174 protein-coding genes are annotated in these 189,533 nt (G+C 74.6%); 94 read left to right on the top strand and 80 right to left on the bottom strand.

Annotation, left to right across the window (positions count from 1 at the left end):
• Positions 1–490 precede the first annotated feature (490 nt).
• The gene (locus J5Y04_RS07690) at positions 491–1,033 is read left to right on the top strand and encodes a universal stress protein (RefSeq protein ID WP_209411060.1); all 543 of its coding nucleotides are present in this window, start codon (positions 491–493) and stop codon (positions 1,031–1,033) included.
• A gap of 111 nt (positions 1,034–1,144) precedes the next feature.
• Here the strand turns inward: J5Y04_RS07690 and J5Y04_RS07685 are convergent, their stop codons facing one another.
• Positions 1,145–1,498, bottom strand: a complete 354-nt coding sequence (locus tag J5Y04_RS07685) for a chaplin (protein WP_245204385.1) — start codon at positions 1,496–1,498, stop codon at positions 1,145–1,147.
• A 370-nt stretch (positions 1,499–1,868) separates the two neighbouring features.
• Here J5Y04_RS07685 and J5Y04_RS07680 point away from each other — a divergent pair, with 370 nt between their 5' ends.
• The 9 genes from J5Y04_RS07680 to yidD all read left to right on the top strand — a co-directional run bounded on the left by J5Y04_RS07680 (position 1,869) and on the right by yidD (position 12,221).
• A complete protein-coding gene (locus J5Y04_RS07680; protein ID WP_148640909.1) occupies positions 1,869–2,156 on the top strand; it encodes a hypothetical protein in 288 nt (95 codons plus the stop codon).
• 101 nt (positions 2,157–2,257) lie between these two features.
• Entirely contained in the window at positions 2,258–3,772 is a 1,515-nt protein-coding gene (locus J5Y04_RS07675; RefSeq protein WP_209411059.1) for a PLP-dependent aminotransferase family protein, read from the top strand.
• Positions 3,773–4,408: 636 nt separating this feature from the next.
• Entirely contained in the window at positions 4,409–4,918 is a 510-nt protein-coding gene (locus tag J5Y04_RS07670; protein ID WP_209411058.1) for a hypothetical protein, read from the top strand.
• Between the two features lie 245 nt (positions 4,919–5,163).
• A complete protein-coding gene (locus J5Y04_RS07665) occupies positions 5,164–6,087 on the top strand; it encodes a DUF1963 domain-containing protein (protein ID WP_209411057.1) in 924 nt (307 codons plus the stop codon).
• Between the two features lie 121 nt (positions 6,088–6,208).
• The gene (locus J5Y04_RS07660; protein WP_209411056.1) at positions 6,209–7,189 is read left to right on the top strand and encodes a hypothetical protein; all 981 of its coding nucleotides are present in this window, start codon (positions 6,209–6,211) and stop codon (positions 7,187–7,189) included.
• A gap of 610 nt (positions 7,190–7,799) precedes the next feature.
• Positions 7,800–9,209: a family 2B encapsulin nanocompartment shell protein gene (locus J5Y04_RS07655; protein WP_209411055.1), complete on the top strand. Its 1,410-nt coding sequence runs from the start codon at positions 7,800–7,802 to the stop codon at positions 9,207–9,209.
• 248 nt (positions 9,210–9,457) lie between these two features.
• On the top strand, positions 9,458–10,342 hold the full coding sequence (locus tag J5Y04_RS43160) for a hypothetical protein (protein WP_209411116.1): 885 nt from the start codon (positions 9,458–9,460) through the stop codon (positions 10,340–10,342).
• Positions 10,343–10,775: 433 nt separating this feature from the next.
• Entirely contained in the window at positions 10,776–11,549 is a 774-nt protein-coding gene (locus tag J5Y04_RS07645; protein ID WP_209411054.1) for a DUF4239 domain-containing protein, read from the top strand.
• Positions 11,550–11,660: 111 nt separating this feature from the next.
• On the top strand, positions 11,661–12,221 hold the full coding sequence (yidD, locus tag J5Y04_RS43475; RefSeq protein WP_307852984.1) for a membrane protein insertion efficiency factor YidD: 561 nt from the start codon (positions 11,661–11,663) through the stop codon (positions 12,219–12,221).
• Positions 12,222–12,401: 180 nt separating this feature from the next.
• Here the strand turns inward: yidD and J5Y04_RS07635 are convergent, their stop codons facing one another.
• Entirely contained in the window at positions 12,402–14,729 is a 2,328-nt protein-coding gene (locus J5Y04_RS07635) for a glycosyl hydrolase family 18 protein (RefSeq protein WP_209411053.1), read from the bottom strand.
• Between the two features lie 279 nt (positions 14,730–15,008).
• On the opposite strand from J5Y04_RS07635, the gene J5Y04_RS07630 reads away from it, so the two are divergent.
• A complete protein-coding gene (locus tag J5Y04_RS07630; RefSeq protein ID WP_209411052.1) occupies positions 15,009–15,656 on the top strand; it encodes a class I SAM-dependent methyltransferase in 648 nt (215 codons plus the stop codon).
• 110 nt (positions 15,657–15,766) lie between these two features.
• Here J5Y04_RS07630 and J5Y04_RS07625 read toward each other — a convergent pair whose 3' ends face one another.
• Entirely contained in the window at positions 15,767–17,128 is a 1,362-nt protein-coding gene (locus J5Y04_RS07625) for a M20 family metallopeptidase (protein WP_209411051.1), read from the bottom strand.
• 163 nt (positions 17,129–17,291) lie between these two features.
• Between J5Y04_RS07625 and J5Y04_RS07620 the strand changes: the two genes are divergently transcribed.
• A complete protein-coding gene (locus J5Y04_RS07620; protein ID WP_148640898.1) occupies positions 17,292–17,876 on the top strand; it encodes a TerD family protein in 585 nt (194 codons plus the stop codon).
• Positions 17,877–18,059: 183 nt separating this feature from the next.
• Here J5Y04_RS07620 and J5Y04_RS07615 read toward each other — a convergent pair whose 3' ends face one another.
• Positions 18,060–21,311, bottom strand: coding sequence for a hypothetical protein (locus J5Y04_RS07615; protein WP_209411050.1), 3,252 nt, complete (start codon positions 21,309–21,311; stop codon positions 18,060–18,062).
• Complete coding sequence (locus J5Y04_RS07610) at positions 21,308–22,174, bottom strand: alpha/beta hydrolase (protein WP_307852983.1); 867 nt, start codon at positions 22,172–22,174, stop codon at positions 21,308–21,310. The genes J5Y04_RS07615 and J5Y04_RS07610 overlap by 4 nt, the downstream gene beginning before the upstream one ends.
• Positions 22,175–22,441: 267 nt before the next feature.
• On the opposite strand from J5Y04_RS07610, the gene J5Y04_RS42825 reads away from it, so the two are divergent.
• Positions 22,442–22,564, top strand: coding sequence for a hypothetical protein (locus J5Y04_RS42825; protein WP_256463462.1), 123 nt, complete (start codon positions 22,442–22,444; stop codon positions 22,562–22,564).
• 59 nt (positions 22,565–22,623) lie between these two features.
• Here J5Y04_RS42825 and J5Y04_RS07605 read toward each other — a convergent pair whose 3' ends face one another.
• The 7 genes from J5Y04_RS07605 to J5Y04_RS07575 form a co-directional block, all read right to left on the bottom strand.
• Positions 22,624–24,036 (bottom strand): lytic transglycosylase domain-containing protein, encoded by a 1,413-nt coding sequence (locus tag J5Y04_RS07605; RefSeq protein WP_209411049.1) that lies wholly within the window; start codon positions 24,034–24,036, stop codon positions 22,624–22,626.
• A 257-nt stretch (positions 24,037–24,293) separates the two neighbouring features.
• Positions 24,294–25,190 carry a pyrroloquinoline quinone biosynthesis protein PqqB gene (gene pqqB, locus J5Y04_RS07600; protein WP_374105961.1) on the bottom strand — a complete coding sequence of 299 codons (897 nt, stop codon included), beginning with the start codon at positions 25,188–25,190 and terminating at the stop codon, positions 24,294–24,296.
• An 8-nt stretch (positions 25,191–25,198) separates the two neighbouring features.
• Entirely contained in the window at positions 25,199–26,593 is a 1,395-nt protein-coding gene (pqqE, locus tag J5Y04_RS07595; protein ID WP_209411048.1) for a pyrroloquinoline quinone biosynthesis protein PqqE, read from the bottom strand.
• Positions 26,590–27,279, bottom strand: a complete 690-nt coding sequence (gene pqqC / locus J5Y04_RS07590; RefSeq protein ID WP_209411047.1) for a pyrroloquinoline-quinone synthase PqqC — start codon at positions 27,277–27,279, stop codon at positions 26,590–26,592. The genes pqqE and pqqC overlap by 4 nt, the downstream gene beginning before the upstream one ends.
• On the bottom strand, positions 27,276–27,434 hold the full coding sequence (pqqA, locus tag J5Y04_RS43470; RefSeq protein WP_209411046.1) for a pyrroloquinoline quinone precursor peptide PqqA: 159 nt from the start codon (positions 27,432–27,434) through the stop codon (positions 27,276–27,278). Before pqqA ends, pqqC begins: the two co-directional genes overlap by 4 nt.
• Positions 27,435–27,719: 285 nt before the next feature.
• Positions 27,720–29,384: a PQQ-binding-like beta-propeller repeat protein gene (locus tag J5Y04_RS07580; protein WP_209411111.1), complete on the bottom strand. Its 1,665-nt coding sequence runs from the start codon at positions 29,382–29,384 to the stop codon at positions 27,720–27,722.
• 285 nt (positions 29,385–29,669) lie between these two features.
• A complete protein-coding gene (locus J5Y04_RS07575) occupies positions 29,670–30,341 on the bottom strand; it encodes a hypothetical protein (protein ID WP_209411045.1) in 672 nt (223 codons plus the stop codon).
• Positions 30,342–30,810: 469 nt separating this feature from the next.
• Between J5Y04_RS07575 and J5Y04_RS07570 the strand changes: the two genes are divergently transcribed.
• Positions 30,811–31,194, top strand: coding sequence for a hypothetical protein (locus J5Y04_RS07570; RefSeq protein WP_209411044.1), 384 nt, complete (start codon positions 30,811–30,813; stop codon positions 31,192–31,194).
• Between the two features lie 21 nt (positions 31,195–31,215).
• The gene (locus tag J5Y04_RS07565; RefSeq protein WP_209411043.1) at positions 31,216–31,479 is read left to right on the top strand and encodes a hypothetical protein; all 264 of its coding nucleotides are present in this window, start codon (positions 31,216–31,218) and stop codon (positions 31,477–31,479) included.
• A 110-nt stretch (positions 31,480–31,589) separates the two neighbouring features.
• On the opposite strand, the gene J5Y04_RS07560 is transcribed toward J5Y04_RS07565, so the two are convergent.
• Positions 31,590–32,525 carry an NADP-dependent oxidoreductase gene (locus J5Y04_RS07560; RefSeq protein ID WP_209411042.1) on the bottom strand — a complete coding sequence of 312 codons (936 nt, stop codon included), beginning with the start codon at positions 32,523–32,525 and terminating at the stop codon, positions 31,590–31,592.
• Between the two features lie 127 nt (positions 32,526–32,652).
• Here J5Y04_RS07560 and J5Y04_RS07555 point away from each other — a divergent pair, with 127 nt between their 5' ends.
• Positions 32,653–33,057: a helix-turn-helix domain-containing protein gene (locus tag J5Y04_RS07555; protein ID WP_209411041.1), complete on the top strand. Its 405-nt coding sequence runs from the start codon at positions 32,653–32,655 to the stop codon at positions 33,055–33,057.
• 180 nt (positions 33,058–33,237) lie between these two features.
• Here the strand turns inward: J5Y04_RS07555 and J5Y04_RS07550 are convergent, their stop codons facing one another.
• Positions 33,238–33,963: an SDR family NAD(P)-dependent oxidoreductase gene (locus tag J5Y04_RS07550; protein ID WP_209411040.1), complete on the bottom strand. Its 726-nt coding sequence runs from the start codon at positions 33,961–33,963 to the stop codon at positions 33,238–33,240.
• A gap of 105 nt (positions 33,964–34,068) precedes the next feature.
• Here J5Y04_RS07550 and J5Y04_RS07545 point away from each other — a divergent pair, with 105 nt between their 5' ends.
• Positions 34,069–34,908: a LysR family transcriptional regulator gene (locus J5Y04_RS07545; protein WP_209411110.1), complete on the top strand. Its 840-nt coding sequence runs from the start codon at positions 34,069–34,071 to the stop codon at positions 34,906–34,908.
• Positions 34,909–35,064: 156 nt separating this feature from the next.
• Here the strand turns inward: J5Y04_RS07545 and J5Y04_RS07540 are convergent, their stop codons facing one another.
• Both J5Y04_RS07540 and J5Y04_RS07535 read right to left on the bottom strand, forming a co-directional pair.
• Entirely contained in the window at positions 35,065–35,727 is a 663-nt protein-coding gene (locus J5Y04_RS07540; protein WP_209411039.1) for an AAA family ATPase, read from the bottom strand.
• 39 nt (positions 35,728–35,766) lie between these two features.
• Entirely contained in the window at positions 35,767–36,672 is a 906-nt protein-coding gene (locus tag J5Y04_RS07535; RefSeq protein WP_209411038.1) for a hypothetical protein, read from the bottom strand.
• Positions 36,673–36,820: 148 nt separating this feature from the next.
• Between J5Y04_RS07535 and J5Y04_RS07530 the strand changes: the two genes are divergently transcribed.
• Complete coding sequence (locus tag J5Y04_RS07530; protein ID WP_209411037.1) at positions 36,821–36,958, top strand: hypothetical protein; 138 nt, start codon at positions 36,821–36,823, stop codon at positions 36,956–36,958.
• Positions 36,959–37,500: 542 nt separating this feature from the next.
• On the opposite strand, the gene J5Y04_RS07520 is transcribed toward J5Y04_RS07530, so the two are convergent.
• Positions 37,501–38,262 (bottom strand): DUF1062 domain-containing protein, encoded by a 762-nt coding sequence (locus J5Y04_RS07520; protein ID WP_209411035.1) that lies wholly within the window; start codon positions 38,260–38,262, stop codon positions 37,501–37,503.
• A gap of 522 nt (positions 38,263–38,784) precedes the next feature.
• On the bottom strand, positions 38,785–39,081 hold the full coding sequence (locus J5Y04_RS07515; RefSeq protein ID WP_209411034.1) for a helix-turn-helix domain-containing protein: 297 nt from the start codon (positions 39,079–39,081) through the stop codon (positions 38,785–38,787).
• 232 nt (positions 39,082–39,313) lie between these two features.
• On the opposite strand from J5Y04_RS07515, the gene J5Y04_RS07510 reads away from it, so the two are divergent.
• From J5Y04_RS07510 to nadC, 3 genes are read left to right on the top strand one after another with little or no spacing between them, the layout of a single operon-like run.
• Positions 39,314–39,637 carry a hypothetical protein gene (locus J5Y04_RS07510; RefSeq protein ID WP_209411033.1) on the top strand — a complete coding sequence of 108 codons (324 nt, stop codon included), beginning with the start codon at positions 39,314–39,316 and terminating at the stop codon, positions 39,635–39,637.
• Entirely contained in the window at positions 39,634–41,373 is a 1,740-nt protein-coding gene (locus J5Y04_RS07505) for an L-aspartate oxidase (protein ID WP_209411032.1), read from the top strand. Before J5Y04_RS07510 ends, J5Y04_RS07505 begins: the two co-directional genes overlap by 4 nt.
• 20 nt (positions 41,374–41,393) lie before the next feature.
• Positions 41,394–42,347, top strand: coding sequence for a carboxylating nicotinate-nucleotide diphosphorylase (nadC, locus tag J5Y04_RS07500; protein ID WP_374105960.1), 954 nt, complete (start codon positions 41,394–41,396; stop codon positions 42,345–42,347).
• Between the two features lie 183 nt (positions 42,348–42,530).
• Here the strand turns inward: nadC and J5Y04_RS07495 are convergent, their stop codons facing one another.
• A complete protein-coding gene (locus J5Y04_RS07495; protein WP_209411031.1) occupies positions 42,531–43,367 on the bottom strand; it encodes a DUF1963 domain-containing protein in 837 nt (278 codons plus the stop codon).
• 520 nt (positions 43,368–43,887) lie between these two features.
• Here J5Y04_RS07495 and fusA point away from each other — a divergent pair.
• Positions 43,888–46,023, top strand: coding sequence for an elongation factor G (fusA, locus tag J5Y04_RS07490; protein ID WP_209411030.1), 2,136 nt, complete (start codon positions 43,888–43,890; stop codon positions 46,021–46,023).
• A gap of 205 nt (positions 46,024–46,228) precedes the next feature.
• Here fusA and J5Y04_RS07485 read toward each other — a convergent pair whose 3' ends face one another.
• A complete protein-coding gene (locus J5Y04_RS07485) occupies positions 46,229–47,092 on the bottom strand; it encodes an NAD(P)-dependent oxidoreductase (protein ID WP_209411029.1) in 864 nt (287 codons plus the stop codon).
• Positions 47,093–47,249: 157 nt separating this feature from the next.
• On the opposite strand from J5Y04_RS07485, the gene J5Y04_RS07480 reads away from it, so the two are divergent.
• Together J5Y04_RS07480 and J5Y04_RS07475 are read left to right on the top strand one after the other, a co-directional pair.
• On the top strand, positions 47,250–48,113 hold the full coding sequence (locus J5Y04_RS07480; protein ID WP_209411108.1) for a helix-turn-helix transcriptional regulator: 864 nt from the start codon (positions 47,250–47,252) through the stop codon (positions 48,111–48,113).
• A 385-nt stretch (positions 48,114–48,498) separates the two neighbouring features.
• The gene (locus J5Y04_RS07475; RefSeq protein ID WP_209411028.1) at positions 48,499–48,864 is read left to right on the top strand and encodes a hypothetical protein; all 366 of its coding nucleotides are present in this window, start codon (positions 48,499–48,501) and stop codon (positions 48,862–48,864) included.
• A 139-nt stretch (positions 48,865–49,003) separates the two neighbouring features.
• Here J5Y04_RS07475 and J5Y04_RS07470 read toward each other — a convergent pair whose 3' ends face one another.
• Positions 49,004–50,563, bottom strand: coding sequence for an alpha/beta hydrolase (locus tag J5Y04_RS07470; RefSeq protein WP_307852982.1), 1,560 nt, complete (start codon positions 50,561–50,563; stop codon positions 49,004–49,006).
• A 352-nt stretch (positions 50,564–50,915) separates the two neighbouring features.
• Between J5Y04_RS07470 and J5Y04_RS07465 the strand changes: the two genes are divergently transcribed.
• Together J5Y04_RS07465 and J5Y04_RS07460 are read left to right on the top strand one after the other, a co-directional pair.
• On the top strand, positions 50,916–53,039 hold the full coding sequence (locus J5Y04_RS07465) for an MMPL family transporter (protein WP_374105958.1): 2,124 nt from the start codon (positions 50,916–50,918) through the stop codon (positions 53,037–53,039).
• Positions 53,040–53,194: 155 nt separating this feature from the next.
• Positions 53,195–53,731 (top strand): peptidylprolyl isomerase, encoded by a 537-nt coding sequence (locus tag J5Y04_RS07460; protein WP_307852980.1) that lies wholly within the window; start codon positions 53,195–53,197, stop codon positions 53,729–53,731.
• Between the two features lie 261 nt (positions 53,732–53,992).
• Here J5Y04_RS07460 and J5Y04_RS07455 read toward each other — a convergent pair whose 3' ends face one another.
• From J5Y04_RS07455 to J5Y04_RS07440, 4 genes are all read right to left on the bottom strand, one after another.
• Positions 53,993–54,610 (bottom strand): hypothetical protein, encoded by a 618-nt coding sequence (locus tag J5Y04_RS07455; RefSeq protein WP_209411024.1) that lies wholly within the window; start codon positions 54,608–54,610, stop codon positions 53,993–53,995.
• Positions 54,611–54,726: 116 nt separating this feature from the next.
• Positions 54,727–55,707, bottom strand: coding sequence for a helix-turn-helix domain-containing protein (locus tag J5Y04_RS07450; RefSeq protein WP_209411023.1), 981 nt, complete (start codon positions 55,705–55,707; stop codon positions 54,727–54,729).
• Positions 55,708–55,909: 202 nt separating this feature from the next.
• Complete coding sequence (locus tag J5Y04_RS07445; protein ID WP_209411022.1) at positions 55,910–56,548, bottom strand: NAD(P)-dependent oxidoreductase; 639 nt, start codon at positions 56,546–56,548, stop codon at positions 55,910–55,912.
• 104 nt (positions 56,549–56,652) lie between these two features.
• Positions 56,653–57,603, bottom strand: coding sequence for an EamA family transporter (locus tag J5Y04_RS07440; RefSeq protein ID WP_209411021.1), 951 nt, complete (start codon positions 57,601–57,603; stop codon positions 56,653–56,655).
• A 109-nt stretch (positions 57,604–57,712) separates the two neighbouring features.
• On the opposite strand from J5Y04_RS07440, the gene J5Y04_RS07435 reads away from it, so the two are divergent.
• Positions 57,713–58,216: a MarR family winged helix-turn-helix transcriptional regulator gene (locus J5Y04_RS07435; protein ID WP_209411020.1), complete on the top strand. Its 504-nt coding sequence runs from the start codon at positions 57,713–57,715 to the stop codon at positions 58,214–58,216.
• 69 nt (positions 58,217–58,285) lie between these two features.
• Here J5Y04_RS07435 and J5Y04_RS07430 read toward each other — a convergent pair whose 3' ends face one another.
• Positions 58,286–59,155 carry a methyltransferase domain-containing protein gene (locus J5Y04_RS07430; protein WP_209411019.1) on the bottom strand — a complete coding sequence of 290 codons (870 nt, stop codon included), beginning with the start codon at positions 59,153–59,155 and terminating at the stop codon, positions 58,286–58,288.
• Between the two features lie 29 nt (positions 59,156–59,184).
• Here J5Y04_RS07430 and J5Y04_RS07425 point away from each other — a divergent pair, with 29 nt between their 5' ends.
• Together J5Y04_RS07425 and J5Y04_RS07420 are read left to right on the top strand one after the other, a co-directional pair.
• Positions 59,185–60,666: a PLP-dependent aminotransferase family protein gene (locus J5Y04_RS07425; protein ID WP_209411018.1), complete on the top strand. Its 1,482-nt coding sequence runs from the start codon at positions 59,185–59,187 to the stop codon at positions 60,664–60,666.
• A 347-nt stretch (positions 60,667–61,013) separates the two neighbouring features.
• Positions 61,014–62,039 carry a glycoside hydrolase family 3 N-terminal domain-containing protein gene (locus tag J5Y04_RS07420; protein ID WP_245204384.1) on the top strand — a complete coding sequence of 342 codons (1,026 nt, stop codon included), beginning with the start codon at positions 61,014–61,016 and terminating at the stop codon, positions 62,037–62,039.
• A gap of 32 nt (positions 62,040–62,071) precedes the next feature.
• On the opposite strand, the gene J5Y04_RS07415 is transcribed toward J5Y04_RS07420, so the two are convergent.
• Positions 62,072–62,815: a polysaccharide deacetylase family protein gene (locus tag J5Y04_RS07415; protein WP_307852979.1), complete on the bottom strand. Its 744-nt coding sequence runs from the start codon at positions 62,813–62,815 to the stop codon at positions 62,072–62,074.
• Between the two features lie 236 nt (positions 62,816–63,051).
• Here J5Y04_RS07415 and J5Y04_RS07410 point away from each other — a divergent pair, with 236 nt between their 5' ends.
• From J5Y04_RS07410 to J5Y04_RS41450, 3 genes are all read left to right on the top strand, one after another.
• Entirely contained in the window at positions 63,052–63,507 is a 456-nt protein-coding gene (locus J5Y04_RS07410) for a hypothetical protein (RefSeq protein ID WP_209411017.1), read from the top strand.
• 262 nt (positions 63,508–63,769) lie between these two features.
• Positions 63,770–64,102, top strand: coding sequence for a helix-turn-helix transcriptional regulator (locus tag J5Y04_RS07405; RefSeq protein ID WP_209411016.1), 333 nt, complete (start codon positions 63,770–63,772; stop codon positions 64,100–64,102).
• A 75-nt stretch (positions 64,103–64,177) separates the two neighbouring features.
• Positions 64,178–64,309 (top strand): DUF6126 family protein, encoded by a 132-nt coding sequence (locus J5Y04_RS41450; protein WP_241002330.1) that lies wholly within the window; start codon positions 64,178–64,180, stop codon positions 64,307–64,309.
• Here J5Y04_RS41450 and J5Y04_RS07400 read toward each other — a convergent pair.
• On the bottom strand, positions 64,287–67,031 hold the full coding sequence (locus tag J5Y04_RS07400) for a cytochrome P450 (RefSeq protein WP_209411015.1): 2,745 nt from the start codon (positions 67,029–67,031) through the stop codon (positions 64,287–64,289). The genes J5Y04_RS41450 and J5Y04_RS07400 overlap by 23 nt on opposite strands.
• 362 nt (positions 67,032–67,393) lie before the next feature.
• Positions 67,394–67,849, bottom strand: coding sequence for a hypothetical protein (locus J5Y04_RS07395; RefSeq protein WP_209411014.1), 456 nt, complete (start codon positions 67,847–67,849; stop codon positions 67,394–67,396).
• A gap of 285 nt (positions 67,850–68,134) precedes the next feature.
• Between J5Y04_RS07395 and J5Y04_RS07390 the strand changes: the two genes are divergently transcribed.
• The 6 genes from J5Y04_RS07390 to J5Y04_RS07365 all read left to right on the top strand — a co-directional run bounded on the left by J5Y04_RS07390 (position 68,135) and on the right by J5Y04_RS07365 (position 75,551).
• Positions 68,135–68,914, top strand: a complete 780-nt coding sequence (locus J5Y04_RS07390; RefSeq protein ID WP_209411013.1) for a sigma 54 modulation/S30EA ribosomal C-terminal domain-containing protein — start codon at positions 68,135–68,137, stop codon at positions 68,912–68,914.
• Positions 68,915–69,011: 97 nt separating this feature from the next.
• Positions 69,012–69,434, top strand: a complete 423-nt coding sequence (locus J5Y04_RS07385) for a hypothetical protein (protein ID WP_209411012.1) — start codon at positions 69,012–69,014, stop codon at positions 69,432–69,434.
• A 700-nt stretch (positions 69,435–70,134) separates the two neighbouring features.
• Positions 70,135–72,399 carry an RICIN domain-containing protein gene (locus J5Y04_RS07380; protein ID WP_245204383.1) on the top strand — a complete coding sequence of 755 codons (2,265 nt, stop codon included), beginning with the start codon at positions 70,135–70,137 and terminating at the stop codon, positions 72,397–72,399.
• A gap of 111 nt (positions 72,400–72,510) precedes the next feature.
• Positions 72,511–73,212, top strand: a complete 702-nt coding sequence (locus tag J5Y04_RS07375; RefSeq protein ID WP_209411011.1) for a hypothetical protein — start codon at positions 72,511–72,513, stop codon at positions 73,210–73,212.
• A gap of 144 nt (positions 73,213–73,356) precedes the next feature.
• Positions 73,357–74,373: a UDP-glucose 4-epimerase GalE gene (galE, locus tag J5Y04_RS07370; RefSeq protein ID WP_209411010.1), complete on the top strand. Its 1,017-nt coding sequence runs from the start codon at positions 73,357–73,359 to the stop codon at positions 74,371–74,373.
• Between the two features lie 179 nt (positions 74,374–74,552).
• Positions 74,553–75,551 (top strand): endonuclease/exonuclease/phosphatase family protein, encoded by a 999-nt coding sequence (locus tag J5Y04_RS07365; RefSeq protein WP_307852977.1) that lies wholly within the window; start codon positions 74,553–74,555, stop codon positions 75,549–75,551.
• Between the two features lie 54 nt (positions 75,552–75,605).
• Here the strand turns inward: J5Y04_RS07365 and J5Y04_RS07360 are convergent, their stop codons facing one another.
• From J5Y04_RS07360 to J5Y04_RS07345, 4 genes are all read right to left on the bottom strand, one after another.
• Entirely contained in the window at positions 75,606–76,874 is a 1,269-nt protein-coding gene (locus J5Y04_RS07360; protein ID WP_209411103.1) for a sugar ABC transporter permease, read from the bottom strand.
• A 71-nt stretch (positions 76,875–76,945) separates the two neighbouring features.
• Positions 76,946–77,770 (bottom strand): ATP-binding cassette domain-containing protein, encoded by an 825-nt coding sequence (locus tag J5Y04_RS07355; RefSeq protein WP_374105957.1) that lies wholly within the window; start codon positions 77,768–77,770, stop codon positions 76,946–76,948.
• 23 nt (positions 77,771–77,793) lie between these two features.
• Positions 77,794–78,906: a sugar ABC transporter substrate-binding protein gene (locus J5Y04_RS07350; protein WP_209411008.1), complete on the bottom strand. Its 1,113-nt coding sequence runs from the start codon at positions 78,904–78,906 to the stop codon at positions 77,794–77,796.
• Positions 78,907–79,330: 424 nt separating this feature from the next.
• On the bottom strand, positions 79,331–79,624 hold the full coding sequence (locus tag J5Y04_RS07345; RefSeq protein WP_209411007.1) for a hypothetical protein: 294 nt from the start codon (positions 79,622–79,624) through the stop codon (positions 79,331–79,333).
• A 390-nt stretch (positions 79,625–80,014) separates the two neighbouring features.
• Here J5Y04_RS07345 and J5Y04_RS07340 point away from each other — a divergent pair, with 390 nt between their 5' ends.
• Together J5Y04_RS07340 and J5Y04_RS07335 are read left to right on the top strand one after the other, a co-directional pair.
• A complete protein-coding gene (locus J5Y04_RS07340; protein WP_209411006.1) occupies positions 80,015–80,485 on the top strand; it encodes a hypothetical protein in 471 nt (156 codons plus the stop codon).
• A gap of 180 nt (positions 80,486–80,665) precedes the next feature.
• Positions 80,666–81,010 (top strand): hypothetical protein, encoded by a 345-nt coding sequence (locus J5Y04_RS07335; protein ID WP_209411005.1) that lies wholly within the window; start codon positions 80,666–80,668, stop codon positions 81,008–81,010.
• A 159-nt stretch (positions 81,011–81,169) separates the two neighbouring features.
• Here the strand turns inward: J5Y04_RS07335 and J5Y04_RS07330 are convergent, their stop codons facing one another.
• The 4 genes from J5Y04_RS07330 to J5Y04_RS07315 form a co-directional block, all read right to left on the bottom strand.
• Complete coding sequence (locus J5Y04_RS07330; RefSeq protein WP_209411004.1) at positions 81,170–81,994, bottom strand: ABC transporter permease; 825 nt, start codon at positions 81,992–81,994, stop codon at positions 81,170–81,172.
• Entirely contained in the window at positions 81,991–83,022 is a 1,032-nt protein-coding gene (locus tag J5Y04_RS07325) for an ATP-binding cassette domain-containing protein (protein WP_209411003.1), read from the bottom strand. Before J5Y04_RS07325 ends, J5Y04_RS07330 begins: the two co-directional genes overlap by 4 nt.
• A gap of 277 nt (positions 83,023–83,299) precedes the next feature.
• Positions 83,300–84,763, bottom strand: a complete 1,464-nt coding sequence (locus J5Y04_RS07320) for an MFS transporter (RefSeq protein ID WP_209411002.1) — start codon at positions 84,761–84,763, stop codon at positions 83,300–83,302.
• A 264-nt stretch (positions 84,764–85,027) separates the two neighbouring features.
• Positions 85,028–86,209 carry a DUF6777 domain-containing protein gene (locus J5Y04_RS07315; protein ID WP_209411001.1) on the bottom strand — a complete coding sequence of 394 codons (1,182 nt, stop codon included), beginning with the start codon at positions 86,207–86,209 and terminating at the stop codon, positions 85,028–85,030.
• A gap of 635 nt (positions 86,210–86,844) precedes the next feature.
• On the opposite strand from J5Y04_RS07315, the gene J5Y04_RS07310 reads away from it, so the two are divergent.
• Complete coding sequence (locus J5Y04_RS07310; protein WP_209411000.1) at positions 86,845–88,182, top strand: streptophobe family protein; 1,338 nt, start codon at positions 86,845–86,847, stop codon at positions 88,180–88,182.
• Positions 88,183–88,327: 145 nt separating this feature from the next.
• Here J5Y04_RS07310 and J5Y04_RS07305 read toward each other — a convergent pair whose 3' ends face one another.
• The 4 genes from J5Y04_RS07305 to J5Y04_RS07290 all read right to left on the bottom strand — a co-directional run bounded on the left by J5Y04_RS07305 (position 88,328) and on the right by J5Y04_RS07290 (position 93,077).
• Positions 88,328–88,702 carry a DUF1304 domain-containing protein gene (locus J5Y04_RS07305; RefSeq protein WP_209410999.1) on the bottom strand — a complete coding sequence of 125 codons (375 nt, stop codon included), beginning with the start codon at positions 88,700–88,702 and terminating at the stop codon, positions 88,328–88,330.
• 41 nt (positions 88,703–88,743) lie between these two features.
• Positions 88,744–89,730 (bottom strand): serine/threonine-protein kinase, encoded by a 987-nt coding sequence (locus J5Y04_RS07300; RefSeq protein WP_209411102.1) that lies wholly within the window; start codon positions 89,728–89,730, stop codon positions 88,744–88,746.
• Between the two features lie 374 nt (positions 89,731–90,104).
• Complete coding sequence (locus tag J5Y04_RS07295) at positions 90,105–90,647, bottom strand: hypothetical protein (protein ID WP_209410998.1); 543 nt, start codon at positions 90,645–90,647, stop codon at positions 90,105–90,107.
• 63 nt (positions 90,648–90,710) lie between these two features.
• A complete protein-coding gene (locus tag J5Y04_RS07290) occupies positions 90,711–93,077 on the bottom strand; it encodes an FHA domain-containing protein (RefSeq protein WP_209410997.1) in 2,367 nt (788 codons plus the stop codon).
• A 333-nt stretch (positions 93,078–93,410) separates the two neighbouring features.
• On the opposite strand from J5Y04_RS07290, the gene J5Y04_RS07285 reads away from it, so the two are divergent.
• Positions 93,411–94,760 (top strand): acyltransferase, encoded by a 1,350-nt coding sequence (locus J5Y04_RS07285; protein ID WP_209410996.1) that lies wholly within the window; start codon positions 93,411–93,413, stop codon positions 94,758–94,760.
• Positions 94,761–94,923: 163 nt separating this feature from the next.
• Here J5Y04_RS07285 and J5Y04_RS07280 read toward each other — a convergent pair whose 3' ends face one another.
• The 12 genes from J5Y04_RS07280 to J5Y04_RS07225 form a co-directional block, all read right to left on the bottom strand.
• Positions 94,924–95,715: a DUF3050 domain-containing protein gene (locus tag J5Y04_RS07280; protein ID WP_209410995.1), complete on the bottom strand. Its 792-nt coding sequence runs from the start codon at positions 95,713–95,715 to the stop codon at positions 94,924–94,926.
• 89 nt (positions 95,716–95,804) lie between these two features.
• Positions 95,805–96,767, bottom strand: coding sequence for an alpha-ketoacid dehydrogenase subunit beta (locus J5Y04_RS07275; protein ID WP_209410994.1), 963 nt, complete (start codon positions 96,765–96,767; stop codon positions 95,805–95,807).
• Positions 96,764–97,837, bottom strand: a complete 1,074-nt coding sequence (locus J5Y04_RS07270; RefSeq protein WP_307852976.1) for a thiamine pyrophosphate-dependent dehydrogenase E1 component subunit alpha — start codon at positions 97,835–97,837, stop codon at positions 96,764–96,766. Before J5Y04_RS07270 ends, J5Y04_RS07275 begins: the two co-directional genes overlap by 4 nt.
• On the bottom strand, positions 97,834–98,748 hold the full coding sequence (locus J5Y04_RS07265; protein WP_209410993.1) for a phytanoyl-CoA dioxygenase family protein: 915 nt from the start codon (positions 98,746–98,748) through the stop codon (positions 97,834–97,836). Before J5Y04_RS07265 ends, J5Y04_RS07270 begins: the two co-directional genes overlap by 4 nt.
• A 34-nt stretch (positions 98,749–98,782) precedes the next feature.
• Positions 98,783–99,967, bottom strand: coding sequence for a VOC family protein (locus tag J5Y04_RS07260; protein ID WP_209410992.1), 1,185 nt, complete (start codon positions 99,965–99,967; stop codon positions 98,783–98,785).
• A gap of 84 nt (positions 99,968–100,051) precedes the next feature.
• On the bottom strand, positions 100,052–101,338 hold the full coding sequence (locus tag J5Y04_RS07255) for a beta-ketoacyl synthase (protein ID WP_209410991.1): 1,287 nt from the start codon (positions 101,336–101,338) through the stop codon (positions 100,052–100,054).
• Positions 101,335–102,954: a class I adenylate-forming enzyme family protein gene (locus J5Y04_RS07250; RefSeq protein WP_209410990.1), complete on the bottom strand. Its 1,620-nt coding sequence runs from the start codon at positions 102,952–102,954 to the stop codon at positions 101,335–101,337. The genes J5Y04_RS07255 and J5Y04_RS07250 overlap by 4 nt, the downstream gene beginning before the upstream one ends.
• Positions 102,955–103,168: 214 nt before the next feature.
• Entirely contained in the window at positions 103,169–103,798 is a 630-nt protein-coding gene (locus J5Y04_RS07245) for a hypothetical protein (protein ID WP_209410989.1), read from the bottom strand.
• Positions 103,795–104,982 (bottom strand): beta-ketoacyl synthase N-terminal-like domain-containing protein, encoded by a 1,188-nt coding sequence (locus J5Y04_RS07240; RefSeq protein WP_209410988.1) that lies wholly within the window; start codon positions 104,980–104,982, stop codon positions 103,795–103,797. The genes J5Y04_RS07245 and J5Y04_RS07240 overlap by 4 nt, the downstream gene beginning before the upstream one ends.
• Positions 104,979–105,269 carry an acyl carrier protein gene (locus tag J5Y04_RS07235; protein WP_209410987.1) on the bottom strand — a complete coding sequence of 97 codons (291 nt, stop codon included), beginning with the start codon at positions 105,267–105,269 and terminating at the stop codon, positions 104,979–104,981. The genes J5Y04_RS07240 and J5Y04_RS07235 overlap by 4 nt, the downstream gene beginning before the upstream one ends.
• Positions 105,266–105,541 (bottom strand): acyl carrier protein, encoded by a 276-nt coding sequence (locus tag J5Y04_RS07230; protein WP_209410986.1) that lies wholly within the window; start codon positions 105,539–105,541, stop codon positions 105,266–105,268. Before J5Y04_RS07230 ends, J5Y04_RS07235 begins: the two co-directional genes overlap by 4 nt.
• A gap of 202 nt (positions 105,542–105,743) precedes the next feature.
• Positions 105,744–107,168 carry a class I adenylate-forming enzyme family protein gene (locus tag J5Y04_RS07225; RefSeq protein WP_245204382.1) on the bottom strand — a complete coding sequence of 475 codons (1,425 nt, stop codon included), beginning with the start codon at positions 107,166–107,168 and terminating at the stop codon, positions 105,744–105,746.
• Between the two features lie 177 nt (positions 107,169–107,345).
• Here J5Y04_RS07225 and J5Y04_RS07220 point away from each other — a divergent pair, with 177 nt between their 5' ends.
• From J5Y04_RS07220 to J5Y04_RS07205, 4 genes are all read left to right on the top strand, one after another.
• Entirely contained in the window at positions 107,346–108,437 is a 1,092-nt protein-coding gene (locus J5Y04_RS07220) for an alpha-hydroxy acid oxidase (protein ID WP_209410985.1), read from the top strand.
• A gap of 233 nt (positions 108,438–108,670) precedes the next feature.
• Positions 108,671–109,441, top strand: coding sequence for a methyltransferase domain-containing protein (locus J5Y04_RS07215; protein WP_209410984.1), 771 nt, complete (start codon positions 108,671–108,673; stop codon positions 109,439–109,441).
• A gap of 177 nt (positions 109,442–109,618) precedes the next feature.
• Positions 109,619–110,557, top strand: a complete 939-nt coding sequence (locus J5Y04_RS07210; protein ID WP_209410983.1) for an alpha/beta hydrolase — start codon at positions 109,619–109,621, stop codon at positions 110,555–110,557.
• Between the two features lie 137 nt (positions 110,558–110,694).
• The gene (locus J5Y04_RS07205; protein WP_245204381.1) at positions 110,695–111,993 is read left to right on the top strand and encodes a PLP-dependent aminotransferase family protein; all 1,299 of its coding nucleotides are present in this window, start codon (positions 110,695–110,697) and stop codon (positions 111,991–111,993) included.
• A gap of 141 nt (positions 111,994–112,134) precedes the next feature.
• Here the strand turns inward: J5Y04_RS07205 and J5Y04_RS07200 are convergent, their stop codons facing one another.
• From J5Y04_RS07200 to J5Y04_RS07185, 4 genes are all read right to left on the bottom strand, one after another.
• A complete protein-coding gene (locus J5Y04_RS07200; RefSeq protein WP_209410982.1) occupies positions 112,135–112,899 on the bottom strand; it encodes an ABC transporter permease in 765 nt (254 codons plus the stop codon).
• A gap of 24 nt (positions 112,900–112,923) precedes the next feature.
• Positions 112,924–113,880, bottom strand: coding sequence for an ATP-binding cassette domain-containing protein (locus J5Y04_RS07195; RefSeq protein WP_209410981.1), 957 nt, complete (start codon positions 113,878–113,880; stop codon positions 112,924–112,926).
• 127 nt (positions 113,881–114,007) lie between these two features.
• Positions 114,008–115,189: a glycosyltransferase gene (locus J5Y04_RS07190; protein WP_209410980.1), complete on the bottom strand. Its 1,182-nt coding sequence runs from the start codon at positions 115,187–115,189 to the stop codon at positions 114,008–114,010.
• Positions 115,186–115,485 carry a hypothetical protein gene (locus J5Y04_RS07185; protein WP_209410979.1) on the bottom strand — a complete coding sequence of 100 codons (300 nt, stop codon included), beginning with the start codon at positions 115,483–115,485 and terminating at the stop codon, positions 115,186–115,188. The genes J5Y04_RS07190 and J5Y04_RS07185 overlap by 4 nt, the downstream gene beginning before the upstream one ends.
• A 123-nt stretch (positions 115,486–115,608) precedes the next feature.
• Here J5Y04_RS07185 and J5Y04_RS07180 point away from each other — a divergent pair, with 123 nt between their 5' ends.
• The 11 genes from J5Y04_RS07180 (at position 115,609) to J5Y04_RS07130 (ending at position 124,960) form a co-directional block, all read left to right on the top strand.
• The gene (locus J5Y04_RS07180) at positions 115,609–116,541 is read left to right on the top strand and encodes a 3-oxoacyl-[acyl-carrier-protein] synthase III C-terminal domain-containing protein (RefSeq protein ID WP_209410978.1); all 933 of its coding nucleotides are present in this window, start codon (positions 115,609–115,611) and stop codon (positions 116,539–116,541) included.
• Between the two features lie 155 nt (positions 116,542–116,696).
• Positions 116,697–116,987, top strand: a complete 291-nt coding sequence (locus tag J5Y04_RS07175; protein WP_209410977.1) for an acyl carrier protein — start codon at positions 116,697–116,699, stop codon at positions 116,985–116,987.
• Between the two features lie 4 nt (positions 116,988–116,991).
• Positions 116,992–117,867 (top strand): hypothetical protein, encoded by an 876-nt coding sequence (locus J5Y04_RS07170; protein WP_209410976.1) that lies wholly within the window; start codon positions 116,992–116,994, stop codon positions 117,865–117,867.
• An 83-nt stretch (positions 117,868–117,950) separates the two neighbouring features.
• Positions 117,951–118,604: a 4'-phosphopantetheinyl transferase superfamily protein gene (locus J5Y04_RS07165; RefSeq protein ID WP_209410975.1), complete on the top strand. Its 654-nt coding sequence runs from the start codon at positions 117,951–117,953 to the stop codon at positions 118,602–118,604.
• A gap of 194 nt (positions 118,605–118,798) precedes the next feature.
• Positions 118,799–120,574 carry a condensation domain-containing protein gene (locus J5Y04_RS07160; protein ID WP_209410974.1) on the top strand — a complete coding sequence of 592 codons (1,776 nt, stop codon included), beginning with the start codon at positions 118,799–118,801 and terminating at the stop codon, positions 120,572–120,574.
• Complete coding sequence (locus tag J5Y04_RS07155) at positions 120,534–120,827, top strand: hypothetical protein (RefSeq protein WP_209410973.1); 294 nt, start codon at positions 120,534–120,536, stop codon at positions 120,825–120,827. Before J5Y04_RS07160 ends, J5Y04_RS07155 begins: the two co-directional genes overlap by 41 nt.
• A 64-nt stretch (positions 120,828–120,891) precedes the next feature.
• Positions 120,892–121,479, top strand: coding sequence for a hypothetical protein (locus J5Y04_RS07150; protein ID WP_209410972.1), 588 nt, complete (start codon positions 120,892–120,894; stop codon positions 121,477–121,479).
• Positions 121,480–121,600: 121 nt separating this feature from the next.
• Positions 121,601–121,816: a hypothetical protein gene (locus J5Y04_RS07145; RefSeq protein WP_209410971.1), complete on the top strand. Its 216-nt coding sequence runs from the start codon at positions 121,601–121,603 to the stop codon at positions 121,814–121,816.
• A 413-nt stretch (positions 121,817–122,229) separates the two neighbouring features.
• Positions 122,230–123,117 (top strand): hypothetical protein, encoded by an 888-nt coding sequence (locus J5Y04_RS07140; protein WP_148640823.1) that lies wholly within the window; start codon positions 122,230–122,232, stop codon positions 123,115–123,117.
• A 308-nt stretch (positions 123,118–123,425) separates the two neighbouring features.
• Positions 123,426–124,220 carry an SDR family oxidoreductase gene (locus tag J5Y04_RS07135; protein ID WP_209410970.1) on the top strand — a complete coding sequence of 265 codons (795 nt, stop codon included), beginning with the start codon at positions 123,426–123,428 and terminating at the stop codon, positions 124,218–124,220.
• Positions 124,221–124,231: 11 nt separating this feature from the next.
• A complete protein-coding gene (locus tag J5Y04_RS07130; protein WP_209410969.1) occupies positions 124,232–124,960 on the top strand; it encodes a polysaccharide deacetylase family protein in 729 nt (242 codons plus the stop codon).
• Between the two features lie 235 nt (positions 124,961–125,195).
• Here the strand turns inward: J5Y04_RS07130 and J5Y04_RS07125 are convergent, their stop codons facing one another.
• From J5Y04_RS07125 to J5Y04_RS07115, 3 genes are all read right to left on the bottom strand, one after another.
• The gene (locus J5Y04_RS07125; RefSeq protein ID WP_209410968.1) at positions 125,196–126,281 is read right to left on the bottom strand and encodes a hypothetical protein; all 1,086 of its coding nucleotides are present in this window, start codon (positions 126,279–126,281) and stop codon (positions 125,196–125,198) included.
• 10 nt (positions 126,282–126,291) lie between these two features.
• Positions 126,292–127,257, bottom strand: coding sequence for an NAD-dependent epimerase/dehydratase family protein (locus J5Y04_RS07120; protein WP_209410967.1), 966 nt, complete (start codon positions 127,255–127,257; stop codon positions 126,292–126,294).
• 86 nt (positions 127,258–127,343) lie between these two features.
• The gene (locus J5Y04_RS07115; protein WP_209410966.1) at positions 127,344–128,468 is read right to left on the bottom strand and encodes a DegT/DnrJ/EryC1/StrS aminotransferase family protein; all 1,125 of its coding nucleotides are present in this window, start codon (positions 128,466–128,468) and stop codon (positions 127,344–127,346) included.
• Positions 128,469–129,257: 789 nt separating this feature from the next.
• Here J5Y04_RS07115 and dnaK point away from each other — a divergent pair.
• Positions 129,258–131,132, top strand: coding sequence for a molecular chaperone DnaK (gene dnaK / locus J5Y04_RS07110; protein ID WP_209410965.1), 1,875 nt, complete (start codon positions 129,258–129,260; stop codon positions 131,130–131,132).
• 217 nt (positions 131,133–131,349) lie between these two features.
• Positions 131,350–132,210, top strand: a complete 861-nt coding sequence (locus J5Y04_RS07105; protein ID WP_209410964.1) for an alpha/beta fold hydrolase — start codon at positions 131,350–131,352, stop codon at positions 132,208–132,210.
• Positions 132,211–132,262: 52 nt separating this feature from the next.
• Here the strand turns inward: J5Y04_RS07105 and J5Y04_RS07100 are convergent, their stop codons facing one another.
• Complete coding sequence (locus tag J5Y04_RS07100; protein WP_209410963.1) at positions 132,263–132,823, bottom strand: hypothetical protein; 561 nt, start codon at positions 132,821–132,823, stop codon at positions 132,263–132,265.
• A 591-nt stretch (positions 132,824–133,414) separates the two neighbouring features.
• On the opposite strand from J5Y04_RS07100, the gene J5Y04_RS07095 reads away from it, so the two are divergent.
• Complete coding sequence (locus tag J5Y04_RS07095) at positions 133,415–134,428, top strand: BadF/BadG/BcrA/BcrD ATPase family protein (protein WP_209410962.1); 1,014 nt, start codon at positions 133,415–133,417, stop codon at positions 134,426–134,428.
• 245 nt (positions 134,429–134,673) lie between these two features.
• Here the strand turns inward: J5Y04_RS07095 and J5Y04_RS07090 are convergent, their stop codons facing one another.
• Positions 134,674–135,564 (bottom strand): hypothetical protein, encoded by an 891-nt coding sequence (locus J5Y04_RS07090; RefSeq protein ID WP_209410961.1) that lies wholly within the window; start codon positions 135,562–135,564, stop codon positions 134,674–134,676.
• A 182-nt stretch (positions 135,565–135,746) separates the two neighbouring features.
• On the opposite strand from J5Y04_RS07090, the gene J5Y04_RS07085 reads away from it, so the two are divergent.
• The 6 genes from J5Y04_RS07085 to J5Y04_RS07060 all read left to right on the top strand — a co-directional run bounded on the left by J5Y04_RS07085 (position 135,747) and on the right by J5Y04_RS07060 (position 141,570).
• Positions 135,747–136,103, top strand: a complete 357-nt coding sequence (locus J5Y04_RS07085) for a PRC-barrel domain-containing protein (RefSeq protein WP_209410960.1) — start codon at positions 135,747–135,749, stop codon at positions 136,101–136,103.
• A gap of 165 nt (positions 136,104–136,268) precedes the next feature.
• Positions 136,269–136,535 carry a metal-sensitive transcriptional regulator gene (locus J5Y04_RS07080; RefSeq protein ID WP_209410959.1) on the top strand — a complete coding sequence of 89 codons (267 nt, stop codon included), beginning with the start codon at positions 136,269–136,271 and terminating at the stop codon, positions 136,533–136,535.
• Between the two features lie 480 nt (positions 136,536–137,015).
• Positions 137,016–138,464 carry an endonuclease/exonuclease/phosphatase family protein gene (locus tag J5Y04_RS07075; RefSeq protein WP_209410958.1) on the top strand — a complete coding sequence of 483 codons (1,449 nt, stop codon included), beginning with the start codon at positions 137,016–137,018 and terminating at the stop codon, positions 138,462–138,464.
• Positions 138,465–138,534: 70 nt separating this feature from the next.
• A complete protein-coding gene (locus tag J5Y04_RS07070; protein WP_209410957.1) occupies positions 138,535–140,535 on the top strand; it encodes a phosphocholine-specific phospholipase C in 2,001 nt (666 codons plus the stop codon).
• A gap of 107 nt (positions 140,536–140,642) precedes the next feature.
• Positions 140,643–141,116, top strand: coding sequence for a VOC family protein (locus tag J5Y04_RS07065; protein ID WP_209410956.1), 474 nt, complete (start codon positions 140,643–140,645; stop codon positions 141,114–141,116).
• Positions 141,117–141,120: 4 nt separating this feature from the next.
• Positions 141,121–141,570 (top strand): SRPBCC domain-containing protein, encoded by a 450-nt coding sequence (locus tag J5Y04_RS07060; protein ID WP_209410955.1) that lies wholly within the window; start codon positions 141,121–141,123, stop codon positions 141,568–141,570.
• 112 nt (positions 141,571–141,682) lie between these two features.
• Here the strand turns inward: J5Y04_RS07060 and J5Y04_RS07055 are convergent, their stop codons facing one another.
• Together J5Y04_RS07055 and J5Y04_RS07050 are read right to left on the bottom strand one after the other, a co-directional pair.
• Positions 141,683–142,960 carry an aromatic acid exporter family protein gene (locus J5Y04_RS07055; RefSeq protein WP_209410954.1) on the bottom strand — a complete coding sequence of 426 codons (1,278 nt, stop codon included), beginning with the start codon at positions 142,958–142,960 and terminating at the stop codon, positions 141,683–141,685.
• Positions 142,961–143,053: 93 nt separating this feature from the next.
• Positions 143,054–143,794 (bottom strand): polyprenol monophosphomannose synthase, encoded by a 741-nt coding sequence (locus tag J5Y04_RS07050; RefSeq protein ID WP_209410953.1) that lies wholly within the window; start codon positions 143,792–143,794, stop codon positions 143,054–143,056.
• A 431-nt stretch (positions 143,795–144,225) separates the two neighbouring features.
• Between J5Y04_RS07050 and J5Y04_RS07045 the strand changes: the two genes are divergently transcribed.
• Positions 144,226–146,109 carry an amino acid transporter gene (locus J5Y04_RS07045; RefSeq protein ID WP_245204440.1) on the top strand — a complete coding sequence of 628 codons (1,884 nt, stop codon included), beginning with the start codon at positions 144,226–144,228 and terminating at the stop codon, positions 146,107–146,109.
• Between the two features lie 35 nt (positions 146,110–146,144).
• Here J5Y04_RS07045 and J5Y04_RS07040 read toward each other — a convergent pair whose 3' ends face one another.
• The gene (locus J5Y04_RS07040) at positions 146,145–146,414 is read right to left on the bottom strand and encodes a GlsB/YeaQ/YmgE family stress response membrane protein (RefSeq protein WP_209410951.1); all 270 of its coding nucleotides are present in this window, start codon (positions 146,412–146,414) and stop codon (positions 146,145–146,147) included.
• Positions 146,415–146,623: 209 nt separating this feature from the next.
• Between J5Y04_RS07040 and J5Y04_RS07035 the strand changes: the two genes are divergently transcribed.
• Both J5Y04_RS07035 and J5Y04_RS07030 read left to right on the top strand, forming a co-directional pair.
• Positions 146,624–147,022, top strand: a complete 399-nt coding sequence (locus tag J5Y04_RS07035) for an SHOCT domain-containing protein (RefSeq protein WP_209410950.1) — start codon at positions 146,624–146,626, stop codon at positions 147,020–147,022.
• A gap of 19 nt (positions 147,023–147,041) precedes the next feature.
• Positions 147,042–147,545 carry a hypothetical protein gene (locus J5Y04_RS07030; protein WP_209410949.1) on the top strand — a complete coding sequence of 168 codons (504 nt, stop codon included), beginning with the start codon at positions 147,042–147,044 and terminating at the stop codon, positions 147,543–147,545.
• 136 nt (positions 147,546–147,681) lie between these two features.
• On the opposite strand, the gene J5Y04_RS07025 is transcribed toward J5Y04_RS07030, so the two are convergent.
• Together J5Y04_RS07025 and J5Y04_RS07020 are read right to left on the bottom strand one after the other, a co-directional pair.
• Positions 147,682–147,882, bottom strand: coding sequence for a hypothetical protein (locus tag J5Y04_RS07025; protein ID WP_148640799.1), 201 nt, complete (start codon positions 147,880–147,882; stop codon positions 147,682–147,684).
• A 160-nt stretch (positions 147,883–148,042) separates the two neighbouring features.
• Positions 148,043–150,856 carry a LuxR C-terminal-related transcriptional regulator gene (locus tag J5Y04_RS07020; RefSeq protein WP_209410948.1) on the bottom strand — a complete coding sequence of 938 codons (2,814 nt, stop codon included), beginning with the start codon at positions 150,854–150,856 and terminating at the stop codon, positions 148,043–148,045.
• A gap of 380 nt (positions 150,857–151,236) precedes the next feature.
• Here J5Y04_RS07020 and J5Y04_RS07015 point away from each other — a divergent pair, with 380 nt between their 5' ends.
• The 7 genes from J5Y04_RS07015 to J5Y04_RS06985 all read left to right on the top strand — a co-directional run bounded on the left by J5Y04_RS07015 (position 151,237) and on the right by J5Y04_RS06985 (position 161,065).
• Complete coding sequence (locus J5Y04_RS07015) at positions 151,237–151,698, top strand: DUF6325 family protein (protein ID WP_209410947.1); 462 nt, start codon at positions 151,237–151,239, stop codon at positions 151,696–151,698.
• Positions 151,699–151,748: 50 nt separating this feature from the next.
• Complete coding sequence (locus J5Y04_RS07010) at positions 151,749–152,036, top strand: SHOCT domain-containing protein (RefSeq protein ID WP_209410946.1); 288 nt, start codon at positions 151,749–151,751, stop codon at positions 152,034–152,036.
• A 183-nt stretch (positions 152,037–152,219) separates the two neighbouring features.
• Positions 152,220–153,848 (top strand): MFS transporter, encoded by a 1,629-nt coding sequence (locus J5Y04_RS07005; RefSeq protein WP_209410945.1) that lies wholly within the window; start codon positions 152,220–152,222, stop codon positions 153,846–153,848.
• Positions 153,849–154,130: 282 nt separating this feature from the next.
• Entirely contained in the window at positions 154,131–157,253 is a 3,123-nt protein-coding gene (locus J5Y04_RS07000) for a phosphocholine-specific phospholipase C (protein ID WP_209410944.1), read from the top strand.
• Between the two features lie 329 nt (positions 157,254–157,582).
• On the top strand, positions 157,583–157,948 hold the full coding sequence (locus J5Y04_RS06995) for a hypothetical protein (RefSeq protein WP_209410943.1): 366 nt from the start codon (positions 157,583–157,585) through the stop codon (positions 157,946–157,948).
• Positions 157,949–158,119: 171 nt separating this feature from the next.
• A complete protein-coding gene (locus tag J5Y04_RS06990) occupies positions 158,120–160,321 on the top strand; it encodes an MMPL family transporter (protein WP_209410942.1) in 2,202 nt (733 codons plus the stop codon).
• 228 nt (positions 160,322–160,549) lie between these two features.
• Positions 160,550–161,065 carry a MarR family winged helix-turn-helix transcriptional regulator gene (locus tag J5Y04_RS06985; protein WP_209410941.1) on the top strand — a complete coding sequence of 172 codons (516 nt, stop codon included), beginning with the start codon at positions 160,550–160,552 and terminating at the stop codon, positions 161,063–161,065.
• Between the two features lie 39 nt (positions 161,066–161,104).
• On the opposite strand, the gene J5Y04_RS06980 is transcribed toward J5Y04_RS06985, so the two are convergent.
• Together J5Y04_RS06980 and J5Y04_RS06975 are read right to left on the bottom strand one after the other, a co-directional pair.
• Complete coding sequence (locus J5Y04_RS06980) at positions 161,105–161,269, bottom strand: hypothetical protein (protein WP_209410940.1); 165 nt, start codon at positions 161,267–161,269, stop codon at positions 161,105–161,107.
• 37 nt (positions 161,270–161,306) lie between these two features.
• On the bottom strand, positions 161,307–161,984 hold the full coding sequence (locus tag J5Y04_RS06975; protein WP_209410939.1) for a hypothetical protein: 678 nt from the start codon (positions 161,982–161,984) through the stop codon (positions 161,307–161,309).
• 278 nt (positions 161,985–162,262) lie between these two features.
• Here J5Y04_RS06975 and J5Y04_RS06970 point away from each other — a divergent pair, with 278 nt between their 5' ends.
• The gene (locus J5Y04_RS06970; protein ID WP_209410938.1) at positions 162,263–165,550 is read left to right on the top strand and encodes a hypothetical protein; all 3,288 of its coding nucleotides are present in this window, start codon (positions 162,263–162,265) and stop codon (positions 165,548–165,550) included.
• A 231-nt stretch (positions 165,551–165,781) separates the two neighbouring features.
• On the opposite strand, the gene J5Y04_RS06965 is transcribed toward J5Y04_RS06970, so the two are convergent.
• Positions 165,782–166,519: a TetR/AcrR family transcriptional regulator C-terminal domain-containing protein gene (locus J5Y04_RS06965; RefSeq protein ID WP_245204380.1), complete on the bottom strand. Its 738-nt coding sequence runs from the start codon at positions 166,517–166,519 to the stop codon at positions 165,782–165,784.
• A gap of 156 nt (positions 166,520–166,675) precedes the next feature.
• On the opposite strand from J5Y04_RS06965, the gene J5Y04_RS06960 reads away from it, so the two are divergent.
• Positions 166,676–167,863 (top strand): FAD-dependent monooxygenase, encoded by a 1,188-nt coding sequence (locus tag J5Y04_RS06960; RefSeq protein ID WP_209410937.1) that lies wholly within the window; start codon positions 166,676–166,678, stop codon positions 167,861–167,863.
• Between the two features lie 42 nt (positions 167,864–167,905).
• Here J5Y04_RS06960 and J5Y04_RS06955 read toward each other — a convergent pair whose 3' ends face one another.
• Both J5Y04_RS06955 and J5Y04_RS06950 read right to left on the bottom strand, forming a co-directional pair.
• Positions 167,906–169,738, bottom strand: a complete 1,833-nt coding sequence (locus J5Y04_RS06955; RefSeq protein ID WP_307852974.1) for a hypothetical protein — start codon at positions 169,736–169,738, stop codon at positions 167,906–167,908.
• A gap of 262 nt (positions 169,739–170,000) precedes the next feature.
• Positions 170,001–170,894 (bottom strand): DNA/RNA non-specific endonuclease, encoded by an 894-nt coding sequence (locus J5Y04_RS06950; protein ID WP_209410935.1) that lies wholly within the window; start codon positions 170,892–170,894, stop codon positions 170,001–170,003.
• 355 nt (positions 170,895–171,249) lie between these two features.
• Here J5Y04_RS06950 and J5Y04_RS06945 point away from each other — a divergent pair, with 355 nt between their 5' ends.
• Positions 171,250–171,882: a CBS domain-containing protein gene (locus J5Y04_RS06945; protein ID WP_245204379.1), complete on the top strand. Its 633-nt coding sequence runs from the start codon at positions 171,250–171,252 to the stop codon at positions 171,880–171,882.
• Positions 171,883–172,113: 231 nt separating this feature from the next.
• Positions 172,114–172,764, top strand: a complete 651-nt coding sequence (locus J5Y04_RS06940) for a beta-glucanase (RefSeq protein ID WP_209410933.1) — start codon at positions 172,114–172,116, stop codon at positions 172,762–172,764.
• Between the two features lie 153 nt (positions 172,765–172,917).
• Here the strand turns inward: J5Y04_RS06940 and J5Y04_RS06935 are convergent, their stop codons facing one another.
• A complete protein-coding gene (locus tag J5Y04_RS06935; protein WP_209410932.1) occupies positions 172,918–173,289 on the bottom strand; it encodes a hypothetical protein in 372 nt (123 codons plus the stop codon).
• A 259-nt stretch (positions 173,290–173,548) separates the two neighbouring features.
• Here J5Y04_RS06935 and J5Y04_RS06930 point away from each other — a divergent pair, with 259 nt between their 5' ends.
• Positions 173,549–173,857, top strand: a complete 309-nt coding sequence (locus tag J5Y04_RS06930; RefSeq protein WP_245204378.1) for an SHOCT domain-containing protein — start codon at positions 173,549–173,551, stop codon at positions 173,855–173,857.
• 147 nt (positions 173,858–174,004) lie between these two features.
• Here the strand turns inward: J5Y04_RS06930 and J5Y04_RS06925 are convergent, their stop codons facing one another.
• Positions 174,005–174,415: an organic hydroperoxide resistance protein gene (locus J5Y04_RS06925; RefSeq protein WP_148640782.1), complete on the bottom strand. Its 411-nt coding sequence runs from the start codon at positions 174,413–174,415 to the stop codon at positions 174,005–174,007.
• Between the two features lie 133 nt (positions 174,416–174,548).
• On the opposite strand from J5Y04_RS06925, the gene J5Y04_RS06920 reads away from it, so the two are divergent.
• The 4 genes from J5Y04_RS06920 to J5Y04_RS06905 all read left to right on the top strand — a co-directional run bounded on the left by J5Y04_RS06920 (position 174,549) and on the right by J5Y04_RS06905 (position 176,474).
• On the top strand, positions 174,549–175,145 hold the full coding sequence (locus tag J5Y04_RS06920) for a MarR family winged helix-turn-helix transcriptional regulator (protein ID WP_209410930.1): 597 nt from the start codon (positions 174,549–174,551) through the stop codon (positions 175,143–175,145).
• Between the two features lie 163 nt (positions 175,146–175,308).
• Positions 175,309–175,500 carry a hypothetical protein gene (locus J5Y04_RS06915; RefSeq protein WP_148640780.1) on the top strand — a complete coding sequence of 64 codons (192 nt, stop codon included), beginning with the start codon at positions 175,309–175,311 and terminating at the stop codon, positions 175,498–175,500.
• A 222-nt stretch (positions 175,501–175,722) separates the two neighbouring features.
• A complete protein-coding gene (locus J5Y04_RS06910) occupies positions 175,723–175,953 on the top strand; it encodes a hypothetical protein (RefSeq protein WP_209410929.1) in 231 nt (76 codons plus the stop codon).
• 155 nt (positions 175,954–176,108) lie between these two features.
• Positions 176,109–176,474 carry a hypothetical protein gene (locus J5Y04_RS06905; RefSeq protein ID WP_209410928.1) on the top strand — a complete coding sequence of 122 codons (366 nt, stop codon included), beginning with the start codon at positions 176,109–176,111 and terminating at the stop codon, positions 176,472–176,474.
• A 206-nt stretch (positions 176,475–176,680) separates the two neighbouring features.
• Here J5Y04_RS06905 and J5Y04_RS06900 read toward each other — a convergent pair whose 3' ends face one another.
• Both J5Y04_RS06900 and J5Y04_RS06895 read right to left on the bottom strand, forming a co-directional pair.
• Positions 176,681–177,394 (bottom strand): hypothetical protein, encoded by a 714-nt coding sequence (locus J5Y04_RS06900; RefSeq protein ID WP_307852972.1) that lies wholly within the window; start codon positions 177,392–177,394, stop codon positions 176,681–176,683.
• A gap of 157 nt (positions 177,395–177,551) precedes the next feature.
• Positions 177,552–178,304, bottom strand: a complete 753-nt coding sequence (locus J5Y04_RS06895) for a PepSY domain-containing protein (RefSeq protein WP_209410926.1) — start codon at positions 178,302–178,304, stop codon at positions 177,552–177,554.
• A 128-nt stretch (positions 178,305–178,432) separates the two neighbouring features.
• Here J5Y04_RS06895 and J5Y04_RS06890 point away from each other — a divergent pair, with 128 nt between their 5' ends.
• From J5Y04_RS06890 to J5Y04_RS06880, 3 genes are all read left to right on the top strand, one after another.
• Positions 178,433–179,110: a response regulator transcription factor gene (locus J5Y04_RS06890; RefSeq protein WP_209410925.1), complete on the top strand. Its 678-nt coding sequence runs from the start codon at positions 178,433–178,435 to the stop codon at positions 179,108–179,110.
• Positions 179,111–179,244: 134 nt separating this feature from the next.
• Positions 179,245–180,651 carry a HAMP domain-containing sensor histidine kinase gene (locus J5Y04_RS06885; protein WP_307852971.1) on the top strand — a complete coding sequence of 469 codons (1,407 nt, stop codon included), beginning with the start codon at positions 179,245–179,247 and terminating at the stop codon, positions 180,649–180,651.
• A 145-nt stretch (positions 180,652–180,796) separates the two neighbouring features.
• Positions 180,797–181,471: a 2'-5' RNA ligase family protein gene (locus tag J5Y04_RS06880; RefSeq protein ID WP_209410923.1), complete on the top strand. Its 675-nt coding sequence runs from the start codon at positions 180,797–180,799 to the stop codon at positions 181,469–181,471.
• 74 nt (positions 181,472–181,545) lie between these two features.
• Here the strand turns inward: J5Y04_RS06880 and J5Y04_RS06875 are convergent, their stop codons facing one another.
• Complete coding sequence (locus J5Y04_RS06875) at positions 181,546–181,977, bottom strand: helix-turn-helix domain-containing protein (protein WP_209410922.1); 432 nt, start codon at positions 181,975–181,977, stop codon at positions 181,546–181,548.
• Between the two features lie 134 nt (positions 181,978–182,111).
• Here J5Y04_RS06875 and J5Y04_RS06870 point away from each other — a divergent pair, with 134 nt between their 5' ends.
• Positions 182,112–183,017, top strand: coding sequence for a class I SAM-dependent methyltransferase (locus J5Y04_RS06870; protein ID WP_209410921.1), 906 nt, complete (start codon positions 182,112–182,114; stop codon positions 183,015–183,017).
• A gap of 79 nt (positions 183,018–183,096) precedes the next feature.
• Here J5Y04_RS06870 and J5Y04_RS06865 read toward each other — a convergent pair whose 3' ends face one another.
• Positions 183,097–183,645 (bottom strand): TIGR03086 family metal-binding protein, encoded by a 549-nt coding sequence (locus J5Y04_RS06865; RefSeq protein ID WP_209410920.1) that lies wholly within the window; start codon positions 183,643–183,645, stop codon positions 183,097–183,099.
• Positions 183,646–183,744: 99 nt separating this feature from the next.
• On the opposite strand from J5Y04_RS06865, the gene J5Y04_RS06860 reads away from it, so the two are divergent.
• From J5Y04_RS06860 to J5Y04_RS06850, 3 genes are all read left to right on the top strand, one after another.
• Positions 183,745–184,068: a helix-turn-helix transcriptional regulator gene (locus tag J5Y04_RS06860; RefSeq protein WP_209410919.1), complete on the top strand. Its 324-nt coding sequence runs from the start codon at positions 183,745–183,747 to the stop codon at positions 184,066–184,068.
• Positions 184,065–184,505 carry an SRPBCC domain-containing protein gene (locus J5Y04_RS06855; protein ID WP_209410918.1) on the top strand — a complete coding sequence of 147 codons (441 nt, stop codon included), beginning with the start codon at positions 184,065–184,067 and terminating at the stop codon, positions 184,503–184,505. The genes J5Y04_RS06860 and J5Y04_RS06855 overlap by 4 nt, the downstream gene beginning before the upstream one ends.
• Positions 184,506–184,808: 303 nt before the next feature.
• Entirely contained in the window at positions 184,809–185,381 is a 573-nt protein-coding gene (locus tag J5Y04_RS06850; RefSeq protein ID WP_209410917.1) for a dihydrofolate reductase family protein, read from the top strand.
• Between the two features lie 129 nt (positions 185,382–185,510).
• On the opposite strand, the gene J5Y04_RS06845 is transcribed toward J5Y04_RS06850, so the two are convergent.
• A complete protein-coding gene (locus J5Y04_RS06845) occupies positions 185,511–186,107 on the bottom strand; it encodes a DinB family protein (protein ID WP_209410916.1) in 597 nt (198 codons plus the stop codon).
• A 387-nt stretch (positions 186,108–186,494) separates the two neighbouring features.
• Here J5Y04_RS06845 and J5Y04_RS06840 point away from each other — a divergent pair, with 387 nt between their 5' ends.
• On the top strand, positions 186,495–187,625 hold the full coding sequence (locus J5Y04_RS06840; protein WP_209410915.1) for an ATP-binding protein: 1,131 nt from the start codon (positions 186,495–186,497) through the stop codon (positions 187,623–187,625).
• Positions 187,618–188,343 (top strand): bifunctional 2-polyprenyl-6-hydroxyphenol methylase/3-demethylubiquinol 3-O-methyltransferase UbiG, encoded by a 726-nt coding sequence (locus tag J5Y04_RS06835; protein WP_209410914.1) that lies wholly within the window; start codon positions 187,618–187,620, stop codon positions 188,341–188,343. Before J5Y04_RS06840 ends, J5Y04_RS06835 begins: the two co-directional genes overlap by 8 nt.
• A gap of 118 nt (positions 188,344–188,461) precedes the next feature.
• On the opposite strand, the gene J5Y04_RS06830 is transcribed toward J5Y04_RS06835, so the two are convergent.
• On the bottom strand, positions 188,462–189,514 hold the full coding sequence (locus J5Y04_RS06830; RefSeq protein WP_307852970.1) for a hypothetical protein: 1,053 nt from the start codon (positions 189,512–189,514) through the stop codon (positions 188,462–188,464).
• Positions 189,515–189,533 lie beyond the last annotated feature (19 nt).

Raw genomic sequence — 189,533 nt, 5'->3', positions numbered from 1 at the left:
TGGTGGCGGTGGCGGTCTCGTGACGGAAGGTCATGGGTGTCCTTTGGGGGTGTGCGGGCGTGCGGAACCAGGCCCTGGGGGGCGGTGGTTTCGGGGGGCTCGCGGGGTGGGGCACCGGGTGCGGTGGGCGGTGGTGCCGGGGAGCGGTGTGCTCGGTGCAACGGGTTCGAAGTTACGGGGGTGGGTGCGGGGGTTTCAAGGATTCGCAGGTTTGGGCACGTCAGGGTGCTGTTACCGGGGGTATGGATCTAGGAAATGGGATGATTTGAAGCCAAATGCCCCATTTTTCAAGATCGAATACGGTCTGGAAGTGGTCCGGGCCACACCGGGAGGGCTGTGAGGCCGGGCACATGGTCGACGGTGGGTGACCGGTCCGGGGCGGCCCGTGCGGGAAGTCCTGCCGGCCGGCCCGTCCCGGGGTGGCCCGCACCACAGCCCTCACCCGCCGCGCCCCACGTCGTCACCCGCTGTACCGCAATAGCCTCGGGCCATGAGCAACGAGAGCGATGCAGAGGCCGTCGGCGGCGCCGGGGAGCCCGTCGGTGCCGGGGGGCCTGCGGGGGAGCCGGGGGCGGCGGTCGCCCCGGCCGGGTTCGAGCTGGGGACCGACGGGCCGAAGGTGATCCTGGCCGGGCTGGACGGCTCGGACTCCTCCTGGCGGGCCACCGCCTACGCGGCCGGGCTTGCCAGGCGGCAGAACGCGACCCTCGCCGTGGCGTACGTGCAGCCCGTCCTCGGTGCGGCCACGGCGCTCGCGGGCGCGGCCGTCGAGGAGACCACCCAGGAGATCGCCGATGAGCTGCTGGCCGCGCTGCGCGAGGCCGAGCACCGCCTGCGCGACGTCTGGCGGGTGGAGTGGCGCTTCCTGACCGTCCGCGGCGACCCGTTCACCGGGCTGGCCAGGATGGCGGACGACCTGCGGGCGGACGCCGTCGTCGTCGGCGCGTCGGAGCAGGCCGGCCACCGGGTGATCGGCTCCGTGGCGGTGAGGCTGGTGAAGGCGGGGCGCTGGCCGGTGACCGTGGTCCCGTAGGGAGTCCGACGCCCGGGGCACGCCCGGGAAGCGGGAAGGGCTGCGGTCCCGGGGGGAAGCCGGGGACCGCAGCCCTTCGTAGCGGGGGGCGGACGGGAAATCGGCGTGGGCCTATCCGCCGAGGAGGGAGATGCTGTTGCCGCAGATGTTGAACTGCGCGTTGATCGGGATCTGGATCTGGTTGCCGGAGAGCACGCCCGGGGAGCCGGTCACGATGCCGCTGGCGGTGGCGCTGCCGGTGTTGATGCAGGTGGTCCCGCCCTGTGGGCCGTCGAGCAGCAGGCCGTCGGCGATCCCTGCGGCCGGGGCTACGGCCGGAGCGACTGCGGGGGCCTTGGCGGGGGCCATGGCGTGGGCGCTGTACCCGGCGCTGTCGCAGTCGCCCGCGAAGGCGGGACCGGCGGATATGACGGCCAGCGCGGCGCTGAAGCCGGCGGCGAACAGGTACTTCCTGGTGTTGGTCATGCCGGAAGGAATATCCAGGCGACACGCCTGACATCGCACAATCCGCCGATATGACCACTCGAACGCAGTCACGATTCGCCTCGGACGCAGCAGTCGCGCCACCCGGTCGGATCAGGCCCACTTCCCCCGCCGGAGCGTGGACAGCGCGCACCTGACCCGCGGGTCGCCCGCCCCGCCGAGGTGGCTCGCCCCGCCGAGGTGGCCTGCGCACCCGGCGGCCCCGTCCTGCCCGGTCCCGGTCCCGGCGCAGGGCAGGGATGGGCCACAGGCCCCGTGCCCCCGGGACGTCCGCCGCCCGAAGCTCGATGCACGGGCCGCAGCGGCGGCCCGTGACGGACGGTCCGGCTCACGGAGCGAGAGGAAGACCCGCATGTTCGCGCACTGGGGCACCTTCACCAAGAACGACACCCTCGGCGACTGTCTCGGCCTGGCCCAGGCCGCGGTGGAGAGCCAGGGCTTCCAGGTCTGGGACCTCGCCGGCGACGGCGACTACCAGGTCATCGGCGGCAACAACGACGTGATCACCACCATTGTCTGCGTCCCGCAGGCCGGCAACACCTGGCTGACGGTCAGTGCCTACTCCACGGACTCGACGCTCGCCGAGCGCACCCGCAACGACGTGCGCTCGTACATCGTCAACTCGATCCGGATCGACTGACCCGAGGCCGGCCCCCGTCGCGGGGGACACCCGCCCGGCGGCCCCGGGGACGGCCCGCCCGCCCCGGGGCCGCCGGCTGCCCGGCGATAGGGTTCGTGACCATGACGGACACCCCGACCGCCAGCTCCGCCGCCACCTCCAGCTCCGCCGCCACCTCCAGCTCCGCCGCGGCCGCCGGCTCCGCCACCTCTGCCGCGGCCGCCACTTCCGGCAGCGACCTGCACCTCGACCTGCCCGCCACGGGCGGCCGTCGCGCGGCGCTGATGGCCGCCCTGCGCGAGGCGATCCGCAGCGGCCGTCTCGCCCCCGGTACCAGGCTGCCGCCCTACCGCACCCTCGCCGCCGACCTCGGCGTCGCCCGCAACACCGCAGCCGACGCGTACGCCGAGCTGGTCGCCGAGGGATGGCTCACCGCCCGGCAGGGATCGGGGACCACCGTCGCCGACCGTGCCGAGCCGGTTGCCCCGAGCCGGTCCCGACGGGTGTCCCCGCCACGCCCGATCGCGCACGACCTGCGCCAGGGCCAGCCCGACGCCGCCTCCTTCCCGCGCGCGGCCTGGCTCGCCGCCGGCCGTCGGGCGATCACCGCGGCGCCCAACGAGGCCTTCGGCCCGGGCGACCCGCGGGGGCGGCGCGAGCTGCGGGCCGTCCTCGCCGACTACCTGGCCCGCGCACGCGGGGTGCGTACCGATCCCGAGCGGATCGTCGTCTGCTCCGGCTTCGCCCACGCGTTGCGGCTGCTGTTCGACGGCGAGGGCGCCGTGCTGCCCGCGCGTGAGAACGGGCCGCTGGCCGTGGAGGCCTACGGGCTGGCCTTCCACCGTGCTCTGCTGGCGCGGGCGGGGGTGACCACCGTGCCGCTGCCGCTGGACGAGGACGGCGCGCTGGTCGGCGGGCTGGCCGGGCTGCCCGAGGTCCGGACGGCACTGCTCACCCCCGCCCACCAGTTCCCGACCGGGGGACCGCTGCACGCGGCCCGGCGGTCGGCGGTGATCGACTGGGCGCGCGGGCGCGGCGGGCTGGTCCTGGAGGACGACTACGACGGCGAGTTCCGCTACGACCGGCAGCCGGTCGGCGCGGTGCAAGGGCTCGACCCGGAGCGGGTGGTCTACCTCGGAACCGCGAGCAAGAGCCTCACGCCCGCGCTGAGGCTCGGCTGGATGGTGCTGCCCGACCACCTGGTCGACCGGGTGCTGGCCGCCAAGGGCGAGCGCGAGGCCTGGGCCAGCGCGCTCGACCAGCTGACGCTCGCGGAGTTCATCGAGTCGGGCGGTTACGACCGGCACGTCCGCCGGATGCGCCGCCGCTACCGGGACCGCCGCGACCACCTGGTGGCCGCCCTCGCCGCGCGGGCACCGCACATCGAGGTGTCCGGCATCGCGGCCGGTCTGCACGCGGTGCTCCGGCTGGCGCCCGGCACCGAACGCTCGGTGCTGAAGGCGGCCACCTACCGGGGGCTGGCCGTGGACGGACTGGCCGACTACCGGCACCCGCTGACGGGGCGGGACGAGATGCCCGCGACCGACGGCCTGGTGGTCGGGTACGCCACGCCGCCGGACCACGCCTACCAGGCGGCGGTGGCCGCACTCTGCGACATCCTGCCGCCGCCGCTCTGAGGACGGCCGGCGGGGGCCCGGCCAGCTGTGGTCGGCACATGCCGACGGAAGGGCGGGAACCGCAGGAGGCTTCCGGGAACATCCCGGGAGGGAGCGCACCCCGAGGGGCGAACACCCCCAGGAATACGGGATGTTGCTGCGTCGGCGCCCGCTGCGAGGATTCGGCACAGGCACCGGATCACCGACCAGGTGCCGAGCTCACCAGCTGTCCCGGGAGTGCGGACGCCGGGGCCGGTGCCCCCACGCGCCGCTCCGGCGTCCGCGTCATCGGGACACCCCGCCCGCGTCGAAGGAGAGTCCGGACATCATGACAACGCGCCGAATGATCACCGCCGGGGCGTTGCCGCTAGACCGCCGCTTGACCGCTGCCTGACCGGTGCCGACGCGGACGTGCGGGGTTCGTGCGCGCTGGTACGCGGAGCGCCGGCGCCGACCCGGAAGGCGGTCGGCGCCGATGCCGGCGCCGCGTGGTGCACCGGGGGAGCGGGCGCGGCCCGAGGGTAGGGGGACAGGCGCCCTCCGGGCAGGGTGGAGCGTAGGCAATGGCCCGCCGCGTCCGCTCCGCTGTCATATGCCAGTACGGGTCGGGGCGGAGTCCGGCGCGGCGGACGGCGAAGGCCCCTACGCTCATTGGTCATGCGCAGAACACATGTGAGCCGCTTCGGAATTACCGCGATCCTGGCCCTTGTCATCGGTCTGCTCCTCTCGGCCGCCCCCGCCCAGGCCGACACCCCACTGCTGGCCGTCAGCTCCGACAAGGCGACGGCGACCCCGGGCTCCTCGGTCACCCTGACCCTGACCCTGACCAACCCGCACGACACCCCCGTGCAGTTCGTCTACCAGTCCATCCAGCCGACCTACGGAACCACCCAGAACACCGGGCTGAAGTACGCGTTCTCCTCCTGCGGCGGCAACGTCAGCGGGTGCGACACCGGTGCCACCAGCGGAGTGGTCCACCACACCGTGCCCGTCGCGGCGGGTGCCACCACCACCGTCACGCTCACCTACGACATCGCCGCCGACTCGGCCTGCGGCTCCGGTGCGCGGATCGACTTCTACACCTACATCTACGACGAGTACGCGGCGGGTGCGGCCACCGACTCCGGCATCCTCGACGTCCCCGGCAACGAGGTCACGTGCTCCTGAGCCACTCCGCGACCCGGGCCCACCGGGAATCCCGCGGAGGGCCCCCGAACCCCCGTCAGGCGCCGGCCACCCCCCGTGTCGGCGCCTGACGGGCCATCCGCACGTCCGTACGGCCCACCTGATGCACAGCACCTCCTGATACACAACACCTCCTGATGCACGGACGCCGGAGCCGGAGCCGGAAGCCGGGAGTTGCGGACACGCGGGCGTAGGGATTGTCAGACCCGGATGGCAGGCTTGGGCCCATGGCCGAACCGCTGACCACCTATGCGCCCGACCCCGGGCCGCCGACCACGAGCCCCGCCGCGACCGGCCGGGCCGACACCCGTTCGGGCTGGACCGCCGCGCGCCCGGGCGAGACGCCTCCGAGCCACCCCGGGATTCCGATGCCCTTCGCCGTGTACGAGGCGATCCGCGCGCGGGCGGACGCGGAGACCGCGCCCCTGGTCGACGGACTGTTCCGGCCCTCCCTGGTACTCGACGCGGAGACCGCCCGCACGGACCCCGACGCCACCGGCCCCGGGGCGGGGCAGCTCGGCGGCCTGCCCGCGCTGCCGGACGGCACCGAGTGGCCCGAGTTCGCCGGCCGGCCGATGCAGTTCCTCGCCGAGCTCGACTGTGCCGGGCTGGCGGAGGCCTTCCGGGCCGCAGGTGCCGCAGGTGCCGGCGGTGTCGGTGGTGTCGGTGGCGACTGGCCACTGCCCGCGGACGGGCTGCTCCTCTTCTTCCACGACGACTGGATCTCCGACTTCAGCGGCCGCGGCTGCCGGGTCCTGCACGTCCCCGCCGGCGCGCCGCCCCGTCGCGCCCCCGAGAGCGAGCTGAGCACCCCCGCCGTCGCCGCCGTCCCGGTCGGGGCCACCTGGCAGCTCTCCGCGCCCTCCTACCAGGACTGCGAGCTGGAGAACCTCTTCCCGGACGACTTCATGATCGCCCTCGACCTCGCCGCGGACTTCCGGGACCACCTGCCCCGCCCCGACGTGCGGGTACTCGGCTGGTGCGACACCGACACCGGCCGCCCCGAGGGCCACCGGCCGCTGCTCCAGATCGAGAACCAGGCCCTCGACGTGGACTGGGGCGAGTGCGTCAACGTCTCGTTCTGGATCACCGACGAGGACTTGGCGGCCGGCCGGTTCGACCGCGTCCGACACGGCTTCGAGGTGGCCTGACCAGCGGCCCGAGCGGCCTCGGCGCGCCGATACTAGGCTGCTGACAGGGGCCGTGGGCCGCCCGCCCGGAGCGCCCCGAGGCGGAGCGGGTAACCGAGGCCGAGCGGGCAGAGGTGAAGCGGTGACGGACGTGACACCCGAGGGACCGGCGGTACCGGTGCCGGAGGAGCCCGACGCGCCCGAGCCCCCGGTCGCGGAGCTGGTGCGCTCGATCCGCGCCCACCCTTCCAGGCTGCCGGAGCTGCTCGCCGTGTTCGCCGTCCGCCACCGCGGCCCGCGTGCCGCACGCCGGGTCGCCGGGTTGCGGGCCTCGCATCCGGACGCGGACCTGGGGGAGCTGGTGGCACTGACCGTCGAGCGCGCCCGGCGGGTGAGCCGGAACGAGGGCGCCTTCGTCGGCGGGCCGTTCCTGTGGCTGGTGCCGTTCGCGTTCTGTACCGCGCTGCTGGAACAGGGGCAGCTGTTCCTGGAACTCGCCGCCCTGTCCGGCAAGGACCCCGCCGCCCCGGAGCGGACCGCCGAACTGTTGGTGCTCCAGGGCGCCCACCCCGATGTGGCCGCCGCGGAACGCTCCCTCGCGGAGCACCCGCCGGCTGCCACGAGCAACGGGCGACGGCGCGGGTTCTGGTCGCTGATCTGGCGGATGGCCCGGCTGCTCGGACTGACCAGCGAGGGCGTCGACCCGCCGCCGCCCCGCTGGCGGACGGCCGGCGGGTGGCTGGTGGTGGTGCTGGTCCTCATGGTCGGCATGGTCGTTCCGCTGGTCTGGCTGCCCTACATGGCGGTCTCCTACTACCGGGCCACCGGCCGGATGGCGACCCGAGGCGTCTCCTTCTACTTCGGTGGTGACCCGGCCTTCGGTGGTGGCTCGGCCGACTGGCCCGAGCGGCACAGCGCCCGTACCGATCCCGGGATCGTCGCGGCCGCCGCCCAGACGGCGTTCTCGTTGTTGATCCCGGTGGGGACCGTGCTGTTCCTGGTGATCGCCGACATCCGGCTCGCCGGCAGCCGGTGGCCGGTACTCGCCCTCGCGCTGATCGGCCTCTCCGGGCTGGTGGGCGCGGTCTGGTACCGCCGTCACAGGCGGCGGCGAGAGGCCTGAGCCGCGAGAAGCCTGGGCCACGAGAGCTCTGGGCCACGAGAGCCCTGGGCCGCAAGAGCCCTGAACGGGCTGGACCGGGTCGATGAGGGCTGCAGCGCCGCTCCGGGCCGCTCCGCCGACAGGAGGGTGGCAGGCCGGTGGCAGGCCGCTGCAGGATCGACGGCAGGGGCACCGACGTGATCCGACGCCCCGTTGCCGGAGCCTCCGGCCGCGCCCCATGCTTCACCCGTTCGACGCTCGAACTCCTGTTTCACTGGGTTGCGGCCGAGCCGTGGGATCGCGAACCCCTCCCGTAGCTCCGTTCGGTTGGATGGGATCGTTCCGGGCCGGGGGCGATTCGCATGCACAGGAATTCGAAGTTCCGTCTAGGGACAGTTGACGGATTCCAACCACTCCATGGTTGAGATTCACCCTATCGGGGGGCACTCGGCGTTCGTACGGGGCTGGCCGGGTTTCGGTGATCTAGGGTTCCCGGTGGGCCGCCCGAGTGGGCGGAGGGCCGTGCGGAGATTTCGCCAACGCCCCCACCATGAAGCCTATCTGACGATCTGCCACACATCTCGCCGCGGCGGATCGGCGTGACCTGACCAGATGAAGGAGAACCCTGCCGATGCCGGTGGAGACCAGCCCGGAGACACAGCAGGTTCCGCAGCAGTCGAGCCTCACCACAGCCGCTGCCCGCAATCTCGCCACCACCACCAAGTCCGCGCCGCAGATGCAGGAGATCACCTCCCGCTGGCTGCTCAAGGTGCTGCCCTGGGTGCAGGCTGCCGGTGGCGCGTACCGCGTCAACCGCCGCCTCACCTACACCGTGGGCGACGGCCGGATCGAGTTCATCAAGACCGGTTCGGAGGTCAGGGTCATCCCGCGCGAGCTGGGCGAACTCGCCCTGCTGCGCGGCTTCGAGGACGACGACGTGCTGATCGCCCTCGCCGACCGCTGCGAGCAGCGCGACTTCGGTCCGGGCGAGGTGCTGGCCGAGCGCGGCGCGGCGGCCGACCGGATCTACCTCATCGCCCACGGCAAGATCAACCAGATCGGCACCGGCAAGTACGGTGACGAGACCGTCGTCGGCGTCCTCGGTGACGGCGACCGGTTCGGCGAGCAGGCGGTGCTCGACCCCGACGCCGTCTGGGAGTTCACCGCCAAGTCCGCCACCGCCGGCACCGTGCTCTCCCTGCCCCGACGGGAGTTCCAGGCCATCCGGGACGGCTCGACCGCCCTCCAGGACCACATCCGCGACTTCCTGGCGCTGCCGCTCCAGCGCCAGAACGAGCGCGGTGAGGCCGAGATCGCCATGTCGGCCGGCCACCGGGGCGAGTACGAGCTCCCCGGCGCCTTCGTGGACTACGAGTTGAAGCCGCGCGAGTACGAGCTGAGCGTCGCGCAGACCGTGCTCAAGGTGCACACCCGGGTCGCCGACCTCTACAACCAGCCGATGAACCAGACCGAGCACCAGCTCCGGCTGACCATCGAGGCGCTGCGCGAGCGCCAGGAGTTCGAGCTCATCAACAACCCGGAGTTCGGCCTGCTCAACAACGCCGACTTCGACCAGCGGATCCAGACCCACTCCGGTCCGCCCACCCCGGACGACCTGGACGAGCTGCTCAACCGCCGCCGTGACCCGGACTACCTGCTCGCGCACCCGCGCACCATCGCGGCGATCGGCCGCGAGCTGAACGCGCGCGGGCTCTACCCCCACCATGTCGACCTCGGCGGGCAGCAGGTGCCGGCCTGGCGCGGGGTGCCGATCCTGCCGTGCAGCAAGATCCCGATCACCAAGGAGAACACCAGCTCCATCCTGGTGATCCGGACCGGCGAGGACAACCAGGGCGTCATCGGCCTGCACCAGACCGGCATTCCGGACGAGTACCAGCCCAGCCTCTCGGTCCGCTTCATGGGCATCAGCGAGAAGGCGATCATCTCCTACCTGGTCAGCGCCTACTACTCGGCCGCGATCCTGGTGCCGGACGCGGTCGGCGTCCTGGAGAACGTCGAGATCGCGCACGGCCGCCACTGAGCGGTGCACCGGGCCGTCATCCGCTGACGGCCGGACGGAACGCGGTCAGGCCGTAACCAGGTCCACCGCAAGATCGTTTCACCAGATGTCGGACGGCCCGCCCCTTGAGGCGGGCCGTCCGGTGTCGGCCTCCCAGCGCCGGCCGATCCCCCCAGACGACGCTCCCGACGATGTGAGAGGTGCAAGGTACCCATGCTGCAGCGACAGCAGCCCCAGCAGTCCCGGCGGATACCGGTGGACGGGCGACCGTGACCGCAGACCTGATCATGGTGAGCGGCGGCGGCGGCGGTGACGGCGGCGGTGCCCGCGGTCGCCGGGCCAGGCTGGCCGGCGCGGCGGCCGGGGTCGCCGCACTCTGCGCGCTGCTGAGCGGCGCGGCCGGGGCGCGTGCCCCCGAGCACCAGGGCGGGGGCAAACCCCACGGCCCGGTGGTCGAGACCTGCGTCGACACCGATACGGACGTCTCGGTGTCGGTCGGCAAAGGGGGTGTGGACGTCGAGGTCGACGTCGACGTCGAGGTCGGCGTGACCGTCGACCTCTCCGGGGTGCTGCACCACCCCAAGCCCACTCCCAAGCCACATCCGCACCCGCACCCGCACCCCAAGCCCAGCCACCCGACCGAGCACCACCACCCGTGCCCGAGCCCTACGCCGACACCCACCCCCACCCCGAAGCCCACTCCGACGCCGACGCCCACTCCGACACCGACACCGACGCCCACACCGACACCCAGACCCACCCCGCCGCCGACCCCGCCGCCGGCCCCCGCACCGGCTCCGCCGGCCGCTCCCACCCCGACGCCGAGGCCCACCCCGCCGCCCGCGTCCCCCCGGCCGACGCCGACGCCCACGCCGAGGCCCACCGCGCAGCCGGTCGTCCCACCCCCGCCGCCCGTGCCGGAACCGCCGGCGCCGACGGTCGAGCCCAGTGCGCCGGTCCCCAGTCCGGTCCGGCCGAAGCCGGTGGTCAAGCCGGTCCGGCTTCCGCTGGCCCCGCCGGCGCCCGCGCCGGAGCGCCACCACGGCAGTTCGCCGACCAGGACGATGCTGCTGGTCACGGTGCCCGCCGTACTGGCTGCGGCGGCCCTGCGCCCACGCGGCCGGTCCGGTCGCGGCGGCTCCGGCCGCTCCTGACGACGGCGCGCCCACGGGGAGCGCCCATGGTGTGCACGTTCCCCGGCGCCCGGGCCCGGTAGCCGGCACCCGTTCCACGGTGTCCGGCCGCGTCCCACGACGACGGCCGGGCGCACGCGGGAGCACCCGGGCCGGCCCATCCGGTTCGGGTCGTCGATCCGGCCCGTGCAAGTCGGCCCGCGCGAGTCGGACCACCCGCGTGGGCCGGAAGCGGAACCGAAGACGGCTGGACGCAAGCCCGTGAACGCAAGCCCGTGAACGCGGGCCGGTGGGCGCGGGTCGGCGAACCCACTCGGCGAACCTCGAGTCCCGAACCCCGGCCCCGAGTCCCGAACCCCAGCCCCGAGCCCCGAACCCGAGCCGGCGACGGCAGGCCGGCGCATCCGAGCCGGCCGAAGAAGCCGGAAAACCCAAGCTGAAGAAGGGAGTTCCCATGTCCGAGTGGTTGGCGCTGGCCATCGCCATGTCGGCGGCCTGCGCCGTCGTGGTGGCGGTGGTGCTGCTGAGGCACCGCCGGGCCAGCGAGGACGAGAACACCGACGAGACACCCGATGTCATCGAGTACATGACGATGATGATCGGCGTGGTCTACGCGATCGTGCTCGGCCTCGCCATCGCCGGAGTCTGGGAGGCGCGCGGCGCCGCCCAGGACGACGTGCTGCGCGAGGCACAGTCGCTGCACGAGGTGAGCGAGCGCGCCCAGGTGTACCCGGTCGAGTTCCGGGACAAGGTCCGCGCCGACGTGGACGCCTACGTCTCGTACGTCGTCGACGTCGAGTGGGCGTACATGCGCGAGAACGGCGAGATCTCCACGCGGGGCACCGAACTGCTGGACAAGCTGCGCCAGGACGTCGCCACCCGCACCCCGGCCAGCGATCTGGAGGCCCAGGCCTACCAGCCGATGATGGACCGGATCAGCACCGCCGACGACGCCCGCAACGCCCGCGGCCAGAACGCCGGGCCGACCATGCCGGGGGTGGTCTGGTTCGGTCTGATCGTCGGTGCTGTGGTGACCGTCGGCATGGTGTTCGCGCTGCAGATCCGGCGTTCGACGCGGGAGTTGCTGCTGGCGGGGGCGTTCAGCGCGCTGATCGCCTTCCTGCTCTTCCTGATCTGGGACTTCGACGACCCGTTCGGCCGGAGCGTCTCGGTGACCACCCAGCCGTTCACCGATCTCTTCCCCACGCTGGGGGGCGGCCAGGACTGACCGCCCTCCCGGAGGGTGTACGGCGCCGTGCCCCTCGATGGTCCGTCTTCGATAATCTGACCGGACCGTCGGGGGCCGGTCCCGTCGGGCCTGCCGAAGGGATCGTGAGCCGTGGCCCATCCGCCGCACCACCAGCCTCTCTCCTATCCGCCGCCGCGCCGCCCCGAGCGGGCCTGGTGGTGGCTGCCCGAGAAGGAGCGACAGCGGCGGAAGGCGCAGCGGCGGGAGTGGCTGGCGTACAAGCGGCAGAACGGCAAGACCAAGAAGAAGGACCGCGAGTGGTCGGACGCGTGCGACGCCTGCGACTGCTGCGGGGACGTCGCCGATCCCTGTCTGATCCTTCTGGTGCCGGTGATGATGGCCGCGGGCGTGCGGTTCGCCCTGACCGGTGGTCGCGGCCGGCGCCGGGGTCAGGCCGACCCGGCGGCGCCCGCCCCGGGCGGCTTCGCGGCGGGCGTGCTCTACGGTGCGGTGCGGTACTACCGGACCGAGGTCAGCCCGAAGCGTCCGGACTGCTGCCCGTACACGCCGACCTGTTCGACCTACGCCGTCCAGGCGCTGCACCGGCACGGTGCGGTGCGCGGCGCCCGGCTGACGGTCGGCCGGCTGCTCCGCTGCCGGCCGGGCGTGGCGCGCCGTGGCAACGGGGTCGACCCGGTGCCGGAGCACTGACGGCGGACGGCGGAGGCGGAGGCGGCCCGGGGGCCGCGCGGATCACCGTGATCCGCGCGGCCCCCGGGCCATGCCCGGCGATGCCTGACCGGATGCCCGGCCGTGATTCGCCGGAGCCCGGCCGTACTTCGCTGGTGCCCGGCGCCACCCGGAACGCCCGGCGGCCTACCTGACGCTACGTCAGTGCAGGCTGTCGTTCATCGCGTTGAGCAGGGTGCCGGAGGCGTCGTCGTTCTCCAGGGAGAAGGCGAACATCCCGGCCAGCCCCTTGCTCTTGGCGTAGGCGCCGCGCGCCTGGATGGCCTGTGGGGTGTCGCCCGTCCAGAAGTTGGTGCCGTCGTAGACCCACGAGGTCTCGGTCACCGGGTCCCAGTGGGTGTTGGCGGTGGTGGCGCCCAGCTCCTTCCAGGCCGCCAGCCCGGCCTCGGCGCTGAGCGGCTTGGCCGGCGTCGGGCCGGTCGCGCTCTGGTACAGGCCGAAGTTGTTGCCGGCCGGCACTCCCGTCCAGCCGCGCCAGTAGAACGGGATGCCCAGCACCAGCTTGTTCGCCGGGAACCCGCCCGCGATCCCGTACTCGGGCAGGCCGGTGGTGTACGCGGTGAGCGTGGTGTCCACGTTGTACTTGCGGGTGCCCGGGGTGATCGGCGTGGTCGGGTCGTTCGGGCTGTCGTGCAGCGGGTCCTGGTGGTTGGTCGGGCCCTTGGCGTCCCAGGCGCCGTGCATGTCGTAGGTCATGATGTCGGCGTAGTCCAGGTAGGCGCCGATCCGGTCGGTCTCCAGCTGCGCGATCTTGTCCTGGCCGCTGGGCAGTGCCGCGGTCAGCAGGAACCGCTTGCCCTGGGCGTTGCCGAGGGCGTCCAGCTGGGTTCGGAACTCCTTCAGCAGTAGGGTGAAGTTCTGCTTGTCGGCGGGGGAGTAGTGGTTCCCGGTGTGGCCGCCGGCCGAGCCCGGGTACTCCCAGTCGAGGTCGACGCCGTCAAAGAGACCGGCCGCCGAGGCCTGGCCGCCGGAGGCATCACCGGCGATGCCGGTCGGCAGGTTCCCCTTGAGGAACATGTCGACGCAGGAGGAGACGAAGGCCTTGCGGGAGGCGTCGGTGGCGGCCGCGTCGGAGAAGTACTTGGAGTACGTCCAGCCGCCGATCGAGATGGTGAAGCGCAGGTTCGGGTACTTGGCCTTCAGCTGGCGCAGCTGGTTGAAGTTGCCCTTGAGCGGCTGCTCGTAGATGTCACCGGAGCCGTCCACGCTGGCCGCGCCGGTGTAGTCGGCCTGGTAGTCGGCGTAGGCGTCGCCCGCGCCGTCACCCGCGTTGGGGTTGGACTCGTTGGCGGAGTCGGAGGCCTTCACCGCCTGGAAGCAGGTGTGCGAGGTCGGGTGGATGTTGGCGAAGGCGTAGGTGATGACGTCCAGTTTGCCGGCGGCGCCGCTGGTGTCGACGTTCTTCGCGTGGTAGGCGTTCTCGTAGACGCCCCACTGGTCGAAGTAGGCCGAGCGGAACGGGCTCACGGCGGGCGCGGCCGCGGTGGTCGTGGAGACCTTCGCGGACTGGGCGGAGCCGTGACTGCCCGAGTAACCCTGGACGGTGAAGCCGTAGGCGGTGCTGGGCAGCAGCGAGCTGACGGCCACCGAGGTGCCCATCGAGGTGGCCACCAACTGGCCGCCCGAGTACACCTTGTAGGCGACCACGCCGTCGCCGCCGGTCAGGGTGGAGGGCTGCCAGCTGAGTACCACGGCGTTGTGGGTGACCTTGGTGACGGTCACCCCGGTGGGCGTGGTGACCTTGCCGTCCCCGGTCGGGCCGGTGCCCGTCGAGGTGGCGGTGGCCGTCGCGGTGGGGCTGGTCGTCACCGTGGGGCTGCCGGAGGCCGTGGGGCTGCCGGACGCGGTCGGACTGGTCGAAGCCGTCGGACTGCCGGACGCCGTGGGGCTGCTGGAGGCCGTCGGGCTGGTGCTTCCGGTCGGCCCGGCCGGCCCGGTCAGGGTGAGGTCGTCCGCGCGGTAGGTGCCGGTGCCGTACCAGCCGTGCGTGAAGACCGTGACCGAGGTGGTCGTCGCACCGGTGGTGAAGGTGCTGCTGAGCTGTGTCCAGCCGGTCGCACCGGGCGTCCAGGACTGGGAGTTGACGTTCGTTCCGGTCGCGCCGAGGTAGACGTAGCTGCCCTGCACCCAGCCGGACAGGGTGTACTGGGTGTTCGGCTGGACGGCGACCGTCTGTTGGCACTGCGCGGTGTCGGAGGCCGAGGCCGCGCCGCTGAGCGAGTAACTCCCGCCGTGCACCGGAGTGGTGACGACCGACCCGTTGGCGCAGCTCCAGCCGGCCAGGGTGCCGGTCTCGAAGCCGGCGTTGGTCAGCAGGTTGACGGACGCGGCCGAGGCCGTGTTGAGCGACAGGGCGAGGGCGGCACTGCCGGTGGTGAGCGTCGCCGCCAGGGCCAGTGCGGTGGCCCGGCGGCGTGGCGCGGCGGCCCGGCGCTCGGCAGGGCGCGCGGGCGTGACTCGGTCGTGCATGCGGTGTCCTCCGGATGAGTGGGGGTTCCGGCGGTGCGATGGGCCCGGGCGGGCCGAGGGGAGCCGGGCCGAGCGCTGTGGGGGCGCGCGACCGGGGTGAACACGTGTTTCGGTACGGTGCGTCGGCGCGGCGGGACCAGGGGTCCGTACGCATCGGCGACATCACAGATTGGACTGGACCAATATTCGCCGTCAAGGGCGTCAACCCGATGGATGGCCGAAACTTGCCGCACCGGTACGGTGGCGTGGAGGGTGGCCCCGCGGAACGGAGGACGGGCGATGGAGAGCCGGGACTGGAACGAGCGGTACGCCGCGAGCGAGCTGGTCTGGGGGCACGAACCCAATCGCTGGGTGGTCCGCGAGATCGCCGGCCTCGCCCCCGGCCGTGCCCTGGACCTCGCCGCTGGGGAGGGGCGCAACGGCATCTGGCTGGCCGGGCGGGGCTGGCAGGTCACCGGCCTCGACTTCTCCGCCGTCGCCGTCGAACGTGCCGCCCGGCTCACCGCCCGGCTCCCCGCGGAGGTGGCCGGCCGGCTCACCTGGCGCCACGACGACGCCCGCACCTTCGCCGCCCCGCCCACGGGCTACGACCTCGTCCTGGTCGCCTACCTCCAGCTCCCCGCCGCCGACCGCCGGGCCGCCCTGCGCCGCGCCGCCGCCGCGCTCGCCCCCGGCGGCACCCTGTTGGTGGTCGGCCACGACACCACCAACCTCACCGAGGGCGTCGGCGGCCCGCAGGACCCGCGCGTCCTGTTCACCCCGGAGGACGTCCTCGCCGACCTCGCCGGTACCGGCCTGCGCACCGTCCGGGCCGAGCGCGTCCGCCGCCCGGTCGCCGCGGAGGCCGACCACCGGGCCCCCGCCGGGGAGGACGGGGGCCGGGCCGAGGCGATCGACGCGCTGGTGCGGTTGGAGCGGACCGGCTGACGCGGTCACCCCGCCGCCGTTGGGTACGTCCCCCCCGCGGCCGGCAAGCTCACCTGCCGCTGCATGCTCACCCGCCGTCGGGCAGGTCACCCCGCTGCGGGCCCGTGCGGTCACCCCGCGGTCGGCTCCAGGGCGCCCGTGAGATGGTCCCAGGCGACGTGGGCGTGCAGGCGGACGCCGGTCACCAGGGTGTCGTCGTCGGCGTAGAAGTGCGGGTTGTGGTTGACGGCCACGCCGCGGCCGCCGGGGACCGGGACGACGGTGCCCCCGGAGGTGCGTTCGGTGTCCTGGACGCCGAGCATCACGTAGAGGCCGCCGTAGCGGTTGACGAACTCCGAGACGTCGTCGTACCCGAGCGTGGGCTCGATCTCGTCGACGCGGTCGGTGCCGGCCACCCGGCGGAAGGTGGGCAGTGCGGCGGCCACCCACTCCGGTTTGTTGTGCAACGCCGGCACCGGCTGGAGGTAGTCCACCTGCGCCGTGCAGTTGTAGGCCTGCGCGGTGTGCTCGGCGAGGGTGGCGAGGCGCTTCTCCACCTCGGTCATGTCGGCCTCGACGGCGCAGCGGACGGTGCCCCAGAGGGTCACCTTCTCGCCGATGATGTTGAACCGGCCGACGTCCTCCAGGTGCCCGATGCTGACGGCGACCGGGTCGAAGGCGGAGCGCTGCCGGTAGAGCTGGCCGATCCCGGTGAGCACCGCTCCGGCGGCGGGCATCGGGTCGTCACCGCGCCAGGGGGAGGAGCCGTGCGTCTGGCGGCCGGTGATGACGATCCGGACCAGCCGGGACGCGCTCATCTGGTAGCCCGCGTGGTAGCCGACGTGGCCCTTCGGGTCCGGGGTCACGTGCAGGCCGAACACCATGGAGGGCGCCGGGTCGGCGAGCGCCTCCTCGGCGAGCATCTGGCGTGCGCCGCCCGGCTCGTCGACCGGCGGGCCCTCCTCGGCGGGCTGGAAGACGAACAGGACGGTGCCGGGCAGCTGCTCGCGGACCCCGGCCAGGACGGTGGCCGCGCCGAGCAGCATCGCGACGTGACAGTCGTGGCCGCAGGCGTGCGAGACGCTGAACGGTCCGCCGGGGTAGTCGGCGTCCACCACGGTGGAGGCGAACTCCGTGCCGCAGCGGTCCGGGACGGGCAGGGCGTCGGTGTCGGCGCGCCGTGCGACGACCCGGCCGCCGGGGCGTCCGCCGCGCAGCACGCCGACCACGCCGTGGCCGGCGATGCCGGTGCGCACCTCGTCCAGGCCGAGCGTGCGCAGGTGGCCGGCGATCAGCTCGGCGGTGCCGGCCTCGCGGTTGGAGAGCTCGGGGTGGGCGTGCAGGTGGTGCCGCCACCGGATCACCTGTTCGGCCACCTCGGCGGCGCGGCGGTCCAGTTCGGCGCGGAGCGGGTCGGCGGTCTCGTCCTGAAGGGGGTTGGCGGTCTCGTCCTGGAGCGGGTCGGCGGCTTCGGCCCGGAGCGTGTCACTCATGGCGTACCTCTCCCTGTGCTCGGATGATGTGGTGTTGATCCTAGGAACGGGGTACCGGGTCTTCTAGGACCGAGTGTTGCGTGCCGATGAAACGTCGGCTCAGGCCGTCTCTACAGTGCTGTAGATTCAGAGCGCCGCACGGCGGAGGAACGAGGAGGGCACGATGAGCGTTTCGCTGGCCAAGGGTCAGAAGCTGAGCCTGGAGAAGCCGGGCGGCGGGCGGCTGGGCCTGGTGCGGATGGGCCTCGGCTGGCGCGCCGCCCAGAAGAAGGGCTTCTTCGCCAAGCTGCTGGCCTCGCAGGAGATCGACCTGGACGCCTCGGCGGTGCTGTTCGCCGAGGGCAAGCCGGTGGACGTGGTGTTCTTCCAGCACCTGCAGAGCAACGACGGCTCGGTGCGGCACAGCGGGGACAACCTGACCGGCGGCGCCGGCGACGCCACCGACGACGAGTCGATCACCGTCGACCTCACCCGGGTCCCGGCCGAGGTCGACCAGATCGTCTTCACCGTCAACTCCTTCACCGGCCAGACCTTCCAGGAGGTCGAGAACGCGTTCTGCCGGCTGGTCGACGAGCAGACCGGCGCCGAGCTCGCCCGCTACACGCTCACCGGCGGCGGCCCGTACACCGCGCAGATCATGGCCAAGGTGCAGCGCACGGCGGGCGGCTGGCAGATGGCCGCGATCGGTCAGCCGGCCAGCGGTCGCACCTTCCAGGACCTCATGCCGGAGCTGGTCAAGCACCTCTGACGGCCCGGCCGGCCCCCAGCCGCTCCGGACCCGCGGGGCCCGTCCGATCTCCCCCCGGACGGGCCCCGCGTCCGTCGCCCGCGCGCTGAACGGTTCGGCTGCCGTCCCGTGCCGTGCCGTGCCGTGCCGTGCCGTGCCGTGCCGTGCCGTCCCGTGCCGTGCCGTCCCGTGCCGTGACGGCGACTACGACTGGGAGGACGGTGGGGACGGTACGGCGTGACCGTCCGCCGCCGGCACGGGCGCCGTCCAGACGGCCGCCGCGCCGCCGCCCGGCTCCCAGCCGTACCGGCGCAGCCGCTCGGCCTCCGCGCCCAGCCCTGCGGCCCGCAGCACCTCGCACGCCCGCATCAGCGCGTCCGCCCCACCGGCCTCGCCGGCCCGGCGGTGGCACTCCACCGCCTCCGGCAGCCGCCCGGCCCGGGCCAGACAGCGCGCCATCAGACCCAGCTCCTCGGCCGTCGCCTGCTGTCCGGCGGGCTCCAGCACCGCCAGCGCCTCCGCGACCCGCCCGGCGGACTGCAGCAGCTCCGCCGCCCGCCACCGGTCGGCCGGTTCGGCGTCCCGGGCACCGGCCGTCAGCACCTCGACGGCGTCCTGCGTCCGCCCGGCCGCGATGAGCATCCCGGCCCGGTGCCACCCCGCCTCGGGATGGCCCAGTCCGGCCGCCAGCCCGAACCGCTCGGCGGCCTCCGCGAACCGCCCGGCCTCCTCCAGCAGCTGCCCGGCGGAGAGCAGCGCCTCGACGTCGCCCTCCGCTCCCGCCCGGTCGTACCACTCCACCGCCTCGTCCGTCCGGTCGGCGAAGTCGAGCATCTCGGCCCCCAACCGCAGCGCCTCCGGGTCGGCGGCCGCCCCCGGTCCGCTTCCGGACCGGAGGAGCTCCAGGGCCTCGTCGAGCCGGCCCAGCTCCTCCAGCCAGGCGGCCTGCTGGCGGTGCGACCCCTCGCCGCTCACCGCGCCCGCCCGACGCAGCAGGGCGAGCGCCTCCTCCTCCCGCCCGGCCCGGCGCAGCACCTCCGCCGCCTCGCGCAGCGCGAACGGGTCCTCGGTGCCGTCCCCGTCGATGCCGTGGCCGAGGGCCGCGAGGGTCTCGTCCACGCGCCCGGTCTCCTCCAGCAGCCACGCCTCCCGGCGGCGGTCGGCGGGACCACGGCCGTCGGACCGGGCGTTGCGGCGCAGGAGGCCGAGAGCCTCGTCCGTCCGTCCGAGTGCGTGCAGCAGGTCCACGGAGCGCTGCACCGCGGCCGGGTCGGCGGCCGCCACCAGCGGCCGCAGGAGCGCGAGCGCGTCCTCGGTCCGCCCGCTCTCGTGCAGGAGGCCGGCGGCCGGTCCGGCGGCGGTGGTGTCGCCGCGTCGAAGTGCCTGCCGGTAGTGGGCGAGGGCGTCCGCCGTGCGTCCCAGCCGGTGGAGCAGGGCGGCGGCGGGGTGGGCGGCGGCGGTGTCGCCGCGGCCGAGGGCGCGCCGGTACCAGTCGAGCGCCTCCTCGATGCGGCCGGCGGCCCGCAGCAGGTCCCCGGCCCGGACGGCGGCGGCGGTGCTCCCGTGCTCCAGCGCGCGGTCGAACCAGGGGAGCGCCTCGTCAAGGAGGTCCGCCTCGGCGAGCATCCCGGCGGCGGTCGGCAGGGTGGCAGGGCCCTCGGCGGCGACGGCCTCCGACAGTGCCCGGCCGGCCTCGTCCGTGCGCCGTGCCCGCAGCAGGATCGCCGCCGTCAGCCAGTGCGCGGACACCTGTCCGCTCCGCGCGGCCGGCCGGAGCCAGCCCACCGCCTCGTCGATCCGCCCCTCGCGTTCCAGCAGCTCGGCGCCCTCGTCGAGGGCCTCGGCCAGGCCGGCCGTGACCGCGTGCCGGTACCAGGCCAGTGCCGGTTCGGTGTGGCCGGCGTCGCCCAGCAGACGTGCCAGGTCGAGGGCGGCCTCCGGCTCGTCCGCGGCGGCCGCGGTCAGCAGGCCGGCGGCCAGCCGGAGCAGTCCCCGGTCGGCCGCGGAGCGGGCCGGCCCGGCGAGGTCGGCGCGCGCCGCGTGGTCGGCCAGCGCCTGCCAGAGCGATCGCGGTACGGCTGCGGACCGGCGCTCCTCCCGTCCGTGCTGTTCGAGGAAGTCCGCGAGCCGGTAGTGCGGTTGGGGCGACAGGACGCGGTCCGGGCGGGGGCGCACCGCGGCCAGCGCGCCAGGAGTGCCGCGCACCGGTTCGGCGGCGAAGGTCAGGGCGCGGTCCAGCCAGTCGTCGGGCAGCAGGTCGTACTGCTGGTCGGTGAGGTAGCCGGGGGCGGCGTCGGCCAGCAGTGCCCGCGGCAGGTGCGGACCGTGGCCGAGCCGCCGGGCGTCGACGGCGGCCTCGATCACCGCCCGTACGGCGGGCCAGGCGGTCCGGTAGCGTTCCAGCAGTGCCGGAGCCCCGGCGAGGTACTGGGTGACGTGGCCGTTCCTGACCCGTTCGTCCGCCCGGGCGAGCCGCCGGTCCCCGGCGGCCAGCACCCGCAGGGCCCGTAGGTCGGCCTCGGTGAAGACGTCCGGCACCCGAAGGTCGTGGCCGGTGAGCAGACCGCGGGCCTGGGCGTGTTCGTCGGTCAGGCGCTCCGGCAGCGGGACGGCGGTGAGGGCGGACCAGTACTCGGGCCAGAGGGTGCCGAGGACGAGGAGCGGTCCCCGGCCGGGGTCCCGCAGCAGTGCCCGCAGCCCGGCCGCGACCTGCTCACCCAGCGGACCGGCCGGAGTGCCGATGTAGAGCTGGCAGTCGTTCAGCCAGATCACCGTGTGGGCGTCGACCTTCTCCAGGGCGTCCCGGACGGCCTCCGGGCCACCCGGCTCGATCGGGTGCCACAGCCGCCAGCGGGCGGGCAGCCGCTGCACCGCCTCCCAACAGGCCCGGGTCTTGCCGGTGAAGGACGCGCCGACCAGGACGGCGAGGCCGCTCCGGCCCTCCTCCGCGGCCCGGACGATCCGGGCCAGTTCGTGGTCGTGGGCCCGCGCGACGTACGCGGGAAGGAGCGGCACCGGCTCCCCGCCCGGTCCGGGCGGCAGCTCGATCGCCCGGTGCACCTCCAGCGCGAACGGGTCGGTGTGCTCCCTGATCGGCCGTCCCGGCGCGGTGGCCAGCTGCGCCCGCGTCCACAGGTCCAGGACGGTCGCGCGGACCTCGGGCACGCTCCACCGGGCCTCCCGGGCGAGGACCACGGCGACGGCGAGGGTGTCGGCCTGCTGGGCCGGCAGGCCGGGCGAGCCGATCAGATGGCCGATGGCGTCGCGCGGGGGCGAGCCCGGCAGGCGGTCGTCCGCGGCGACCAGTGCGGCCATGTGGTCGAGGGTGGGCCGCCCGGCCCCCAGGTAGAGGCGGTAGAGCAGCTGCTTGAGCTCGCCGAGGGGGCCGGGGCGCAGCGGGGGCGGCTGGATCGGCCGCTGGCTGCCCGGTCGGGAGCCCCCGTCGCGCGCGGTCATGCGGCCAGCCAGGCGAGCGCGGTGCCCATCACCCTGAGCGCGCCGAAGTGGGCCGCGCCGTCCTCCAGGGAGAGCGTCGCGCCGGGGATGTGGTCCGCCAGCCAGCGGGAGTGTTCGACCGGCGCGAACTGCTCCTCGGAGCCGTGCCAGAGCCAGGTCGGCACGGCGATGTCCCGGACGTTGAAGCCCCAGTCGGCGGTGAACGCCAGCACGTCGTCGATCCAGCCGTCGGTGCTGTGCCGGAAGGCCTGCTGGTAGGTGGTCTGAAGCATCCGTCGGATGCCCGGGTCGCTCACCACCCCCCGGTCGGCGGGCGGCAGTTCGGCCCGGAGTCCCCGGAGCAGCACGATCGGGTCGTCCCTGACCTGGCGGGTGCGGAACTGCGGCGTGTCGGCGATCCGGGAGTGGCCGCGTTCGGCCTCCCGGTAGGCCCGGACCGTGGGCGGGGCCATCCCGCCGAACCAGTCCAGCCCGGCGGCGTCCCGGGGGGCGAGCGCGGTGAGGACGGCGGCGCGCGTGACGCGTCCGGGCAGCAGCGCCGCGCAGGCCAGCGCGTGCGGGCCGCCGCCCGAGCGGCCGTACACCGCGAACCGGTCGATGCCGAGGTCGTCCGCGATGGTCCGCACGTCCTCGGCGGCCGAGGCGACCCGGCGGCCGGGCAGCCGTGTGGACTCGCCGTAGCCGGGCCGGTCGAACGAGACCAGCCGGATGCCCAGGCGGGCCAGCACGCTGCTGCGCGGCATCGGGCCGAACCGGCTCCCCGGTGTGCCGTGCAGCAGGAACACCGGCCGGCCGTGCGGATCGCCCATCGTCTCGACGGCGATGGCACGTCCGTCCCCCACCCGGACCGTCCGCAGCACCACGCGCGCCCTCCCCTGGCCGATCGGTCCGCCAAGTGTAGGGCGCGGCCGAGTGGTTGTGGCGGCGTTGGCCGGAGTGGGCTGGGCCGACGGAAGTCCTCGGATCTCGTCGGAACTCGTCGCCGGGGCGCCCGGGCCGGCGGTCGTGAGCAGGCGTTGCGCCGTCGGCGCGGTCGGCTCGTCGCGACTCGTCAGGGGACGTGGAGCGGCGCGGAGGCTGGGAGTCGACCGGGTGGCGTTCGCGGCCCGGCTGGTTCAGGGGAGGTCGCGGTGAAGAGGTTCCGGCTGACGCGCGGTGAGGGACTGACGCTGGTCGGCGTGGTGCTGGGCGCACTGGTCGGCGCGGTGGGGCAGGAGGTGGCCGGCCGGGTCCTGGGACTGCTCGGCTGGTGAGCGGCCGACGGCGGGGGCCGGGGAGGCCCGGTCCCCCGCCGTCGACGGTCCCGGCAGTCTCAGTGGGCGGAGGGCGAGGGGGCGGCCGACGGGGAGTGGGTGGCGGTCGCGGTCGCGGAGGCGGAGGGGGTGCCGGTCGGGACGGGGCAGCCGGGGGCGGTGGCCGTCGCCGTCGCGGACGGGGAGGCCGTCGCGCTCGGGGTGGCCGTCGCGGACGGGGTGGCCGACGCGGACGCGGACGGGGAGGCCGTGGGCGTGGCCGCACCGGTGGCGGTGGGGGTCGGGCAGCCCGTCGGCGTCGCGGTCGGGGTGCCCGTCGGGGTGGCGCTCGGGCTGGTGCTCGGGGTCCCGGTCGGGGTCCCGGTGGGCGTGGTCGTCGGCTTCGCGGTGGGCGTGGCGCTCGGGCTCGTCGTCGGAGTCGGGGTGGCCGACGGGGACGGCTGTGAGGTGGGCGTCGGCGTCGCGGACGGCGAGGCCGGGGAGGTGGCCGAGGGCGACGGCGCGGGCGCCGTGGTCGGGGTGGCCGCCGCGGAGGAGGCGGGTGCCGTGGGAGCGGTCACCGCGCCCGCCGGCGCCGGACGGTCCGGGGTGGTGGTCGCGGTACCGGTCCCGAAGTGCGCCATCCAGTTCTTGACGGTCCGCAGGTACTCGCCCGAGTTGTTGTAGCCGAGGACGGCCCGGTCGAGCTGCGCCGGGTCGGCGAGGTCGCGCCCGCCCGCGCAGAGGTAGCGGCCGGCGGCCTCGGCGGCGTCGAAGATGTTGTTCGGGTCGGCCTGGCCGTCGCCGTTGGCGTCGACGCCCCAGGAGGCCCAGGTGGAGGGGATGAACTGCATCGGGCCGACGGCCCGGTCCCAGACGCGGTCACCGTCGTGGCGGCCGCCGTCGGTGTCGGGGATCGCCGCGAAACCCTTGCCGTCGAGCACCGGGCCGAGGATCGGCCGGTAGGTCGTCCCGGCGGCGTCCACGGCGCCGCGGCCGGCCTGGCCGGACTCGACCTCGCCGATCGCGGCCAGCAGCTGCCACGGCAGGTGGCAGCCGGGCGAGCGCTGGGCCAGGGCGGTCTCGGCCTTGCGGTAGGCGGCGAAGACGGTCTCCGGCAGGGCGGGCCCGGTGCGGAACGGGCCGGCCGACGGGTCCCCGGGCAGGGAGGTGGGCGGCTGCGGCAGCGGGGTGGCGGCCCCGCCGTCGACGGGGACGCCGGGCCTGTTGGCCAGGGTCGGCTGCGCGGTGCCGGGGAACGTGGTCCCGGGCAGGGAGACGGTGACGGAGACGGGGGTGAGCGGGTCGGTGACGGGCGTCGCCGAGTCGGCCGCCGCGACGGGCAGCAGCCCGAGGCCGGTCACCTGGGAACCGGTCAGTGCCGCCAGCGCGGTGAACGCCGCCGCCGTCCCGGTGACGCGCTTGCCCAGTCGCAGCCGACGCCCCGTCCGAGCCGTTCCGCCGTCTCCGGCGTTGCCGATCCCTGCCCTCATACCGTGCCCCTCCCCTGACCGTGCGGACCCTCGGGGAACGGACGGGCTGTCACCATCGTGCCTGCCCGTGCATGACAGTTCGCGTCCCCCGAATGATTAGTATCACGACCACCTGACGCGACCCGGGTGAGCGGTGGGCGTCCTGGGCGCCACCGTTGGATGAACGCGCAGGTGGTGAGGGGGCCTGACGGCGGGTGGGGTCGGACCGCCCGGGCCCGTGGAATCCGCCGGGAACCCGCGCGTGCACGTCCTCACCGTCAGAGCTCGATCAGCATCCCGTCCTCGGCGACGGCCGCGCCGGCCGCCGTCAGCGCCCGGGTGAGGGCCTCGGTGCCGGGGGAGGCAGGGTGGGCCAGCGGGTTGGTGTTGTTGAGGTGGGTGTAGAGGTAGCGCGGGCCGGGGTGGCGGGCCAGGTGGGGGAGCGAGTCCAGGACGGCCAGGTGGCCCATGCCGCGGGAGGAGCGTGCCCCGCCGGTGTGCGCGGCGAGTTCGTCGTCGGTGCTGAAGGTGCCGTCCAGGACGACCACGTCCGCGCCGGCCACCGCCCGGTCCATCGCGGGTGTCCACTCGGCGAGCCCGGGTGCGTACACGGCGCTCGCCCGGCCGTCGGCGTCGCTGAACCGGTAGCCGGTGACCCAGTCCGGCCGGCCCTCCCAGCCCTCGCCGGGCAGGTCGGCCGCGTAGCGGGGCCGCTTGCCGCCGAGCGCCAGCGGCTCGGCGCGCAGCCCGCCGGCCAGCTCGACGGTGCGGCCCGGGGTGAGGGTCTGCCAGCCGGCCTTGGTGTACGGCGCGAGCAGCGGGCCGGCCGGGAAGGCCGAGTGGAGGGCGTAGCGGACCGGGAGGGTGGCGTGCACGGTCAGCTCGGCGGCCTCCCGCAGGGTCAGCAGCCCCAGTGTGTGGTCGAGTTCGCCGCTGGTGAGCAGGACGCCGCGCAGCGGGGTGTCTCGGGTTCCGGGGGAGGGGGCGAGTTCGGGAGCGGCGAGGAGCTGGCCGCGCAGGTCGGGCGAGGCGTTGACGAGGTACCAGGCGGCGCCGTCCGCGCTGACCGCCAGGCAGTCCTGGCTGCGGGCGACGCCGGTGCGGCGGGCGGTGGTGCAGCCGGCGCAGCCACAGTTCCACTGGGGCAGTCCGCCGCCGGCGGCGGTGCCGAGGATCCGGATCTTCAGCGCATTCTCCGGGGGGCGGGGGCCGGGGTGCCGGCGGGGGCGGGTTCGGCGACCAGGTGGTGGTGCGGGGAGAGGTGACAGGCCGGGTCGGTGGCGCCCGGGTCGCCGGTGAACTGGAAGGCCTGGCAGCGGCAGCCGCCGTGGTCCACCTCGCGCAGTGCGCAGCTGCGGCACGGCTCCGGCATCCAGTCGGTGCCGCGGTAGCGGTTGAACGCGGGCGAGTCGTGCCAGATCGCGGCCAGGCCGTCGGTCACGGCGCTCGGCACCGGCAGGCCGGGCAGCTGGGCGGCGGCCAGGCAGGGCAGCACGTCGCCGTCGGGGGTCACCACCAGCTGGCGCCGGCCCCAGCCGTCCATGCAGGGCTTCGCGGTGCCGCCGTGGTGGTCGGCGGCGACGTGCACGATCTCGATGCGGTCGCCGTGATGCTCCCGGGCGGCGGCCACGTCCCGTTCGGCCCGGTGGACCTGTTCCCCGGTCGGGGCGAGGTGGGCGCGGTTGCGCCAGGCCCAGCCGTAGAACTGGGTGTGTGCGAGCTCGACCCGGTCGGCGCCCAGCTCCACCGCCAGGTCGGCGATGGCGCCGATCCTGGCCACGTTGCCGCGGTGCAGCACGGCGTTGACGGTGAGCGGCAGGCCGGCGCCGGTCAGCAGCGCGGCCGCGGCGAGCTTGCGCCGGTGGGCGGAGAGGCCGGCCACGGCGTCCGCGCGGTGCAGGTCGGCGTCCTGCACGGAGAGCTGGACGTGGTCCAGGCCCGCGTCGGCGAGCTCCGCGGTGCGCTCGGCGTCCAGCGGCAGGCCGCTGGTGATGAGGTTGGTGTAGAGGCCCAAGCGGTGGGCGTGGCCGATGATCCCGGCCAGGTCGCGGCGGAGCAGCGGTTCGCCGCCGGTGAGGTGGACCTGGAGCACACCCAGGCCGCGCGCCTGGTCGAGCAGGCGCATCCACTGCTCTGTCTCCAACTCGTCGCGTTGGCGGGTGAGTTCGATCGGGTTGGCGCAGTAGGTGCACTGCAGCGGGCAGCGGTGGGTGAGTTCGGCGACCAGTCCGAGCGGCGCGGGCGGGCGGGCCGGGGCACCGGGCAGGCCGGCGGCCTGCCGCGGCTCGGCCGGAGCACCGGTGCCGTCCAGGGCGAGCAGCCGCCGCCCGGCCAGCTCGGCGAGCAGCGCGCGGACCTGGTCCCCGTCCACCCCGTCGTACTCGGTGGCGAGTTCGGCGGTGATGTCGTCCGGGCTGCGCCGGCCGTCGCAGTGGCGCAGCACCGCGGCGGCGGTCTCGTTGAGCAGCAGCACGCCCTCGGGGTAGAGCAGCGCGCCCCGCCCGCGGACCGGGTCGTGCACCATCCGGACGCCGCGCCGCAGTCCGGGTACCTGGCCGGTCCGGGCAGGGGCGGTCACCGGTCGGCGCCGTAGTCGACGGCGTCCAGCATGGCGCGCAGGACGTCGCACTTGAACGCCAGCGCGTCCAGCGCGGCCTGTTGCTGGGTGGCGGTGACGCAGTGGTCCAGGACCAGTTCGAGCGTGCGGGCGCTGTCCTTGCGGGCGGTGGGGATGCGGTGCTCGAAGTAGGCGTACCCGGCCGGGTCGATCCAGTCGTAGTGGGTGCGCCAGGCGGTGACCCGCTGGGCCATGTGGTCGGGCGAGAACATCTCGGTGAGCGCCGCCGCGACGCCGTCGGTCCACGGCCTGGTCTGGCAGAAGTGCAGGTAGCCGTCGACGGCGAAGCGCACCCCGCGGGCGACGTGCCGCTCGTCGGTGACCTCGGCGCGGTCCAGGCCGACGGCCTCGGCGAGCACCAGCCAGTCGGCCAGACCGCCCTCGTCGCCGCTGGGCCCGTCCTGGTAGGCGAGGCGCTCCACCCAGGAGCGACGGACGTCCGGCAGCGGGCAGTTGGCGATGATGGCGGCGTTCTTGCGGGTCAGGCAGAGCTGGTAGTACCAGCGGTTGGCGACCCAACGCCGCAACTCCGGTGGCGTGCAGCCACCGGAGTGCAGGCGCAGGTGGAACGGGTGGGTGTCCCAGTACCGTCCGCGCAGGTCGTACAGCCTGGCCGCGAACCGTTCGCGGGTCAGGGGCTGCGTCACCGAGTGGTCCGCGCGGCGTAGGCGGTGACCTCGGCGCCGGTGCGGTGGCACTCCACCGCGGGAGTGGTCCAGGCGGGCTTCGCCGCGGTGGCGGCGCCGGCCGGGCGCTCGGCCGGCACGGCGGGGGCGGGGCGGGGTGTGGTGGTGCACTTCACGGGGTTCTCCCTCGGGACGAGGTCGGGTCGGGGGGCGGGGGCATCGGGCCCCGTGGGTCAGGACGCTACGAGCCGCCGGGCCCGGCCGCCGTTCCAACCCGCGCGATCCGCGGACAAACGCGCTCGAACGGGTGACGGTCGGGCCGGGCCGCGGTCATGTGGTGGACGTGGTGGACGCGGGTGGGCCCCGCCGTGGTGCTGTTCGAGCGCGACTGTCTGCGGACGGGTCGGGCGTACGGGCGGGTCGGGCGTACGGACGGGCCGGCCGCACGCGGGCGGTCGGCCTCAGGCGCGGCCGAAGGAGATCAGGTGCCCGTCCTTGGTACCGACGAACACCCGCCCGCCGTCCGTCGCCGGGACGGAGAACCTGGTCACCGTGCCGAGGGCGAAGCTGCGGCGCATCTTGAGCGTGCCGTTGACCGGAACCGGGTCGTAGACGCGCAGTTCGCCGTTCTGGCCGCCCGGCCCGGTACCGGAGTAGATCAGCCAGACCAGCGCCGACCCGCCGGCCGTGCTGTTGGAGGTCACCACCGGTGAGCCGGACGCGTAGCCGAAGCCCTCGGCGCTCGTCCCGGCGCTGGTCAGCTGTGGATCGCCGGAGCCGTTCACCGAGTACTTGAGCGCGCGCAGCGAACCGTAGTTCTCGATCACGTAGACGTAGCCGCCGTCGCCGCCCCAGACGCCCGGGTGGCCCCAGACGCCCTTGTACGGGCCGGTCATGCCCACCACGGCGTCGGTTCCGTTCGGGCCCTGGGCCGTGCCGCCCAGGTTGTCGCGGTCCAGCAGGAAGATCCGCCCGTCCTTGCCGACCTGCACCAGCAGGTGCGGGTGCGAGGTGGTGCCGAAGCCGGACGGAAGTGCGGCCGGGCCGCCGGAGCCTAGGTCGAGGTCGTTGTGGTCGAGGTCCCGGTTGTTGGCCGGGCTGAAGAAGTCCTTCGGCGCGAGGCTGCCGTCACTGTTGACGCCCAGGCGCACCACCGAGTCCGCGAAGTGGCCCCCCGGCTTGTTCCCCGGCCCCCTGGCGGGCGAGGAGCCCGTGCCCGCGCCGTTGCCGGTGGCCAGGATGATCCGTCCGGCGCCGTCCGAGACCAGGCCGCCGCCGCTCATCCAGACGCCGCCGTTCTGCGAGTTCGAGCCGGACCCCGTGGACCAGAGCGTCAGCTTGCGGCTCGTGGTGTTGACGCCGCCGACGTGGCCCACGTACGTGCCGACCCCGCAGTCCGAGGCGAAGCCGAAGTACACCGCGCCGTCCAGCAGCAGCAGTCCGGCGCGCTGGGCGGACGTGGCCGCGTTGAACGGGACGCCCGGGCTGTTCACCGGATCGCCCTGGACCGGCACCGGCCAGCCGCTGCGCTCGGCGCCCGAGGCGACGTCCAGGGCGTGCACGGAGAAGTGCGCGCCGCCCTCGTTGGACTTCGTGACCAGGTAGACCGTGCCGGTCGCCTTGTCGTACACGGGCGTCGAGGTGATCCCGGTCCCCGGGGAGAGGCAGGCCGTGGACGACGCCACGGGGGTGCCGAGCGCGCGCTGCCAGAGGACCTTGCCGTCGGCCGCGCCGACGCCGTACACGTGGTTGGTCTCGGTGGCGACCACCACCGTCGAACCGGCCACCAGCGGCTGTGCGTACACCGCGCCGTCCACGGCCGTGGACCAGCGCCGGCCGAAGTCCGAGGCCGAGACCTGCGCGGGGCTCAGGCCCGGCTCGGCCGAGTCCCAGGCGTAGCGCATGCTGGTGCCCGAGATGGTCGGATTGTCGGCCCGCGCAGGTATCGCGGTGGCCAGCGCCCCGGCCGCGGCGGCGGGGGCGAGCAGGGCGAGACCGGAGAGCAGGGAGGCCGCTCGGCGCAGGCCCTTCGTGGGCCGGGGCTGCGGGGGCCGGAGCTGCGGGGCCCGGGGCTCCGTGCGCAGCGGCCTCGTGGGCCGGGACGGGGACGGGTGGAATCGGCTCATACGATCCGCCTTGGCTGTCGGGGGAGTACGGGGTACGGCGCCGTGGCGTCATTCTGTGAACGCCCGCGCCGCACCCGCATCCGCCCGCAGCCCCCGCCCGGCCCCGTTCACGCCCCGGAGGGAACGGGCTGCGCCGCCCGGCGTCCCCGGACGGCCTTCGAACGGCCCCGGCCACCAGGGCCGCGGCGCCGTTCGAAGGCCGGTCCGTCCGGCCGGCGTGGTCGGTCCGGCCGACCGGCCCGCCGCTCCGGACGGGTCGCTCCGGTGGCCCGCTCGTCCGCCCGCTCAGCCCGCGAGCGCCTTGGCGAGCACCACGGCCAGCCCGGTCTCGGCCAACGCCTCCGCCGGGGCGTTGACGTTGTCGCCCGGGCCGCGGTCCTTGACCACCTCGACGGAGTAGGTGCGGCCGTCGGCGACGAAGTACACCTCGGGGTGGCTGCCGTCCTTGCGTTGCGTCAGTACCGCCTCCTGACCCGCCCCCGGCACCGGGGTGATCTGGTTGTCCGGGTTCGCCTTGACGGTGGCGAGGACGGTCGGCTTCACCTCGCGGATCGACGCGTACGACTGGCGGGAGCCCCAGGTGCAGCCCCAGACCGGGCTGCCGTCGCTCGCCGGGTCGGGGTGGGTGCCGGCGAACGGGCCGCCGGTGCCGACGGCGGCGATCACCTGGGGGGAGTTGAGCAGCGTGCAGGCGTCCGTGGGGCGCTTGGCGGCGGCGCCCGTCGGCGCCGCAGTGGTGGCCGGCGCGGCCGGGGTGGACGCGGCGGAGGTGGGCACCGGGGCCGCAGTGGTGGGTGCGGCGGCCGGGGTGGACGCCGCACTGCCGGTGGAGGGCGCGGCCGCGGCCGACCCGCTTCCGCTGCCGGACGAGCACCCGGCCAGCGCGGCGCCCGCGAGCGCCAGCGCCGGCAGCCAGAGGTGCCGACGACCGTACTGGAGCGGTGACTTGAGCTGCATGGGTTCCCCCTCGGGCGGCGTCCGCCCCGGCGGCGGACTGCCTAGGGGAGGATCCTAGTGTCCGGCCTCGGTCGGTATTTCCGTTTCCTGCAACGGGAGTTGTACGACTCCGTCACGGCGGGCGCCCGGCGGCGAACGTGAACCGGGCGCGACCGGGAGCCGAACGGGCGGTCCGGGGCACGGCGGTGGTGCGCGCAGGCGCGGTCGGGCTCCGGGCGGCGCCCACCCGCGAGCAGCCTGACCTGGCCCGATGCGCCGGCCGTCCCATACCAGGGCGCGCCCGAAGGCGTCCTCTTCTACACCATCCGCTCCACGGACGGGTGATGTTCCAGTGAAAGTGGTCATGCCAGGAACGGTGGCCCGGCATCCTTGGGCCCGTGACCAGGCGCACCCTGTGACCAGGCGGACCCTTTTCAGGCGGACCCCGATCCAGGTGGATCCCGTGACCAGGCGGACGGAGGCCCAGACAGTGAGCACGAACCTGCCGGAGACCGTGGCGGAGGGTCCGGCCCTCCTGCCGGCGCCGCCCCGGGTGGTCGAGGACCTCGCCCGCGACCTCACCCATGCCGCGGCCGCGGTCCGGGCGGTCTCGCGGGCCGGCCGCAGCGGCGGCGACATCGCGGTCGCCGCCTACACCGCCGTGGTCTGCACCGGCCGTTCGGCGGCCCGGACGCTGGAGGAGGCCGCCGCCTGGTGCCGGCAGGCGCCCGACGCCGAGGTGCACTCGCTGGCCTGGGCCCGCGTCCCGGGCCACCGCGACGACGTCTTCGAGTATCGCGTCACCCTGGCCGTCAGTTTCCCCGACCACGAGACCGGCGAGCACACCGGCGATACCCACCACGCACCTCGCTGACGCCGAGTTAGGATGCCCTTCATGGATTCTGGGGGCACGAACGAAACGGCGGAAACGGCTTCGGGGGAGCGCGAGCTGTCCACCGGGGCCATGGTGGCGGGCACCGTGCTGGCGGCGGTGGGGGCGGCTGCGGTGATGCTGGCCGTCTTCCACTGGCTGGGCTGGACCCTCCCCGGTCTCGGCTGGCTGCTCGCCAAGGGCGCCGTCAAGCTCTGTGCGGGCGGCGCCGTCGGCCTGGTCGCCGCCGTGGCCTGGCTCCGCCAACAACGCTCCGGGCGCAGCTAGTCCGCTGGACGAACAGCTCGGGTGGCGGTGCTCCCGAGGTGAGGGCGGCCCGGGGCGAGGGTGGCCCGGGGCGAGGTGGTGGGCCCCGGGCCCATGGGTGGCACGCAGGCTCAGGGGACGAGGACCAGCCGCCCGCGCAGGCCGCCCCGGTCGAGCCGCCGGTGCGCCTCGGCGGCCTGTTCCAGCGGGAGGGCGTCGGCCACCCGCAGGGTGAGGCGGCGCCGGGCGGCCAGGTCGGACAAGCCGGCGAGCGCGCGGCCGTCGGCGGCGATCCATACGTTGGCCACCCGGATTCCCCGCAGGCCCACCGGTGCGCCCCCGGAGACGGTGACGAAGGACCCGCGGTTCCGGACGGCGCCGAGTGCGACGACACCCAGCAGAGCCGCGTCCAGTGAGCCGTCCACGCCGCCCGGGACGAGGGACCGGACGGCGGCGGCCGGATCGGCGGTGCCGCGCGGGACGAACCACTCGGCACCCAACTCCCTTACCAGCGCCTCGTCCTCCTCGCCCGCCAGGGCCACGACCCGCAGCCCGCGCAGCACCGCGAGTTCGACCGCGAAGCCGCCCACCGCGCCTGCCGCACCGGTCACCAGCAGGGTGGCACCGGCCGGCAGGCCGAGCAGGTCCAGTGCCTGGACGGCGGTCAGCCCGTTCAGCGGCAGCGTCGCGGCCTCCACGGCCGGCACCCCCGCCGGCGCCGGGGCCAGCACGGAGGCGTCCAGCACCAGGTACTCGGCGTAGGCGCCCAGCGGGACGTCCAGCCGGTCGCGCAGGCCGATCACCCGCTCGCCGGGGGCGAATCCGGCCACCCCGGGCCCGACCTGGTCGACCACGCCGGCCACGTCCCAGCCGATCCCGACCACCTCGCGCGGCGGCATCAGCCCCGCCTCCGCCAGGACCCCGGCCCGGGTCACCGCGTCCACCGGGTTGACCCCGGCGGCCTCCACCCGCACCCGGACCTGGCCGGGGCCGGCCTCGGGCACGGGCACGTCCACCAGCTCCAGGGCTTCGGGGCCGGCGAAGGTACGAACGACAACGGCACGCATGGCGCGCTCCTTTGAGTCGGGGGAACCGGCAGAACCGGAGGTTGCGAACGGCTCCCAAACTAAGGAGAGTTGCTCTCCACGGGGAAGCACGCACCGGAAAGTGCGTACCGTACGGGGAGGAGAGCCCATGGCCACCACGACCGCCGCCCAGCGCCGAGCGGCCGAGCGCGCCGGCTTCGACGCGTACCTCGCCGAGTGCCCGGCCCGGCAACTGCTCGACCGGATCGGCGACAAGTGGGTCAGCCTGGTCGTCAACGCCCTCGCCGACGGCCCCCTGCGCTACAGCGACCTGCGCCGACGCCTCGCCGGCGTGAGCGAGAAGATGCTCACCCAGACCCTCCGGGCCCTCGAACGCGACGGCCTGCTCACCCGGACCGTCACGCCCTCGGTGCCGGCCCGGGTCGACTACGCGCTCACCCCGCTCGGGACCGGCCTGCTCCCGCTGATGCAGTCGATCAAGGCGTGGGCCGAGCAGTACATGCCCGAGGTGCTGGCCGCCCGCGAGGCCTACGACGACGAGCGGGCGGACTGACCGACGGGTCGTCGGCCCGCTGCCGGTGGGAGGCGGAGGGCCCGGCCCCTCCGTGCACCGCACCGCGGCCGGCCGGCGTCGGGACATCGCCGTCATCTGCGGTGGCCGCCACGTCTCGCCGGCCCCTCCGGCCTCACAAGCAGCACGCCTCGACTGGACCACCAGGGGCCGGTGAGCCTGTCACCAGGCCACTGTTCCGGCGTCGTCGAAGAATCCGCCGGTCGGTCCGTCGTCGGGCAGGGTCGCGAGGTGAATCGCGATCGCCGCGCCCTGGTGGGCAGTGCGGACGCCCCGGAAGCCGTTGAGGTCGGTGGCGGTGAAGCCGGGACAGCCGGAGTTGATCAGGATGTCGGTGTCGCTCAGTTCCTTGGCGTATTGGACGGTGACGGCGTTGAGGAAGGTCTTGGACGCCGAGTACGCAGCGGAAACCGGGCCTATGTCGATGCCGGGCGTGGTCTGCAGGGTGAGCGAGCCGACGCTGCTGGACATGTTCACGATCCGCGGCGATGCCGAGCCGCGCAGCATGGGCAGCATCGCGTTGGTGACGCGGATGACCCCGATCACGTTGGTCTCCACGACGGCTCGTACGGTCGCGGGATCGACCGTGGTGGGCGTCTGCGGCATAGCACCGGTGATCGCGGCGTTGTTGACCAGGACGTCGAGCCCTCCGACGCGGTCGGCGATCAGCTCGGCCGCGGCGGCCACACTTGCGTCGTCCGCCACGTCGAGCGGAACGCCGAACGCGTCGGTCCCGGCCGCGCGCAGCTTCTCCACCGCGGTGTCGCGGCGCTGTTGGTCCCGCGCGCCCACGCCGATGCGCCAGCCGAGGGCGCCCAGGCCCGCCGCGATCTCGTATCCGATTCCTTTGTTCGCACCGGTCACCAGTGCGATCGTCCGTTCACTCATGTCGTCCATCGTGGTGCGGACTCGGGTGGGACGTCCAAGACCGACTGGGTGGGCGGCGATACCGTACGGATATCGGTCGTGGTGAGCGCCGTATACGATGACGCGGTGGAGACGCGGGAGTTGCGATACTTCGTCGCCGTCGCGGAGGAGTTGCACTTCGGGCGGGCGGCGCAGCGGCTCGCCATGGCGCAACCACCGCTGTCGCGGGCGATCCAGCAGCTCGAGCGGCGGCTCGGAGTGGTTCTGCTGCACCGCGCTGCTCGCGCAGTCACCTTGACCGAGGCCGGGTCGGTGCTTCTGCGGGAGGCCCGGGTCGCACTCGACGCGGTCGAAGCCGCCGAGCGCCGCACCCGCCGCGCAGCTGCCGAGCTGCCCGGTCTGGTGCTTGCCACGAAGGCCGGAGCGTCCAGCGAACTGCTGTCGAAGCTGCTGGACGCCTACGCCGCCGAGCCCGGCGCGGTCGCCGTCGAGGTGGTGCTGTGCGGGCCCGGCGAACAGGAAGGGCTGCTGCGCGACGGGCGTGCCGACGTTGCTCTGCTCCATCGGCCCTTCGACACGACGGCCGGACTCGACACCGAGGACCTGCACACCGAACAGCAGGTCGTGGTCCTGCCCGCGGGACACCCCTTGGCCGGCCGGCCCCATATGTCGATGGCCGAGGTCACCACCCTGACGGACCTGCCCCTGCCGCGCTGGCCTCGACGGGGCGGGGGCTATCCGGACGGACCCGGCCCGCAGGTGCGCGACCACACCCAGCTGTTCCAGCTGATCGCGCTCGGACGGGCCTGCGCGGTCGTGCCCGAGTCCCTCCGGGCCCACCTGCGCGACCATCATGCGACGGTGCCGGTGCCGGACGCACCGGCTGTCACGACCGTCATCGCCTGGCCACCACACAGCAGGTCCAAAGCCGTCGCCGACCTGGTCCGCACCGCGACACGCCTCTAGCCAACGGCAGGAGCGGGTAGCCAGAGGATCGGTGTCAACCGTGGGTGCCAAATCCCCCTACCGTGATCGACAGGGGTCTTTCCCGAGGTGGGCCCAGTACCGCACCACCAGCACACCGCCCAGCGATGCCACTACCAGCGACGATGGGCAACATCCCTAGGACACGTACCGAACCTCAGCCGGAGTACCGAGCGCGCGCGAGCCCGCCGGGGCCGGCGAATCCGTTCGCAGGGCCGCGCCCAGCCGCGCGTCGAGCGTGTCCCAGGGGCGGCAGGCCACCACCGGGAGGGCGTACCGGCGGGCCTGTCCGGCGAGCCAGTGCGAGTAGCGGGAGCTGACCTCGGCCCGCTGTGCCTGGGTGCCGGACCCCGGCTCGCGCGCGGCGTAGTTGGCGGTGATCCGGGCCGCGTCCGGTTCGTGCAGGAACACCGCCCGGACGCTGCGCCCGGCCGCCCGCCCGGCCTCGACGGCCAGCGCGGCGGCGGCCGGGGTGAGGTAGTCGCCCTCGACCACGGCGGGCACGTCGACCGTGAGCCGGTTGCGCACGACGCCCAGCAGCGCGGGCTCCAGGGCGCGGGCGGTGGCGATCTGGAGCTCCAACACCTGCGCGGCGGGGAGACCGTCGGGGTCGGGCAGGCCCGCGAAGAGGTGGAGCTGCGGGTGCTGGGCGGCCGTGGTGGTCTCCTGGACGGCGCTGACCACGTCGTCGAACTCCACCACGAACGCGCCCGACGCCCCGGCCAGTCGCGCGGCCGCCCGGCTCTTGCCGACGCCCGACGCCCCGCCGAGCAACACGATGTCCCAACCGTTCTCCGTCACGGACGGACCGTATCGCGGGGAACGGCCGGAATCACCGGGTCAGGCCCCCGGGCGCCTGGTGGCCGACGGACCGGTCGAGGGGCCGCCCGAGGCGCCGGCCGACGGACCGGCCGAGGGGCCCGAGGGGGTGGCCGGCCTGATGGTCGATGCGGTGGCCGACGGGGTTGCCGGCTTGCCGGCCGACGGGGTGGCCGACGGGCCGGCGGGGTGGGTGGCCGACGGCGAAGCAGCGGCCGTGCCGGCCGTCGGCGGTGCCTCGTGGGCGGCGACCTTGTCGGTGACGCCGTCCAGCAGGGGGCTGAGCCGGTCGGTGAGCTTCTGGAAATCGGCCGTCCGCCCGTCCGACCACTGACCGAGGCCCACCACCAACGCGCGCCCGATGCCGCTGAACGCCTGGACCTTCCCGCTGCCGGCGGGCAGCGCCGGCAGCCCCCAGCCCGGCGGCGGGGTCTGGGGGGACACCTGCTGGTCGCCGAAGGCCATGGACAGCTGGGCGAGCAGGTGGGCGGTGTCCCTGGGGTCCTGCATGGTGAGGACGGAGAGGCTGAACCGGTTGTTCTGGGCGTCCGTGTAGAGCGCGGTCTGGTGGCCGACGCAGCCCTTGCTCTTCCTGACCAGTTCGCTCAGCAGGGGGCCGACGGAGCCCTCGGGGGCGCAGGAGTCGAGAGCCTTCGCGGTCACCCGGGTGTACACCGCGCCGGAGGGGCCCTTCACCTCGGCGGGGAACGCCTGGTCCAGCGGCACCGCCGGGCGGGCGGCAGGGGAGGCGGAGGCCGGGGAGGGAGCGGCCGCGGCACGGCCCGTGCCGCCCTCGGCGGGTTCGATCGTCTTCATCACGCCGAACGCGGCGGCGGCCGCGGCGAGCGAGAGCGCCAGGTTACGCGGCCACACCGGCTTCTGCGGCGTGGGGCGGTCCTGGACGGGGAGGTTGTCACTGCTGTTCACCGGGGCACACTAGCGATCACCGCGGACGAACTGAAGTTCGGCGGATCCGGGCCCGCCTGCGCGCGGTCACCGGCGCCACCGCGTGCCCCGTCCGGACGGGCGCCACGTTCGAGAACGGCTCGCTGGTCGAGCGACAGGAGAAGGCCGCATGAAGCACCGCGACGCACTGCACGGCGACGCCTTTCAGGACGACGCACTGCACGGCGACGCCTTGCAGGACGACGCCTTGGTCTTCCGACTGGGTTCGGCTTCTGACGGCCGCAGCGCCGAACGCCGCCGCTCTTGAGATCCTCGCCGACCGCGGTCGCACCAAGCGGATCCGTAACGCAGCCCGGGCCGGCCTGAAACAGCCCGGCCGATACTGACCGCAGCCAACTCATCCACGAGTCTTGACCGTTGCTCTTCGTAGCCTGGCGAGCACCGGGTGCCGGCCCGAGGACGAGGCAGGGGCGGGAAGGCAAGGCAGGCGCAGCCGGCGGCGGCCTCGGCACGGGCGCCGGCCGCATGCGGGGGGTTCACCACCAAGGTCCACCCGAGTGCGGACGGCTGCTGCCGCCCGCTGTCCCTGATCATCACACCAGGGCAGCGGGCGGACTGCACGTCGTTCGAGCCGGTGCTGGATAAGCTCCGTGTCCCGCGGATCGGCCCGGGCGGGCCCCGCAGGAAGCCCGACAGCCTGGCCGCCCGCCAGCGCAAGGAATCGCGTGGAGGGCGGCCACCGGCATTCGACCTGGAGCGGTACAAGAACCGGAACACCGTCGAACGGGCCATCGACAAGCTCAAGCACGCCAGAGCAGTCGGGACCCGATTCGACGAACGCGGATACGCCTACCTCGGAACCGTCACCGCAGCCGCCCTCGTCATCTGGCTCCGCACATGATCGACCGGACTGGTCCCAGCCGCCGCGGCCCGGCGTGGGAGCTCCCGGCCGGGTGCGGGCGGCAGCCCGATCCGAGCCAGGTCGGTGCGTTCGGCGTCGGCCGCATCGAGGGACTTCGCGTGCTTGGCCGCATCGACGGAACCGGGTCCGTGGATGGTGAGTTCGAAGTCCTGGTGCGCCTTGGCGTCCGGCGCGAACGGCAGGCGAATGCGCCCGTCCGCGACCAGACGGCGCACCTCGGCCCGGCTCAGGCCGAGACCGAGCTGGAGCAGCCGCTCCACCCGGACCGGCGCGGGCAGCTCGAAGTGCACCTGCACCGAGAGCGGGTTCGGGTCGTCGAGCGCGTACAGCGGCATGCGGGTCTCCAGCTCCCACGTCCCGGTCCAGTCGAGCCGGTACCGGTTCTTCGCCGCGAGCGACGCGCTCATCACCACCTCCCCCACCGCTGCCGGGTCGTTGATCTCGTACGCCACCAGCCGGGCCGGCTCCAGCGTCGAGACGTGGACGCGCTCGTGGACGGGCACCTTCGAGGTCCGGTCGCACGTCGCGCAGCTCAGCAGCAGCCAGACGTCGAGCAGCTTGCCGCTCGCGTTGACGCGGATCTTCCCCGAGGCGCGGTGCCGCATGCCGGGGCAGTCCGGGCAGGGCCGGACGACGGCGGGCAGGGCGGACTGACGCACGGCCCACAGGGCCTTGCGGTCGGTATTCATGTGTGTTGGATGCTTTCAGGACTCAGCAGGAGGGCATGCCGAACTCACTCGGCGGCTCCCGCTCTCTGACGGATGCTCACGAGGGGCGCGACCCATCGCCCCGGGGCCGGGTCGTCAGGCTCCGAGGTCGATCGCGCGACAGGTACGTACTACGTGGCAGTCATCAAAAGTCCATGCGGGAGATCATGATCGAGAGGGCGGCCCGCGGCAACCGAATTTCCCCGTGCCCTTGGCCGACGGTCGCGCCACCGGCCGCAACGCCTGTTGCCGACCGGAGGGAGCGGCCGCAACCGTTCCCACGCGGCATCCGTCGGATCACCCCGCCCCATGCCCCGAGCCAACGAGCAAGACCGGCGACAGTCACATGATCGACCGGAGGAGTCATGAGCGGGGTGAAGAACGGGATCGATTTCAGTCAGGAGTTCGTGCAGCTGACGGGCCCCGGGCAACGCGGTCGTCAGCGTGCGACAGTTCCTCGCACAACCGGGCCCAGACCGGAAACGATCGAAGAGCGAGCGACCTTCATCCCTCCACGGGATCCTGGTCGTTCTGCTCTTGCGCCTGCGCCCAGGTGTTCGCCCATTCGTTGAGCGGACGGAGGGCGTGGCCGAGTGTTGTCCCCAGCTGAGTGAGCTCGTAGCCATCTGCTGAGGAGGCGATGATCCCGCCTGACGTGAGTTCGCGAAGCCGCTGGTAGAGGACGCTGGATGACAGGCCTGCGCACCGTGTCAGCAGCTCACGCGCACCGACCGGCCCCGCCCGCAGCTCCCAGATGATTCGCAGCGCCCATCGGCGGCCGAAGAGATCCATCGCGGCCATGATCGGACGGCCGGTAGTCGATCCACGAACCGGTGTTCCTGGGCGCGGTGTCGGCATGACCCTCCTTGCGTTCCGTTATTCGAAACACTAGCATCCACCCCGTGTTTCTAATTTAGAAACAACCTCAACGGGAGCGCCGATGTCGCGAACAGCCCTTGCTGGAACCGTCTTACGCCCACCAGGCCGGCGCGCTGCTCGCGCGCACGATGCCCGCGAACGTGCACGGAGGGAGGTGGTCCCGGCCACCCGTACGAGAACCGCCGCCCTCCCCGCGCTGGGCGAGGCCCGCGCCGCAGCCGGCACCCACACACTCGCCGGCACCCACACACTCGCCGGCGCCGCGGAGATCCCGGCCCCCGCGGCCGTGCGCGCCGCCGCCCGCCAGCTCCTCGCCGAGGCCGGGCGCACCCCCGGCCACCCGGCCCTCATCAATCCCTCCGACTTCACCGGGGCCCCCGACGGCCACACCGGCGAGGAGGTCCTCGCGGTGGCCGCCAGGGTCGGCACCACCCGTCTCATCGACACCGTCCCGCTCACCTTCGGGGGCACCCGGTGACCGCAACAGGAACCGCAACAGGAGCCGGGACAGGAGCCGCGACCGGCATACGCCTGCACGCACCGGCCCCGGGCTGGTCGATCGACGCGGACGTCGTGGTCGTCGGCTCCGGCGTGGCAGGCCTCACCGCCGCCCTCCGCTGTACGGCAGCCGGCCTGCGCACCGTGGTCGTCACCAAGGCCCGCCTGGACGAGGGCTCCACCCGCTGGGCCCAGGGCGGCATCGCGGCCGCGCTCGGCGAGGGCGACTCCCCTCAGCAGCACTTGGACGACACGCTGGTCGCGGGGGCCGGACTCTGCGACGAGAACGCGGTCCGTGCCCTGGTCACCGAGGGTCCCGACGCGGTGCGCCGCCTCATCGCCACCGGCGCCCACTTCGACACCTCGCCCGAGGGCGACCTCCAACTCACCCGTGAGGGCGGCCACCATCGCCGCCGCATCGTCCACGCGGGCGGCGACGCCTCGGGTGCGGAAGTCTCCCGCGCCCTGGTCGAAGCGGTCCGTGCCGCAGTGGTCCGTACGATCGAGAACGCCCTGGTCCTGGACCTGCTGACGGACGCCGAAGGCCGCGCGGCCGGCGTCAGTCTGCACGTCATGGGCGAGGGCCGGCACGACGGCGTCGGCGCGGTCCGCGCCCCGGCCGTCGTCCTCGCGACGGGCGGCATGGGCCAGGTCTTCTCCGCGACGACCAACCCCTCGGTCTCCACCGGAGACGGCGTGGCACTCGCCCTGCGCGCCGGAGCCGACATCTCCGACCTCGAATTCGTCCAGTTCCACCCCACGGTCCTCTTCCTGGGATCGGGCGCGGGGGGCCAGCAGCCCCTGGTCTCCGAGGCGGTACGGGGCGAGGGCGCGTACCTGGTCGACGCGACGGGCACCCGCTTCATGCTCGGGCAGCACGAACTGGCCGAACTGGCCCCCCGTGACATCGTCGCCAAGGCCATCACCCGCCAGATGCAGCTCCACGGCACCGAGCACATGTACCTGGACGCCCGCCACTTCGGCGCAGAGATGTGGGGGACTCGATTCCCCACGATCCTCGCCGCCTGCCGCAGCCACGGCATCGACCCGGTCACGGAGCCGATTCCCGTCTTTCCGGCCGCCCACCACGCATCGGGTGGCATCCGTACCGACCTGCGCGGCCGCACCACGGTCCCCGGCCTCTATGCCTGCGGCGAGGTCGCGTGCACCGGGGTCCACGGCGCCAACCGCCTCGCCTCCAACTCCCTCCTCGAGGGCCTGGTCTTCGCCGAACGCATCGCGGAGGACATCGCGGCGACCGCGCGCGAGCGCACCGACCCGGTAATCCCCGGGGGAACCACGCTCCCGCTCCTGGCCCCGGAGTCCCGGCTCGCGATCCAGCGGATCATGACGAGGGGCGCCGGAGTGATCCGCTCCGCGGCGAGCCTCGCCGAGGCGGCCGCGCACCTCGAAGCGATCAGGGCGGACGCCGACGCCGAGGCCCCCGACGACCGCAAGCCGGCCGTCCCCGGCGTCGAGGCCTGGGAGGCGACGAACCTCCTGTGCGTGGCCCGCGCCCTGGTCGCCGCAGCCCAACGCCGCGAGGAGACCCGCGGCTGCCACTGGCGCGAGGACCACCCGGACCGCGAAGACGCGGGCTGGCGCCGCCACTCGGTCGTACGGATGCAGCCGGACCGCTCGCTCGCGGTCCACACCACGGACACCGCGGAATTCCCCCCGACCTTTCCTCCCCTCCTCCAGGAGCAGCGACCGTGAGCACCACCATGAGCACAACCGTGAGCACCCCCGACCTCCCCCTCCTCCCGGCCGACGGCTGCGGCTGCGGCGAGGCGGGCGACCTCGTATGCGGCCTCGACCCCTCCCTCGCCCGGCTCCTCGAGGACGCGGGACTGGACCCGGTCGAGGTCGAGGGCATCGCGCACATGGTCCTCGGTGAGGACCTGGCCGGGGGAGTGGATGTCACCACGGTCGCCACGGTCCGCGAAGAGGCCGTGGCGACAGGCGACTTCACCGCGCGTGAGGCGGGTGTCGTCGCCGGGATCCACATCGCCGAAGCGGTCCTCTCGGTGGTCTGCACGGACACCCTCGAGGTCGAGCGCCACGTCGAGGACGGCGATCGCGTCGAGGCGGGCCAGAAACTCCTCTCGGTCACCACCCGCACCCGCGACCTGCTCACCGCTGAGCGCAGCGCCCTCAACCTCCTCTGCCGCCTCTCGGGCATCGCGACGGCCACCAGCGGCTGGGTGGACGCACTCGAAGGCACCAAGGCCGAGGTCCGGGACACCCGCAAGACGACCCCGGGCCTTCGCTCCCTGGAGAAGTACGCGGTCCGCTGCGGCGGCGGCGTCAACCACCGCATGTCCCTCTCGAACGCGGCCCTGGTCAAGGACAACCACGTGGTGGCGGCGGGCGGCGTGGCCGAGGCCTTCACGCTCGTACGCGAAAGCTTCCCCGACCTCGCGATCGAGGTGGAGGTCGACACCCTCACCCAGGTCACCGAAGTCCTGGACGCCGGCGCGGACTTGATCCTCCTGGACAACTTCACTCCGGCGGAGACGGCCGAGGCGGTGGCCCTGGTCAACGGCCGGGCGGTGCTGGAGTCCTCCGGCCGCCTGACCCTCGACACGGCCCGCGCGTACGCCGAGACGGGTGTCGACTACCTCGCGGTCGGAGCCCTCACGCACTCCGCGCCAATCCTCGACATCGGCCTGGACCTCCGACACGGCTGACAGCACCGGCTCGATCCGCTCCCCCAGTCCGTCGTCGACGTCCCACGGCTACGCGGCATGGGTCGTAGTAGCTGGTGAGTCGACGAGCCCCGGCCGCGGCAAACCCGAGATCATTCGAGGGGATAGCACCGCCGGTCTCGCTCTCCACGCGCAGGCGGGATTTCGGGTGCCCCGGACGATCCGTCACCGCTGGACGGTGACGGCCTCGACCCTGCTGAAGTCGGCGGCGGCCAGGTCCTCGTCGCGGATGACGTAATAGAGAGCGCACCCGGTGAAGTCCGGGACTCCCGCATCGAGCAGGATCCGGTCCGGTCCGGCGCCGTGCGGCGGGACCACGTACTGGTCCGTCTCCCGGTCGGGGCCGAGCAGCACCATGTACGCGCCGTGCTCCGGCGCGACGTCGAGGGCGGCGGAGCCCAGCGCGGCCAGCCGGTCCGCGGCCTCGTCGGGGAGGTCGAGGAGCGGCTCGTCGTGGAACCGTTCGACCCGTGCCGACATCGCCTTGCCGGCGGCGTAGAGCGCGGCCGGCGGGCCGGTGAACTCCCATGGCGGGGCGCCCCACCCGGCCGTGGGATCGGCGAACGCGGGGTCGGCGGCCACGTCGTACGGTGCGGCGTCGGCGGCGGACCGGTCCGGGTGGAAGCGGACGGTCACCGGGTCACGGCCGCCGAAGCCGTCGTGGCCGGGGAAGAAGAAGTAGAGCAGGCCGCGGGGCGGCAGCAGCCCGTTGACGTCCTCCCGGGCGACCTCCGCCAGGTCGATCTGGGCGACGAAGCAGTCCGGCAGCGCATCCGGACCGGACCCGGAGCGCGGCCAGACGAAGCCGGGCGGAACGGCCGGGACACCGCCGCAGCGGGAGAACGGCTCCGGCCCCCCGAACCCGTCCGGCCGTGGCCCCAGGGCGATTCCGTGCTCGGCCACCCCCGTCAACTCGCCTTCCCACGGGGCTAGTCCGGCCTCGCCGATCAACCGGCGGAGCGTCCGTGCGTCGCGGGCGGTCACAGGGTTCGGGCGCATCATGCCCGCCACTCTACGAAGCGGCGTCCTGCCGACGGTGGCGGGGTCGGGCAACGCCGGGGCGCACGGCCGGGGTGGGCGTCCGGGGCGGGCCCCCTCGTCCGCGGCGGGGCGTCCGTGGCGGGCTCCCTCGTCCGGGGCCGGCGGCCGGGGCCCGGAAAACCCGGTGACCGGGAGGGGGCGGCTTTCCTAGACTCGGGTCGCAGCCGTACCCCGCCGCCGTTCCGGGGGCGGTGCCACCGTGACGAGTAGAGGGAGGGTCAGTCGTGCGCTACCGCACCGCTGTCATCGTTCCCTCCTCGCGGTACGAGGTGATCCTGGTGTCCTCGTGCGTCCGGTGCCCGCTGCGCGGCCGGCATCGGATGACTGCGACGAACGCCTGAACCACCCTCCCTCCTGGCCCAGTTGTCCTGGGCGCGGGAGCGGGTTCGGCCGGCCGTGTGTTCTCCGGCCACATGCCGAGGCTGTTCTGTCGCCGCAATCGCGCCGCCCTTTTCCGGAACACCCCGAAAGGCACCGGGCCATGCGCACCGACCTCGCCACCGCCGTCCAGACCGCCACCACCCAGACCACCGCCGTGCAGAGCAGCACCGCCCAGACCAGCACCGCCGTGCAGACCAGCACCGCCCAGACCACCGCCACGGTCCGCAACCTCGGCATCCTCGCCCACGTGGACGCGGGCAAGACCACCGTCACCGAGCGGATCCTCTTCCTGACCGGCGAGACCCACAAGCGCGGCGAGGTCCACGACGGCACCACCGTCACCGACTTCGACCCGCAGGAGCGGGACCGCGGCATCACCATCTTCGCCGCGGCCGTCAGCTGCGCGTGGGACGGCCACCGGATCAACCTGATCGACACCCCGGGCCACGTCGACTTCGCCGATGAGGTCGAGCGCTCGCTGCGGGTGCTCGACGGGGCGGTGGCGGTGTTCGACGCCGTCGCGGGCGTCGAGCCGCAGAGCGAGTCGGTCTGGCGGCAGGCCGACCGGCACGGTGTGCCGAGGATCGCCTTCGTCAACAAGCTCGACCGTGCGGGCGCCGACCTGGACGCGGCGGTCGCCTCCATCCGCGAACGGCTGCACCCGGCCCCGCTGGCCGTCCAGCTGCCGATCGGGCGGGAGGACGGTTTCACCGGTGTGGTCGACCTGCTGACGATGCGCGCCCTGACCTGGGCGGACCGGCCCGGCCCGGACGCGTACCAGGAGGGCGCGGTGCCCGAGGAGCTGCGGGAGGAGGCCGAGCTGCGTCGCCGGATGCTGGAGGAGGCGGTGGCCGGGCTCCATCCCGGCGCGCTGGAGGAGTTCTGCGACCGCGGGTCGCTGACCCCCGGCACGCTGGCCGCCGCCCTGCGCGACCTCACCCGCACCGGCGAGGCCGTGGTCGTGCTCTGCGGCTCGGCCTACCGCAACCGGGGCATCGAACCGCTGCTGGAGGCCGTGGTGGCGTACCTGCCCTCGCCGCTCGACGTACCCGCCGTGCGCGGCGCGGCCGGCGGTGCGGAGGTCGAGCGGGCCGCCGACCCGGCCGGGCCGTTCGCGGCGCTGGTCTTCAAGGTGAACGCCACCGCCACCGGCCGGCTCACCTATCTGCGCGTCTACTCCGGAACACTGCGGAAGGGGGACACGGTGCTGGACGCCGGCACGGGACGCACCGAGCGGATCGCCCGGATCCTCCGGGTGCAGGCCGACCGGCACGCGGAGACCGGTTCGGCGGTGGCCGGGGACATCGTCGCGGTGGTCGGCGCCAAGGCGGCCCGGGCGGGCGCCACGCTGTGCGCGCCCTCCGCGCCGGTGGTCCTGGAACCGACGGTCGCGGCCGATCCGGTCGTCACCGTCGCGGTCGAGGCCCGGCGCGCCACCGACACCGACCGGCTGGCCACGGCGCTGGCCCGGCTCGCCGAGGAGGACCCGTCGCTGGTGGTCCGCACCGACCCGGAGACGGGCCAGCGGGTGCTGTCCGGCATGGGCGAACTCCACCTGGAGGTCGCGGTGGAGAAGATCCGCCGGGTCCACGGTCTGGAGGTCACCGTCGGGCGGCCGCAGGTCGCCTACCGGGAGACCATCGCCGACGGTGTGCGCGGCCTGGTGTACCGGCACGTCAAACAGGAGGGCGGCGCCGGCCAGTTCGCCCACCTCGTGCTCGACGTGGCGCCGCTGGACGGTGACGTGGCCGAGGGCTTCGAGTTCCGTTCCACCGTCACCGGCGGGCGGGTGCCGAAGGAGTACGTCCAGGCGGTCGAGGCCGGCTGCCGGGACGCGCTCGCCGAGGGCCCGCTGGGCGGCCACCCCGTCACCGGCGTGCTCGTCACGCTGACCGACGGGGCCACCCACCCCAAGGACTCCTCGGACCTGGCGTTCCGTACCGCCGGGCGGCTCGCCCTGCGCGAGGCGCTGCGGAAGTGCGGCCCGCTGCTCCTGGAACCGGTCGCCGAGGTGACGGTGAGCGTGCCCGAGGACGCGGTGGGCGGCGTGCTCGGCGACCTCGCCGCCCGCCGCGGCAGGGTTCAGGGCTCGGCGCCGAGGGCCGGCACCGCGGTGGTGTCGGCGACCGTGCCGCTGGCCGAACTCTTCGGCTACGCGACCAGGTTGCGAAGCCGTACCCAGGGCCGGGGCACCTTCACCACCCGGCCCGCGGGCTACGCCCCGGCACCGCGGTAGCGGCCGACGGCCGGGGGCGGGTTCCGTTCGCGCGGAGCCCGCCCCCGGCGCGGTGCCGTCCGCCGCACGCGGTTCGACAGGCGCGGGGCGGGACGGGACGGCGTGCGCCGGGCGGGCGGCGAGCGCCGCGCGGGACGGCGGGCCGGGCGGGGGCGGGACGGGCAGGCCGGGCGGGGGCGGGACGGGCGGGAACCCGGGACGATCCCTACAGCGCACCGGCGTCGCGGGCCGTCCACACCGACGGGTAGAGCGGGCGCCAGCCCAGCTCCCGGCGGATCGCCGCGGTCGAGAGCTGTCCCTCCCACGGGTCGGCCGGGTCGGCCGGGGCGTGCCCGGCGGCGCCCGCCGGCTGCGGCGCGCCGTTGATCTCGTGCAGGTCCCAGGCGGTCACCGGCGCGTCGTCGCCGACGTTGTACGTGCGACCCTCCACGCCGGGCGTCACCGCCGCGCGCCACAGCGCCTGGGCCACGTCCGCGTGATGGACCACGGGCAGCCGCTGGTGCGAGGGCCACCGGCCGGCCCAGTGCAGCGAGTCCGCCAGGTGCGGGTCGCCCTCGCCGTAGACGAACGCCAGCCGGGCGACCACCAGCGGCAGCCGGTCGCCCAGCTCCCGCAGCCCCGCCTCCGCCTCGGCCTTCGACGCGGCGTAGGCGCCCCACGCGGCGTCCGGGTTCAGCCGGTCGGCCTCGACCGCGGGGCGGCCCAGCCCGCGTCCGTAGACGAGATTGGTGCTGGTGTGCACGAACCGGCGCACACCGGCCCCGGCCGCCTCCCGGCCCAGCTCCACCGCCGCGTCCCGGTTCACCGCGAACGCCTCCTCGTCCGTCACCCCGCGCAGCGCGGCGGCCACGTTGACCACCACCTCCGCGCCGGCCAGCGCCCGGGCCCGGTCCGCCCGCTCCCGCAGGTCGCCGACCACCACCTGCACGCCGAGCGCGGCCAGCGAGGCGGCCCGCGCCTCGTCCCGCACCAGCACCCGGACCGAACCCGCACCGGCCCACTGCGCCAGCCGCGGCACGAACCTGCGCCCGACCTGCCCCGTTGCCCCGGTCACCAGAAAAACCGTCATCGTCGACTCCCCGTCGCCCGTCCGTCCGGCGGCCGGTAGCTCCGGCCGCCGGGACCGACTCTGCCGGGGTTGTCGCGGCGGCGGGAGAGACCTCCTCAACCAGGGATCGGCAGTCCCTGGTTGAGGAGGCAGCCGATGCGCCATGCTGGAACGCGTGATCGACCGACCGGCCCTCGCCGACTTCCTCACCCGCCGCCGTGCGCGCCTCACCCCCGCCGACGTCGGCCTGCCGCCCGGTGCCAGGCGCCGCACGCCGGGCCTGCGCCGCGAGGAGGTCGCCCAACTGGCCGGGCTCTCGGTCGACTACTACGCCAGGATGGAGCAGGGGCGCGGTCCGCAGCCCTCGCCGCAACTGGCCGCCGCCCTCGCCCGTGCGCTGCGCCTGACCGACGACGAGCGCGACCACCTCTTCCACCTCGCGGGCCACGAACCCCCGCGCCGTCACAGCCCGTTGAGCCACATCCGCCCGGGACTGCTGCTGATCCTGGACCGCCTGCACGACACCCCGGCCCAGGTCGTCTCGGACGTCGGCGACGTCCTCGTCCAGAACCCGATGGCCGCCGCGCTCCTCGGCGACGTAGCCGACCGGGCGTCTCACCTGCGCAATGTGACGGTCCGCTGGTTCGCCGACCCCGCCGCCCGCGCCCTCTTCCCGCCCGAGGAGCACGACGCCCTCGCCCGCGCCCATGTCGCCCACCTCCGCGCGGCCCACGCCGCCCGGCCCGGCGACCCGCACCTCGTCGCCCTGCTGAACCGGCTGCGGGCCACCGGCGAGGAGTTCGCCGCCTACTGGGAGCAGCACGAGGTCGCCGTGCGGCGCAGCAGCCGCAAGACGGTCCTGCACCCGGTGGTCGGCCGGCTCGACCTCGACTGCGAGGTGCTGGCCACCGGTGGGCGGGACCAGCTGCTGCTGGTGTACACCGCCGACCCGGGTTCGGAGACGGCGGAGCGGCTGGAACTGCTGCGCGTCCTCGGCCGTCAGGACCTCGGTGCCGCGGAGGCGGGGAACGTTCCCGTGTGACCGCCGCCGTCCGGTGGCCGGGGCCGCCGCAGCCTGGGCGCTGCTGCTGCCCGCCGCGGCGACCCGGGCCCGGTGCCCGACGGCCGACACCGACGGCCGACACCGACAGCGACACCGACAGCGACGCCCGGCACCGACGCCCGGCACCGACGCCCGGCACCGACGCCCGGCACCGACGCCCGAGGCTGCCGCCCCCGCCCGCCCGGCTGCCGCTCCCGCCCGCCCGGCTGCCGCTCCCGCCCGCCCGGCGGCCGGGCCCGGTGCCGAGCGGCCGGATCCGCGGCCGTCACCCTGTCATCCGTCAGGGACCGCTGCCGCCGCACCCCTCCTACGCTGCTGATCACTGGCCAGATCAGCCACAGCCACACCAGAGGGAGATCCACCCATGCGCAAGATCATCCACGCCGCCGCCGCGCTCGCCCTCGCGACCGCCGCCGTGACCGCCCTGGGCACCACCGGGGCCCAGGCCGCCGACGGCTCGTGGGACGGCTGCCCGTACGGGGCGGTCTGCGTCTACGGCGAGGGCGCGCCCACCTCCACCCCGCCGACCGACGTCTTCTGGAGCTACGGCGCCCACAACCTGCAGAACAAGACCGGCTGGCACTGGGTCCTCAACAACCAGTCCGGCGGCGCCCACGCCCACCTGTGCCTCGGCTACAACGGCACCAACTGCAACTACGACATGCCGGCCCAGAACGGCGTCTGGGCCGACCTCACCCCGGTCAACTCCATCACCCTCGACCGCCCCTGAGCAGCTGACACCCACCCCTTCGCCCCGCACTGCCCCGCCCCGTGGCCGCCGGATCCGTCCGGCGGCCACGCCGCGTCCGCGGGCGGTGGCATCGGGGCTCCGGCCGTTCTCACCCGCGGCCGAGGGGCGGGCGCCCGGATCAACCCGCCTGCGGGGAGGGGCAGGTGAGGTCGTGGGCGGGTGTCCGGCCGGCCAGCAGGTAGGACTCGACGACCTCGCGGACGCAGGTGTTCGGGCCGGGGTACTGGCCGTGGTCGCCGTTGCCGGTGACCGTCACCAGGCGGGAGCCGCGCAGCGCGCGGTGGGCGGAGAGGGCGGCCTCGTAGTACGTGGCCGGGTCGTGCACCGAGTTGAGCATCAGGACGGGCGGCAGCCCGGCGCCGGTGACCCGGACCTTCGGCGCGGCCGGGGCCGGCCAGGCGGCGCAGACGGCGGAGAAGGCCAGCGTCCGGGCTCCCACCAGCGGCCAGCGGGCGGTGTTCTCGGTACCCCGGGCCGTCCAGACCGAGAGGTCACGGGTCCACGGGGTGTCGCTGCAGGTCACCGAGAAGTACTCGGCGAGGAACTCCGGGCTGAGGTAGTCGCCGAAGACCCGCCGTGCCGTCGTCCGGGCGGCCGGGTCGGCGCTGGGCCAGTCCTCCAGGGCGGTCAGCGCGGTGGCCAGCAGGGAGAAGCCGTTGTTCATGCGGTAGATGCCCTGGATGGAGCCGTTGTCCAGCTGGTTGGGGCCGATGGTGAGCGTGCCGTCGACGAGCGGGGCGTCGTGCAGGGCGGCGCGCCGCTGCTCCCAGCGGGCCTTGGCCTCGGCGGGCGTGGAGCCGTAGTGGTAGGTGCTGTCGCGCGCCGCCAGCCAGGGCAGGAAGTCCTCCTCGAAGCGGCGCTGGAAGCTCATCGGCTGGCCGAGCTGGAACTGCTCCCAGGTGCCGTCGAAGCCGATGTTGCTGTCCAGCACCATCCGCTCGACCCGGTTGGGGAAGAGCGTCGCGTAGTACGCCCCGATCATGGTGGCGTAGGACGGCCCGTAGTAGGTGATCCGCCGCTCGCCGAGCAGGGCGCGGAAGAGGTCGAGGTCGCGGGCGGTCTGCTCGGTGGTCAGGTAGGGCAGCAGGCCGCCGCTGCGCTCCTCGCAGTCGGCCGCGAGCTTGCGGGAGTTGGCGATGACGCGCTCCCGGGCGGCGGGGGAGTCGTCGCGGAAGTCCCCGGCGAAGAAGGCCTGGAACTCCTCCGGGGTCTGGCAGACGGCCCGGGTGCTGTGGCCCACCCCGCGCTGGTCGAAGCCCACCACGTCGTACGCGGCGCCGAGGGCCGGGGCGTCGTGGACGAAGCCGGCCGGGCGCAGCAGGCCCGTGCCGCCGGGGCCGCCGGCGGCCATCAGCAGCGTGCCGCGCCGTTGGGCGGGGTCGGCGACGCGGTGCCGGGAGACCGCGACGGTGACGTCCGGGCCGTCCGCCGGGTGGTGCCAGTCGCGCGGGACGGCCATGGTGGCGCACTCCAGCGAGGGCTCCTCGGTGCAGGGCTGCCAGGCGAGGTGCTGCTGGGCGTAGCGGGCGGGGACGGCGGGCGCGGCCGAGGCGCCGGTGGCCCCGGCGGTGGCGGGCAGGGCGACGGCGGCGAGCAGCACGGCTGCCAGGGCGGCGAGGGGCGTCCGGCGTCGGCGGGCGCGGGCGGGCGGGGCGGTGGGGGTCGCATTCAAGGTCACGTCGTTGATCATGTCGACCCGGAACCGCGTGATCGATAGGGCGCGCACCCGTCTTGGGGGTGGTGCCAGGGACACCCCCGCAATGGTGTGCAGGCACCCGGGTGGGTCCAGGCCGCGGACCCGGTGGCCTCGCCACGCCCGCCCTGCTGACGGTGCGTCGCACCCGCGCTGCTGACGGTGTGCCACGCCCGCTCTGCTGGCGGTGCGTCGCACCCGCCCTGCTGACGGTGCGCCGTGGCCGCGGCTGAGAGGTGGATCACATCTCCCGACCGGATGTCACACTCCGGGCGCCTGCTTCCTCTCCCTTCGGAACGCACCCGCCGGAACGTCGGCTGAACGCCAAGGAGTGCACGTGATGCGGAAGACAGCGGCCCTGCCCTGCGGCAGGGTGGCGAAGTGGGTCGTCCTGGCCCTCTGGGCGGTCCTGCTGGTCCCGGCCGTCCTGCTGGCCGGCCGGCTCGGTGACGTCGAGGAGAACGACAACTCGGCCTGGCTGCCCGGGAACGCGGAGTCGACCGGGGTCGTCGAACGGGCCGAGGGCTTCGGGCTCGCCGACGCCCTCCCCGCGATCGTGGTCTACGACCGGCCCGAGGGCGTCACCGCTGCCGACCTGGCCAAGGTCCGGGCCGACGCCGAGGCCTTCAAGGGCATCGAGAACGTCGTGGGGCAGCCGGAGGGACCGGTGGAGGCGCAGGACGGCAAGGCCGTCCAGACCGTGGTCCGGATCCGGAAGGACAGGACGGGCTGGGAGGGGATCGGCAAGGCCGTCGACGCGATGAGCAGGGTCGGCGAGGCGAACGCCGACGGTCTGGGGTTCCACGTCACCGGACCGGCGGGTCAGGCGTCCGACTCGGTCAAGGCCTTCGGCGGGGGAGGCGGCCTGACCGTGATCACCTCGGTGGTGGTGGTCCTGATCCTGCTGGTCACCTACCGCAGCCCGGTGCTGCCACTGCTGCCGCTGCTCACCGCGGGCGGCGCCCTGGTCACCTCGGAGGCGGTGATCTACCTGCTGGCGAAGCACGCCGGACTCACCGTCAACAAGCAGACCGGCTTCATCCTGACGGTGCTGGTGTTCGGCGCCGCCACCGACTACGCGCTGCTCCTCGTCTCGCGGTACCGGGAGGAGCTGCGGCGGCACGAGGACCGGCACGAGGCGATGGCGGAGGCGCTGCGCCGTTCCGGCCCCGCGATCGTCGCCAGCGCCGCGACCGTCGCGGTCAGCCTGATGCTGCTGATGCTGGCCACCCTCAACTCCACCAAGGGGCTCGGGCCGGCCTGTGCCGTGGGCATCCTGGTGGGGCTGCTCGCCATGGTCACCCTGCTGCCGGCCCTGCTGGTGATCTGCGACCGCTGGGTCTTCTGGCCGGTGCGGCCGTCGTACGGCTCGGCCGGGGCGGCCGAGGGCGGCGTCTGGACCAGGGTCGGTACCGCCGTCTCAGGCCGGCCGCGGATCGTGTGGATCGGCACCGCGCTCGTCCTCGGCGCCATGGCGGCCGGGGTGTTCGGGCTCAAGGCCGACGGGCTCTCCGCCACGGACCAGTTCACCGGCAGGCCGCAGACGGTCGTCGGCGAGGAGATCCAGTCCAGGCACTTCCCGGCCGGCTCGGGCGACCCCGTCGTCGTGGTGGCCAGGGCCGCCTCGGCGGAGCAGGTGAGCGCCGCGCTGTCCGGTGTCCCGGGAATCGCCGGGGTCTCGACGCCTATGGTCAGGGACGGTGAGGCCGTCATGCTGGGGGAGCTCAAGGACGCCCCCGGCAGCACGGCCGCGATGCGCACCGTCGAGCAGGCCAGGGCCGCGGTCCACCGGATCGGGGGTGCGGACGCGCAGGTCGGCGGCAACGCGGCGGTCGTCCTCGACACCCAGGACGCGGCCGCCCGCGACTCCCGGGTGATCATCCCCGTCGTGCTGGTCGTGGTGTTCCTGATCCTCGCGCTGCTCCTGCGGGCGGTCGTCGCACCACTGCTGCTGATGGCGACGGTGGTGCTGTCCTTCGGGGCGGCCCTCGGGGTGAGCAGCCTGGTGTTCGACCACGTGTTCCACTTCGCCGGCGCGGAGGCCTCCTTCCCGCTCCTGACGTTCGTGTTCCTGGTCGCCCTGGGCATCGACTACAACATCTTCCTGGTCACCCGGGTCCGCGAGGAGGCGCTGCTGCACGGCACCCGGCGCGGCGCGCTGACCGGCCTGTCCGCCACCGGGGGTGTGATCACCTCGGCGGGCCTGGTACTGGCCGGCACCTTCGCGGCGATGGCCTCGCTGCCGCTGGTGTTCGCGGCCGAGCTCGGGTTCGCGGTGGCGTTCGGCGTGCTGCTGGACACCGTGGTCGTCCGCTCGGTGCTGGTCACCGCCCTGACCCTGGACGCGGGCCGGTGGATGTGGTGGCCCGGCAGGCTGTTCCGCCAGGAGGACGGCCACCGGCCCGTGGCGGGCAGGCGCGGCCTCGAACCCGTTCCCGCTGCGGGACGCCCGGCCCGGTGACCGGCCCCGGCCGGGTGCCGCCGAGGAGCCGCCCCGGGAGGGCGCCGGTGCACCGGGCCGGTCTCCGGGCGCGACCGGTCGACTACTGTATGCGCGGAAATGCGGGGGCGGTCGCGGCGCGAGGCCCCCGGCCCGACGAAGCATGGAGACACCACGTGGCAGAGAGCCTCATCGCGACGCTGGAGACGACGCTCGGCACGATCAAGGTCAAGCTGTTCCCGAACCACGCGCCCAAGACCGTCCGCAACTTCGTGGAGCTGGCCCAGGGCGAGCGCGAGTGGACGCACCCGGAGACCGGGCAGACGTCGACCGACCGGCTCTACGACGGCACCGTCTTCCACCGGGTGATCGCCGGCTTCATGATCCAGGGCGGCGACCCGCTCGGCCTGGGCGTCGGCGGCCCGGGGTACGAGTTCGACGACGAGATCCACCCGGACCTCTACTTCAACCGGCCCTACCTGCTGGCCATGGCCAACGCCGGGAAGCGGCAGGGCCGGGGCACCAACGGCTCGCAGTTCTTCATCACGGTCGGCGCGACCCCGCACCTCTACGGCAAGCACACCATCTTCGGCGAGGTCGTCGAGGGCGCCGACGTGGTGGACGCGATCGCCAAGGTCGACACCGACGGCAGCGACCGCCCGGTCGAGGAGGTCGTCCTCACGAAGGTGACCGTCGAGCGCCTCGGCGCCTGACGGCGGACGTGCCGGGGCCCCTGCCCCGCCGGCCCAGGGGCCCCGGCACGCGGTCTCACCCCCGCGATTCCCGGCCCGCACATCCTTCTTCGGGTGGTGCCGGGGACACCTCGTGACCGGTGGCCGGCGCCCGGGGCCGCTGTGCCCGGCTCGCCGGTACCGCGTCCCGGGGAACGGCCGAGGCCCCCTCACCCTGACCGGACCGGGGTGAGGGGGCCTGCGGATCAGCGTTGTTCACTCAGGAGCGTGGCGTGCTGCCGGTCAGTGCCATGCGTCGCAGGCGACGACGTAGGTGTCCATGTTGTAGATACAGGCCCGGACCCAGTTGCCGGGGCCGTCGTAGATGGGCTCGCCCCAGGCGTTGGTGTTCACCACCGTGCTGATGATGCCGTCCCAGGTGCTGCCGCCGTCGTAGGACCGGTCCATGTAGGTCTTGAAGATGGCGTTGGCGGCGTAACCCTGCTGCGTCGCCCACTCGTGGTGGTTCCTGTCCAGGGTGGTGGCGAGGGTCCACCGGCCCCAGCTGACGCTGTCGCACTGGTCCCAGTACACGCCGAGGTTGCAGTTGTGCTCGGTGGTGGGTTGCATTCCGGTGTTGAGCTGGGTGCCCTCCTCGTGGTTCTTGGCCTCGGCGGCGAGCTTGATCTTCGCCTGGTCCGTGGCCGCGCGCTGTGCCGGGGTGAGAACGGCGAGCTGCTGGTTGCCGCCGATGATGACCGGATTGTCGAACGATCCGAGCGGTGCCTGCGGGTTGTAGCCGTGGCGGCCGGCGGCGGCCTGGACGGGGGAAGCGGCGTTCGCCGGGGTGGCGAGGGTGCCGAGCGTGGTGGCGGCGGCGACAGCCGCGAGAACGGCGGCGAGCTTGAGGCGGATGGTCACGGAGTGTTCCTCTTCTTCCGGTGGACGGCGACGGCGGCGCGGCGTGAAGGGGTACGACCGTGCCCTGGCCGCCCGATGCGGCGGCAGGCCGTCAACTTCTCACCCCTGACCGGCGCTTACGTCGGCCTGTTGTCTCCAGCGCTAGGAAATCTAGGCTCGATCGGCATGCTCCGGTGCGCGTGCCGTGCAGGGTCTCCTGACACTGCATGCAGTGCGGGCCGGAGGGCGTTCTCGCGGTGATCGGTCGGAGTGAGGCCGTACGCCTCGCGGAAGGCGCGGCTGAAGGCGGTGGCGTTGGGGAAGCCCCAGCGGCCCGCGATCGCTTGGACGGAGTGGTTCCTCAGCTCCTGGCGCGCGAGGTCGGCGTGGCAGCGTTCGAGCCGGCGTCGGCGGATGAAGGCCGCGACGCTGAGGGGTTGCCCCTCGAAGAGTGCGTAGAGGCCGCGTAAGGAGATGTTGTGCCGGTCGGCGATGGCCAGGGGCGTGAGGTCCGGGTCGCCGAGGTTGTGCTCGATGAAGCCGGTGATCCGCTGCCGCATGGCCTGGGCGCGGGCCTCGGCCGGTGCCTCGCCCAGGGCTCCGAGATGCTGGGCCAGGCAGGCGGCGGCCAGGTCGACGGCGATGGATCCCAGGCGGCTGGTCTCCTCGGCCTGGCAGTCCGGACCGTGCGCGACGAGTGCGCCCAGGAAATCGGCGAGTATCGCTCCTGTTCCTCCGGTCACGGGGATGGGCTGTGCGAGGAGACGGTCCACCCTGTTCGGCCGCAGCGGCAGGACGGACCGGGGTATCTGCAGCACGATCGCCCGGACTTCCCCGCCGTCGGAGCTGCCGTGGCTCTCCACAGCACGTGAGGCGTCCGTCCATAACGGGTCCCCCGCGATCACCGTCCCACGGCCGGGCCGGGGCACCCGCAGGGCGCGTTTCGTCGTCAGCACCAGCTGGTACTGCTCGGGATCACCCCGTGGGACACGGACCGGGGTGTGGTGTGACCGGAACGGCGAGAAGGCGAACGTCGACACCTGCACGGGCCCCAGTCCCAGGTTCGTGATCTCGGCACGGAAGCCGGCCAGGTGTTCCGTGCCGGGCGCGACGAGCATCAGCTCACCGGACGCCGTCTCACCCGGCCCCGTCCCACCGGACCGGGTGAACCTGTCCGCCGACGCCACGTCAGCAGCAGTTGCACTGCACGATTTCACGAAACCTCCAGATGTTCACGGTGTGACAGGAACCCGGTCCTCCCGCCGGCGGCGATGCACGCTCTGCCGACGACCGGACCGCTCGGCGGCCGGGCCGCCCGCCTCAGTAGGCCGCGGTGAAGCGGGTGCGGTGGTGGGCGGGTCGCTCGGCCTCGTCGAGCAGGGCGACGGCGAGGTCCTCCATGGAGATGGCGGAGGCGCCGTCGGCGTCGACCAGCAGCTCGTCCCGGCCGAGGCGGTAGCGGCCGGTGCGCTCGCCCGGTTCGAGGAGGGCGGCGGGGCTGAGGTAGGCCCAGTCGACCTCGGTGTCGGCCTGGTAGAGGGCGAGCTGCTCGTTGCAGGCGAGGGCGATCGGGAGCCAGCCGGGCGGGAAGTCGGGGCCGTCGATGACGGTGGCACCGCCGCCGCCGGGCAGGGTGAGGCTGCCCGCGCCGCCGACGGCCAGCAGCCGTGCGCCCGTTCCGGCCGTCCCGGCCAGCAGGCCCTTGGTGGCGGTGGCGAGTTCGGACTCGCTGCCGGGCGCCGGGCGGGTGGCGCTGATCACCACGTCCTGGCCGGTGGCCAGCCGGGCGACGTCCTCGGGGTTGCGGGCGTCGCCGGTGGCGCTGGTGGCGGCTCCGGGCAGGCTGTGCGGCCTGGCGGGGTCGCGGAGGACGGCGGTGACCTGGTGGCCGCGGGCGACGGCCTCGGCCACCACCCGGCTGCCGACGTTGCCGGTGGCGCCGAACACGGTGATGCGCATGGGGTTCTCCAGTTCCGGAAGGGGGGACGTACGGTCCCGGGCGGTGCACGCGCTCGGGCGGCGTGCACGCTCGGGCGGCGTGCACGGTCGGGCGGTGTGCGTGCTCAGCGGGTTGGTTCGGCGACGGGCTGCTGCGTCGCGGCGGCCTCGGCCGACGCGGGCTGCCCGGCCGGGGGGAGCGGGCTCTCCGGGGCGGTGGTCCGGGGGCGCTGGTTCTGGGCGGCGACCAGTGATCCGAGCACGACGACCGCGCCGACCCCCTGGACGGGCGAGAGGTCCTGACCGAGGACCAGCCAGCCGAGGGCGGTGGCGACCACGGGGCTGAGCAGCCCGAGGAAGGTGACGGAGGTCGGCGGCAGCGCCCGGATCCCGCGGAACCAGAGCGCGTACGAGACGGCGGCGCCGATCAGGCCGAGGTAGGCGTAGCCGAGCAGGTTGGCGCCGGTGAGGTGGGACGGCGGTGCGCCCTCCACCAGGAGCGCGACCGGGGCGAGCATCAGGCCGCCGGCGGTGAGCTGCCAGCCGGTGGTGGCGAGCAGCGGGGCGGGCGAGGTCCAGCGCTTGGAGAGGACGACGCCGGTGGCCATCACGACGGCGCCGCCGAGCGCGGCCGCGACGCCCAGGGCGTCGAGCTGGGCGTTGGCCCGCAGCACCAGCAGGCTGACCCCGATCACGCCGGCGATGCCGGAGAGGAGGGTGCGCAGCGAGAGCCGGTCGCCGAGCAGCCCGGCGGAGAGTCCTGCGGCGATCAGCGGCTGGACGGCGCCGACGGTGGCGGCGACCCCGCCGGGCAGGCGGTAGGCGGCGATGAAGAGGAGGGCCATGAACGCGCCGATGTTGAGCGCGCCCAGCACCAGTGAGCGCCACCACCAACTGCCCTTCGGCAGACGGCGGGTGATGGCGATGAGGAGCAGTCCGGCGGGCAGTGCGCGGAGCACCGCGGCCAGCAGCGGGCGGTTGGGCGGGAGCAGTTCCGTGGTGACGAGGTAGGTCGACCCCCAGACGGCGGGGGCGAGCGCGGTCACCAGCACGATTCCGAGTCGGTTCCTAAGCACCCGGCAAATGTATCTCAGCGCTAAGACATCTGGGTCCGGCCGGGTGAATCGGGTGCTGTGAGGTATCTCACCGCTAAGACATCGTTTGGGGGTCGTCTAGGCTGGAGCGGTGGCAGACCATGTGGACCGACTGGTGCGGCAGTGGGGCGCGGAGCGCCCCGACCTCGACGTTTCCCCGATGGAGGTGATCGGCCGGCTCAAACGCCTCACCCGCCTGGTGGAGGCCGAGCTGAAGCGGAACTTCGCCGCGCACGACCTGGACGCCCCGTCCTTCGACGTCCTCGCCACCCTGAAACGCAGCGGCCCGCCCTACCGGCTCACCCCCACCGGGCTGATGGAGTCCGCGATGGTCACCTCCGGGGCGATCAGCCAGCGCCTCGACCGGCTGGAGGCCCGAGGCCTGGTGACCCGCACCCCGAGCGGGTCCGACGGCCGCAGCCGCGAGGTCGCCCTCACCCCCGAGGGCCACGCCCTGGTCGACCGCGCCCTCCCCGATCACCTCACCACCGAACGGCGCATCCTGGCCGACCTCGACCCGCAGCAGACCGAGGCCCTGATCGACGCCCTGCGGACGGTGCTCGCGACCTTGGGGGAGGGCGGCGAGGCCGGGTGACCGGCCCGCCCGCCGCGGCGCGTCCGACGTTCCCCGCCGGGCGCACGGCGCGGATCGTCGGACGCACCCTCAGGGGTTGACCGCGACGGCCTTGAAGAAGGTGTAGTGGAACGTCCCGCCCGCCTCCGCCGTGCGGCGCAGGTCGACGACGCCCCGGTCGAACGCGGCCGGGGAGGTGAGGCCGGCCGCGACCGCGTCGTCGCGCACCGACTCGACCATCGCGACGAAGGTGCGGCGGGTGAACCCCTCCATCAGTGCCGGGCGGCTCCCGTCCGCGTAGACGGTCCGGGGGCGGACCGCGACGTCGTCGAACCCCGCCGCCGTCAGCAGCGGGTGCAGCCGACGCCCGATCAGGCCGTCGCCGCCCGCGCCGGCCTGCAGCCGCACCAGGTGGTCCACCGTCGCGCGGGCGGCGGCGCTCTCCGGGTGGAAGAAGGCCGAGCCGTGGTCCCCCTCGATCACCGTGACCGTGCCTCCCGGCCTCAGCACCCGGCGCAGGGCGGCCAGCGCGGCCACCGGGTCCGCCAGGTGCTCCAGCACGAAGCAGAGGAAGACGTGGTCGAACGCGCCGTCGGCGAACGGCAGTTCGTGCAGGTCCCCGTGGTGCCACGTCACCTCGGCGCCGGGCGCGTGCGCCGCCACCCGGGCACGCGCCTCGGCGAGCGAGTCGGCCGAGATGTCGGCCGCCGTCAGCCGCACGCCGGGGCTTCCCGCCAGCAGGTGCAGCGTCTGCGCCCCGACGCCGCACCCCGCCTCCAGCACCCGGCTGCCCGCCGGGTACGCCGTGTCCGCGTGCAGCAGCTCCGCGAGGGTGTCCGCCTGGTCGCCGAGCCGCTGCGCCTCGGTGGCCGAATAGCCGTGGACGTAGCCGTGGCGCTCCGCGGGGGCGGCGGTCCTCGGCTGCGCGGTGGTCTCCTGGAATTCCTTCTCCGTCGTCATGTCCCCACCCTGGCGTCCACAATGGACCGGTGAACAGGTCCATAGAGCCGGCCGTCGACAGGTCCAAACCGATCGGTGCCGACTTCCTCCAGCTCGACACCGCCGACGCACCGCCGGGCGGCCTCGCCGACTGGCTGGCCGGCCGGCTGCGCCGGGCGATCGCGGACGGCCGCCTCCCCGCCGGCAGCCGGCTGCCCGCCACCCGGGTGCTCGCCGCCGAGCTGAGGGTCTCCCGAGGGGTCGTCACCGACGCCTACGGGCGGCTCGCCGAGGAGGGCCAGATCGCCGGCCGGGGCAGGGCCGGCACCGTCGTCGTCGCCACCCCGGCCCCGCCGCCCCCGCCGGCCGGGCCTCCCACGCCGGCACCCGCCCCGTTCGACGCCGCGCCCGTCCCCGAGAGCTTCGACGCGCTGCGCGCCGCCCCCGCCCGGATCAACCTCTCGCCCGGCGTCCCGGACCTCGCCGCCTTCCCCCGCGCCGCCTGGCTGCGCGCCGAACGCGCCGTCCTCGACGGGCTCTCCGCCCACGAGTTCGGCTACGGCGACCCCCGCGGCACCCCCGCGCTCCGCCGGGCCGTCGCCCACTGGCTGGCACGCAACCGGGGCATCCGCGCCGACCCCGACGAGGTGCTGATCGTCGCCGGCGCGGCCCAGGCCCTCGCCCTGCTCGGCCAGGTGCTCGGGCAGGCCGGCCTCACCGAGGTCGCCGTCGAGGACCCGGGCTCGCTCGGCACCCGCCAGCACCTCGGCCACTGGCTCACCGCCACCCCGCCCGTCCCGGTCGACGCCGACGGCATCCGCGTCGACGCGCTCCGCGCCACCGGCGCCCCCGCCGTCCTGCTCACCCCCGCCCACCAGTTCCCGGCCGGCGTCGTGCTCGGCGGCGAGCGGCGCCGCGAACTGCTCCGCTGGGCCGGCGAGGGCGGCCTCGTCATCGAGGACGACTACGACGCCGAACACCGTTACGACCGCGCACCCGTGCCCGCCCTGCGCGGCGTCCTCCCCGAACAGGTCTGCTACACCGGCAGCGTCTCCAAGCTGCTCGCCCCCGCCCTGCGCACCGGCTGGCTGCTCGTCCCGCCCCGCCACCGCGAGGCCGTCCTCGCGGCCAAGCGTTTCGCCGACCTCGGCAACGCGGTCCTGCCGCAGCTGGTGCTGGCCCGGCTGATGGAGACCGGCGAGCTGGAACGCCACCTGCGCCTGCTGCGCCCGCGTCACCGTCGGCGCCGGGACGCGATGATCGCCGCGATCGGCGCCCACCTGCCGGGCGCCGTCGTGCACGGTGCGGCGGCCGGGTTGCACCTGATGGTCACCTTCCCGGCCGGGCTCGACTGCACGGACACCGAACTCGCCACGGCCGCGCTCGCCCACGGCGTCAAGGTGCAGCCGCTCTCCTGGCACGCCCGGCTGCCGCACCCGCCCGGGTTGGTGCTCGGCTACGCGGCCGGCGCGCCGGGCGAGATCACGGAGGGCGTCGCGGTGCTGGGCGGACTGCTACGGCGGATGGGGTAGCGGGCGCGTTGCGCGGAGCCCGGCCGGGCCGGATCCCGGTAGCCTGACGCACCGGAGCGGCCGGCCCCGGCGGGCCCCGCGCCCGGATTCGATCACGCCGCTCCTCCGTTCACACCGCTCCTTCGTTTCACCAGCTCCTTCGTTTCACACCGTTCCAGAGTCCCGTCCCCTCGCGGTCCCGTCCCTCCGCGGTTCCGTCCCCCTGTCCGGGAGGTCCGATGCCGTCGCTCCGACGGACCGTCCGGGTCGCGGCCCTCATCCTGCTGCTGACCGCCATGACCCCGGCCCCGGCCGGTTCCGCGCGCGGAACCCATCGGCCGCCGCCCACTGCGGAGAGGAAGAGCCCCATGCCGAACGAGGACTCCCGCCGGCTCGCCGGCCGGCGCATCGTCTACTCCTACGCCGGGCCGACCCCGCCGGCGGCTCTGCTGCAGACGATCCGCGAGGGTCGGGCGGCAGGCGTCATCCTGTTCGGTGAGAACATCACCTCGCCCGACCAGCTCCGCGCGGCCGTCGGGCAGCTGCGCGAGGCCGCCGCCGAGGCCCCGGGCGCCCTCCCGCTGCTGCTGATGACCGACCAGGAGGGCGGCAAGGTCCGCCGGCTGCCCGGTGCTCCCGAACTCTCCGCCCGCCGCACCGGGCTGGCGCCCGACCCGGTCGCCGAGGCCGCCCGCTCGGGCGTCGGCGCCGGCCGCAACCTCGCCGACGCCGGCCTGAACACCAACCTCGCGCCCGTCCTCGACGTCTTCGACACCCCCGACAACTTCATCGACCACTTCGAGCGCTCCTACGGCGAGGATCCCTCCGTGGTGGCCGGGTTGGGCGCCGCATTCCTGGCCGCGCAGCAGGACCTCGGCGTCGCGGCCACCGCCAAGCACTTCCCGGGCCTCGGCGCCGCCGCGCGCGACCAGAACACCGACGTGGAGCCCGTCACCCTGCCCGTCCCCCTCGCCGAACTCCGCGCCCGCGGCGAGGAGCCCTACCGTGCCGCCGTCGCGGCCGGCGTCCGCCTGGTCATGACCTCCTGGGCGGTCTACCCCGCCCTCGACCCGGACCGCCCGGCCGGCCTGTCGCCCACCGTCGTCCAGGGTGAACTCCGCGACCGCCTCGGCTTCCGGGGCGTCACCGTCACCGACGCACTCGAAGCCGGCGCCCTGGACCCGTTCGGGGACACCCCCGTCCGGGCCCTCGCCGCCGCCGAGGCGGGCATGGACCTCCTGCTCTGCTCCGCCCGCGACATCGAGCAGGGCGATGCCGCGGCCGTCGCCCTGGCCGACGGCCTGGACAGCGGCCGCCTGGACCGCCAGGCCTTCCTCGACGCCCTCCACCGGGTCGACGCCCTGCGCGCCGGCCTTGCCGCGGGCGGCCGGTAGCCCGCCGGCGAGACGGCCGGCGTCCTCGCCGATCACCCGCTCGCCCTCTCGGGGTCGAGCAGCTCGCGCAGGTCGAGGATGCGGTAGCCGCGGGCACGGACGGCGTCGATGATCAGCGGCAGCGCCTCGGCGTCCAGGCAGCCGTGGTCGGGGCTCTCGTCGGGCGCGCCGACGTGGAGCTGGAGGATCGCTCCGGGAACGAGGGCGGCGAGGGCGCGGTCGGCGGCCTTGGCGGGGGTCATGCCGCTGGCGGGGCCGAGGTAGCCGTTGGTGTCGGCGGTGAATTCGAGGTCGGCGAAGCCGAGCGCGTTGACGTCGGCGATCCGCTGCGGCGTGGTCTCGCTGTAGGGGAAGCGGAAGAAGGGCAGCGGCTCGGCGCCCGAGGCGGTGCGGATCGCCGCGTCGGCGCGCAGGACCTCGGCGCGTGCCTGCTGCGGGCCGAGCTCGGTGAAGTACGGGTGGCTGTACGAGTGGTTGCCGAGGCCGTACCCGGCGAGGGCGATCGCCCGGACGGCGTCGGGGTGCTGCTCGGCGAACCGCCCGGTGGGGAAGAAGGCGGCGGGTGCGGCACGCTCGCGCAGCTCGGCCAGGACGGCGTCGAGGCCGGTCTCGTCCCAGGCGGCGTTGAAGGTGAGCGCCACCACCCGCTCCTCGGTGGGCAGCCGGCGGACCTCGCCGCCGAGCAACGACGCGGGTGGGGCGGCCGCCGCGGTCGGCGTGAAGGTGACGGCCAGGGCGGCGGTCAGAACGGCGGTGATCCGGAGGAGTCGCTTCACAGCCGTCCAACGCCCGACGCCGGGCCGAGGGCACGGGCCACCGCGGTGCTGTTCGGCGGCATTCACCTGCGGTCAAGGGCCAAGATCACGCCATCGAAAGGCTGTTTTCCGGTCTGTCCGATGAGTCGATGGCCCAATCGCCGGTGAGCATTCGAATCATGTGCCAGGGTTACGGCATGGCACATGTGAAATGTCACATGTGCGGAACTGTATGACTTTGTGAAACGGAGAAGCGGATGAACCGACTCACCCTGCTCGCGGCCGGTGTCGCCGGGGCGGCGACCCTCCTGGCCATCCCCGCCGAGGCCGGCGCGGCGACCGCCACGACCACGACCACGACCGTCACCTGCGGCGCCTCCGGCCTTCAGGCCGGTCTGTCGACCAAGGTGTGCGCCGAGATCACCGGCACCGGTGTCGCGTTCTACGGCCAGATCTCCCTGGCCGGGCCGCCGAGCCCGGGCAGCCCGGAGCTGCCGACCCGGCAGCTGCTGACCGGCCTCTCCGGTCAGGTGGTGGGCGGCGCCTCGCTCGGCTCGGTGAGCGGGGGCACGTTGTTCAAGGCCAGCACGGTGCAGGTGCGGGGTGTCGGCGGCACGGTGACGTGCGGCTCGACCGTGCACGGCAGCTTCAGCGTGGCCGACTTCCCGTGGAACCCGGCTCCGGTGACCGTCGACGTCGTGGTGCCGTGTTGATGACTCGCCGGTAGTGCAGCAGGGCCCGGGGGTTGGCGGACTCCCGGGCCCTGTTCGTTCCTCGGGGAAGGGACCGGAGGGGCCGGCAGGGGGAGTCCGGCGGGGGAGGGGTGGCGGCGGCGGTCGGAGGCCGGGTGCGATGACGACTTGAAGAATTCTTCATCCGCAAGGGATGATGCTTCCCGGCCGCACCGGGCCACCGGGCAGCCCGCCGATCGCGCGCGCCCCCGGGCACCAGCGAACAGCAGGGAGAGGGCGGACGATGGCGGTCCCGCTGTACCAGGCCAAGGCGGAGTTCTTCCGTACCCTCGGGCACCCGGTCCGCATCCGCGTGCTGGAGCTGCTGCAGGACGGGCCGCGGCCGGTGCGCGAGCTGCTGGCCGAGATCGAGGTCGAGCCCTCCAACCTCTCCCAGCAGCTCGCGGTACTGCGCCGGACCCAGCTGGTCACGGCCACCCGCGAGGGCAACACCGTGGTCTACGCGCTGAGTACGCCGGACGTCGCCGACCTGCTGCGCGCCGCCCGGCGCATCCTCACCGACCTGATCGCCGACCAGGGCACGCTGCTCACCGAGCTCCGCGCGCCCGGTCGGTGAGCACCGGGCGGTCGTCGTGCCGACGCCCGCCCGGACCATGCGCGACGACCGCCCGACCCGAAGGAGAACCCGGCCATGGCCGACGGCATCAGCGACGAGAAGAGCAGGCGCAAGGCCATGCTGATCCGCGCGGGCATCTACATCTTCGCCACGCACCTCTTCGCCGGGTTCGTCATCCTGCTGTTCAGTCTCGGAGGCCGTCGCTGAGGGGGTGACCGTCACCGAGGCGCTGACCGTCCTCGAGGCACTGATCATCACTGACGCGGGGGCCGTCACCGGCGCGGGGGCCGTCACCGACGTAGCGGCGGGAGGTGCTGGTCCAGGCCTGCACGCCGTCGACCAGCTCCCGGGTGCCGTTCAGGTACCAGTGGCCGGCCGGGTGGCGGAGCAGCAGGCGCCGCCGGAGCGTGTCGCTCTCCTCCCGCAGGCGCGCGACCCGGTGGCGGACCTCGGCCGCGGCCTGGGTGCGGGTGCAGCCGCGGACGCGTTGCAGGGTCAGCACGGTGTTGAAGGCGGCCGCGGCCTGCCGCTCCTCCCGCTCCAGCGAGTAGAGGTCGTTGATGAGCGTCGCGGCGTCGGCGGTGTGCGCGCGCAGCCGGTGCAGCGCGGGGTCGGCGTACAGCCGGGCCGGCGCGTCGGCGCCGTGGACGCGCTCCAGTATGTTCATGAACGGGTAGAGGCAGCTGGCGTGACGGCGCAGCCGCAGGGTCTCGGTGAGGCCGGGGGAGGTGCGTCCGGCCCGGTGCGCGGACTCGGTGAGGAAGGTCTCCAGACAGGACCGCCACTCGGCGGCGCTCCGCCCGCGCCAGACGGGCGACATCGCGTCGCACTGGCGCTCCCACAGTTCCCGCCAGGAGTGCAGCAGCGGGGAGTCGCCCGCCGCCGGAGCGGGAACGTCGCCCGTCAGGACGGCGAGCAGCGGGTGGACGACGGCACGGGCCTGCGCCGGACGGTGTCCGGGCGGGCCGTCGAAGCGGTCGTCGAGGATGGTGAACCAGCCGAGGACGTCGACCAGCAGGTCGAGCTCGGCGCCGCGCGCCCGGGGGTAGGCGTGGCCGATCAACCCGGGTAGCGCGTACGCCTGGTAGCGCGGCAGCTCGGCGGGGCGGAGCAGGCCGTGGCGGAGTGCCCAGTCGGCGTGCCGGGTGGTGGCCGTGAGCAGTTCGCCGGGGAGGCGGCCGGCCGTGGCGGGTGGGCGTGGCGCCGGATGCGCGGGCGCGGCCGGCCGCGGGACGGCGGCGATCCGCGGGGCGCCGGCGGTACCTGCGGAAGCGGCGGCGGGTCGTTCGGCGGTGGCCCGTTCGACGGCGGCCCGGGTGGTGCCGGTCGGTGTGGGGTCCGCCTGCAGGGGGTGTGCCTCGGCGGTGCCGGTTGGTGCGGGGGTTGCGGGAGTGATGCCTGCCTGCGCGCTGCCAGGTGACGCGGGGTCCGCCTGCGCGGTGCCCGCTCGTGCCTCCGGTCGTGCCGCTGCACCGGGGGCCTCGCGCGGGGTGAGCCGGACGCGCAGGCCCTGGGCCTGGACAGTGGTCCAGACGACCTCGCGGGCCCGGGCGCCCGGCACCGCCGTCGGCCGCCAGCGGCGCAGGATCGCGGCGGCGGCCACGGTCAGCTCCGCCCAGGCGAACGCCTCGCCGATGCACTTGTGCTTGCCCGCCCCGAACGGCAGGAACGCCCGCGGCCCGGTGCCCGCCGAGCCGCCGCCCTCGTGCCAGCGGCCGGGGTGGAAGCGCAGCGGGTCCGGGTGGAGCAGCGGGTCGCGGTGCAGCGCGGTGAGGCTGTAGAGCAGCTCGGTACCGGCCGGGATCCGGTAGCGGCCGAGCTCGACCGGCACGCTCGCGGTGCGCATCAGGAAGGCGTTCGGCGCGTGCAGCCGCACCACCTCGCGGGTGACGCTGTGCGTGTACGTGAGCCGGGCGAGCGCCTCCGGGGTGGGGACGGTGCCCGCCGGGAGGTGCTCGTCCAGCTCGGCGAGGACGAGGGCCTCCACCCGCGGGTGCCGGAGCAGTTCGTCGATCAGCCAGGTGAGCGTGGTGGAGACGGTCTCGGTGCCCGCGCCGAACATGGTGATCGCCTCGGAGCGCACGTCCGCCTCGGTGAGCGGGCGGCCGGTGGCGGGGTCGGTCGCGGCGCGCAGCAGGGCGGGCAGCGTGTGGGCCGGGTTGCGGCCGGGCTGCTCCTCGCCGCCGAAGGGGCAGCCGGCCGGCCGGGCGCCGCGCTCGGAGGCCTGGTCGACGGCCTGGTCGACCACCTGGTTGAGCACCCGGACGGCGGCGTCGAACCGCCGGTTGACCGGCAGCGGCAGCCGGGCGAGGGCGGGGTGCGGGTAGAGGGACTGGACGATCTGGCCCTTCACGAGGTCGGGCAGCGCCCGGTGGAAGGCGAGCGTCGCGTCCTCGCTCAGCCGCGCGTCGAACAGCGTCCGGGTGACGATCTCCAGCGCGAGGTGGTTCATCTCCCTGGCCACGTCGAGGACCTGGCCGGGCCGCCAGTGTGCCGCGCGCTCTTCCGTGACCTGGTGCATCACCGCGAGGTAGCCGGCCATCCGGTCCTGGCCGAAGGCGGGCTGGACGACCCGGCGGCGGTCGCGGTGCGCCTGTCCCTCGGACATCAGGAGGCCGTCGCCGAAGGCGGTCCTGAGGGTGTCCTGGACGGCGCCGCGCGGGCAGTCGTGGGCGCGTGCCACCAGCAGGGCGTGGACCAGGCGGGCGTCGGTGACGACGTAGACGGTGCGCGGACCGAGCCGGATCCGTACCACTCCGCCGTGGCGGGAGAGCGAGCCGAGGAAGCCGAGCGGGTCGCGGAGCAGGGCGGGGGCGTGGCCGAGGACGGGGAGTGCGCCCGGCGCGAGCGGGGGAACGGCCGGCGCCCCCGGCTGGGGGGCGTCCCTGGAGGGGGCGATCGGTCTACGGGGCTCGGTCGTCAGGGACATGACATTCTCTCTCAAGCAGTTGGACCTGCGCGGCGGGCCCGCCGGAGCCGCCGCCGCGACAGGCGGCATCCGGGGCCCCGGCCAGCGCGGACCCCGCGCGCGCCACAGACAGAGGGCGCACGTCATAGAAAACGCGCCGGTCCCGTGAGCGTTGCGCCGTACGCGGGGGGATCACCCCATCGGTGGATCGTGCCGCCCCGGCCCGGGCGCGGCGCGCGCGGTGGGCGCGGTGACCGACGGTGATGTGGTAGCGGCACGCACCGGTGACACCCCGTCGGCAGATCCGGCGGCTCCACCGTCAGGCCCGGCGGCTTCACCGGCAGAGTCGGCGACCTCACCGGCAGATCGAGCGGGCTCCACCGTCAGGCCCGGTGGCCGCGCCGGACCGCGGCATTCACCCGGCCGGTCAGCCGGTCGGCCGCCGCGGCGAACCCCTCGGCGGCCGCCACGGGTTGCCCGAACCACTTCTCCCAGCCGTCCACCACCTCACCCGCCACCTCGACCTCGGTCCCCGCCCGCCAGGGCGGCCCCCAGCTCAGGTCGAACCCGCAGCGGCGCGGGAAGCCGAGTGAGCAGACCACGAGCAGGTCCGGCGTCTCGACGAAGCCGGTGACGGTGGCGGCGACGATCCACTCGTTCCGGTGATACTCCAGGCCGGCCCCGGTCCGGCCCGCCCGGACGCCGAGTCCGGTGGCAATCCGGCGGATCCGGCCGGCGGCGAGGGCGAGTGCGGCCTCGACGGCGGGGGCCTCGGCCTCGGTGAGGGCCGGGAAGACCCAGCGTGGGTCGCCCTGGTCCAGGGGGATCGTCTCGGTCACGGACGGGAGTCTGGCCCGGAACGGCGCACGTCCGCAACCGGCCGTCGGGTGCTGTGACCGGTACGGCGGAGCGGCGCGGACGGCGGCGCGCCCGCCCCCGGACGCCGCCGCACCCCGGTTCAGGTTCTGACCTGGACGGACGGGCCGGGCGGGGCCGGTCGCCGTTGCCCCACAGGCAGGGTCTTTAGGCCCTCGGCCGGAGGGCCTCCGACGGTCCAGCATGGTCCGGAACCGTCCGGCACGTGCCGGAGACCCCGGCATGGTCCGGCCCCGAGGAGGACCCTGATGACCCGTCTGCGCCACCGGCCCGCCCCTGAGGTACGGGTGGAGATACGCGGCGAGCTGCCCCGCGAGGACGCCGAGTACGCGCGGGTGCGGGCGCTGGAACTGTTCGCGGCGCTCGGCCCGGGAGTGCACGGGGCCAGGGTCCGGCTCACCCGGATGCGCGACCGGGCGGTGGCCCGGCCGGTCGTGACGCAGGCCGCTGTCGTGCTGGACGGCGACGGTCCGGTCCGGGTCCAACTGTCCGCCAGGACCGTCCGCGAGGCGGTGGACCTCGCGCTCGGCACGCTCGCCGCCCGGGCCGCCCGGCTGCGCGAGCAGGGGGACATCGGGCTGGCCGCGGTGTACGAGAGCGCCTACCGGCCGCAGTTCACCCCGCGCCCGCTGGCCGAACGGCAGATCGTCCGGCGCAAGTCGGTCGTCCTCGCCCGCCGCACCCCCGACGAGGCGGCCCGCGAGCTGCTCGCCCTGGACCACGGCTTCCACCTCTTCGTGGACGCGCTCACCGGACAGGACAGCCTGGTCCACCGCCGGCCGATGAGCGGTGGCCTGCGGCTGATCCGTGCCCACTCGACCGCGCGGCTCGGCGGATCCGCCCTCCCGCTGTCCGAGAGCCTGCACCCCGCGCCCCGCCTCGACGTGGCCGAGGCCGCCCGGCGGCTCTGGCTCACCTGCTGGCCGTTCGTCTTCCACACCGATCCGGACGACGGCCGCGGCCGGGTGCTCTACCGCCGTTACGACGGCCATTACGGCCTGATTGCGCCGGTGACGGAGGCCTCCTGACGGGCAGAACCCCTTCGGCGCCCCACGGCGCCGGGGACCAGCACGCGCGTGACCCACCGACGGGCACACCCCTCAAGCGGAAGGCGGGACCAGGACCATGGACTGCGAAGAAGTCATGCTGACCGTCCGGATCACCGCGGCCGAGCGGGCCCTGCTGCGCGAACTGGCGCGCGGCCACGGCAGCGACGTCTCGGAGGTGGCGGCGGACGGGCTGCTCGACGTCATTCCGGCCCTGCACGACGACACCGCGGCGCTGCGGCTGCTGCGCGTCCTCGCCCGTCCCACGCCCTGCGCCGTCATGCTCTGGCTGCCAGCGCCCGTCGCCGACCTGCTCCCGCTGCTCGGCGACCGGATCGCCCTCGCGGGCGGGCTGCGGACCTGCCCCGCCAGCGCCGCGCTCGCCGCCGCGCTGCGGCTCTGGCTGGCCGGCGACCCGGCCCGGTTGGCCGCCTCCCTCGCGACCATGCACGCCCCGGTCGCCCGTCGGATCGCCGCCCCCGTGCTGAGCGTGGCGGCCTGACCGGACGTCGGTCCGATCGGGTGGCAGCCTGGTCGGACGGCGGCCTGACCGCGTCGTCGTGCCGCCCCGCGTCGTCTGCCGACCGCGCCGTCGTGGTTGCCCGGGGTGACGTTCGGTCGGCGGTGACGTTCGGTCGGAGGTGACGTCCGGTCGGAGGTGAGACGGTGCGGCTGTGCCCGGTGGGTCGCAGTGGCATGTCCGGGGCGGAAAATCAGCTGGTCAGAGCTATGGCCACGGCCACCCGGCGGGTCTAGCATTCCGGTCACGGCAGCCGGAACCCGGACCCCCGGGCAGCCCGGCCGGGTGGCCGCCACCACCCCCTGCCGGGGAGCGCGTACCCCCCGAGCGCGCTCCCCGGCACCGCCGCGCGCCCGCTCGCATGGCCGCCCGTAAGCCCGCTCGCCCATAAGCCCGTTCGCGCGCCCATGCCCGCGCCCCGCCGCTCGCCGTTGTGCGACCCGCTGCGCACCCCGCCACCCCCCCACGCCAACCGCGCGGATCCCGTCGTGGACCCGTCGCGGACCCGCCGTCGCACCACGTCGGGCAACCCGTCGTGGTGCGACGCCGATGCGCCCGATCGAATTTCGAAAGAGGTTTCTGTTATCTCCTCCCGTCCTCCCCGGTCTCCAGGGTGTCGGAAGGTCCGGACGCCACGTCACACGGCGAACGGACCGTCACACCGAGGACAGGAGAGAGTGCGATGGGACACCGGAGCACGGAGGCCCGCCGCAGGCGGCGCAAGAAGTCAGGGCGCCGGACGGCGCTGCTGGCGGCGGCGGTAGTGGCCGGACTGGTGGCGGGCGCACTGGGCATCCAGACCGCGCTGGAGCCGGCCGCCGTCCGGGCCGGCAACACTGCGGCAGCTGGCGGATCGGCCGACCGGGCGGAGGCGGGCACGGCCGGAGTCGTCAGCGAGGACGGCGGACCGGGCGAGACCGGCACCGCCGAGGGTGCCACGCAGGCACCCGCCCCGAAGCGGGACCAGAAGGCCCCGCCGCTGCACGAGATACCCAAGGACCAGCCGGAGCGCGGTCTGGTCTACGCAGGTCTGACGCTGCCGACGGGCGACCGCTGCGCCGGCTCGCTGGAGGTCACCACGGGCCAGCTGTGCAGCCACGGTCCGGACGCGCCGCCCAAGGACATCGACATCCACAAGGACGTCCCGCCGGTCGCCGCGGCCGCCGCCCCGGTGGCGGCGCTGACGCCGCCCGCCGACGCCCAGCCGCCCGCCGCGGCCGACCTGCTGAAGGGCGGCGCCCCGGTTCTGGACGCAGGCCAGAAGGCCCTCCTCGGCGAGGCCGCGACCCCGGCGGCCGGAGCCTCCGCAGCACCCCAGCAGACTCCCGCCGCCGGCGGGTCCGCGCTGGTCTGCGAGGGTGACGGCAGCACCGGCAACCGGATCCAGGTGGTGTACGTCCACTCCCCGGGCAACGACCGCTTCGCCCAGTACCTGCCGTCGTTCAAGAAGTGGGCGGCGGACGTCGACGTCATCTACAACGCCAGCGCCCAGGAGACCGGCGGCGTCCGGCACGTGCGCTTCGTCACCGAATCCGACTGCACCGCATCGGTGTTGAACGTGCAGATCTCGGACTCCGAGATCCAGGACTTCAATGCGAGCAACCGCGCGCTCGCCGCGCAGGGGTTCAACCGCAAGGACCGCAAGTACATGATGTTCACCGACGCCAAGGTGTACTGCGGCATCGGCACCTTCGCGGGCGACGAGCGGCCCGGCCAGGACAACCTGAGCAACTTCGGCCCCTCGTACGGGCGGACCGACTCCGGCTGCTGGGGCGGCTCCACGGCGGCGCACGAACTCGGCCACAACCTGGGTGCGGTGAGCAACAGCGCACCCAATTCGAGCAAGGCCGGCCACTGCGTCGACGAGTGGGACCTCATGTGCTACTCGGACGCCCCGTACTACCCGGCGATGAAGACGGTCTGCCCGGACAACGCCAGTGACAACCGGCTCGACTGCCACCACGACGACTACTACAACACCAACCCCGCGGCCGGCAGTTACCTGGCCACGCACTGGAACGTCGCCAACAACCGCTTCCTGATCGCCGGCGGCGGCACCGGTCCGAACCCGACCCCCACGCCCACCCCGACGGCCACGCCGACCCGGACCCCGTCCCCGACCTCGACGCCGTCCCCCACCACCCCGACCCCGACGGCCACCGGGAGCACCACCCCGAGCCCGACCAGGACCCCGTCGCCGACCGGAACCACCACGCCGGGCCCGACCCCCACCCCGACCGCGACGCCCACCGGCGGTAACACCGCCCCGGCCATGACGGTCAGCCAGATCACCCAGAACTCGGCCGTGCTGAGCTGGACCGCGGTCCCGTCCGCCGCCGGCTACGACGTGCTGCTGAACGGGCAGTCCGTGGGCACCGTCCGCGCCACCGTGGTCGGCCTGGTCCGGCTCGCCCCCGGCACCTCGTACACCGTGGCCGTCGCCGTGCGTGACGCCGCCGGCACGGTCTCGCAGCCCGGCCGCGCGGCCACCTTCAGCACCCTCGCCGACGGCGGCCGGCCGCAGCCCGGCACCCGGTACACCATGGTGAACGGCCTCACCGGGCAGGCCGCCGACCTCTGGGGCAGCTCGCTCAACGACGGCACCGTCGCCATCGCCTACCAGCGCACCGGCTACGCCAACCAGAAGTGGACCTTCGAGGACGCCGGATCCGGCGCGGTGCGGATCAAGTCCGCCCGTTCGGACAAGTGCCTGCAGCTCGGCGGCGGCCCGGTGGCCGGCCAGTACCTCGCCCAGCAGCCCTGCTCCGGCGCGTCCTCCCAGAAGTGGGTGCTCACCCCGTCGGGTGGCGGGTTCACCCTGAGCGCCGAGGGCTCGACCCTGGTCCTCGGTGTCAGCAACCGCTGGTACTACGGCGGTTGGCTGCTGGAGCTGCAGAAGCCCAACGGCCAGGCCTACCAGTCCTGGACGCTGCAGAAGACCAGCTGACCGGGGGCCGGCTCCGGCCGGCCCGCCCCCACCACCCACCCGGGTGCGGCCGTCGCCACGTCACACCGGCGACGGCCGCATCCGGCCATCCCCCCACGAGGAACCCCCGACATGCGCATCAGACCGCTCGCCGTCGCCCTCGCCCTCGCCGGGGCGGCCGTCCTCGGACCCGCCGCCCTCCCGGCCGCCGCCCACGGGGACAACGTCCTGCTCGACGTCACCGGCCAGGAGGGCGGCCACGTCACCACCGTCGCCACCTTCGAGAACGACCACGAACCGGTCGTCGAGGAGTTCGCCGGGACGCTCGCCGCCACCTCCGCGGACGGCCGCTCGGCCGGACCGTGGCGGCTGGTCGCCGTCCCCGGGCACCCCGGTTCCTACACCACCCGGGAGATCCTGCCCGCCGGTCACTGGCGGATCACCGTCGACTGCGCGTTCCCCTCCCTCGGGCACGGCGAGCGCGAAATGGACGTCGAGGCGGCGGCCATCGTCGACCCGGTGCTGCCGACCCCGCCGACGACCACCTCCGGGCCGGCCACGCCCGGGCCGAGCACCACGACCGCGCCCACGACCACGATCGCGCCCACGGCCGGGCCGACCGTGACCGCCTCGGCGACGCCGACGGTCACCGCCGCGCCCACGCCCTCCGCCCAGAGCGCCGGAAAGCCCGTCACCTCGGTGCAGACCCCGCAGGACGAGAAGAGCACCGGTACCTCCGCAGCGGCCACCTGGGCGGCCATCGGCACCGCCGCCGCGGCCGTCGTCGTGGTCGCCACCGGCTTCTGGCTGCGCCGCCGCTCCCGCCGGCTCTGATCCGCGACCCCGCGGGACCGGTCGGAAGCCGACCGTGCGCGAGCGATCGGGCGGCCGACGGAACCGGCCGCCCCGGCCCGGTCGTCCCCGCTGTCAACGGGCCGCCGAACGGAGGCGCCCGACCAGGCAAGGGAGCAACCGCGTATGAAGAAGGTCCTGATCACCGGTGGCGCGGGTTACATCGGCAGCACCGTGGCGTCCGCGCTGCTCGACCAGGGCATCACGCCCGTCATCCTCGACGACCTGTCCAAGGGCCGGGCGGAGTTCGTCGAGGGCCGGGTATTCTACCAGGGCGACACCGCCGACGGTGCGCTGCTGGACCGGATCTTCGCGGAACACCCCGACATCGACGCCGCCCTCCACTGCGCCGCCCGGATCGTCGTGCCGGAGTCGGTCGCCAAGCCGCTCTTCTACTACCGCGAGAACGTCGCCAAGACCGTCGAACTGCTGGACTCCCTCCAGCGCAACGGCTGCACCCGGGTCGTCTTCAGCAGCTCCGCGTCCATCTACGCCCCCACCCCGGACGCCCGCGTGGACGAGACCTGCGCGGTCGACGCCAACAGCCCGTACGCGCGCACCAAGCAGATGATGGAGCACGTCCTCCAGGACTGGACCCGCGGCGACGGCGCCGAGGGGATCCGCGTCATCGCACTGCGGTACTTCAACCCGGTCGGCGCCGACCCGAAGCTGCGCACCGGCCTCCAGGACCTCAACCCCACCCACGCGCTGGGCAAGCTGATCGAGGCCCACACCAACGGCACGCCGTTCACCGTCACCGGCGTCGACTGGGCGACCCGCGACGGCTCCGGCATCCGCGACTACATCCACGTGCAGGACCTCGCGGACGCCCACGTCGCCGCCCTCACCCGCTTCGACGAGGTGGTCAAGCCCGCCGCCGACGACCGCTACCGGGTCATCAACGTCGGCACCGGCGAGGGCACGACCGTCCGCGAGCTGGTCACCGCCTTCGAGGACGCCGTCGGCGCCAAGCTCGACGTCCGCGAGGCCGACCCGCGCCCCGGCGACGTCATCGGCTGCTACGCCGCCGTCGACACCGCCCGCGAGCTGCTCGGTTGGACGGCGCAGCGCACCATCGCCGAGGGCGTCACCGACGCCCTCGCCTGGCGCGCCAAGTGGGCCGCCCGCCTCGCCTCCGCCTGACCCGGCAGCCCGGTAGGGCCCCGGACCTGGCTACGGCGTCCCCGTCTGCCCGTCTGCCCGTCTGCCCGTGTGCCCGTGTGCCCGGTGCCCGCCTGCCCGGCGGGCGCCGGCTCCCGCCGCGGGAACCGGACCTCGCCCGTCGGCGTCTTCCCGGCGGAGTCGAGTGACGGGAGTGGCGGGTGGGGAAGCAGGCGGCGGGGGACGGGGCCGGGCCGGGCTGGTGGGGCTGGGCCAGGCGGGTCCTCGTCGGGCTCTGCGCGGTCGGGCTGACGGTGCCGGCCGCGCTGGCCGTGGTCCGGCTCGGCGGCTGGGACGACGGCACCTCGCTGGCCATGCCGATGGTGCTGCTGCCCTACGTCGCGGCGGGCACCCTGGTGGCGCTGGCCGTGCTGCTCGCGGTGCGCTCGTGGTGGGCGGCCGGGGTGGCCGGAGCGCTCGCCGTACTCCAACTCTGCTGGCTGTTGCCGAGGTTCGTGCCGGACAGCGGCTCTGTTGCGGCCGACGCGCCGCGGCTGAGGGTGGCCACCAGCAACACCTTCAAGGGCCAGGTCGACGCCGCCGCGCTGGTGAGGCTGGTACGGGAGCAGCGGGTGGACGTGCTCGCGGTGGAGGAGTTCTGGGGCACAGCGCCCGCCGCGCTCGACCGGGCCGGGATCGCCGAGCTGCTGCCCTACCGGCAGGTCCGGCCGGGCAGGGACAGCGCGCTCTACTCCCGGCTGCCGCTCGCGCCGCTGGACGCCTCGGCGCCGGAGGCGGCCCGTGCCCAGGTGGCCGCCGACGTCGCGGTCGGCGGGCGGACGGTGCGGCTGACGGCCGTGCACACCTACTACCCGCTGGGCGATGCCGGGCGCTGGTCCCGGGACTTCGCCGGCCTGCGGGCGGCGGCCACCGGCGCCACTCGCAACGCCGTCTTCCTGGGCGACTTCAACGCGACCCTCGACCACGCCCCGATGCGCGAGCTGCTCGCCACCGGCCTCACCGACACCCACGCCGAACTGGGCCACGGGGTCTCGCCCACCTGGCCGGAGGACAACGCCGGCTTCCCGTACCTGCCGCCGGTGATCCAGATCGACCACGTGCTGCACGGTGACGCGCTGACGGCGGTGTCCGTCGCCGAGCACCGGCTGCCGGGGACGGACCACCGCGCCGTGGTCGCCGAACTCGCGGTGACCGGCTGAGTCGACCGGCTGAGGTGACCGGCCGGGACCCTGAGGCCGGGGGCACACCGCCGCTCAGGCGCGGCCGGCCGCCTTCTGGGTGCGGCGGGCCAGCGAGTCGATGACCACCGCGGCCAGCAGCACCAAGCCGGTGACCATGAACTGGATGGCGTTGCTGAGGCCTTGGATGTTCATCCCGGACTGGATCGAGCCGATCACCAGCGCGCCGAGCAGGGCCGACCAGGTCGAGCCGCGTCCGCCGAACAGGCTGGTGCCGCCGATGACGGCCGCGGCGATGGCGTTCATCAGCAGGTTGCCGCCGCCGGAGGTCTGGCTGGCCGACTGGATCTGCGCGGCCAGGAAGAGGCCGCCGACCGCGGCCATGGTGGAGCAGATCGTGAACACGCTGATCCGGATCCCGGACACGTTGATGCCGGCGCGCCGGGCGCCCTCGATGTTGCCGCCGAGCGCGAAGACCTGCCGGCCGTAGGCGGTGCGGCGCAGCACGAAGTCCAGCACCACGATGAAGATCAGGAAGATCAGGAGCGCCAGCGGGAGCCCCTTGTACTGGTTGAGCGTGTAGGCGGCGAGAAAGGCGATGATCGCCAGCACCACGGTCCGCAGCGCGATGTCCGACACGGGACGGGACGGCACGCCCGCGGCCTGGCGGCGGCGCGCGTCGAACAACGAGGCCCCCAGGAAGAGCAGGACGCCGATCGCCGCCGTGCCGTAGGCGGCGATCTGCTGCCCGTAGATCGTGCTGTAGAGCTTGGAGACGAAGTCGTTGCCGGGCAGGTTGACCGTGCCGTTGGTGCCGAGGATCTGCAGCATCAGGCCGTTCCAGCCGAGGTTACCGGCGAGGGTGACCACGAAGGCGGGGACGCCGACCTTGGCGAAGAAGACGCCCTGGATGCAGCCGACCACCGCACCGCCGACGAGGGCGGTGAGCAGCGCGAGGTACTGGTTGACGCCGTCGGTGACGCTCAGGACGGCGTAGATCGCCGCGCACAGTCCGCTGACCGAGCCGACCGAGAGGTCGATCTCGCCGAGCAGCAGGACGAAGACCACGCCGATCGCGATCATGCCGGTGCCGACGATCTGCTGGGACAGGTTGGAGAGGTTCTGGGCGGAGAGGAAGCTGCTGTTGAGACTGCCGAACACGGCCCAGATCACGATCAGGGCCAGCACCACCGGCAGTGAGCCGAGTTCGCCGCTGCCGAGCCGGCGGCGGAACTCGCCGAGGTACCCCTTGACGCCCTCCTGGCGGACGATCAGTCGGGGATCGATGGCCGGGGTGGCCGCGGGCGCCACCGGGACGGGCGCGTTGACGCCGCCCTTGGGCATGCTGTCCTCGGGCAGCGGGACGTGGTGGCGCTCGGGCTCGCCGCCCCCAGTGCCCCCGGGGAAGTTCTCGCTCACTGGGAATCCTCCTGGCCACGGGCCTTCCGGCGGGTCACGGCGTTGTCCGTGGCTCCGGTGATGGCCGAGATGATCTCTTCCTGGTTGGTGTAGCGCTTGTCGAAGACACCGTTGTTGCGGCCGAGGCGCAGCACCGCGACCGTGTCCGCGACGGCCATCACGTCGGCCATGTTGTGGCTGATGAGGATCACGCCGTGGTCCTGTTCGCGCAGCCGCTCGACCAGGTCGAGGACCTGGGCGGTCTGCTCGACGCCGAGTGCGGCGGTGGGTTCGTCCAGCATCACGATCTTCGGCGAGCCGATCAGCGCGCGCGCGATCGCGACCACCTGGCGCTGACCGCCGGAGAGCGAGGCGACGGGGATCCGCACGCTGGGGATGCGGATGGACAGGGTGTCCAGCAGCGTGCGGGAGCGCTTCTCCATCGCGACCTCGTCGAGGATGGTGAAGCGCCGGATCTCGCGGCCGAGGAAGAGGTTCCCGACCACGTCGAGGTTGTCGCAGAGCGCGAGGTCCTGGTAGACGGTGGCGATGCCCAACTGCTGGGCGTCCTGCGGGCGGTGGATGGTGACCGGCTTGCCGTGCCACTCGATGACGCCGTCGTCGGGCTGGTGCACCCCGGCGATCGCCTTGACAAGGGTGGACTTGCCGGCGCCGTTGTCGCCGACCAGGGCCACCACCTCGCCCGCGTGCACCTCCAGTTCGATGTCGGTGAGCGCCTGGACGGCGCCGAACCGTTTGGAGACCCCGCGCAGGGCCAGTACGGTCTCACCTGCCACAGTGACCAACTCCCTTGCCCCGTCTCCGGCTCGGAGACGGGGCATGCTCGTGTCGGGGTAGCGTCGGACTACTGGAGGCCGGCCGCGGTGCAGGCGGCGGCGTAGTCCGGCGTGCAGATCTGGGCGACGGTGTAGAGGCCGTCCTGGACCACGGTGGTCTTGATGTTGTCCTTGTTCACGACGATCGGCGTGATCAGGTTGGCCAGCGTCTTGTTGTTGCTGCCGTTGGTCGCCGTCGTCGGCACGACCGTGGGGTTGAGGGTCGCACCGCTGGCCAGGCTGACGGCCATCTCGGCCGCGGCGTCGGCCTCCGGCTTGAAGGGCTTGTAGATCGTCATGGTCTGGGTGCCGATCAGGATCCGCTGGATGGCGTCGAGCTGGGCGTCCTGACCGGTGAGCGGGACGTTGATCCCGGCCGCCTTCTGCGCGGTGGCGATGCCGGCGGCCATGCCGTCGTTGGCGGAGTAGATGCCGACGACGTTGTTCGCACCGATCGCGGTGATGCCCGCGGCGGCCTCCTGGTTGGCGATGTTCGGGTCCCACTGGGGAGTGTCGTACTCCTTGCCGATCTTCAGCTTGCCGTCCATGGCGCTGTGCGCGCCGGCCTTGAAGTCGGCCGCGTTCGGGTCGGTGGGCGAGCCGTTGATCATGATGATCTGTCCGGCGCCGGCCTTGTCGCCCACCGCCGCCACCAGGGCCTGGCCCTGCAGCTGGCCGACCTTGTGGTTGTCGAAGGACACGTACGTGTCGACCGGCCCCTGGGCCAGGCGGTCGTAGGAGACCACCTTGACGCCCGCGTCGTGGGCCTTCTGGACGGAGGACTGGATCGACTTGGAGTCCACCGGGTCCAGAATGAGGACCTTGTCGCCCTTGGTGAGGGCGGTGTCGACCTGGGTCTGCTGGGTCGTCGCGTCCTGGTTGGCGTTGTAGTAGTCGATCTGCGCGTTCGGGGCCAGTTCCTTGATCTTCTGCTCGATCAGGGGGCGGTCGAACTGCTCGTACCGGGTCGTCTTGGTCTCCGGCAGCAGCAGGCCGATCTTCACCGCCCCGGCTGCGGTCCCGCTCGCCGTTCCCGAGGACGTACTGCCGGTCGACTGCTTGGCGCTGCCGCAGGACGCCAGGCCGACCCCGACGGAAAGCACGGCGGCCACCGCGAGGGCGCGGCGAAGAGCGTTGGTCATGAGGATGCCTCTCCGGTTGAGTCCACCCCCGCATCCGAGTCTGTGAACACCGGGCCGCTACCACGATCCGGGCTGCGCCGAACGGGTCAGGATGACCACCCCGGACGGCCCCCCGGCCGCCGTGAGGCCCCCTGGGCCGTCCTGCCGGGCGCTCCCGTCGGCGGCTGCCGGGCGGGCGCCGCGGGCACGCTTGCGGCCGCGCCGGCACCTCAAGGGGCGGAGTGCGACGACGAGAGGAAGTCCTCACCCTTCGGTGGCACGCCGCGGCCGGCCGGACGGGCGTTCGTCGGCGCGGTGCGGCGCTCAGCCCGCTCGCGCTCGCCGCCCGGGCGGCGACGCCGCGCCCGTCCGGGGCTGAGCCGGGTGCGTTGCTCGGTGCGCCGCTCGGGCGCACTGCCGGCCGGAGGGGTCACGGCCGGAGGGATCAGAGGAGGGTCTGCTGCCAGTCCCACGGGGTGACCGTCGCCCGGTCCGGGTCCAGGGCGGCGCCGCGGCGGCGGGCCGTGGCGGCGGGGCCGAGGGCCCGCCGCAGGGCCTCGTCGAGGGCCTCGCGCTCCGAGCGGGCGCGGACGGCGCAGATCTGCCGGCCGTTCCCGGCACCGGCGGTCACGGGGATCTCGACGATCCAGAGCGGGCCGGTCCGCCCGGCCCGGTTCGAGGGGGTGGTGGGGGAAGTGCGGCCGGATGTGTGCAGCACTTCGGAGACAACAGCGTCCACGGATGGCACCGCCTTCTCGGGGGCTCCTTCCGCCCTCGGGGAGGGTGCTCGGCAGGAGGCCGTCTCTTGTCCCGGTGCGTCGCACCGGACTCGGGCGGTGCGGCCCCCTGTCGCACCGGAGGTCCCGCCATCTAAACCCGCCCGAGCGTCGGCGTCAATGGTCTAGGCCTTTGTGGGGAGCGGCCGGGCGGTGGGCCGGGACCCCTTGCGCCCGGCCGGCTTCGGCGGGGATGCAGGGTCGGAACAGGGCGTGCAGGTCGGCGACCACGACACGGGGCGACCGCGGTGCCGTGACGGTCGGCGCGCCCTCGATGCCCGGCCGGGGCTTTTCGGTGACGCATTCTCCCGGTCGGGGGAAGCCGCAGGGGCGGCCGGCTCGTTGGTCAGGGTGTGGGAGACGAGGCGGGTGAGGGCGCCCGGCGGGCGCCGATGGTGTGGGCCTTCGCGGTGCGCGAATCGGCCGGGGTGCTGGTCGCGGAGGCGATCGTGGAGGTCGGCGCGCGGCTGCACGGCGAGTTGGTGGTCGACGCCGTCGACAGCGGGTTCGTGCTCGCGGCGGGGGAGCCGCCGCCCACCACCGGGGTGGTCGAGGTGGGCGCGCAGCGGTTCGAGCGGCTGGTCCTGGTGGGTGGGCGGCAGGTGTGGGAGCCGGCCGCCGGGGTCGAGGTGTCGCCGGGCTGGCTGGCAGCCGCGGAGGGCCGGGGCGGCGTGGTGGTGATCGTGGTCCCGCCCGGCACCTGGCCGGTCGGCCTGATGAGCCTGGAGCCGCAGGAGCGGGTGGCGGCGTTCACCCGGAGCCTGGAGAGGGCGCGGGTGGCGGGCCGGCTGCTGCACGGGACGGTGGCCATCGAGAGCCGTTGAGGGGCCGCGGCCCCGTGCGCGCGTTTTTTCACCCGGTCGGGTCAGTGTCGCACCGCCCGCCGGGGCCCGGCCGCGACCGCCCGGGGGCCGTCCGACCGGCTGTCCGGGGGCCGTCGTCGGGCCGGAGCACGGGAGCGTGCCGGGCGGCGGGGCCGCCGGTGCGGTCGTAGCGTCGGGGGCATGACTGCCGAGGAGACGACGATGGTGGCGGTGGGGGTGCGCTCGGTGGCGGAGGTGTTCGCCGCCCTGGAGGCCGTGAACAGCCGCCGCCAGCCGTGGACGCGTTACGAGCACGGCGTCCTGGGCGCCTACCGCTGGGCGGTCGGGACCCAGGTGGGCGCACCGGTGACCGCGTCGGCGGCCGTCGGCGCCGCCGGCCCGTGCCGGGCCCAGCTGCTGGCGGAGTTCCAGGCCGCCGCCGTCCAGATCCGCGCGGGCGCCGGGCGCGGGGTGGACGCCGACTACGCCCTGGGTGCGTACGGCGCGCTGGCCTGGCTCTGCGGCCACCACGAGGAGCTCCCGTAGGCGCGGCGAGTCCTCCAGACACGGCAGGCCCCGTGGGCACGTGAACGCCGTCGGCCGGTGGAACCCGTGGGCCCGTGAACGCCGTGGGCCGGTGGAACCCGTGGCTCGGGAGTCGCCGTCGGCCGGACGCCGGCGCGCACCCGGTGGGCGGGAGACGCCCTACACCGCCCGGCGGTAGAACCAGACGCCCAGTGGGGCGAAGACCGCGACGATCCCGGCGTCCCAGGCGAGCGCCTCCCAGACCGCTGTGGAGGCAGGGCCGCCGAGCACCAGGACGCGGACCGCCTCGGCGGTCTTGGACACCGGCTGGTGCTCGGCGAAGGCCTGGAGCCAACCGGGCATGGTGCTCACCGGGACGAAGGCCGACGAGGCGAACACGAGCGGCGCGAGGACGGGGAAGGCGGCGGCCTGGGCCGTCTCCGGGTCGCCGACCGCCAGGCCGACCACCGCGAAGATCCACGACATCGCGAAGCCGAACGCCAGCACCAGCAGGACGCCGCCGAGGAACGCGGCCACGCCCGCGTGGATCCGGAAGCCCAGCGCGAAGCCGACGGCGGTCATCAGCGTCACCACGAACACGTTCCGCGCGAGGTCCGCCGTGGTGCGCCCGGACAGCACGGCCGACCTCGCCATCGGCAGCGAGCGGAACCGCTCCATCAGCCCGGTCTGCATGTCGGTCGCCAGGCCGATCGCCGTGTTCATCGACCCGAACACGGCGGTCTGCACGAAGATGCCCGGGATCAGGAAGTCCACGTAGCCGACCCCGGGCGGCAGCGCGGGGCCGACCACCCCGCCGAACACGTACCGGAACATCAGCACGAAGACCAGCGGCTGGATGGTGGAGAAGATCAGCAGCCGCGGCACCCGGCGCAGTGCGATCAGGTTGCGCCAGGCCACCGCGAGGCCGTCGCGCACCGGCGCGGCGATGCGGTCGCCGAGCTCGTCGGCACGGGTGCCGAGCCGGCCGGCGTCGGTCACGGTCATGACGGGCCTCCGGGGGAAGCGGCGCCTTCGGCGGGCGTGGGTTCGGCGGGTACGGTCCCGGCGGGAGCGGCCCCGGCGGCGGGCGCGGGGTCCTGCGTCCGGTGCCCGGTCAGGGCCAGGAAGACGTCGTCGAGGCTCGACTCGCGGACGGTCACCGTGTGCGGGACGAGGTGACCGGTGTCCAGCGAGTGCAGGACGTCGAGGAGCAGTCGCGACCCGTCCCGGGAGGCCAGTCGGAGCAGCGCCCCCTCGCGCTCGGGTGGCTCGCCGGTGCGACCGGCGATGACGGCGGCTGCCCGGACGGCCCGGCCCTCGTCGCCCATCCCCAGCTCGATCACGGTGTTCCCGAGCCGCGTCTTCAGGACGGCGGGGGTGTCGTCGGCGATGATCCGGCCCTCGTTGACCACCACGATCCGGGTGGCGAGCCGGTCCGCCTCCTCCAGGTACTGGGTGGTGAGCAGGACGGTCGTGCCGTCGCGGACCAGTTCGCGGATCAGCTCCCACAGCGCGGTGCGACTCTGCGGGTCGAGGCCGGTGGTCGGTTCGTCGAGGAAGAGCACCGGCGGCTCCGGCACGAGGGCCGCGGCGACGTCGAGCCGCCGCCGCATCCCGCCCGAGTAGGTGCGGACGGGGCGGTCGGCGGCCTCGGTGAGGTCGAAGCGGTCCAGCAGTTCGCCCGCGCGGGGGCGGAGGCGGGCGCGGGGGAGCTGGGTGAGGCGCCCGATCAGGCGCAGGTTCTCCCGCCCGGTGAGGTTGGGGTCGACGGCCGCGTACTGGCCGGCCAGTCCGATCAGCCGCCGCACGGTCGCCGCCTCGCGGACCACGTCGTGCCCGAGGACGACGGCGTGGCCGCCGCTCGGGCGCAGGATGGTGGTCAGGATCCGGATCGCCGTGGTCTTCCCCGCGCCGTTGGGCCCGAGCAGGCCGAACACGGTGCCGGCCGGGACCTCGAAGTCCACCCCGTCCAGGGCGACCACCGCACCGAACCGCTTGGTGAGACCGACGACGCTGATGGCTGCCTGTCCCATGGGCACGTCCCCACTCGCGATGACGGTTGCCGCCGGGCCGGCCCGGCCGGATCTTCTTCCATTGTCGTCCTCCCCGGCGCCCGCGCCCACGGCGGAGCGTCCCGCGCCCACGACGGTCCCCGGTGCCGGGCCGGGGCCGGGTCGTGGCCAGGAGCCGGGGTACGGCCGTGGCCAGGAGCCGGGGTACGGCCGGGGGCAGGCGCCGGGGTACGGACGGCCCGGGCCGAGCGTCGCCCTCCGTGGCGGTGGCGGCGCGCGCCCCGGGGCTGACGATCCGTCAACTCCGTGCGGAGACCGTCTCCGGACGGGCGGGGGCGGGCGCGGGTGGCGCCGGCCGGTTGCGGCGGGTGAGGGCCGACAGGGCCGCGCCGGCCACCGTTCCGGCCAGCAGGACGACGGCGCAGACCGTGGCGGCGTGGCCGACGGCGTCCGTGAACGCCCGTGCCACGTCCAGCGGTTCGGGTCGCGGGAGGCGGCCCAGGCCGGACTGGAAGCGGGTGGTCATCAGCGTGCCGAGGATGCTGGTGCCGAGCACCGCTCCGACCTGGCGGGCGGCGTTGACCGTCCCGGCCGCCACGCCCTCCTTGCCGCGCGGTACCTGGCCGACGGCCAGCGCGGTGGACGGCGCGTTGGCCAGGCCGCAGCCGAGGCCGAAGGCCACCAGTGCCGGGGCGTAGTCGCCGAAGGCGTCGGCCGCTCCGACGCCGGCGAAGAGTGCGGCGCCGGCCGCCGCCAGCAGCAGCCCGGCGAAGATCAGCGGTGCCGGCCCGACCCGCCGTCCGAGGATCCCCGCCAGTGCCGAGGCGACGATGAACGTGCCGAACTCGGTGAGGAGTTGGACGCCGACCTGGAGTGCGGTCAGCCCGCGCACCTGCTGGAGCCAGAGCACCTGGAGCAGGGAGAGGCCGACGAATCCGAACAGCACGGTGGCGGCCAGCAGCAGGGCTGCGCTGTACGAGGGGCTGCGCATCAGCCGGAGGTCGAGCAGCGGGTGGTCGCGGCGCAGTTCGACGACGGCGAAGCCGGCGAGCAGGGCGGCCGCCGTGACGGCGGCGGCCAGCGGCTTGCCCGCGAGGTAGCCGTGGTGGCCGCCGTCGATCAGCCAGTAGATCAGCAGGGCCAGCCCGGCGGTGGCGAGGAACTGCCCGGGCCAGTCCAGCCGGCCGCCCTCGACCCGGGACTCCGGCACGCCCAGCAGGGCGGCGGCCGCGGCGAGTGCGGCGATCGCCGGGCCGAGCCAGAAGGCCGTGTGCCAGGTCGACCAGCGCAGAGCCAGTCCGGCGGTGACCGGCCCGAGCGCCAGGCCGAGGCCGGACGCGGCGGCCCAGGCGGAGATCGCCCCGGCCCGGCGGCGCGGGTCCGGGAAGGCGTGGGTGACCAGGGCGAGCGAACTGGGGGTGATCAGCGCGCCGCCGAAGCCGGCGACCGCCTGCCCGGCGAGCACGGCGGCGAGGCTGTCGGCGGACACCAGGAGCAGGCCGCCGACGCCCATCGCCAGCGTGCCGATCAGGAAGATCCGCCGCCGCCCCCACCGGTCGGCGAAGGCGCCCGCGCCGAGCACCACGGACGCCACGACCAGGGTGTACATGCTCGGGACCCAGACCAGGTCGGCGGCGTCCAGGCCCAGGCCGGCGCGGACGGCGCCGAGGGTTCCGATGGTCTGGGTGGTCTGCATGAAGACGGCGAACAGGCCGAGGCAGGCGGCCAGCAGGACGGTCCCGCTGCGGTCAGTGCGCGGCATCGGGCACCTCGGGGGTACGGGTCGCGGTGGTGCGGGGGAGGGTCACTGGGGGCTCCAGGGCGCCGATGGATGAGGTGGTTTGAAATCAGAACTCACCCTAGCCTGGAGAGTTTGATAATCCAACCTTGCTGGTGGGGAGCGTGAAACGGCGGCGGGCGCCTCGTTCGCTCCGAGGCGCCCGCCGCCGTCGCGGGGGTGGGAGGGTCAGCCGGCGGTCGCACCCGGCCGTCGCACCCGTGGCTGTGGTGCGGGCGGGACGGCCGCTCAGGTCGCCGTCGCCGACTGCTGGGCCGAGGTCGTCGTGCCCGTGGCCGTCGTCGTGCCCGTGACCGTGGTCGTCGCTGAAGCCGTGGCTGTCGCCGTGGTCGTCGCCGTAGCCGTAGCCGTAGCCGTAGCCGTAGCCGTCTTCGCGGTCGTCGTCGTTGTCGCGGACGGTGTCACGGTCACCGTGGGCTTGCCGGACGAGGTCGGCGGCGAGGACGACGAGGTGCCGGCGGAGGACGTCGACGAGGAGGCCGACGCCGAGCCGGTGCTCGCCGAGGACGACGGCCCGGACGGCGAGCCGGAGGAGTGGGTGGCCGAGCCGGAGCCGGAGGTGGAGCCAGAGGTGGAGGCCGAGGTCGAGGCCGAGGTGGACCCCGACACCGAGGCGGACGGCGTGGCGGGCTTCATCGGCTCGGCCGGCGGAATGCCCGGCGCCAGCTCCTTCGGCGGCTGGACCGGCCGGTCCTCCACCTTGACCTGTCCCGTCACCCGGGCGAACCAGCCGCCGGTGGAGACGTTCACCAGGATGAACTCCTTCACCGGCTGCGGCGCCGGCACCACGACGACCAGCGTGGACGGGTGGAAGCCCGCCCAGGAGGTGCCGGTGTACTTGGCGTCGGTCACCAGGGTCGGCGGTCCCAGCGGATTGCCGCAGGCGCACCGCACCCGGGGAACGCCCTGCGCGTCCACCAGGACGGAGGTGCCGGCCTGCAGGACGGACTGGTAGGCGACCGACGCACCGCCCTTGTAGGCGTGGTTGGTCACCCGGGTGTCCACCCGCAGGTAGGCGGAGGTCAGCGAGCGCAGGTAGGCCGGAATGTCCGCCTGGCTGATTCCCTGGGCCGACGCCCAGGCCCGTCCGGTGTCCCCGGTCGACGTCATCGAGATCAGCCGGTCGACGTCGCAGGCCGGTTTGGACATCGAGCCCGCGTACAGCCCGGCCGACGAGCCCTGCACGCTGTGGATGCCGGTCGGCGAGGCCGCGGCGGTGGTCTTCGTGCTGCCGCCCGGACTGGCGGGAGCGGCCGACGTCGGCTGCGGGGCGGTGACGCCGGTGGTTTCCACCGACTGGGTGAACGGCGCCGGACCCTGGTCGGACGGCGTCTGCAGCGCCACCTCGTTGGCGGCCGGGATGGCGTCGCTCGCCCCGCCGTTCTTGCCGTTGCTGTTGATGATCAGCACCGTCGCCAGGACGGCCAGCGCGGCGGTGCCCGCGGCCAGCGCCAGCTTCCTGCCGGAGCGCCACCACGGCGTCGGACGCCCACCGGACGGCCCGCCCGGTGCGCCGGCGGAAGGAGCGCCCGGGCCTGAGGGCCCGGACGGGGGAACGGACGGCGGGCCCGACGGCGGGCCTGAGGGCGGCCCGGAGAGCGGTCCGGACGGCGGGCCCGAGGGCGGTCCGGACGGCGGTCCGGACGGGGGCGGTTGGGAACTCATCGAGGCTCCGTTTCGCAGGCTGCCGGCGAAACGACCGGCACAGAAGGCTCCTGCCACTGGCTTCCATTTCTGCCCCCGCCGACCGGACGCCGCAACACCAGGTGGCGCCACCGTCGCCGTCCGCGCGCGGCGTCGTCCCCGTCGGTTCGTGGCGCTTCCGCCCACCGACGTCCGTCCGTGGCACCGCCGCCTCCATCGGCGGCGACACCGCCCGGCTGCCTGCACGCGCCGTCGCCGTCCGCCCGCTGGGCTGTCGCCGTCCGTCTGCCGCGCCGTCCGTCTGCTGCGCCGTCGCCGTGCGTACGCAGCGCGCGGCGGACCGTCCTGGGTGAACCTGGTCTCAGACGCGAGGGGGGCACCCGAGTCCACGAGGAGCCCCCATGCATCCGGAGCCCCCCACCGCGGCGGCGGGACCGCCCGGCGCCCTGCGCGGCTGGCTGGACGCGCTCGCGGTCGTCCTCGCCGGGCTCGCCGCGATGGCGGCCGTCGCCGCGCTCGGCCTCTGGGCGGCCGGCGCCGACGCGCTGCCGGGCGGCGGCTTCCCGTCGGTCCTGGCCGCCACGCTGGCACTGGCCGTCGGTGGCACCGTCCAACTCGACGGGGGCGCCGGCTTCTTCGCCCACGTGGACGCGGGCATCACCGCGATGCCGCTGACCGTCGGCCTGATCGGCGCGCTGGTCATGACCGAGGTGTTCCTGCGCCAGCTGCGGTTCCGGGCCGTCGCCCACGGCGGTGAACTGCTCGGCCGGGTCGCCCGGACGGCGGCCGTCTGGGTGGTGGCGCTCGCGCTGCTCACCGTCGGCGCCCGGCACACGTTCGCCGTCCCGCTCGGCAACGACCTCGTCGAGCAGCTCGGCGGCGCCCTCGGCCTGGCCCCCGAGGTCGGCTTCCACGCCGAGGCGGCGAGCACCATCGGCCTCGGGCTGCTCTGGCTGCTGGTCGTCCTGGCGGCCGCCTTCGCCGTCTCCCGCCGGGCGCCGCTGCCGAGGGCCCTGGTGCCGTTCCAGCAGGCCGTCCGCCCGGCCGCGTTCGCGATGCTGCTGGTGCTGCTCGCCTACGTGGCGATCGGGGTGGTGGCGGGCCTGCTGACCGCCGCCGTGCACGGCAATGCGCGGGAGACGATGGCCGTGCTCCTGCTGGCCCTGCCCAACCTGGTCTGGCTGGCGTTCGGCGTCGGGCTCGGCGCCGAATGGCACGGCCACCTGGCGGGCGCGGTGGGTCTTCCGGTGCCGAAGTCGCTGGCCGCGGTGCTCCGCGCACCGGACGGCCAGGAGGCCACCGTCAGCCTCGGCACCCTCGCGGAGCAGGACGCCCGCGCCTGGTGGCTGCTGCCGCTGGCCGCCGTGCTGATGCTCGCGGCCGGGTTCCTCACCGCGTACCGCTCGCCGAGTGGTGTCCGGGTCTGGCGGCACGCCGTCCGGCTGGGCGCGGCGGCGGCCGTCACGATGCTGCTGGTGGGCGTCTGGACCCGGGTGTCCGCCGACTACGGGCTCTCGGTGCTGGGCGTCGGTGTCGGCGAGGGCGGGCTCGGCGACCTCCTCGGGTCCGTCCTCGGCGGGAGCAACCCGCTGGCCGGCCTCGGCGGCGGCTCGCTCTCGCTCAGCGCGCAGCTCTGGGTGGCCGTCCCGCTGGCGGCGGGGTGGGGGCTGGTGGCGGGGTGGCTGGGCGGCCTGCTGGCGGCGGGGCTGGGGCGGCCCGGCGAGGTGAAGAGCCCCTAGCGCTGCCCCGAGCGGCCCGGCCCTGAGCGGCCCGGCCCTGAGCGGCTCGGGTCAGGTCAGATCGGGTCGGCTCGGGTCGGCTCGGCTCGGGTCGGAGTGGGCCGGCGGGGCTCGGAAAGCGGAACGGCTCGGAGAACGGAGCAGCTCAGAACAGGTCGGCGATCAGGACCACCGCCGGGGGGACCGCCTGGCCGAGGGCGCCGCGCCAGAGTCTGGGCTCGGAGACGAAGAGCGTGATCCCGCCGGCGATCATGAACGCGCTCACGTAGGTGATCAGCGCGCGGCCGGTCGTCCCGTGCCCGGTGTGCAGGGCGGTGACCCCGACGCCGAGGCCGAGCGCGAGGAACAGGTTGTAGAAGCCGACGTTGAAGCGCCAGAGCCGGACCTCGGGCGCGTCCGCCGTGCTGCCGGTGAGCAGGTAGCGGACCCGGGGATGCCCGTAGAGGAAGCTCTCCAGCGGCCACACGATCACGTGGATCGCTGCGGCGAGCAGGGCGAAGAGCTGGCTGACGGCGTTCATGAGGGCTCCGCGTTCGGGGGAGGGGCTCGGGCCGGGCGGGTTCAGTGCTGAGGCGGGCGGACGACCGGGGCCGCCCAGGGCGGGGGCTCGGGGACGACGGGCGGTTCGGTCGGACCGGACGAACCGATGACCGGGACGACCTGGGTCGGCGGGCCGCCCGAGCGCCACGCCTCGCCGGGCCCGGCGCCGGCGCCGGCGGCGATGGCGGCCCGCAGTTCGGCGATGAACTGGAGACAGTCGGCGTACCGCTGTTCGGGGGCCTTGGCGAGCGACCTGGCCACCACGGCGTCCACGGCGGGGGACAGGTCGGGGCGGTGGTCGCGCAGGGTGGGCGGCGGGTCGTTGAGGTGGGCCCAGAGCAGCGCGAGATCGCTCTCGCGGCGGAACGGCGGCGCCCCGGCCAGCATCTCGAACACCACGCAGCCCAGGCCGTACTGGTCGCAGCGGCCGTCCAGCGGCCGGCCGGAGATCTGCTCGGGCGCGGCGTAGTCCAGGGTGCCGACGATCTGGCCGACACTGGTCAGCCCGCTGAGCGAGAGCGACTTCTTGGTCAGCCCGAAGTCCGCCAGGTAGAGGTGTTCGGGGTGTTCGCTGTCGGTCCCGGCGGCGACCAGCACGTTGCCGGGCTTCACGTCCCGGTGGACCAGGTCGCGGTCGTGCGCGGCGTCCAGGGCCGAGGCGATCTGCAGCGCCAGCCGGGCGGCCCGCTCGGCCGCGAACGGGCCGCCGCGGTTCATCAGGCCGCGCAGGTCGCCGCCCTGGACGTAGCGCATCGCGATGAACAGGATGCCGTCGGCCTCGCCGGCCTGGAACACCGGGATGATGTGCGGATGGTCGATCGCGGCGGCGGCCTCCGACTCGTGCATGAACCGCTGCCGGAACACCTCGTTGCGGGCCAGCTCGGGCGCCAGCAGCTTCACCGCCACCGTCCGGCCCAGCCGCAGGTCCTTGGCCCGGTAGACGACCGCCATGCCGCCCCGCCCGATCTCGGCCTCCAGCCGGTAGCCGGCCACCTGGCGGCCGACCATGCCGGACGGCAGGCTGGGGGAGCTCTCCGGCTCGCGCGGGGAGCGGGCGGGCTCCGTGCCGGGCAGGTGCGTGCTGTCACCGGATTCGGCGCGGCGCGGTTCCGTACCGGCGGGCTCTGCGTCGTCGGGCTGCGAACCGCCGGGCTGCGAACCGGCGGGCTCTGCGTCGCCGGGTTCCGAACCGCTGGGCTGCGAACCGCTGGGCTGCGAACCGCCGGGCTCTGCGTCGCCGGGGCTCGCGTCGCGGGGTGCGGGGCGGCGGGGCTCCGTGCCGCCGGGCTCCGTGCCACCGTGCTCCGCCTCGGTGCCACCGTGCCCTGCCTCGCCGGGTTCGGGGTGGCGCGGGTTCGGTCCGTCCGGCCGGTCCGGGGGGATCACGGCTCACCCGTCCGGGTCGGCTCGTACGCGCCGGGCGGGGCGGGCGGCGCCGCCTGCGGGCGCCCGGCGACCGCGTAGGTCTGCAGCTGGAGGCCGTCGCAGTAGCACCAGCGGTCGTGCACCGGGTCGAACACCCAGAGCTCCTCGCCGTCGATCACCAGCCCGATCCGCAGGCCGCGTGACCGGTCCCGGAACGTCTCCAGGTCGCTGCTGCCGGCGGCGAGGTCCTCCAGCAGGGAGCGGTAGCGGGTCAGGGCCCCCTCGGCCTCGGCCAGCGCCGGGCGCGGGTCGGCCGTGCGGGCGGGCGGGCCGAGGGCGCCCGGCGGCGCCTCGGGGAGGGAGACCAGGAGCCGGCCGTCCACCCAGGTGGACCAGCCGTTGGAGCAGAGCACCTGCCCCCAGTCGCCCTGCCGGCCGATCAGCCGGACCGGCAGCAGCGGGTCCAGCGGGGTGGAGGGCCGACCCGGGTCCGGCGCCGCCCAGGTGGCCATCCCGCCCGGCGGGGCGACGTGGGTCGGGCTGAACTCGAACTCGTCCATGGGCGGCTGCCTGTCTCCCGGCTGCTTGTCGCAGGGCTGCTTCCGGTGTTCCCGATGCTCGCGCTACTTCCGCATGATCGCCGGCTCCTGCCGGCGCAGCAGTGCCAGCACGGCGACGCCCAGCACCGCCGAGAGGCCCACCAGCATGCCCATGCAGCGCAGCCAGCGGGTGCGGTCGGGGCGGAACAGCGGGTCGGCGGTGATCGCGGTCGGGAAGACCGTGTGCAGGTCGATGGTCTGGGCCATGGCGGCCAGACCCCAGCGCGACGGCACCAGCCAGGCGAACTGCTCCAGACCGGGAACCCCGTGCAGCTTCAGCATGGCGCCGCTGAAGACGATCTGCACCACCGAGAGGAGCACCAGCATCGGCATGGTGGCCTCCTCCTTGCGGACCAGCGCCGAGACCAGCAGTCCGAGCATCATCGCCGAGAAGGAGAGCAGCGCCACGGCCAGGATCAGCTCGGCCAGCGGCGGCAGCACGACGCCGCTGTGCACCCGCACCCCCGTGGCCAGCGTGGGGCTGAGCTCGACCCCGGCGAGGCCGACGGTGGTCAGCACGCCCGCCTGCACCACCGTGATCGTGCCGAGCACCACCACCTTGGAGACCAGGTACGCCGATCTGGACAGCCCGACCACCCGTTCGCGCTGGTAGATCGGCCGTTCCTTGACGATCTCGCGGACGGCGTTGGCGGAGCCGGTGAGCAGCCCGCCGATGCAGAGCGTGAGCACCACGTTGATGGCGTTCTCGGAGGTGATCCGGGAGCCGGCCATGGCCCGGCACATGACGCCGATGATGAACGGCAGGGCGATCATCACGGTGAGGAAGAGCCGGTCGGCGGCCAGCACGGCGGTGTAGCGGCGGACCAGGGTGGCCAGTTGGGACGCCCAGCCCTGCGGCTTCTCCGGGCCGATCGGGCTCCCGCCGGCCGGGGCGGCGTACGGGGCGGGGACGGCCGGCAGCGCGCCGGCGGCCACGTACCGCTGGTACTGCGGGGACTCCCGGAACCGGCGCTGCCAGGCGGCGTGGTCCTCGCTCTCGAACGCCTCGAAGGCCTCCGGCCACTCGGTGTAGCCGAAGAACTCCAGCGCCTCGTCGGGCGGGCCGTAGTAGGCGGTCCGGCCGCCGGGGGCCAGCACCAGCAGCCGGTCGCAGACGGACAGGCTCAGCACGCTGTGGGTGACCACGACGACCGTGCGGCCGTCGTCGGCGAGGCCGCGCAGCATCGTCATGACCGAGCGCTCCATGCCCGGGTCGAGGCCGGAGGTCGGCTCGTCGAGGAAGAGCAGCGAGGGCTTGGTGAGCAGCTCCAGGGCGACGCTGACGCGTTTGCGCTGGCCGCCGGAGAGGCTGGAGATCACCAGGTCGGCCCGGCTCTCCAGGCCGAGTTCGCGGATCACCTCGTCGACCCGGGCCTCGCGTTCCTCCCTGCTGGTGTCGCCGGGGAACCTTAATTCGGCCGCGTAGGAGAGGGCGCGGCGGACGGTGAGCTGGGTGTGCAGGATGTCGTCCTGCGGTACCAGGCCGATCCGGCGGCGCAGTTCGGCGTAGTCGCGGTAGAGGTCGCGCCCGTCGTAGAGGACGGTGCCCTCGTCGGCGGGGCGCAGCCCGGTCAGGGCGTTGAGCAGGGTGGACTTTCCGGCGCCGCTCGGCCCGGCCACCGCGAGCAGGGCCTTCTCGGCGAGCGGGAAGCCCACGCCGTCGAGCAGCACCCGGTGGTCGGGACCGACCCGGACCACCAGGCCCTGGACGTTGAGCGAGATCTCGCCGGTGTCGGTGTACTCGACCAGTTCGTCGCCGGACAGGCAGAGCGCGGAGTGGCCGATGCCGACGATGTCGGCCGGGCCGACGGGGGCCCGGTCCACCGGACGGCCGTTGAGGTAGGTGCCGTTGTGGCTGGACAGGTCGACGATCTCGTGGCCGCCGTCGGGGAGGGTGCGCAGTTCCGCGTGGTGGCGGGAGACCACCAGGTCGTCCAGGACGAGGTCGTTGTCGCCCGCCCGGCCGATCCGCACCGTCCGTCCCGGCAGCCGGATGATCGCGCTGGGTGCGCGGAAGACGCCCGAGGCCTGCGGGGCGATCAACGACGGCCGTTCGCCGACGGCGGGCGCGGGCAGGCCGGCGAAGCTCGCGGACGGGCCGTCGGCCGGATCGCCGAACCGCAGCCGGGTGCCCGGGCCGACGTCCTCCTGCCGGATCCGGCGGCCGTCGGTGAAGGTGCCGTTGGTGCTGCCGACGTCCTCCAGGAGCCAGTGGCCGGCGGCGGCGCGCAGCACGGCGTGGTGCCAGGAGACCCGGGGGTCGTCCAGGACGATCTCGCTGGTCGGGTCGCGGCCGACGTGGTAGGCCCGGCCCGGGTCGATCAGCTGCGAGTCCGAGTCGGTGACGAGTACCAGTGGCGGCGCGTCGGGTGCGCCTGCGCGCTCTCCCATGCCTGGGATTCTAGTCCGGACGGGCGGGCGCAGCAGGGCGGGACCGCGGTGTGCCCCGTCGTGGCCAGGCGGCGTGACCTGTGGCGGGCAGGGCGTGCGGGCGTCGGCCGGCACCGCGTGGGGGCGGTGGCAGGCACAGCGTGGGGGCGGTGGCGGGCAGGGCGTGCGGGCAGTGGCGGGACCGAAAAATTGGACTGGACCACTGGATCGGCGCCGGGCCGCTGCCCTATCGTTCGGGGTGCCGCCCCGCCGTCCGTGGGTGCCGCCCTGTCATCTGCCGTGCACGACTCCTTTTGCCGTGCACGACTCCTTGCGAGCCCCGGGGATGGACACATGAGCGTCTGGCCGCAGTTGCGCGACTCCCGGCACGTCCGGGCCGGCCGGGCCCCCGGGACGATCCTGCGCTGCGGGCTGATGGACACCATGCTGGCCGACCTCTCCGTCTCGGTCGTCCTCTTCTTCCAGCAGGCGCTGGACGAGGACCGGCTCGCCGCCGGGCTGGCCCGGGCGCTTGAGCGGGTCCCCGTGTTCGCCGGACGGCTGCGCACCGTCGACGGCGCCCTGGAGGTGGTCTGCGACGACTCCGGTGTCCCGGTGGACGGTTACGACGTCGACGGCACCCTCGCCGAGGCGATGGGCCGGCTCACCTCGGCCGGCGCGCAACTCGTCGACCCGGTGGACGCCCCCGCCGCGCGGGCCGGCGGCGTCCCGCTGCTGACCGTGCGGCTCACCCGGCCCTCCGCCGGCGGCACCGTGCTCGGCTGCTCCTGGCACCACGCGATCGGCGACCTGCAGAGCTTCATGCTGTTGATGCACGCCTGGTCCGCCGCGGTCGAGGGCGAGGAGCTTCCCGAGGCCGAGCTGATCGAGGATCAGGACGCGATGCTCGACGGCCTGTTGCCCGCCGAGGACTGCGGCCGGCCGGGATTCCGGCTGCCCTCGCCGGTCGAGGCCGCCGTCCTGGCCCGCGAGGTGGCGGCCGGGCCTCGGGCCAACCGGACCGTCCAGATCTACTTCGGTGACGACGAAATCGCCCGGATGCGTGCGGACTTCGAGAAGGAGTCGGGTCGGCGTCTCTCCTCGGGCGACGCGATCTGCGCCCATGTCGTCTCGGTCGTCCGCGAGTTGGACGGCGACCGGGAGGAGCGCCGGCTGACCGTCCCGGTCAACGCGCGCCGCCCGCTCGGCCTGCCGGCGTCCCTGGTGGGCAACCTGCTCAGCGAGGTCCACCTCGCGCAGGTGCCGGAGGACGGGCCGGCCGCACTCGCCGCCGCCCTCCGGACGGCGGTCGAGGACTTCACCGGGGAGCACCTCAACCTCCGCTCCAACCTGGCCTTCCTGGAGTCGCTCGGACGCGACCGGCTGCGCGACTGCGTGCCGCTCGGCTTCGACCCGGAGCAGCGCCGGTTCAGCTTCTCCAACTGGAGCCGGTTCGGGGCGTACCGGATCCGCTTCCAGGGCTGCCGGCCGGTGTTCTTCAGCCCGGCCGCCAACTACCCGCTGCCGTGGGTCTCCTGGACGGTCGAGGGCTTCCACGGCACCGGACTGCTCACCACCGTCGTGCTCCCGGCCCGGCTGGCCGCCCGGCTGCGCGGTGCCGAGGGCCGGGCCGCGCTGCACCGCCACCGCGACCCGGCGGACGTGCTGCCGGCGGTGGCCGCCACGGTTCCCAAGGTGCTCTGAAAGGCGCGCTGAGCGGCGTCGGGTGGCGTACCGGTTGGCTTCGGGAGGCGTGTCGGGTGGCGCCCGGGGCGGGCCGCCCGGGGTCATGCCGGGAGCGGGCCCCGGGGCATGCCGGAGGGGGACGGCCGCCGCCCGGCCGCCCCCCTCCGCCCTCCCGGTCGGATCAGGCCGGGAAGGCCTCCTCGATCGCCGTCCAGAGCTGCACCCGGGCCCGCAGGGCGAGGCGGACGGTCTCCGCGCAGGCGGCCCACTTGGCGTCGTCGTCGCCGTTGAGGTCGATCAGCATCTGCATCGCCATCGGCGTGTGCTGCTCACCGTCCACCTCGATGTGCCGGGCGAGGTAGTCCTTGAAGACGGTCAGCGCGCTGTCCGGGTCCTCGATCTTGATGACCTGCGCGAACATGTCGGGGATGAGGTCTTCGCGGCCGAACGCGAAGGCGGCGGCGCGGCAGTGGACCGGGGCGTTCTCGATGATCTCCCAGGTGGTCGAGGTGAAGTCCACGGCGGCCTGCGGAACCCCGGCGCCCTTCAGCGCCTCGGGGACCGCGGTGCCCGAGCGCAGCAGCCCCAGGAAGTCCTCGACCGGCTTGGGGTCGGCGCCGGCCTGCCGCATGCCCTCGACGTACAGCTCGAAGTGGCTGGTGTAGCCCTCGCCGAGCTCGTCGCTCTCCTCCACCAGGACGATCTCGTTGATCAGCCGGCGGCTTGCGGTCGGCCCGTTCGGGACCCACGGCACCTCGACGCTCGTCAGCTCGCGCTGGAGGCTCTTGAGCAGTGACATGAAGTCCCAGACCGCGAAGACGTGCCGGTCCAGGAAGGTGCGGACCCGCCCGATGCTGTTCAGGCCGCCGTAGACGGTGTGGCCGACGACCTCGCGGCGCAGCGGGTCGATGGCCTGCTGGAGGCTGCTCAGGCCGGGGTGCGAACGGTCCCAGTGGTAGCGGTTGGTGGACATGTGGGGCTCCTCACGGGGGAAGGGGCTGGTGCGGGGTTGGTGCTGGTGCGGGGTGGTGCTGGTTCGGGTCGGGTGCGGGGTGGGGCGGGCTACTTCATGACGGCGCGCAGGGCGTGCCGCAGCTGTTCCCGGCCGGGCTGGAGGGCGCGGTCGAGGGCGGGGGCGAAGGGGAGCACCGCGCCGTCCGGGCGGGTGACCCGGCGCGGCGGGGCGGTCAGCCGCATCTCCTCGGCGGCGGTGGCCAGCACCTCGGCGCCGATGCCGCAGCTGCGGTTGGAGTCGTCGACGACCACCAGCCGGCCGGTGCGCTCCAGCGAGGCGGCCAGCGCCTCCCAGTCGAAGGGGTGGAGGGTGCGGGGGTCGAGCACCTCGACCGAGATCTCGTCGGCCAGTTCCCCGGCGACCGCCAGTGCGTCGTGCACCAGGTGGCCGACGGCGACCAGGGTGACGTCGGTGCCCTCCCGGTGCACGCGCGCCGAGCCGAGCGGGATCGGCGCCAGCTCCCAGGTGACCGTCTCGCGGACGGGCAGCGCCGCGGCCGGCGCGAACACGATGACCGGGTCGGGGTCGCGGACGGCCGAGCGGAGCAGACCGTAGGCGTCGGTCGGGGTGGCGGGCACGACGGTCTTCACCCCGGCGTGGGCGAACAGGCTGTACGGGTGGTCGGAGTGCTGGCCGGCCCAGCCGTCCCGGGAGCCGGAGCCCGGGACCAGGCAGGTCAGCGGGACGCCCGCCTGGCCGCCGGTCATCAGGGAGAACTTGTGGGCCTGGTTGACGAGTTGCTCGAAGACGAGGAAGAGCAGCGAGGGGATCTGGAACTCCAGCACCGGGCGGTGGCCGGCCAGGGCCGCACCGATCGCCATCGCGGTGAAGGCCTGTTCGGAGAGCGGGGTGTCGACGATCCGCTCCGGGCCGAAGCGGTCGAGCAGCCCGAGGGTCGGACCGGCCAGGCCGGCACCGATGTCCTCGCCGAAGACGCAGACCGCGGGGTCGGCGGCGAGTTCGTCGGCCAGCGCCCGGTTGAGCGCCTTGGTGTAGGAGAGCCTGGTCATCCCACCGCCCCCGCCCGCGGCTTCCGCCCGTCGGCGTACAGGTACGTCAACGCGCCTGCCGGGTCCGGGTGTTCGGAGGCGAGTGCGAACCGCTCGGCCTCCGCGAGCTCGGCGGCCACCCCGGCGTCCAGTTCGGCCGCGCGGGCGTCGCCGATCTCGGCGGCGGCCCGGGGCAGCGGGTCGCGGGCACGCCAGGCGTCCACCTCCTCCGCCGTGCGGTAGTGCAGCTTCATCCGCCGCTCCATGGTGTGGTGGCCCTCGAAACGGTAGGTGCGGCACTCCAGGAAGCCGGGGCCGCCGCCGGTGCGCGCCCGGTGCACGGCCTCCTCGGCCGCTGCCCGGACGGCCTCGGTGTCCATCCCGTCGACCGTCACCGCCGGGATGCCGAAGGCGGCGGCGCGGCCGACCGCGCTGCCGGCGACCGCGGTGGCGGCGGGCAGCGTGGTCGCGTAGCCGTTGTTCTCGCAGACGAAGACCACCGGCGCCCGCCACATCGCGGCCAGGTTGAGCGACTCCAGCAGCACGCCCTGGTTGAGCGCTCCGTCGCCGAAGAAGGAGACCGCCACCGTGCCGTCGCCGGCCTGCCGGGCCGCCCAGGCGGCACCGACCGCGATCGGCGCGCCGGCGCCGACGATGCCGTTGGCGCCCAGGATCCCCAGCGAGAGGTCGGCGGCGTGCATCGAGCCGCCCCGCCCCTGGTTCAACCCGTCGACCCGGCCCGCCAGTTCGGCCAGCAGCCGATGCGGCTCGGCGCCCCGGGCGAGCACGTGGCCGTGGCCGCGGTGGGTGGAGGTGAGCCGGTCGCCGGGGCCCAGCGCGGCGCAGACGCCGACCGCGACGGCCTCCTGCCCGATGTAGGGGTGGATGCCACCGGTGATCACCCCTGACTTCACCAGGCGGAGCGCCAGCTCCTCGAAGCCGCGGATCAGCCGCAGCATCCGGTACCGCTGCGCGGGGCTGCCGAGAGGGGCGACGGGCGTGAGTGGCGTGACGGGTGCGAGCGGCGCACTGGGGACGAGCTGCGCACCGGGGACGAGTGGCGCGGCGGGCGTCCGGGTCGGCGCCGTCACCGTGCTCCCCGCCAGAGCGTCGGGCAGATGTCCGGGTCGGCGTAGTCGGGACGGCCGTCGGCGGTGCGGCGGACCACCACGTCGTGGTTGTAGACCACCGTGCCGCCGTCCGGCCGGGTGGCCCTGCGGTACGTGTTGGCGCCGTCCTGGAGGTGCAGCGAGACCGCCCGGCGGGGCGTGGCGGCGAGGTTGGGGCCGCTGCCGTGATAGGTGCGGCAGTGGTGGAAGCTCACGTGCCCGCGCGGGATCGGCATCGGCACCTTGCGGACCTGCTGCCCGTTGAAGCGGGCGTTCTCCGCCAGGAGCTCCTCCAGCTCGGACCGGTCGCGGTGGGCGAAGTGCCGGGTGGAGTCCTCGCCGGAGTCCAGCTCGCGCCAGCGGTGGCTGCCGTCGATCATGGTGATGGTGCCGTTCTCCTCGTGGCAGTCGTGGAACGGCAGGAACGCGGTGAGCATCCGCTCGGAGGACGAGGTCTGCCAGTAGTGCTTGTCGAAGTGCCAGGGCACCTGGTTGCTCGGCTCCTCGGGGACCGGCGGCTTGTAGATCAGCGTCGCCTGGAAGACCCGGATCTCCTCGGCCTCGGCGAGCAGCGCGGCGACGGCGCCGAGCAGCGGCTTGCGCAGGATCGCGCCGATCGCGTCGCTCTCGAAGTGCACGTAGTCGTTGTGCCGCTGGACCGGGCCGTGCGAGGGCTCCCAGGAGGCCAGGTGCGGCGGGCGGACGGGCAGTTGGCGGTCCCGGTGGCCTTCGTAGTACTTCTCGGTGGCGGCCTGGAGCGTGTCCAGTTCCTCGTCGCTGAACAGCCGGCGGGAGAGGTACCAGCCGTGTTCGAGGTAGCCGGCCACCTCCTCGGGGGTGGGCAGCAGCGCGCTCTCGGCCTCGGTGAGCTGGAACTCCGTCGCAGTGGTCATGAGTTGTGGCCTCCTTCGGGCGGTCGGGGGTGGTTCAGGCGGAGGCGACGGCGTTCTGGCGCTCGACGGCCTCGTACAGTGCCTTGATGTTGGCGGTGCCGAAGGTGCCCGCGCCCTGGCGCTCGATCAGTTCCAGGAAGTACGTCCGGCGCGGGTGGGTGGAGCGGGCGAAGATCTGGAACAGCTGCCCGCCGTGGTCCTGGTCGACCAGCACGTCGAGTTCGCGCAGCGTCCCGACCGGGATGGCCGTGCCGCCGAGCCGCTCGGCCAGCGCGTCGTAGTAGGCGCCCGGGGTGCTGAGGAACTCCACGCCGCGGCCGCGGATGGTCCTGACGGCGGTGGCGATGTCGTCGGTGCGGAAGGCCAGGTGCTGGACGCCGGCGCCGCCGTGGTCGGCGAGGAAGGTGTCGATCTGGCCGGGGCGGCGGCCGGTGTCGGGCTCGATCAGGGTGAAGGTGACCTCGCCGGAGGCGCTCTGCACGACGCTGGAGTCCATCGCCTGCTCGCCGACCTCGATGTACTCGCCGAAGATCCGGTGCAGGCCGAGCGCGGCCTCGCAGAACCGCACCGCGGGTGCCAGCTCGCCGGCCGGGACGCAGATCGCGGCGTGGTCGAGGGCTTCCAGCAGGGTGGCGGTGCCGGTGCCGGTGCCGGTGGCGTCGGCGTTGGCGGACCGGGAGCCGGCCGAGCCGTGACCGCGTTGCGGCTCCTGCCCGCTCGCCGGCTCCTGCCCGGCCTGCGGCTCCTTCCCGGCCTCCGGCGGCTGGGGCACGAACCGCAGGGCCAGGTCGCCGAAACCGGCCACCAGGCGGCCGTCGCGATCCAGCACGCGGGCGCCGTGCCGCTCGGCGCGCTCCAGCGAGGCCTGCGGGTCGGTGCAGCCGAGCGCGATGACCGCGACGCCGTCGCCGTGCCGGGCGACGTACTCGGCGACCGGGTGGGCGGGGTCGGCGGCCGAGAGCAGGCGCAGCCGGATGCCGCCCTGGCGCAGGTGGACGGCGCGCACGCCGCCGGGTGCGGTCGCTGCGGGCCCCTCGGGCAAGGCCCGTTCGGCGTGGGACTCGCGGGCGACGGACCCCTCGGAGCCGGACTCGATAACGGCGGACTCGCGAGCGGCGGACTCCTCGGGTGTGAAGCCGAAGTCGGCGCAGAGGCCGGCCGCGGCCTTGTCGGCGTCCGCGCAATGGAACTCGACATGGGTGATGGACTGGATGGGCAACGGGATCTCCCCGGAAGTGGCGAAGGACGAGTGGCTGGGTGCGTGGTCGGGGCACGACGCGGCCGAACGCGGCCGGTCCGGGTGCTAGTCGGCGGACCTGGCCGACCTGGCCGACCTGGTGGACGCCGGGCCGAAGACCAGGCTCACGTTGTGGCCGCCGAAGGCGAAGGCGTTGCTCAGAGCGGCCCGCAGCGGAACGGACCGGGCGCCGCCCCGGACGTGGTCGAGCGCGCAGGCCGGGTCGGGATCGGTCAGGTTCACCGTCGGCGGCAGCACGCCCCGGGCCACCGCGAGCGCGGTGACGGCCGCCTCCAACGCCCCTGCCGCGCCGAGCAGATGACCGGTTGCACCCTTGGTGGAGCTGACCGCGGGGCCGTGCTCGCCGAAGACGGCGCGCAGTGCGGCGGTCTCGGCGACGTCCCCCAGCCTGGTGCCCGTGCCGTGTGCGTTGACGTAGCCGATGTCGGACGGCGCCAGGCCCGCGCAGGCGAGCGCGGAGCGCATCGCGTCGGCGGCGCCCTCGCCGTCCGGGCGCGGCATCGTCGGGTGGTGGGCGTCGGTGGACGCCCCCCAGCCGGTGAGGTCGGCGTAGCCGGCCGCCCCGCGGGCGTCCGCGTGCCCGGCCCGCTCCAGTACCAGCACGGCGCTGCCCTCGCCCAGTACGAAGCCGTTGCGGCGGGCGTCGAACGGCCGGCTGGCCTGCTCCGGGTCGTCCCAACCGGACGACAGGGCGCGGGCGTTGGTGAAAGCGGAGGCGATCGTCGGGTGAAGGGAAGACTCGCTGCCGCCGCAGACCACCACGTCGGCGTCGCCGGCCCGGATCAGCCGCAGTCCCTCGGCGACGGCCTGGGCACCGGCCGCGCAGGCCGTCACGATCGCCGAACTGAAGCCCCGGATGCCGTGCTTGATGGCGATCCGGGCGGTGGCCATGTTGGAGAGCATGCCGGGGAGCAGGTACGGGGTGACGCCGGGCCGACCGCGCTCCAGCCGGCGGTGCGACTGCTGCTCGAAGGTCTCCAGCCCGCCGCCGCCGGTGGCCAGCACGACGGCGGTGCGGTGCGGGTCGGCGTCCCGGCCGACGACCAGGCCGGCGTCGGCGAGCGCGTCGTCGGCGGCCGCCAGGGCGAGCAGCACGAACCGGTCCACGCAGCGGGTCTCGGTCGGCGGCAGCACCTCGCGCCCGTCCACGGCCGGGGCGAGCCCGGCGGCGGTGAGCCAGCCGTGCGCGGTGTGGCCCTCCGGCAGGGCGCGGATGCCGGAGCGGCCGGCGGTCAGCGCCCCGAAGACCTCGGCGGGCGTGCGGCCGACCGGCGTGACCAGGCCGATGCCGGTGACCACGGCGGCCGGCCGGCCGCTGTCGTGGCCCGTCACCGGCCGGTCGCCGATTCGAGGTGGCGCCGGCGCAGCAGTACCTTGCGGACCTTGCCGGTCGGGCCGAGCGGGATGTCGTCGCCGGTCACCACCAGCACCTGGCGGACGGTGGCCGCGGCGGCCTCGTCGAGTGCGGAGGTGACCGCCTTGGTGCGGTCGGCCGACGGGTCGGCGCCCGGGGCCAGGACCAGCAGCACGTCGGTGACCACCTGCCCGCCGGCCTGCACCGCGACCACCGTGCAGTCCGCCACGTCGGGGCAGGCGGCCAGCACCCGTTCCTCCGACATGGCGGTGAACAGCCGCTTGCCGTCGCCGAGTTCGACCGAGTCGACGAGCCGGTCCACGTGGTAGTAGTAGCCCTCCTCGTCCCGGTACATCAGGTCGCCGGTGAGGAAGCGGCCGCGGAGCCTGGTCCGGAAGGTGGTGGCCGAGTCGTTCCAGTAGCCGAGCGCCAGGGTGGGGGAGGAGGTGGCGAGTTCGCCGACCTCGCCCGGCCCGAGCGGCTCGCCGTCCGGTCCGACGACCTCGCAGTCGACGAAGGCGTGCGGGCGTCCGACGCAGCGGCCGTACCGCTCGGTGCCGGGGCCGTGGGTGATGAAGAAGTGCGAGTGGCCCATCTCGGTGGAGCCGAGGCCGTCGACGAACAGCGATCCGGGCAGGCGGACCCGGCCCTCCCGGGTCACCGCCTCGCGGCTGCCGGCCGCGATCAGCCGCCGGATGTGCACCTCGTGGGCGCAGTCGCCGGTGTTCCACCAGAGTGCGACCGACTCCAACTCCCGTGCGGACAGGTCGTGATGGGCCAGCTCGGCCCAGGTGGCGGCGAAGCCGATCACCCCGGTGGGCCGCCAGTCCTCGATCGCGTCCAGCACCCCGGCCCCCGACTGCCGGGAGAGCACGGCGAGTCGGGTGTGGGAGCTGAGCGCCAGGTTGAGGGCGATCAGGGTGGCCGCGTGCGGCGCGGGCAGCGCACTGAGCATCCGCTCCTGCCCCTGCGGGCGGGGCAGCCGGAGGCGGTGCCGGATCGCCGCGTACAGGCTCGCGTGCGAGTGGACGACGGCCTTGGGCATCCCGGTGGTGCCGGAGGAGTGGGTGATCGCCACCGGGTCGCCCGACCAGTGCCGGTAGGGCGCAGGCGCGGCCTCCGGGTCGCCCGCGCCGAGCGTGGAGATCTCCGGGAACGCCGGCGCACCGGCGTCGTGTCCGGCCAGCGCGGCCAGGTGGGCCGGGTCGGCGAGGATGCCGACCGGCCCCACCTTGGCGATGTAGCGGGCGGCGCGCTCGCCGTCGAGGTTGGGATTGAGCAGGGCCGGGACGGCGCCGAGCCGGGCGAGCGCGAGGAAGGCGAGCACGTGGTCGGCGGCGTCGGAGGCGTACACCACCACCGGGTCGCGGCGGCCGACGCCGAGCGCGTGCAGCGCGGCGGCGCGGGCCCGGACGGCGCGGTCCAGCTCGTGCAGGGTGAAGGGCTGCCAGGCGGCGTGGTCGTCCACCGGGGTGTCGAAGGTCAGCAGCGGTTCGTCCAGACCGAGGCCCAGGGCCAGCCGGCTGGACAGGACGTTGCCGGCGCCGACGTCCGGGTCGTCCGCCAGGAGGGTGCGGATACTGCGGATGCTCACGGTGGTGGATCCTTCCCATGGTGCTGGGCGTACTGCGGCGGGACGCGGCGTGCGGGGCCGCTCGCGCGGGTGCGGGGTGACGGTGTGCGCACGGGTGGTGTTGTGCGCTCGGGTGGTGCTGTGCGCCCGGGGGGCGGCGGCGCAGCCGGGGGTGGTGCTGCGGCGGTGCTACGGCGGTGCTCTCGGGTGACGGTGGTGCGGGTGCTGCGTGCGGTCAGGCGGCGGTGACGAGGACGGCGACGGCCCGGTCCGTGCCGGTCCTGCCGTCGTCCGGTCCGGTGGCCGCCTGCCCGGAGGCGCTGCCCGGTTGGACATCGCCCGGTCCGGCGGCGCCCGGTTCGGAGGCGTCGGCCCGTTCGCCGGCGCCGGGGTCGGCCTGTTCCGCGGCGACGATCAGGACGTGGTCGGCGTCGCCGTCCGCGAGGAGCAGGGCGGCGAGGTCGAGTGCGTCCTGCGGCAGCCCGTCCGGTGGCGCCTCCACCGGGCTGATCGCCACCACGGGCCCGGTCAGGCCCCAGCGGGCGGCGATGTGCCCGAGGACGGCGTTCGGGTTGGACTGGAAGAACAGCAGCGGAGGCACCCGCCGACCGGAGGACGCGGCCTCCTCGATGGCCCGGGCGGTGGCGCGGTCGCCGCCGGCGCTGGCCAGCAGCAGGGCGGTCCGGCCGGGCGCCGGGGCGGCGCCGTGGTGGGCCCGCAGGCAGCGCTCGGCGGCCTCGGCGACCAGCGGGTTGAAGGAGGAGGCGGAGAAGCCGGGGAGCGGGGGCAGCCGGTCGGGCAGGTCGGGGGCGGCGCGGCCGGGGTCCGGCCAGCGGGCCCGGGAGAGGATGCGCAGCTCGGTCATGGGGCGGCCACCAGGAGTGCGGTGTTGGCGCCGCCGAACGCGGAGTTGAGGGTGAGCGCGTAGCGCGGCCGGGCGCTGCGCGGGCCGTCGAGGACGAGGTCGAGGCCGACGTCCGGGTCCGGGCCGAGCCAGCCGGCGTTGACCGGCAGTCTGCCGTCGCCCAACGTCGCTACGGTGACGGCCAGTTCGAGGAGTGCGGAGGCCTCCAGGGCGTGACCGTGGACGGACTTGCTGGAGCTCACCGGCAGTCGTTCGGCATGAGCCCCGAAGACCCGGCGCAGTGCACTCGCCTCGGCCCGGTCGGCCAGTGGCGAGCCGGTGCCGTTGGCGTTGACGTAGCCGATCTCCGCCGGGCCGACGCCGGCCCGGGCGAGTGCTGCGTGGACGGCCCGCGCCGCTCCCTCGCCGTCCGGCTCGGGGCGGCAGACGTGGTGGGCGTCGCCGGTCCGGCCCCAGCCGGCCAGCCGGGCGAGCACGGTCGCGCCGCGCCGCTCGGCGGCGGGCTCGGCCTCGACGAGCACGGCCGCCGCCGCGTCGCCGAGGAGGGTGCCGGTGCGGCCCGCGCTGAACGGGCGCAGCTCGCCGTCGCGGGAGAGCGCCCGGCCCGCGTCGAAGGCGGCGAAGACGCCCGGCTCGACCAGGTGTCCGGCCGCGACCAGCACCCGGGGGTGCCGCCCGGTGGCGACCAGCGCGGCGGCGTCGGCCACCGCGGTGCCGGCCGCGACGCAGGCGCCGGTGTAGACCCGGGTGACGCCGGGGACCCCCCACGCGGCGGCCGCCCCGGCGGCGACGGCCGTGGTGACCGCCCGGGTGCGCAGGTCGCTGTGGAGCGCGAGCAGGACAGGCATCCCCGGGCCGCCCGGGCCGGCGTGCTCAGTGGCCCCGGCATACTCGGTGGGATCGGCATGCTCGGTGGCCCCGGCGGGCAGGCCGGCCTGGCGGCAGGCCTGGTCCACGGCGTCCAGGACCGCCTCGGCCAGCTCCGTCGGCTCGGGCAGCAGCGCGGCCCGGGTGGTGCGGCGGGCGGAGACGTCGAACCGGGTCACCGTGGTGAAGGCGGTCTTGCCGTGGGCGGCGGCCTCGGCGAGCGCGCCGAGCCCGGTGCCGGCCGCACTGAGCACGCCGACACCGGTGACCACGGGCCGGACGGCGGCGCCGGCGACGGGCGGGGCGTGGCCGGTCATGACGGTGCGGCCCCGGGCGCCGCGGGAACGGGTGCGGCCGGCGCACTCCCGGCGTCGGCCAGGACGGCGGCGCGGAGTACGGCGGTGGCGTCGTCCACGGTCCGGATCGCCTCGAAGGCCTCGTCGTCGAGGTCCGCCTCGATGCCGTAACGCTGCTCGAACTCGGCGATCAGCCAGGTGAGTTCGAGTGATCCGAGCTCCTCGGGGACGGAGTCGGCGGCGCGCTGCCCGAACGCCGCCAGGATCTCCACCACCTCGGCCCGGTCCGGGAGGCCGGGGCCGGTCACGCCGGGCTGCCCGAGGTGGCCGCGGAGGCGGCGACGCGGTCGGCGACGTCGGCGGTGAACTGGTCCAGCGTCATCAGCGCGGTGCTCTCCATCTCGTCCAGGTCGAACTTGACCCCGAACTCGTCCTCGACCTGTACGGAGAGGTCGGCGAGGGCGAGCGACTCCAGGTCGAGTCCGGCCGGGCCGAGGTCGGTGTCGCCGGTGACCTCGGAGACGTCGTACTGCATCTCGGCCAGCGCGGCGAGGACGAACTCGCGGATGCGGTCCTGCATGGTGTGCTCCTTGGTGCCTGCACGCGGCGGCGCGTGCGGTTTGTCGGGGAATTCCGTTCGGGTACGACGGGAGGGCCGGTCCGGTCCGCGGTGAAGGTGCCGCGGGGACGGAGGGGTATTCGCGTCGGCCCGGCCGGGAAGGGCAATGCGGATATTGCGTTCGGACGGGTGGGCGGAGCGGGTTCCGGCGGGGAACCGCGGTTCAGCGGGCGGCCGCGCGCAGGGCGGCCGGGTCGCGCAGCAGCTTTCCGGTGGCGGTGCGCGGAAGCTGCGGCAGGAAGGCCAGCCGGCGGGGCCGCTTGTAGGCGGCGAGCTCCCGGACCAGCCTCTCCTGGACGAGCGTGCGGTCCGCACCGTCCTCGGTGGCGAGGTACGCCTCGATGGCGCCCTCGTCGAAGACCACCACGGCCTCGCGGACGTCCGGCAGGGCCGCCAGGGTCTGCTCGACCTCGGTGAGGTCCACCTTGAGCCCGCCGATCGAGACCTGCGAGTCCCGTCGGCCGAGCACGGTGACCAGTCCGGTGGCCGGCTCCAGGACCGCGGCGTCCCGGGTGTGCAGCCAGCCGTCCGACCAGCGGGTCGGGTCGTCCAGGCCGGGGTACGGCGAGGCGGCCGTCCCGATCTGCAACTCCCCGTCCACCAGCCGGAGGTCCATGCCGTCCACCGGCTGTTTGGCCGGGTGCAGCCGGCCGTTCAGGTCGGTGGCGATGACGCCGAGTTCGGTCATCCCGTACATGGTGCCCAGCGGGACGCCGTACGCCGCGGTGAAGGCGGCCGGCAGGCCGGGGCGGACCAGCTCCCCGGCCACCACCATCCGCCGCAGCCGGGGCAACGGGGGCGGCGAGGCCGCGCCGGCCAGCAGTTCGGCGTGGAAGGGGACGCCGATCACGGTGGTCGGCCGTTCCTGTTCCGCGGCGACGGCGGCGAGGATGCCCGCGGCCGTCATCCGGGCCGGCACGGTCAGCGGTGCGCGGGCGTGCAGGCTGTTCAGCAGTCCGCCGACCAGCCCGAGCACGTGCACCACCGAGGAGAGCAGCACCACCCGGTCGCCCTCGCCAGGGAAGTCCACCAGCTTTCGGTAGCAGGTGAGTTCACGGACGAGGTCGCCGGCGGTGCGGGCGATGACCTTGGCCGGACCGGTGGATCCGGAGCTGAGCTGGACCAGCACGTGGCCGGTGGCCGCCGATCGCCCGCCCGGCAGCCGGACGGCCACCGGATCGACCTCGGAGAAGCCGCGCAGCGCCGCCGAGGTCCGGTGCTCGGACCCTACCAGCACCTGCGGGGCCAGCCGCCCGACCGCGAGGCCGACCTCGTGGTCGGTCAGCCGGTGGTCCAACAGGGCCACCTGGGCGCGCAGTTGCCAGCAGGCCAGCAGGACGGCGACGAAGCCCAGCGAGGGCGGCAGCCGCAGTGCGGCGGTTCCGCCCGGCGCCAGGCCGGCTGCGGTCAGCCGCTCGACCTGCTCGCCGACCAGGGCGCGCAGCGCGTCACGGTCGACGGGTGTGCCGAAGTGAAGGCACTCCTCGCCCCCGGGGCCGGCCAGCAGCAACCGTTCCACCCAGTCGTGGGGGGCGTCGGCGTGCGGCGGTGAAGAGGGCGGAAGTGATGAGAGGGAAATGCCGGTCAACGCCACTCCACGCAGTGAGGAGATTTGACATGGACGCCGTTCTCAACCAATACGGTCAATTCCGTTGCCAGACCTTTGCACAGACGATTGGTCAAATCAAGGTCTATACCAATCTGGTGCAGACCTCCTACGCTGCGGAACCGGGACTGGTCCGAGCGCGGCCGTCCGGGAGCGAGGATGCCCGTGGGACTACTCACGCTGGCCGGGATCGAGCGCGCTGCACGCGCCCAACTTCCCGCAGAAATATGGGACTTCATCGAGGGTGGCAGCGAAGCGGAACGCACCCTCGCGGGGAACCGGGAAATGTTCGGCCGCCACGCACTGCGGCCGCGCACACTCGTCGACGTCTCCGCCTGCTCGACCGCCGTGCGGCTGCTCGGATCCGACCTCCAACTCCCGGTCGGGATTGCCCCGATGGCCTACCACCGGCTGGTCGATCCGGACGGCGAGACGGCGACCGCCCGGGCAGCCGGACGGGCAGGCGCGCTGCTCGTCGCCGGGATCTTCGCCAGCCGCACCCTCGAATCCATCGCCGCCGCGGCCACCGGGCCGCTCTGGCTCCAGCTCTACTGGCTGCGCCGCCGCGACGCGCTCGCCGCGCTGATCGAACGGGCCGAGGCGGCCGGCTTCACCGCCCTGATGCTGACCGTCGACGCCCCCCGGATGGGCCGGCGCCTGCGCGACCTGCGCAACGGCTTCGCCGTCCCGCCGCAGATCCGCGCCGTCAACCTCGACCCGGAGCTGATGGCCACCAGCCACCGGGCCGGCGCCGGCTCCTCCGGCATCGCCGACCACGCGCTGGAACAGTTCGACCCCACCCTGACCTGGGCGGACCTGGCCTGGCTGCGCGAACGCACCCGCCTTCCGCTGGTCCTCAAGGGCGTCCTGACGGCCGAGGACGCCCGGCTCGCCGCCGAGCACGGGGTGGACGCCGTCGTGGTCTCCAACCACGGCGGCCGCCAACTGGACGGAGCGCTGCCCGCCCTCGCCGCCCTCCCCGAGGTCGCCTCCGCCCTCCCGCCGGAGGTGCCGGCCCTGCTCGACGGCGGCGTCCGCACCGGCACCGACATCGCGGTCGCACTCGCCCTCGGCGCCCGCGCCGTGCTGGTCGGCCGCCCGGTGCTCTGGGGGCTCGCCACCGGGGGAGAGGACGGCGTGGCCCGCGTCCTCGGCCTGCTCCGCGACGAACTGGAGCACACGCTGGCCCTGTTGGGCCGCCCCACGCCCGCCGCCCTGGATCGCTCGGCCCTCGCGCCCTGGCCCGTCTGACCACGGCCAGGCTGCCCGAAGGGCCGCCCGCCGAGGCGCGCGGTCGCGAAGCCCGGGGCGCCCTGCGCACGTGACGCGCCGCCCGTTCGAAGCGTTCCCGCACACCCCGGGCGGGCGTCCCGTACCCCGACTCCGGGCCACCCGGTGCCCGCCCACAGCCCGGCAGCGCCGACAGCTCGTACAACCCCGACAGCTCGTACAGCCCCCGCAGCCCCGACAGAAGGACCGACGCCATGAAGAACCAGGACGCCTTCCCCGGCTGGGACTGGGACGACCCCGAGGGCCTCGCCGCCCGCCTCGACGAGGTCAGCGACCGGGTCGCCACCTGCAAGACCCTCGAACCGGTCGACCGGCTCCCGCACGACCACCACGACTTCCGCGAACTCGGTCTGACCGGCATCGAGTTCGCCGCCTTCCGGACGGCCCACCCGGCTGGCCTCGGCACCGACCTCACCGCCCTGACCAGCCCCGACACCGCCACCGAGCCGGGCACCCTCTACCGCGTCGACGGCGACCGCTGGTTCACCCAGCTCGACATCGGCCGGCCGCTGCCCTTCGCCGACGCCAGCGTCGACTGGGTCTACGCCGAGCACCTGATCGAGCACGTCACCCTGCCGGTCGCCGTCGGCTGGCTGCGGGAGGCCCGGCGCGTGCTGCGTCCCGGGGGCGTCCTGCGCCTCACCACCCCCGACCTGGCCCGCTACCTGGTCGGCTACGCCACCAACGACGGCTTCCTCGCCAAGCACCGCCGCCGCCTCACCACCATGGGCTTCGGCCCGCCGATGCCCGACCGCCCGGCCTTCCTCGTCAACCAGATCTTCCGCCACTACGGCCACCAGTGGATCTACGACCTCGACGAGCTGCGTCACGTCCTCACCCGGGCCGGCTTCGCGCCTGGGCAGATCCGTCACTGCGCCTACCGCCGGGGCAGCCGCGCCGACGTCGCCGACCTCGACACCGCGTTCCGCACGGACGAGACGATCTACGTCGAGGCGGACCGCTGACCCGGAGTCCGCGGTCCCCACCCCCTGAGTCCGAAACCCTGACCCCGAACCGCTGATCCCGAACCGCTGACCCGAATCGCGGGCCCCGGGCCGTAGGCTCCGAACCGCCGATCCCCGGCCGTCGGCCCCGAGCGGCCGACCCCGGGTGCGCCAACCCCCAGTCCGATGGGACGATCCATGCCACTTCACCCCCAGGCCCGAGCGCTGCGCGAACGCCGCGCGCAGGCCGGCACACCACCGCTCTACACCCTCACCCCGGCCCAGGCCAGAGCCGCCGACCTCGCCGATATCCGGGCCGCCGCCGGCACCCCCGAACCCGTCGCCGCCGTGGAGGAGCACCGCATCCCCGGCCCGGGCGGCGAACTGACCCTCCGTCTCTACCGCCCCGGGAAGGCCGGCGGCGAAGCGCTCCCGGCCCTGCTCTACCTCTTCGGCGGGGGCTGGACCCTCGGTTCGCCGGACACCAGTGACGCGATCTGCCGCCGCCTCACCAACGCCGTCGGCTGCGTCACGGCATCGGTCGGCTACCGCCTGGCCCCCGAGCACCCCTTCCCCGCCGCCGTCCACGACTGCCGCGCCGCCGCCCACTGGCTGGCCGGGCACGCCGCGGACCTCGGCATCGACCCGGGGCGCCTGGCCGTCGGCGGCGACAGCGCGGGCGGCAACCTCGCCGCCGCCCTCACCCTGCTCGCCCGTGACGAGGGCGGGCCGGCCCTGCGCCACCAGCTGCTCGTCTACCCGAACACCGACCACCGGGCGGACACCGCCTCGCTGCGCGAACACGACGACCCGGCGCTCTTCAACCGCCGCTCGGTCGGCTGGTACTGGGGCCACTACCTCGCCGACCCCGCCGACGGCGACCACCCGCACGCCTCCCCCCTGCGCGCCCCGAGCCTCGCCGGCTTGCCGCCCGCCACCGTGATCACCGCCGAGTACGACCCGCTGCGGGACGAGGGCGAGCACTACGCCGAGGCGCTGCGGGCGGCGGGCGTCGCCGTCGAGTCCCGGCGGTACGCGGGTATGCCGCACGGCTTCTTCGCCATGACGGGCGTCCTCGACGCGGCCGGCGCCGCCCAGGAGTACGCCGCCGAGCGGCTGCGCGAGGCCCTCCGGTGAGCGCGCCCGAGCAGGTGGGTGCGGTCCATCCCGCGGGTGCGGTCCATCCAGCGGGCGCCCCTGAGCCCACGGGCGCGCCCGGGTCCACGGGCGTCCCCCAGCCCACAGTCGCCCCCGATCCGGTCCCGCCGCTGGCGTTGGAAGAGCTGCACGCCTCCCTCGCCGACCCGCTGCTGGACGCGATGACCTTCCTCAACGAGGTCACCACCCGCTACCCCAGGGCCGTGTCCTTCGCTCCCGGCCGCCCGTACGAGGGCTTCTTCGAACCGGAGGACGTCCACACCTACCTGGACGCCTACCTCGACCACCTGGAGGCCGCCGGCGCGGGCCGGGACGCCGTCCGCACCACGCTCTTCCAGTACGGGCCGACCAAGGGCATCATCGCCGACCTGGTCGCCCGGACCCTCGCCAACGACGAGGGCCTCGCCGTCCCGCCCGAGGCCCTGGTGCTGACCGTCGGGGCCCAGGAGGGCATGCTGCTGACGCTGCGCGCCCTCTGCGCGGGCCCGGACGACGTCCTGCTGGTCAGCTCGCCCTGCTACGTCGGCGTGACCGGCGCCGCCCGGCTGCTGGACCTGACCACCGTCCCGGTGCCGGAGGGCCCCGACGGCGGGCCCGACCCGGAGGCCGTCCGCACCGCCGCCCGCGCCGTGCGGGCCGCGGGGCGGCGCCCGCGCGCGCTGTACGTCGTCCCCGACTTCGCCAACCCGTCCGGCGCCAGCATGCCGCTCCCCGCCAGGGCCCGGCTGCTGGACGCGGCGGCCGAGGAGGGCCTGCTGGTCGTCGAGGACAACCCGTACGGCTTCTTCGCCCGCAGGCCGGGCGAGCGGCCGACGCTGAAGGCGCTGGACCGCCGCCGCCAGGTCGTCTACCTCGGCTCCTTCGCCAAGACCTGCTTCCCCGGCGCCCGCCTCGGCTACGTCGTGGCCGACCAGGAGGTGGCCGGGCCCGGCGGGCGGCGCTCGTTGCTGGCGGACGAGCTGGCGAAGCTGAAGAGCATGACGACGGTCAACACGCCCGCGCTCAGCCAGGCCGTGATCGGCGGCATGCTGCTGCGCCACGACTGCCGTCTGCGTGCCGCCAACGCCCCGGCGACGGCCCACTACGCGGCCAACCTGACCGTGCTGCTGCGGGAGTTGGAGCTTTACTTCCCCGCCTCGGAGCGCCGCCGGCTGGGGGTGTCCTGGAACCGGCCGGAGGGCGGCTTCTTCGTCGTGCTGACGGTGTCCTTCGCGGCCGACGAGGCGGCCATGGAGCGGTGCGCCCGGGACCACGGCGTGCTCTGGACGCCGATGGCGCCGTTCTACCCGGCCGGCGGGGGAGAGCACAGGCTACGGCTCTCCGTCAGTTCGCTGACGGAGAGTCAGATCGTGGACGGGGTGGCCGCGCTGGCCCGCTTCGTCCGCGAGGAGAATGCGCCCGATCCGGACGAGTGACACCGGCGGCGCGGAGGCGACCGTCTGCACCGGGGCGGGGGCGGGACCACAGTGGTCCCGCCCCCGCCCCCGCCCCCGTGCTGCCCGTCCGAGGCCCGTCCGAGGCCTGTCCGAAGCCCGCCCGAAGCCGCGGTCCGGGTCTCAGCGCACCCGGGTGGAGAACAACCGTGCCGACCAGTACACCGCCGCGACCGTCATCAGCACGACGACCAGCAGTCCCTGCCAGACCGCGCTGTCGCCGACGTGTCCCGAGAACAGCGCCCGCATGCCCTCCACGGCCCAGTAGAAGGGGTTCCACTTGGCCATCGACTGCAGCCACACCGGCGCGAGCGCCAGCGGCAGCAACACCCCGGAGAGCAGCGCGATCGGCTGCGCGATGGTGTTCACCACCGGGGCCATCGCCTCGTCCGCCGGGAGCAGCAGGGCGATGCCGTAGGAGATCGCCGAGGTCATCAGGGCCAGCAGGCCCAGCAGCAGGTAGGCCAGCAGCAGGTCCAGCGGGCCGACCCGCAGGCCGAACGGCAGCGCGACCAGGGTGATGATGACGGCCTGGACCAGCAGTGCCACCGTCTCGCGCAGTGCCCGGCCGAGCAGCAGTGCCAGCCGGCTCACCGGGGTCACCCGGGCCCGCTCGATGATGCCAGCCTTCAGCTCGCCGAGCAGGCTGAAGCCGGTGTAGAGGCCGCCGAAGATGCAGAGCACCGCCAACAGGCCGGGCACGTACACCTGGTAGGCCTCGGCGTAGGTGGTGGCGCCCATCGGTGCCAGCACCTTCTTGAGCAGCGGTGCGAAGAGCAGCAGGTAGAAGATCGGCTGGATCACCCCGACGGCGATCCAGACCGGAGTCCGCCACATCAGCAGCAGCTGGCGCTGGAAGACCAGCCAGGTGTCGCGGGCGAGCTTCATGGGAGCCCCTTGGGGAGTCGGTGGTCAGGCCTGCTCGATCGAGCGGCCCGTGCGGGCCAGGAACACGTCGTCCAGGCTGGGCCGTTGGAGCTGCACGGTGCCGGGCACCACGCCCGCGCCGTCGAGCACGCGGAGCAGCTGCGGGATCGCGGCGGCGCCGTCGTCCAGGTAGAGCCGGAGACCGTCCTCGCCCTGCGCCTCCAGGCGGTGCAGATAGGTCTGTTCGCGCAGGGCCTTGGTGGCCCGTTCGGTTTCCCCGGCGGGCAGTCCGACGAGCACCACGTCGCCGGAGATCTCCCGCTTGAGGGTCTCGGGCGTGCCCTCGGCGACGATCTCCCCGTGGTCGACGATGGCGACCCGGTCGCAGAGCGCGTCGGCCTCCTCCAGGTAGTGGGTGGTGACCACGACGGTCATGCCCTCGTCGCGCAGCCGCCGGATCTCCGCCCAGACGTGGCCCCGGCTGGCGGGGTCCAGGCCCACGGTGGGTTCGTCCAGGAAGAGCACCCGGGGCGCGTGGATGACGCCGAGTGCGATGTCCACCCGGCGGCGCTGGCCGCCGGAGTAGGTGCGGCACGGCCGGTCGCCGAACTCGGTGAGCTCGAAGGCCTTCAGGGCCTGCTCGGCGTTCTGCTGGGCCGCGGCCTTTCCGGTGCCGTGCATCCGGGCCTGGAGCACCAGCTCCTCGCGGGCGCTGACGGCGTCGGTGGTGCCGCCGCCCTGGGCGACGTAGCCGATCCGGCGGCGGACGTCCGCCGGGTCGGCGAGCAGGTCGGCGCCGGCGATCCGGGCCGCGCCGCCGTCCGGGCGGATGAGCGTGGCGAGCATGCGCAGAGTGGTCGTCTTGCCGGCGCCGTTGGGGCCGAGGAAGCCGAAGATCTCACCTGCGGCCACGTCCAGGTCGATGCCGCGGACGGCGTCGACGGCGGCCTGGCCGCGTTTTTTGGACGGATAGGACTTGCGAAGTCCCTTGGTCTCGATCAACCAGAACTCCCGTGCGGGGATGGGTTGCCGGGGCACCTGGGATGCGGTGCTGCGGAAGGGGTGAGGGGTACTGCGGAAGGAGTACTGGGCGCCACCCTAGGGTCTGCGGCACTCCGGAAACAATGGCCTAGACCAATGGATTCTGACGGTCCGTTCCACCCGCGACCAGCGTCTCCAGCCGGTCGGCCGCCGCGACGGCCCCGCCGCCGGCCAGCAGGGCGGCCCCGACCCGGGCGGCCGCCTCGCGGTGGGTGCCCGAGTCCAGGACGGTGCGCAACCGCGCCGCCAGCCGCTCCGCCGTCACCCGGGCGAACGGCACCTTCAGCCCGGCGCCGGCCGCCACGACCTGCGCCGCCACGAACGGCTGGTCGTGCCGGATCGGCGCGGTGACCAGCGGCAGTCCGTGTGCCAGCGCCTCGCCGACGGTGTTCATCCCGCCGTGGCAGAGCACCGCGTCCAAGGCGCCGCGGGCCATCAGCTCCAGCACCGGGGCCCGGTCCACCGCGACGGCGTGGTCGGGCAGTTCGGGCAGCAGGGCGCGCGGTGCCGCGATCACCGGCTGCACGTCGTCGCCGCAGAGCGCCAGTGCCCGGACGGCCCGGGCGTGGAAGTCCGCGCCGAGCCCGCCGGCCAGCGTGCCCATGGTGACCAGCACCCGCCGACGGCCGGGGTCCAGCCGCTCCCACGGGAACGCCGGGTCGGCGGGCCGCTCGGCCAGTACCGGTCCCACCAGTGCCACCTGCGCCGGGAGGAGCGCCGCGCCGGTGAGGGCCCGCCCGGTCGGCGCCAGCACCAGGGCAGGGGAGAAGCGCGGGTCGGTGTACTCGTGCTCCGGCAGCCCGGCCCGCTGCCAGAGGCCGCGGAGCAGCCCGGTCATCCAGGCCTCCACCTGCGGCAACGCCCGGAACGGCCGCCCCAGCTCCATCGCGCCGGGGGCCAGGCTCGCCCACGGCAGCCCGTGCCGGTGCGCGACCAGGGCGCCTGCCGGGGTGTGCTGGTCGACCAGCAGCGCGTCCGGCCGGTACTCCCGCACCACCGCGTCCAGCGGCTTGGTGGTGAACCGCGCGTACGGGACGATGAAGCCCTCCCAGAGCGAACGCAGGGCGGCCAGTCCGTGCCCGCCCTGCGCCCGGAACGCCCGGGTGCCGGTGCCCAGCACCTGCGCGTCCGGCCCGAGCAGCGGTCGCAGCACCGACTCGGTGCCCGTCCAGGCGACCTCGTGCCCGCGGGCGGTCAGTTCGCGGGCGATGCCGGCGACCGGATTCACGTGCCCGGTCAACGGCGGTACGACCAGCAGGAAGCGGCTCATCGGGCTGCCCCTTCGGGCAGGATCCGCTGCACGTCGGCGACGGTCAGCGCCTCCAGGGCCGAGAGGTCCAGTCCGGCGCGCACCGCGGCCAGGCCGGCCGCCGCGCCGAAGCGTTCGGTCAGCAGGGTGTCCAGCAGGGCGAGTTCGCACTCGTCCAGCAGCAGATCGGCGTCCAGCCGGGCCTGCAGGGTGATCAGCGCCGCCCATTGCGGTGGCGCGTCGGCCGCCTTGACCAGCAGCTCGACCAGCTCCGGGCGCACCCGGGCAGGGGGAAGGGAAGGTTCACGATCAGTCATGGGGCGTGGCTCCACCAGCTCGACGGCAGGGGGCGGACGACTCCGCGGGCAGGACGGCAAACTCGTCCTCGAACGGCACGAGATCACTTGTGCGACCCGTCGGGCGTCGGAATACTAGCCCGCGTGACCGCACTGGAGGCAGTGGCCGTCCACCTCCCCCACCACACCGTGCCCATCGAGGCGGTGGGCGAGCGCATCGGCCTGACCCCACGTCAACTTCGACTCTTCCGCCGCTTCCACGGCCTGGACCAGCTGCGACTGGACCCGGACGGGACGCTGCCCGACCTGCTCGGCGCCGCCGTCGAGGCACTACCGGAGCTGCGCGGACGCGAACGGCACGTCCGTTTCGTGATCCACGCGCGCAGCATGCCGGTGGCGGTGCCCTACCCGCTCAACCCGCTGCACCAACTGCTCGACCGCTACGGCCTTTCCCGTGCCGTGGCCTTCACCGTCACCCACCACGCCTGTGCGGTGGGCCTGCTGGCCGTCGACCTGGCCGGCCGGCTGCTGGCCGGGTCCGACGACCCGGAGGCCCTCGCGCTGGTGCTGGCCGGGGAGAAGACCTTCACCAAGGACGCCCAGGTGGTGCCCGAGACGGGGATCTTCGCCGAGGGCGCGGCCGCCTGCCTGGTCCGTGCGACCGGCGAGCGCAACCGCGTGCTCTCCTACGCCGTGCGCCACCGGCCGGAGTTCGACGGCCGCCTGGCCGGGGACCAGGACCTGCTCGCCCGCTACCAGCGCGAGTACCCGGCGGTGATGATCGAGGCGATGGAGGCCGCCCTGGACCAGGCAGGTCTGGACCTCTCGGACGTGGCGGTGGTCCTTCCGCACAACGTCAACCAGGCCTCCTGGCGGATGATCTGCCGTCGGATCGGGTATCCGGTGGAGAAGGTGGTGCTGGACAACGTGCCCGCCGTCGGGCACAGTTTCGCTGCAGACGGCCTCATCAATCTCCACACCGCCACCACGCGGGGGCTGCTCCGCCGCGGCGACCGCTACCTGATCGCCGCCGCCGGCGTCGGAGCCACCTTCTCGGCCATGGCCGTCGAACACTGACGCACCGCCGGACCTGCGTACCGTCCGGCGCCGGGATCCGGGGGCCGGCCCCCGCGGCGCGGCGGGCGCAGCGGCACGGCGAGGACGACCACACCCCGGCCGGCCGCTCCCAGCACACCCCATTCACCACTCACGCACGACGGGACGGGACACCCATGCCAGACCCAGAGGTCCAGACCACTGACGCCGAGCTGCGCGAGCGGATCCTGCACAGCCTCGGCGAGCTGCTGCCGCGCGTGCTCAAGCGCGACCTCCCCGAAATCCCCGAGAACGCCTGCCTCTTCGACGATCTCGGCCTCACCTCGGCCGGCACCATCGAGCTGATCCTGGAGGTCGAGGAGGCGCTCGACATCCAGGTCGACGTCGAGCAGATCGGTGAGGACGACCTGCGCTCGGTGACCAGCCTGGCCGACTACGTGGCCGGCCACATCATCCCCGAGGACTGACCGGGTGGGCGCCGCTTCCGCCGCCGGCCTGGTCGTCACCCGGGCCGTGGTGGGGTACCCCGGCGGGCGGTCGGAGACCTCGCTCGACCCCGACCTGAGGGTGTTCGTCTCCGACCTGGTCCGTCCGTACGGCCTGCCGCTGCGCGAGGACCTGCTGGCCGAGGGCGTCGGCCACTCCTACGAGGAGATGGCCGAGGGCCTGCTGCGCGAGGCACTCGCCGACGGCCGGCCGGTCGACCTGCTGATCCTGGCCTTCGACTCCCCGGACGTCCGTCCCGGGGCGCCGAGTTCGCTGGCGCTCAGTCGGTCCTGCCCGGGTGAGCCGCTCGCCTTCGCGCTCTGCGACCAGGGATCGGCCGCGGCCTTCAGCGCCTTGAGGGTCGCCGCCGAGTACCACCGGACGGGGGCCTGCCGGCGTGCGGTGGTGGTACTGGCGGAGCAGACCGCGCTGCACTACCGGGCCGCGGAGCCGGTCGACCTGCCCGAGCGGCACTGTGCGGTGGTGCTGGTCTGCGACGAGGCGGCGGGCGGCGAGCTGATGGTCGATCAGATCCCGGTGGCCGATGTCAAACTCGCGTCGAAGACCGTCGGTGAGGCGGTTCGGGACCTGGGGGAGGGGGCGGCCGTCCTGCTCGGCCCCGGCCTGGTGGTCGACGCCGACGCCGACGTCCGTGCCTATGCCGACGTCCGCGTCGATCCCGCCGCTGCCGGTGTTGACGGTGCAGCGCGGGCGACCGGAGGCCAGCCGTTCACCGGCATCTGGTCGGAACTGGCCGAACGGCTCCCCGCCTGGCGGGCGGAGGGGCGGCCCGTGCTGGCGGCAGGCTTCGACCGCCGGCTCGGCGTGCTCAGCACCCTCACCCTGCGGGCGGGACCGTGACCGGTCCCCCCGAGCCGGCCGACCCGGTTGGGCCGGTTGGCCTGGTTGACCTCTGGGTGATCCCGACGGATCAACCTGCCGCAGTGGTAGAGGCGTTGGGCGCACTGCTCGACCCCGGCGAACGGGCCCGCGCCGCGGGTCCGGACGACGCGATCGGCCGACGGTTCACCGTCGTGCACGGGGTCGTCCGACTGCTGGTCGCCGAACGCCTCGGCGTGCACCCGGCCGAACTCGCCTGGCGCCGTGGCCCGCACGGCAAGCCCGAGCCGGCGGGAGAGGGGCACGCGCTCGGTGTCAGCTACTCCGCCTCGGGTGCCCTCGCCGTACTCGCCCTGGCCGACGGCCGGCCGGTCGGCGCCGACGTCGAGGCGGTCCGCGACCCGCGCGTCGCCGCCCGGATCGCCAACCGCTACTTCCCGGGCGCCGAGGCCGCGTCGTTGGCCGAGTCCTCCTCGCCCGAAGTGCTGGCCGGGCGTTTCACCGAGCTCTGGTGTCGCCGCGAGGCCTGCGTCAAGGCGTTCGGCGGCCGGCTGGTGCAGGGCTTCGGCCTGCCGCTGGCCGGGCCGACGCCGCTGGTCCTGGCCGACGCGGGCGCCCTCGGCGACGGCCCCTGCCGGATCGCGGACGCACCGGTGCCGGGTCCGTTCCGCGCCGCCGTGGCGGCCGTCGGCGACCGACCGTTCCGGCTCCGGTCGCGGCACTGGGAGGCGCCCCCGTTCATCATGTCACGTACATGAAAAATGAATTGACCGAGTGTCAGGAGTTGCTCGGCTTGAGCGTCGACATTTCCGGATTTTTGGTCTGGACCACTTTCCCGGGTCGCTGGTAGCGTCCCGACCCACAACCCGCTGAGCCCCTCAGGCCTCCCCAGGCCCGTTCAGGGCTGCTCAGATCCCCTTGGACCCCCGGCGAGCCGAAGGGCACGGACGACGTGACAGCAACCAGCCGGCGGATCACGGTCCGGTACGGCGGCGCGAGCAGCGGCTCCGGGCCGCTCACCCTCGGCCAGGACAACATGATCCGCTGCATCCGGAGCGACCTTCCCGAGCAGATCAACAAGGAGGCGGCCTGGCCGGTGCCCGACGGCACCACCCTGACCGCGGCACTCGACGCCCTGCGCGCCCTGGTCGAGCGGCACGACTCGCTGCGCACGGTCTTCCCGCCCGGCCCCGGACCGGACGCCTTCCCGGAGTGCCAGGAGGTCTGCGCGGAGGGCGAGTTCGCCGTCACCGTGCTCGATGCCCCGGGCCTTCCGGCGGCCGCGCTGGACCGGCTGGCGGAGGAGGCGGGGCGGACGGACGTGGCCGTCCCGTTCGACCTGGCGGCCGGCCCACGGCTCCGCTTCACCCTACTGGCCGATGGCGACCGGGCGGCGAGGCTGGTCGTGGTCGTCTGTCACGCCGGTGCGGACGGCGTGGCGACCACCCTGCTGATCGAGGACTGGCTGGCCCTCGCGGCCGGCAAGGAGCTGCCGCCGGTCACCGCGCGCACCCCGCTGGAGGTGGCAGCCCGTGAGCAGGGTGAGCAGGGCCGCCGCAAGGCCGCCGCCGCCCTCGGGCACTGGCGGAAGATCCTCACCACCCGCCCGCAGACGGTCTTCGCGGACTCCCGGATCACCGGCCCGGCCGACCGGGCCGCCGCCGTGGTCCTGCGCTCCCGCACGGCCGGCGCCGACCTCGCCGCCGCCTCGCGGCGGACCGGCGCGAGCCCCTCGGTCGTCCTGCTCGCGGCCTTCGCCGCACTGGTCGCCCAGCGCGCCGGCCACTCCGCCCTGGTGCTGACCGCCCTCTCGGCCAACCGCCAGCGGGCCGCGATGGCCGACCACATCGGCACCCTCGCCCAGGACGCCCTGTTGGCCCTGGACGCGGACGCAGTCGACCTGGACGAGCTGATCGGCCGCGCGAAGGCCGCCTCGCTCGCCGGCTACTGGCACAGCACCCTCCCCGCCGGGAACGTCTGGCAGCTGATCGAGGACGTCGCCCACCTGCGTGGCACCCGCTTCGCCCGGCAGGTCGTCATCAACGACCTCAGTCTGACCATCCCCGAGGCGATGTCCGACGCCCGCCCGGCCCCGACGAGTGACCCGGAACTGACCTGGCTGCCCGACCCACCGCTCCCGGTCCGCATCATGCTCAACCTTCTGCGCACCTCCGGCAGCCTGGAGTTTGTCCTGCTCGCCTGCCCGCAGGTGCTCGACCGCGCGGAGACCGAACGTTTCGCGCTCGCCCTGCCCGCCGTCCTGAAGGCCGCCGTGCACGGACCGTTCCCGCTCGCCGACCTGCCCGGGCTGACGGGCGTGCCGTCCGCCGTCCGGACCGGCGCCTGGGCCGTGGTCGACGGCGGCTGGATCGATCTGGACGCGGCCCGGTCCCTGGTCGTCGATGCCCTCGGTGGTGCCGAGAGCGCCTCCGGCGTCACCTCCGGCATCACCGCCGAGATCCTCGGCACCGCCGTCGAGTTGGTGGACGGCCGTCTCGTCGCCCGCATCGCCACCCGCCGTCCGGGCCTCACCCCGCTCGCGGCCCACCGGGCCGTGGTCGCGGCCATCCCCGGCCGCGACACCGCGATGGCCCCCCACCACTACGTCGTGCACACGGCCACCGGCCCCCGCCCGTCCGGCCCGATCGCGTGGGGCACCCTGCCGGTGACCGCCGAGGGTGCCGGCCGTGATCCGGACATCGTCGGCCCCACTGCCGACTCTCCGTGAGGGGCGGGGCGGCACCTTCGAGGAGCACGGGGACGAAGCCGCCTTCGGCCGGTTCATCGCCGAACTCAGGGCCTTCCTGGCCGAACTCAGGGAGTTCGACCCCGCCGCCGCCGACCGGAACCCCGTCGAATGGCAGCACTTCGGCTGGCGGTCGATCACGCGGTTCGACCGCCTCCGTTCCTACGGGCAGTCGCTGGCCGTCATCAACATCTTCGGCATGGCCGAGAGTCCGTCCACCCTGGTCGGCTCGTAGCCGGCCGACGGCACCCCTGCCCCGGGAGGAGGCAGCACCCATGTCTCAAGTCTGCAATACGGCGATGAAGCTGAGCAGCGAGGCCCGCCGCGAGAAGAGGCACCATGCCCAGAGCGCGGGACTCGAACTCCTCGCCGCCACCGGCGACGTCTTCAAGGCACTGGAGCTGATCGAGCACGGCGACGGGCCGGGCACCGCGGCCGTCTACGTGGCCTCGGCGGACAAGCGGCTGCGGCAGGCCGGCGGCCTGCTGGGCGAGGTCGCCGTCCTGCTGGGCTCCGGGACCCTGGCCCCGGAGACGGTCACCTGGTACCAGGACCTCGACTACGAGCGGCTCTACGAGTCCGGCGTGGCGAGCGGCCGGGTGCCGCGCAACCGCGAGTGCTGGTCCGAACTGGTCGCACCGACCACCGCCGGAGGCCCCCTCGCCGTCTGTCACGACTACCGTGGCCGCGTGCTGCGGACCGCGGCCCTCATGACCGAGTGGCTCCAGGCGGCACCGTACCCCGGCGCCGAGACCGCGCTCCGTCGCGTCCAGTCGGCCATGGTCGATCTGGCCGTCTACGCCCAGCTGATGGGCTACTTCAACGATGTCGAACCGCTGGACGAGAGGTGGCTGCGACGGACCGCGGCCGCCGTCGCCGCCGGCTAGCGGTCACCACCGCGGTGCGGGGCCCGGGTGAGCCCGGGTGCCGCACCGGCCCCGGAACGGGGCGGCCCGCCGACGAGGGGAGAGGCCCGTGCCCGAAGCGCCCGAAGTACCCGTAGTGCCCGTGGTTCCCGACGTACCGGTGGCGCCCGTGGTGACCGGCACCCGGGCGGCCGAGGCCGCCGTCCCGGCGGCCGTCGAGGCCGCGGTCCGGGCGGGCGTCGACAAGGCGGTCGAGGTCGCCGCCGCCGTGGCCGCGGAGACGGCCCGGGGGTTGGTGGCGGCGAAGCTCCACCCCGGCCCCGGCCCCGGGGAGGGCCCGCCGGTCGTCGGCTCCTGACAGCGGCCGGTGCCTACGGAACGCGACCGCCAGGAAGACGACCAGCCGGACCACGACGACCACGACCACGACGACCACGACCACGACGCGAGGACCACGACCACGGGGAGGACGACCAGCCGGAACGCGACCACCGCCCCGCAGGTGCCAGGGGGAACCTGCGGGGCACCCTCTCGTCGTCCGGTCGGGCGGTGACCGTCCACCGGCCCACCGGGTTCGTGCACCGGCCCAGTCGGCCCGTCGACCCGCCCGTCCACCCGGCCCGGCCCGGCGGACCCGTGAGGCCGGCCGGTTGCCCGTTCTTCGCCGCCGCCCACCCGCCCACCCGCCGTGCCACCCGCCCGCCTCCGGTGCGGGCCGAGCCGCGCAGGCAGAGACTGGTGGTGGATCCTGCCCCCGAGGCTGGGAGAGCCATGCTGCTCGGACTCACCACCGCGCTGGTCGCGACCGTCTGCTTCGGCTTCGGCTCGGTCTTCCAGGCGCGCGGCGCCCGGTCGGCGCCCCGGGCCGACCGGGTACGGGTCGGGTTGCTGGCCGCGCTGGTCCGGTCCTGGCAGTTCCTGCTCGGCACCGGCCTGGACATCGCGGGCTTCGTGCTGAGCATCGTCGCACTGCGCACCCTGCCGCTCTTCCTGGTCCAGGCGGTCACCAACGCCAGCCTGGCGGTCACCGCGCTCGCCGCCGCCCGGCTGCTCGGCGCCCGCCTGCGGCGCGGCGACGTGGCCGGGATCGCCGCTGTGGTGGTCGGCCTGACCCTGCTCGCGCTCGCCTCCGGCCCCGAGGGCCGCGACCACGCCCCGCCCGCCTTCCACTGGGCCCTGCTGGCCACCACGGTGCTGATGCTGCTGCTCACCGTGGTGCTGGCCCGGCACACCGGCAACGCCGCCGCGGCCGGCCTCGGCCTGCTCGCCGGCGTGGGGTTCGGCGTGACCAGCCTGGCCGTCCGGGTCCTGAACATCGACGGCCCGGCCGGCGTCTTCACCGACCCGGCGGCGTACGCGCTCGCCGTCGGCGGGCTCGGTGGCTACCTCGCGTACGCCCTCGCGCTGCAACGCGGCACGGTCACCGCGGCGACGGCCGCCGGCACCGTCGCCGAGACCTTCGGCCCGGCGCTGGTCGGCGTGGCGGCACTGGGCGATGCGGCGCGCCCCGGCTACGCCTGGTGCGCGCTGACCGGTTTCGCGGTGGCGGTCGGCGGGACCTTCGTGCTCTCCCGCTTCGGGGAGGTGGAGGCGGAGGTCGGCCCCGCCACCCGCCCGGCCGCGGACGAGGCCGCCGAAGCCGCACTGCCGCCCCGGTAGATCGCCGACCGCGTCGCGGCCCCCGGTGACCGCCGCAGTGCGGCGCCCGGTGACCCCGACGGCCTCCGGTGACCGCGGCAGTGCGGCGCCGGTGACCCCGACGACGCCCGGTCGCCCGGAGGGCCTCGCCGTGCGAAGGTGACTTGCCGGGCAATTCACCACAGCCGGCGAACGGCAGGACGGACCGTGCAGGACGGACCGGGCCCGACACCCGCGCCGGACACCGCGCCGGACACGCCTCCGGGACACCTCCCGGACGGACGTGCCGGACCGGTCGACGGCGCGGCGCGCACAGAGCGGCAGGAGCCATGACGGACGAAGCCCACCAACCCCTCCGGAAGCCCCGCCGCCCCGCGGCCGACCCACCGGTGGTCCTGGTGACCGGTGCCTCCTCGGGCATCGGCGCCGCCACGGCGGCCCGCCTCGGAACGGCCGGCTGGCAGCTGCTGCTCTCCGGCACCGACCGCGCCCGCCTGGACGCCGTCGCCGCCCGCACCGGTGGCCGGGCCCTGCCCGAGGACCTCGCCAAACCGGACGGCCCGCAGCGCCTCGCCGAAGCAGCCCTCACGACCGCCGGCCGGGTGGACGCGCTGGTGGCCAGCGCCGGCCTCGGCTGGCGCGGTCCCTTCGCCGAGACGCCCACCGACACCCTGGACCGGATGATCGAGGTCAACCTCGCCGCCCCGCTGCGCCTGGTCCGCCTCCTCCTTCCCGGCATGCTGGAGCGCCGGCGCGGCCGGATCGTGCTGCTCGGCTCGATCGCCGGCCAGGTCGGTGTCCGCGACGAGGCGGCGTACTCCGCGACCAAGGCCGGGCTGGCGATGTTCGCGGAGAGCCTCTGGTACGAGCTGCGCGGGACGGGCGTCGGCGTCCGGATCGTTCTGCCGGGCGCGGTCGAGACCCCGTTCTTCGCCCGCCGCGGCACCCCCTACCAGCGCGAACGCCCCCGCCCGGTCACCCCCGAGCTGGTGGCCGACGCCGTGTTCAGCACTCTCACCACCGCCTGCGACCGTCCGTTCGTGCCGCGCTGGCTCGGTCTCCCGGCCCGGATCCACGGCGTCGCACCGGGGGCGTTCCGGCGGATGGCCGCCCGGTTCGGCTGAGGCCGGCGCCGGTGCACCGGACCGTGACCGTCCGCCGGGCCGCCCTGGCGGTGGCGGGCGTCGAGCTGCTCCACCTGGCCCCGGCCGCCGTCCGCCTGACCGCCGTGCGCCGGACGGTCGCCCGCCGCACCGCCGGGTACGGCACCCGACCCCGCCACGTCGCGCTGACCTTCGACGACGGCCCGGACCCGGGCAGCACCCCGGACATCCTCGACGCCCTCGACGCGATCGGCGCCCGGGCCACCTTCTTCCTGCTCGGGACGATGCTGGAACGCGCGCCGGATCTCGGCCGCGAACTGGTGACCCGCGGCCACGAGGTCGCCGTCCACGGTTGGTACCACCGGCAGCAGTGGTACCCGGCGCCCGCTCGCGATCTGCGCGAGCTGCGCCGCACCGCCGAGGCGGTCACCGGGATCTGCGGCGCCGTGCCCCGCTGGTACCGCCCGCCCTACGGCGTCCGCACGGCCGGCCCGGCCCTCGCCGCCCGCCGCCTGGGCCTGCGCACCGTCCTCTGGACGGCCTGGGGGAGGGACTGGACCGGCCACGCCACCGCGGAGTCCGTCCACGCCACGGCCCGCCCCGGCCTCACCGGCGGTGCCACGCTGCTGCTCCACGACTCGGACTGCACCTCCGCGCCCGGCTCCTGGCGCGCCACCCTCGGGGCCCTCCCCCTGATCGCCGACCACTGCCGCAGCCACGGCCTGACCCTCGGCCCGCTGTGCGACCACGGCGTGCCGTAGCGCGTCGGCAGGCCCTCACGCGGCCCGCCGCCCCCTGCAGCGGCCGAACGCGGCCCGCGCCAGGCCGACCTGAGCCGGGCCGATCTGCCTCAGCCCCACCCGCCTCAACTCCACCCGCCTCAGCCCCACTCGCCTCAGCCTCACCCGCCTCAGGCCGCGACCTGAGCCGGGCCGGTCTGCCCGGCCCGGACCGGCCGGTGGCCCGCGCCAGGCCGACCCGCGCCAGGCCGACCCGCTACAGGCCGACCCGCTCCAGCGCCGCCGCGAACCCCGTCCGCCACCCGGCCGGCGAGGCACCGGGGGAGGGGGTCGGCGAGGGGCGCTCCAGGGCGGCGAGGGCGTTGCGGACCACCTCGGCGGGCCGGGCGGACGTCACGTCGGCATGACCCAGCTCCAGCTCGTGCTGGAGGTTGTCGCGGCCGTGGCCCTGGACGACGTCCAGCAGGAGCAGCCGGCGGCCGAGTGCCCGCGCCTCGCTGCAGGTGTCGCCGGAACTGGTGACCACCAGGTCGGCGGCGGCCATGAGCGCGGGGATCCGGTCGGTGTACCCGAACGGGTGCAGGCGCGGCCGGCGCCCGGCGGCCCGCCGGAGCCGGGCCTCCAGCTCGCGGTTTCGGCCGGCCACGGCGAGCACGTGCGGTCCGGCGTCCGCGAGCGAGGCCGCCGTGCGGGCGAGCGGGCCGAGCCCCCAGGAGCCGGACATCAGCAGCACGCACCGCGCGTCCGGCGGCACCCCGGCCTCTGCCCGGGCCTCGGCCCGTCCGGGCGGGCGGTAGAACGGTTCGCGCAGCGGCGCCGGCAGTACGGCGATCGCCGCGTCCGGCCGGTAGCGCCGCACCGCGCACGCGGCGACCTCGGAGGTGACCAGGAAGAGGTCGGTGCCGTCCTGCACCCAGAGCCGGTGCGGTGTGACGTCGGTGCAGAGGACGAGGTGGCGGAAGCCGGGCCCGCCGTCCGCCCGCAGCCCGTTCAGCGCGGAGGTCGCGGTGGCGAACACCGACACCACCAGGTCCGGCCGCTGCTCCGCGACCAGTTCCCGCAGGGCCGGCACCAGCCGGGTCCGCGCCGCCGCGTCGGCGAGCAGCGCGATCCGGGCGCCGGGCCGCAGCGCCGAGAAGTGGAAGGCGTCGTAGAGCCCGGGCAGGCCGAGCAGTCGCCGGAACACCAACTCGCCCGCCGAGCCGGCCCGTTGCCCGAGCAGCGCCATCGCGTCCACGGTGGCGGTGGTCCACCCGCGCTCGTGCAGCGAGTCCGCGCAGGCCTGGGCCATCACGTCGTGGCCCTGCCCAAGCGAGCCGGAGACCAGCAGCGCGTGCGGCACGGGCCCCGCCTCAGGAGGAGCCCGACGCAGGTCTCGGCGCGGGGGCCGGCGCGGCCTCGTCCCGGTACCAGTCGGCGTACCGCCGCACCCCGTCCGCGAAGTTGGTCCGCGGCGACCAGCCGAGCAGCCGCTTGGCCTGCGCGGCCGAGATGCGGCGTCCGTCGTAGTCGGCGGCCCGGGCCTCGATGTGTTCGATGCTGACCGGCCCGAGGAGCCGGTCGACGGTGTCGGCGATGTCCCGCACCGAGATCGCGGTCGAGCCCTCCAGCGCGAACGTCTGGTCCTCGGCGGTGGGGGAGAGGGCCCGGACGTGGGCGTCCGCGAGGTCCTCGACGTAGACGAAGTTGCGGCTCTGCCGCCCGTCGCCCGCGATGGTGATCGGCCGTCCGGCCAGCGCCGCCTGCACGAACCGGGCGACCACCAGCTCGTCCCGCATCCGGGGCCCGTACGGGATGCCGTACCGCAGGATGGTGAAGTGCCCCCCGTACAACTCCCGGTAGCTGTGCACCAGCATCTCGGCGGCGAGCTTGGTGGCGACGTACAGGTGCCCGCTGTGCTCCAGCTCGATCGGCACGTGCTCGTCCAGCTCCTGCTCTCCGCTGTCCATCCCCGCCTCCGCGAGGGCGGCGCCGTAGACCCAGACGGTGCTGGCCAGCACGGTGCGGCTGAGCCCGCTCCGCCGGGCCGCCTCCAGGACGGCCTCGGTGCCGTCGATGTTGGTGCGCACGGCCCGGACCGGGTCGGCGGCGACGCGTTCGACGTCCGCCATCGCGGCGAGGTGGAAGACCACCTCGCTGCCGTCCAGGGCCGCGGTGAGCGCGGGCAGGTCGAGGATGTCGATCCGGGCGAACTCCGCGCCGGGGTTGAGGTACTTGTCGGTGGTGTCCACCGCGAGCACCTCGTGCCCGGCCGCCAGCAGCCGGTCCACGACGTGTGAGCCGATGAATCCGCATCCCCCGGTGACGGCTACGCGCACGTTCTCTCTCCTTGTCCGGTGGGCCGGCTCGTTGGGTCGCGTTCCTCCGGGCGCCGGCCGCCGCCGAGCGGCCGTCGCCCGGCGCCTCAGCCGGCGAGACGGCGGTGGACGGCGGTGACGGCTTCGATCACCCGGTCGGTCTCGTCCTCGGTCATGTCGGAGTGCACCGGCAGGCAGATCTGCCGGGCACAGAGGTCCTCGGCGACCGGCAGCGGGCCCCGCCGGTAGGCGGCCAGCACCGGTTGCAGGTGCAGCGGCAGGTCGTAGACCTCGCCGGAGAGCCGGACGGCGTACTCCTCGGCCACCGCCCGCTTGAACGCGGCCCGGTCGACGCCGGGCGGCAGCAGCGCCACGTACTTGTAGTAGTTGCTGCGCGAACCGGCCGGCTCCGTCACCGGCCGCAGGCCGTCGAGGCCGGCGAGCGCCGCGTCGTAGCGCTGGGCGACCCGGCGCCTGGTCTCGACGAACTCCTTGAGCCGCCGCAGGTGCACCGTGCCGACGGCGGCGTTCAACTCGCTCATCCGCCAGGAGGCGCCGAACCGGACGTGGTGGTTGGTGGTGAACGAGCCCTTGCCCTGGTCGCGGTAGATCCGGGCCTCGTCGCGCAGCTCGGCCGACTCGGTGAGGATCATGCCGCCCTCGCCGCTGGTGGTGACCTTGGTCGGGTAGAAGGAGAACGCGCCGGCCAGGCCGAACGACCCGGCGCAGCGCCCGGCGTAACTGCTGCCGTGGGCGTGCGCTGCGTCCTCGACCAGGGGGATGCCCCGGCGGTCGCAGATCGCGCGCAGGGCGTCCACCTCGGGGGTGATCAGCCCGCCGATGTGCACCAGCACCACGGCCGCGGTGTCCGGGGTGAGGGCCGCCTCCAGCGTCTCGGGGCCGAGTGCGAGGGTGGCCGGGTCGACATCGGCGATCACCGGCCGCCCGCCCGCGTGCACGATGGCCCCGGCGGTCGCGTAGAAGGTGACGGCCGGGACGACCACGTCGCGGTCGCGGACGTCGACGGTTCGCAGGACGATCTCCAGCGCCGCCGTGCCGCTGGCGACGGCGACCGCGTGGGTGGCGCCGTGCTCGGCCGCGAAGGCCTGCTCGAAGCGCTCGGTCCACGGGCCGAGCGTCAGCGCGCCGGTGGCGAGGATCTCCGTCACCGCGTCCGCGACGGCCGAACGGTCGCTCTCGTCGAAGACGATGCGAGCGGGTGGAACGCCCATCGGGCCTCCTCCGGCAGCAGGATGAACAGGGGATCTGACAGGTACTTCCTGGGTGGACCGGGCAGAACGGCCGGGCCAGGCACATCACGCTACTTCGCCCGGGCGACCCCGGCCCGTTGTCACCGCCCGGCCGGGTGACCCGGGGCCCGCCGGGCCCGCCCCGCTGCCCGGCGGGCGTGGCATCCGGCCGCCGGGTGGGCCGCCGTTGTGCGGCGGGTCCTCGTTGTGCGGCGGGTCCGCTTGTACGGCGGGTCTGCTTGTACGGCGGGTCCGCGCCGGCGGGGCCCGGGGCGCTGTTGCCGGGGCCGGAGACTCCCTCCGGTGGGGGAGGACCGGGCCTCCCGCGGGAGGCCGGCGATGCATCGTTCGGGTGGGTCCGCTACTGCGCACGCAGTACGCGAAGTGCCTGCGCAGCGATGACGACGCGGGGCCCTCCGGCGGCCGAGGATGGCCGGGCTGCGGGAGACCCGGGCCGGCCGGCCGACGGGTGCGCCCGCCGCACGCACCTGCCGAACGTCGTTCGAAGGAGTCTGCTCCCCCATGGCCACATTCCTGTACCGCCTGGATTCCTGTACCGCCTGGGCCGGTGGGCCTTCCTCCGGCGCGTCTGCCCCGGCCGGTCGCACGTCCCCCTGGAACCGGAACCGGAGCCGGAGCCGGAGCCGGAGCCGCAGCCGGGACGTGGTTGGTCGGCCGGGGGCGGGCACGGCGCCCACGGCGGAGCGACAATTGACACGGTCCGGCTCAAGTCCCACGGTCCGGTGGGGCCGTACCCAAGGGAGGCCAGCGATGGCTCGCTCGGTCGGAATCGATCTGGGTACCACCAACTCCGTCGTCTGCGTCCTGGAGGGTGGCGAACCCTCGGTCGTCCCCAACGCGGAGGGCGCCCGCACCACGCCCTCGGTGGTGGCGTTCGCCAAGGGCGGCGAGGTGCTGGTGGGCGAGGTGGCGAAGCGCCAGGCGGTGACCAACGTCGACCGCACGGCCCGCTCGGTGAAACGGCACGTCGGCGACGCAGCGTGGCGCTTCCCCGAGGCGGGGGACGTGGACGGCCGGCGCTACACCGCGCAGGAGATCTCCGCCCGCGTGCTCCAGAAGCTGAAGCGCGACGCCGAGGCCTACCTGGGCGAGGACGTGACCGATGCCGTCGTCACCGTCCCGGCGTACTTCAACGACTCCCAGCGCACCGCCACCAAGGAGGCGGGCGAGATCGCCGGGCTGAGGGTGCTGCGCATCGTCAACGAGCCGACCGCCGCGGCGCTCGCGTACGGGCTGGACAAGGAGAACGACCAGACGATCCTGGTCTTCGACCTCGGCGGCGGCACCTTCGACGTCTCGCTGCTGGAGATCGGCGACGGCGTCGTCGAGGTGAAGTCCACCAACGGCGACACCCATCTCGGCGGTGACGACTGGGACCAGAAGGTCGTCGACCACCTGGTGCAGCAGTTCAGGAACGGCCACGGCATCGACCTCGCCAAGGACAAGATGGCGGCGCAGCGGCTGCGCGAGGCGGCGGAGAAGGCGAAGATCGAGCTCTCGTCCGCGAGCGAGACCGGCATCAACCTGCCCTACGTCAGCGCCTCCGCCGACGGTCCGCTGCACCTGGAGGAGACGCTCACGCGGGCCCAGTTCCAGCAGCTGACCGCCGACCTGCTGGAGCGCTGCAAGGGGCCGTTCCACCAGGCGGTGGAGGACGCCGGGATCCAGGTCTCCGACATCGACCACGTCATCCTGGTGGGCGGTTCGACCCGGATGCCGGCCGTGACCGAGCTGGTCAGGTCGCTCACCGGGAAGGACCCGCACAAGGGCGTCAACCCGGACGAGGTGGTGGCGGTCGGCGCCTCGCTCCAGGCGGGCGTGCTGAAGGGCGAGGTCAAGGACATCCTGCTGCTCGACGTCACCCCGCTGTCCCTCGGCATCGAGACCAAGGGCGGCATCATGACCAAGCTGATCGAGCGGAACACGACCATTCCGACCAAGCGCTCGGAGATCTTCACGACGGCCGAGGACAACCAGCCGTCCGTGCAGATCCAGGTCTTCCAGGGCGAGCGCGAGATCGCCTCGTACAACAAGCGGCTCGGCGTGTTCGAGCTGACCGGCCTGCCGCCGGCGCCCCGCGGCCTGCCCCAGATCGAGGTCACCTTCGACATCGACGCCAACGGCATCATGCACGTCGGCGCGAAGGACCTCGGGACCGGCAGGGAGCAGAAGATGACCGTCACCGGCGGCTCCTCGCTGCCGAAGGACGACATCCAGCGCATGATGCGCGACGCCGAGCAGCACGCCGAGGAGGACCGGCAGCGCAGGGAGGCCGCGGAGACCCGCAACCAGGCCGAGCAGCTCGTCTACTCGACCGAGCGGATGCTGGCCGACAACCCCGACAAGGTGCCGGGCGACGTCAAGGCCGAGGTGGAGGCCGCCCTCGGCGACCTCAAGGAGAAGCTCAAGGGCGAGGACGCCGCCGCCGTACGGCTCTCGATGGAACGGGCGGCCGTCGTCGCGCAGAAGATCGGCACGGCCATCTACTCCCAGGCCTCCGCCGGTGCCGGCGCCCGGCCCGCATCCGGCTCGTCGGACGACACCGCGGCCGCGCCGGACGGCGAGGAGGAGGTCGTCGACGCCGAGATCGTGGACGAGGAGAGGCCGAGGGGCCCGGCCGGCTGAGCCGGGCCGGGCCGGGCGTCACGGCATCGGGCTCGGGCCGGTCAGCTGGTCCGGACCCGGGCCAGGCCGAAGTCGGACATCTGCTTCTCCTCGTAGGAAAGGAAGCCCAGCGAGCGGTAGAAGGCGTGGTTGCGCTGCCCCTCCGGCGTCGAATGGTCTGGACCACTATGCGGAACGGTGATGACAGCGCCGGGGCGGGCGTGTGATCGTTTCCGCCATGCCGAGCTTCTCCTCGTACGACCGCACCCGGATCAGCTACGAACTCACCGGAGAGGGCGACCCGCTGGTGGTGCTGGGCGGCGGTCCGGGGATGGACGTGCGCTACCTCGGCGACCTCGGCGGTCTCGACCGCCGGCGCCGGCTGGTCCTGGTCGACGCCCGTGCCACCGGGCGCTCCGAGGTGCCGGCCGACCGCTCCACCGTGTCCTTCGTCGAACAGGCCCGGGACGTGGAGGCGCTCCGCCGCCACCTCGGACTGGACCGGATCGATCTGCTCGCCCACTCGGCCGGCTGCCTCACCGCCCAGGAGTACCAGGCCGCCCACCCGGCCCTGGTCCGGCGGTCCGTGCTGGTCGCACCGGTCGGCCGGGCCGGCCGCGAGCCCGACCCGGCCGAGCTGGCCGCCCTCCGCGCCGCCCGCGCGGGCGAGAGCTGGTACCCGGATGCCGCCGAGGCCGACCGGCTGCTCGCCGAGGGCGGCCACGAAGGCGTCGCACTCGCCGAACTCCAGCGCCGGATCGTGCCGTTCTTCTGGCACGTCTGGGACGAGCGGCGCCGAGCCGAGTACCGGCCCGAGCACGCCGTCACCCTGCCCTGGCTGCGCGAGGCCTTCTACGCCGGCTCGGCCGCCGGAGCCGCCCTGCCCGGGCGGATCGCCCGGCTGGGCGCCGCCGTCACTCCCGTCCTGGTGGTGGCCGGAGCCTCGGACGGCATGATCGGCACCGCACCGGCGCGCGCGGTGGCCGCCTGCCACCCCGCGAGCCGACTGAAGGTCCTGGCCCGCTCCGGCCACCGGCCGTGGGCGGAGGAGCCGGAACGGTTCACCGGACTGGTCGCGGAGTTCCTCGACGCCGGCTGAGGCACGTCGAGGCACGTCCGGGACGCCGACCAGGGCGTCGGCCGGGACGCCGTCAGGGCGAGAGGCCGGCCCGCGGCGGATGGAGGGACGCAGCGAAGGCGGCGAGGGCGGCGAAGTCGTCGTGCCGCAGGCCGGTCCGCGGATTGACGTGATGGAGGAGCGCGGGTGCGCCGTGGCCGGCCGCCACGTGGGCGTGATCCGCGTCGCCCTGCTCGTCGTCCACCCATGCGAACGGGCGGCCGTCGGCGTACGCCACCAACGGCCCGGACTTCCAATGGACGCCGTCGGGACGCTCGTTGAGCAGGGCTTCGCCGAAGTCGACGAACGGCAAACGGGGCAGGCCGAGCACGGGTCCGATCCACCTGTTCGCGTCATTCATCCATGCCGTGGCCCAGCACAGCTCGTAGTCCAGCGCCAGCAGGGCCCGCCCGTGACGGGGGTCGAGCCACATCCGTTCCGGCCGCATGCGGGCACGTGGCCTCCCGGGATCCCCGGCGGCTCCGTCCTCCCGCGGGATGCGGACGGTCGTGTAGCCCTCGGGCCGTCTCCCGTGCTCCGCGGCGTAGGGATTCAGGGGGCCGTCGACATCGAGGAACAGCAACGGCCGGTCCATGGCACCCCCGGATCGCTCCCGATCTCCTGAATCGCCGGAAGCATATCCGTCGTCAGGGTCGCCCGGGCGGGCTTCTCCGGGGTGCGCGGCGAGCATCGAGGACGCCGCGCCGTCCCCGCGGGTCGCCCGTGGAGCCGATGCGCCCCTGTCGCACGCCGCCCGTCCTGACCCGACCGCCGAAGTCCGGGACGGCCCGTCGAAGAGGCCGCTGCCGGAGCACCGCGCGCAGCGGTCCGCCGGTGCGAGGCGGCGCTGCTGCCGCGGCCGTGGCAGGCCGGGGGCGAGCTCGGTGCGCCCCTCCGTCCGCCCCTGGACGGCTCCGCGGTGCGCGGCGGGGTCCCCCTTCCCGGGGCTGTGGTGGCACACTTCGGACACACCCGGGGTCGGCGCGCCGCGGGCTGCCGAGGCCGCCCGCGGGGAGGTCCCGGGACGACGTGGACGAGCCCCACCGAGCGGGAGGACGCCGTGGACGGGACCTCGGAGCAGGCCTTGACCGTCAGGCCGCCCCGGGCGCCGGCCGAGGGGGCGGCCGCACTCCCTGCCGCACTCCCTGCCGCCGGCGGACCGCACCGTGGCCGAGGGGCGCTGACGATGTCCGGAGACGACCCCGACCCGCAGGCCGGCCGCTGGGTGGTCGGCATCGACGTCGGCGGATCCGGGATCCGGTTCGCGCTCGCGCCGGGCACCTGGCCCGCCGGGCTCGCCGGCGCGCGGACGCGGGACATCGCCGCGGCCGCGCAGGTCGGCGCGGCCGGCCATGACGCGGACGCCCTCCTCGCCGAGCTGCTCCCCGCCCTCGACGCCCTGGTCACCGGGCTGCCCGCGGGCGCGCGGATCGGCGCCGTCGCCGTCGGCGCGACCGGGATGGCGCTGCTCGGCCGCGACCTCGCGGCCGGGCTCCCCGGTCCGCTGGCCCGCGCGACCGGGGCGGAGTGGCTGGTGCTGGCCGGCGACGCCGTCACCGCGTACGCGGGCGCGCTCGGCACTCGGCCGGGTGTGGTGGTCGCGGCCGGCACCGGCCTGGTGGCGGTCGGCCACCACCCGGACGCGGGCTGGCGGCGTGCCGACGGCTGGGGCCAACTGCTCGGCGACTGCGGCAGCGGCGGCTGGATCGGGCGCGCGGGCCTGGAGGCGGCCCTGCGCGCCTACGACGGGCGGACCGGCGGCTCGCCCGCGCTGCTGGCGGCGGCCGAACGACGCTACGGCCCGGTGGCCGGACTGCCCGCCGCACTCCAGCCGCGCCCCGACCGCGCCGCGTTGCTGGCGGCCTTCGCCCCGGACGTCGCCACCGCGGCCGAGGGCGGTTGCCCGGTCGCGGACGGGATCGTGCGGCGTGCCGCCGAGGAGGTCGTCGCCGCCGCGACGGCCGCCGCCAGCGCCGCCGGGCTCGCGGAGCCCCGGCTCGCCCTGACCGGAGGCCTCTTCCGGCTCGCCCGGCTGCGCGGGGCCACCCACGCCGCCCTGGCCGCCCGCCTCCCCGGAGCCCACCTCCAGCGGCCCGACGGCCCGCCCCTCCTGGGCGCCCTCCGCCTGGCCGCCACCGCGGCCACCGGTCTGCCCTGGCCGGTCGATCCACCCCTCCTCGACGTCCTGCGCGTGCCTTGACGTCCTGCGCGCTCCTTGGCCTCCAGCGCGTTGGCGGCCTGCACGCGCACGCAGGCCGCCCGCCGTCGCCCGCCGCCCGCCGTCGCCCGCCGCCGCCCTCCGGAGCCCGGGTCCCCCGGAGCCCGGGTCCCCCGGAGCCCGGGTCCCCCGGAGCCCGGGCCCACCCGACGCCCGGTCGGTGCCACCTCCACGGTCGGACGGCCCGAGGTGCCACCTCCGCGGTCGGAAGGCCTGACGGGTGCCGCTCACTCCTCGTCGGCGGGGAGGATCCAGCGGAAGGGCATGAGGTCCTTCTCCCAGGGGGCGAGGCCGGCCAGCTCGTCGGCGGCTTCGGGCGTGCGGAGCAGGCAGCGGTGGCGGAGCAGGTCGCGGCGTTCGCGGGGTGTCAGCAGCCGCTCCTCCGGGCCGAGGTTGGCCGGGTGGTCGGGGTCCGGTTCCGTGCTGCCGTCGATCGGGCGGTCGCCGTCCACGTTGAGCCGGTCGCCGGCCGGCGTCCGGTAGTCGAGCCGGAGGCTGGTCCCCCACTGGGAGTTGCCGCCCCAGCCCTGGGAGAGGTCGACGGTCGGCCGGTGGCGGCGCCGGAAGCTCCAGTACAGCGGCGAGCGGTCGGCTACACCGTGCTGCGCATGGTCGGCACCGGCCCGGACCCGGACGCCCGCCCGGCCGAACACCAGGTCACCGAGGATCAGCCCGGGCCAGAGCGTCCCGGTGATCTCGATCGGTGACCGGGGGTCGTCGGCCTGCTCGACCTCGACGATCTCGTGCAGGAGCGGGTCGAAGGCCCCGGCCCCGGACGGTGTCATGCCGAGGGCGCCGAACAGCCCGAGGTACTCGTGGTCCGGGAAGGCGAGTCCGGGTGGGGCGATGTCCACCGGATCGTCGGAGTGCTGCCGGCCGAGCAGCAGGAGGTCGCTCACCCGGCTCAGGGCGTAGAGCTGTCGGTGCAGGCCCAGGACGCCGGCGTCGGTGCGCTTCGCGGTCCACCATCCGTTGCATTCGGCCGCCACCGTGAGCGCGGCGCGGTATCCGCCCCGGGCCCGGTCGAGCCACGGCACGACGACGTCCGGGTACGGCTCCGGTCCCTCGTGTTCCAGCAGGCCCTCGTAGAGCTCTCGCGCTCCCACCCCGTTCAACATGGCTCGGACTCTATGGGCCCGGCTGGGGGCCGGGCCGGCCGCACTGTTGCCGCTGTGTGCACCCCGTCCGGACGCTCTCCGGCGGCCGGCCGCCCCGCCGGGCGGGCGGGGGCGGACCGGAGCACGATGGATGGGTAGTCCCGGACAGCGCCGACTGAACGGGCCGGTGATGGGAGGACGTGATGATCGGGTCGGCGGACATCAGGGAGTGGCGTGGCCACGCCGTGGTCGATGAGAAGGACCGCCGGATCGGCACGCTCGAATCCGTCTACGTCGAGACCGCCAGTGACCAGCCGTTCTTCGCCACGGTCACGGTCGGCCTGCCCTCGCGGCACCGGCTCGTGTTCGTCCCGCTGGACGGCGCCGTGCTCGGACCGGGGTACGTGCGGGTGGCGTTCCCGAAGTCCCTGGTCAAGGAGGCGCCCTCGATCGGCACCGACGACGTCCTGCCGGCCGAGAACGAACCGGAGGTCTTCGCGCACTACAAGCTCGACTACGCCCCCGGTGCCGGCGGGGAGCGCCGCCTCGCCCGGCGCTGAGCGCCCGGGCACCCCTGCGCGTTCCGGCGGCAGAGCGTTCTGACGGCCCGGGCGTTCCGGCCGGCTAACCGTTCCGGCTGCCCGACCGTCCCGGCCGGCCCAGGTCGTCGTCATACCCCACGGGGTACACTGGGGGCCCGGTCGGTAGAGGAAGGCAGCCCAGGCATGAAGGTGGACGACGAGGCGGTCGGCGCGGTCCTGAACCGGCTCCGCCGGGCCCAGGGACAGCTGGCCGGGGTGATCGCCATGATCGAGGCGGGCCGGGACTGCAAGGACGTCGTCACGCAGCTGGCGGCCGTCTCCCGTGCGCTCGACCGGGCCGGCTTCAAGATCGTGGCCAGCGGCATGCGCCAGTGCATGGCCGGTGCCGACGCGGACACCCCGCCGATGAGCGAGGCCGAGCTGGAGAAGCTCTTTCTCACCCTGGCCTGACGCCCCTGGCAGTCATGACGGCCCCCGGCGTGGGTCCGCACGCCCGGGTCCGCTGACGGCAACGGGCGCCCTGGCGCGGCCCCGGCGCGGTCCCGGCACGGTCCCGGCGCGCGGCCATCCACCCCTGACTCCCTGTCATCCCGGCGCAGCCGACCACGCCGTCACCCAACACGTTTCGCTCATCGCCCGACACCCCGACGCCCGTCACATCTGTCAGCCCGTCACGCCCGTCACGCCCGTCAGCCCGTCACGCGTCACCCGGCCCACCCGGGACGCCCCGGAGTTCCCGGATCGCCCGATAGTCCGTCATGCGTCGTTCACGTCCCGGTCGCCGATCTTCGGATGAATGGGGGCCGTCCGCAGTTGTACAGCCAACTGCGAACGCCTCCCTCCCACCTCCGTGACCAGCCGCCGACGGCCCAGGCCCCGCCCGCACCCCCAGCCGGGCCGGCCTGCCCGAGCGCGGCGGACAGGACAACCGTGGCCACCGGCAGCGCCCTGACGCCCACCTCACCCGCCAGCCCCGTCGAGGGCGACCGGCTCACCTTCCACTGGACGACCGACGCCCCCGACGCCAAGAACTGGGTCGGCATCTACGACGGCACCCGCCAGCCGGGCAACGGCGGCTCGCTGCTCTGGAAGTACACCCCGGGCGCCGTCGGCGACGTCCAGCTCGACACCGCGGCGCTGACCGGCGGCCCGTACACGGCCTACCTGCTGGCCAAGGACGGCTACGCCATCCTGGCGAAGACGGAGCCGTTCACCTTCCGGCCCAAGCCCGCCGTCGTCCGCCCGCACAGCGCCGTCGACGCGCTGACCACCGCCCCGGTCGCCCCCGGCGCCGCCGTCTCGGTCAGGCTCGGCGGCCTCTGGTCCCGTCCGGCGGGCAACCCGGCGGGCACCGCCGCCTTCCGCCGGGTCAGCGGCGCCGGCTGGCTCTCGGTGGCCGCCGACGGCACGGTCACCGGTACCGCGCCTGCAGGTCCGACCAGGAACCCCGAGGTGGTCGTGGTCGGAGTCCGGGACAGCGCCGGCGCCTCCGACACCGTGACCGTGCAGATCCCGGTCGCCGACCCGGCGGGCCCGCTGCGCCTGAAGACGGCGAGCTGGAACCTCGCCGACGCGGGAGCCGGCTTCACCGACGCGCCCGAGAAGCAGCTTCGCGTCGTCCTCGCCCAGGGGCTGGACGTGCTGGCGTTGCAGGAGACCGCCGGTAACGCCGCCCGGGCCCTCGCCGACGCCCTCGGCTGGTACGCCTACCAGAGCCAGGGCAGCGTGGGCATCCTCAGCCGCTACCCGCTGACCGCCGTCACCCCGGTGACCGCCGACCTCCCCGCCGCCGGGGCCACCGTCCAGCTTCCCGGCGGCCGCAGCGTCCGGTTCTGGGCCGCGCACCTGGACGAGGCGGACTACGGCCCGTACGCCGTGCAGGACGGTCGTGGCGCCGCCGAGGTGCTGGCCGGCGAGAACGCCTCCGTCCGGCTCCGGCAGGCCAGGGCGCTGGCCGACGCCGTCCGGGCGGACGCCGCGGGCCGCAGGCCGGTGGTCGTCGCCGGGGCGCTGTCCTCGCCCTCGCACCTGGACTGGACGGCCGCCACCGCCGCCACCCACGGCGTGGCCGGCCCGGTGGCCTGGCCGGTCACCACCATGCTCCAGGCCGCCGGACTGACCGACAGCTTCCGCGAGGAGAACCGCGACCCGGCCAAGGCGCCCGGCTTCACGTGGTCGCCGACCCGCAGGCAGCGCGCCGACGGCAGGGCCGAGCCGCAGGACCGGATCGACTACGTCCTGTACGCCGGGCCGCTGAAGCTCGCCGAGGCGCACACCCTGGTCGCCGACTGGCCCGCCACCGGTACGGACCCGGCCGCCCTCGCCGCCAACGAGTGGCCCTCCGACACGGCCGCGGCCGTCGCCACCTTCCAGCTCTGACGGCCGCGCGGCCCTCGTTCGCGCCGCATCCGCCGATCCACCTCCGCCACCCCCGAGAGGCCCGTTCGCCATGTCCGAACTCTCCCGCCGCACCTTCGTCGGTGCCACCGCGGCCGCCGGCGCCGCCGCCGTCGTCGGCCTTCCGGCCACGCCCGCCGACGCCGCACCCGCACCCGCCGCCGGTCGTCTCACCGGCACCATCAAGGACGTCCGGCACGTCGTCGTGCTGATGCAGGAGAACCGCAGCTTCGACCACTACTTCGGCACGCTGGGCGGCGTCCGCGGTTTCGGCGACAAGCAGGCGCTCCAGTTCCCGGACGGGACGGACGTGTTCCGCCAGCCCGACGCCCGCCGCGCCGACGGTGGTGTGATGCTGCCGTACCGGATGGACACCTCCAAGTACAACGCGCAGAACGCGGGCGGCCTGCCGCACGACTGGGCCACCGGCCACCAGGCGATCAACAACGGCGCGATGAACAAGTGGGTCGCCGCCAAGGGCGAGCGCACCATGGGCTACTTCACCCGCGCCGACATCCCCTACCAGTACGCGCTGGCGGACGCGTTCACGATCTGCGACGCCTACTTCACCTCCCTGGCGGGCCCGACCGACCCCAACCGCCTCTACCTCTGGACGGGCACCGCCGGTCCGGGCCGGGACGGCACCACCGGGCCCTGGATCGACAACACCCCGGTGACGGACAACCCGGTCGCCGACTGGACGACCTACGCCGAGCGCCTCCAGGCGGCGGGCGTCAGCTGGCGCGTCTACCACAACCCCAGCAAGGACGACCGGACCGGCGACTACGACGACAACGCCCTCTCGTACTTCAAGCAGTTCCACGACTTCCCCGTCACGGACCCGCGTTACATCAACGCGATGACCAAGTTCGACCCGGCCGCGTTCGACGCCCACTGCAAGGACGGCACCCTGCCGACCATCTCCTGGCTGGTCGCGCCCTACCTCTTCTCCGAGCATCCGGAGGCCGGCCCGGCGTACGGGGCGCACTGGGTCAACACCGCGCTGCAGTCGCTGATGTCCAACCCGGTGGTCTGGCAGCACACCGTCTTCCTGGTCATGTACGACGAGAACGACGGCTACTTCGACCACATGGTCCCGCCCACCCCCGAGCCCGGCACGCCGGAGGAGTTCACCCAGGGCCGGGCGATCGGCCTCGGCAACCGCGTCCCGCTCTGGGTCATCTCGCCCTGGTCGCGCGGCGGCTACGTCAACTCCCAGGTATTCGACCACACTTCGGTGCTGCGCTTCATGGAGCAGGTCACCGGTGTCGCCGAGCCCAACATCTCCGCCTGGCGGCGAGCCGTCTGCGGGGACCTCACCAGCTGCTTCGACTTCGCCGCCCCGGACCTCTCGATACCCCAACTGCCGGACACCAACGCCCTGATGGCCAGGGCCGATGCCGGGACCAAGCTCCCCGGCGTCCAACTCCCCGCCGCCGGAACCCAGTCGATGCCCGTCCAGGAGCGCGGCGACCGGCCGCACCGCCACCTGCCCTACCAGCCCTGGGCCGACGCCGACGTGGACCGCAGGACCGGCAGGGTCACCTGCACCATGAGCAACGACGGCACGGTCGCCTTCCCCTACACCGTCTACCCGAACATCGTGTTCCCGTTCGCCGGCACGCCCCGCACGGTGGCCCCGGGTGCCACCGCCACGTACGTCTGGGACGCCTCCGCCACCAACGGCCGCTACGACTTCACCGTCCACGGCCCCGACGGCTTCGTCCGCCGCTTCGCCGGCACCGTGATCCGCGACGGACGGAACGGCCCGGACGGCCCGGACGGCCAGAACGACGTCGGCGTGCCGATCGTGACGGCCGACCTGAGCAACTCCTCCCGGCTCACCCTCCAGCTGGTCAACGACGGCATGACCGACCTCTCCTTCACCGCCGTGCCCAACGACTACGCGGGCACCGCGCAGACCGTCTGGGTCAAGCCCGGCAAGCAGGTCGACCTGGCCTGGCCGCTGGACGGCCAGGGCCGTTACGACGTCGTCGTGACGGCCGCCACCGGCCTGCGCTTCACCCGGCGCTACGCCGGCCGGGTCCACTGACCCGACCCCGCCCGGGCGGGCCCGCACACGGGCGGGGCGGCGCCGAACCGGTGACCCCCGGCCGTGGCGAGGCCGCCCGGCCGGGGGCCGCGGCTACCGTCGGGCGCATGCAGAAAATCACCACGTTCCTCTGGTACGACCACCAGGCCGAAGAGGCCGCCCGCTTCTACACCTCGGTGTTCCCCGACTCCCGGATCACCGAGATCACCCGCTACGGCGCGACCGGCCCCGGCGCGGCGGGCAGCGTCATGACCGTCACCTTCGAACTCCACGGCCAGCAGTACACCGCCCTCAACGGCGGCCCGCTGTTCCCGTTCACCGAGGCCGTCTCGCTCCAGGTCGAGTGCGCCGACCAGCAGGAGGTGGACGAGCTCTGGGAGAGGCTCACCGCCGACGGCGGCCAGGAGAGTGCCTGCGGCTGGCTCAAGGACCGCTACGGCCTCTCGTGGCAGATCACCCCCCGGGTGCTGAGCGAGCTGATCGCCGATCCGGACCGGGAGAAGGCGGACCGCGTCATGGCGGCGATGCTGCAGATGCGGAAGATCGAGATCCAGCCGCTCCTCGACGCCGCCCGGGGGTGAGACCGTGACAGCCGCGCCCTACCGCTGCATCCTCTACGTCCGTGCCACCCCGCAGCACGTCTGGCACGCGCTCACCAACGCCGACGAGTCCGCCGTCTACTGGGACCACCGCAACGTCTCCACCTGGCTGCCCGGTGCCCGTTGGGAGCACCGGCGGGCCGACGACTCCGGCACCGTGGACGTGGCCGGCACGGTCGAGGCCGCCGAACGTCCGCACCGGCTGGTCACCACCTGGGCCGGCCCGGACGAGCAGCGCCCGGGCGGCCCGTCCCGGGTCACCTTCGAGCTCCAGGGACACCTGGACCTCACCCGGCTCACCGTCACCCACGACCGGCTCGCCGACGATGCCGAGCGCGCCGACGCCGAGGCCGGCTGGTCGGCCGTCCTGTCCAACCTGAAGACCTACCTGGAGAGCGGCCGGCCGCTCCCTCAGGAACCCTGGTCGATGCCCTGACGGACGGCGCCACAACCGCCCGTGCCACCACCCCGCCCGTGCCACCCGCCCGTGCCTGTCCCGCCCGGTGCACCCCACCCGTTGCACCCCGCCCGCGCGTGTCCCGTCCGGGCTACCCCGCCCGGTGCTCGCGTCCGCGCCAGAGCCGGGCCAGCCCGGCGGGCCGCAGCCGGCCGGCGCGCAGCCGCTCGCCGCGTGCCAGCCGGCGCAGCCAGGCGAACCGGGAGAACCGCTCCCGGTTCGCCACCGACGCCCGGTCCAGCTCCTCCATCAGCCGCCGGCCGCGGTGTTCGAGGTCCAGCTCGTCCAGGATCCGGTCCACCTCGGCCAGCAGCGCGCCGTGCAGCTGCCAGGCCTCGGGGTGCTGCTGAACCTGCCGCAGCAGCAGCTGGGCGACGTTCTCCCGGCTGGCCCAGGCGGCGGCCAGCTCGGCGGTGAGCCGCTGCTCGGCCTCCTCGGCGTTGCGGCTCACCTGGGTGGTGACCAGCACCGCGAAGCTCACCAGCGCCCCGCCGACGTGCGCCAGCAGCTCCTCCAGCGCCACCGCCACCTCGGCGGGGAACAGCTGTTCGCCGGGCGCGCGCCGCTTGGCCAGGTCGGTGAGCGAGCGGGCCAGCACCCGGATCACCACCACGCAGATCTCCAGCGTGTCCAGCCCGGTACGCAGCACCAGCCGGGAGAGCAGGCCCTCGCTGATCCTCGGGTTGAGCCGCAGGCTGTCCTCGGCCTGGCGCAGCGCCCCGTCGACGTCCGCGATGGCCTGGTCGAGCCGGCGGGCCTCGTGCAGCCGCTCGGCCGCGCGTTCCACCGGGGTCGGCCGGCCGAGCTCCTCGGCGATGCCGTTCAGCAGGTGGCGGGCGCGCCGGGCGAGGTCCTCGATCGACTCGCCGGCGGTGTCCACCCAGACCGGCGGTGCGAACACCAGGTTGAACAGCAGCCCGACGACGGCGCCGATCAGGGTCTCCAGGACCCGGTCCCAGGCCTGCGAGGTCACCTGGGAGACGCCCAGGATGAGCATCGCGCTGATCGCGACCTCCTGGACGAACTCGTCCACCCGGACGAACCGCCCGATCGTCAGCGAGGCCAGGATGATCAGCCCGAGGCTCCACCAGGAGAGCCCGACGACCGAGCTGAACCCGATCGCGATCAGCACCCCGACCACCACCGAGTTGACCCGGCGGATGCTGGTGGTCAGCGTCGAGTAGACGGTGACCTGGACCACCAGCAGCGCCGTCAGCGGAGCGGTGAGCGGGGCCGGTTCGCTGCTCAGCCGGGTGGCCACCGCGTACGACAGGGTGGCGGCCACCGTCGCCCGGATCGTCTGGACGACGAAGGGTTCTCGGGCGCCGCGGCGCAGTGCGGTCGCGAAGGTCTCCGGAAGAAGGGCCATGCCGCCCTTCCTTCCCCGTGACGGCCGTCTCCACCGCCGGAGCGCCGGACCGCTACCCGAAAGAGCCGGGCCCGGTGGCCGCCGGGGCGGGGGCTACGGCTGCTTGCGCTGGTCGCGGAGCAGCTTCCACGGTGCCATCGCGGACTCCACCTGGACCCCGAGGCTCATCTTCGACGCGCCCTTGACCCGCTCCTCGAAGCGGATCGGCACCTCACGGATGGTCAGCCCGCGCTTGACGACCCGGTAGTTCAGTTCGACCTGGAACGAGTACCCGTTGCTGTTCACCGAGGGCAGGTCGATGGCCCGCAGGGTCTCCGCCCGCCAGGCCTTGAACCCGGCGGTGGCGTCCCGGACCCCGAGGCTGAGGATCGTGTTGACGTAGAAGTTCGCCCAGGCCGACAGCGCCTTGCGGTGCCACGGCCACTCCTCGGCGGTCGAGCCGCCCGGTACGTAGCGGGAGCCGATCACCACGGCGGTGTCGTCGGCCATCAGGGTCTCCACCATCACCGGGAGCACCGAGGCCGGGTGCGAGAGGTCGGCGTCCATCTGGATCACCACGTCCGCGCCCTCCTCCAGGGCCCGGGTCATGCCCGCTATGTACGCGCGTCCGAGGCCGTCCTTCTCGGTGCGGTGCAGCACGCCGATCGTGCCGGGGGAGTCCGCGGCGAGCTTGTCCGCGACCTCCCCGGTGCCGTCGGGAGAGTTGTCGTCGACCACCAGCAGGTGCAGGCCGGGCAGCTTGAGGTCCGCGAGCAGCCCGGCGAGGACCGGGAGGTTCTCCCGCTCGTTGTACGTGGGCACGACGACAACGACCTTGGGGGAGGCCTCGACCATGTTCTATTCCCTCGCGCGATCCCCGGCCGTGCCGCGCCGTCGGCGCCTTCGTCCGGCCGGACAGTTGTTCACTTCGGTCGAGCGAGTCTAGCCGCGCCCGGGACCCGCCCCCTCCACCGCGGTGCGGGGCGGCTCCCCAGGACGCGGAACAGGCGCGGAACAGGCGGGGAGCAGGCGCGGGGCGGGCGCCGAGCGGGCGACGCGCCGGGGCGCGCCCGCAGCCTTCCCGGCCGCGGGGGAGCAGGTCACATAGCCTGACCGGGCCGTCCGTCCGGCGGCCGGAGGTCGGGAGCCGCGTGCGCGTGGGCGGCCGGCGTCGTGGACAGTCGTGGACAGGGGACTACGTGAGCTCGTCAGCCTCGGTCGGTCCGGGCGCCGTGCCGTCGGTACGGCAGCGACTGCGGGCCTGGCTGCTCGAAGGCCTGACGGACATGGCCAAGCAGCACCCGGGCCCGCACGCCCAGGCGCCCGTCGAGCACAAGGGCGCCCGCTGGTGGCGGGTGATGTGCCTGACCGGCCTGGACTACTTCTCCACGCTCGGCTACCAGCCGGGCATCGCCGCCCTCGCGGCCGGACTGCTGTCGCCGGTGGCGACCATCGTCCTGGTGCTCGTCACGCTGTTCGGCGCGCTGCCGGTGTACCGGCGGGTGGCGAAGGAGAGCCCGCACGGCGAGGGCTCGATCGCGATGCTGGAGCGGCTGCTCTCGTTCTGGAAGGGCAAGCTCTTCGTCCTGACGCTGCTCGGCTTCGCGGCCACCGACTTCATGATCACCATCACCCTGTCGGCCGCCGACGCCACCGCGCACCTGGTGGAGAACCCGCATCTGAGCAGTGCCCTCTCCGGCAAGCAGGTGCTGATCACGCTCGTCCTGGTCGCGCTCCTCGGCGGCGTCTTCCTCAAGGGGTTCAGCGAGGCGATCGGCCTGGCCGTCGTCCTGGTCGCCGTCTACCTGTCGCTGAACGTCGTCGTGGTCGCCACCGGCCTCTACGAGGTCCTGCGCGCCCCGCACCTGGTCGGCGACTGGGTGGACGCGCTGACCGCCGAACACGGCAACGCGCTCGCCATGATCGGCGTCGCCCTGGTGGTCTTCCCCAAACTGGCGCTGGGCCTGTCCGGCTTCGAGACCGGCGTCGCCGTGATGCCGCACATCGAGGGCGACCCGGACGACACCGAGGAGAAGCCCACCGGCCGCATCCGCGGCGCCCGCAAGCTGCTCACCACGGCCGCGCTGATCATGAGCGTCTTCCTGATCACCACCAGCTTCATCACCACCCTGCTGATCCCCAAGGCGGCCTTCGAGCCCGGCGGCCAGGCCAACGGACGCGCCCTCGCCTACCTGGCCCACGAGTACCTCGGCAACACCTTCGGCAGCATCTACGACCTCTCCACCATCCTCATCCTCTGGTTCGCCGGCGCCTCGGCGATGGCCGGGCTGCTCAACCTGATGCCCCGCTACCTGCCCCGCTACGGCATGGCCCCGACCTGGGCCCGCGCGGTGCGCCCGACCGTCCTGGTGCTGACCGCCATCGCGTTCCTGGTGACGTGGATCTTCGACGCCAGCGTGGACGCCCAGGGCGGCGCGTACGCCACCGGCGTCCTGGTGCTGATCAGCTCGGCCGCGATCGCCGTCACCATCGCGGCCCACAAGGCGGGGGAGCGCAACTGGACCATCGGGTTCGCGGTGATCGCCGGGGTCTTCCTCTACACGACGGCGGTGAACATCGCCGAGCGGCCGGACGGCGTCAAGATCGGAGCCTGCTTCATCGCCGGCATCATGCTGCTCTCGCTGCTCTCCCGGCTCAAGCGGGCGTTCGAGCTGCGCGTGACCGACGTGGTCCTGGACGAGGCCGCGGAGCGCTTCGTCCGCGACTACACGCACCGCCCGCTGCGGCTGATCGCCAACGAGCCCAACAGCCGGGACCTCGTGGAGTACCAGGAGAAGAAGCGGCAGATCCGCACGGACAACGACATCCCGGCCGAGGACGACCTGGTCTTCGTCGAGGTCACCGTCCGGGACCCGTCGGAGTTCGAGGCCGTCCTGCGGGTGCACGGCGAGGTGCTGCACGACCGGTACCGGGTGCTCTCGCTGGAGAGCTCCAGCGTGCCGAACGCACTGGCGGCACTGCTGCTGACGGTCCGGGACCGGACCGGGCAGCAGCCGCACATCTACTTCGAGTGGACGGAGGGCAACCCCTTCGCCCAGTTCCTGCGGTTCTTCCTGTTCGGCCACGGCGAGGTCGCCCCGGTCACCCGCGAGGTGCTGCGCGAGGCCGAGCCGGACCGCAACCGCCGCCCGCGCGTCCACGTCGGCTGAGGCCGGCAGGTGACCGCCCGGGCCGGCCCGGGCGGTCACCTGCCGGGGCGGGACCTGCCCCAGGCGGGGGCGACGAGGGCGACCAGGGCGACGGCGAAGCCGAGCTGGAGCGCGTGGCGGGTCCAGTCGACGCCCCTCGTGTTGGCGACGCCGAGCCAGCCGGCGACCGCGTTGCCCAGCCAGGCGCCGGCCGCGCCGAGCAGCATCGTCAGCCACCACGGGATCGCCTGCGGGCCGCGCAGGAGGAGCTTGGCGATCACGCCCAGTACGAATCCGATGAGCAGTATCCACAGCAGCTGGAACATCGCATTCCACCTTTCGAGGGGTGTCGTCCCATGCTCGCCCCGAACACCCGTCCCGGCACGTCGGAGGCGGGTCCGCAAGCCCGCGCGGATCACCCGTTGGGGGTGGTGCGCGGAGGCCGGCCGGCCGTGATCGTGGGAAGCGGAGCACCGGGCCCGTTCACCGGGGGACCGGGCCCACCTCCGATGCCGGGAGAGGCGGGAGACAGACGATGGACGACTATCCGCTGTTGAACATCTTCCTCACCACCATGTGGTTCTTCATCTGGGTGTTGTGGATCATGTTGCTGTTCCAGGTCTTCGCAGACCTGTTCCGCGACGACGACGTGAACGGCTGGGGCAAGGCCGGTTGGTGCGTGTTCGTCATCCTCCTGCCGTTCCTCGGGGTGTTCGTCTACCTGATCGCCCGTGGCAGGGGCATGGGCATGCGGATGGCGGCCCAGAGCCGCAGGAACGAGCAGGAGTTCCGCGAGTACGTGCGCGACGCGGCCGCCTCGCAGCCCGCCTCGGCGGGCACGGCCGACCAACTGGCCAAGCTGGCGGAGCTGCGCAAGAGCGGCGACCTGACGGAGGAGGAGTACCAGCGCGCGAAGTCGCGCGCCCTGGCGTGACCCGGATCGGAGGCCTTCGATGGCAACGGCACAACACCACGCGCAGCCGGTCGGCCGGCCCGCGTCGTCACCGGCGGCACACGCCGATGCGATGCTGACCTTCGCCGCCGTCCTCATGGGCGTCCTCGCCCTGTTCAACGGCCTGGACGGCATCGCGGCGATCAACCGCTCGCACGTCTTCGTCGGCAACGCCCACTACGTCTTCGGGGACCTGCGGGCCTGGGGCTGGGCGATCCTCGCCCTCGCGATCGCCCAGGGCTTCACCGTCGTGGGCATCCTGGCCCGGGTGCAGGTGGCCCGCTGGTTCGGTGTCGGCGTGCTGGTCCTGAACGGGTTCGCGCAGATGGCGTTCATCCCGTCCTACCCGGTTTGGTCGGTGATGATCATCGCCCTTGACGTCATCGCGATCTACGCGCTGATCGTCCACGGCGGCAGGACGGAGCCCGGGACGGAACCCAGGACGGAAATGGAGAGGACCGTCACCGGGCCGTCCGGCACGGCGGGCGGCGACGCCGGCGGATGACCCTCCCGGCGGCCGGTGGCGACACGGCCGACGGTGGCAGTACGGCCGACGGTGGACCGGGCACCCTCACGGGGCGCCCGGTCCACCGCCCTGCGGGGAGCGGGCACGGGCCGCCCTGCGGGGAGCGGGCACGGGCTCACTCGACCACCTGCCGGAACTCGGTGACCCGCAGTCCCAGGGCCTGGAAGCGGGCCAGCAGCCCGTACAGGTGGGCCTCGTCGACGACGCGCCCGACCAGGACGGTCTCGCCCGCGAGGAGGCAGCTCTCCAGGTCGGGGAAGCCCTCGCGCCGCAGGACGTCCGACATCCAGCCGGCGACTCGAATCTCGTAGCGCATGAATGCTCCCCCGGATCGGACCACGGCGTCGGTCCGTGGCGGGCGGCTCGGTGAGCGGCTTCCGACTCCCATGCTGCCCGCGCCCGGCACGGCCGGGCATCACCCCGCCGAGGTGAACCCGGTCCGGTGCGCGCACCCGACGGGTCGTGCGGGACGGGCCCTACAGCAGGTGCAGCCGGCGGGCCCGGCGGACGGCGTCCGCCCGGCGGGTGGTGCACAGCTTGCGGTTGATGTTCTTGAGATGGGTCTTGACCGTGTTGACCGACACGTTGAGCTCGGCGGCCACCTCGGCGGTCGACATCAGCTGCGCCACCCGTTCGAGCACCTCCTGCTCGCGCGCGGTCAACGGCTCGACCGGCGCGGCCGTCGCGGGGGACCGCCCCACGCCGTCCCGCATCGTGTCGGGCAGCCACGCGTGGGCCGCGGTCAGGAACGGCCGGCCCCGCAGGAAGCGGGGCAGCCACGGTCCGGCCTCCAGGAACGCCCGCCGCAGCCGGTCGGGCCGCGCCACGGCGAGGGCGTGCGCGACGAGGCGCAGCGCCGCGTCGTCGTTCCCGGCCGCCAGCTTCGACTCGGCCCGGACCAGCAGGGCGCGGGCGGCGACGGCCGGTGTGCGGCCGACGTCCCTGGGCAGGGCCTCCTCCGCAGCCCGCCGGTCGCCGCGGGCCAGGTGCGCCCGCGCCGCGACGAGGGCGGCCTCGGCGCTCCCGGCGTGGCCGGCGTCCAGGGCCTCCAGGGCCGCCCGGGCGTCGCCGGTGTCCAGCAGCGCTGCCGCGGCGACGGTCGTGGCGCGGTCCCGGGCCCAGGGCGAGGCCTCCCAGGGCGTTCCGGCCGGGGGGAACGCCACCCCGGGCGGCCCGTCCGCGGGCTCCTGCGGCCGCCCGGCCGGGGCCGGCCCGCCGAGCAAGGCGAGCGCCCCGCGCGGGTCGCCGCCGTAGAGCGCCAGCCTGGCACGGGTGACGTCGAGCTCCGCCCGCTGCAGGGGGTCGCCGTCGCCGTCCGCCTCGGCGAGCCGCAGGCTGACCCGGGCCGCCGGCAGGTCGTCGCGCTCCGCGGCGACCTCGGCGAGGACGAGGTGGGCGAGGCCGCACCCGCCGCTCCCCAGCGGGTCCTGCGCCTGCGCCTCGCGGACCGCGTGCAGGGCGTGGGACTCGGCCCGGCCAGGCGTCCCCTTCAGCAGTTCCGCCAGGGCGAGCAGGCCGTGCGACTCGGGCAGCGCCGGCGGCCGGTCGCCGGCCGATGCGCCGCCCCCGGCCGCGGGGCCTGCTGCGCCGTCACCCGCCGCGCCGTCCCCCGTCGCCCTGGCTCCCGCCCTGTCACCTGCCGTGCCGCCGCTCGCCGCGCTGCCGCCGAGGTCCGCCAGCAGCCCCTCGCGGGCCTCGTCGACGTGCCCCTCCCAGAGCCGGGCGGTGGCGAGCGCGGCCGACGACAGCGCGGAGAGTTCCGGGTGGTCGCGCCACCGCTCGGGGAGCCGGCGGCCGAGCCGCTCGACCGTGTGCGCGGCCTCCTCGACGGCCGGGCCGGTGCCGGCCGAGCGGGCCGCCATCAGCCGCAGGAAGGCCGCGCTCAGCCGTGTCGCGACGTCGTCGCCACCGGTGGCGGCCGCCCGCTGAAGGGCGCGGTCCAGGTGGGCGCGGCCCTTGCCGGTGTCGCGTGCGGCGATGGCCCGGGCGGCGCGGACCAGCTCGGCCGCCGGGCCACCGGTGCCCGGCGGCATGGCGGCGAACACCCCGGCCGGTGCCGCGGCCGCCCGCTCGCCGAAGAACCGCCCGATGGCGAGGTCCTCCACCAGCCAGCCCGCCGCGAGCTCCCACTCGTCCGCGGCGGCGGCATGCCGCAGCGCTTCGTCGAGCAGTCCGGCCCCGTGCAGCCAGCGGGCGGCCGTCGCGTGGAGCTCCTGCGCCAGGCCGGGGTGGCGGGCGCGCAGGTGGACCTGGAGGATCTCCGCGAACAGCGGGTGGTGGCGGTACCAGGAGTGGCCGAGCGGGGTGATGAAGGTGTTGGCGCGGGCGAGTTCGTCCAGCGTGCGCTCCGCGTCGTCCCTGCCGGTGAGGGCGTTCGCCAGCGCGGGGTGGGTGCGGTCGAGCAGGCTGGTGCGCAACAGGAGGTCCCGGGTCGCGGCCGGCTGGGCGTCCAGGACCTCGGCGAGCAGGAAGTCCGCGATCACGCTGTGCCCGGCCTCGAACTCCTTGAGGTACCCCTCCTGGTCCGGGGCGTGTTCGGCGGCCAGCGCGCACAGGCGCAGGCCGGCCGCCCAGCCCTCGGTGCGCGCGGTCAGCGCCCGGACGCCCTCCTCGGACAGGCCGAGGCCGTGGCGGCGCAGCAGGACGGAGGCCTCGTCGGGGGTGAAGGCCAGGTCGGCGGCGCGGACCTCGGTGATCTGGTCCGCCGCGCGGTAGCGGTGCAGGGGCAGCAGCGGTTCGTTGCGGCTGACCAGGACGAGGCGCAGGCCGTCACCGCAGTGGCGCAGCAGGGCGTGGAGGTCGGCGGCGACGTCCGGGGAGGGGACCCGCTCGTACTCGTCGAGGACGAGCACGAGGGGCTGCCGGCGTGCGGCGAGGCCGCCGGCCAGGAGGGCGGGCAGGCCGGGGTGGGCCGGCCCGGCCCCGGGCGGGAGGCCCGTCCCGGCGGGACCGAGGACACCCGAGCGGCGGAGCGCCTCGACGAGCAGGGCGCCGAAGGCACCGGGCCCGTCGTCCTGCTCTTCGAGGGTGAGCCAGGCGACGGGGCCGGGCAGCGGCGCGGTCCGCACCCAGTCGGAGACCAGCAGGGTCTTCCCGGCGCCGGCGGGGCCGTTGACCAGGAGCAGCGGGTGCGAGCGCAGGCCACGGGTGAGCCGCTCGGCCAGCCTCGGGCGGCGGACGAACGACGCCGGGACGGGGGGAACCCGCAGGCGGGTGGCGAGGACGGTGTCCGCCAGGGGCGGTGCCGGCCCGGGCTCGACGGTGCTCCGCTCCCTCGGGTCTGAGGTCATGGCGACCACCAGTCGTACGGCCGGACGGGGTGTCCGGGAAGGTTCTTCCTTCGATCTTCGATCGCGCTCCGGCCGCCTGCAACGGCTGGACGGCCCGTACGGGGGCCCGAACGGCCCCTGGTCCGTGGCCGACGGGCCGCGGGTGCGCCGCCCCGCCGCCGCCCCGCCGGTCACCCCAAACAGGTGATCCCGCCCCGACGGAGGCCGCGGTAGCTTCACAACGGGAACAGTTTCACAGCGGGGCGGCTCAGGGCCGGGCGGCGTCAGGCCGGACGGTTCCGGGCCGGGCAGCCCGACCGCAGGCCGGGCGCCGGTGCCCGCCCCCGGGGTCACCTTGGTCCCCCACCCCGCCGACCGGACCTCACCCACCAGGAGCGGACGTGAGCAACGAACCCAACAACCCCCGGCAGCTCGACGAACCGGGCCCGATCGACTACGTGGTCGTCGAGTTCCCCGGCAGCCGCATGACCGGGGAGGGCATGCCCGCACTCGTCGACCTGGTCGACCGGGGCATCATCCGCATCCTCGACCTGACCTTCATCAAGAAGGAGGAGGACGGCTCGGTCTTCGGCCTGGAGCTCGCCGACGTGACCGGCGACGGCGAACTCGACCTCACCTTCTTCGAGGGCGTCTCCTCCGGACTCGTCGGCCAGGACGAGCTCGCCGAGGCCGGCGCCCTCATCGCACCCGGCGACTCGGCCGCGGTGCTCCTCTACGAGAACCTGTGGGCCGCTCCGCTTGCCGCGGCCCTGCGCCACGCCGGCGCCCGCATGATCGCGAGCGGGCGGGTGCCCGTCCAGGACGTCATCGAGGCGCTGGACGCGCTCGACGCCACGACCTGACCCGCCCGCCCCGGTTCCCCGTCCGCCCTTCACACCTGAGGCAGGAAGCCATGCCCGGACTACTTCGAGGAGTCGCACGGACCGCGGTCGTCGCGGGGACGGCGACAGCCGTGTCCAACCGCGTCTCGCGCCGTCAGGCCGGCCGCTGGGCCCAGCAGGAGGAGGCCCAGCAGCCCCAGTACGCCCAGCCGGCCGCCGCGCCGCCGCCCGCCGCGCCCGCGCCCGCCTCCATGGACGACAAGCTCGACCAGCTGAAGGACCTCGCCGCGCTCAAGGAGCAGGGCGTCCTGACGGAGGAGGAGTTCGCGGCGCAGAAGGCCCGCATTCTCAACGGCTGACCCCGCACCGACGCCTGAACGCCCCCGGCACGTCCGCGGTCCGTCCCCGGCACCCAGCCCCCGGCACGCAGCCCCGGCCCGTCCTCGGCGCGTGCCCGGGGAGGGTGCCGTGCGCGCCGGTCCGCGGAGCCTGTGCCGGGGGCGACGGAGGCCGTCCGGCCGTCCCCGACGCCTGGAGGAGCAGTGAACCGCTGGAAGGCCCTGGTCGTGCTCGGGACGGCCCAGTTCCTGATGGTGCTGGACGCCTCGGTCATGAACGTGTCGATCAGCCAGCTGGTCGAGGACTTCGACACCGAGGTCACCGCCATCCAGGCCGTCATCACCCTCTACACCCTGGTGATGGCGGCCTTCATGCTCACCGGCGGCAAGATCGGGGACATGTTCGGCCGCCGCCGCGTGTTCATCGTCGGCCTGGCCGTCTACGCGGTCGGGTCCGGGCTGACCGCGGTCGCCCCCACGGTGGGGGTGCTGGCCCTCGGGTGGTCGATCATCGAGGGGCTGGGGGCCGCCCTCGTGCTGCCCGCCCTGGCGGCCCTGGTCGCCGGGTCCTACAGCGGCCGCGACCGGGCCGTGGCCTACGGCGTCATCGGAGGACTGGCCGGCGCGGGCATCGCCGTCGGCCCGCTGCTGGGCGGCTGGGTCACCACCTACCTCACCTGGCGGCTGGTCTTCGCGGGTGAGGTCGTCCTCGTCGTGCTCATCCTGGTGTTCGTCCGCTGGATCCCGCGCCAGCCGCCGCCGGCCCACCGCATCCACCTCGACACGGTCGGCGCCGCGCTGTCGGCCGCGGGGCTGGCCCTGGTGGTGCTCGCCGTGCTGCAGAGCGGCACCTGGGGCTGGGTCCAGCCGAGGAACCCTCCGTTCACCGTGCTCGGGTTCGCGCCCACCCTGTTCGTCGTCGCGCTCGGCGGTGCGCTGCTGTACCTGTTCTTCCTGCACGAGCGCCGGACCGAGGCGCGGGGGCGGGAGCCGCTGGTCTCCCTGCACCACTTCGGCAACCGGGTCCTGCGCTCGGGGCTGGCGACGCTGTTCAACCAGAACACCGTCCTGCTCGGGCTGTTCTTCGTGATCCCGCTCTACCTCCAGGTCGTCCAGGGCCTCAACGCCTTCGAGACCGGTCTTCGGCTGCTCCCGGTCTCCGTCACGATGCTCGTCGCGTCGATGTGCGGCACCCGGTTGCTGCGGATCGCCTCGCCCCGCACCATCGTGCGCGGCGGGCTGCTGGTCCTGCTCGCCGCGACGCTGTGGCTCATCGCGGCCATCGAGCCGGACCTGCACGGCGCCTCGTTCGCCGGGTCGATGGCCCTCCTCGGCCTCGGCATGGGGATGCTCGCCTCCCAGCTGGGCAACACGGTGCAGTCCAGCGTCCAGGAGGGGGACCGCAGCGAGGCCGGCGGTCTCCAGTACACCGCGCAGAACCTCGGCTCCTCGCTCGGGACGGCGCTGATCGGCGCCATCCTCATCGGCTCGCTGGCCGGCGCCGTGACCACCCGGATCAACGAGGACCCGCGCATCTCCGACGCGGTCGCCGGGCAGTCGGCCGTCCGGATCGAGGCGGGTCTCTCGTTCGTGCCGGCCGACGACGTGGCGACGGCACTGGCCAGCCAACCGGAGATTCCCCCGCAGGAGGCCGCCGCCCTGGTCGAGAGCTACCAGAGCGCGCAGATCACCGGCCTGAAGGCCGCGGTGCTCGCCTGCAGCGGGATCACCGCCGCGAGCTTCCTGTTCACGGGCGGGATCCCGGCCGGTCGACCCGAGCGCGTGGTGCGGGTGCGGCGATCCGTCACCGGTCCGCCGGAGCGGCAGGGCTGACCTGCGGGGAGACCGGGGCCGACGGCAGGCCCGACCTGCGGGGAGGCCCGGGCCGACCGCCCGGGCCCGGGCCCGGGTCGTGCGGCTCGCGGCAGCGGCCGGGCCGAGGGGCGTTCCGTACCCGCCGGACCGTCAAGTTGTCTGGACAGCTTGGGGTCGACGGGCCGTCACCGACCCGCCATCCAACACGCCGGTGCCGTCCACCTCGGCCACGTACACATAACGGGTCTGGGCCGAACACAGCCCCCGCCCAGCGTCCGTGACCGAGGAGCCACCCCCCCGATGAGTCCGATGCCCGAACTGTCGCGCCGCACCCTGCTCGGCGGCGCGGCGGCGGCCGCCGCGCTGTCCGCCCTCCCGCTCAGCGTGCGCGAGGCGCTGGCCGCGCCCGCCCGGCCCGGCAAGCTGGCGGACATCCAGCACGTCGTGGTGTTCATGCAGGAGAACCGCGCGTTCGACCACTACTTCGGCACGCTGCCCGGCGTGCGCGGCTTCGGCGACCGGACGGCGGTGCGCGGGGTCAACGGGCGCTCGGTGTTCCACCAGCCCGACCCGGGCCGCAAGGAGGGCCACCTGCTGCCGTTCCCGATGAACGCCGCGCACACCAACGCCTACCAGCAGGGCGCCCCCGCGTTCGGCTTCGTCGACTCGATGAAGGCCTGGAACGACGGCCTCGCCGACGGCTCGGTCACCCGCCGCTCCGGGGGCTGGCTCGGCCAGGGCTACTACGAGCCCGCCGACATGCCGTTCTACAACGCGCTCGCCTCCGTGTTCACCACCTGTGACGCCTACTACGCGTCGGTGCAGTGCAACACCAACACCAACCGCGACCACCTGATGACCGGCACCAGCGGCGGCACCGTGCGGGACATCCCGGTCACGGACAACACCGAGATCCCCGGCGGGTACGAGTGGACCACCTACGCCGAGCGGCTGGAGCGGGCCGGCGTCAGCTGGAAGACCTACCAGGCGCTGGACAACTTCGACGACAACGCGCTCGCCTGGTTCGCCCCCTTCGTCAGGGCCAAGCCGGGTGAGCCGCTCCACGAACGCGGCATGCGGGCCGTCGGCGACCCGGCGAAGAAGAACGACCCCTTCGCGATGGGCGACGCGCTCGTCGAGGCCTTCGCCGCCGACGTCCGGGCCGACCGGCTGCCCCAGGTCTCCTGGCTGGTCGCGCCCGCCGCGCTCTCCGAGCACGCCGACCACGCGCCGCCGAACGGCGAGCACCTGACGGCCCGGCTGCTCGCCGCGCTGGCCGCCAAGCCGGAGGTCTGGGAGAAGACCGTCTTCATCCTCAACTACGACGAGCACGGCGGCTTCTTCGACCACCAGCTGCCGCCCGTCCCGCCACTGGCCACCGGGCGCGGCAAGTCCACCGTCCCCGTGGACGGCGAGGTGGTGGTCCGGGTGGGCAAGGGCGGCTCGACGTACCACCGGGTGGTGAGCCAGGACGGCAAGTACCGCGTGAAGGCGGCCGACGGCTCGCTCGGCTGGTCCGACACCCTGCCCGCCGGGGAGACCCTCGTCTCCGGCCCGTACCCGATGGGCCTCGGCGTCCGGGTGCCGATGACCGTCGTCTCGCCGTGGACCCGCGGTGGCGCGGTCGACTCCACCGTCTACGACCACACCTCGGTGCTGCGCTTCCTGGAGAAGCGCTTCGGCGTCGAGGAGCCCAACATCAGCCCCTGGCGGCGCGCCGTCTGCGGCGACCTCACCAACGTCTTCGACTTCTCCGGCGAGAACCCGGTGTGGCCGCAGCTGCCGGACACCAGCGGCAACCGGCAGAAGGTGGTCGACACCGGAAAGCTGCCCGCCCCGACCGTGCCCGGCCCGCAGGTCTTCCCGCAGCAGCAGCGCGGCACCCGCACCGCCCGTCCGCTGCCGTACGACCTGCTGGTCAAGCCGAGGCTGAAGGGCGACGAGCTGACCCTGGACCTCATCAACCAGGGCCGCCAGGGCGCCGTCCTCGCCGTGTACCCGGCCCCCGGCACCGCCCCGCGGCACTACACCGTGGGCGCCAGGTCCCGCCTCTTTGACGTCTGGAAGGTCGGCCCGGAGGGGTACGACCTCCGCGTGCACGGCCCGAACGGCGCGCTCTGGCACCTGCGCGGGGACGCCGCCTCCGCCTACGAGGTCTCGCTCTCCGAGGAGCAGAACGGCAGGGTGCTGGAGGTGGACGTGATCAACCGCTCGCGCACCGCCCAGACGTTCCTGGTCGGCGACCTCGCCTACGGCGACGGGCTGCGCGAGGTCCGGGTCGCGGCCGGCGACGACAGGACCGTCAACGTCAAGGTCGGCCCCGAGGGCTGGTACGACGTCGTGGTCGGCGTCCGCGGTGACCTCGGCTTCCGCCGCCGGATCGCCGGGCGCTTCCCCTGGGACGGCGAGCGCCTGCGGACCGACCCGGCGATGGGCCTGGCCGACCCGCTCGCCCTCGACGTCACCCTCAGGGCGGCCTCCGCCACCATCGACGAGGCGATCCTGCTGCCCGGCCGTCCGGCCCGGGTCTCCGCCCGGTTCACCGCCACCGCCGCGCTCACCGCGGTCGAGGCGCAGCCGGTCGTCCCGCCCGGCTGGACGGTCGCCGCCGTCACCGCCCCGCCCGCCTCGCTCGCCGCCGGCGCGACCGCCACCGCCGAATGGGACGTCACCCCGCCCGCCCAACTGCCCGAGGGGGCCACCCACCGCGTCCTGGTCACCGCCCGCGCCCTGGCCGGCGACCGCTTCGCCCTCGCCGACGGCGAAATCGCCGCCCGTACCGCCCCCGTGATGGCCGGCCACCTGCTCGGCGAGGACTTCGAGTCGCTGGCCGGCGCGCTCCGGCCGCTCGACGGCGTACTCGGCTGGACGCCGCAGGCGCCGCAGGGCTGGTCGGTGGTCAACGCGCCGGCCATGCCGCAGGGCACCACCCGCCTCCAGGGCTGGACCTTCCACACCAAGCGCGCCTGGTCCACCCCGGCCGGCCAGGACCGCGGCAACTTCACCCGCGGCCTCGGCATCCTCGCCGTCGCCGACCCGGACGACTGGGACGACACCGGCTCGCCGTCCCGCAAGGGCGTCTTCGACTCCACCCTCGTCTCGCCCGCCGTCCCGATCCCGGGCGGCACCGGCACCCTCCACCTCGCCTTCGACTCCCACTACCGCCAGGAGGCCCCGCAGAAGGCGGCCGTCACCGCCGTCTTCGACGACGGGACGGAGAGCCGGCTGGTCTTCTACAGCAGCGACGCCGCCGGCAACGACAACGCCGGCAAGGACGTCCAGAACACCTTGGTCACCAGGCAGTTCGCCGTTCCGGCCGGCGCCCGCACGGTGACCCTGAAGTTCCGCATGTACGACGCCGGCAACAACTGGTTCTGGGCCGTGGACCACGTCCGCCTCGGCACCCGGCCGATCACCGCGTGACACCCTCCGGGGAGTCTCCGGCCCGCGCCCCCGATCGGCCCGCGCCCCCCGATCGGCCCGCGCCCCCCGATCGGCCCGCGCACCCGATCGGCCTGCGCACCCCGCCGATCGGGGGGTGTTCCCCCGCTGGTCGGGGGGCGCATTGCCGCCGATCGGGGGGCGCGTACCGGAGTGCGCGGCCCTGGGCGTGCGGGCCGGAGCGCGGGGGAGCGGATTTGCGCCGCATGATCGTCGGATCGGGCTGGAAAGCCGCTGTGCGTGGACGCTCCGTCACGCCAGGATGACTCATCGACGCGGACACGCTGCGTCAATGAGAGGAGCCGCATCCCATGAGCCGCCTCCGGGCCGTCGCCCTGACCCTGGGCTGTACCGCCGCCGCGCTGACCATGACGATGACCACCGCGCACGCCGCGCCCGGGGACACCACGAACATGTGCGGGTCCACGCTCACCCCGAGCGGCTTCGTCGACGTGCAGTGGTGGAACAGCGCGGCCTGCGGCTCCGGCTTCAACCCCAACTCCAAGCAGGTCAAGCAGCTCACCGGCCTCCCGGTCGGCACCGTGGTCAACGCCTGCGCCTCCACCTGGCCGCCGGCGGGCTGGACGATCGTCAGCTCCTTCTACAGCTCCGGCTGCAACTACTCGGCCGTGCCCAGCTTCAACAACAACTCCTGGCAGCTGAAGCGCGTCTCCTGACCTGCCGGCCCCTTCCGGACAGCCGCCGCCGCATCCCCGACCCCGGTCGGGGATGCGGCGGCGTTTTGCGCCCCACCGACCGGTGGCCCGCCCGATCTCGCAATTCTCTCAATCATTGAGATATATGATGCGACCGACCGTGACCGGCCCCGCCACGAAGGGCGCACCACCATGCTCACCGGGAGTCCCACCGGCAGCCCCACCGCCCGGCGCCGGGCCCGCCTGCTGGTCCCGCTCGCCCTGCTGCTCGTCTGGCTCGGCCTCGGCGGGGCCTTCGGCTCGTACGCGGGGAAGCTCACCGAGGTCGCGACCAACGACCGGGCCGCCTTCCTGCCGCGCAGTGCGGAGTCCACCGAGGTGGCACGGCTCGGCCAGGAGTTCCAGACGGCGGCCACGCTGCCGGTGATCGTGGTCTGGGAGAGCCGCACCGGGGCCCTCGACGATGCGCAGCGCGCCGCGGCCGCGCAGGCGCTGCGCGAGGCGGCGACGGTCCCCGGCGCCACCGGGCGGGTGTCGCCCGCCGTGCCGGCCGAGGACGGCCGCGCCCTCCAGGGCGTCGTCCAGCTCCGGGCCGACCTCGGGCGGCAGACCGGCGACACCGTCCGCGCCGTGCGCGCGCTCGCCGACCGGGTGCCGGACGCCACCGTCGGCCTGGCCGGTCCGGCGGCGATCGCGGCCGACCTCGGCAGCGCCTTCGCCGGGATCGACGGACTGCTGGTCGGCGTCGCCCTCGGCGTGGTGCTGCTGATCCTGCTCGTCGTCTACCGCGCGGTGCTGCTGCCGCTGCTGGTGATCATCGGCGCGGTCCTCGCCCTCGGAATCGCCTGCGCCCTGGTCTACCTGCTCGCCGACCACGGCCTGGTACGGGTGGACGGTCAGGTGCAGGGCCTGCTGTCGATCCTGGTGATCGGCGCGGCCACCGACTACGGGCTGCTGCTCTCCGCCCGCTTCCGCGAGGAACTGCACCTGCACGGTGACCGGTTCGCCGCGATGCGCACCGCGTGGCGGCAGTCCGTCGAACCGATCGCCGCCTCCGGGGCGACCGTCGCCCTCGGCCTGCTCGTCCTGCTGCTCTCCGACCTCACCAACAACCGGGCGCTCGGGCCGGTCGGCGCGATCGGGATCGGCTGCGCGGTGCTCTCCGCGCTCACCTTCCTGCCGGCCGTGCTCGCCCTGCTCGGCCGCGCCGCCTACTGGCCGGCCCGGCCCGCCGCCGACGGGCGCGCCCCGGTGCACGCGGTCTGGCAGCGGGTGGCCTCGCTGGTGGGACGCCGGCCGCGCGCCACCTGGGCGGCGAGCCTGGCGGTGCTCGCGGCGCTGGCCGCCTTCGCGCCGACCCTGGACTCCGGCGGTGTGCCGCAGAGCGAGCTGTTCATTAAGGAGCAGCCCTCGGCGGCCGGGCAGCGGCTGCTCTCCGCGCACTTCGCGGGCGGCTCCGGCAATCCGGCCGTCGTGCTCGCCGCGGCCGGGCAGGCCGAGGCGGTGGCGGTCGCGGCGGCCGTCCCCGGGACGGCCGGCGTCCGGCCGTACACCGGCGCTCCGCAGGGCGCCCAGGCGGGCGGTGCGGCGGGTAGTGGGCAGGGCGCCCAGACCGGGGGTGCGGCGGGCGGTGCGGCGGGCGGCGTGCCCGAGGTGGTGGACGGGCGGGTCCGGCTGGACGTGACGCTCGCCGACCCGGCCGACAGCGACGAGGCCATCGCCACCGTGCAGCGCCTGCGCCAGGCCGTGCACGCCGTGTCCGGCGGGGACGCGCTGGTCGGCGGGTACACCGCGCAGCAGTACGACACCCGGGTCACCGCGGAGCGCGACCGGTCGCTGATCATGCCGGTGGTGCTGCTCTGCATCCTCGCGGTGCTCGTCCTGCTGCTGCGCTCGCTGCTGGCGCCCGTGCTGCTCGTCGCCACCGTCGCGCTCTCCTACCTGGCCACGCTCGGCGTGAGCGCGGTGGTCTTCCCGCACGTGTTCGGCTTCACCGCCACCGACCCCTCGGTGCCGTTGTACGGGTTCGTGTTCCTGGTCGCCCTGGGAGTGGACTACAACATCTTCCTGATGACCCGGGTCCGCGAGGAGGCGCAGCGGGTCGGCACCCGGGAGGGGGTGCTGCGCGGGCTGACCGCGACCGGCGGGGTGATCACCTCGGCCGGGGTGGTGCTGGCCGCGACCTTCGCCGCGCTCGGCGTGATCCCGCTGGCGTTCCTCGCCCAGATCGCCTTCATCGTCGCCTTCGGCGTGCTGCTGGACACCCTGCTGGTGCGGTCGCTGCTGGTGCCCGCGCTGGTCCGCGACCTCGGGGACCGGGTCTGGTGGCCCGCCCGCCCGGCCCGGCTGACGGAGCGTCCGGCGCTGCCGGAGCAGGTCGGCGAGCGGGTCTGACGGCGCCGGACACCGGCGGGGGCACGGCGTAACCGGGGCGGCGGGGCACGCCGTCGGTGGGTGCGCCCTGGCTGGGTGCCCCGCTGGTGGGTGTCCCGCCGGTGGGTGCGCCATCGGTGGGTGCGCCATCAGTGGGTGCGCCGGGGCGCGTTGCCCCGTGCGCGCGCCGTCGGCGAGCGCCGCCGGTTAGGCTGAACGGGTCAGCACGCCGTGGACGAGCCGGAGCAGATGACCTTGCCGGAGCAGGAGCCGAGTACGACCCCGACCATTCCGACGGCGGCCGACACGCCGGCGTTCGGGCGGCTCCTCCAGGACCTCGCCTCCGAGCTGCACCTGCTCGGCCACGGCTTCGCCGCCGCCAGCGGCCTGCACGCCACCGACGTCCAGGCGCTGCTGGCCGTGATGCGGGCGGCTCCCGGGAAGGACGGCGGCCCCGGCGGGGTCACCCCCGGCCGGCTGCGCGAGGAGCTGGCCCTCACCTCGGGCGCGGTCACCGCGGTCCTGGACCGGCTGGAGCGGGCCGGGCACATCCGGCGCACCCGGGACGCCGCCGACCGCCGGCAGGTGCTGGTGCAGTACCTGCCGGGCGCCGGGCGGATGGCCGCGGACTGGTTCGCGCCGGTGGCACGGCGGACGGAGACGGTACGCGGCGAGTTCACGGCGGCGGAGCTGGCCGCGGTGGCCCGCTTCCTCGGCCGGATCACCGGCGAGCTGGAGGAGCTGCGGCACTCGCGCGAGCCGTGACCCCGGGCGCGTCCGGCCGGGCCTGAGCCGGAGGAAGCGTCAGCGGCAGCGGCCGAGGCGGCCGACCGCCGGCGGCGGGTGTCCGATGTCGGTGTCGACGTACTCGAGGTACTCGTACTCGTCGTGGAGTCTGCTGAAGAGCTCGCCCGCTGCCGCGTGGTCCGCCGGCCGCTCGCCCTCCCGCACCGCACGGTCGTCACTCATGCCCGCGATGACACACGGCGACGGCACCCGAGGCAGGTCAGACGGGTGTGATCGGCTCCGCACGGGTGAGTTCCACCCACCGGGTCAGCTCGTCGGCGTGGCTGGCCTCGGCTGTCGCCGCCGCGACGGCCGCGACGGCCTCGGGCGACGGCTCGCCGCCGCGGAAGAGCAGGGCAAGCGGCCAGGCCGGAATGCTCGGCTGCCCGCCGTCGAACGGGCTCCAGCACCAGGGAGCGTCGAACCTCCACGCCCGCCCGTCGCGGTCGACGACCTCATCGCCGGTTTCCAGGAACGCGAATGGGCGGAAGAGCAGTTCGAGCCGGAACGGCACACCGCCGACCGGGTCGATCTCGTAGCCCTGCTCGTCGAGCCCGGCGTCATAGGACTCGCCCTGCCGTAGGACGTCGAGGTGGGTCGCAGGTCGTGGCAGCCAGCCGGTCTCCAGGGGCGGATCGAAGTGGTGGACCGCCAGGACGTGCACCACGGTTGCCGGGATCCCCACCAGGCACCGGTCGCCGGCCTTCAGCGTGTCCTCCGCCGGCTTCGTCCGGAAGTACTCGCTCTCCCGGTCGTGGTCCGCAGACGTCGGAAGAGCCACGTCGCCGTTCCACTCGATCCCGTCGGCCGCAGTGTCGATCTCCCACCACGGCCATCGCAAGGAGACGTGGAACCGGGAGACGCCGGAGACCGTGGCCTCGGTGAACGGGCATTCCATCCTCAACACGTCACCCGGCCGGTACCGAACACCTCCGGCATCGGCACCGCGAGTGTCGGCCCCGGCCGGTTCCGCCTGACTGTCCACGGTGCCTCCCTGAGTGCGGGAAGCGATCATTCCAGAGCCGGGAAGCGATCCACGCCGCGGGTGACCCGGGTGCTGCCCGCCCCGGCCGGGCCGACCAGCCCGCCGCAACGGCTGAGGGTCCGGTCGGTTGCGGGGAAGGCCCGGGGATAATCGGGTGCGGAGCCGGTGCCGGGGCGGCAGAATCGTCGGCGATGCTTCAGCTCACCGCCGATCGGCTGCTGGCCGATGTCGAGTCCTTGCCCCATGCCCTGCGCCTGCGCGAGGTCGCCCGCGCCGCCCACCGTCTCGCGGAGCAGAACCAACTTGCTCCCCTCCTGGACGAGTTGGCCACCCGTGGCCCGTACGAGCAGCGGATCGCCGCGCTCGCTGCCCTGGCCGGAAGACAACTCCCTTACCTGTCTAACCGGTTGACCGACCCCGATTCGGTGGTGCGCCGCTACGCCCACCGGGCCGTGCGTGAACTCCCCCTGCCGGACGCGGTGGTGGAGGAGGCCGTCCGCAGCGCCCCGACCGCGGTCCGGGACGAGCTGATCCGCGCCGTCCTGAAGGCCGGCCGGACGACGGTGGCCGAGCGGCTGGTGCCCGTCGCCCGGGAGCGGTGGGGATCCGCCGAGGCGGGGCGGCTGCTGCCGGTCTGCTCACCCGCGTTCGTGGCGCGCGAACTGCCCGGCCTGGCCCATGCCGTCACCTTCACCCGGTCGCTCGGGGAGCGTCACCCGGCGGCGGTGCTGGACGAGGCGGAGCGCCGGCTCGCCGAACTGCCCCGCGCGGAGCGGGCGGGATTCTGGCGGCAGAACGCCGTCGGGCTGGGCGCCGCCGCCGGCCGGCTGCCCGGGAGGGCATTGGATCTGCTGGAGCGTCACCCCGCCACGCAGTACCGGCCGACCTTCCCCGCGCCGTTGCGCGACAGGTTCGCGGCCTTGGCCGCCGTCGACCCGGAGCGGACCGCCCGGGTGCTGGTGGCCGCCGGGTGGGGTCGGCATGACTCGGTGCTGCGGCCCGCACTCGCCCGTCGGCTGGCGGCGGCTCCGCTGCCGCTCCTCACCGAACTGGCCCACCGCAGCCCCGCCGACCACGCGGCGCTGTCGCGCCAACTGCCGCCGGCCGCCCGGCTCGCGCTGCACGATGCGGTGGTGGCCGTGTCGAAGACCTACCCCCGCGGGTACTCCGGCGAGGTGATGGCCACCCTCCCCGCGCCGGAACGGATCGCCCGGGCGCGGGCCCGGCTGGCCGAGGACCCCGAGGCGCTGGACCTGCTCGTCCACCTCCCTGCGGCCGAGGCGCTGCCCCGGCTGCTGGCGGAGACCAGGACGGCGGAGTCCTGGGAGCGGGGCTACGCCTGGGGCGAAGTGGTGGTGCAGGCCGCACAGTCCGGCACGTCGAGCGCGGTCCGGGAAGCCCTGGTCCTGCTCCAGCGCCTGCGGAACGAACAGGACCCGGTACGGGCCGAGGCCCTGGCGGAGGTCGCCGCCGTACCGTCGAAGCTCTTCGAGGACGACGCGGCCGGACTCCTGGCGCGCCTCACCGAGGACGCGCTGACCGCGCGCGACTGCTCGCCGTACACCCGGACCCAACTGGCCCTGCTGGCCTGCTCCGTGCTGGCCGAGAACGCCGGTGGCACAGCCCGCGAGCTGGTCGGGTGGGCCGTCCGCACGATCGAAAGGACCGCCCCGGCCGCACCGACCTTCCCGCGGGAGCGGCAGGCGGCGGTGGCGGCCGAGCTGCGGCCGGCGCTGGAGCGGTCGACCACGCTGCTGCTCGGGTTCGTCGACGGACTGCATCCTGCTTCACGTCGACTCCCTCTGCTGGTGGAGCTGTTGGAGCGCGTGGCGGCCGATGACCGGGAGTTCGGACGGGCGGTGACCCACCTGCTCGCCGACGCCACCACCCGTGGGGAACGGGTGGCCCGTCTGGTCGGGGTCGGGCCCGCCGTCGCCGCGCTCCCGGCCGTGCAGGCGGTGCTGACCCGGGAGCGCACCGATCTGCTCGGCCCGCTGCTCGCCTCCGGGAGCAGTACGCCGGGCGGACCCGCCCCGGTGCCGCTCGACCTCAGCGCCGCCGACCGCTGGACGGACCGTCAGGTACGGGCGGCCGCCGAAGCGGTGGCCCGGAGGGTGGACGACACCACCGCGCCGCCCGAGCAGCGGACCGCCGCCCTCCGGGCCGCCGCGCACCTGCCCGGCCACGGCCGGGACCTGTTGCTCCGGTACACCGACTCCACCGACGTGGTGCTCTCCGAGGCCGCCCTCGCCGCGCTGCCCTGGACGGCCCGGCCCGCCGAGGCGCTGCCCGTGCTGCTCGGGTACGTCGGCGACTCGCGCGCCCGGGTCGCGGTGTACGCGGCCGCCCGCGCCGCCCGGTTCACCCCGGCGGACGAGCTCGGCCCGGCCCTGGCGCGGATCGTGACCGACCCGAACGCCAAGGTGACCAGCCGCAAGCAGGCCGTCCGGCTCGCCGCCGCCCACCTGCCACTGCCCGAGGCGACCGCGCTCCTGGAGGCGGCCTACCGGGCCCCGGAACAACACCAGGACGTGCGGCGGGTGGTGGTGGAGCAGGTGGTGGCCCGGCCCGCCGACCTCCCGCTCTGGGACGTGCTGACGGAGATCGCCGAGGGCGCCTCCGAGCTGCGGACGGTGCTCGCCGGGGAGCTCCGCCCGGTCGCACTGCCGGCGAGCGAACGCCGCCGCTACGCGGAACTGGTCGGCCGGCTGGCCCTCGCCGAGGACGGCCCGCTGGCCTCCATGGGTGCGGGGAAGCTCGCGGTGTGGGGGCGCTACGCCCCGGAGGCGGTGGCCGCGATGGTCCCCGTGGTCACGGACCTGGCCGAGCGGGAGCGATGGCGGCCCGCCGCGCGGGCGCTGAGTGCGATCGCCTGGTCCGATGCACCGCACCCGCTCGGCGGCGTCGCCCCGGGGAGCCTGCTGGAGCAGACCCTGAGCCGCCTGATCGAGGCCGTCCGGGCCGGCGGGCCGGCGGACGACGAGGGCCGGGACGAGGCGGCCCGGCAGCGGATCGCGGAGTTCGGCGGCGGGTACTTCTACCTCACGGAAGCGACGGCCGAAAGCCGGGCGAGGGCCCGCGCCGTGGCCGCCCTGCTGATGACCGAGCCGTCCCTGGTCCCGCTGGCCGTCCCTCGGTTGTGGCACGCCATCGACCTGAACTCCGCGGCCCTTGGTAAGGAACTCGGCGAGCTGGCAGCCGTGTTGTCGGATCGCCCGCTCCTCGCCGGCAAGGTGGCCGAGGAGCTGCGCCCGGACGACGCCCGGACGCCGCCGGGGGAGCACACGTCGGCGGCCGTCCGCCGGTTGACGCAGGACGGCGGCCTGGCCGCCGGGCTGTTCGCGGTCAGGCTGGTGGCCGTGTACGGCCCCGGCCAACAGTGGTCGGCACAGTGGCGGGCGGCCCTGCACGCCCTGCGTCGGCATCCGCAGGCCGATGTCCGCGATCGCGCCCTGAGCATCTGGACCGCCAAGGAGTGACGTTCCGTCAGGCTCGCCACGCCTGGGACGTCATGATGGCGCCCTGTCGGCACCGGCCGTCCAGGCCCGACACCGACCGTCCGGACCGGCCGTCCCGGCCCGACACCGACCGTCCGGACCGGCCGTCCCGGCCCGACACCGACCGTCCGGACCGGCTTTCGACCCGTCGTCGGGCGGTGGGGACGGAGGCCGTCCGGGTACGGGCGTCACCGCACCCGGCCCGCCACGGGATCAGCCGTCGGCCACTGCACGGCGGCCCTGCCGGCGGGTGATCAGCGCGTCCAGGCCGTCGAGGATGCGCTCCAGGCCGAACTCCAGGGCCTGGTCCCGACCGTCCGGCGCCGCCATGGCCGACGCGAGCGCCGGGAAGCGCTCGGCGTGTTCCCGGACCAGTCCGCCGAGGACGGCCAGCAGCTGCGCCTCGGGATCGCCGGCGGGGCCGGCGGCCCGGGCCTGCTCGGCGATGCCGCGGACGTGGCCGGCCAGCAGGACGGCGGCGTCCATCCGCTCCGGTCCGGTCAGCCCGTTGCCGTCCAGCGCGGCCACCACCCGCTCCAGCCAGGCGAGTTCCCTCGGGCCCGTCATCCGGGGGCCGACCGTGGCATCCAGCAGCCACGGGTGCGTACCGAAGGCCTTGGTCAACTGGTAGGCCCAGTCCCGCAGTTGGCTACGCCAGTCGGGTTCGCCGGGGGTCTGGGAGGGTGCGCCAACCGCCTCCTCGACCATCAGCGCGACCAGCTCCGCCTTGCCCGGCACGTAGCGGTAGAGCGACATCTTCGTGTAGTCGAGCAGCCCGGCCACCCGCTGCATCGAGACGGCGCCTAGCCCCTCCGCGTCCGCGATCTCGATGCCCGCCCGGGCGATCCGCTCCAGGGTGAGGGTCGGCTTGGGTCCCCGGGTCGGCTTCGGGTGGGGGCCCCAGAGCAGCCGTGCCGTGTCGACCACCCCGCCGCCGGATCCGTTGCTCAATTCCCGCTCCCGTCCTGCCTCCGGCCTGCCCCTTGCCGAACCGTCCAACTGTGTCTACCGTACACAGCGGCAATCAGTGTCCGCCAGACACAGTTTCGTCGCTGGGCCCCGGGGGCCTCGGCGGGCGGCGTCGGCCCTCATCGGACGGAGTGGTTCATGGGTACGAAGGTCCTCATCTCGGGTGCGAGCATCGCCGGCCCCGCGCTGGCCTACTGGCTGGGGCGGTACGGCTTCGAGCCCACCGTCGTCGAGCTGGCCGCCGCACTGCGCGGCGGCGGCCAGGCCGTCGACTTCCGCGGCGAGACCCATCTGACCGTGCTGGAGCGGATGGGCCTGCTGGAGGAGCTGCGCCGGATCGGCACCGGTGGCAGCCCGATGAGCTTCGTCGACCGGCGCGGCCGCCAACTGCTCCACCTCCCGGCCGACTTCGCGGGCGGCGACGTCGAGGTGCCGCGCGGCGAGCTGGCCCAGGTGCTGTACCGGCACAGCCTGCCCACCACCGAGTACGTCTTCGGCGACTCCGTCACCGCGCTGGAGGAGACGCCCACCGGCGTCCGCGCCGGGTTCCGGCACGGCGCCCCGCGCGAGTTCGACCTGGTGATCGGGGCGGACGGGCTGCACTCCAACGTCCGCCGGCTCGCCCTCGGCCCCGAGCGGCGCTACGTCCGCCACCTCGGGTACTACGCCGCGACCTGGCAACTGCCCAACGACCTGGGACTCGCCCCCGGCTCCGTCGGCCTCAACGTGCCCGGCCGGCTCGCCGCCGTCGGCGCGGACCACCGCGACCCGGCCAGGGCGGGCGCCTTCTTCCTCTTCGCCTCGCCCGAACTCGCCTACGACCGGCACGACGTCGGGCAGCAGAAGGCGCTGGTCCGGGACGCCTTCGCGGGCCTCGGCTGGCAGGTGCCCCGGCTGCTGGAGAGCCTGCGCGAGGCCCCCGAGCTGTACTTCGACTCGATCAGCCGGGCTGACGTACCCGCCTGGTCCACCGGCCGGATCGCCCTCGTCGGGGACGCGGCCTGCGGCGCCACCATCGGGGGCATGGGCACCGGAACCGCCGTCGTCGCCGCGTACGTCCTGGCCGGCGAACTCGCGCGCGCCCGCGGCGACCACCGCACCGCCTTCACCCGGTACGAGAACGCCGTCCGCGGCTACGCCGAGGGCTGCCAGAAGGGCGGCGACCGCACCGGCCCCTTCCTCGCCCCGGGCACCGCGGCCGGACTGCGGGTGCGGAACGGGCTGCTGGGGCGGAAGTGGATCATGAACAGGATGTTGGAGCTGGGCAGGAAGGTCAGCAGCACCATGGAACTGCCCGACTACGAGGCGGAGACGGCCATCCGTTGACCGGCTCGCCGGGAGTCCACCCGGGCGGTGCGACCAGGACGCTCACCGCATCGGCGTGATCCGGGTGCCGCCGTCCAGCACGGCCTCCACCGAGACGGTGGCCCGGGCGGGCCGTTCGACCGCGAGGGTGTGGTCCGGCACGGGCCGGTCGGCCGTCCAGTCCGGGCCCTTGGCGGTGATCCGGGCCACCCGGCGGCTGCCCGCCGCCAACAGGAACTCGGTGCCCTGCGGGGAACGCCACCACGTCGAGCCGACGGTGTCCTGCTCGAACCGGCTGCACGCCCGCCCCGGCCCGCCCCCGGTGCGTTGCGGACCGCGGGCCCCCGGCAGCAGGACGGCGGTGGCGGCGCTGCCCTCGCCGTTCCAGCGGTCCGCCCGCAGGCAGACCCACGACGCCGTGCCCGCGTTCTGCGGCAGCTGCTGCACGGCGAACGTCCAGAGGTCGAGCCGCTTGACCCCGGGCGTGCCGTCCGGCACCGCGCAGCCGCCGCGCGCCCAGGCCTGCAGGGCGTCCGGGGTGACGGCCTCGCGCGGCTCCGGGGCCGGCTGGGTGCGGTCCGGCGGCGGGGTGTAGCCGAGATGGGCGGGGACGAGCCCGCCGAGGTCGGCGAGCAGGAAGGCGTACCTCTCGGCGATCACGGGGGAGGAGCGCACCTGGAGCACGGCGGCGCCCCGGCAGTCCGCGAGCGGCCCGGCCGGGCTGCCGGCGGCGGACGCGGCCGGCGCCGCGGCCGTCACGCCGTCCGCTCGGTCCAACGGCTTGGCGGGCGCGTCCGGCTGGTCGATCCGGCGGACGTCGGCCGCCTCGATCCAGGGCGCGAGCAGGTAGCGCGCGGAGGTGCCCTGCCGGCGCAGCACCACCGCGCCCGCCGTGGTGACGGAGGAGTCGTCGGCACGGGCGAGGTCGAGCCCGCCACCGTGTCCGTCGGTGTAGCGGGCGATCCGCCCGCCGTCGTACAGCACCACCACGGCCGTGCCGTCGACCGTGCCGGCGAACAGCAGTTGCGGCGTGCCGGTGGGCGGGGCGGTGGTGGTGCCCGGTTCGGCCCTGGTCTGCGGGCCGGGCCGGCCGGCCTGTGCCCAGGCGGTGAGCGCCCGGCCGAGCAGCGCGGTGTCGTCACGGCGGTCGCCCCGGGCCGGCCAGGCGGAGAAGTCGACCCGGGCGGTGTGCTGCCACTGGTCCGGTGCCACCCGGACCAGCCGGGCCGGATCGGGAGCCGCCCCGGCCGGCGGCACGGGGAGCGGGTGGGTGGCGTGTGGGCCGCTGTCCGGAGGACCGGACAGGACGGCGGCCGTGGTGGTGAGCGCCAGCGCCGCCACCGCGAGCGAGGCGCCGAGCGCCCGGCGGCGGCGCAGCAGGTCGGTCGCCTGGACGCGGACGGCACAGGGGTCGAAGGCGGGCGGGTCCGGCTCGGCGGCAACGGGGAGCTCCCCGGCCCGGCCGACCGCCCGGGCCGGCTCGTCCGCGCCCGCCCGGCGCAGCACCTCCTCGGCCTGCCCGGGCGTGAGGCGTTCCCCGGCCAGCAGGGCGAACGCTGCCCGCGCGGGTGCGTCCAGGGCGGCCAGCGCCCGGTCCAGCGCCGCGTCCGCCTCCGCGCCGCCCGGGGTGAACAGCCGCAGCCCCCAGACCCGGGGCGCGAGCAGCCGGTGCGCGGGCCGCGGGCGCAGTGCGGCCCGCAGCACCCGCAGGCGGAGGGCGGCGTACACCGGGTCCTCGTCCGGGACGGCGGGGGCGCCCGGGCCGGCCGGGCGGCTCCAGCGCGACGGCAGGGCACGCTGCACGGCCGCGTGCGCGGCGAGGACCCGGCTGTGGCGGTCCCGGTCGGCAGGCAGGGCCAGGTACGCCAGCCGGACCAGCCGGCGGTAGTGGCGCACGAGCGCCGCCTCGGCCTGCGCCACAGGGTGCGCGGGCGCGCCCTGTGGCGATGGTCCGGCCGTCCGTCCTGCCAACGCGTCCTCCCCGGGTTTGCGTGCTGCGGTGGTGGACGGTCCAACGAGTCGATCATGTGATGGTTGCGCCGTTCGGGGAGACGCCGCCCCGGCGGGCCCCGCGGAGCCGCCCGGCGGGCGGGGTCGGGCGGGCACGCTCGGGCGGGGCGGCCGCGCGGAGCGTGGCAGGCGTTCGCCGTCGGGCCCGTCAGCGGGGCGGCCCCAGGACGATGTCCTCGTGCCGCCCCAGCGGCCGCCACCGGTCCGGTCCGGGCTCGGCCCCCGGGGTGGTCGGCGCGGGGGACGGGGGAGCGGGCAGCAGGTCGACCGCCGGGAGCGGCCCCAGGTCGAGCGCGGTGATGTCGGCGACGTCGCTCACGGGTACCTGGAACGTCCGGTACGCGCCCAGAGGCGGCGGCTGGTCGGCGGCCTCCGCCGCCGCGAGCGCGGCCGAGGCGTTCGGCAGGTCCGGGCTCTGGTCGAGCACGTACGCGGTGGCGGCCAGCGCGCCGTCCTGGAGGAAGGCGACGACCTTCCAGAACGCCAGCGGGATCCGCACCTTCCGGTAGACCGGGTCGGCGGGCCGCAGCACCGGGCCGGTCAGCACGACGAGCTTGCGGTCGAACGTCGCCGCGTGGGTGAGCAGGAAGTCCTCCAGGCCCGCCCAGAGTTGCTTGCCCTGGTTGAAGGCGGCGTGCTGGGGAGCCGCGTTGGTGAAGTGGAAGGTGTCGGCGTTGGCGGCCCGCACCTCCGCGTCGTCGCCCCAGACGGGGTCGAGCCGCCGGACCAGGTGCCCGCGGTCGAAGTCGTTGTCGGCGTACAGCGCCTCGCCGACCTGCTGCGCCTCCGGGACGCGGGGATCGAGCCGCCACTGGCCCTCCCGCTTGAGGTCGACCAACCGGCCGCCGTCGATCCCCACGGCCGTTGCGGCGGCGAGCCTGCGGTCGGGCCGCAGCAGGACCGTGAAGTGCGTGTACGGGAGCGTGACCAGGGCGATGTCCGGGTCGGTGGGGTGCGGCAGCGGGACGATCGGGCCGAGGAAGGCGGGGTCGTAGCCGGCCTGCCCGTCCGGCTGCGCGGGGTCGGGGAATGGGCTTGTCATGCCTCGACCTCTACCGGTCTCCGCCACGCCGCGCCGCGTCGCCTACGCCACCCGGGGCGGGGCGGGGCGGTGAGCACGGTGCGGGCGGGCCGCGTGGCATGGGCAGCGCGGGCGGGGCACGCGGTGCAGGCCGTGGGGAGAGGTGCGGTGCGGGGTGGTGGGGGCCTGGCGGCGGGCCGTGAGGGCGGTGTGCGGCGGGCAGGGCCGTTGGTCCCGGATTTTCAGCCCCTTGGCCTCTGGCGGCGCGAGGGGCCAGGGGCGATGCTCCAGGTACCCGGCCGGCCGATGGTCGCCCGGCCGACATCGCTGACGGACGAGGTGAACCGGCGTGCGGCATGCCACCGTCGAATCTGTGATGACCAGCCCTGCGGTCCTGGTCGCGCCCGAGACCGGCTTCCGGGAGATCGTCGCCCTGCTGGCCGAGTACGACATCACCGGCGTGCCGGTGGTGGACGAGGACGGCCGGCCGTTGGGCATCGTGTCGGAGGCGGACCTCCTGCTCACCCTGGCGGCGCAGGAGGACCCGGGCAGTCTGCTGCCGGCCCCCGAGCTGCCCCGCAGCGGGCCGGGCGGCGCCGTCACCGCAGCCGACCTGATGACCGGGCCGGCCGTCTGCACCACCCCCGGCACCAGCGTGGTCGCCGCCGCGCGGATGATGAGCCGGCACGCGGTGAAGCGGCTCCCGGTGCTGGACGCGGAGGGCCGGGTGTCCGGGATGGTCAGCCGGGGCGACCTGCTGCGGGTCTTCCTGCGCGAGGACCGGGTGATCCGGCGGGAGATCGTCGAGGAGGTGCTCGGCCGGGTCGAGGGCGTCAGCCCCGCCGAGGTGGGCGTGGAGGTGGACCAGGGCCGGGTGGTGCTCAGCGGCACCGTGCCGGAGCCGTACCTCGTGCCGATCGTGCTGAACCTGTGCCGCTCGGTGGACGGCGTCGTCTCGGTCACCGACCGGCTCGGCAGCACCGGCGCGGCGCCGGCTCCGGTCGGCTGACCACGGAGGGCCCCGGCGGGCCGGGTCGCCGGCCGGTTCGCTGATCGGTTCGCTGATCGGTTCGCTGACCAGGGCGGGCGAGGGCCGGCCGGGCGGCCGGCCGGTTGCGGTGCGTTCCCGGCGGCGGACCCGGAGGATCCGCTTCGCATACTGCGGAGCGTACCGGGTAAGTCACTCTGTGTACCGGTCGGCATCGGGTCGCCGGTACCCAGGGGCACCGGGGAGGCGGCCGTGGCAGTCGTGTTCGACGCGGACTTCACTTCGACCAGGCAGTGGACGGCGGGCCGCAGCAGCGCCTATCCCCGGATGGGGCCGACCAACCGGGGCGACCACAAGCTCGACTTCCTCAGCCGGGCCTACTGCCCCGGCGGGGTGTTCGCCGCCACCCGGCGGCGCGACGGGGAGCTGTGGACGTGCAACCTGCTCACCACCGAGGGGAGCCCGGAAGGCTTCCAGGTCCGCACCGGCGACGTCATCGCCGCCCGGGTCACGCTCCCGGTCGAGCTGGGCGCCTGGCCCGCGATCTGGACGTGGCGGGACGGCGGCAACGAGGTGGACCTCTTCGAGTACCACCCCGACCACCCGGACCTGCTGGAGATCTCCAACCATGTCCGGGGCGGCTTCCGGTACTGGCACGGCGCCGGCGCCGGTATAGCCCCGGGCGCGACCTTCGACCTGCGCACCGTGCTCGGCGCGTACTCGGTGGACTGGTTCGTCAACGGCACGCTGGTGCACGCGGACCGGCGCGGGGTGGGCCCGGACTGGCACGCGTACCTGATCGTCAACCTCTCGGTGGCGGACGGCACCTACCACGACCGACCGCCGCTGAACGGGCCGGACCGGCTGAGCTGGGTCTGCCACAGCCTGCGGGTCGAGCGCTGACGGCGGCGGCCTTCGCCGGGGCCGCCCGGCCTCGGGCGTCCGACCACGGGTGTCCGATCTCGGGCGTCCGGCCTGGGGTGTCCGGCCTGGGGTGTCCCACCTCGGGCGTGCGGCCCCGGGGTCCGGGTTCGACGCCGGGGTCGGGTGCCCGCTTCAGGCGTCCGGTGGGAACGTCGCGGTGATCATGCCGCGCGGGCCGCTGCGCTGGAACCAGACCACCCGGCGGTGCCGGCCGATGAAGGCGGGGTGCGTGACGTAGAGGTCGTCGCGCGGGGCCTGCTCGTTCCCGGGGGCCAGGGCGGCGTCGAGCGCGTCGCCGGCGATGGTGCGCAGCAGCGCGTGCGCGGTCGCGGTGGCCGCGGAGGGGGCGATGGCGAGGGCGGTGAGCTCGTCCCAGAGGCGGGTCGAGACGTAGCTGATCGGCGAGAGGCCGAGCGCCGGGTGCGGGTGACCGTCCTCGTACCGGCGCAGCACCCCGGCCGCGACGAGCCGCTCGCGGTCGTCGGGCGGCGGGTGGTGGTCCATGACCCGCAACGCTACCCCGGTGGGCCCGGCCGGCGGAGCGGGAGGCCATTTCCGGGCATTCTCAGACAATCCTCAGGTTCGCCCGGTCGTTTCCGGGCGCACGATGGTGAGTGAGGCGCCGTGGTAGCCGGGGCGCCGCGTCGGGCGGGGGGCGACGGTCACCTCGGCGGCTCCGGGCGGGCCGGACGAGGAGGTCGTGATGAGGAACTGGTACGGGCACGGTCACGGTCATGCCCTCAGTGGCTGGGGAGTGGGGGTGATGGTGATCCTGATGTTGCTGGTCCTGGCAGTCCTGGTGCTGACGGCCGTCGCGCTGGTCCGCCACCTCTCGCGGACGTCGAAGCCGGCGCCGCCCGCTGTCTGGGGCCCGGGCGGGGTCGGACCGGTCGGGCCCGGACCGACGGGGGTCGATCAGGGCGGGGCGGCGCCGCCGACGGCGGAGCAGGTGCTCGCCGAGCGGTTCGCGCGGGGGGAGATCGACGCCGACGAGTACCGCCACCGCCTGGACACCCTGCGCGCGGCTGGCGGCTCGGCCGGCCCGGGTGGTCCGCCCACGCCGACGGCCTGAAAGCGGCCTGAATCGACGGCCTGACTCGGCGGTCTGAATGGACGGCCTGAACCGACGGAGGCCCGCCGCGCAGTCGCGCGGCGGGCCTCCGTCACGCCCGGGTCCCGTGGGTGGCGGGCTCACCGGGGGCTGTCATCCCGGACGTCGTTACTCGACGACGAGCTCGACCGGGATGTTGCCGCGGGTGGCCCGGGAGTACGGGCAGACCTCGTGCGCCTGCTTGACCAGCAGCTCGCCGGCCTCGCCCGCGAGCGCGTCCGGCAGCTCGACACGCAGGACCACCGCGAGGCCGAAGCCGGCGCCGTCCTTGCCGATGGAGACCTCGGCGGTCACCGAGATCTCGCCGGTGTCGACCCGCGCCTGCCGGCCGACCACGCCCAGGGCGCTCGCGAAGCAGGCCGCGTAGCCGGCGGCGAACAGCTGCTCGGGGTTGGTGCCCTGCCCGTTGCCGCCGAGGGCGGGCGGCATCGCCAGGGCGAGGTCCAGCCGGCCGTCGGAGCTGACGGTGCGGCCCTCCCGGCCGTTCGCGGTGGCCACTGCGGTGTAGAGCGCGTCCATGGGTCCGTTTCCTTCCGTCCTGCGTCGGTCGTGCTTCTGCGTCCGGCGGCCGGGGCCGCCTTCCGGGCTCAAGTAGAGCACGCAATTGAATTGCGCACAACTGAATGGTGCATGCGGCCGGTACGATGGGGCCATGGCCAAGCCCCCCGAGACCGTCAGCCCGGCGTCGACCGACCCGGACCCGCTCCGCGACGAGGAGCTGCTCCGCCTCGACCAGCAGATCTGCTTCTCGTTGAACGCCGCCTCGCGCGCCTTCGGCGGCGTCTACCGGGTGCTACTCAAGGACCTCGGTCTCACCTACCCCCAGTACCTGGTCATGCTGGTGCTCTGGGAGCACGGCGAACTGCCCGTGAAGCGGATCGGCGAGCACCTGCGGTTGGACTCCGGCACCCTCTCCCCGCTCCTCAAGCGGCTGGAGGCGGCCGGCCTGGTGCGCCGCGAGCGCAGCCCCGAGGACGAGCGGTCCGTCACCGTCAGCCTCACCGGCAGCGGGCTGGCCCTGCGTGAACGGGCGGGCCTGGTGCCGCGCCGGCTCCTCGCCGCGACCGGCCTCCCGGTCGAGGACCTCGCCGCCCTGCGTTCCCTGCTGGACCGCGTCACGGGCGCGCTCGACTCGGCCGTCCTGGTCGACGACGGCGCCGAGGGCAATGACGGCAGCGAGGGCAGCGAGGGCAGTGTCGGCAGCGAGGGCAATGGCGGCATCAAGGCCGTCAAGGGCATCCAGGGCTGAGTGCGGCCCCCGGCCCGGTGGGCCTCCGGCGCTCGGTCGGGCCGGAGTTTTGACACGGGAGGCGGTTCGCAGTGTCCGGTTCGGGCGATATGGGTCCACACTCTAGGGAAGAGCTAGTCGCCCGCTCGGCGGCCGGCCCGCACTCCTCTCCCGGAGGTACTACATGTCCAGGATCAGTGACAGCGACTCCATGCCCACGCCGGACCACCTGCTCCACACCGGGGCCGAGCACCCCGTCGACCCCGAGGACATGGTGCGTGCCTCGGGGCGCGAACCCACTCCCGCGCTGATCGAGAAGGCCCGCCAGGACCTCGCCAAGTACGGCGCCGCAGCCGTGGAGCGCCTGCTCCCCTGATCGGGCGCCCGGGCGAACGCCGGCATCCACCCAGAAGGCCCCGCAGAGATGCGGGGCCTTCTGGCGTGCCGGGGGACCGGACCGCAGCGTCTTCCGTTCCACCGGATCGCAGTGGGTCGGCCCGGCCGTCGTCTCCGGCGGCGACGTCGCCTTCCCGATGACGGACTACGCCACCGGCCCGGCGGCGCCCGCATCCGGGCCATCACCGCGTCGGACCAGGCCGTGACCTACGAGCCGCTGTACAGCGAACCCGGGGGCGGCGGCTGGACCGACGCCGTGCTGCCCAAGCTCTGGCAGGTCCCGCTCACCGGCGGCACCCCGCAGCGGCTGTCCTGCAACCGGGGCGGCCAGTACGAGGCCGCGGCCGACCGGAGCCCCCGGGTGATCCGGCTGGACGCCACCGCCGGCCGCACCGACCTGGTGGTCCGCGACCGCCCGGCCGGCTCCTGCTGATCCCCGCCGCTCCGGGGCCCGTTCCGCCGTGCCCCGGAGCCGGCAGGGGCTCCGGGGCGGTGAGCGGCGGCCCTCCGGGGCCTACCCTGGATCCGGCACCCGGCGATCCGGCCGGGGGAGCGTCAGAACGGCTACGGGCACGGGGGAGTTGGGCCATGGGTGACTGGATCTGGTGGGCGATAGCGGTGGTGATGGTCGGCGGCGGCTGGAGCGGAGACCGCGTCCGGGGCATGCTCCGGACCCGGCACGAGCGGAAGCTGGAACTGCTCAAGGCCGCCGAACGCCGGCAACTCGCCCTCGACGCGGCCAAGCGCCCGCCCGAGCCGGTCTGCGGTTGCACCCACCACCTGGCCAAGCACGACCAGGCCGGCAAGTGCCACGAGACGGTCCAAGCCCCGACGGCCTGGGACGCCGAACGCAAGCCGCTGCAGTACGAGCCGCGACCGTGCAACTGCCAGCAGTACATCGGGCCCGAACCCCTGGGCACGGTCTTCGCCAAGGAGATCACCGACCGCTACTGACCGGCCCGGCCGCTGCCCTCGCCGGTGCTGTCGCCGGTGCTCTGTTGCCGCTGCCCGGGCTGGTGTTTCCGTTGGTGCTCTCGCTTGCGGGGTGCTGTGCCTGGCCCCGGTACCCGCCGGCGACTGCCGTCGGGTACCGGGAACAGCTCGTTTCGGCGGCGGGCACTCGACGGAGGTTGCCCCGCCGCGGACCGGCCGTCGCCGGGCTACGCGCGGCGGTTGGACCGTGCGGTGACGGCGGACAGCGCGAGCACGGCCGTGATCAGCACGGCGAGCGCCAGGCTGACCGGGCCGGTGCCGAGGTCCAGGCCGCCGCGGGCCCGGCTCACGCCCATCCAGTCGGCGAACGAGGCGCCGAGCGGGCGGGTCAGCACGTACGCCCACCAGAAGCCCGCGACCGGGCCGACCCAGCGGGCCCGTGCGGCGACGGCCGGGACGGCGATCAGGGCGGTGAAGCCCAGTCCGGACAGCAGGTAGCCCACGTCCAGCGTGGCCGCCGTCAGATCGCCGACCGCCGTGCCGAGCGCGAAGGTGAGCAGGACGGCGGACCAGTAGAACGCCTCCCGGCGCAGTCCCGTCACCCGGTCGATCGCGAGCGAGCCCTCCACCCGGTGCCAGAGCAGGAACAAACCGGCCAGCGCCACCGCCAGGGCGCCGGCCGACACCGCGTACGGCACCCCCAGCGCGACATGCGCGACATCGGCGACCATGGTGCCGAACACGCTGACCAGGACGACCACCGCCCAGTACACACCGGCCGCGCAGCGACGCAGCCGGAGCTGGAGCGCCAGCGCGCCCGCCAGCAGCAGGCCGGCCGCAGCGACGGCCGGGACGGGGCCGACCGTGTGGGCGAGGAAGTCGGACAGGGTCTCGCCCATACCCGTGGTGAGGATCTTGACCAGCCAGAACCAGGCGGTCACCGGCGGGACCTTGCTCGCCCCCGCCGCTGTCCGGGCCGCCGCTGCCTCCGTCACCGCTTCCGCCGTCACCGCCGCTTCCGCCGCCGTTCCCGCCGCCGTTCCCGCCGCCGGGGCGGGGGAGGCGGCAGCAGGACGGGCCGATGTGGTGCCCGTCATCTCAGCGCCCGGCGCCGTCGACCGTGCCGTTGACCACGGTGTTACCGGTCAGCTGGCCACCCTCGTCCACCGTGACCAGGTGACGTACGCCGTCGGGGCCGACGACCACGACCGCCCAGGCACTGCCGCCGCCACGCTGGGCAACCTGCTTCAGGGACTCCACCCGGCCGCCGGGAACGGCGCCCTGGGCCTTCTCCAGCGCGGTCGACGCGGCGAGCGAGGGCAGCGGCGCAGGGGCGACGCCGCCGGGGCGGTCGCCGCCCTGCTGGTGGCGGTCCTGCTGCGGCTGCCCCTTCGGCCGGCGGCCGTCCTGCTGCCGGTCCTCCCCGGGCCGGCCGTCCCCCCGCTGACCGTCGGCCCACTCGCCGTCCCGGTGCCGGCCGCCCCGGTGCTCACGGTCGTGGCCGCCGTGGCCGTGCCCGTCCGCCAGCTCCGTGACGTGGTGGCCGCGGCCGTGCTCCTCGTGCGCCGCCGCCAGCGCCAGCCCGCCCGCGCCGAGCAGCGCGACCGCGGCCACGCCGGCGGCTATCCGGCGTTCCCGGCGGCCCGTCCACCGGCGCAGGCGCTTCACCCGGCCGCCGACCGTCCCGTCGGGCTTCCCGGACTGCGGTCCGGTCCCCTGCTGCTGGTCCTGCCCCAAGCCCTGGTCGAATCCCTGGTCCAAGCCCTGGTCCAAGCCCTGGTCCCGGTCCTGGCCGTGGTCCTGGCCGTGGTCCGGCTGGGGCGGGGTGGGCGACGACGTGGAGTCGGTCATCGGGCGTCCTCTCGTGACTCGGCGCCCGGAACCGCCCGGGCCGCGACCCGGCGATCATGGCTGATCGTTCCTGAACCTCCGCTTAAGCCGCGTGCCGGCCCGGGAGGACCGCCTGGCACCCTGGACGGATGCACATACTCGTCGTCGAGGACGAACAGCGAATGGCGACGGCACTGCGCCGGGGGCTGGAGGCCGACGGCCACACCGTCGACACCGCCCACAACGGTCCGCAGGGCCTCGACCTCGCGGGCCGTCACCCGTACGACGTGATCGTCCTGGACATCATGCTGCCCGGCCTCAACGGCTACCGGGTCTGCGCCCGGCTGCGGGCCGACGGCTGCCGGGCCGGGATCCTGATGCTCACCGCCAAGGACGGCGAATGGGACGAGGCCGAAGCCCTCGACACCGGGGCCGACGACTTCCTCTCCAAGCCGTTCTCCTTCGTCGTGCTGCTCGCCCGGCTCCGCGCCCTGCACCGCCGCACCGACCGGCAGCGGCCCCGCCTGCACACCCTCGGCGACCTGGTGGTCGACGCCAACGCCCGTACCTGCACCCGGGCCGGCCACCCCACCCACCTCACCGCCCGCGAGTTCGCGATCCTGGAACACCTCGCGGCCCGGGCCGGCACCGTCGTCTCCAAGCGGGAGATCCTCGACCACGTCTGGGACACCGACCACGCCCCCGACCCCAGCATCGTCGAGGTCCACATCCACGCCCTGCGCCGCAAGATCGACACCCCGTTCGGCCGCACCGCCCTGCAGACCATGCGTGGCGCCGGCTACCGGCTCGCCCCCGACGGCGGCTGACCATGGTCCCGCCCGCCCCAGGCCGGTCCCCGGCCGCCTCACGCCGGTCCCCGACCGCCCCGCTGAGGGCCCTGTCCGCCCTGCTCGGCACCGAGTCGGCCCCCGTCCGGTCCCTGCCGGCCCCCGTCCGGGCCGTGTCGGCCCCCGTCCGGGCCCTGCTGCGGGCCGCAACCCCCAGAACGGTCCGGGCCCGCGCGACCGCCGCCGCGGGCACCGTTCTCGGGGCCGCCCTCGCCGTGGCCAGCGCAGGGCTGCTGGCCGTCCTGCACACCAACCTGGTCGCCTCCGCCGCGGCCGGCACCCGCGAGCAGGCCGAGGCCGTCGCCCAGCTCGCCGCCCAGGGCCGGCTCACGCCCGTCCTGCACCCGGGCCGTGGCACCGACTTCCTCCAGGCCGTCGACGCCCACGGCACCGTCCTTGCCGCCAGTCCCGACCTCGCCGGACGGCCCGCGCTCACCGGCTCCCGCCACGCCGGCTCGCACACCACCGACTCCGTCGACCCCCTCCACGACCGCCACCGCCAGCGGCTGACCACCGTCACCACGGACACCCCCACGGGACCGGTCACCGTGTACGCCGGCACCTCGCTGCGCGCCGCCGACCAGGCGCAGGACACCACCGAGGCAGCCCTCGCCGTCGCCTTCCCGCTGCTGCTGCTCACCGGGGTCGTCGTCACCTGGCGGGTCACCGGCCAGGCGCTGCGCCCGGTCGAGGCGATCCGCGCCGAGGTCGAGGCCATCACCGACAGGGACCTGCACCGCCGGGTCCCCGAACCCGCCACCGCCGACGAGATCGCCCGTCTCGCCGCCACCATGAACGCCATGCTCGACCGCCTGGAGGCCTCCGGCCACCGCCAACGGCAGTTCATCGCCGACGCCTCGCACGAACTGCGCAGCCCCCTCGCCGTGCTGCGCACCCAGCTGGAGGTCGCCCACGCACACCCGGACGAGGCGGTCCGTGCGGAGTTGGTCCACGGCGCGTTGCTGGACACCGACCGTCTTCAGGCCCTGGCCGGGGACCTGCTGCTGCTCGCCCGCCTCGACGCCGCCACCGTCGCCGCCGACCGGCCGCGGCAGCGCGTCGACCTCACGGCCCTGGTCGCCGACACCGTCCTCGGCCGGCCCGCCGGCCCGCACCGGCGGACCACCGACCTCGCCCCGGACGTCCGGGTGGACGGCATCCCGCTCTGGCTCGGCCGGCTGCTGACCAACCTGCTCGACAACGCCGACCGGCACGCGGTCACCACCGTGCACGTCCGCCTCACCACCGACCCGGCCCGGGCGCTCGCCGTCCTCGCCGTCCAGGACGACGGCCCCGGGATCGCCCCGGGCGACCGCGAGCGCGTCTTCGAGCGCTTCACCCGCCTCGACGACGCCCGCAGCCGGGACGAGGGCGGCAGCGGCCTCGGCCTGCCCATCGCGCGCGACATCGCCCGCCATCACGGGGGCGCCCTGACCGTCACGGACACCCCCGGAGGTGCCACCCTCACGGCGACCTTCCCGCTCGCCCCCGGCGGTTCCGCAGCGCCGGACGGGTCCTGAGCCCCCGGCGGGTCCGGTGCGCCGACGGGTCCTGAGCCCCGGGCGGCAGGGTGCCGCGAGTGCGGTCGCGGCGGGGCGGCTCGGTGGTGGGCTTGCGGGGGTGGCGGGATTCCGCGGCGGACGGCCGAAGTGGGACCCTTCCGGTATGGAGCCCGAGCCGGAGCCGGAACCGGGGCCCGAGTACGGCCCGGAGAACGGCCCGGAGAACGGCCCGGAGGGCGGCGGGGCCGGACGTTCGGGCGTGTTCGACGTACCGCCGACGGGCCGTACCGCGGTCGCGTGGATTCCGCCGCCGGAGCTGTGGCCGCCGATCCAGGACATCCGCTGGGAGCACGATCCGCAGATCCGCCGGTGGCCGCCGCACGTCAACCTGCTGTTCGGCTTCGTGCCGGAGCCCGACTTCCCGGCGGCGGCCCCGCTGGTGGCGGCGGCGCTGACGGGGGTGCAGCCCTTCACGGCCCGGCTGCAAGGGGTGCGGAGCTTTCGCCACCGTGCGTACGCGACGGTCTGGCTCGACCCGGCCGCGGCCGGCGCGGGGCCGTGGACCGCCCTGTACCGCTCGCTGGTGGAGCGGTTTCCGGGCTGCAGCGGCCGGCGCACGGGTTTCAGGCCCCATCTCTCGCTGGGACGGACCCGGGATCCGCGCGGTCTTGCCGCCGAGTGCGCCGCCCGGCTCGGGACGCGGTCCGCCGAGGTCCGGGAGGTGGTGCTGCTGGCCCGCCGCAGTGGTGACGACCCGATGCGGCCCTGCGCGACGGTCGCCCTCGGCACCGGTGAAGTCCGCTGGGCGCCCGCCGCCGCTCCGCCCGAAGGTGGTTGAGCCGGGCTTCCAGCGGTTGGGCCGGGCTTCCGTCGTTCATCCGGACTTCCAGCGGTTGGGCCTGCTTCCGCCGTTCACCCGGGCCGGGGCGTCCTGCTCCCCGGTGCCGGGAGCGAGCCGGTGGACGCGGCGCGGAGGATCCGCCGGAACCTCGGGCATTCCTGGTGACTGGGCGCGGGGCAGTCGGCGGCGTGCCGGAGGGAGTCGCGCAGGGCGGTGAGCCGGCGGATCGTGACGTCCAGCTCCTGCGCCTTGGCGGTGAGCATTCGCCGGTCGATGCTCGGCCGTCCGTCGGGGCCGAGCATGCCCGCGATCTCGTCGAGGGAGAACCCGGCGGCACGTGCCAGCGCGATCAGCCCCAGCCGTTCGATCACACCGGGGTCGAACTGGCGGCGCAGGCCCCGCCGGCCCGTGGAGGTGATGAGCCCCTTCTCCTCGTAGAAGCGCAGGGTCGACACCGGAACGCCGGTGTGCCGCACCACTTCGGCGATGTCCAGGTCTGTCATGTTGTGACCCCGAGTCCGTCGACCTCAAGTCCGCTGACTTCAAAGCCGCCGGCCCCAGGCCTGTTGACCTCAAGTCGGCTTGAGGTGGAACGGTGTCATCCCGGCCCCGCGAGGGCAAGCGACAGGAGACGATCATGGATGGCGTGCAGAAGCGCGACGACGGCCAGGCGGCACGGTGGAAAGGCGCCGGGGGCCGTGCCTGGGTCGATGCGCAGGCCGTGCTGGACGGGGTGCTCAAGCCCCTTGAGGACGTGCTCATCGAGGCGGCCCCCGTCAGGGAGGGCGACCGGGTGCTCGACGTCGGCTGCGGTACGGGCGGTACGACCGTGGCCTTCGCGCGGCTGCTCGGACCAGAGGGCCGCTGCGTCGGCGCCGACATCTCCGAGGCCATGATCGACGCCGCCCGGGCGCGCGCCGAGCACGAGGGCTCGACGGCCGGCTTCGTCCTCGCCGACGCCCAGGAGTACGCGTTCGAGCCGGCCGCCTTCGATGCGGTCGTGTCGCGCTTCGGCGTCATGTTCTTCGACGACTCCGTCCGGGCCTTCGCGAACCTTCGGCGGGCCGTGCGGGACGGAGGCGAGCTGCGGTTCCTCGTCTGGCGCGGCATCGAGGAGAACCCGTTCATGACGACGGCCGAGCGTGCCGCCGCTCCGCTCCTGCCGGGCATCCCCGCCCGCCGTCCGGACGAGCCCGGCCAGTTCGCCCTCGCTGACCCGGACAGGGTCCGCCGGATCCTGGAGGGGAGCGGCTGGGCCGGGATCGACATCCGGCCCGTCGACGCGGACCTCACCCTGCCGGAGGCGGAGCTGATCGGGTACTTCACGCGGCTCGGCCTGCTCGGCCAGGTCCTGCCCGGCGCCGACGAACCGACCCGCGCCCGGGTCGTCGAGACGGTCCGCGCCGCCTTCGAGCCCTTCGTGGAAGGTCCGCTGGTCCGCTTCACCGCGGCCTGCTGGCTGGTGGGCGCCCGCGCCCAGGGGGCGCCGGGCGGGCCGGTCCGCGGCTCCGGGGCGGAGCCGCGGACCGACTCGCGTCCATGAGGTGCCGGGCCGCCCGCCCGGGCACCGTGCCGCCTGCCCCGGAGCGTCGGTTCCCGTGAGGGGCTCTGCCCGGAGTGGGTCAGTCGGCCCAGTCGGGGTTGCGGCCGCTGAGCGCGAGCGCACGCTCGAAGGCCGGCGCCCCGCCCGGTGCGGTGAGCGCCGGGCCGTAGCCGCCGTTGGCACGGGCCTGGTCGGCGAGCTGCTCGACCACGCCGAGCAGCACGGCGGCGGCCTCCTCGCCGACCGGGAAGGGTCGGCCCGTGGCGCGGGCCAGGTCCCATCCGTGCAGGGCGAGCTCCTGGAGGGTGACGGCGGCGGCGAGGGTGGCGGGGACGGTGCCCGGACCGAACTCGGTCTCACCGGTCAGGGCCTCCGGCGCCTGCCAGGCCGCGGCCGCGCGCTCGGCGACGGCCGCCACGGCGGCGGGATCGGTGAGGGCGGCGGGCTCGCCGGTGCGGGGGCGCTTGGCGGCGGCGCGCTCGGAGTCGGGCAGCACGCCGCCGATGTGGGCGAGCAGGTCGGCGACGGTGAACCGGGCGCACGGGGTGGCGGCGGTCAGGCGGTCGGACGGGATGGCCTCGGCGGTGCGGGCGAACAGGGTGGCGAACTCGGTCATCGCGGTCTTCATGGCGAACTCCTCGTCGTGTCACTCGGGCTCGTTAATTGAGTCGAGACTAAAATGACAACTCCTGGAGCGCAAGCTGAAGCCATGACTAAAATGACGGCCATGGAAGCGGTGCAAGCGATAGCCGAGCCCCGCCGGCGCGAGATCCTGCGGCTGGTCTGGGAGGACGAGCTCTGCGCGGGCGACATCGCCGAGCGGTTCGAGGTCACCTTCGGCGCGGTCTCCCAGCACCTGAAGGTGCTGCGGGAGGCGGGCCTGGTCACGCTGCGCAAGGAGGGCCGCAAACGGTACTACCGCGCCGACCGCGAGGCACTGGGGCCGCTGGCGGCCTACCTGCAGTCGATGTGGGCCGAGAAGCTGGACGTGCTCGCCGAGCTGGCCGAGGCCGCCGAGCGGGCCGAGGGGTCGAAGGGGAGCGGCGGATGACGAACGATCAGGTGGTGCTGGAACGGTGGATCGCCGCCCGGCCGGAGACGGTGTTCTCCTTCTTCACCGATCGCGAGAAGTGGCTCTCCTGGATGGGGCGGGACGGGGAGTTCTCCTTCGCCCCGGGCGGGGCGTTCCGGACCGACGTCAACGCCCACTGCCAGGCCTCCGGTGAGTTCCTGGCCCTGGAGCCGTACCACCGGGTGGTCTTCACCTGGGGCTCGGAGGGCGGGACCGTGGCGGTGCCGCCCGGCGCCACCACGGTCGAGGTGACCCTGACTCCGGACGGCGGGGGCACCCTGCTCACCCTGGTCCACCGCGACCTGCCGCCCGAGGCCTGCGCCCCGCACTTCGAGGGCTGGACCCACTACCTGGGCCGCCTGGTCGAACGCGCCGAGGGCCGTGACCCCGGGCCGGACGAGTGGGCGGCTGCCTGAAGCCCGTTGCCGCAGGTCGTCCCGTCCGGCCCGCTGAGCCCGGCCCGCCGGTCGCGGCGGGGCCGGGCCACGTTCGTCGCCGCCCCGCCGTCCGCGGGTCACGCGACCTGGCGCCCGTGCGGGTTCCCGGGCGGTCGGCGGTCGAGGTCACAGGAAACGCACCGGGCGAGCGCGGATGACCTCCCCCGTGATCCACGGTCGGAGATCATGGGTGGTGCGCAGCGGCCGCGAGTGAGGTCGGGGCCGCTGCGTGCACCGATCCGACCTGGCGAGAACCGGGCACGAGACACCGAGGAACCCTGGATGCGCACTCTAATCAGCACGGCCTTCATCTCGCTCGACGGTGTCGTGGAGGCCCCGGGCGGTGAGCCCGGCTACCGGAACTCCGGGTGGACCTTCAAGGACATCGAGTTCCTCCCCGAGGCCTTCGAGATCAAGGGCCGGGAGCAGCAGGAAGCCACCGCGATGCTGCTGGGCCGGACCAGCTACGAGGCGTTCAGCGCCGTGTGGCCGGACATGGCGGACTTCGCCGACTACAAGGTGATGCCGAAGTACGTCGTCTCCACCACGCTCACCGAGGACGACCTGGTCACGAACTGGGGCGAGACCACGATCCTGCGTTCGCTCGACGAGGTCGCCGCACTGAAGGAGACCGAGGGCGGCCCGATCATCGTCCACGGCAGCGCCACCCTGAACCGGAGCCTCTCGGACGCCGGCCTGATCGACCGCTACCACCTGCTCGTCTTCCCGCTGCTGCTCGGCGCGGGCAAGCGTCTGTTCAGCAGCACGGACAAGGACGCCCAGAAGCTGAGGCTGGTCGAGCACGAGGCCTACGCCAACGGCCTGCAGAAGAACGTGTTCGACGTCGTCCGCTGACCGGGCCCCGCACCGGCCGGGCCGGAGCCCTTTCGGGCCCCGGCCGGATGTCGGGGGCGCGAGTCCGGTCCGCGCCGCCCGCACGGTGCGCGCCCTCCGCCCTTTCCGCGCCACCCGGGTGACGGGCGGTCAGCCCATGGTCTTGGCGCCGTCGAGGGCCTCGCGGAGGATGTCGGCGTGCCCGGCGTGCTGCGCGGTCTCGGCGACGATGTGCATCAGCACCCGGCGGGCCGACCAGTGCGCGTCGCCCTCGAACCAGGGGGCCTTGGGCAGCGGGTGCGAGGCGCCCAGGTCGGGAAGGGCGGCGATGAGCTCGTCGGTGCGGCGGGCGGTCTCGTCGTAGTCGGCGAGCACGCCGGCCAGCGTCTCACCGGGCAGCATCCGGAACTCGTCGGCCCGCTTCGCGAAGTCGGCCTCCGTCCAGGTGCTGAAGTCGCCCAGCGCCGACGGGCCCTCCAGGATGAAGTCCACCCACCCGCGCTCGACCGACGCGACGTGCTTGATCAGGCCGCCCAGGCACAACTCGCTGACGGTGGTGCGGAGTCCGGCCTGCTCGTCGGTGAGATCACGGGTGGTCTGGCGCAGGAAGCCCCGGTGCTTGCCCAGCACCTCCAGCAGATCGGCGCGCTCCCCGCCGATCGTGACGCCGTCCGCGTTCTCCTTCGTGGCGTCGGTTGCGGCGTCGGTCGTGAGGGAGGTCGTGGTGGAGGTCGTGTTGCCGGTCATGGTTCCTGCCTTCGTCGGTTCTGTCTTTCCTTGCCAAGAACGACAGTAGAGGCCATGTAGGTCAGATTGTGTCCTCGTTGACGACACGCCGGGCCGCCGGAGGGGGACCGGATCAGGTCGGCGGTGAAGCCGCCGGGCGACGGCGTCCGGGGCCGGCCGCGAAACTCGTGGAATCGGTGACCTCGGGGCTGCCCGGAACGGTGCCGTACGCGGCCTCGCCGGGCCTGCAGCCACACTCCGGGAGCCGTCCGCGACCCCGGGGGCCACCGCCTCCCGACAGGCGCTCACGCGCCCGTCCGTGCCCGTGGAAAACATGGCCTGACCTGGTGTTTTCCCAGGATTCGCCTAGGCTGGGGCCTTCGGCTGACTGCCATCGGAGGGGACATCATGAGCAAGGAGGCCGGCGGCTACGACGCCGCCCACATCCAGGTGCTGGAGGGGCGGGAGGCCGTCCGGAGGCGGCCGGGGATGTGGATCGGCTCGACCGGTGAACGCGGCCTGCGGAACCTGGTGTTCGAGGTCGCCGACCGGGCGGTGAACGAGGTCGTGGCCGGTCGCGCGAGCCGCGTCGACATCACTCTCACCTCCGACGGCGGTGTGCGTGTCGCGGACGACGGCCCTGGCGTCCCCGTCGGGGAGGCCGACGGGGACGGCCTCGAAGCCCTGCTGACCCGCATGCCGGCCTCGACGGGGCTCGGAGGCCTCGGCGGTGTGGGGCCCTTCGTCGTCAACGCCCTGTCGAGCCGCCTGACGGCCGAGGTGCGGCGCGAGGGGGTCCGCCGGGTCCAGGAGTACGCGCGCGGCGTCGCGGTCACCCCGCTCACCGAGGCGGGTCCGGCGACTGACAGCGGGACCACCCTCGTCTTCTGGCCGGACCCCGAGATCTTCGGGACGGCGGAGTACTCGTTCGACGACCTGGCCGAGGAGTTCAGGGAACTGGCCTTCCTCAACCGGGGCCTGGACGTCTCGCTGACCGACCGGCGCCGCTCGGCCGGGCCCCGGTCGGTGCGGTTCCGGTTCCCGGGCGGGGCACGGGACTTCGTCGCCTTCCTCGACGAGCAGGAGGCGGCCCCCGTTCACCCGGACGTCATCGGCTTCGAGCAGGAGGATCCGCGGATGGCGGGGACGATGGAGGTGGCCCTGCGGTGGCGCGGCCCCGGCGAGGCGCGGCTCCGGAGCTACGCCAACGGCTGGCGCACCCCCGCGGGCGGCTCGCACGTGGAGGGCCTGCGCGACGGCGTGGCCGCCGCGGTCAACGCCTACGCCCGGGAGCGGCGGCCGCTGACCGCGGCGGACCCCGACCTCGGCGCCGACCGGCTCTGCGAGGGCCTGACGGCGGTCGTGCTGGTGCGGCTGGAGCGTCCCGAGTTCGAGGGCGCCACGCGTGACCGGCTGGGCAACGTCGCCGCGCGCGCCTGCGTCGGACAGGCCGTCCGGGAACACCTCCGCACATGGCTGGAGGAGCACCCGGACCGGGCCGCGGCCGTGGTCGGGCGGTACGTTCGGACGCATGGCTGACGAGATCTTCACGCACCCGCAGCTCGCGGCGGTCTACGACCCGCTCGATCCCGATCGCGGCGACCTTCACGCCTATCTGGAGCTCGCCCGGCAGCTCGGTGCGGGGCGGGTGCTGGACATCGGCTGCGGCACCGGCGTCTTCGCCCTCCTGCTGGCCGATCACGGATTCGAGGTCGTCGGTGTCGATCCCGCCCTGGCCTCCATCGACGTGGCCAGGGGCAAACCGCACAGCGAGCGGGTCCGTTGGATCTGCGGCGACGCAACGGCCCTGCCACCGCTGGAAGTCGACCTCGTCACCATGACGGCGAACGTCGCCCAGGCGATCGTCGACCCTCCCGCGTGGCAGCGCACCCTCAAGGCGGCCCACGAAGCGCTGCGACCGGGCGGGCACCTGGTGTTCGAGACCCGGGACCCGGCCAGGCGCGCCTGGGAGTCGTGGAACCGTGCGGCCTCGTACGGTGTCACGAAGATCCCGGGCGTCGGCGCGGTCGAGAGCTGGGTCGATCTGGTCGAGGTGGTCCGGCCTCTGGTGACGTTCCGCTGGAACTACGTGTTCGCCGCGGACGGGCGGCGGCTCACCTCCGACTCGACCCTGAGGTTCCGGGAGCGGCAGGAGGTCGAGACGGATCTCGCCGCACAGGGATTCGTCCTGAGCGAGGTCCGCGACGCACCCGACCGTCCGGGAGAGGAGTTCGTCTTCGTCGCCCAGCGGCCCTGATCCCCGCGCAGCCGAGTGCCCGGCCGCCGAGTGCCTGGCAGCCGAGCACCCGGTCGGGCGGGGCACTCGACTCCACCCGGCCGCTGAGCACCCGGTCGGTCGGGGCGCCCGGTCCGCCTCAGGTGAGGAAACCGGCGTGGACGTGGTCCTGATGGGTGGGGTCGGAGAAGAACTGGTTGGCGGTCCGGCCGCCGCTCAACTGCCTCGGCCCGCCGACGTTGTACGAACCGGCGGCCGCCACGGCTCGCATGAAGCCGTCGACGAGTTCGGGCGGGGTGGCCGGGTCGACGACCGGATGACCGTCGATCTGCCAGGTGTCGAACGCGCGGCCCTGCGGGTGGTCACTGGGCCGGGTGGTGCCGAAGACGTTCAGCGGGTGGCCCGAGCGCACCACGCTGACCTGGAAGGTGTAATCGCGGGAAAGGGCCAGCATCGCCTGCAGCACGCTGTCGTGGACGGTGCCGCTGCGCAGGTCGGCGACGGCCGCCGGCGGCAGCTGGATGCGCTGTTCGGCCAGGACCTGCGCGGCGGCCGTCGGCAGGGTGGCCGCGGCCGGTCCCGGGTCCGCCGGATGCAGGGCGGTGACCGTCCAGCGCGGCTCGGCCCGGCTGAGCCGCACGTCCACCGTGGTCCCGCCCGGGGTGAGCGTGCCGTCGGCGGCCAGGGTCCACTGGCGGCAGACCACCAGCACGCTCGCCGAGTCGGCGAGGATGCCGCCGTACTGGGCGTCGACCACCTGGAGCGCGGCCTGGGGTGCGGCGGGCAGGAGGGGGCCGGCCTGGTCCGCGAGGGACGGCGGCAGGCCGAGCGCCGCCACCCGCTGCTGCGCCGCGGCGAGGCCCTGCCCGCCGGTGCTCCACGCACCGAGGGCCTCGACGAGCTCGACGGCGCGGCGTTTGACATCCGGACTGACCTCGCCGGGCCCGGGCTCCCACGGCGTGGTGGCGGGCAGGGTCGCCGATGGGGAGGGGGCGGGCGACGCCGGGGCCGAGGGGGAGGAGGACGGCGTGGTGGGGCCGGTCGGGGTGGCCGTGCCGGAACCAGGGGCTGTGCCGGACGACGGGGCCGAGGAGCGCCCGCTGCCGCTGCCGCAGCCGGCCACGCCGAGGAGCACCGCCAGTCCGCCGGCCAGCACCGTCCGCCGTCCGGGCGTGCAGGGAAGGTCGGTCACGCCCACCACTATGCGTAAC

The organism is Kitasatospora sp. RG8 (assembly GCF_017813315.1).
GTDB lineage: Bacteria > Actinomycetota > Actinomycetes > Streptomycetales > Streptomycetaceae > Kitasatospora.
Note: the sequence above shows the minus strand (reverse complement) of the source record. Positions and strands in the feature narration are given on the sequence as shown.

Bases quoted from the DNA above. Each gene is read 5' to 3' on its own strand.
- J5Y04_RS07690 (WP_209411060.1), top strand. From the start codon at position 491: ATGAGCAACGAGAGCGATGCAGAGGCCGTCGGCGGCGCCGGGGAGCCC.
- J5Y04_RS07685 (WP_245204385.1), bottom strand. From the start codon at position 1,498: ATGACCAACACCAGGAAGTACCTGTTCGCCGCCGGCTTCAGCGCCGCG.
- J5Y04_RS07680 (WP_148640909.1), top strand. From the start codon at position 1,869: ATGTTCGCGCACTGGGGCACCTTCACCAAGAACGACACCCTCGGCGAC.
- J5Y04_RS07675 (WP_209411059.1), top strand. From the start codon at position 2,258: ATGACGGACACCCCGACCGCCAGCTCCGCCGCCACCTCCAGCTCCGCC.
- J5Y04_RS07670 (WP_209411058.1), top strand. From the start codon at position 4,409: ATGCGCAGAACACATGTGAGCCGCTTCGGAATTACCGCGATCCTGGCC.
- J5Y04_RS07665 (WP_209411057.1), top strand. From the start codon at position 5,164: ATGGCCGAACCGCTGACCACCTATGCGCCCGACCCCGGGCCGCCGACC.
- J5Y04_RS07655 (WP_209411055.1), top strand. From the start codon at position 7,800: ATGCCGGTGGAGACCAGCCCGGAGACACAGCAGGTTCCGCAGCAGTCG.
- J5Y04_RS07645 (WP_209411054.1), top strand. From the start codon at position 10,776: ATGTCCGAGTGGTTGGCGCTGGCCATCGCCATGTCGGCGGCCTGCGCC.
- J5Y04_RS07635 (WP_209411053.1), bottom strand. From the start codon at position 14,729: ATGCACGACCGAGTCACGCCCGCGCGCCCTGCCGAGCGCCGGGCCGCC.
- J5Y04_RS07630 (WP_209411052.1), top strand. From the start codon at position 15,009: ATGGAGAGCCGGGACTGGAACGAGCGGTACGCCGCGAGCGAGCTGGTC.
- J5Y04_RS07625 (WP_209411051.1), bottom strand. From the start codon at position 17,128: ATGAGTGACACGCTCCGGGCCGAAGCCGCCGACCCGCTCCAGGACGAG.
- J5Y04_RS07620 (WP_148640898.1), top strand. From the start codon at position 17,292: ATGAGCGTTTCGCTGGCCAAGGGTCAGAAGCTGAGCCTGGAGAAGCCG.
- J5Y04_RS07615 (WP_209411050.1), bottom strand. From the start codon at position 21,311: ATGACCGCGCGCGACGGGGGCTCCCGACCGGGCAGCCAGCGGCCGATC.
- J5Y04_RS07605 (WP_209411049.1), bottom strand. From the start codon at position 24,036: ATGAGGGCAGGGATCGGCAACGCCGGAGACGGCGGAACGGCTCGGACG.
- J5Y04_RS07580 (WP_209411111.1), bottom strand. From the start codon at position 29,384: ATGAGCCGATTCCACCCGTCCCCGTCCCGGCCCACGAGGCCGCTGCGC.
- J5Y04_RS07575 (WP_209411045.1), bottom strand. From the start codon at position 30,341: ATGCAGCTCAAGTCACCGCTCCAGTACGGTCGTCGGCACCTCTGGCTG.
- J5Y04_RS07565 (WP_209411043.1), top strand. From the start codon at position 31,216: ATGGATTCTGGGGGCACGAACGAAACGGCGGAAACGGCTTCGGGGGAG.
- J5Y04_RS07560 (WP_209411042.1), bottom strand. From the start codon at position 32,525: ATGCGTGCCGTTGTCGTTCGTACCTTCGCCGGCCCCGAAGCCCTGGAG.
- J5Y04_RS07555 (WP_209411041.1), top strand. From the start codon at position 32,653: ATGGCCACCACGACCGCCGCCCAGCGCCGAGCGGCCGAGCGCGCCGGC.
- J5Y04_RS07550 (WP_209411040.1), bottom strand. From the start codon at position 33,963: ATGAGTGAACGGACGATCGCACTGGTGACCGGTGCGAACAAAGGAATC.
- J5Y04_RS07530 (WP_209411037.1), top strand. From the start codon at position 36,821: ATGAAGCACCGCGACGCACTGCACGGCGACGCCTTTCAGGACGACGCA.
- J5Y04_RS07520 (WP_209411035.1), bottom strand. From the start codon at position 38,262: ATGAATACCGACCGCAAGGCCCTGTGGGCCGTGCGTCAGTCCGCCCTG.
- J5Y04_RS07515 (WP_209411034.1), bottom strand. From the start codon at position 39,081: ATGGCCGCGATGGATCTCTTCGGCCGCCGATGGGCGCTGCGAATCATC.
- J5Y04_RS07495 (WP_209411031.1), bottom strand. From the start codon at position 43,367: ATGATGCGCCCGAACCCTGTGACCGCCCGCGACGCACGGACGCTCCGC.
- fusA (WP_209411030.1), top strand. From the start codon at position 43,888: ATGCGCACCGACCTCGCCACCGCCGTCCAGACCGCCACCACCCAGACC.
- J5Y04_RS07485 (WP_209411029.1), bottom strand. From the start codon at position 47,092: ATGACGGTTTTTCTGGTGACCGGGGCAACGGGGCAGGTCGGGCGCAGG.
- J5Y04_RS07475 (WP_209411028.1), top strand. From the start codon at position 48,499: ATGCGCAAGATCATCCACGCCGCCGCCGCGCTCGCCCTCGCGACCGCC.
- J5Y04_RS07450 (WP_209411023.1), bottom strand. From the start codon at position 55,707: ATGCTCGTCGCGCCCGGCACGGAACACCTGGCCGGCTTCCGTGCCGAG.
- J5Y04_RS07445 (WP_209411022.1), bottom strand. From the start codon at position 56,548: ATGCGCATCACCGTGTTCGGCGCCACCGGCAACGTCGGCAGCCGGGTG.
- J5Y04_RS07430 (WP_209411019.1), bottom strand. From the start codon at position 59,155: ATGACGACGGAGAAGGAATTCCAGGAGACCACCGCGCAGCCGAGGACC.
- J5Y04_RS07420 (WP_245204384.1), top strand. From the start codon at position 61,014: ATGCCGAACGAGGACTCCCGCCGGCTCGCCGGCCGGCGCATCGTCTAC.
- J5Y04_RS07410 (WP_209411017.1), top strand. From the start codon at position 63,052: ATGAACCGACTCACCCTGCTCGCGGCCGGTGTCGCCGGGGCGGCGACC.
- J5Y04_RS07405 (WP_209411016.1), top strand. From the start codon at position 63,770: ATGGCGGTCCCGCTGTACCAGGCCAAGGCGGAGTTCTTCCGTACCCTC.
- J5Y04_RS41450 (WP_241002330.1), top strand. From the start codon at position 64,178: ATGGCCGACGGCATCAGCGACGAGAAGAGCAGGCGCAAGGCCATGCTG.
- J5Y04_RS07400 (WP_209411015.1), bottom strand. From the start codon at position 67,031: ATGTCCCTGACGACCGAGCCCCGTAGACCGATCGCCCCCTCCAGGGAC.
- J5Y04_RS07390 (WP_209411013.1), top strand. From the start codon at position 68,135: ATGACCCGTCTGCGCCACCGGCCCGCCCCTGAGGTACGGGTGGAGATA.
- J5Y04_RS07385 (WP_209411012.1), top strand. From the start codon at position 69,012: ATGGACTGCGAAGAAGTCATGCTGACCGTCCGGATCACCGCGGCCGAG.
- J5Y04_RS07380 (WP_245204383.1), top strand. From the start codon at position 70,135: ATGGGACACCGGAGCACGGAGGCCCGCCGCAGGCGGCGCAAGAAGTCA.
- J5Y04_RS07375 (WP_209411011.1), top strand. From the start codon at position 72,511: ATGCGCATCAGACCGCTCGCCGTCGCCCTCGCCCTCGCCGGGGCGGCC.
- galE (WP_209411010.1), top strand. From the start codon at position 73,357: ATGAAGAAGGTCCTGATCACCGGTGGCGCGGGTTACATCGGCAGCACC.
- J5Y04_RS07360 (WP_209411103.1), bottom strand. From the start codon at position 76,874: ATGCCCAAGGGCGGCGTCAACGCGCCCGTCCCGGTGGCGCCCGCGGCC.
- J5Y04_RS07355 (WP_374105957.1), bottom strand. From the start codon at position 77,770: ATGCCCCGTCTCCGAGCCGGAGACGGGGCAAGGGAGTTGGTCACTGTG.
- J5Y04_RS07350 (WP_209411008.1), bottom strand. From the start codon at position 78,906: ATGACCAACGCTCTTCGCCGCGCCCTCGCGGTGGCCGCCGTGCTTTCC.
- J5Y04_RS07335 (WP_209411005.1), top strand. From the start codon at position 80,666: ATGACTGCCGAGGAGACGACGATGGTGGCGGTGGGGGTGCGCTCGGTG.
- J5Y04_RS07330 (WP_209411004.1), bottom strand. From the start codon at position 81,994: ATGACCGTGACCGACGCCGGCCGGCTCGGCACCCGTGCCGACGAGCTC.
- J5Y04_RS07325 (WP_209411003.1), bottom strand. From the start codon at position 83,022: ATGGGACAGGCAGCCATCAGCGTCGTCGGTCTCACCAAGCGGTTCGGT.
- J5Y04_RS07320 (WP_209411002.1), bottom strand. From the start codon at position 84,763: ATGCCGCGCACTGACCGCAGCGGGACCGTCCTGCTGGCCGCCTGCCTC.
- J5Y04_RS07310 (WP_209411000.1), top strand. From the start codon at position 86,845: ATGCATCCGGAGCCCCCCACCGCGGCGGCGGGACCGCCCGGCGCCCTG.
- J5Y04_RS07305 (WP_209410999.1), bottom strand. From the start codon at position 88,702: ATGAACGCCGTCAGCCAGCTCTTCGCCCTGCTCGCCGCAGCGATCCAC.
- J5Y04_RS07300 (WP_209411102.1), bottom strand. From the start codon at position 89,730: ATGGTCGGCCGCCAGGTGGCCGGCTACCGGCTGGAGGCCGAGATCGGG.
- J5Y04_RS07295 (WP_209410998.1), bottom strand. From the start codon at position 90,647: ATGGACGAGTTCGAGTTCAGCCCGACCCACGTCGCCCCGCCGGGCGGG.
- J5Y04_RS07290 (WP_209410997.1), bottom strand. From the start codon at position 93,077: ATGGGAGAGCGCGCAGGCGCACCCGACGCGCCGCCACTGGTACTCGTC.
- J5Y04_RS07285 (WP_209410996.1), top strand. From the start codon at position 93,411: ATGAGCGTCTGGCCGCAGTTGCGCGACTCCCGGCACGTCCGGGCCGGC.
- J5Y04_RS07280 (WP_209410995.1), bottom strand. From the start codon at position 95,715: ATGTCCACCAACCGCTACCACTGGGACCGTTCGCACCCCGGCCTGAGC.
- J5Y04_RS07275 (WP_209410994.1), bottom strand. From the start codon at position 96,767: ATGACCAGGCTCTCCTACACCAAGGCGCTCAACCGGGCGCTGGCCGAC.
- J5Y04_RS07265 (WP_209410993.1), bottom strand. From the start codon at position 98,748: ATGACCACTGCGACGGAGTTCCAGCTCACCGAGGCCGAGAGCGCGCTG.
- J5Y04_RS07245 (WP_209410989.1), bottom strand. From the start codon at position 103,798: ATGACCGAGCTGCGCATCCTCTCCCGGGCCCGCTGGCCGGACCCCGGC.
- J5Y04_RS07240 (WP_209410988.1), bottom strand. From the start codon at position 104,982: ATGACCGGCCACGCCCCGCCCGTCGCCGGCGCCGCCGTCCGGCCCGTG.
- J5Y04_RS07230 (WP_209410986.1), bottom strand. From the start codon at position 105,541: ATGCAGGACCGCATCCGCGAGTTCGTCCTCGCCGCGCTGGCCGAGATG.
- J5Y04_RS07220 (WP_209410985.1), top strand. From the start codon at position 107,346: ATGCCCGTGGGACTACTCACGCTGGCCGGGATCGAGCGCGCTGCACGC.
- J5Y04_RS07215 (WP_209410984.1), top strand. From the start codon at position 108,671: ATGAAGAACCAGGACGCCTTCCCCGGCTGGGACTGGGACGACCCCGAG.
- J5Y04_RS07210 (WP_209410983.1), top strand. From the start codon at position 109,619: ATGCCACTTCACCCCCAGGCCCGAGCGCTGCGCGAACGCCGCGCGCAG.
- J5Y04_RS07200 (WP_209410982.1), bottom strand. From the start codon at position 112,899: ATGAAGCTCGCCCGCGACACCTGGCTGGTCTTCCAGCGCCAGCTGCTG.
- J5Y04_RS07190 (WP_209410980.1), bottom strand. From the start codon at position 115,189: ATGAGCCGCTTCCTGCTGGTCGTACCGCCGTTGACCGGGCACGTGAAT.
- J5Y04_RS07185 (WP_209410979.1), bottom strand. From the start codon at position 115,485: ATGACTGATCGTGAACCTTCCCTTCCCCCTGCCCGGGTGCGCCCGGAG.
- J5Y04_RS07175 (WP_209410977.1), top strand. From the start codon at position 116,697: ATGCCAGACCCAGAGGTCCAGACCACTGACGCCGAGCTGCGCGAGCGG.
- J5Y04_RS07150 (WP_209410972.1), top strand. From the start codon at position 120,892: ATGAAGCTGAGCAGCGAGGCCCGCCGCGAGAAGAGGCACCATGCCCAG.
- J5Y04_RS07140 (WP_148640823.1), top strand. From the start codon at position 122,230: ATGCTGCTCGGACTCACCACCGCGCTGGTCGCGACCGTCTGCTTCGGC.
- J5Y04_RS07135 (WP_209410970.1), top strand. From the start codon at position 123,426: ATGACGGACGAAGCCCACCAACCCCTCCGGAAGCCCCGCCGCCCCGCG.
- J5Y04_RS07115 (WP_209410966.1), bottom strand. From the start codon at position 128,468: ATGGGCGTTCCACCCGCTCGCATCGTCTTCGACGAGAGCGACCGTTCG.
- dnaK (WP_209410965.1), top strand. From the start codon at position 129,258: ATGGCTCGCTCGGTCGGAATCGATCTGGGTACCACCAACTCCGTCGTC.
- J5Y04_RS07105 (WP_209410964.1), top strand. From the start codon at position 131,350: ATGCCGAGCTTCTCCTCGTACGACCGCACCCGGATCAGCTACGAACTC.
- J5Y04_RS07100 (WP_209410963.1), bottom strand. From the start codon at position 132,823: ATGGACCGGCCGTTGCTGTTCCTCGATGTCGACGGCCCCCTGAATCCC.
- J5Y04_RS07095 (WP_209410962.1), top strand. From the start codon at position 133,415: ATGTCCGGAGACGACCCCGACCCGCAGGCCGGCCGCTGGGTGGTCGGC.
- J5Y04_RS07090 (WP_209410961.1), bottom strand. From the start codon at position 135,564: ATGTTGAACGGGGTGGGAGCGCGAGAGCTCTACGAGGGCCTGCTGGAA.
- J5Y04_RS07085 (WP_209410960.1), top strand. From the start codon at position 135,747: ATGATCGGGTCGGCGGACATCAGGGAGTGGCGTGGCCACGCCGTGGTC.
- J5Y04_RS07080 (WP_209410959.1), top strand. From the start codon at position 136,269: ATGAAGGTGGACGACGAGGCGGTCGGCGCGGTCCTGAACCGGCTCCGC.
- J5Y04_RS07070 (WP_209410957.1), top strand. From the start codon at position 138,535: ATGTCCGAACTCTCCCGCCGCACCTTCGTCGGTGCCACCGCGGCCGCC.
- J5Y04_RS07065 (WP_209410956.1), top strand. From the start codon at position 140,643: ATGCAGAAAATCACCACGTTCCTCTGGTACGACCACCAGGCCGAAGAG.
- J5Y04_RS07055 (WP_209410954.1), bottom strand. From the start codon at position 142,960: ATGGCCCTTCTTCCGGAGACCTTCGCGACCGCACTGCGCCGCGGCGCC.
- J5Y04_RS07050 (WP_209410953.1), bottom strand. From the start codon at position 143,794: ATGGTCGAGGCCTCCCCCAAGGTCGTTGTCGTCGTGCCCACGTACAAC.
- J5Y04_RS07045 (WP_245204440.1), top strand. From the start codon at position 144,226: ATGGCCAAGCAGCACCCGGGCCCGCACGCCCAGGCGCCCGTCGAGCAC.
- J5Y04_RS07040 (WP_209410951.1), bottom strand. From the start codon at position 146,414: ATGTTCCAGCTGCTGTGGATACTGCTCATCGGATTCGTACTGGGCGTG.
- J5Y04_RS07035 (WP_209410950.1), top strand. From the start codon at position 146,624: ATGGACGACTATCCGCTGTTGAACATCTTCCTCACCACCATGTGGTTC.
- J5Y04_RS07030 (WP_209410949.1), top strand. From the start codon at position 147,042: ATGGCAACGGCACAACACCACGCGCAGCCGGTCGGCCGGCCCGCGTCG.
- J5Y04_RS07025 (WP_148640799.1), bottom strand. From the start codon at position 147,882: ATGCGCTACGAGATTCGAGTCGCCGGCTGGATGTCGGACGTCCTGCGG.
- J5Y04_RS07020 (WP_209410948.1), bottom strand. From the start codon at position 150,856: ATGACCTCAGACCCGAGGGAGCGGAGCACCGTCGAGCCCGGGCCGGCA.
- J5Y04_RS07010 (WP_209410946.1), top strand. From the start codon at position 151,749: ATGCCCGGACTACTTCGAGGAGTCGCACGGACCGCGGTCGTCGCGGGG.
- J5Y04_RS07000 (WP_209410944.1), top strand. From the start codon at position 154,131: ATGAGTCCGATGCCCGAACTGTCGCGCCGCACCCTGCTCGGCGGCGCG.
- J5Y04_RS06995 (WP_209410943.1), top strand. From the start codon at position 157,583: ATGAGCCGCCTCCGGGCCGTCGCCCTGACCCTGGGCTGTACCGCCGCC.
- J5Y04_RS06990 (WP_209410942.1), top strand. From the start codon at position 158,120: ATGCTCACCGGGAGTCCCACCGGCAGCCCCACCGCCCGGCGCCGGGCC.
- J5Y04_RS06985 (WP_209410941.1), top strand. From the start codon at position 160,550: ATGACCTTGCCGGAGCAGGAGCCGAGTACGACCCCGACCATTCCGACG.
- J5Y04_RS06980 (WP_209410940.1), bottom strand. From the start codon at position 161,269: ATGAGTGACGACCGTGCGGTGCGGGAGGGCGAGCGGCCGGCGGACCAC.
- J5Y04_RS06975 (WP_209410939.1), bottom strand. From the start codon at position 161,984: ATGGAATGCCCGTTCACCGAGGCCACGGTCTCCGGCGTCTCCCGGTTC.
- J5Y04_RS06970 (WP_209410938.1), top strand. From the start codon at position 162,263: ATGCTTCAGCTCACCGCCGATCGGCTGCTGGCCGATGTCGAGTCCTTG.
- J5Y04_RS06960 (WP_209410937.1), top strand. From the start codon at position 166,676: ATGGGTACGAAGGTCCTCATCTCGGGTGCGAGCATCGCCGGCCCCGCG.
- J5Y04_RS06950 (WP_209410935.1), bottom strand. From the start codon at position 170,894: ATGACAAGCCCATTCCCCGACCCCGCGCAGCCGGACGGGCAGGCCGGC.
- J5Y04_RS06945 (WP_245204379.1), top strand. From the start codon at position 171,250: ATGACCAGCCCTGCGGTCCTGGTCGCGCCCGAGACCGGCTTCCGGGAG.
- J5Y04_RS06935 (WP_209410932.1), bottom strand. From the start codon at position 173,289: ATGGACCACCACCCGCCGCCCGACGACCGCGAGCGGCTCGTCGCGGCC.
- J5Y04_RS06930 (WP_245204378.1), top strand. From the start codon at position 173,549: ATGGTGATCCTGATGTTGCTGGTCCTGGCAGTCCTGGTGCTGACGGCC.
- J5Y04_RS06925 (WP_148640782.1), bottom strand. From the start codon at position 174,415: ATGGACGCGCTCTACACCGCAGTGGCCACCGCGAACGGCCGGGAGGGC.
- J5Y04_RS06920 (WP_209410930.1), top strand. From the start codon at position 174,549: ATGGCCAAGCCCCCCGAGACCGTCAGCCCGGCGTCGACCGACCCGGAC.
- J5Y04_RS06915 (WP_148640780.1), top strand. From the start codon at position 175,309: ATGTCCAGGATCAGTGACAGCGACTCCATGCCCACGCCGGACCACCTG.
- J5Y04_RS06905 (WP_209410928.1), top strand. From the start codon at position 176,109: ATGGGTGACTGGATCTGGTGGGCGATAGCGGTGGTGATGGTCGGCGGC.
- J5Y04_RS06895 (WP_209410926.1), bottom strand. From the start codon at position 178,304: ATGACCGACTCCACGTCGTCGCCCACCCCGCCCCAGCCGGACCACGGC.
- J5Y04_RS06890 (WP_209410925.1), top strand. From the start codon at position 178,433: ATGCACATACTCGTCGTCGAGGACGAACAGCGAATGGCGACGGCACTG.
- J5Y04_RS06880 (WP_209410923.1), top strand. From the start codon at position 180,797: ATGGAGCCCGAGCCGGAGCCGGAACCGGGGCCCGAGTACGGCCCGGAG.
- J5Y04_RS06875 (WP_209410922.1), bottom strand. From the start codon at position 181,977: ATGACAGACCTGGACATCGCCGAAGTGGTGCGGCACACCGGCGTTCCG.
- J5Y04_RS06870 (WP_209410921.1), top strand. From the start codon at position 182,112: ATGGATGGCGTGCAGAAGCGCGACGACGGCCAGGCGGCACGGTGGAAA.
- J5Y04_RS06865 (WP_209410920.1), bottom strand. From the start codon at position 183,645: ATGAAGACCGCGATGACCGAGTTCGCCACCCTGTTCGCCCGCACCGCC.
- J5Y04_RS06860 (WP_209410919.1), top strand. From the start codon at position 183,745: ATGGAAGCGGTGCAAGCGATAGCCGAGCCCCGCCGGCGCGAGATCCTG.
- J5Y04_RS06855 (WP_209410918.1), top strand. From the start codon at position 184,065: ATGACGAACGATCAGGTGGTGCTGGAACGGTGGATCGCCGCCCGGCCG.
- J5Y04_RS06850 (WP_209410917.1), top strand. From the start codon at position 184,809: ATGCGCACTCTAATCAGCACGGCCTTCATCTCGCTCGACGGTGTCGTG.
- J5Y04_RS06845 (WP_209410916.1), bottom strand. From the start codon at position 186,107: ATGACCGGCAACACGACCTCCACCACGACCTCCCTCACGACCGACGCC.
- J5Y04_RS06840 (WP_209410915.1), top strand. From the start codon at position 186,495: ATGAGCAAGGAGGCCGGCGGCTACGACGCCGCCCACATCCAGGTGCTG.
- J5Y04_RS06835 (WP_209410914.1), top strand. From the start codon at position 187,618: ATGGCTGACGAGATCTTCACGCACCCGCAGCTCGCGGCGGTCTACGAC.